The sequence below is a fragment of the Fusobacterium ulcerans genome (assembly GCF_003019675.1).
Lineage (GTDB): Bacteria > Fusobacteriota > Fusobacteriia > Fusobacteriales > Fusobacteriaceae > Fusobacterium_A > Fusobacterium_A ulcerans.
In genome coordinates, this window is the sequence record NZ_CP028105.1 from 2,652,891 (window position 1) to 2,883,576 (window position 230,686).

A 230,686-nucleotide genomic window follows, 5' to 3' on the forward strand; every position below is an offset into this window, starting at 1 on the left:
TAGGATGTGATGATACATTAATATACTTAAATAAATTATCAGAAAAATATAAAAAAGAAGTTTCTGTTTTCGGAAGTTGCGAAAAATATAAAAAGAATAACTGGAGAAAAAATGGATAAAATATTATATTTTTTTGAGAAAAACAATATAAAATATAAATTTTATGAGAAAGTAGAAAAGTTGGGATTAAGGAAAAATAATACAGTATCCAGTTATGGAATAATCTTAAGTCTATATAGCATAAAAAATAAAGAAAATAATTTTACTCTTGGAGTAAAAAGAACAGGTAGACCACAATATATTTTATTTTCTGATAAAGAATTAGGAAATATTTTGATAAATGAAGCTAGTCAAGAAAGCTTCATAAGAGTATTTAAAGAAAAATATCTAAAAGGTACAATTGAAAATAAAGATCAAGATTTAATTAAGGACAAAATATTAGGAAATATATTAAAAACTCTTAGAATAAATTCAGGATTAAAAAGAAGTGAATTTTATGAGAGGATAGATAAATCTGAAATAGCAGGTAGAAAGTATGAAGCAGGAACATTAAAAATACATCATGAAGTTATGTTTTTAGCTCTTTATATGCTTAATATAAAACTTGAAGAATACATAGGTATGTTTAATCATACTGACTATAAATTTAAGGATTTTTCTATTAATAAAATTTTAGATAAATACTTGAAAAATTTAGAAAAAATAGATCTGAATGATTATGTTTCAGCTGATGAGATTGCTGAAATGTATAATTTAAAATTAGGTACAGCATATAGATTTATAAAAATTGCAAATTCAGAGATGCAGGAAGAAGAGGCAATAGTTTTAAAAGGCAAAGTTTATAAGAAAAAATTTAATGAAATATACAAAAGAATTAGGGAGGAATAAATATGGACTTTCTTAAAGCTGAAGAAGTAGCTGAAACATTACAAGTAGGAAAGAAAATTGCATATAAAGTTATTAGAAAATTAAATTCAGAATTAGAAGAAAAAGGATATGAAACTATAAGAGGAAGAATAAATAAAAAATATTTTTTAGAAAGATATAGATTGGATGAAGGAGGAAGAATGGATGCCAGCATTCAAAGATGATAAAACAAAAACTTGGAAGGCTGTATTTTATTATACAAATTATAAAGGTGAAAGATCCCAAACCACTAAAAGAGGTTTTAAAACAAAAAAAGATGCACAAGAGTATGAAAGAGAATTTCTTTTAAAATCAACCTTTAATTTAGGAATGACCTTTCAGAGTCTTTATGATTTATATATTGAGGATATGCAACCTAGATTAAGAGAACATACTCTTTTAACTAAAAAGAAAATTATAGAAAAAAAGATACTTCCTTTTTTTAAAGATATGACTCTTGAAAGTATAACTGCTGTTCGTGTGAGAGCATGGCAGAATACTTTATTAAATGGAGTTACTAGACATAATAATCCATATTCACAGACTTATATAAGAACAATATGTAATCAGCTGACAGCTATATTTAATTATGCAGTTAGATTTCATAGTATGAGAGAAAATCCCTGTCATCGAGCTGGGACAATTGGTAAAAAAAGAGCTGAGGAAAAAAATATTTGGACACCAGAAGAATTTGAAAAATTTGTAGCTTTAATAGAACATAAAATACCAAGTTATACAGCATTTCAGATATTGTTTTGGACAGGATTGAGAATAGGAGAATTATTGGCATTGAGCATAAAAGATATTGATTTTGAAAATAAAGCTATAGTTGTCAATAAAAGTTACCAAAGGTTAGGGAGTAGGGATGTGATAACTGCTCCCAAAACTGAAAAAGGAAAAAGAACTGTTGATATTTCAGATGAATTATTAGAAATAATAGAAAAATATTTGAAAAGACTTTATAAACCTAAAAAGACAGATAGACTTTTTCCTTATACAAAACATACTTTTGAAAATGATATGAAAGAATATGCTGTAAAAGCAGGAGTAAAAAAAATAAGACTTCATGATTTGAGGCATTCTCATGCATCCTTTCTTTTTAACAATGGAATAGATATAATTACTATTGCATTAAGATTAGGACATGAAGAAGTACAAACAACACTTGAAACTTATACACATTTATATAAAAAAGCTAATACAGAATTGAGGAATCTATTGAATAAAAAATAAGTAGTTATTAAAATTTAAATTATATTGCATTTTTTTTAATACTTTAATATAATAATAATATTAAAGTATATTCTAGGGAGAAATAATGGGATTTTTTATTATTACATTAACAATTTTTAGTTTAGCAAGTTTAATTGCTTATAAATGGACAATACCAATTAGAGATAATGCGTTTATAACAGTTTTGTCAACTATTCTTACTATCTTGAGTACAATATTGTCTTTAATAGTAGCTTGGTTTACTTTTCTTAATAGAAGAGAAGTAAATGAGATGAAAAAAGCAGTTAGATTTGAAAAAATTAAAAATAATTTAAAAGAAATAAATTTTAAAACTTTTGCTCAAAAATGTAGGGGTGCAATAGATTTTAAGACAAGAAATGAATTGGCAGAAAAAAGTGAAATTGAAATTTGTGAACAAATATACGATATTTTAATTTCAATAGAAGATCATGAATTTAAATTGAAAAAAATAAAAGGATATAATAAATTTAAAAGTAATTGTCAAAAAAGAAATTTGGAGTTAAGTGAAGAAAATAAAAATACTTTATATGGGGTATTAGAAATTCTGGAAAAATATGAAAAGGAGTAATTATATCATGGAAGAAAAAAAATCAAAAATTAAACTTTTAATAGAAAAAATTAGTACAATATCTGGTGGAATATATAAATATGATAGTTTAGAATTACAAAATATAGATTTAGGATATAAATTAAATAATATTATAAAAAGCAAAATGAGAGAAAAAGAAAAAATAAAAGTATTAAAAAGTTCGATTGAATTAGAAAAATATAAAGAATTAAAGAATTATAATGCTACTTTTCGAGCTTTAACATCAGTTATAGGAAATTTTGCTCAAAATTTAGCTGAAGAAGAATTATATGAAATAAAAGATAAATCAGTATATTCCTCAAATTTATCTTTCTATATAAAAACCAAGAATCTTGGAATATTTGTACTGACAAAAATGCAAGAAGGAAATAAATCTATTCTATTAATTGATGATTTGAAAGATATAAATAAGGAATTAAAAATTATTGAATTAAATCAAGAAGAATCACAACAATTAATTGATATTTTAAAGATGAAATTAGAATTTCAAAAAGAAAAAGATATAAGTGATTTAATTGAATTACTCTAATAATAATTAAAAAAAGCTGTAGTTTTTAATAGTCTACAGCTTTTTTATAATGATTTTTTTATTTTGAGTCATTTTCCTTTTTAGGAGGATTTTCATAATTTTTTATTGTCTTTTCAGTATTAAAATACTTTTTACTTATTTCAGGATAAACAATTTCTTTTTCCATAATTTGAAAGAAACAATTTTTATTTTCTTCTTCTTTAAACCATGGAATAACATATGAATTTATTTCACCTATTTTTGTTATTATTGGCTTTTCAAAAAGTCCAATTTCTTCTAAAAATTCTTTTTTATTTTTATCTTTCAAATCTTTTTTAACTTTATTTTCTAGTTTTTCTTTAATTTTATTTTCTAATTTTAGTCTTGCAGATGGAGTATAAAAAATACCAATTTCTTCTCCTTTTTCATGCCATGAAGCAGCTTCATCAACAGCTTGTCCAATATAAACCATATCTCTATAATAGTATTCACCATAAGCAGTAGCCCCTCTAATAAGTAATTTTTTATTTAAGCAAGTAGTTATTAGCTCAGCACATAATTTATTATGGATTTCAAGATTAGTGCAACCAATAACAAAAGTGTCAGATATAAGATTTATATCAATTGATATATCTTTTTTTTCAATATATTGGTCTTTGATATCTATTAATTTATTTTTTATTTGAATTAACTTTAGAATATTATTTTTCTTTCCATCAATATGATTTTCTCTTTGCCAAATTCCCTTCCAACCTAAAATATCCGCAAATGTAAGATAAGCCTCTGTTTTTAAAATTTTTTCTTGTGCTAATTTTATATATTCTTCAGTGATTTTTAATAATTTTATAATTTCATTAGTTTTATTATTTAAGTCATTAGCTTTAAATATAAAATTACTAAAATTATTAATAGCATCATCAAATTCTTTTTTTAAATAATATGAAAGTCCATCATTGTATAAATTAGTTGGATTATTTTCTTCATTAATTATTTCATTAACTTTTTTAATTTCAGGTTTTGAATTTTCTGTTATAGCTTTTTCAATTTTCTTTTTAATTTCTATAAATGTTTCATCAGCATTATTTAATTCTATTGCTTTATTAATATCTATTAAAGCATCTTTATAATTTTCAAGCATATATTTACTTTCTGCACGATTTTTATAAGTAATGGCAGCATATGGATTTAATTCTAATGCCTTGTCATAATCTTTAATAGCTTTTTTATAGTCTTCTAAAAAATATTTTATTTTTCCACGATTATTATAATAAGTAGCATTGTTAGGATTTAATTGTATGGCATTCTCAAAGTTTTTAAGAGCTTCTTTATAATTTTTTAAATTATAATTACATATTCCACAATAAATATAATAAATTTCTTCATTAGGATTTACTTCAATAGCTTTGTTATAATCTATAATAGCATTTTCATAGTCTTCTAAGGAATATTTTGTTTTTCCACGATTATTATAATAAGTAGCATTATTAGGATCTAATTCAATAGCTTTGTTATAATCTATAATAGCTTCCTTATATTTTTTTAAAAAGTGGTTACAATTACCACGAAGATTGTAATAAACAGCATTATTAGGATCTAATTCAATAGCTTTGTTATAATCTATAACAGCTTCCTCATATTTTTTTAAAAAGTAGTTACAATTACCACGACTATTATAAAAGTTAGCATTGTTAGGATTTAGTCTAATTTTTTCATTTAGCTCTTCTATTTCCTTTAAAGTATCTTGATTATTTTCATCCATTTTCTTTCCTCCAATTTAAATATTTTACTATTTATTATACAACATTATTAAAGGAAACTAAAGAATATAAAAATTTATAAAATAAAAATTTATAAAATAAAAATTTATAAAATAAAAATTTATAAAATAAAAATTTATAAAATAAAAATTTATAAAATAAATATTTATCATATAAAAAAAGTGTACTATTTGAAGTACACTTTTTAACCAGAAGGTATTACAAAAAATATTTTTTTATGCTAAGATATCTGTATCAAGGAATGAGGAGGCAACAGCATAAAAAATATGGTTGATTTTTAATCGTTTGTATGCTAATATTGAAATATGACAATCGTAATTGAGAAATCAAGAATGGAAGAGACAAGAAAAAAATGTAAAAAATGCGGTCAATTTCTATACGAGACTTCAAAAAATGGTTGGATACATTTTGCACCTAAAACATCAATAGTAAGTAATGGAAGTGAATTCCATGTTAGGTGTAGCCATTGTAAAGAAGAAGCTATTATAAAGATTAAATAAAATTAAATTTACGATAGAACTCATAGAGGAGTTAAGGTTTGTAGTGATGCAGATCTTAACTCCTTTTATTTTTTGTAAAAAATTTGACTAAAAATTTTCAGGAGGTGAGAAATGGTTAATACAATATTTATTTTTAGTGCAGGAGTCATTATAGGAATGGCTGCATCTATCATATTTAGAGAATTATATAATCTCAAAAATAAAAAATAATCAATTTTTTTAAGTTTAAATGGATAAAGTGATAAGCTTTGGGATAGGGGTTGGTAAGACTTAAAAAAGGGAGGTGAATATGATAATAGATTCTAGTAGGCTTGAAGTAATTGGGATAGATAGAATTATGATAAATAACTTTAAGATACTGAACTTTGAAAAACTGGAAAAAAAGGAAATAGTAAATAAGCAAGAGTATATTGAAAGATTCGAGATAAAAGAAAAGGGCTTTCATTTAGTCTATTCTAATAATTTAAAGGCTACTGGTGAAGTATATAGCTTTTCAACACTTGAATTTAATGCTAATAAAATTAAAGCAGAACATAATATTTATAATTCAAGTGTTAAAGAAGTTTATGAATGCTTGAAAACAATTGTTTTGGATCTTAAAAATAAAGGAATTGAATTAGATCTAGCAGATGCAAAAATAAGAGAACTTGAAATTAATATAACATTTGAAAAAGATTATAGAGATCTTCAAGAAGTTATGTTGCTCTTGATTAGAGCTAATCACCAAAAAGCTCTTGGCATGTATAGTGCAACAGATGCAGATATACCAGAACAAATAAAAAGAGATAGAATCATATATTTTAATGCAAAGCTTCCTGAAACTAGAAAAGAAAATACTGGAAAAGTTATTAAGATTTATGATAAAAGTTTTGAATTATTTATAAATCAAGATATTTTTCTTGAACAAAAATTAACGAGAATAGAGGTACTCTTTGGAAGAGATTACTATAGAAACATAATGGAAAAAATGAAATTAGACAACAGCCTTAAAGTATTTTTAACTAATGATTTTTTAAAGCAAGTATTTCTTGAAGCACTTGATTATGAACTAAAAGTAAAACCTTTAAAACAGATAGAGAGAATAAAAAATAAATTAATATATGATTTTAATAGTTTTAGAAGAAATGAAAAAGCAAAAAGAATAGAGAGAAGTAAACTAAAAAAAGCAGGGAAAAATATACCAGACTATCTAAAAGAGGAAAGAGGTGTATTTGAGTATTTAAAGAAAAATTCATGGATATTTGACTGGAAATTCTTATATGAAATTTGCCAAAAGCAAATAAGTAGTAGACATAGAAAAATGTATGAACAACAGTTAAAAAAGTATATGGATATAAAAAATTATGAAAAATATCAGGAATTAATAAATCTGATTTTTTTTACCAGTTAAACTAATATAGCTGGTATTCTTTAAAATCAGTTTAAGGCTAGAATTAATCAGCTCTAAAAATAATTTTTTTAGTTAAAAAATACTTAGATTATTCACTACAGTTAATTACATAGTTTTTATATCTTTTCAATATTATATCTTTTTTATCTTTTAGGAGGAGGTGAGAGAGATAGCAGCATTAACAAAAAGTAAAGAATTTGAAATCCGTATGAGATATGAATATGGTGAAGATTTAAAAAGCTTATCTTTTATCTATAAAGTATCATACAACACTTTGAAAAAAAGAAAAGAGAAAAGTGAGTTAAAAGGAGATGCTTGGATTAAAGGAAGTAGAGTTGCACATGCTTATGAGTGCTATGCAGATGAAGTAGAAAAAAGAAAAAAAGAAATTGAAGATAGAATAAATGATTCAGCTCGTAGAGAAATTAATCAGATTCAAAATTTGATTGATGATGCTTATGGTGCAGAAGAAGTGATTGTAGATGGAAAGCTTGAAGCAGCTATATCAACAAGAGTACCACGAATACAAACAATGCTTGGACTTAAAAGAAGTATTGAGAATGTACTTGGAGATAAAGAAAAAGCAGAGATAGAAAAAATTAAAATTGATGTTGAGTTAAAGAAAGCAGAACTTGAAATGAAGAGGATAGACTTAGAGTTCAAAAAGAGAGAAGCTGAAGATTATTTGAAGGAGGAATAGTGGCAATTAATAAGATATGCAATAGATGTAGAACTAAATATCCAGTAGGAATGCAATGTCCTAATGGTTGCTATGTTAAAGCTAAGAAAGAAAGTAATAAGTTCTATGATAAATATCAGAGAAAGAACAAAGATATATATCATTCTAAACAGTGGGAACTTATAAGAAAAGAATGCCTAAGCAACTATGATAATCTTTGCCTATATACATTATTCAAGTATGGTAAAGCTGTTCCAGCAACTATGATACATCATATCATAGAAATTAATACTGATCATAGCAAAGCATATGACATAGAAAATCTTATTCCTTTATCTGATGAAGCACATAGAGAAGTTCATCACAGATATAACATTGAAGATATAAAAGAAGTACAGCAAGAGCTAAAGAAATTTAAAAGACTCTATATAGAAAAATATTTGGAGGGGTAGGGGGGATATAAAAAAGTTTTGGGAAATACTTCCAAGACCGCATCCCTTAGTGAAGTTTTTACAAATTTCTAAATAGAAAATTTTCTGAATAAAAATAAAAAAGGAGGGAAGAAATGGGAGCAAAGAAACCTCTCTCAACTCAAAAAGGGCATTTGACAACTGAACAGCAAAAACAAAAAGAATTAGAAGAAGCCAAGTTGAAATTTATAGGAAAGGAACATTTAAAGAAAGCTCCAGAATGGCTTATTAATGACTATGCAATTAATGAATGGAAAAGACTTGTCAAAGAATTACAAGAAAGTCCAACATTCAATAATCTTGATTATAACAATCTAGGAGCTTACTGCAATGCATTGGCGAAGTATGCAGCTATAACTAAAGAAGTAGGTTTGAAATTTAGAATAGGAAAAGAAATCAATAACTTGACTACATTGGAATTGAAGTATTCTGATGAGGTTAAAAAATATGCTTCTTTATTAGGATTAACAGCAGAAGGAAAACTGAAACTGATGTTTGGAGATACACAAATAGATAAAAATAATGTAAAGAATGAATTTGGAGATATTTAATATGACTATTAAGAATGAATTAATTGAATATGCAATAGATTGTATAAGTGGAAATATAGTAAGTGGAGAGAAGCATAAATGGGCTTGTGAAAGATTTTTAGATGATATAGAGAGAAATGAATGGAGATATGTCTGGAATGAAGAAAAAGCTCAAAATATAATAACTTGGTTTACTTATTTGAAACATTCAAAAGGAGTATTAGCAGGGCAGCCTATCAATCTTACAGCATGGCAAAAATTCATTTTATGTCAAATTTATGGTTGGGAAGATAAAAAAGGAGTTAGAAGGTTTAAAAAAGCATTTGTTGAAGTAGCTAGAAAAAATGCAAAAACACAGATGCAGGCAGGAAGCCTTTTATATGAAATTTCTGTAGTTGCTACTAAAAATAATGAAATTGCTGAAACATTCTGTGCAGGAACTAAAAGAGAACAATCAAAACTCCTTTTCAATGAAGCTCAAAATATGCTTCGTGGAAGTATATTATCAACTAAATTCAAATTGACAAGAGATAAGATAGTTCATGTTAAAACTAATTCTTTTCTTACTCCATTAAGTAAGCAAGATGGAAAAAATGGAGATGGAACTAATCCTGCTGTCTTAGTATTAGATGAATATCACCAGCACACTACTACAGAGTTCTATGATCTTGGTTTAGGAAGCAATTCAAAAGAACCCTTACTATTTATCATAACAACAGCAGGAATGGACTTGAATGTTCCTTGTTATGTGCAGGAATATAAATATTGCTCAAATGTTTTAAATCCTCATTCTGATACAGTTAATGATGAATATTTTATAGATATTTGTGAAGCAGATGAAGAAGATGATATCTCAAGTATTGATACATGGAGAAAAGCAAATCCTATCAGAGCATATTACCAAGAAGGACTGGATAAACTTGCATCAGATTTTAAAGTGGCAAAAGATATTCCAGAAAAAATGGTGTCTTTTAAAACTAAATGTTTAAACTTATGGCTTCAAGCTAAAGTAAATGGATATATGGATATTAATAAATGGGAAGCCTGTGAAGTAAAAGAAATCCCCTATGATTTGAGAGGAGCTGATGTGTATGTAGGATTTGATATGTCAGCAAAAATTGACCTTACCTCAGTATCGTTTATATTACCTGTTATGGATAATGAAGTTCCTAAGTATGTATTGTACAGCCATTCTTTTATACCAAATGAAGAAAAATTAAGAGAAAGAATAATGGTTGATAAGGTTCCATATGATAGCTGGGTACAGCGAGGATATGTGACAATTACCAATACTCCAATAGTGGATCAGGAAGCTGTAATGAGATATGTTATAGATTTTTGTGAAGAGCAGGGATGGAACATAAAATCTTTATGCTTTGATCCTGCAAATGCTTCTAAACTGATGATGGATTTATCTAATAAAGGTTATGAATGTATAGAAGTATATCAATCATATAAATCTTTAAATGAAGCTACAGCAGGATTTAGAGAACAAGTATATAGTGAAAATGTTCTTTATTTACCTAATCCAGTACTTACATATGCGATAAAAAATGCAGTAGTCAGGCAAACAAATGGATTGATAAAAATAGATAAAGATATGACAAAACAGAGAATTGACCCTGTGGATGCAACTTTATGCTGCTATAAATTAGCACAATATCATGAATTTACATTTGATATGGATGAATACTTAGATAAAGTCAGCAGTATCTATAAAGAGGGAGGTGAGATATGAAATTAAAGAAAATCTGGAATAGTATTAAGCAATTGAAAGGAGGCTCACCACTTAATCTGACAGAGTTAGGAGAATATTTAAAGGAACTTGGTATAAAAGAAGAGGATTTGGAGATACAGCAGGATATATCAGAAACCATTTACTTTATATGTCTAAAACACCTAGCAGAATCACTTGGTAAAATGCAGTGGGAAAAAAGGATTATTACAGAGAAAAAGGGAAAAGAAAAAATCTTTGATAATAAACTTGATATGCTTTTAAACATAAGACCAAATCCCTATATGTCTGCAATAACATTTTGGCAAACTTTAGAATTAAATAGAAATCATTATGGAAATGCATATATTTATGTTGAAAGAGATAATAAAGGTGATATTAGCCATCTTTGGCAGTTACCAAGTACAGATGTAGAAATTTGGGTAGATGATAAAGGATATTTTGGGAAAGAAAATAATATCTGGTATGTTTGGACTGATCAAAAGACATCTATGAAGTATTCTTTTTCAAAAGAGGATGTTTTACATTTTAAAACACATATGTCATGGGATGGATTAGCAGGAATGCCTGTTAGAGACATAATAAGATCTCAAATGAATATTCAAAAAAGTTCTTTAAAATTTCTCAAAAAGATATATAACAGTGGAACTCTTGGTAGTAAAGTGATTGTTCACTATGCTGGAGAATTAAAAAAAGAAAAAGCTATTGCTTTAGTGCGAGATATAGAAGAATTTGCTAAATCAAAAACTTCTGGAGCATTTATACCTTTACCACTTGGAATGCAAGCACAGCTATTGGATATGAAGTTGGCAGATGCACAGTTTTTTGAAAATAATAAAAATAGTGCTTTGCAGATAGCAGCAGCTTTTGGTATAAAGCCGAATGTGGTTAATGATTATACGAAATCTTCTTATAGCAATTCAGAGACTCAACAGCTTGATTTTTATGTTAATACTTTACAGCCTTTATTTCTGTCCTATGAACAAGAATTGACATATAAATTGATGAGAGATAGTGAATTAGAAAAAGGCTACAGATTAGCAATAAATGAAAATACACTATTCAAAATGGATAATCAAACAAAAGCAACAGTATATTCTACATTTGTTCAGAACTTTATAATGACTCCAAATGAAGCTAGAGAAGAATTAAATCTTCCTTATGTTGAAGGAGGTGATAAGTTAATTGGTAATGGCAATGCTATAACTCTTGAAAAAGCAGGAGATCAATACAATAAAGGGGGTGAAACAAATAAAAATTCAATTACAAAATAAAGGAAAAAATGCTGGTTATTTTGAGTTAAAAAATAAAAGCGAGACAAAGGCAGAATTATTAATCTATGGAGACATTGAAAGTGATAAATGGGCTGATAGTGATGTTACTCCTAAAGAAATAAAGGATTTACTTGATGAAGCGAATGGAAAAGAACTGGATATCTATATAAATTCAGGTGGAGGTAGTGTTTTTGCTGGGATAGCAATATACAATATGTTGAAAAGATATTCTGGAGTAAAAACTGTTTATGTTGATGGATTAGCAGCAAGTGCAGCATCATTTATAGCAATGGCAGGAGATACTATTATAGTACCTAAAAATGCTTACTTAATGATTCACAGAGCTATGACTATTGCTTTTGGAAATATAAATGATATGCATTCTGCAATAGAATTATTAGAAAAAACAGATAATACAATTGCAGATATTTATATGGAGAAAAAAGCAGAAAATGAAGATATAGAGAAAGAAACTTTTATTAATTTGATGGATAAAGAAACTTGGTTGACAGGAACAGAGGCAGTTAAATATTTTAATATTACTGTAGGAGAAGCATCTGAAACAGTGGCTTGTATAGATGAAGAGTATTTTAATAAGCATAATGTACCTGAACAACTAAAAGATAAAATTCATAATACAAAAATTGAAAATGAACAAGATAAAAGTAAGATTGTCAATTTTGAAAAAGAAAAATTAAAACTTAAATTAAAACTTGGAGGTAACTAAATGAAACTATCAGATACAATAAAACAACAATTAAAGGCAGCACAAGGCAAAGCAACACTATTATTAAATAAAAATGATGCAACAATAGAAGAAATAAATGCAGCAAATTCAGAGATTGATGGGTTGCAAGCAAAGCTTGATTTAGCTTTGAAAAATGAAGAAATAGAAAATTCAGCTAGAACAGGAAAGCCATTACCAGTAGCAGCTACAGTAGAAAATGGGATAAATTCGCAAGCTTACGAAAATGCTTTTTATAATGTTTTAAGAAACAAAGGAAGTTTAGAAGATAGGATGATAATACAAAATGCTTTATCATCTACTACAGGTGCAGATGGAGGCTTATTAATTCCAGCAGATCAAAGAACTGCTATTATTGAGTTAAAAAGACAATATAAATCATTGAGAAACTTGGTATCAACTGAAAGTGTTACTACTTTAACTGGAACAAGAGTTATAGAACAGGATGCAGAAAATACTCCATTTGAAGAAGTAGCAGAAAGTGGAAAAATAAAAGATTTAGCTAATCCTAAATGGATTCCTATTGCTTATTCTATTAAAAAATATGGTGGAATACTTCCAATTCCTAATACATTATTACAAGATAATACTGCAAATTTACAAGCATATATAAATAAATGGTTTGCTAAAAAAGAGATAGCAACAGAAAATAGTTTAATTGTGGCTCTTTTAAATACATTAACTAAAAAAGCTATAACTGGAATAGATGGTATAAAAGATGTTTTAAACGAAGAGCTAGATCCTGCAATATCTGAAAGATCTGTAGTTGTTACTAATCAAACAGGATTTAACTGGTTAGACAAATTGAAAGATTCAGATGGAAATTACTTATTAGAAAAAGATCCTACAAATCCAACTAAGAAAATGATAGCTGGAAGAACAGTAGAAGTTTACCCAAATAAGACATTAAAAAATAATACAACTAAAGCTCCTATCATTATTGGAGATTTAAAAGAAGCAGTTGTATTATTTGACAGACAGTTAATGACATTAAAATCAACAGATGTAGGAGCTGGAGCATTTGAAAATGATTTAACAAAAGTAAGAGGAACTTTAAGATTAGATATACAAAAGTTTGATACTGATGCTGTAGTATTTTTAGAAGTAGATACTGCATCAGCACCAACAGCATAAGAGAGGGATAAAATGAGAGTATTAACTTTAGAGGAGGCAAAACAATATTTGAGAGTTGATTCTGATGAAGATGATACTCTCATCAGTTTACTGATTGATTATAGCAAGGAAGAAATAGAAGATTCTACAGGAGTTAAATTTGATGAAGAAAATGGAAATTCTAATACATATATTTTAGCACAAATGTTGATACTAGCTGATAGATACGAAAATAGAAGCTCTAATGATACTGAATTTAAACCTAATAACGCTTTGAGTTGTATTTACACTCGATTAAAGACAGAAGTGGTTTAAATGGCAAATAATAAAGTTTTAGCAAGCAGATTAAAGAACAGAATAGAAATTTTTAGAGTTGGAAAGATAAAAACGGATATAGGAAATAAAAAAACATCTTTTCCTTTAAAAAAAGTATGGGCAGATGTTATTCCACTATCTGCAAGAGTACAAAATGGACAGGCAGATACACAGTATGTTAATGCAGCTTTTAAAATTATAATGAGAAAAACAGACATAACAGAAACTGATTTTATAATGTTTAAGGAACAAAAATTCAATATAGAATACATTATTCCAAATTATGATAATAAAGGATATATTGAAGTATTTGCAAACTTGAAAAAGGAGTAAATTATGGCAAATGATTATGATGATTTAATAACTAGCATTGAAGGACTAGCAGGAGCATTAAAAGGAGCAGAGGGAAAAACATTTCTTAAACAGCAAGGAAAAAAATTACAGAAAAAAACAATTGAAGTAGCTAAAAGGAAGATAAATAAAAAAACAGGCAACTATATTAAAGGAATAAAGAATGGAAAAGTTTATGAGTATCAGGGAGCTTATGCAAATAGAGTTTATTCAGCTGCTGCACATGCACATTTAATTGAATATGGACATAAAATAGTAGATAAATCTGGAAAATCAAGGGGGTTTGTTACTGGAAAATATGTTTTTGATACTGCAAAAAAGGAGTTTGAAAAGGAATTTGAAGAGAACACAGAGAAATTTATTGAAGAAATATGTAAAAAAAATGGTTTTTAGGAGAATGATATGCTGACTTTTAGAAAAATATTAGTTAAATTACAAGAGAAAATAAGTGAAGCTATGCCAGATACTAATATTGAAACTAAAAATATTGATGAAGGGTATGAAAGAAAATGTATTTATATCTACTTTGATAATGTGAAAGCTTCTGATTATATGAAAAAATTTAGAGAAACAAATTTGACTGTAAGAATTGTATATTTTCCACTAGATGAAGATGATTATATCGAAGATTTATTAACTGTTCAAGATAAATTAATTGAACTTTTTAGTGATAATAATACTATTGAATTGGATGAGGGATTATTCACAGAGGCTCAAGAGGTACAAATGAATATAGTTGATAAAACATTACTGTTTAATTTTGATATGTATATATTTGAAGATTATCCAGAGAAAGAACATGAAATGATAGAAGAATTAAATATAAAAATAGGAGGTATTGAGTAATATGTCGACTACTAATACAATGCCAGTTTTAGATATCGTATTTAAAGGTTTAGGGGTAACTGCTATTCAAAGAGGGGAAAGAGGGATAGCAGTACTAATTTTAAAAGATAGTACTGAAGGAGAGCCTAAAAAGTATTATAAAACAATAGAAGATTTTGGAAGTGAGGAACAAGCGAAATTCACAGCTGAAAATGTTTTATATGTAAAAGATGCCCTTGAAGGAATACCTTTAAAGCTTTATGTATTTAAAATTGGAGAAGAAGAAAAAATAGAAGATAAATTAGTAATAATAGGGGGTAAAATTCCACGTAATTGCTGGATAGCAACAAATGATGATACATTTAAAACAAGTTTATTAACATGGGTAAAAGCAAAAGTTAAGAACAATAAAAAGAGATATAAAATGCTTGGATTTAAACTTACTGGAGCAGATGACATGCATGTTACAAATTTTACAAATGAAAAAGTAACTTTTAGTGATAAAAGAGGAGAAACAACAGGAGATAAGGCTATTCCATATCTTTTAGGCTTTCTTGCTGGAATATCAATAAATATGTCTGCAATAGCTTTTGAACTAGCTAAATTTAAAAGTGTGGTAGAGCCAGAGGAATTGGATACAGCAATTAAAAATGGAGAATTTGTACTTTTTAATGATGAAGGAATTGTAAAAGTTGCTAGAGCAGTAAATTCTTTATCAACATTAGGTCAAGATCTAACAGTTGAAATGACACATATTAATACTGTTGAAAAGATGGATTTGATTTATTGCGATATTTATACAGCATGGGATAAATCATATAAAGGTAAATATCCTAATATATTGGATAATCAGATGCTTTTAATATCAGCTATAAATAGTTACTATAAATCACTTGCAAGAGATTATATTTTAGATCCTAATTTTGAAAATATTAGTATGATTGATATTGAAGCTCAAAGGCTTGCAAATGCTTCAAAATATGGTGAAGATGTAGTGGCAGAGTGGAGTGATGAAAAAGTCAAAGAAATGACAGTATCAACACAGGTATTATTTCAAGCAAATATAAAGATTTCTGGAATTATGGAAGATTTTAAATTCCCTATTTATATGTAAGGAGGACTAAATGGCAACATCAAAAAGAACTGATTATTTTAATGGTAATAAAGGTGAAGTGTGGATAGGAGGAACTAAAATAGGAACTGCTTCAAAAGGAAAAGTTGAAAAAAAAATAACTTATGAAGAAGTGGATAACCCAGATGTTTCAGGAGGAAAAATAAGAGTTCCAACTGGTTTTACAAATGAAATAAGCATAACATACAAGAGTACTGGAAAAGAAGAAGAAATAGATATGTTCAATTTAAATGAGGATATAACTGTAATTATTTCCGATTCTAATATAGCAGGCTCTAAAAAAAGTAGAGTGAAATGTGATGGAGTAACTTTTGATACTCAAACATTTATAAATTTTGAAAAAGGAAAAGTAAAAGAGGTTGAATTAGCAGGGCAAGCTGAAAGTGTAGAGTATATGAAATAATAATGAGGGGTAAAATCCCCTCAATTTTAGGAGGAGAATATGACATTACAAGAGTTTATAAAAAAAGCAAAAGAAAGAGAAAATAATAAAGTAAAAGTAGTTCATCTTGAAGTTGAAGGATTTGGAAAAATAGAATTTATTAGACCTACAGAGTCAGATTTAATAAAATTTAATAATGATTTGGCATCATGTATTGATGTTGAGTATAAAGGAATAAGTGATGAAGAAAAAAGAAAAAAAGAAATTAATATTGAATCTTTTGATTTTTCTAAGTATGCAGCTGTTTCAAGTGAATTTATATATAAATGTTGTTCTTTTTTAAGAGAAAAAGAAGTAAGGGATATGTATCCTGATACAGAATTTTACGATATACCTCTTGTTGTTTTTGGACAAAATGAAGTTATAAAAATAGCTTCTGAACTAAATAATCAATTCAAGGGGATAGAAACTAGAAAAGAGGTTACTGAAGCTATAAAAAACTAATAGGAGATGATGAGAGAGCAGGAGAGTTACAATGGATCTCTTATTATCTCCAAAAAGGTTTTGAATTAAATTATTTATTAAAACTTAATGAAATGGAAAAAATGTTTTTCATTGAAAGCATGAACGAAATGAAAAGGCAGCAAGTAAACTATGATGTTGAAAAAATAAAAGCAATTGGAAAAATGTTTGGAGGGGAGTAATGGCAAAAGTAATAAACACAATATTATCAATTACTGATAATATTTCAAAGAGTATTCAGCCAGCAATAAACTCCGTTAATACTGCTAAAAAGCAAATAGTAGCTTTAAGAGATCAGATAAAAGAGCATGATAAAGCTGTTGATGCTGCAAAAGAAAATATAAAGCAAATAGCTGCACAAATGGAAGAAGCTAAAAAAATGGTTTTAGAAAATAATACCGCATATAAAGAAGCTGTTGCAGGTATACAGAATTTTAAAGAAGCTAATATAGAAATTGAAAAATCAATCAAAGATCATCAGAATGAATTGCTTGATTTAGCAAAGCAGTATGGAGCTAATTCAGAACAATATAAAATGGCTCAAAAAGAATTACAGGCTTTAAAACAACAACGAAGAAATAATATTGCAGCTATAAAAGATCAGAGTGAAAACTTAAAAAGAATGGCTGAAAATCTGGTGGAAAATAGTGATGAAATTAAAAGCTTGAAACAAGAAGAAGAAAAACAAAAAAAAGCAATAAAAGAAACTTCAGATGCAGCTAGAGAAAAGAGAAAACGAATATCTGAACTAAGCAAAGGAATGGCTGAAAACACTGAAAAAATAAAAGAAAGTAGAGCGAAAATCAAAGAATGGGGTAAAAGTTTTATAACAACAATTGATACAGTCATAAAAAGAGCAGCTCAATTTACAGTGGCAACAGCAAGTTTAGCGATAGGAGTAGGATTGAATACATCATTTAATCTTGAAGCATACAGAACTCAACTTGAAACAGCTGTAAAGGATACAGAAAGAACAACTGAGTTAATAAAAAAGGCTCAAACTTTATCAATTACAACACCTTTTACTCCAGAAGAAGCAATTAAAGCAACAGCAACATTAGAAGCCTATAAAATAGATTCTGAAAAATGGCTAAGTAAAATAGCAGATGCTGCTGGAGCTACAAATAAAGAAATGGAACAAGCTACAGCAGCTGTAAAAGATATTCTTTCTAAAAATGAATTTCAAGGAATGGAAGAATTTGGAATCTCAAAGGAAATGTTGATAGAAGCAGCTCAAATAAAATATGGAAAAAATAAAGTATTTAAAAAAAATGGTGAAGTAAAGGATCAGAAAAAACTCGAAATAGTTTTAGAAGAAGTAATGACAAGCAAGTTTGATGGTGGAGCTGATAAACTTTCAAAAACGATTAAAGGATTATGGAGTACAATTACAGGATCTATTTCAATGGGATTAGCTCAAATTTTGGGAATGGAAAATGGGTTGATAAAAACTGGATCTGTTTTAGATTTAGTGAGAGAAAAAATGAAATTAGTAGCAGATACACTTGTAAGATGGCAAAGTGATGGAACTATAAATAAAATAGCACATGATTTTACAGTTGTTTTTAATAAAATAATTGAATTAGGAACAAAGGCTTATAATTTTTTAAAAGAAAATAAAGAAGTCATAGGAAGTTTTTTAAGAGCAGCAGCAGGTATATATATGGTTGTAAAAGCCTTAATGATTTTATCTGGAGTGATATCAGCAATTAATATTATCCTTACAGCATCTCCACTAACATGGATTATTGCAGCAGTTCTTGCTGTTATTGGAGTTTTATATCTTCTTACATTTCATTTTGATTTAGTAAAAGCTTTTGTAATAAAATGTTGGACTGCTTTTAATGAATTTACTGATAATATGCCTCTCTGGGCTGAAATTCTCCTTTTACCACTGAAGCCATTGATTATACTTATAAAAACATTTGGAAAGTTAATAGAAATAGCTTCAAAAGCAGTAGGATGGATTAAAAATCTTTTTAAAGATGAGGATGTTCAAAAAACTGTTGAGGTAAAACAAGAAATAGAAGAAGAAGTAAAAGAAAAAGCTAAAAAAGATGTGGCACAAAAAATCGCAACTTCCGAAATGCCTAGTCAATCAAAAACATTTAAAAAACAATTTGAAGATAAAAGTATGAATTTTAATAAAGCAAAAGCTTTAAAAGAGGCATCAAATAAAGTTCCGACAACATCAACAAAGAAAACTCCTGCTGTTCAAGTGTATATGCAGGGAGATATATATGGAATGGATGATTTTAATGAAAAAGTAAATGGAGCAATAGTAAGTGCTTTAAAAGTAAATATGCAAAATGTTACATAGGAGGAAAAATATGGATAGAAGAGATATATTAAGAATTGAAGTAAATGAGTTGAAAAAAAGGTTAGGAATTGAAATACAATTTAAAAAATTAAATTCTATTGAAGACTGTAGAAAGGCATTTGTAGAAGTAGCAGAAAAGTATGCTGATAAAAAAAATATCAATGTTAAAAATTTAAAAGAAGAAAATCAAGAATTGAAAAATTATATAGAAGATCTTGAAGCTGATAAACAAGAAGTTACTTTTTTATTAAATGCTAAACTTTCAAAAGATTTAGAAGAAAGCTTAAGAGGAGTTATTCAGGAAGAAATAAAAAATCAAAAAAATAAAGGAAAAAAGAAATGGTGGCTTTGGTAGGAAAAAGCACTGAAATTTGGTTTTCTACACTTGATAGGAAAGATATACTCAGACTCCCATATATAGCAGATGAAAATGTAACTTATTCCAATCCTTTAAATACAGAAACATTTGAAAATAGTAATGGTAAAAATCTTACTTTGATAGGAGAAGAAGGATTAAGAACTATAAAAATAAGTAGTTTTTTTCCATATAAAAGATATTACTGGTTACCATTCAATGTAGTTTTAGCTCAAGAAGCTTTAAAATATATAAAAACACATAGAAAAGAAGTACTAAAAGTAACTATTGTTAGTTTTGAGATTACTTTTGTAATGGAATGTATAATAAAAGATTTTGATTATAAAAGAAGATTAAATAGAAATATAGCATATGAAATGACTTTAGAAGAGTATGTAAATAAATAAGGGGAAGAAATGGAACTATATTTAATTAAAGAAGAGGCTGTAAATATTACTGATATAACTGGAGGAATAGTTTTAAATACTTCTATGGACACTTTGGGAGCATCATTAAATTTTAATATAGCAAGAAATTTCAATGATCCTAATTATGCTTTAGCAGAAACATTGGAAGTAGGAGATATAGTAATATTAAATAATTCAAAAGAGTTATTTAAAGGGGTTATATTAGAAATTACTACAAATAAATTTAATCGAAGTATTAAATGTTTGGATTTTTGCTTTTATTTAAATAAAAACAAAGTGATAAAACAATTTGATGAAATATCTGCCTCAACAGCAATAAAACAAGTATTAAAGGAAATAGGGGCAGATATTGGAGAAGTCTCTAACATTTCAACTTCTATTACGAAAATATATAATTCAAATACTATTGCTGAAATAATAAATGATATTTTAAAGCAAGCAAATGATGAACTAGGAATAAAATATATCATTGAATTTGCAGAGGATAAATTTAATATAGTTCCTTTTAGAAAAGTAAATGTTCAATTCAGATATAAAAGTACCAGCTCTGAAAGTTTGACAGAATCAATATTAGAAATGAAAAATAGTATTATAGTAACTTCAAATGAGCAAGAAGAAGTTGAAATATTGGCAATTGCAAAAGATGAAGCTAATATAGAACGATATGGAAGCTTGCAAGAGGTTATAACAGTCAGTCCCGATGAAGATGAAGCTAAAGTTCGGAACATTGCGAAAACTAAATTAAAAGAGCTTAATAAAGTGTTTAGAACTGCATCTTTGCAAGGATTTGGAGATGATGAATTCAAGGCAGGAAGAGTTATAGAATTAAATAATCAAGAATTTTTTCTACAAGGAGAATATTTAATAAAAAATTGTTCTCATACTTGGGTAAAAGGAGAACATTTGGTTAATTTAGAGGTGGAATTATATGAAGAATAGCGATGAATTAGCAAAAATTATGAAAGGCTTTGTACCACCAAAACAATTTCAAGTTTGTGTTGGAAGAGTAATAAAAGCTCCTCCAGAACTAACTATATCAATTATGAATGGAAAAGTAATTTTATATCCTCACATGTTGTACATGAATGACAGACTTTTTGATGATTATACAAGAAAATATAAACTTGATGGAAATATAGAAAGTATAACAATTAATGCAACAACTTCAAACCAACCCTGTGGCTCAGGAGCAACAAATCAACATGGAACTATTTCAGGTTCTGGAGAATATAAGTCAAACGGAACTTTTATAAATACAGATACACTTGTAGTAGGAGATTTAGTAAAGGTTACTCCTACAGAAAAAGGGCAGATGTGGATTGTTGATTTTAAAGTAAGGAAGATAAAGGAGAAAAAATAATGAGTATTTTTCCTAGTAGTTTAAAAAATAATAAAACTTCTGGTTTATTAGATAATAAAAGCAAAATAGAGGGATATAAAGATATATTATTTGACTTTGAAAGTAAAAAAGTAGTAGTTAAAGATGGAAATACAGTAGTTGCAAGTAAAAAACAGCAATTACAACAATGGATTTATCTTTTAATTAATACAGAAATGGAAAAGTTTAATGTCTATAAAGATACTGAATTTGGAATAGTCTTTTTATATGCTATGCGAGGGCATGAATATTATAGTTCAGGCTTTACAATAGCACAGATAAAAGATGAATTGACAGAAAAAATAGAGAAAAATAGCTCTATTAAAAAAGTTGAGGATATAGAAATAGAAATAAATTTTAATGAAATGGTTATTACAATAATGCTGATTGTAGATGAAGATAAGATTGAAAGTGAGGTGATAATAAATGTCTAATTATTATACTGCTAGAACATCAGATCAAATATTAGAAGAAATGTTAAAAAGCATGCCAGATGAATATTTAAAAACAGTTGGAACTTTTACATATGATTTGAATAAGACATATGCCTTACAAGGAGCTGAATATGATAAAAGAATAGAAGAACTTTGGAATTTCTTTGATATTCATAGATTGAAAAATAGTGAATTGGATAAAAGAGTACTTCAACTGCAAGGATTAAAAAGAAAAGAAGCTACATATGCAGTAGGAGAGGTTACTGTAACAGGAATAGGAACAATTACAAAAGGAGATCTCTTTGAAACTAAAAATGCTGTTCAATTTAAAGCAGCTGAAACAGTAGAAATAATCAATGTTGGAAATGTAAAAATTGAAGCAGTAAAAGCAGGAGAAACTGGAAATGTAGGAGCTAAGGCAATTGTTTTAATGCCTGTTACAATTCAAGGTATAAAATCTGTGATAAATGAAAAAGCAACGTATGATGGTTTTGATGCAGAAACTGATGAATCATTACTAGATAGGTATGACATAAAAGTACAAATGCCTGCTACAAGTGGGAATGTATACCATTATATGCAGTGGGCAAGAGAGATATCAGGAGTTGGAAACTCTAAAGTTTTTCCTCTTTGGAATGGTAAAAATACAGTCAAAGTAGTAATAATAAATGATATGCAGCAACCTGCTAGTATTGAATTGGTAGAAAAAGTTCAAAATTATATAGATCCTAAAGGTGAAAATAATAATACATGGGGTTGTGGTATGGGAGAAGCTCCAATAGGGGCATACTGTACTGTAAAAACTGCAACACCAAAAAAAATAAATATTTCAATTACATTAAAAAAAGAAGAAGGAATAGAGCTGGATATTTTAAAAGAAAGGATAAAGCAAAGTGTGATTGAATTTTTACAAAGTATTGCATTTAAAAAAGATTATGTTTCATATGCTTTAATATCAAACGCCATATTGGAAACATCAGGAGTAATAGAATGGAGTGAACTAAAAATAAATAATGAAGTCAATAATATATTAATAGGAGAAGAGGAAGTAGCAGTATTAGAGGATGTGGTTTTAAATGAATAATAGCCAAATTCTTTTAAATAATTTACATAAAATATTTAGAAAAGATGAATATATTAAAGCAAATATGCAAAATGCTGGACTTCAATTAGATAAAATTGAAAATAAAATAAGGTTAATAGAAAAAGAATTTCTTTTTTCAACAATGTCGCATGAAAGAGTAAAAAAATTAGAGAAAGAATTAGACTATAAGACTAAAAGCGATACCTTAGAGGGAAAAAGATTAGAAATAGAAGCAAGGTGGAAAACTTCTGGAAAATGTGATCTTGAACTATTGCAGATTATAGCAGAAACATGGCAAGCTGATACTGTAGAAGTAAAATTTATAGATGGAAATTTAGAAGTAGAATTTTTAAGTACAATAAATGCTGATTATGATTTAAGAGGTTTGAAAAATTCTCTGGATGAGGCTAAACCAGCACATTTATGGTTTGATTTAACTTTTACTGAACAATTAAAGGCGAATATTTATCAAAATTGTTATGGAACAGAGGAAATAGAACAGGATTTTATAGAAAGAGAAAAAGAAATAATATTAAGAGCAAATTATAAAGAAAGCATTTGGATGGAGGTAGAAGAAGAACATGGGATATAATGGATTAACAAATTTTGGAATAGAATATCAAGCTAGAATGACAGCTGAAAATAAACCAGTGACACTAACAAAGGTAAGAGTAGGGAATGGAAGTATTCCTGCTAGTCAAACAGGGGCAACTACTACAAATCTTTATTCTTATAAAAAAGAGGTAGAAATATTAGCAAAAGAACAAGTGGAGAATGCAGTAAAGCTTCAAATTCTTTTAAATAATTTAGATCAAGAAATAGGATTTTATGTTAAGGAACTAGGAGTATATGTACAAGATGGAGCAGAAGAAAAATTATACTGGTATATAAATAAGGACAATCCATCTTACTTAGATAATAAGAATGTTCCATCTAAACATAGGTATAATCTATTTTTAGAGGTTACAAATGTAGAAACAATTATTATAAATTTTACAGGGCAAGGATTACTTGCAGATAAAAAATATGTAGATGATAGTATTGCAGACTTTGAAACTGGGTACAATATTACATTAAATGATATTAGGAATAAAATTAACTCAAAGATGGTAGCTGGAACGCTTATAAATAGTATGAATACAGGAGAAAATATAGTTAAAGCATTACAAGGAAATGCAGGACTAAATTTTGACCCTAATTTATTATATTTAGATAATATAGGTACAAAAACAAAAGGATATGTATACTTAGATAGTAGGGTAAAAGGAGTATTTGAATGTTTAAATACTACAAGTAGCACAGCAAATGAAACAGTTAATTTCCTAAATATATCTAATAAATCAAATTCTGACAAATTAGAGAATCTAAAAGGTTTTTGGGCATTGGAACCGACAGAATTTAAATTTAAAACTCCTATGACTTTTACAAAAAAACTTATAGAAAATGATATTGTTTTTGTTAATATGGGATTTTATCTAGGTGATTACAGTTACACTAGAACAAAAATATTTACTTCTAAAGCAATTTCTGGATTGGAATTATCTGGTTTTTATTCTGCAGATATTAAACAACCATTTTCATTTTCTCTAAATATAAATACAGATAATATATTGGTAGATAGACAAACAGGCTTTTCTACAAATACTATGGTTATATCAGTATATGTACTAAGAATATAATTAGAGAATTTATTTAAAATTATTGAAGTTGGGAAGTTGGGAATAAATAAAGCTTATTCTGGACAAAAGATAGCTATTTCTTTCAAAAAAACATATAAAAAACCTCCTTTAGTAATAGTGGGAGAAGAAATTTACTCTGTTGCAACTTTATCTACAACTAAAATAAAACTTTATAGTATAAATACTTCCGGTTTTGGAATAATTGTTCTTCAATCTTCTTCAGATTATTCTCCCCAATTTAATTATCTTGTTATAGAACAGGATTAGAGAATTTATTTACAATTAATAATTTAAACAATAAAATAATAATAAAAATTAAAGATGTTGCAGCTAAACATGAAGCCCGAGTTTTATTTGATAAACCTTTTCCTAACAAATGTCTAGGAGTATTCCTTACAGATTACACAAGTGGTGGAATAAACAAACAAGCTATAGAAACAGATTCTATGGATAAAACTGGCTTTATTTTTTTAACTGAAGCACCTGTTGCCGATTTTTTTATGTATTTTGCTATAGGGTATTAAGTTTAGAGAATTATTTAATTAGGTGGTTATGAATAGGGGATAGACAAAATTCCCTTTTCCCTCTTTAAAGATAAAAGTGTGAATGCCTTGAAAATACTAGCTTTTTAATTTCTAAGAAAATCAAATTTTCTGTTAGATTTGGAAATTAGTGTAGATATTTTAAGGATAAAAAGATAAAAAAATAATCAGGAGGTAAAAAAATGTTCAGAGTGTATTCAAAAGAAAAAATATCAAAAGAATTATTTACAGTTAATTTGTTGCAAGAAGAAGTAAATACAGTAATGGGAGGAAATTTATTTTTAGATCATCCAGAGCTAAACATAGAAGATTGCATAGTTGTAGAAAAAGATACAGCAGTTCAAAATCCTTTGTATGATGAAGCAAAGAGAGAAATAAGAGAAATGACAAGAGAAGAAAAGATACTCTTGTTAGGAGAGGAAGATTTATTAATAAATGGGGAGTATATAGAGAATAATGAGATTAAGGAAATAAAGTATGATGAGAATTTAAAATATTATAGACCTACTTGGGATAAAAAGCAGCTTATTTGGTATGATTCTATAAAAAAAGAAGAATTAGTAGAAATTAGAAAAAATAAGTTATTAGAATACGCTTCTTTAGAAAAAGAAAAATCAGATCTAGAAAATATAAAATTTTCTGCAATAGAAGAAATTGCAATTTTAGAAGAAAAGATGAATTTATTAAAAGAAGAAATAGATAAAATAGCAAGTGATCCTATTTATCTAACTAAATAAAAAAATATGAAATAAGGGGAGAATTCCAATGTAATGAAAAATAAATATTAAAAATATTAAAAATAAAGGGGATAATCATGGAAAACATAATTGCAGAAATTCTTAATACCCTTGTTTCAAAATATGGAATATTAGGTCTATTAGTTGGGTATTTAATCTATTTAGATAGAGAGAATAGAAAATTAGATATACAAGATAGAGAAAATGATAGAGAAGATAGGAAAATAAATAGAAAAGTTTTAGAAGAAATACAAAAAAATATAGCTGCTTCATCTGAAAGAATCGCTAAGGTAGAAGAAAGAACAAGAAATTTAGAAAAAGCAGTATTTAAAAGAAAATAAAAAATAGGAGGAGTAAAATGAAAGAATTTTTTATAAATAATATAGAGTTTTGGGGTATATTAGGTGCTTTTATATTAGGATGGATATTACCTAATCCACGTGTATGGAAGATTGGAAAAGAAGTTGGAGATAAATTGCCAGAAAAATTAAAAAAAGAACTTGCTGACAAACTTGATAGCTTTGAACAAGGTCTTCGTGGTAAGGAATATTTAGGAGATAAAAGTATTGCTTCAAATGAGCAAATAAAAGAAGAGACAGAAAAATTAAAAGTTGATTTGGGTTTAAAGGAATAACAGTTAGAAATAACTGGATGGAATTTAAAATAGATCCTATCAACCATAAAAAAAAGTTGTTTCAATTAAAAATTTATAGAAGAGCAAATAGTATAAGAGATTTATTTAAATTTTAAAGCAGGGAAAATTAGTTCCCTGTTTTTTTTATATAAAATAATCTCATAATAAAGGAATATATGACTTTTATATTTTTATTTTGTAATTAAAATAGTTGATTGATATGATATAATATAAATATTAAAACTATTTTAGTAAAGGGGATTGATTTATGGGATTACGAGATATAAACTATAACAGTTATACTTATCCAGCAGAAGATATTATAGAATATAGCAGGATAAATACTGATATTAAAATGTTTGAACAAAAAGAAAGAGCAAAAATCAAACAAGCTACATATTTTAAAATATCTGAAATTGGAAAGGATAATGAGTTTATAAAGATAGATAAACTTAATATTAATTCTTTTCATATAGATGTAAAAGATAAGATATTTGTTTTTAGCGGAGATATTAATCCTGGAGATGAAACTATAAAATTATCTAGATTATCTAAAGAAAGCAGAATTAAAACTCCATTTTTTAAGAATGTGGAGATTAGTATTGCTAGCATGGATGGAGATAACATAAATGTTAACAAATTTAACTTTATAGGATATGTGGCTAATTATTATGAAATATTTGATAATAAAGGTAATGGAAGATTTGAATTAGTAATTACACATAGAGAAAATTTTTATAATGAAAACTTAATAATAACAAGAAAAAATGAATTATTAGCTATTGCTAAATTTCCAAATAAAAAAGAAAAGTTATTAATTCCATTAAGTAAGGAAGAAGCTAAAAGAGAAGTACAAAAAGGATTTCAAACAGAAAATCTTTTATTTTCTTCAGCAGGAATAATATGTGCAGGAATAGGAATAACTGCTGGAGCAACTGCTTTAGCAGCTGGTGGTTTAACTGTTGCTGCCACAATAGGTGTAGGAGTAACAATTTTATATTGTGCTAATACTATTTTTAGTGGAATTCAATCTCTTCGTTTAGATTATATTGGAGATGATGAAGAACTAGTAAAGGATAATTGGAAAATAAATCCAATCAAATGGTCTTTTGGGGAGCTAATTAGTTATACTATAGGAGAAGATAAGAGAGCTATAGGTCATGCTGGATATTATTTATCTGAAATAGTTGTTGGAGGCATTGGGTTAAAAGATACTGCTAAATCATTGAGAGTAGCAAGTAATTTCAAGCATGTTAAAATATCAGGTTATCATCCAGTTTTAGGTAAAATGGCTGGGAGTACAAAGAAAATTAAAAAAGGTAGAGCAATATATAATGGCTTTCAATTAACTACTGGTGGATACAACTTAAAAATTCAGACAGAAGGTTTTAAAGAAAATAAAGAAAAAATAGCTAATTAAGGAGTGAAGATGAAAAAAAATAAATTATTAGAATTTATTAAAATTTTCTTTTGTTATGGCTATATTCCATGTTTAGTTACTATCACAATTTTCGATATTGTTACTGGAAGTAGTACTGATATAAAAAGATTATTGTTAGGCAGTTTTCCAATAGGCTTGATTATATTTATGCCTTTATTGTGTGCTTTGGAATATATGATAAAAGGATACATAAAAGAATTTAAAGTTTCTTCTGCTATGGGAAAAATCTTTTTAATATTAGGTATGGTATTAGTAGTATATGGTGTATATCAAAGAAGCCAGTTATTTAAGTAAGAAAAGATAGGATTTATTTTAATTGTTTTTCTGATATAATATCCTTAAAATATAAATACAAAATAAAAAAATGTGATATGATGTTTATGAAATAGTATGAATTTTGTTATTCTTAAAATACTCCAGCTTTTTCAGTTTTTTCAAAAGAGGAAAAATGGAAAAAAGAACTTGAAAGTGCAGAAAAGATATATGGAATGCTTCCAGAAGAGCAGGAAAAAGAATTCATGAAGCTATGGCTTGAATTTGAGAATATGGAAACTAAAGAAGCAAAGTTTGCTAATACTTTTGATAGATTCCAAGGGTTTATACAAAACCTTACTTCTGATGGGCATACATGGAAGAAGTTCAGTGCTACAAAAGAAATGGTGCTGAAGAGAATGTCACCTATAGTTGAGTATGCACCACAGCTTTTCCATGAGTTTGTGATGCCGGAAGTGCAGAAGTATATTGATAAAGGGATTATAAAGGAATAACTCAATATAATTTTTTTGAAAAATAAACAGCAATTTTAAAAGGTCAGGGAAAAATCTCTGACCTCATTTTTTTAATAATCAAGCATAAAATTTTTTAATTTTTTCTTTATTCTTTGAATACAGTTGTCTATTGATTTAACATCCCGTCCAGTCATTTCAGCTATTTCAATATATGTCATTTCAGCAATAAGATACTCAAAAATCTCATTTTCCATTGGGCTCAAATGAGTTCTTAAATATCTGTTCACATATTCCATCTTTTCCTTTCCAAGACATAATTCTTCTGGAGAATGAAACATAAAGGATTGATGAGTATATGTAATATTAGGTTCTCCTTCACTTTCAGCTTGAATAGATATAGCCATATTGAGAATTTTATTTTTTCTGGAGTTGGAATTTTTTAGAACGGTTATCAGATGACGCTTTATACACAAGAGTGCAAAGGTCTTAAAAGAAGCTGTCTTGTTTTCATCATAGGCATTGATTGCTTTAAAAAGTCCAATCATAGCTTCCTGCATCACATCATCTTTATCCCCACCATAAAAAAAATACTTTTTAGTTCTGTAAAGGATAATTCTCTTCAAACTTTGAAAAATTTCAATAAAAGCTTTGTCATCACCATTTTTTGCATCTTTGATTTTTTTGTTGTCCATTTTCTTTTCCTCCTGAGTTCTAAAATTTCTGTAATGATAGTAAAAAGATTTTTAAAATATGAACATCATTGCATATATAAAAAAAGCATATACTAAAACTTAATTAGTATATGTTTGGCTATACAGTGATTTTAGTTTCTTCCTTTAAAAATTATTTTTAATAAATATAAGAAAATTAATATGAACTGCAAAAACATTTGAATGGCAACATAAAAAGCATTCAAAAAAAGGAACTGAATTATAAATTTAGAGAATTAAAAAAGCATTAAAAATTCACAAAAATAAATACATAATCCAACAAAAAACAATGATAGTCCAAAAAGACAAAATAAGAAGAATAAAAGAACTTTCATAAAAACTCCCCTGTTTTAATTGATATTTTACTAAGGTTATTCTAAAAAAAATGTTAAAACTCCTTTATTTTTTATATGAAATAAATATTATTTTTAAAAATATTTAATAAGTTTATAAAAATTGATATCAATTAATCAAAAAATTATAATATTAAATATCAATAAATTTTGCCAGTTCTGAAAGAAATGTTAATTTTACAATGCTGAAGGGGAGAAAAATTAATCAAGATACATGAATTAATATTAAGGGGAAGAAAATCTTTATAAAAAGGTTTGGTTATAAAATAGAGTTGTATTGAAATTAAAATATGAAGTAAAAGTAATAAGAAAGGGTAAAAATAAAATTTAATATAAAAAGTAAGTTTATGATTAAAGATGGGCGAAGACAATTAAAAATCTATGGATAAATCAATTATCAGTAGCTTTTTTTATTGCTCCAAAAAATAAAAAAGCCTAGTCATTTCTTGGTCGTACACTAGGCAGACGACATTCTGATAATTTTATATCATATTTTATTTTCTCTGTCAATAGTATTTTTAAATTTTTTTGAAAATTTTTTATAAAGATAATACTTGGGTTTTAACAAGTCATGAGCTAAACAATTCAGCATATTTATTTGTAATAAAAGACAGGACTTTTAATTTTCAAAATAAATATTTGTAAAGTGTATCTATCAATTATTTTTCTTAGCTGTTATAAAGTATCTCTTCAATAAATTTAAATATGCAGAAATAATTCTTTATATTTCAAGTAATTGATTTTATTGCAGTATTTCCTTGGCAGTATTTTCATCTATTACCAGATGTGTTATAATACCAGTTTTTAAAGCTCCTATAACGGCATCTTTACTTGTTTTTGAAGAACATAGTCCAATTACATGCTCTATCTTTCTCAAGTCATCTAAAGGTATTTCAATAGAGAAATCACTCTCTCCAGTGATGAATTTACCATTTATATCATAATAATAAGAGAGTATATTTCCAATAGCTTTTCCTTTTTGGAGATTGTCTCCAAATCTTGAAGCAGTAGCAAGGTCAGGAACTGATGGATGGTTTCCTATACTAAGGACAGCAACATCCAGTTTTTCCCATAATCTCTTTATATCCTTGTAATTTTCAATGTTGATAAATAGATTTTTTTCCTGCTCAGTAGCTAGAAAAGCAGGTGCAAAAAGATAATAAGGCTTTAGGAAAGTCATCTGTGAGAATATTCTTACCAGCTCATTTGAATGAAAATCTTTAGTAGGCATAGAGATATTACCAACTAGAGGGCACACATAACCTTCAAGCTCCATCTTTTTTTCTGAAACTTCAAGCTTCTGAACCAGATCACCAATATTTTTTCCCCATCCAAGTCCAAATTTTCTATACTTTTTAAGATCATTACTCATATATGATATTACATTATTCAATATTACCTGATCAGTAAGATAATCTGTATCAGCTTGAGGAATAACCATTCCCCCTTCAATATTGTATTTTTTCTTGATCTCTTCCATAAGAAAATCATTGCTTACAAATGGAGAATTTATCTGAATAGTAACTATACCTGCTTCCTTTGCATCAGCAAGCATCTTACTCACAAGAGGACGAGATACCCCTAGTCTCTTGGCTATCTCATTTTGAGTAAGGTCTTCTTCATAATACATTTTGGCTATTTCCACCATTTTCTGAGTTTTTACATTATCATCTAACATATGTTTCCTCCAAATTTGCAGATTAGTCTTCAATATAGACAGTGCTGAAGTCATGAAGAGTAACTGGATGGATATTTAATCCTTTTATATTTTTCTGAGCTCCAACAGCTAATATTCTGTTATAAAGCATAATGTCAGGAGCATCATCCACTATTAATAATTGAATTTCTTCATAAAGTTTCTTTCTTTCTTCTGGGTCAGTAGTCATTTTAGCTTTATCTAAAAGCTCGTCAACTTTAGGATTTTCATAGAAATCTCTGTTACCAGCTCCACCTTTTGCAGATGAATGATACATTGCATAAAGTCCATAGTCAGCATCTCCTGTTACTACTCCCCATGAACCTAAGAAAAGGTCATGTCTTCCTTTTTCAGTAGCATCCCAGTAAGCACTTACCTCTACTACATCTATTCTTAAATCAATGCCAATTTCTTTCAGATAAGCTTGAAGTATTTCAGCAGTCTGTGTATTAGCTTCTCCTCCAAATACAAGGATGCTTGTTTTGAATCCATTTTCATATCCAGCTTCTTTCATCAGTTCACGAGCTTTTTCTACATTATACTCATAATTTTTAGTTTTATCAGTAAATCCGAATACCCCTGGTGCTATAGGTGAAGTAGCTATTTTACCGCTTCCATTAAGGATAACATCAACGATAGCTTGCTTATCTACAGCATAGTTTATAGCTTTTCTTACTCTTACATCATTCAATGGAGTTTTTTGAGTATTCATTCCAACATATGAGTAAGAGATTGAAGGTTTTGTTATAAGTTGTAATTTAGGATTGTTTTTTATAGTATTTTCATCTACTGAACTTACAGATATAGAGATATCAATTTCTCCAGTTTCCAGTCCAATAGTTCTGTTTGAAGCTTCTACAATATTTTTGAATACTATGTATTTAAGTCCATTCTTTTTATCAAAGTAATCTTCATTCTTTTCAAGAGTAAGGCTGTCACCAGGCACCCATTCTTTAAATTTGTAGCTTCCAGTACCAATAGGGTGATCTTTAAAGCTTTGCTCATCTTCAGTTAATAATTTTTTGCTCACAATACCCAGTGCAGGGTGAGAAAGATGTGCAAGTAATGGACCAAAAGGTGTCTTTGTAACAATATTTACAGTGTAGTCATCTACTACCTCTACTTTTTCAATAGGAGGAAGTACAAAGGCTATTCTAGGTGAGTTTGCCATTCTTTCAAATGAGAATTTGACATCTTCAGCAGTAAAATCATATCCATTGTGGAATTTTACTCCTTTTCTCAACTTAAACTGCATAGTTCTGTCATCTATCTGCTCCCATGATTCAGCCAGTCCAGGAAGTATATTCATATCTCCATCTGACTCTACCAGTCTTGAATAGATAAGCTTATTGGCTCTCAATGAGAAACCATCATTTCCCTGATGTACATCTAGTGATTTAGGCTCTCCGTCTTGAGCAATTATTAATTTTTCTTTTACAGGTTTTGAAGCAGTTTGTTCTTTGTCATCTGAACATGATGTAAACAGTACTGTACAGCTTAGCAGTATCATAAGTAGTTTTTTAAACATAAAGAAATCTCTCCTTTTCATTTTTATTATATTATAATGGTAAACATTGAAAAAAACAATTACTAAATATGGTATCTCAATTTTATCTACCTCCTTCCAAAAAAAGAAATTTTATGTATTTAAATTATATACTGGAAAAAATATGGAATTCATTTTTTTTAAAATAAAAATATAGCTAAAAGAGCTTTTTCAGATAATTTTTTCAACTAATCAAAGAAAAAATAAAAGTATAAAAATATTAAATTCAAATAAAAATATAATAAAAAATTAAAAAAAATTTCATTTTTAAAATTAATATATTATACTATGGATATAAAAAGAACTTAAGGAATATATAATAAAATAATCTGAGAGGAGTTAAGATGTCTGAGAAAAATTTTAAATATATGGAGAGAATATTTAAAAGGAAAATAAAAATGATATTGAGAATAATAGGGATATCTTTAATAGCAGGGACAATATCCTTATCAATGACAGAAGAAGAGATAAAAAAGAAAGCTGAGGAATTTAGAACAGAGGAATACTACTATATGGGCAGTGGAAAAGGAAATAGCCCATTAGATACAATAAATGCAGCAGAGGCTTATGCACAGGGATATACAGGAAAAGGAGTTACTTTAGGGATAGTAGATCGATATGTGAATCTATCTCATAGAGAATTTTTGAATAAAGATAATTCCTATGTAATAGGGGAAGTGCCTAAAGATATAGATTGGATAGAAAATTTTCATGGTTCTCATGTAGCAGGAATAATGTCAGCTTCAAAAGATGGATATGGAATGCATGGGGTAGCTTTTAATAGTAATTTTGTTTCAGGAAATGCATTTCCAACAAAGAATAAAACAGAGGGAGAAAATACAATAGAAGCATATGAATATTTTAATACAAGGGAAGATATAAAAGTAGTTAATAATAGCTGGGGATATGGAGTATATATTGATGAAATTCATAATACAGATGGAGAAAACCACAAAGGCAGAGATGGATTTTTAAAAATAATACAAGAAGATGAAGACGCTCAAAATAGTATTGAAATATTAAAAAGCAGTATGAAAAAATATAATAAACTTTTAATTTTTGCTAATGCAAACTCTGGGCATATAACACCATCTCTAATTCCTTTATTATCATATCTAGATAAAGAAGTAAAAAATAATATAATAGGGGTAACAGCATTAGATACATTTTCAGGAAAAGATAATCTGGGATTTCTAGCAGTATTTTCAGATTTAAATAAATATAATGAAGAAAACAGTATATCAGCACCAGGGACAGTTATAAATTCAGCAGATGCTGCTAATTCTCAAGAATATATTCCACTGGATGGAACCTCAATGGCAGCTCCAATGGTAACAGGGGTAGGTGGATTGGTACAGGAAGCATTTCCATATATGACAGGAAAACAGATAGGAGATGTACTTCTATCTACAGCAAATAAAACTGTTGATGAAGCTCTGGGATTTACAGCAACAATACAGGAAGATGAAGATAAAAAACCTATTTTAAATATGATATATTTTACTAAGAAACCAGATTTTAAAGATAAATTAAAAAAGGATATAGAGAAATATTATGACGCAAATGAAGTGATGTTGCGAATATATTATTTAGGGTTTGGGGAAGAGGGAAATAAAGAAAATTTTGTAAAAACTTATATGGAAGGAAATTGTATTTCTATTTATGAAAATGTACCATATGAAATAGTATACGGACAGGGGCTAGTGAATGCAGGAAATGCAGTGAAGGGATTGGGAACGCTTAATGCCAGAAGATTAGGAAAGGGAGATATAAGTTCATCAAATAATAGAGTAAAAAGTTATCTAACTGGAAAAGAGCAAGCACTTTATTCAATAAATACAATGGGCTTTGATTCAACATGGAGTAATGATATAACTGAAACAAGAGTTGGATATATGACAGCAAAAGAAAATTTAGAGGGAGTAACTAATATAAATAAATTTTCTGATGAAGAAAAAGGAAAGTTAAATGAATATATAACTAAAAATATAAATTTAACAGATGAAGAAAAAGAATACTTTGATAAAATGTTTAAGTTTTATCTTTCTAATGAATATAGATATGACAGTGAGAGTGGAAAAATAGTAACATCTCCTGATAATGATATTCTCTTATCAAATGGAAAAGAATATATAGATGAATACAATAAAAGAGTAGAAGAAAGCAGATTGGCAGGACTTTCAGTTGGATTGCTGAAAGAGGGAGCAGGAATACTTTCTCTTGCAGGGAATAATACATATAAAGGAGCAAGTATAGCAGGAGGAGGAACTCTACAGATAGACGGTTCAGTAGCTGGTGATGCTTACAGTCTTAATGATGAAATGGGTACTGGAATTATTGCAGGAAAAGGGACTATTGAGAGAGACTTATACAATTATGGAAAAGTACAGGCTGGAAGCTGGGGAAAAATTGGAACTCTTACAGTAAATGGGGAATTTGAATCATCAGGAGCTATTGTAGTAAATGTAGATGGAAAAGAAAATAGCACACTTTCAGTAGGAAGCATAGGAAATATAGCAGGAACAACAATAGAAATAAACGGAGTAGCAATACCTGAGTATAGATACAGTAATTTTTTAATGTCTGGAAATAATAATACAGCAGTAGAAAATTTAACAGGAAGACTATCTTTATTCTTAGGATATGATGTAGAAAAATCCTTAACAAGAAGTATGACTACTAATTATGATTTAGCAGTAAACAAGACAGCAGGATTAGATTCTTTATCTGGAATGAACAGCAGTCAGAGAATATCATCAAGACTACTGGAAAATATGTATTCAGCTCTTTCTGGAAAATCTGAACAGAGGGAATTAGATATTTTGTATAATATTGAAGATGAAGGAACAGCCTTGAGAGCTTTTCAAGAAACATATGGGGGACTGCAAGCAGACATGGTGCATAATCTTCCTTTGAATACAAGAATAAATAGCTCAATATATTCAAGATTATCTGACAGTGATATGATACTTGATAAAGCAGAAAATTCAGTAGTATCTCTGGATAAAAATATGTGGGTAAAAGTGTTGAACGGCTGGAAAGATATAGACAGCAGCAGAGGAATGAGTGCTATTGATATTGATATGAAAGGCTTTATACTTGGAAATGATTTTCAACTTAACAGTAATTACAAAGGTGGATATTATCTAGCTTACGGAGAGAATGACATCAAGTCAGGAAATGATAAAGGTGAGATAAAAGACTTTAGAACAGGGCTATATGGAAATTACGAAAAGAATAAACTTAGTGTAAACAGTTATCTAGGTCTGGGATTCCAAAGAAACGAAAGTGAAAGAACTCTATCTGTACTAGATAGGAAAGCAAAAGGGAAATATGACAGCTGGACATTTGAAGCTGGTGCAAAATTAAGATATGCTTTAGATAATAATCTGTATCCATATGGAGAAGTAAATATCATCAGATATGAAAATGAAGATTTCAAAGAAAAGGGAGCAGGAATATATTCTCAAAGATTTGAAAAGTCTAAAAATATCTATACAACAGCAGGTCTAGGAATAGAAAAAATAAAGGACTTCAAAACAGGAAGAGGAACAATAGCACTTGGGTATGAAAGAATACTTACAGGAAATGACCCAGATATGCGAGTATCTTTTGCAGGAAATGAAAGTAATAAATTTAAAGTAAAAGGACATGAAGAAGATAGAGATTATTTAGTTGTAAAGATAAAAGGAGAAAAGATCTTTGAAAATGGAGCGAGCATCTATGGAGAACTGGAAGGAAGAGTGTCAGAAAATACTAGAGACATCAGAACAAGTTTAGGAACAGGATATAGATTCTAAAGAAGTTCACAAAGTATTTTCATAAATGAGATTTATAGAAATTTCCATATTTATGAGCTGTTTAGGTAAGAATGTCATTGATTTTATTTCAAAGGGAACAATGGCATTTTTTCACTTTGTATTTACAATGAGTTGAGCTTGTGATAAAATGTATTATATTATTATTTTGAAAAGTATGGGAGTGTAGATTTATGAAAAAGATGAAGAGTTTTCTCGGATTACTGCTGCTTGTTTTTATTTTTGCATCATGTGAAAGCGGAAAGAATACAGCAAAAGACAATTCTAATATAGAAAAACTTGAGTATAAAGAAAGTATGGAGAAGTATAACTATGATATAGTAATACCGCAGATAAAAGGTGTTGAAAACGAAGATATTTCCTACCTTAATCTTTCTCTTCAAGAAAGTGCAAGAATACTTATAGAAAATATTATGGGATCAGCAGATGCTGGAACAAAAGAAGCTCCAGTGGAAGCTAAAATGAGTTATGAGATAAAAGAAAATAATTTCAATATTCTTTCAATAGTTGTAACAACATACACATATCAAGGGGGAGCCCATGGTATTACAAGTATAGAGTCATACAATATAAACAAAAAGGATTATTCTCTTCTTAATTACGATATGATATTTGATGAAAATGCAGAAGATTATTTCAATATGAGAATGAATGATATAATAACTGCAAGCAGAGAAAATAATGGAAGCAGAAAGGCTTTAAATACTGATGGAAAAGAGGTATTGTTCTTTGATAATGCTGAATCAAATGTAAAAAATACAGTTATGTATTTTGATGGAGATAATGTAGTATTTCTTTATCCACACTATGAGATAGCTCCATATTCAAGTGGTATGCCTATATTCAAATTTGATAAAAAAGATATTAAAAAATATGTAAAAATAAAGTTCTAGAAACAGCAGATTGCACTCTGCTGTTTACTGGATGGAGATTAAAAGCAGCTGTCTTGATTTAAAGGCAGCTTTTTTTCTTAAAGCATATTGAAAAATCAAAGCTAATTCTAGGCTTTTTTCAGTATAAAAAGGATAATATAGTTTTTTTCTAATACCTATAATAGGTATAAAGACTAGGAGGAGAAAATATGTATAATAAAAGCAGATATGATAAACTTAAATATTTACTGGAGATAGGAATATTCTGTGTAGTAATATATTTTATCCATAAAGAGATGAAAATATACAGCATAAAAGATATAAGGGAATCTTTAAGGGCTATAAATACTGGATATGTAATACTTGGAGTTGGGATAGTAATAGTAGATTATTTTCTTCTTACTATGTATGATGTACTGGCATTTAAAAATGAAAAATTAAAGCTTTCTAATTTAAAAATAATATTTACTTCATTTATAAGCTACGCTTTTGCTAATTCCATTGGACTTTCAGGCTTGACGGGATCGGGGTTGAGAATAAACTTATATTCTTTGTGGAATGTTCCCTACAAAAGCATTATAAAAGTAATAAAATTCTGCTATGTAAGTTTTTGGGTAGGACTTTTGTGGGTAGGAGGATTATTTCTTACATTTGAACCAGTGGATCTGAGTAGATTTAATTTTTATTTTGGAACAACAAGAGAAGTGGGAATAATTCTTTTGATAATAGCAATATCATACTCATCTCATAAAGTATTTTCAAAAAAGAAAAGCATTGAAATATCTGTATTCCAAATACTTATATCTCTTTTAGACTGGATAATGGTATCAGGACTTATATATATATTTCTTCCACATAGCGATACACTTACATTTATGAAATTTTTTCCAATATTCCTCAGTGCACAGATCATAGGGGTACTGAGTAATCTGCCAGGTGGAATTGGTGCTTTTGATTATGTATTCCTTACTTTGATGGGGAAATATTATCCTTCATCAACAATAGTGGCAGCTTTGATAATATTCAGACTTCTTTATTATATAGCTCCCTTTGGAATAGCTTTGGTGTCTTACTGCATCTATAGAGTGATGCTGAAAAGGGGAGAAGTAAAAAATATATCTATTGTACTTGGAAAAATGGTAATTTCTTTGATACCGCTTCTTATATCTATATTGATATTTGCAGCTGGAATAGTTCTTATAGTATCTGGAAGTATGCCACCTCTTATTTACAGAGTCAAGATATTGAAAGATGTACTTCCTGTATTTACTATTAAAGTATCGCATTTTCTTGGAAGTATAACAGGAGCAGTCCTTCTTATACTTGCCTACGGAATAAAAAAGCGGCTCAATGGGGCATATTATATGACAATAGTGTTTCTTGGAGCAGGAATAGCTCTTTCATTGCTAAAGGGACTGGACTATGAGGAAGCCTTTTTCTTGGGAGTTATACTGGCTATAATAATTCCATTGAAAAAGTATTTCTATAGAAAAACTTCTATTATAGATGAGAAATTTACTCTTAACTGGATGGTAATGATATTTCTGGTTGTTATATCAAGCCTATACTTAGGATTTTTTGCCTACAGCAAATCAGACTACATGGATCAAATATGGTGGAAAGTACCTTTTAACAAGGAGTTCCCAAGATTTTTAAGAACGACCCTTGGTATATCTGCCACTCTTATTGTGTTTGGTGTATGGAAGCTTTTTGCTCCTGTAAATGAAATAGTAGAAACAGACAGCAGAGAAGTGAGTGAAAAAGTAAAAAAATGTCTTTCTTTTTCAGATAACCCTGAGGGAAATCTAGTGCTGTTAAATGATAAAAAAATTGTATTGGAAGATGAAGAGGAAAGCTTTGTAATGTATGGAAAAAGTGGTAAAAGCTATATAGCTATGGGAGATCCAGTTGGAAAACCTGAAAAAGCTGGAGATTCTATCTGGAAATTTTATGAGTTATGCAGAAAAAATAGCAAGCAGCCTGTATTTTATGAAGTGTCTAAGGATTATCTTGATTACTATCTTGATGTTGGGCTGAACTTTTTAAAAATAGGAGAAGAGGGAGTAATTGATCTTAAAAAATTTACATTAAATATACCTCAAAGAAAGAATATAAGGTACACATACAATAAGCTTAATAAAGAAAATATGACCTTTGAAGTTATTCCAAAGGGTGAAGGTATAAAATATATGAAAAGATTGAAGGAGATATCTGATGAATGGCTGGAAAGTAAAAAAGTCAAAGAGAAAGGTTTTTCTCTGGGATATTTTGATGAAGAATATCTGAATAACTTCCCAATAGCTGTACTGAAAAAAGATGATGAAATAATAGCCTTTGCAAATATAATGGTTACTGATTCTAAAAAAGAAGCAGCTGTTGATCTTATGAGATATTTGAAATCGTGTATCAGTGGAACTATGGAGTATCTTTTCATTTACATAATACTCTGGGCAAAAGATGAGGGATATGAGAGATTCAGTCTTGGAATGGCTCCTCTTTCTGGTATGGAAAATAGGGAGATAGCTCCTGTCTGGAATAAAATAGGGCTTTTTGTATTCAAAAATGGAGAGAGTTTCTATAATTTTCAAGGACTTAAACTCTTTAAAAATAAATTTTATCCTGAATGGGAACCAAGATATATAGCTTATTCAGGAGTATTCTCAATGCCGAAAGTATTAAAAGATGTGACACTTTTAATATCAGGTGGTGTTAAAGGACTTATATCTAAATAGAAAAATGAAAATAGAAAGCTGATTGAAAAGTATAGGGATTTTAAAATCTACCCTATATTTTTTAGCCAGCTTTTATTAATTAATCAGCTAGTTTAAACTCTTATAATATCCAAAAATAATATTGAAAATTGCTGTAATATTTTATCTATTCTCCTATAATTTTATGAAGAAAATTAATAATAAATTTTTCTGATTTTTAAGGTTCTAAAATTATATTGTTTTTATTTAAAAAGTGGATAGGGGAAAAAAATTTGAAATTATAAAATATCTTTATTCATATCTTTAAAGACATAAAAAAATATAAGAAGAAAAAAAGCATTGATTTTTCAATTTTGAAGAGTATAATTTAAATAGATAAGAATATATTTTTAAGATAATTGTAATAAAAATATAATATTAAAAAAAATATAGATAAGGCCAAGGATTCCTCCAAACTTTTACAGATTGACTCTTTTGGATATTTCATAAAAATTGTGAGATAAGAAAGGAAAGGAATACTTACAACGAAGATTCATTGACTTCTACCTATTATTTAATTATCACTAATTAACTAAGGAGGATGAAATGGATATAGCTAGTACAGGTAAATTTATGCATTTTTTGTTGAGTCTGAATGTAACTACACTAAAAGCAGTAGTAATGGGAGCTTCAGCTATTGGTGCAGGATGTGCTATGATAGGAGGAATAGGAGCAGGAATAGGAGAGGGATATACAGCAGGTAAAGCAGTAGAATCAGTTGTAAAAATTCCTGAGCAAAAAGGAAGTATTATAACTACAATGATATTAGGGCAGGCAGTTGCCGAATCAACAGGAATATTTGCTCTGGTAATTGCTCTTCTTCTTTTATATGCTAATCCAATGCTGGCAGTTTTTAATTAATATTATAATAAACTATAAAATAAATGAAGATTGTTTAAATAAAGATGAAATACAAGTGAAGATATAATTTTAGAATTTTTTTGATAGAGAAGACATATAAATCTTTCTAATTTAAAATTTTTAAAATTAGAAAACATAATGAATCACAACAACTTCACTGTTATATCTAAGTAATTAAAGCAGCTAGATATTCTAACTGCTTAATTACTGGAAAAATATTATTCAATAAAATTAACTAAAATTTGATATTATGAAAAGTTTGATAATTATTTCTTAGTGGTGTTTTTTAATATGATAAGCAAGAAGTCCCCACTTCAAAAATTATAAAGTAATTTTAAGTGATGAACGGTTCACTGTAATTATTCTTTAATCAATATGCTTACCTTATAGAGCAGATCTGCTCTTTTTTTTATGCTTAAATTCCCTGGTTCAATTATAATATTAACTTCATCGTTTACCCGTTTGAAATTATTTTTTTCTATCCATTCTATTAACATTTTAGTGGAAACTTTATTTTCAAAATGATTTCCTTTCAATATTATAGAGGCATACTTTCCTTTGGTTAAAATTAACTCTTCAACTTTTTTATCACCTTTAATAACAATATACCCTGAACCTAGAATATTCACATCAGCAATTTCCTGCAATTTCTTTTTAGTTATATAAAATAAAATTTGTCCATAGTATTTATCAAACAGATCTAATGTTTTTTGATTAGGAAAAGCCATAGTTTTACGATTTTCTTTTTCATATATTTTTATTCCACTTACATTTTTAATTTCTTCTATAAAAGGAATTCCAATAGGCATTTTTGAAGTTATTTCCATTCTTTTAAGGTGTTCCTCCAGATCTTTTTTTACCATTTTCAGCTTTTCTATATCATCGTTTATTCTTTCTAAAACATTTGCTATAAGTTCTTTATCCTTTTCAATTTCTTTGCTCCTGTCATCTGTTTTTTCACTGAAAAAGATTTTAATTTCTTCAAGAGTGAGCCCTAATTTTCTCATTGTGTTGATTTTTTTTATTGTTATTATCTGGGCTCTGGAATAGCATCTGTAATTATTCTCTTTTCTGAATTTAGGAGAAATGATACCTTCTCTGTCATAATACCTTAGTGTAGAGCGTGGAATTTTAAGAATTTTAGAAATTTCTCCAACTAAAAAATATTTCTGCATATTTCCTCCTTAAATAAATTTAAGTACAAAATTAATATAAAATTAATAATTAAAAAATTATTATATTTATATTTAATAATAACAAATTTAGATAAAATTTACTATATTATTTAATAAAAAAATTTTTAAAAAAGCTTGACCTTAAACCAACTTAAAGGTTTATAATTAATTATATAAAGGAACAACTTATATAATACTAACAATAACTGATAACAGGAGGCAATAAAATGAAAAAAACAACAATAATTTTATCAACATTAATGGTAATGGTTTTATCAAATGGAGTTATATATGCAGAACAAGGCGATGGAAAACCTTTAGAAATGGATAAAATTGAAGTAAGTGCACAGGAAAAAACAGAGAAAATAGGAATCTTAAATGATGAAAAAACTCAACAAACAGAAGATAAATATGAATATGCACATAGCTATGCAAGAGAAAGAAGCGAAGAAAGATAATTTAGATAATTTATAAATAGAAATATAACTCTTGAAATTTTTTATTAGAAAAGACACATAAATCTTTCTGATTTCTAAATTTCTAAAATTTACTTAAAAGTTTTAATCAACTTCTCCCAATTAAATAAATGGGTGTCTCATGGAGAGTACAACAGTATTATTGCTGTATCTCAGAGCACCCATTTTTATATTCTAAATATAACTATCTTGTACAGTCAGAGGCACTTCCCACTAAAATTTCCAAGCCGTGAGAAAGAGAATCTATAATAAAAGACAGTGATTCATCAACAGCTTTTGGACTTCCAGGCATATTTATAATAAGGGTAGATTTTCTTATACCTGCTGCTGCTCTGGAAAGCATAGCTCTTTTTGTTATACTCATAGAATAAGCTCTTATAGCTTCTGGGATACCAGGAACTATCTTGTCCACTATTTCCAATGTTGCTTCAGGAGTTACATCTCTTTTAGCAAATCCTGTTCCTCCAGTAGTGAGTATCAAATCAGCTTCATTATTATCACATATATTTTTCAATGTTTCTTTAATAAGCTCATATTCATCTGGAATAAGTATTTTTTTTACTACTTTATAACCCTTTTCAGTAACAATTTTTTCTATTACTTTAGTAGAAAGATCTTCCCTTTCTCCTCTGGCACCTTTATCACTCATACACACAATAGCAGTTCTAAACATATATTTATGCCTCCATAACAATTTTTTTTATTATATCATATATTTCTTAGGAAAAGAATGAAAAACTATTTGAAAAATTCTTGAAATTGGAAAATAAGAATTAGAACTCTTGATATAAAATGTTAAATCTGATAGAATGTTCTAAGATAAAATAATGAGGTGATTAGATGAAAAAGATTTTTACAACAATGGTAGCAGTAGTTTCAATTTTTTTATTGGCAGCATGTGGAAAGACAGAGAAAAAAGAGATAACTATAAGTGCAGCAGCAAGTTTAAATGAAGTATTATCTCAAATAGCTGAAAATTATCAAAAAGAAAATAAGAACATAACAGTAAATATAAACTTTGGTGCTTCAGGTGCTCTTAAAAAACAAATTGAAGGAGGAGCTCCTGTAGATTTTGTATTTTTTGCATCTAAAAAAGATTTGGAGGATTTGAAAAAGCAAAATCTAGTATCAGAAAAATTCTCTAAAGATATACTTGAAAATACTATGGTAGTAGCAGGAAGAAAGAAAATAGATGATCTGTCTGAAATGCTTGATCATAAAGTAGCAATAGGAGATCCGGATATAGTTCCAGCAGGAAGATATGCAAAACAGGTACTTGAAAATGCAGGGCTGTGGGATAGAATGCAGGAAAATTTTGTACTTTCTAAAGATGTAAGAAGTGCTATGCAGTATGTAGATCTATATGAAGTTGATTATGCTATGATTTACAAGACAGACAGCAGAGTTATGAAAAATGCTGAGATAGTCTATGAAGTGCCAAATACACTTCATACACCTATCATATACAGCTGTGGTATATTAAATGATAAAGAGAGAGATGAAGTAAAAGATTTCTATAAATTCCTTACTAATAAAGATTCAATTGATATTTTTGAAAAATTTGGGTTTAAAGTTATAAATGAACAGTAAACTTGATATAAATGCTGTGTTCCTTACTTTAAAAATAGCTTCTATATCTACTGCACTGACACTGATAGCAGCGGTGCTTTTAGTGTGGGGCATGGAAAATAGAAGCAAAAAGCTTAGGAGCATAGTTGAAATGCTTATAAATCTTTCTCTTTTCATATCTCCTACAGTTTTGGGGTATATCCTTATTATATTTTTAGGAAAAAGAGGGATAATAGGCTCGTATCTGTATGAGTTTTTCAATATTCAGGTAATTTTTTCATGGTGGGCAGGGATAATCACTGCATTTGTAGTGTCGCTGCCCCTTATGTATAATTGTATAAAAGCTGGGTTCTCTTCATTGGACTATACCTATAGAGAGGCTGGAAAAGAAATGGGAGCTTCTGATTTTCAGATACTTCGTCTGGTAATCCTTCCATTGATAAGAAGAAATATACTTGCAGGGATAGTGCTGTCTTTTGGAAGAGCATTAGGGGAGTTTGGAGCTACTCTTATGCTGGCAGGAAATATCCCTGGTAAGACACAGACTATGTCTATTGCCATATATTCAGCAGTAGAACGTGGAGATAACAGAACAGCCAATGTACTATTGGTAATAGTACTTGTAATAAGTTTTTGTATAATGTGTCTTTATAACTATTTTTTTAAAGGAGCAGAGAAATAATGAAAAAGATAGAAACTGTAAATGCAGTAGGGCATGTATTACAGCATGATATTACAGAGATAATCCCTGGAGAAGTAAAAGGAAGAGCTTTTAAAAAAGGGCATATAATAAAAGAGGAAGATGTAGAAAAGCTATTGAGGCTTGGGAAAGATCATATATATGTCTTTGAACTTGGAGATAAGGGGATACATGAAAATGATGCTGCCCTTGTACTTGGAAAGCTTGGAAAAGGTAAAAATATCAGACTGGCTGATGAGATAAAAGAGGGAAAAATAAATTTTTATGCACAAGAAGATGGTGTATTGAAAGTAGATACAGAAAAACTTCTGGAGCTGAATATGCTTGGAGAGATATCTTTTGCTACTCTTCCAGATAATATTCCTGTAAAAAAAGGAGACTTAGTAGCAGGAGCAAGGGTCATTCCTTTAGTAATTGATAAAGAAAAAATGGAAAAAGCTGAGAGCATCATTCAGACTCCCATATTAAATGTAAATAGTTATAGAAAATATAAGGTGGGAATGGTAACTACTGGAAATGAAGTTTTCTTTGGAAGGATAGAAGATAAATTTGGAAAGATAGTTACTGATAAACTTAAAGAGTTTGACTGTGAGGTAATAGCTCAATTACTGTCACAGGATAGTAAAGATATGATAAAGAGAAAGGCTCAGGAACTTTTAGATATGGGAGCAGAAATGCTTATATTTACAGGAGGAATGTCTGTAGATCCTGATGATGTGACGCCATCTGCAATAATAGAGCTGGGAGGAGAGCTGGTAAGTTATGGTTCACCTGTTCTGCCAGGTTCTATGTTCCTGCTGTCATATCTTGGAGATGTACCAGTGATGGGACTTCCTGGATGTGTAATGTTTGCTAAGAGAACTATATTTGATTTAGTTCTTCCTAGGGTATTAAGTGAAGAAAAGCTTACAACTAGAGATATTATGATGTATGGAAATGGAGGACTTTGTCAGAGCTGCGAAGTATGCCATTATCCTAACTGTACATTTGGAAAATAAGAGGTATGAAAATGAATTTTACACATTTTAATGAAAATGGAAGAGCCAGAATGGTTGATGTCAGTGAGAAAGATGAAACAAAAAGAAAAGCTGTAGCCAGAGGATATATTCAGATGGGAGCAGATACAATCAAGGCTGTAACTGAAGGAAGAATAAAAAAGGGAGATGTCCTTTCTGTAGCACAGGTAGGAGGTATATGCGGAGCTAAAAAAACATGGGATTTGATACCTATGTGCCATAATATACTTTTGACAGGGGCAGATATAAATTTTGAGGTGGCAGATGACAGAATCTGGATAGAGGCATCTGTAAAGACTACTGGGAAAACAGGAGTTGAAATGGAAGCTCTTACAGCTGTAAGTATAGCAGCTCTTACTATATATGATATGTGCAAGGCTATAGACAAGCATATGATTATAGGAGAAATTAAACTCATAAGCAAGACTGGTGGGAAAAGTGATTTTCTTCTGGAAGATAAAAAATAGAATAAAGTAAGAAATAGATTAAGTTTTAGGATTTTCTAAGTTGGAAGTTCTAAAACTTTTTTTATTGTTGAAGAAAGTAAAAAAAATAAAATGTGAATAGAATAAGTGTATTAAAGATAGAGATAAGAGATTTTAAAAAATGTCAAAAAATTAGATAAGAGATAACTTGAGAAAATATGAAATATTTAATTTAGGGAGATAAAATTTTTAGGAAGTTGAAACTATAGGTACAGTGAAAAATTTCAACAAGGGTAAGAGGTGAATTGCAATTATTGGATATTAAAAAATTAACTCTCTAAGTCTTAAAATTTTTGAGATCATGTAATTTTAAAAATGAAAATTCTAAAATTCATATTTTTTATATATTTAAAAATAACCTTAAAAACATATATGTATTGCAGTACGCCTTTGTGTATAAAAGCGAACTTTTTTATTGATGTTTTTATAACAATTATAACCTTTAATTTTGAATTAATCAACAATTAAATTTTTGATAAAAAATAATATGGTTAAAAACTAAAAGCTTTCTACAGAAGGAGTTTCCCCCAATTAAAGTTCGCTTTTATACACAAAAGAGAACTTTTTTAAAAAAGATGAATTACAAGTGATTTTAATGGAGGGGAAAGATTGTGTTAGAGAAAATAATGAAAGAAGTAAAAAGAAAGGTAAAGAAAAAAAGTCTAAATATAACAACAGCAGCTGTAATAGGATTTTTATTATCATGTCCACTGGCAATGGGAGAAGGCTTAGAAATAACTCAAGAAACAGGAGAAGAAATACTGTTTAATGAAGAAATATATGATAAGGCAACACATCCATTTGAAGAAAATACTTTTGAAAATAATGTTTATACTAATAATATGAATATAGAAGATAGTGATTCAGTAGGAAATACTGGGTGCGGTCTGTTTATTGAAATGGATGAAAATCTTGGATTGAAGATAGATAATAATGGGATAATATTAGGGAGTAGAAAAGGATACAATCAAGATGGATTTGGAGTTTGGAATTATACTTCTAAAATAGAAAAGATAAATAATAATGGAATAATACTTGGAGAAGGTCAAAGATATGGGAGAGGAATTCTTAATTATGCAACAATAAGTAGTATAGAAAATAAAGGAATAATATATGGAAATTCAGACAGCATAGCTTCTGGAGTACAAAATGAAAGTAGTGGAATTATAGGCAAAATAGATAATTCTGGTAAAATAATGGGAGTACTGGCGAACGAATCAAGGGGAATTTATAATACTAAAACTATTACTGATATGAAAAATATAGGGATAATATACGGTAATGGAAATACAGGTTTTGGAATTAAAGGTAATGGTGGAGTAATAAAAATATTAGAAAATTCAGGGTTCATAATTGGAATAGGAAATAATGGTGAAGGACATGGAATCTCAAATTATAATAATTATTCTGAAGGTCCAATAGAGAATTTGGAAAATACAGGAAAGATTATAGGAATATCAGTAAATGGTTCTGGATATGGGTTAGCAGGAATTAACTCTGGTTCAAAACCGATTACTATTATTGATAATTTAGGAATGATAATAGGAAAGGGGAAATCTTCTGGAAAAGGTTTACTTAGTGAATCAACTTCAGGAGATAAAATAAATAACTTTGGAATAATTTATGGAAATACTCATGCCATTGATACGAATACTACAGGCGAGCCAGCAGGGAATAATTATGGATTATTGTTAAATAGTACAGATTCAAAAAAAGTAATAAAACTATCAGAAGTAAAAAAAGATATTGTGAACTATGGGATAATATTTAAAGTTAAAGCTGATGGAACATATGAATTGGAAAGTGATACTTCAACAGAATATACTGGTGGTGAAGAGGTAACTGTAGATATGTTTTCTAAGAAAAGAGATATGAAAGTAGAAAATGCATCTACATCTACATCAGGAAGTGTTAGTTTTTCAGGAAACACATATGAAAACTATATCTTGAATGGAATAACAGATACTTTAAAAGTATCAGGAACAGGAAATACAATAAAAGGTTCTGTGGTAAATGCTTATACATCTGCAATAAAATTTGAGAATACAGGAGATAACTCTCTTACTATTTCTGGAAGTATTATAAATGGTGGATTAGATGATGATGGAATAGCTATCAAAGGAGACTCTAAAAACGATGAGCTTATTTTAGAAGCAGGAGAAATAGAATTCAAAAATGAAAGTGTTGAAAAAATAAATACTGTTATAAATGGAAGTATAAATTTAGGAGAGGGAGACAACAAACTTACAATCTTTGAAGGAACAGTAATAAATGGAGAAATTATAACAGGGAGTGGAAATGATACTCTTACTCTAGGAAAAGAAAATCTAAATCGCAGTGCAGAGCAGGAAGAAATAAATATTTTTAATAATATAAAAGGATTTGATGAAACATCAATTAAAGGAAATGTAACAATATTTGATAAAACTTATGTATTTAATAAAGACTTGAGTGTTGTTGAAGAAAAATTGACAGCAGAGCTTGGAGATATAACATTGGAAAATGGAAGTAACTTAATACTTAAAATAGACGATACACAGAAAGAAGGAGATAAAATTACAGGTCATGCATTGCATGGAAATACAGGAAGTATATCATCTAATGGGGGAAAACTTTTGTTGGATGTAGGGAAATTATCTGCTGGAACTATAGTAAACTTCGGTGGAACAGAATTGACTGATTCAATGAAAGGAAATGAAATAAATTACTCTTTGGATATAACATTGGACAGCCTTTCTCTTCTCCATAATATTGAAAAAATTTCAAATGAAGATATTAAAGTGACAATAAAAGGAAATCTACCTATAATGCCTTATCCAGATAATATAAATTATAATCAGTTAAATAAGATATATCAAGGAATTCTTTCAACTGATCAGGTAAAATATTTCAATATTGTGAGCAAAGAAAATCTTTCTACTTTTTTAGGATATTTAAATAATATCTATGCAGGAAATCCATACTCATACTCTTCTGAGCTTTCAAGAAAATCAACAGGAATGTTTAGAGATATTGTAACAGAGAATATCTTCAGACCAGAAACAAATAAATGGATGATACATGGGGGATTAACTCATGTAGATGGTGGAACTAAAGATACATACTATGGAAAAGGATATTACACTTATGACATAGGAAGTGCTGACATGGATGCAGATACTAAGATAACTGGAGCATATATGCTAGGTGAGTATGGAGTATCAGATACACTTACTTCTGGAGTAGTAATTGGAGGAAACAAATTAAAATCAGATCTCTCAAATGGCTCAAAAGTAGATGGAAGTGCAATGTATTTAGGAGCATATGCTAAGAAATATGTAGGAAATCTAAAAGTAACAGCAGGATTAGGATTCCAGTATGGAGACTATAATGCTGACAGATTAGCAGTAAATAAAGTAGCTTCTGAAAAAGCAGAATCAGTAATGAAATATTCAGATAACTATAACGATATAACATACGATATTTACTTAAATGGAAGATATTCTCATAATATTGGAGACAATTTATTCTTAGAGCCTTACGCAACATTATCATATATGTACATAGACCAAGATGGAGCTAATGAAGGAAGTAAAGCTCTAGCTATTGAAACTGATTCCAAATCATTTGATTATACAGTAGGAAAAGTAGGAGTAGACTTGAAAAAAGTAATACCTCATGAAAAAGGTAAAAGCACTGTATCAGCAGGGGTAAGTTATACTAAAATTTTAGATGGAGCAGAGGAAAAATATATCACAGGAAAATTCAAGAATGGATCAAACTTTGATATTCTTATAGCTCATAAAAATAAACATAGTATAGGATTAAATGCTAAATATGCTCTTGAATTAGAAAACGGAATAATCTTTGATGTAAAAGGAACTTATTCTATTGAAAGAGATTCTCATAATCAATCTGGTAAAAATAGAACTAAAGGTGAATGGATAATCGGAACAGGGTTAGGATACAAGTTTTAATTGATTTATAAAGTTTTAAGGGGGAACGATTATGAAAGAATCAGATTTTATTAAACTTTATAAAAAGAAAATAAAGACTAAAAACTATATGGAAACAAAGAAAAAAGTAGATTTATTCTGGAATGCACTTTTTAAACTGTTAAATGATGAAAAGAAGATTGTAATAAAAAATTGGGGGATTTTTGAAAAGAAAAGTGTGAAATCAAGAAAAGTAGTAGTGCCAACATGGACAGAAGCAAGGTATACCAAACCTAAAGAAATAATAAAATTTAGAGCAGGAGAGAGATTAATAAAAAAGGTAAATAAAAGTGGTGAAGCCAATGAATAAAAGATCATTAGCAAAGTTATATAGAGAAATGAGTTTAAGAACGTTGGTACTAAGTGAATCAATAAAAGAAATAGATATATTTCTTGAAACATTGGAAGAAGCCTTGCTAGTAGATGGAGAAGTTAAATTTACAAAAGTAGGAGTATTTGAAATTCTTACAAGAAAATCAAGAGTGATAGCCAATCCTGTAACAAAAGAACCAATGATGATATATCCAAAGAAAACGGTAAAATTTAGAGTATCTAAAAAAATGAAATAGCAGAATAACAAAATCAAATATTTTTAGCTGTACTTTGAATGGCAATGAAAGGTTGTTATTTGAGTACAGCTATTTTTATTTTTCAAATACTTCTTAAACTTCCAGACTCTGTACATAGATTAATATCTGTGGTACTATTTAGATATAATATTTTCAGGAGGTGAGGAAGCTGAGTATAAATAAATCTGAACTTAAACTTTTAAAAAGAATACAGGAGAAAAAATTTTTTAATCTGGAAGAGTCAGAAAAGGTATTTAATAAAAGTGAAATAAGTCTGAAAAGAAATATAGCCAACCTCAACAGCTATCTCCCTGAAGAGAAAAAAATAAAAATAATAAACAGTACTGTAACAGCAGAAATAGATTACAGAGACTACATAGATTTTGTGCATAACCTTTCCTTAAATGATTATATGATATCTCAAGAGGAAAGAGTCAACCTTATGATTGTCTATTCTTTTTTCAGTGAAATATTAAATATGACGAGCTTATATGATAATTTAGGAATCAGCCTTACTACTAAGAAGAAAGACAGTAAAGAATTAAATAATATATTGGAATCTAATGAGCTGAAATCTGAAATAGTAGCAAAGAAAGGAATAAAAGTAATAGGAAATGAAAGAAATTATCGTATCCTTATAGCTTCTATATTGTCAGATGTATTTGATCTTGATTTTGATGACAGCCTTATAAATAGAAAGGCAAATAATCCTCTTGAAAGAATGATATTCAATTATTTTATAGTTAAGGGAGCTAAGGAGATAAGCAGAGCCAAAAATATACTAAATGACTTTTTAGAGGAGAATAAATTAAGAATATCTTATTCTTCAAAGAAATTTATATATATCTATATTGCTTTGAGTCTGTACAGAATAAATAGAGAACACAGCATAGAGGATAAAACTGTAAAAAATATGGTGAAAATCAATGAGTATAACATATTGGGAGATAAATTTGAAGACAATTTTTTGAGCTATCTGGTATCTTCACTTGATTATACTATAAATTTAGAATTACTTATTAGTGAAGAGCTTGAAAATCTTACAAAGGAATTTATTGAAAAAGTACAGAGCAGAGTGATAACACAATTCTATAATTATGATCAGTTGTTTAGTGAAATATATGGCTATATTCACAAATCTTTGATAAGAAACAGTTTTAAATATAGTTTTTATGACAATAATATTGAAAATACAAAGAATGTCTATACTAGTCTGTACAATGTAGTAAAAGATTCAATAGAGACTATTGAGGAAAAGTATGAAATATACTTTACTCATCAGCAGATATCTGCCCTGACTCTTATATTCAGAAAAACTGTCATGAAGAATAAAGTACTTGGAAGAAACAGAAAGAAAATAGTGATAGTAAGTAATTCAGCAATAGAAAAGATAGATTTTTTTGTGGAGATACTTAAAATATATACTGATGTAGACATAGTTTTGAAAATAAATATAAATGAACTTTATCTGTTGAAAGATACAGAGTACGATCTGATAATAACTTTTTCAAATAGAATAAAATCTCTTCTTGAATTTAATGGCTATGAAAATATAAAGCTTAATTTTTATTTGGGAAATGAAGATGTAGAAAAACTGTTCTCATTGGGAGTTTCTACTGGAAGCAGAAAAATAAAAGTTAATGGTTTTATAGAAGAGATAAAAGGAAAGAGTGAGGAAGAGATAAAAGAGCTCTTATTAAATAAATATGAGCATTATTTCTTGAACTCATAATAAAAGGTGACTGAAAATTAATTTAACTTTTAGCCACCTTTTTATTTTAGAATATTTTATCTGTAATATTATTTATTTTTAAGTAAATCTCTAATTTCAGTAAGCAAAACTTCTTCTGCTGAAGGAGCAGGTGGTGGTGCTGGTGCTTCTTCTTTTTTCTTTTTAAAGTTGTTTATAAATTTAATAAAAACAAATATACAGAAAACAATTATTATGAAATCAAGAGTATTTTGTAAAAACATTCCATATTTCACCATAATAGGTTCTGCCCCCTGAGTTGGAGAAGGAATTGTCAGAGCAAGGGCTGAAATATCTATTTTTCCAGTTATTATACCAATTAGCGGCATAATAATATCATTAACCATACTTGAAACTATTTTTCCAAAAGCTCCTCCTATGATTACCCCAACTGCCATATCTAGTACATTTCCACGTACTGCAAACTCTTTAAATTCTTTAAAAAATCCCATAAAAAACCTCCATTTCTAACAATTATAAAATAATTATAAATATATTATATACCATATGATACTGTAAATAAAGAAAAATTCCTTTTATTTTTTAAAAATAAAAATAAATACATCATTTTTTTAAAATATAAAAAATATTTTGCAAAAAGTTATTGACATACTTTGAAAAAGATGATAATTTATACCTATGAATAAATTATGAGAGGGTATTTCAGGAGGATAAAATGAGACAAGAAGCGACTATTAACAGAAACAGCATAACAGTAAACTTTACAATAAAATATTGCAATAATGCAGAATCTCTGTTAGATAGTGATGGATTTAAAAGAATTATGACAGCATTTCTAGAAAAATTGGAAAGAAAGGAAGTTCCAGTTTATACATACATAAAAGAAAGATGCAATGCAGAGGATGATCTGCCAGAAGTAATGATAAAATTCTTCAAGCTTCTTATCGTTTTAGAAGCAGAAGAAATAGCCACATTAGATGAAAAATATGCAAGACTTTTAGAAAGCAGAGATACATTAGTAGAATTTATAGAGAGGCTCTATACTTTCTGGAGAAAATTTGAAAGATATGCAGTAGTAAGAAATACAAAAAGAGGAGAAGGATTACAAAATGTAAACTTCATTGAAGCTATAAATAATTTTAAAAATCTGATACTTAGTACATACAGACAGATAGAAGAAGCTGTGATGGGATATAAGCACAGAGTTTACAGACAATTAAGTGCTGGTATAAATGCAGGAATAATATTGAATGATACTAAAAGAAGCTGTCCCTCTGAATATTCATTTTTAGAGAAAATACCTTTTATTGAAACAATTATATTACAGCCTCCATTTATTACTTATCCAAAAAGAAATACAAGAACAGGAATATTTCAGGAAGTAAAAGAAAATCCATTTAAAGACATATGTATAAACACTGAAAACTGGTTCTGTTATCCAGCTAAAGTGGGAGATTCACTGGCTTTCATATATTTCAACAGATACTTTATGTCACAAGGGATAGCTCTATGCAACCTTTTTGAACTAGCTAGAGAAGAAGAATATATGAACAGAAGACCTGACATATTATACATCTATGGTGTAAAAGACTTTGAAAATGAAATGAAAACTGTATTCTACAATGATAAAGAAAATAACATGATGATAGGATATGCAAACTATAATGAAGATATAGATTATTTTGGATATATGAAAAAAATGATATTAACACTTCACAATATAAGAATGATAGAAAAAGGAAAACTTCCAATACATGGTGCAATGGTAAATATTGTCATGAAAAATGGAAAGACATTTAATATAGCTATCATGGGAGACAGTGGAGCTGGAAAGTCAGAAAGTCTGGAAGCATTCAGAACTCTCAGTGAGAAGTATGTAAAAGATATGAGAGTCATATTTGATGATATGGGAACATTTGTTTTGAATGAAATTACAAGCCCTAAAGCATATGGAACAGAGATAGGAGCCTTTGTAAGATTGGACGATCTTGATACTGGATATGCATACAAAGAGATAGACAGAAGTATTTTTATGAACCCAGATAAGATAAACTCAAGAATAATTATCCCAATAGCTTCATACAATGATATTATGAAGGGGTATCCTATAGATATGTTCCTTTATGCTAACAACTATGAAGAGGGAGAAGAGATAGAATTTTTCAATTCACCAGAAGAAGCAATACCAGTATTCAAAGCTGGAAAGAGAATGGCGAAAGGGACTACAAGTGAAAAAGGTTTAGTAGATTCATATTTTGCTAATCCATTTGGACCAGTACAAAATATAGGAAAAACAGATGTACTTATAGACAAATTCTTTGAAGATATGTTTAAAAAAGGTGTAAAAGTAGGTCAGATAAGAACTCAATTAGGAATAAAAGGAAATGAAAAAGATGGTCCTAAAAGAGCAGCACAGAAATTATTTGACTTAATAAAAGATTAGCTTCCTAAGATTTATTTTAAAGTATAAAAAGAGATTGATTTTTTAATCAATCTCTTTTATATTTCATTATTTATTAAAAATACATTCTATTTTTTTACCAGGAACACGACATTTGTTGCAAGAGATGCATTTTGATTTTCTAGTATCTCCCTCTTTCCATCTTTTAACTAAATCTGGTTCAGCAATAAAAGGTCTTGCCAGTGAAAAATATTCTATTGAGGAATTATTCAAAATTTCTTCCATTCCTTCTATACTTCTGTTTCCACCGACTAAAATAGTAGGTATCTGAGTATTTTGAGCTATAGTGTTAGCAAATACTTTAAAATAGCTTTCTTCTGAAGGTGAAGAGATAATTCTTGAAGGGTTGGCACCGCTTACTTCTATGAAGTCAAGCCCCATCATAGCAAGTCTTTCACAAACCCAAGAACTCTCACCAAAATTTAATCCTTCATCTTCAAAATCATCACAGTTTATTTTCATACCAACAAGAAAATCATCTCCAACTGCTTCTCTTATAGAAAGATATACATCAATCAGTATTCTTGCTCTTCCATCTACATCTCCACCATATTCATCATACCTTTTATTGTAGAAAGGATTTAAGAACTGGCTCAAAAGATATCCATGAGCAGCATGAATCTGTATACCGTCAAAACCACTGGTTTTTGCTCTTACAGCAGCATCTTTAAATTTTTCTACTAAATCACATATATCTTCCTGTGTCATTTCCACAGCTTCTATACCAGTGATAGGGTTTTTATGAGCACTAGGACCATAAATTGTTTTGCCAGAGTTTAAATTATATGCACCTTGTGAACCTCCAGCAACGATTTGAAGGAAAATATTAGCTCCATATGAATGGACTTTTTCAGTAAGAAGAGTATAGTCATCTATAAAAGAATCATCATAAACACAAAGCATATTAGGTGCAGGAAGATCATCTTCCAGTACTGATGAAAAGCTAGTGATTATATTACCTACTCCCCCTTTGGCGAGATTCTCATAAAGCTCAAAAAGTTCCTTTGTCATATGACCATTATCTGCAAGATTTTCCCAAACTGCACTTCTAAAAAGCCTGTTCTTTAAATCTAAGTTTGCAAGATTAGTTTTATCGAAAATAGTTTTCATGAAGCCACCCCTTATGTTACATTTTATTTCTTAAACATAAAATATACAGCTCCTATCATGCAGAAAAATGCATAGATATAATTTAATTTAAATTCTTGTTTCAAATATAATATAGAAAATCCTGAGAATACAATAAGAGTAATTACTTCTTGTATAATTTTCAGCTGTGCAACAGTGAAGTATTGAGATCCTATTCTGTTGGCAGGGATAGAAAAGCAATATTCGAAAAATGCTATTCCCCAGCTTGAAGCTATTGCAAATATCAAAGCACTTTTGGTATTTTTTAAATGTCCATACCATGCAAATGACATAAAAATGTTAGAAACAAACAATAGACAGATTGGTAAAATTTTCATAAATATCTTTCTCCTTTGTAAATCATAATTTTAACACAATGATTTTATAACAAAGAAGAAGAATAATCAACAAGATTTTTTTAAATAAAAATTAAATAGTTACTATATATTTGATATATGGCTATCTCAAAAAACCATATATTTAATTATATAACTTTTAGAAAAAAAAACAAGGAATTTTTATAAAAAAAACCTCTTAATATTCTGAAATAGTCAAAATGTTAAGAGGTTTTTAATTCTTGTTAAGTATTGATTAAAATATTAGTAAATCATTTATTTTATTAATTCTAAAGCTACAGGAACATTTTCCTGAACAGGTTGTTTTTTGATTATTTTATCAGCAACTTCTACTCCGATAGCTCCTATCTCAGCAGGTTTTTGTGCAACAGTAGCAGATAATTTTCCATCTTTTACAGCAGCAACAGCATCATCAGTAGCGTCAAATCCAACAACTATTACATTTTTTCTTCCAGAAGACTCAATAGCTTTTAAAGCACCTAATGCCATCTCATCATTGTGAGCGAATACAGCATTAATTTCAGGTTGAGCCTGAAGGATGTTTTCCATAACAGTAAGACCTTTAGTTCTGTCAAAATCAGCAGCCTGTTTAGCTACTACATCAAGTTTACCAACAATAGCTTTGTTGAATCCTTCTCCTCTGTCTCTTGCAGCAGTAGTTCCAGGAATACCTTCCAATTCAACAACTTTACCTTTTCCACCTAATTTTTCAACTATATAATTTCCAGCAACTTCTCCACCTAATACATTGTCAGATGCAACGTGAGAAACAACTTTTCCTCCATTGGCAGCTCTGTCAAGTGTTACAACTGGTATTTTGCTTCTGTTGGCTGCTCTTACAGAACTTACAACAGCATCAGAATCTGTAGGGTTGATAAGAAGAACATCTACACCTTTAACTAGAAGATCTTCTACATTTCCTAATTCTTTAGAAGGGTCATTTTGTGAATCAAGAACTATAAGTTCATATCCTAATTCATTAGCTTTTTTCACAGCACCTTCTTTTAATGTTACGAAGAAAGGGTTATTTTGTGTAGACACAACAAGACCAATTTTCTCTCCAGCTGCTGAAGCCGCTGAAGAAACAGCAACAAGCAGAGCTGCCACTCCAAAAACTTTTAGAAATTTTTTCATTTACACCACTCCTTATTTATTTGTTAGACTTTTTGTCTATTAATACTGCAATTAAGATAACAAGAGCTTTAATCATCATTTGATAATAAGATGAAACATCAAGAAGATTCAAAGCATTTCCCAAGACACCAATTATAATAGCCCCAAGAGCTGTTCCAGTAACTTTACCAACTCCACCAGCCAGAGACGTTCCTCCCAGTACAACAGCAGCTATTGCATCAAGTTCATACCCTGTACCTGCTGTAGGCTGTGCTGAGAAAAGTCTTGAAGTAGTTATTACTCCAGCAAGAGCAGCAAGAGCTCCACAAGTACCATATACCCATATTTTTATTACATTTACATTTATACCAGAAAGTTTTGTAGCTTCTTCATTTCCACCTATTGCATATGTATATCTACCAAATTTTGTATGAGCTAAAAGATAATGCCCACCAATAAATAGAAAGACCATTATATATATTGGGATAGGTATATTGAAAAGATAACCATCACCAATATTTTCAAAAAGCATACCTCCATCACGGACAGTGATAGGTTTTCCATCAGTGAATACAAGAGTGGCACCTCTCAGGAAAGTCATTGTTACCAGTGTAACAATAAAAGCCTGAAGCTTCATTACTGAAACCAAGAACCCATTGAAGAAACCAAAAATAGTTCCTAAAAGAAGAGTGATTATAAGGGCAAGCAGAGGATTCAGTCCGCTATTTAGAAGATAAGCCATAACTGCACCACAGAAAGCAAGGATAGAACCTACTGAAAGATCAATCCCTCCTGTAAGAATAACAAATGTCATCCCTATAGCAATTATTGAATTTATAGAAGTCTGTCTTAATACATTTAGAATGTTTGCCATAGACAAAAATCTAGGATTTAGAAAAGCCACTATTATAGAAAATATAACAAGGCCAATCAAAGGTTTATTGCTCCAAAGTTTTTTAAACATTATTTCCTCCTACTGCACATCTCATAATTTTTTCCTGTGTTGCCTCTTCTCCAGTAAATTCACCAGTTATCTTATGGTTGTGAATAACTAATATTCTATCACTAAGACCGAGAATTTCAGGCATTTCAGATGAAACTATAATGATGCTCAATCCTTTTTTCTTTAATTCATTAATGAAGTCGTATATTTCTTTTTTAGCCCCTACATCCACTCCTCTTGTAGGTTCATCTAGTATAAGAATTTTTGGATTAGTAAGCAGAGCTTTAGCAATAGCTACTTTCTGCTGATTTCCTCCACTTAGGTTTTTAATTTTCTGATCTATAGTTGGAGTTTTGATGCTGAATTTTTCTACATACTCATCAACGCTATTTTTCTCACTTTTTTTATCAATTTTAAAGAAAGTTGAAAAGAATCCTAAAGATGATATAGTCATATTTTCTTTTACACTTAGTCCCAGAACAAGTCCGTCACCTTTTCTGTCCTCTGAAACATATGCAATTCCATTAGCAATACCTTCTTTTGCTGATCTTATATTTTTTTCAGAACCATCCAGCCATACTTGTCCTGATTGTTTTTTTAGATGTCCATAGATAGTTTTTACAAGCTCACTTCTCCCAGCTCCCATCAGCCCAGATATACCAAGTATTTCACTTTCATGAAGGCTGAAAGATATATCATCTATATAGGCATTTTTAAGATTTTTCACTTTAAGTATCTCTTTTCCTTTTTTTACATTTACTCTAGGAAATTGTTCATCTAAAGTTCTTCCTACCATATTTCTGATGATGAATTCTTCATCAATATCCTTGACTTCTTTTTCACAGATAAACTTTCCATCTCTCATTATAGTTACATCATCACATATTTCAGGGATTTCTTTTAATCTATGAGAAATATATACCAGACTTTTGTGTTCTCTTGTAAGTTCTCTTATTACTTCAAAAAGACTTTCAGTTTCGCTGTCAGTAAGAGCATCTGTAGGCTCATCCATTATTATTATCTTTGCATTTTGTGATAGAGCTTTTGCTATTTCCACCATCTGCATCTTTCCAATAGTAAGGTCTTTAATCAATGTTTTTTCACTTTCTGCAACATTTAACTTATCAAGGAGAAATCTTGCTTCTTTATCCATAAGTTTAGAATCTATTTTTCCAAAACTGTTTGTTAATTCTCTTCCCAGAAAAATATTTTCTGTGATACTTAATTCAGGTATAAGGTTCAATTCCTGATGGATAACTGCTATTCCTCTTCCTTGAGAATCTGTAACGTTTTTAAAATTTACTTTTTCATTTCCCAGATAGATACTTCCACTGTCCATTTGATATATACCAGTCATTATTTTTATAAGAGTAGATTTACCAGCTCCGTTTTCTCCAAGGAGTGCCATTACTCTTCCACGATATATATTCAACTGAGCACCATTGAGAGCTTTTACTCCTGGGAAAGTTTTAACTATATCAGTCATTTTTAAAACAATTTCTTTTTCCATATCCTCTCCCTAAAATACTACTCCTGATTTCAGTATTACATTTGCATATGGAGAACATTCTCCAGTTCTGACAATAGCTTCACTGCTGTGAGTGATTTTTTTGAACTCTTCATGGGGAACAAAAATTACTTTTGGATTCATACCTGCTTCTTTAAAAGAATTCATAATAGCTTCATACATAGGCATATTTTTTTCTTTTATCTCTTCAGCAAGAATAATTTCCTCTACCTGCATTTCACTAAGTACTGGATCTAATACTTGGATAAATCCCGGAAGCCCAGCTTCAACAGCTAGATCTATTCTCTTTACTGATTGAGGGATAGGAAGCCCTGCATCACAGAGAGTGATATGTGCTGTATGTCCAATTTTTGCTATTTCATAAGATAATTCACTATTTAGTAATCTACTTTTTTTCATTCTTTTCTCCTTTGAAATTTTCTACTTCTTCAATAGTTGGTATAGATATTTGTGCTCCTTTTCTTGTAACTGTTATAGCAGAAACTTTTGTAGCAAATTCAATAGTTTCATCTAAATTATCAGCTTGAATATTTCTCACAAGTCCACCTATAAAGCTGTCACCAGCAGCAGTTGTATCTACAGCTTTTACTTTGTATGCTGTATGCATTACTGATCCTTTTTTGTTCAAGTGAAGAGAACCTTGACTTCCAAGAGTAACTATAAGTTCTTTTACTCCCATATTTAAAAGTTTGTGTGCAGCAGCTTCTATCTCTTCCAAAGTATTAGTGGGCATACCAGTTATGATTCCCAGTTCACTTTCATTAGGAATGATAATGTCGCTGTTTCTTATAATTTCATCATTTAATGGAGCAGCAGGAGCAGGATTCAATATAGTTGTCTTTCCAGCTTCCTTTGCTTTTTTCAATGCATATTCTACAGTGTCCATAGGTATCTCCAGCTGAGTAACAAGAATGTCAGCTTCATTTATAATATCCATATGTCTGTCTATGTATGCTCTGTCTACGTCCATATTTGCACCTGACACAACAAGTATTCTGTTTTGTCCATTTTCTTCAACTATTATTTTAGCTATTCCAGTAGATGAAGCAGAAGTTTCTATATATTTAGTATCAACTCTACTGTTATTCATTGATGATATAAGGTCTTTTCCAAATGAGTCATTTCCTATTTTTCCAAGCATTGTAACCTGTGTTCCTAATTTACCAATGGCAACAGCTTGATTAGCTCCCTTTCCTCCGGGTACCTGAAAGAATTCTTTTCCAAAAAGAGTTTCCCCTCCCTTTGGAGCTCTTTCGCAAATAGTTACCAAATCCATATTTATACTACCTGCAACTACAACTTTCTTCATTAAAACTCCTTTCTATTTTTTATCAAAATAGGTTCTATATATGTTTTTTTTCTTTTACTTTTATCTGTGAAAAAGAGTGAATATGTTTTTTCTCCAATTACATCAAGAGGTATCTTGCAGGAAATAACATTTATTCCAAGCACTTCAAGATATTCTATTTCTTCAAAGCATGATAATTCTATATCTTTATTTAAAGTTTTCATAGCTTTTAAAAATCCTAAAAGCATAAGGTTGTTAGAAGAAAATACTGCTGTGGCTGAAGTAGCCAAGATTTTTTTTCCAGCTTCATATCCACTTTCAAAAAGGAAATTACCTTCATAAATATTTTCTTTAGAATATGGAATATTCATATCTTCGTGAGCTTTTATGTATCCTTTTAATCTTTCTTCGGCATTGAGAGATGAAAGATCTCCAGTGATAACAGCTATATCTCTATGACCTTTGCTCAATAATTCTGTAACTACTTTGTATGCTCCTATATAGTTATCAAGAAATATGCCAGGAAGAGTATAATCTCTGATATCTCTGTCTAAAAGAAAAACAGGAATATTGTAATTAATAAGAGGGAGAAGAGGATTTTCATTATATTTTCCATTGATTAGAATGGCAATAACTCCAGCTATTCTCTGTCCAATTATATTTTTTATAGCTTTTTTTTCCAGCTCAATATCCTCAGATGTATTATAAAGAGCTATTTGATAATTGCTTTTAGCAAAATTTGCACATATTTTATTTATTAGTGAGGCAAAGAATGGATTGCTGATGTTAGGAACTAACAGAGCAATAGTGTTATTTTCCATTTTAGATAAATTTCTTGCTATAACATTTGGAGTATATCCTTTTTTATCTACAAATGCCAGGATTCTCGCCTTTGTTTCAGGGTTGATATTTTCACTTCCATTAATAGCTCTGGAAACAGTGGCTACTGAAATCCCAAGATGAGCTGCAATGTCTTTCATATTCATATAATCACCACTTGTTTTTATAGTTATGTAACCGTTTACAATAAAATATTACCCTACACTTTGTGCTTTGTCAATGATGAATGTTTAAAAAATAAAATGATATGCACTTTGAAAAAATAATTCACATTTTTTAGAAAAAAATGTTATATTATTTTAAACAAATAGAACGTAAAAAATATTCTCATTACCAGATAAGGACTTTTTATAAAAAAAGTGACTTTTAAAAGTACTCGAAAAAAAGGATTGTTTTAAATATGAATATCAGAAAACAATTATTAGAATATTGTTGTTAATTTTAAAAATATGATAGAATAGCTATATAATATATTGAAAAAATTAGTAAATACTGGAGGGGAAAATATGAAATATGAGCATAAACTTGATAGAACAATAATGTGCCCTATAGAACATGGCTTGGAAATATTTGGTGGAAAATGGAAATCAAGGATAATATGTGTTCTCTCTGGCAAGCCATTTACACGATACAGTGAAATAAGGAGAGAACTTAACAATATTACAGATGCAGTTCTGGCATCTATGCTTAAAGAACTCATAGCTGATGAAATAATAAATAGAAAACAATATGATGAGATACCGCCTAAAGTAGAATATTCATTAACTGAAAAAGGGAAATCAGTGCTTCCTATTCTGCAAAGCATTTGTGCATGGTCGAGAAATAATACTCAGGAAGAATTGGAAAGAAAACTTCCTGCCTGTAAGACTTGCCCTCATCTTTATTGAGTACTATTAAATTTATTAGTTACTAATAAATTTCCTAATATATTCATTTTTTTTATTTAAAATGTTATGCTTTAATTACCTTAAGGAACTAAATTATTTTGGAGGTAAAAAAATGAAAGCTAAAGCATTTCTTGAAATTACAATGGTGATAACAGAGGCAAATCGCCCTGCTGCTGCTAAAGTTTATAGTGACTATCGTGAACCTTTTTTAAAAGAGATAAAAGGTGCTGTATCTAAGGATTTACTTATTCGTGATGAAGATGTTCAGGTTTTACATGGATTTGACAGTATTGAAAATGCCAAAGCATATCTGGATAGTGAAATGTTTAAAAATGATGTTTTTGTTGGATTGAAACCTTTATGGAGTGCAGATCCAGAAGTTAGAATCTATATAGCAGCATAAATTTTAAATAATCTTATAATTTTATTTTTAAAAGAGAACTGGAAATTTTTTCTAAGTTCTCTTTTTTGATTGTGTATTATTATAAAGAGATAAGTTTAATGATACTACTAATTATTTTTCTATCAGTCAATATTGAAAATATATGCAAATGCATCAAAGAATAGAAAATATCAAAAAGTCAACGGCTGTACTTGAAAATTTGAGTAGATTATGATACTCTTAGTGTGTATTATATGTATTATTAATTGCTAATTATAAAAAATTTAAGAATATTTGTGAAACATAGAAATAGAAGTAAAAGAGTAGATTAAAAAGTTATATTTATCAGGGAGGTTTATTTTGGGAAATATTATAAGCGACTATCATGTACATAGTGAGTTTTCAGGAGATTCAACTCAGGATATGGAAGAAATTATTCAAAAGGCTATTTCTTTAGGGTTGCAGGAGATAGCTCTTACAGATCATTTAGAATATGATATAGAAGGAATGACTGACAGATGGGTACTGAAAGTAGATAAATATGTGAAAAGGGTATTGGAGCTGAAGGAAAAATACAAAAAAGAAATAGATGTAAAGTTAGGAGTAGAGGTAGGAGTACAGACTCATACAAGGGAATATTTAGAGGGAGTTGTAAGCAGCTATCCTTTTGATTTTGTAATAAATTCCAGTCATGCCATCAACAGAATAGACCTTGCCTTTGGAGAGATACAGGAAGGAAAAACAAAAGAAGAAGTACAGGCACTTTATTTTGATAATGTATTAAAAAATGTAGAGCTTTATGATAAATTTAATGTTTATGGACATCTGGATTTTGTAACAAGATATGGTGGACCTAAATACAGGGGATTAAATTACAAAGAAAACTTTGACAGAATTGATGCAGTTCTTAAAAAACTAATAGAAAAAGGAAAGGGAATAGAAATAAATACTTCTGGATTTAGATATAAGGAAGATAGATTTTATCCTTGTGCTGATATAGTAAAAAGATATTATGAGCTTGGAGGAGAAATACTTACTATAGGATCAGATGCCCATGTAAAAGAGTATCTAACTATGGATTTTAAACTGGTATATGACTTTATGGAAAGCATAGATAAAAAATATATTACTTCTTTTAAAGGAATGCAGCCAATTTTTAAGAAAATAAAATAATATAGAGAAGGAAGAGGTAAATAAAATGACGTATGAAGTAAGCAAAGAAGTAATGAATGAAGTGATAAAAGAATTTGCTAAAACGGCAAAAAAATTAAAAGGAGACTTGGTAGTATTTACATCAAGACTTGAAGATGAATATGTAATAAGAGATATCAAAGATTTTGAAAAGCTTAAAATAAAAAATGGCGACATGGTAGAAGCTACTGTCTATGTAGATGATGATGACGAGCTTTTTGAAGAATTTAGATTAGGAAATGGAAAAGATGATCAGGTAGTAAGAGATAAAGTACTTGATAGAAAAAAATAATATATTTTTAGCATTTTGATGTCTTTAAATATTAAGAAATATGTTACCAAAACTTACATATTGAAGAGATTTCAAATAGATAAATTATAAATTCAAGTTGTTTTAAAAACTGTTTGATTTAATAGATAAAAAATGATAGAGTGTATTAAAAGTCTTTGACGGAGGTAGAAATAATGTATAAAAAAATAGTAACTTTTTTAGCAGCAGGAGCTCTTTTAGTTGGATGCTCTAGTATAGGAACTGGAAAAAACGATATAAAAAGTATAGAAAAGCAGGAATTTCTATTAACTAATATGTATAAAGATGCAAACATAACTATCGCTTTTGAAGGAGATAGAGTGTATGGATTCTCAGGTGTAAACAGATACTTTGGCGGAGCTAAAATAGATGGAGAAAATATAGAAGTTCTTAATGTAGCTTCTACTATGATGGCTGGTCCAGAAAACAGAATGCAGGCTGAAAGCGGATATATCAAGCTTTTAAATGAAGCAGACAAGATAGAAGTTAAAAATGATAGTATCATATTACTTACTAAAGATAATGAAAAACTAATATTTGAAAAAAAGTAATCAGATAATTTAGTGAAGGTACATAAAAAACTGTAAAATATTTTAGTGTTTTTATATAGAAACAAGCTAAAAATTATTTAGACAGAATAAACTTGATATTATTAATGCAACTGTAACTTTATTGTCACAAGATTGGATTAAATTGAATCAGAATTTCCCTCTATGCAATTAGAGGGATTTGAATTTTTTGTAAAAAATATATAAGGAGAGGAAAATGTCTAAAAGTATTAGCTTGGGTAAAGATCCAGTATGGAAACTGTTTTTAAATTTCTCTATCCCAGCAGTAACAGGTATGATAGTAACAGCTATGTATTCTATTGTGGATGGGATATTTGTAGGTCGTGGAGTAGGAGCAGATGGACTTGCTGCTTTAAATTTGGGGTATCCAATAGTAAATTTTGGAGCTGCTTTAAGTCTGATGTTTGGAATAGGAGGAGCGACCCTTATTTCATTGAATCCGAAAGATAAGGAATTTTGCAATAGATGTTTTTCATATATAATTGTGCTTAATGTCACAGCATATCTTCTTATACTACTTTTAGTTGTATTTTTTAATGAGAGAATAATAAGGCTTATGGGAGCAAATGACAATCTTCTCCCAATGGTAAAAGCATATATGTATCCCTGTACAGCAGCACTTGGATTTTTGATGATATCCAACAGCTTGAATGCTGTAGTAAGAAACGACAAAGCACCAGCTTATGCTTTTATTTCAATGGTAATAGGAGCTGTTACAAATATATTTCTAGATTGGCTTTTCATAATGAAGTTTGGTTTTGGAATATTCGGAGCAGCTACAGCCACAGGAATAGGACAGTTATTTTCAATGCTTTTCCTTGTGAGATATTTTATGAAGCCAGGTTCAAGATTCAAGTTTTCATTTGAAAATCGTATAAAAATGGATGTAATGAAAAAAATAGCAGCTATAGGTTTTCCATCATTTATAATGGAATTTACAGTGGCACTTATAACAATTCTCTTCAATATCTCCTTTATGAAATATAGTGGAGAGATGGGAGTTTCAGCTTTTTGTATAGTTGGATATGTATTTTATATATTCAGAATGCTGTACAATGGAATGGGACAGGGAATACAGCCGATAGTAAGCTATAATTATGGAGAAAATAAATTAGACAGAGTGGAAGCTACATATAAGATAGGGCATAAAATATCATTTGTAATAGCTGTTGTGATACTTATTTGGGTAAACTTCTTTGGAAGCAGCCTTATAAGATTATTCAATGATGACCCTGAACTTATAAAAGCAGCAGGACATGGACTAAGATTGTATGCAAGTGCAATAATCTTTGTAGGAGCTAACTTTATAAATATATCTTTCCTTCAGTCAAAGGATAAATCGAAAGCAGCAAATATACTTTCAGTATTGAGAAGTACAGTATTTGTACTTATAGGGCTTTTGATTCTTCCAAAGTTTCTGGGAGAAAATGGAATATGGCTGGCTTTGCCATTTTCTGATTTGATGACATTCCTGTCGACTTTAGTATTAAAGAAAAAAACAGATATATTTTAGAATGAAGAGAACCAGAATAAAATAAATATAATAAAGCAGATTGAATTAAAAATTAAGTTGTTTTGAAGTGAGCCCAAATTGCTGGATGATATTCAGCAACAAGGGTTCATTTTTTATGAATTAAAATCTATATAAAACATTTGAGAAAATAATTAGTATACAATTTTTCTTAATTTAGTCTAAAGTACTGTAAAAAACAGCATTTAAAATTTTTAATTAAAAGAGTGAAAAAAAACGGGAAATGTACTATAATGAAGAGAGAGAATTGTGCGTAGGGGGAGTAGCAATGGATATAAAAAGAGAGTGGAGAAGAAATAAAAAAGTATTTGCAGCAATTATGGCAATAGCCCTTCCTGCAATAGCTGACTTATTTGTTCAAACACTGTTGGGATTTTTCGACATGATAATGGTTGGAAAACTGGGGCCAGTGGCAATAAGTTCAGTAGGAGTAGGGAATGCTCCAGTGCAGGCAGTTATTCCAGTATTCTTTGCAATAAGTATTGGGACGACGGCGATAGTCAGCAGGGCATTTGGATCAGATAATAAAAAAGAAGGTAAAAATTCAATGGCACAGAGTATAATACTTTCTGTACCATTTTCTATTATTATAGCAGGTCTGTTGCTAGTATTTGGAGGGAATATACTTAGTCTGGTAGGAAGAGCAGATGACATGGATTTAGTAAGAACTACAGAATATTACAGAGCAGTGGTTATGGGATTGCCTTTCCTATGCTTTAATGTGGTATTTGCAGCTGCTTACAGATCAACAAGTAAGTCTACAATTCCTATGGTAGCTAATCTTATAAGTGTTATTTCCAATGTTATACTTAACTATCTTTTTATATTTACATTGGGATTTGGAGTGCTTGGAGCAGGAATTGCTACTACAATAGCAAGAGGAATAGTAACAGTTATCTATATAGTTTTGACACTATTCACAGATAAATTCTGGGTATCTATACCATTCAGTGCTTTAAAATATGATAGAAATATGATAAAAAGAATATTGAAAGTAGGAATACCAGCAGCAATAGAGCAGGGAATATTCAGAATAGGAATGCTTATATTTGAAATGATGGTAATATCATTGGGGACGATGGCGTATACTTCACACAAGATAGCTCTTACAGCTGAATCATTTTCATTCAATATGGGATTTGGATTTTCAGTTGCAGGAACAGCATTGGTGGGACAGCAGCTTGGAAAAAATTCTCCAAAGAATGCTGAAAGAGATGCAAAGGCAACAACTTTGCTGGCACTTTGTGCAATGTCAGCTTTTGGATTGACATTCTTCATACTTCCTGGAACGATAATAGCAATGTTTACTAAGGAGCCTGCTATTAGAGAGATGGCAACAGGAGCTTTAAGACTGGTGTCAATATGTCAGCCATTCCTTGCAGTATCAATGGTATTGAGTGGTTGTTTGAGAGGAGCTGGAGATACTAAGGCAGTTCTTCTTATAACAAGTCTGGGAATGTATCTCATAAGAATACCACTTACATATCTATTCCTATATAAATTAGATACAGGACTGCTGGGAGCATGGGTAGTTATGTCAATAGATCTAGGATTTAGAAGTATAGCTTGCTACAGAACATTTAAAAAAGGAAGATGGAGATACTTGAGTGTTTAATGAATGGAGGTAGTTTTGGCAGAAAAAAAAATAAACTTCAGATATATTGGGTATGGAAATAGTTTTGCAGATGAATATTGGAGAAAAGAGGACAAGGTAGAGAGCAATCTGTACCTTTTTTCTGATAACAGGATGAAATCTGTATTTGTTAAGAAAATGAAAAGAGATATTTTTTCAAAACAGCCAGAGTTTATGACTATGGATGAGTTTAAAGAGAGAATATTCATTTCTGATAAAATAGTATTGAAAGAGGCTAAGAGAATCTTAGCCTTTTATAAGTCTATACCACAAGATATAAAAGATGAGCTTAATATAAAATCATATTATGACATAATAGATTTTGCAAATAACTTTTTTGCATATTACAGAGAAATGAATATAAACGGCATAGAAAAAATTGAGAATATTCATAACTGGCAGGAAAAATATTTCTACTATTTTGACAGAATAAAAGAGTCATTTGATATGCTGTGTCAGAAACATAGCTATATTCCGAATGACTGGCTTGAGAGTATGGAATATTTTCAGGCAAAGTGGATTCAGAAATACAAAAGAATAATTTTTGTAGATATAATAGAATATCCAGAAATATATAAAAGAATAATAAATAAACTATTGGAAGAAAAAGATATAGAGATAATACTTCAGCTGGAAAAGGGAGATTTCAATGAAGAGGGACTTAAAATAGAAAAAATAACTTTACCAGAAGTATCTCCAAGCAAAATATTTGTATATCAGTCTAAAGATGAACTGGAAGAAAGTATGAGCTTGATTTATCTATTTAAAGGTGAGGGAAAAAGTGGGGACATCTATTCTCCTGTTCCTGAAAATAATACTTATCATAATGTTTTTCCAAGATATTTTGGAAAATCTCAGGCTGTAACAATGAATGATACTAAATTGTATAAATTTTTAAATATTCAGCTGAATATTCTTATGAACATGGAAGAGAAACTTGGAAGAGTTTTTTTGATTTCAGCTTTTAAAGATGCTTTCAATGACAGAGTGTTCAGAGAGTATTATTCATTAACTGGGGATGATATAGCTGCTCTCAATAATTTTATGAGAGAGGACTATAAATATATTTCATCTAAGATATTAGATAGCCAGGAATCTCAATGGCTGATTTCTGGAAATTTAGAATTTAGAGATAAGATGGAGAATATATTTTTCGATTTGAATAGTATAATAGAATTGAAAAGTGTAGATGATATATATGAATATTTTAAAAAGCAGATAAATCTTGAAAAATTTATAGAAGAAGAGTACGGAAGTGTTTTTGAGAAATTCTTTGAAATATTTGGAATAATGAAGAGCAATGAAAGTATGAGTATTCATAGTAGTTTTAATACATATTTCGATGGAAGTCTTGGAAGTTCTCTTTTTAGGCTTGTTATTCAATATATGAAAGATATAGTTGTAGCTTCAAATGAAAAAGTAGATTTTAAAAGAGCTATTGTAAAAAATATAGAAGCTGCTAGATTTGCCAGAGAAACTAAGTCTTTGGATAAGGAGAATGAGAAGTTTGTAAAAACTAATTTCTTCATAGATATTACAGGGGATATTCTTCCGGGAAATATAGGGGATAACCTCATATTTACTGAAAAGCAGAGAAAAGATATGGGAATGGTAAGCAGAGAGGAAAAAAGAGAGATAAAGAAATATAGATTTTTCCAAGCAGTTCTCAGTAACAGTAATGCTGTTATTTTTACTAAAAAGAACGAAGATAAAGGAATAGATGTATCACCGTTTTTAGATGAACTATGTATAAAATATGATTTAGAAGTGAGAAGAGTGCCTGTTGATTTAAATGGAAGTATAGAAGCTATTAAAAATGCTGTATCCAGTGATGAAAAAGGGTATTCAGAGTTTGAAATGGAACTGTTTCCAAAAGATAATGAGGATTTTAAAGATGGAAAGCTGAGTATGGGAGCATATGATTACAGTAATTTGAAACAATGCAGACTGAGATTCTATTTTCAGAAAATGAATAATCTGGAATATGCAGTTTCTCCAGAAGAGAGCGATATAAGCAGCAGATTTTTTGGTATACTTATTCATAAAGTACTGGAAGAGATAGTTAAAGGAATGTGGAAAGAGGTAATTTCAAAAGGGAATTTTGAAATTGATAACGTCTACATAACTGAAGTACTAAGCAGACATTTCTCATATAACAGGGCAAAAATACCAGTGCATATGGATAATTATTGCAGTGAGATAATGATACCAATAATAACTGCCAATATAGAAAAGTTTTTCAGCTATATAGAGGCAAAATATCAAAATGTAAAGATAAAGAGATTTCAAGGAGAAAAGGGAGTATATGAAACAAATCCATTTATAGATGGAGATATTCAGATATTTCTAAGAGGAGTAGCAGATCTGGTAATAGAAAGTGAAATTGGAAACGAAATCATAGACTACAAGACTGGAGGAGCTAACAAAGAACAGCTGGATTATTACAGCATAATTCTATATGAAGATGAAAAGAAAGCTCAAAAATATATTTTCAATGTATGGAAAGGAAATATAGAAGTACATGAAGAGATAAAACTTACAAAAGAGGGGTTAAAAGAGGATATAATTGACTTCTTGAAGAGTAGTGAATATTCTCTGGCTGAAAAAACAGGAACATGCAGCAGCTGTGAATATATAAAAATATGTGGAAGGGGGAGATAATTGTGAAAAACAGACTGGTTTTAAAAGCAAGTGCTGGAACAGGAAAAACTTATCGTCTCTCTCTGGAATATGTAGGGGCATTATGCAGAGGTATAGATTTTAAAGATATACTTGTAATGACTTTTACTAAAAAGGCAACTGCTGAAATAAAAGAAAGAATACTTAAATTTCTTAAAGAACTGGAAGAAAATACAAAAGATGGAGAAAGTATAAAAGAAAATTTGAAGAAGATATATCCAGATATGGAATTTAACCATGAAAAAATATCTTCTATATACAGAGATCTGATTCAAAATAGAGATAAATTAAAAGTATATACTATTGACGCCTTTACCAATCTGATATTTAAAAAGGCGATAGCTCCATATTTAAAAATATATTCATATGAGATAATTGATGATGATGAAAATAGAAAAATCCTTATAAAAACATTTCAGAAGATATTTGATAATAAAGATGATTTCAGAGCTTTTAAAGGTTTTCTGGAGGATAATTCAGAAAAAGATATGGAAAATTATCTTACCCTTATAAAAAATCTGTTAAATGAAAGATGGAAAGTTATTGTGCTGGGAGAAAAGCTGAAAGAGAAAAGAAATGGAATGTCAGCAGAAAGCAACTGGAAATACATGGACAGAATAACTGAGATATTAGAGAGGGTATCTAAAATAAAGGATAAATCTTTGGAGGAGCTTTTTAAAACTTCACTGAAAAAATATCTCTTATGTAAGAATGAAGATGAAAAAGAGAGCTTCATACTTGAAAAAAATGGAGATATTCTGGAGAAAGAAGTATGGAATGGAGTAAAAGTAAAATCTAAAAAAGGTGATATAGATTCTGAGCTGGAAGATATGAAATATATCTATGGAGAGCTGAGAGACAACCTAGCTAAGACTATGTACAATAACAGCGTCATTCCGTATGAGGAAAAGCTTCTGTATATTTTAAATAGAATATATGAGGTTTATGATGATATAAAATTCAGAGAGAAAAGATTTACACATTCTGATATCAGCAGCTACACTTTTAAGTATATCAGAGATAAGGAATTGAATTTTATAAATGAAAATGGAGTGACAGATGAATTTTTTGAAATATTAGATGGGAAAATTGATACTATATTCATAGATGAGTTTCAAGATACAAGTATACTTCAATGGAAAATACTAAAAGATATAATTGATCAGACAAACAATGTAATATGTGTTGGAGATGAAAAGCAGAGTATCTACGGCTGGCGTGGAGGAGAGAAAAAACTCTTTGAAAATCTGGAAAAAATAATAGATGGAAAAGAGGAGAAGCTTTTTACCTGCTTCAGAAGTGAAAAAAATATAGTGAGTTTCACAAATATGATATTCTCAAATATTTCTAAAATGTCAGACAGGGAAGAATTTGGAGAAGAACCATGGAATTTCTATGAGGTAAATTCAAAATCAGAAGATGTATCAGGTCATATAGAAGTATTGAGAAAAAAATCAGAGGAAGAAGCTACAGTAATAGATCAGATAATAAAAAGAATAAAAGATAATTTCAATGGAAATTATAGAGGAATAGGAATATTAGGAAGAACTAATAAAGAGCTGGATATGATAGCAGAAAAGTTATCAGAAGCAGACATTCCATATGTTATAGATTCAAATTCCAATATAGTAGATTACAGAGGAATAAATGGACTTTTTTCTTTGATAAATTATCTTGTAAAAAATGATTATCTAGCACTTTTAGATTTTTTCAGATCGGATTTGATAAATATAAGGGTAAAAGCTCTTAAATATCTGATAAAAAATAGAGAAGATGTAGAAAAATATCTCAATATGGAAGAGGCAGAAATTCTATTAGACGGTGTCGATCTTGAAGTATTGGAAATAGTGAGATATATTAAAAAAGAATATCTGGAGAACAATGGAGAAACAAATTTTCTTACTTATGATATTTTGAAAAAAGCTGGAATAGGTGGAAGATATAACAGTAAAAGCGATATTTCCAATATCTATTCTTTTTATAAAATAATAAAGAGCTATAAATATTTTGAGGAATTTATAGTTGAATTTGAAGATAAAAGAAACAGTGATAAATTTAAAAAGATGGTATTGGAAGATGATAACAGCGTCAATATTATGACAATACATAAATCTAAGGGATTGGAATTTGATACTCTGTTCTATTATTACAATCCTTCATCAAGAGGAAGTTCGAGAGGGAATATGAGATTCTTTCTGAAAATGGATAAAGAATACAATGAGCCTGAAAGTTTTCTGATTACTCATGACAAATTCAAAAAAGTTATAAAATCTCTAGGAAGAGAGTATGACTATCTGGCTGATATAGAAATCAAAGAGAAGCATGAAGAGATAAATAACCTCTATGTAGCTCTCACAAGACCTAAAAATAATCTCTATATAGCAGTTGAAAATGATAAGGAAAATCTTTTTTCTGAAGCTCTTTTTATCAGTGAAGATAAAATAGAAGACGGCGATATTGTACCTAATAAAAGTGAAAAGAAAATATCTAAGGAAAAGAAAAGGGAGTTTGTACTTGATTTATCAACTCCAGAGGCTGAATATAATAAGGCAGAAGAAAGCATGGAAAAAGAGAGAGAAAAAATATACTCTCATGCTCTTGGAAATGAGATAAAAAGAGTAAGAGGAACAACAGTGCATTTCTTCTTGGAAAATATTATACATGGGACTGATGAAGAGGTAGCTTTCTCAAAGGAACTTACTTTTTCAAAATTTGCTTCTGTCATAGGAGAAAAGGCTATAAAAGAACTTTTGTCAGATGAGAATATAGAATATATTTTGAATAAAAACAGAGAGATTTTTTCTGATAAATGGGATTTCATATTTCCTGAATATGAAGTATTTACAGAAGATAAGACATTTAGAATAGACAGACTTATGATAAAAATGCCAAATGAGGAAACTAAGGGAACAGTCTATATAGTCGACTATAAGACTGGGGAAACTGATGAAGAACAGATTGAGAACTATAAAGTCCTTGTAGAAAAACTATTAGAAGACAAAAAAATGCTGGATCAGTTTGAGATAATAACAGAATTTATAGAGTATAAATTGTAATAAAAAGGGAGCTGCAATATGATAATAGAGATGAAGGAACATAATCCACAGTGGGCTTTGATGTATGCTGATGAAGCTGAAAAAATAAAAGAAATACTTGGAGATGAACTTGCAGAGATATATCATATAGGAAGTACTTCTGTAGAGGGCTTAAAAGCAAAACCGGTAATAGATATAATGGGAGTAGTAAAAAATATTGATAATGTAGATCAATATAATGATAAATTTATCAAGCTGGGATATGAACCTATGGGAGAGTATGGTATATCTAAAAGAAGATTTTTTAGAAAAGGTGGAGAAAAGAGAACTCATCATATTCACATATTTCAAATCACTGACAGAGAGAATATTGAGAGACACCTTGCAGTGAGAGATTATTTGAGAGAGTACTCAGAAGATGCAGCTGTATATGGAGAGCTGAAATCGGAGTTAGCACAAAAATATCCAAGAGATATAGAAGCTTACTGTGATGGAAAAGATTCCTTTGTAAAAAATTTAGAGAAAAAAGCTCTTGCATGGTATAGAAAGTAGAAATTTAAAGTTTTGACAAGGGAGGGTTTTATGAAAAATATATTAGTGGTTGTTGGAAGCGGAAGAAAAAATGGAAACACAGAACAATTAGCAGATTCTTTTATAAAAGGTGCTGAAGAAGCTGGACATCATGTGAAAAAAGTCTTCTTAGGAAACAAGACAATAAATGGATGTATAGGATGTAATGCCTGCCGTTATGGGAAGCCATGTATACAGAAAGATGATTTTAATGAGATGATTCCTGATATAAAAAACTGTGATTTGCTGGTTTTTGCTTCTCCACTTTTTTTCTGGACAATTTCAGCAAAAATAAAAGCTTTTATTGAGCGTTTTTACTGCATTGCAGAAGAGGATCCAAATCCACCATTGGGAAGATATGAAAAATATCCTGTAAAAGACTGTGCACTGCTTATGACTTCAGCAGATAATTTCTTCTGGACATTTGAACAGGCAGCTTCATATTACCAGTTTACTTTAGTGAATTATATAGGATTTAAAGATAAGGGAATGGTCCTTGCAGGAGGATGCGGAAATACTAATGGCAAGCCTAAGATTAAAGAAACAGGGCATCTTTTAAGAGCATATGAATTTGGTAAAAGAATATATGAATAAAAAAAGAGAATGATTTATTCATTCTCTTTTTGCTTTATAAGCTAATAGTTTAATTCTTTTAACACTGTATCAATCTCTTCACTTTTTTCCTGAGGAGCATTGATAAAAATAAACGTATTTTCTATTCTGGAAATAACCTTGTATTTTGCATTAGCTTTCAATGTAAATCTTGAAGTATTACCCATAGTTTTTTGAGTTTGAACACTTTTATTTCCCTTTGATTTTTCAAAAGTTTCTTTGTTGAGATTATAAGAGCTGACTGCCACATCTACATTTTCAACAACGAAAAATTCAATTTGATAACCATCTTTTCTAGCAATTATCACATCTTTAATCGCTTTAGAAGGATATTGAGATGTAATATTTATTACTTCATATCCATTTTTTCCCATCTTACTTTCAAAATCTTCAACTGTCATAGCTTTTTTACTTCCACAGCCTATTAATGCAAAGATTAATATTGCTCCAATTAAAACTGAAATAATTTTTTTCATGAAATCCCCCTTGATAAGTTTTATAGTTAATTATATCATGGAATATTTGTGAGTTGTTAACTTATTTTGAAGGGAAAAAAGCTTTGAAGAAAAGATTGTAGAAATATTGAAAGAAATGGAGCAAAGAAAAATTTAAATAAAAAAATAAGCTCCTTTACAAAAGTAAGAGGGAGCTTATTCTTTCTCTAATCAAGTTTTATATTTCAATTATATTATTTTGTTATTCGTAAGTCAATATTTTTAGTCTCTAAGTGCCAATGGCATTAAAATATATCTGTAATCCTCTTTTCCTGTTTCAGTTATTTCAAACATAGAAGAAGAACCGCTTCCTTTAATAACTGGATTATCTGAAATATTATCTATATATTCAGCAAGGAATTTACAGTTCAATGAAGATTTAAAATCTTCACCCTCTTTTATCATATTAACTTTTTGGTTAATTTTAGCTTTTCCAGAAAAAGCATTGATTAAAAGAGTTTTTCCTTTAAAATCAAATATAGCACCAAATTTAGCATCTACACTTGTCTTAGCCACTGTTATAACTCTTTTTAAAGCACTTTTTAATTCATCTCTGTTAAATTCCATAACTTTACTAAAAGAATTATTAGCAAGAATACCTTTGAAATCAGGGAAAGGAAGAGCTATAGTCTTGCTTGAGAAATAAGCATTTTCCCAAGTAAGAATAACATTTTCTCCACTAAATCCGATAGTTACTTCTTTTTCTGAATCTTTTAAAAGTTTGCATATAACATTTATTGTATCCATAGGAATAGATATTTCTTTTTCCACATGACAGTTTTTATCAGCTTTCATATAAAGAAGTCTGTAAGAATCTGTAGATACAAGATTAATTTCATTTAATTTGAAAATAACTCTTACACAGTTTATTTGAATGTTATCATTTGTCAGAGAAGCTGCAAACTTAGATTTTTCAAGAAGTTTTACAAGCTCTCCTCCAGTTATAGCAAGAAGCTTGATAGGTGTAGTTTCAGTAATCACAGGGAAAGTTCCCTCTTCAAGTATTGAAAACTCTGCCTGATGTACTGTTATAAACCCATTGTTTAAGATAAATTCAATGTATTCTTCATCTAGCAATTTTATATATTCAAGAAGAAGAAATGGTTTTAAAACAAGGCTTCCCTCTTCTTTAACATCAGCTTCCACTTTTCTTATATGATCTACTTCCAGATTAGTTCCTACAAAAGTAATAAGATTATTTTCAGCTTTTATTTGTAATCCTGAAACAATAGGTTTGATAGGATTATCTTTTAATATATTTGTATATTCAGAAAGTATTGAAATCAATTCCTCTCTTTTTATAGAAAATTTCATTTGTGCCTCCAAAGGTATTTGTTAATCAGCAATCAATATTTCTTGCCAGTATTTATTCTGTAGGTCAAGAGTGTCATGAATATCTCTCAATACTTGAGTATTTTTTAGATCTTCTATTTGGAACAGAGGTTCTACTTCCATTAATTCTCTAGCAGGAATATTAATAGATGGTGTTTCTAATATATCTGCTAATTGAGCATATATTTCTGGTCTGTGGATAAATTCGATAAACTTGTAAGCATTCTCTTTATGAGGAGCATTGCTGAGAATAACAAATGAATCTACATAAGCAGTTCCGCCTTTTTCAGGAATAATGAAATCAACTTTTTTTCTTTCATCTGCATCAAGTTCTCTAAATATGTTGTCAGGATATCCTTGTACTACCCAGAAATCACCACTGGCAAATCCTTTTCCAAAAGATTCAGAATCAAATTTAGCTATATTTTTTTTCCATCCTTTTACCATTTCAGCAGCATCAGCTATATCTTTTTCATTAGATGTAGTCTGATCTTTTCCATTCATAGCAAGAGCTGATGTCATAACTTCTCTCATATCATCTAAAAGAGTCATTCTTCCTTTTAAATCACTTCTGTTGTAAATAGAATAATCTCTTGGATAATCTTTTACATAGTCTTTATTAACTGCAATAACAGTAGCTCCCATTACATAAGGAACTTCATAATCATTGTTTTTATCAAAATATTGAAGCTTTTCAAGTACCAAAGGATCTATATTTTTTAATGTAGATAATTTACTTTTATCAAGTTTGTCTATCATTTTTTCTTTCATCATAATTTCAGTATAGTCAGCTGATGGAAGTACAATATCATATCCAGCTCCACCTGCTTTTAGTTTTGTAAACATTTCCTCATTAGAAGAATAGATGTCTTCAATAACTTTTATACCAGTTTCTTTTTCAAATGCCTGATAAGTTTCCTTTGGAATATAATCAGCCCATCCATAGATGTATAAAGTATTTTCATCTTTGTTGCTCTTTCCACAAGAAATCAAAGTGAAAGCCAAAGTTAATAGTAATAGTATTTTTTTCATTTATCAATCCTCCTAAGTTCATAATCTTTTAATATTTTAATATAGAATAGACATTAAGTCAATTAAATTTCATATTAGTGGTAGAGAGAAATTTCAGTTAAAATCTTTGAAATGTCCTCAGCAAAGTATGTTTTTGGTTTAACTTTAAGTGCCATATTTTCCAGATAAATAAAAGATTTAACAACTGGATATATTTCATTGTTGAAAACCATTCCATATTTCATTCCTGTTTTAAAAGAACGCATTATATTTTTACTCATGCTGTCTTTTTGCAGATAACTTCCTTTTGAATTTTTGAAGATATTATTAATTTCTACAGTCAATATATTCATTTTTTCAGGATTAATTTTTATCTCTGCCATGTTGTTTAAAATATTTGGTATTTCAGAATAATTATATTTAGAAATAGCCGAAAGAAGTTTAAATAGATTTGTTCTTGTTTCATCTTTTACTGAAGAAAGAACATTACAGTCTTGGAAATATATATAACCGTCACTTCCGAGAATGATATTTCCCATATGGAGATTATTGTGGAAAGTACCTATTTTTAAAATAAAGAAAAGCTGGATTCTTATTACTTCTAAAACATCTTTATAGCTGAGCCTTCTATTTTCAAGCATTTGATAAAAATATGTTCCATATGTATATTTGCTCACCAGCATAATATCTGATGTAAGATAAGCATATATAGATGGAAATCTTAGCCTTGCAAAACCTTTGTAGTCACTATATTGAGAAAGATAATCTTTTAAAAGTTCTGTACTTTTTATTTCGTTGTTAAGATTAAGTTTCTGTTCTGTCACTTTTTTTAGATTTTCCATTATTTCAACTGTTTTGTATTTTCTGTTGAATCCAGGATAGAACCATGAGAAAAATCTTAATTCTTTTTCCAGAGAAATAACTTTTTTTGTAAAATTCTTTTTAGCATTTTCATTAACAGCTTTTATAGTAATCTCTATACCGTTTTTCAGGCATCCTTTGAAAAGATAATTTATATCTGAATAAGAATATGAGTCATTGTCATAATATTCCATCTGTGACAGAAGAGGACTTTTTTTAGGAAGCAGAGTCAAAAGGTGTCTGTCTTCTTTTTCAGTGTCAGATGTTTGAAATCCAGAAAGATAAATACATTTTTCTATATCTATGACATCAAATCTTGAAGAATATTCCTGAGCTATTCGAATCCCCAGTATTCCAAGTTTTGTAATGATATTTGGGTTAGGAAGTTTTCTAGAGTGGAAAGACGAAACTAACCTTATGAAATTTAGCAAAAGCATACTAATTTCCTCCTTAGTGTAATACAATATTTGTACAACTAATTATAGCTCATATTTTGTTTAAAGTAAATATTAAGAAGGAGAAGGGGTATAAATTAAAGTCCTAATTTTGAATAAATTATGATATAATTACTGTAGGAAAATTTTAAAAAATAATCAAAAGAGTTTTAGGAGGAACAGTGGACTACATTAACAGTCTAGAAAATAATACAATAAAAAAAATAAAGAAACTTAAAATAAAAAAATACAGGGAAGAGGAACAACTTTTTATAGCAGAAGGAAGAAAATTTCTTGATTTTACTTTTGAACCTGAAATAATAGTTTTCAGAGAAAATTATGAAATAGCTGGAGAGATAGAGGAAAAATTAGAAAAATTTCAATGCCGAAAGATAATTGTCTCAGAAAAAGTTTTTGGACAGCTTACTTCTCAGGAAAATTCACAGGGAGTAATAGTAGTCTATCCATATATTAAGGGCTCGCTGGAAAAGTTGCAGAAGAATATAGTGGTTCTTGATAAAATAGGAGATCCCGGAAATCTGGGAACTATTATAAGAGTAGCTGATGCAGCTGGATTTAAAGATATAATTCTGACAAAGGGAAGTGTAGACTGCTATAATGAAAAAGTTGTAAGAAGCAGTATGGGTTCTATTCTTAATATGAATATACTTTATATGGAAGAAGAGGAGCTTATCACTTTTCTAAAAAGAGAAGGCTATAAGATAGAAGTTACAGCATTGGATAAAGATTCTGTTTCTTATACTGAAATGAAGCTTACAGAGAGAAATGCAATAGTATTTGGAAGTGAAGGAGATGGGGTATCTCAGAATTTCCTGAAAATGTGTGATGAAAAAATAATAATACCAATCTATGGAATAGCAGAATCTTTGAATGTAGCTATGGCGTGTGGGATAATTTTATATAAGACTAAGGAGATACTGGGGGAATAGAGGATGACTAAGTACAAACATTTAGAGAAAAAAGAGCTTTTTAGAAATAATCATATTACAGTTTATAGTGAAAAATTGCAGCTTCCAAATGAAAAAATTGTAGACTGGACATTTACAGGGAAAAAGGAAGCAGCAGGAATAGTGGCATCTTTTGATGATGATACAATACTTATGGTAAAGCAGTACAGACCAGCAGTAAAAAAAGTCACTATGGAGATACCAGCAGGACTGGTAGAAGAGGGAGAAGATCCTCAAGAGGCAGCTTTAAGAGAGCTGGAAGAGGAAACCGGATATAAGGCTGGAAAAATAGAAAAAATGTGTGAATTTTACAACAGCCCTGGAATAACAGATGGAAAGTTTTATATTTATTATGCTGAAGAATTAAAAAAAACTCACCAGCACCTAGATGATGATGAGTTTTTAGAAGTTGAAAGAATACCTATAAAAGATATTAATATAACAAATCTCTCAGATGCCAAAACAATGCTGGCAGTGAGCTTTATAAATCACAAGAGACGTTAAGCTTTTTTCTGATTGTGTTTGAATGTATAGTAGGCAATACCTATAATTATAGCTCCACCTAGAAGGCTCAGCATATCAGGTATTTCATGGAAGAATATAAATCCTAGTATAATACCAAAAACAATAGCTGAATAATTATAAATAGATACCTCTGTAGCTTTTGAATATTTATAGGCGTAAGTTATACCAAATTGACCTACAGAAGCAAAGAGCCCGGTAGCTAATAAAAGCATAAGCTGAGTTGAATCAGGGACAATATAGTCATTAAGAACAAATGGAAGAGTTCCCAGCACTGATACAATAGAAAAATAAAATACAATAGTATCAGGACTTTCCTTATCCTTCAGATATCTAAGGAGGGTATAGGCAATTCCAGCAGCAGCGGCAGATAACAGCCCAGCAATACTTGGAATTATACTCAGAGAAAATTCAGGTTTTATAACCAGTAATGCTCCGCCAAATGTGATAAATATACCAATGATCTGCTCTTTATCTATTTTTTCTTTTAAAAAGAGGCAGGCCATAATAGTGACAAATATTGGTGACAGCTTTCCAAGCATAGTGGAATCAGCAAGAGTCAGATGACTTATAGCATAGAAGTTAAGTATAACTCCAGCAAGTCCAAATCCTGCTCTCGCAAGAAGAGCCAACTGATTTTTTCTTTGTCCAAAAACAGGAGCAGAGGATTTCTTAATCAGATAAAATGCTATAACAAGGCTCACCAGATTTCTAAAAAATACTTTTTCAAATAATGGAATATCTTTTAGGTATTTTACAGTAACACTCATAAATGTAAATCCTAAAGCGGATATAAGCATGGATAATACGGCTTTGGTTTTGTTTGACATAGTTAAACATCCTTTCTATAAATAAATTTAAGATTAAAGGGGGAAGATTTTGAAAAAATTATCATTCTTTGTAATACTGACAATATTATTTTCAGGATGTATGTTTTCCCGAGCAGAGATTAGGAGAGATGAAAAAATCTCTAGATATTTTACAATGGGAGAGGCAGTAGATAGTGCCAGTGCCAAAAAATATGGGATAGATAATACACCTTCAAAACAGCAGGCAGCTAATATAAGATATACAGCTGTAAGGCTGGATAAATTTAGAAAACTGCTGGGAAGACCAATTCAGGTAAGCAGCTGGTATAGAAGCAGCCGTGTGAATAGGAGAGTAGGCGGCTCAGATAGTTCTGCTCATCAAAGTGGACTTGCTGTTGATATAATGTTGAAAAAAGGTTCAGCATACAAAGAGTTTCAAAAAGTAATGAAATCTTCATTAAGTTATGACCAATTAATATATTACCCTAAAAGAGGACATTTGCATATAGGTTTTCGAAAAAATATGAAAAAAGAAAGACAGCAAGTAATGATAAAATAGGAGAAAAGATGAGAATAGAAGAGATATTAGAGAAAGAAAAATTAACTAGAGACGACTTGATTACTCTTATGAAAATAACTGATTCTAAAGAATTGGATATGCTTTATAAAAAAGCTTATGAAGTAAAAACAAAAGAGGTAGGAAGAAAAGTTTATTATAGAGGACTTATAGAAATAAGTAATATATGTATAAAAAACTGTAATTATTGTGGAATAAGAAAAGGAAACTGTAAAACTGAAAGATTTTCTATGTCTAAAGAAGAGATAATGAAGGGGGTAAAATGGATTTATGAAAATAATTATGGTTCATTGGCACTTCAATCTGGAGAGAGACAGGATGATGAATTTACTGATTTTATAGAAGATATAATAAAAGAGATAAAAAAGCTTTCTAACGGGAGGCTGGGGATAACTCTTTCACTGGGAGAGCAGTCTTATGAAACATATAAAAGATGGTTTGATGCAGGAGCACATAGATATCTGTTGAGAATTGAAAGTACAAATGAGGAGCTGTTTAAGAAGCTTCATCCTCAAGATGGGAAACATACCTTCGAGGTTAGAAAAAAATGTTTAGAATATTTAAGAAATATAGGATATCAAGTAGGAACAGGAGTTATGATAGGACTTCCAGGTCAAACTGAAGAGGATTTAGTAGATGATATTCTTTTTTACAGAGATATGAAAATAGATATGATAGGAATGGGACCATATATAATTCACAAGGACACACCATTGGGACAGGAATGGGAACATATAGTGCTTCCTAAAGAAAAAAGAGTGGAACTTGGATTGAAAATGATAGCTATAACAAGAATATTCCTAAGAGATGTAAATATAGCAGCTACTACAGCATTGCAGGGCTTGGACTCACATGGAAGGGAAAAGGGGCTTCTGGCAGGTGCTAATATACTTATGCCGACTGCTACATTAGAGGAGCATAAGAAAAAATATCTTCTTTATGATGATAAGCCCGGTATAGAAGACAGTGTTGAAAAATGCAGAGATGACATGGATATGAAAGTAAAATCTATTGGTGATGAAATAGTATATGGAGAATGGGGAGACTCGCTTCATTTTAAAAGAAAGAAAAAATAAAAGTAAAAAATAAAAGTATAGCTAAAATAAAAAATGAAATTATGTGAGATAAAAAAGTGAAATAAACAAAAAAAGAAGCTGGATCTTAGGATCCAGCTTCTTAAAAATAAAGATTAATTCATTTTGTCTGTTAAAGTTTTTCCAGCTTTGAATTTTACAGTCTTCTTAGCTTCTATTTTGATTTCTTCACCAGTTTTAGGGTTTCTTCCCATTCTTTCAGCTTTTTGAACTACTTCAAATTTTCCCCATCCAATAAAGTTTAATTCATCACCAGATTTTAGTACTTCTTCGATCTCTGTTAAAATAGCGTCAACTTTTCTTTCTGATTCAGCTTTAGAAACAAATATCCCTTTTTCAAATAAAGCTTTTGCAAAATCCTTTTTTGTCATTATAAATTTCCTCCTAAAATAAAACTAAAAAAATACAAGTTCCTAATTTATATCATATAATCCAGATATTTTCAAATTTTTTTTTATAATTTTTTAAAATATTTCTTTTGATATTTTTAAAAAACATAGTAGAATATAGTCAGCGATAAATAAAATATAAGATTTCAGAAAAGAGAGAGGTAAAAGAATGATGAAGAAAAAATGTTTGGTGCTATTTCTGATGTCAATAATTTTTTTCTCATGCAGCCGTGTTAATTACAAAATAGATGATAAATCTTATCAGGCTAAAGGGAAAGACAGTAGAATAAAATATATTGTTCTGCATTATACAGCAACGAATGATGAGGTGGGGATAAGAGCTTTAACCGGTCCAAATGTCAGTTCTCATTATTTAATAACTTCTAAAGCAGAAGATCCAACATATGCTTTAGTCCCTCACAATGAGAGAGCATGGCATGCTGGAGTGAGTGAATTTGCTGGAAGAAGCAATATTAATGATACATCTATTGGTATAGAAATAGTAAACATTGGAATAAAAGCTATTCCAGGTGCACCAAAATACGATGGATTTTTCAGACCATATGACGAGTATGTAGATTTTGATGATGCACAGATAGAAAAAGCAGCAGCCCTATTAAAAGTTTTAATAAAAGAATATAATATAAAACCAAAATTTATTGTGGGACATTCAGATGTAGCCCCACTAAGAAAAATTGATCCAGGTCCGAAATTTCCTTGGGAAAGACTGTACAAAGAATATAATATAGGGGCATGGTATGATGAAAGCGATAAAATCTTCTTTATGAATCAGACTTTATTTGATGTAACTCCTGTACATGAAATAAAAGATGAGCTTAGAAAATATGGCTATAAAATCAACACTACTGATGAATGGGATGAAGAAAGCAAAAGGGTAGTATACAACTTTAAAGCACACTTTAATCCAAAAATGTTAAGTGAAGAAATGGACTTAGAAAGCTTTGCTATTTTGAAAGCTCTGAACAAGAAATATAAATAAGTGAGTTAAGAATTGTATGAAAGTATATAAATAAGCAACTTTTTTAAAAAAATTTGCTTGTATAAAATGCTAATTAGTGGTAAAATAGAGCCGTAGTAAAACCTTAATTTATAAATTAAACACTAAGTTTTTAACACTTTTCAAAAATTTTAGGGTTTGTTTGTTCTTAATGGTTTTAATTTTCTTAAAATTTTTGGAGGTGCTTTAAATGCTAAAAGGAACTGTAAAATGGTTTAACAAAGACAAAGGGTTTGGATTTATTTCTGGTGAGGATGGAAACGATTATTTCGTACACTATTCTAACATCAACTCAAAAGGATTTAGATCTTTAGAAGAAGGACAAGCTGTAACTTTCGAAGTTACTGAAGGAAACAAAGGTCCAGTTGCTTCTAATGTAACTGTAGCATAGTTTAAATTTGCTGAAAAAATTTGTAGGGTACCAGCAGGTGCCCTATTTTTTCTTGGTGGGAATGATTAATGGAGGGATAAAATGAAAAAAGGATATAATAAAAAAGAAAAAAAATCTCATACTTTTATCATTAATACAGCAGTAAAAATATTTCTGTTTCCACTTTTTATTTTTGGCATCCTGTTAAGAGAGTATGATAGAATATTTAAGAAAAGTAAAATTAAGAAAAGAACGGAAGGATTATGGTATTAAAGATATAAGAAATATCTTTACAAAATACTATGTTTATGATAAAATAAAATTCTTGTGTGCACAGGTGGCGGAATGGTAGACGCGTAAGGTTGAGGTCCTTATTGGTAGTTTTCCAGTGAGAGTTCAAGTCTCTTCCTGTGCACCATGTATACTCACACCAAAAAAAATGATATATATATATTTTATAAATAAAAAACTAACAGATAACTTTAAGTTTTAGATTTGGATGAATATGAATAATTGAATAGTAAGATTAAGGAGAAATTAAATTTTCTCCTTTTTATTTTATAAAATAAAAAATAGGTCGATAAAAAGACTGCGTAAAGATAATTAATATGTTGATAGAGAAATTATTTAGGAGTAAGTTTACTTTTTTAGTTGCTTTTTTATGGTATAATAAAAAATAAAAACATCTTTGGAGAACCTGATTTATGAAAAAAATAGCAATAGCATTAATTACAGTGTTTATAATGCTGGGGTGTGGTAAAGTAAGAGAGGAAGATTCAGAAAATTAGAAAAAGCTGGATTTGAATTATTTGAAAAGAGAACTCCAATAAGTCATAAACAGTATAATATGATTAGTGACAGTTATTTTTATTATCGTAAATATTGTTAAACTTTATTTTAATTAAATATCTAAAAAATAAGAGTTTAATTTTAAAGGATGAAAAATCAAAATATTACAAAAAGACAATTATTATTGACATAAAGTTATCAATGATTGGTTGCATGTAAAGTAATAATTATGGTAGAATGAGACATAATTACAGAACTTTATTACAAAAATTTAAAGGAGTGTATATCAGCAATGAAAAGAATAGTATTGATTTCAGGTATTATTATTTCTAGTTTTACTTATGGATAGAGATTCAGCAAGGGTTGAAAGAATTTCCTTTGATATGTAAAGTAATATTAGCAAAGAAAAACAATTAGAAAAGTACATGAATTTAAAATTTTAAACAAAGTGAGGCTTTATGAAGATGGAAAAAAATAAACTGTTTATAATACCTGTTGTAATTTTATTATGTATAGCTGCTGTAGCCTATTATAATAGATACACATTTTATCAATTTTTACCTGCTCAACTTGATGATAATTATAGTACTGTAAATGGAATTATGATGAATGGTAAAGATCAAATACCATTTACTGGAAGACTTAAAACAGATTTGGGAAATCGAATTGAAATTTATTCGTATAAAGATGGAAAACTGGATGGACTTAATGTTGCCTACCAAAATGGCAAAATTAAAGAAATAGGACATTGGAAAGATGGTATGCAAAATGGAGTATTTAAACTTTATACAGAAAAAGGAATTCTAGTTGATGAGGCAACATTTAAAAATGAAAAAAGAGATGGAATTACTAAACAATATTATGATGATACTGGGAATATAAAAGTAGAGGTATATTATAGTGAAGGTGTTTTAAATGGACTGGCAAAGGAATATTATCAAAATAAAAAGCTGTATCGAGAAATTATTTATAGTTATGGAAAAAGAGAAGGATTAACTAAGGAATATTATGAAAACGGCAAGACAAAAATAGAGATGTATTATGAGCTAGATGTGCCAAATGGTTCGTATAAAATGTATGATATTAATGGGCAGATTCAACTGGAAGGAAGATTTGAAAATGGGGAATTTGTTCCTGAATCTAATGAAGAAATAAGTATAGAAGAAATTAGAAATGAGTGATTCATTTGGTTCTTTTTGAATTTTCTGATATAATATCTTGAAATATATTTTAGTAAGAAAAAACTATGTATAAATATATTAAATGCATGGTCGCTATATTCCAAATTTTATTATATTTAGACTAAATAAAAAAGGGGAGAGATTAATGAAAAAACAAGTTATGCTTGGAAGCATAGGAGTTATACTAATATTAGTATTTTTTATGGCATTTACATCATTCTATACAGTAAAAACTGGTGAAGTAGCAATTATTTCCAGTTGGGGAAAAATCACAAGAATTGACAGAGAAGGGTTGAATTTTAAAATACCTGTTGTTCAAACAAAAGAAATGCTTGTAACAAGAGATAAAATATATAGTTTTGACAACATGTCAGTAAGTACTAAAGATATGCAGTCAATAGTTTTAGATCTTACTGTGCAAAGTGCAGTTTCTGATCCTGAAAAACTTTATAGATCATTTAGAGGAATGCATGAAATGAGTTTTATTATACCAAGAACAAAAGAAGTGGTACAAGCATCAATCAGTAAATATACTATTGAAGAGTTTGTTTCAAAAAGACAGGAGTTAAGTAAAATAATATATGAAGATCTGAAAGATGATTTTAATGCTTATGGATTATCTGTATCAAATGTTTCTATAACAAATCATGATTTTTCAGTAGAATATGAAAAAGCTATTGAGGCTAAAAAAGTTGCTGAACAGGAAGTAGAAAGAACTAGATTTGAGCAGGAAAAATTCAGAGTAGAGGCAGAGAATCAAGTATTATTGGCTGAGTATAAGTTAAAAGAAAAAGAACTTCAAGCAAAAGCCAATCAGGTGGAAGCTGAATCATTGTCACCAATGCTGCTAAAAAAACTGACTATAGAAAAATGGAATGGAAAACTTCCACAGGTAAGTGGTGGGGATAATGCTCCAATAATAAGATTAAATGATTAATATGAAGAGTAAGGAAAACAGATAAATAATATTTTGAGATGACATACTTTAATAAAATTTAGATTTTATAAAAAATCAGAATAATAAAATTAAAGATAAAAACATAACATTGAAAATGAAAGAAAGTAGTAAAATCAGAAACTATTTCTATAATTTTTATTAAAAAAACAAATATTATGATATAATAAATTGTATATTAATACAAAAGAAATGGTAAAATATATTATTTTAAAAGAATAAAGTATATTTTTTCCAATTAAAATAGGGGGAAAGGGAAAATATGCCGAAATTGATTCTGGGTATAGTGGTAATGTTATGTAGTTATGTTGGATATAAAAGTAAGAAAATACATATACAATTAATTTCTCTTTTTCTTATTATTCTGGCAATACTTTATAGAATCTACAGGTAGAAAGCACTGATTTATCCTTTCACTAAAAATAAGACTGCAAATAATTAAAGACATCTTTGGGGAGGAAGCTTATGAAATGTGAAAAGTGTAATAATCTGGTTAAAAGGACTTTAGCAGATAATTGCGTCAGCAGGTTTAAATTCTATAAGACGGTTGCATATTATTGTGATCACTGTGATAAAATATATATTCTGGAAAAATATAAAGATGCCATAGCCGGGAATAAGTATGATGGGGAATTAGAGTGGCTGAGAGATCAGAATCCATATTTGAATAAATGATATAGATAAAATAAAAATAAAGGAACAGGAAAATATTTCCCTGTTCCTTTTATTCTGTCAAAGCTTCTTTGATGGAATCAAGAAGTTCTAAAAGTCTTTTTTCCTCAGAATCTGCTATTTCTTTTTGAGAAGTATGTATATAGAAAGCACCCATTTCACTATTAGATATATAGGAAGCGTGAGATTTCAAATATCCTTCCATCTCTTCAAATGACATAGTAGTAAGAGTTTTAGCAGTAATTTCTTCTCTCCCTTCTAAAATTATTCTGTTATTAGTCAATAAATATGCTTTTTCAACAGTAGCTAAGCATTTGCTGTGTTTATAGGCAATAAACCCTCCAAACATATTTTCTATTTCAGTGAAAAATTTAAAATTCCCTACCCACATTTTTTTAACTACACCAGAAATTTCTTTTGATGAATCCTTCATAAATACCTCCTGTTTGATATTCTTCAGCTGCATTATTTATTATACACTTATTTTGTAAAGAAATCAAAAAAGGATAAAAATTTAATTGAAGGTAGGTATAGATTCAGTGGTGTAAAAGAATAATATAAATTTTAAAAGTTATCTTTAAAAAACAAAAACCAGGAGAAGATTTTCTGCCTGGCTTCATAAATTATACAGCATCATATTCATTAGTAAAAGTTTTAAGTTTTTTCTTTATTCTCTGAATAGCATTATCTACTGATTTAGGGTCTCTTCCTGTTTTATCAGCAATTTCCATGTATGTCATTTCAATAAGCATATAATCAAAAATTTCATTCTCCATTTTACTTAAATTTGTTTTTAAATATTTTTTTAGAGCTCTAAATTTTTCCTTGCTTAAATAAATTTCTTCAGGATTGCAAAAATTAAATGATTTGCTTGAATATGCAGGTGCTGCATTATAATCATAGGAATTTTCATTATTATTTACAGCCATATTTAAAATTTTATATTTTCCACTATTAGAACTTTTTATTGCAGTGATCAACTGTCTTTTTATACATAGAATAGCAAAAGTTTTAAAAGAAGCCTGTCTGTTTGCTTCGTAGCCATTTATAGCTTTTAAAAGACCAATCATTGCCTCTTGAAGTACATCATCTTTATCTCCTCCATAAAAGAAATATTTTTTAGTTTTTAGAAGCATTATCCCTTGAAATGATTTGAAAATTTCCTGAATAGCTTCCTCACTACCTGCTTTTGCCTTTTCAATCAAATGTAAACTTACCATAAAGACCACCTCCATAAATTTAAAGGTAAATCTCCCCCAGTTATATAATATAAAAACAATATTAAAAAGGATTCTCTTAGTATATTATATTACATAAAAGCAAAAAAAGCAAATTATTGGACAAAATAAAAATTTTTAATGTATACAATTTTGAACAAAATTAAATGAAAAAATATATTTTAGAATTTGATATTATTCTTTAAAAAACAAAATTTCATCATTTCTAGCGATTAAAAATATATCCAGAAATAATAAAAAGGACAGTAGATATAATTCCATTGAGTATAGCATAAGGGACCTGAGTTTTAATATGGTCTATATGATCAGCACCAGCAGCCATAGAGGAAAGTACAGATATATCAGATACAGGTGAACAGCTTCCTCCCATGAGAGCTCCTGATACAACAGAAGATACAGTGAGTACCATATGACTTCCTGTGACAGATGACATTTGAAGTCCAACAGGCATCATAAGAGCAAAAGTTCCCCATGAAGTACCAGTAGCGAAAGATATAACAGCTGAAAGAATGAAGATAACAGTAGGCTCAAATATTCTGTGGATTCTTCCATTGATAAGAGCAGCAAAATATTTACCAATGTTAAGCTGTGAAGCTATCTCTCCAATAGTGAAGCTCATAGCTAGAAGTATGATGACAGGAGCCATATTTTCAGCTCCTTTGTAAAAATAAGCCATAAATTCCTTACCACTCATTATTTTTTTTACAACTATGTAATAGAATGCAGTACAGATAAGGGCAGCAGAAACAGCCCAATACACTGAAATAGAACCTGAACCATGAATCATATTTCCATTTCCAGTTACATAAAGTCCAACAGGCATCATTAAAATAACAACCAAAAGAGGTAATACCATATTCATAAAATCAGGCTTCATGCTTTTTCTCATTAAATTTTGGCTTCCACTGGTATCAATGAGGGGAGTTCCTTCATCCCTTACAAGTTTTCCTGTAGTTTTAGCTCTGTCAGAAGCTTTTTTCATAGGTCCCCAGTGTTTTCCTATAAAAATATAAAAAAGAAGCGTCAGCAAAGTTACCCATGGATAGAAATTAAAGGGAATACTTTTTATTAATATTTCAGAAGGATTTCCACTGATAGTACCAGCAGCTATCTGCACTCCAATTATACCAATGAGAGTCGCCCCCCATCCATTGAAAGGAAAGAGTCCGCAGATTGATGTACATACAGATGCACTTTCATAAGAAAGTTCTTCACTGGAAATTTTATATTTATCAGAAAAGGCCTTGGCAATAGTACCAGAAACCAGAATATTAATAGATGATTCAAAAAATAAAACTAATCCTATCAGATACGATAGGAAAAGAGCATGTTTTTTATTTTTAACGACTGAAGTTTTTTCAGTAAGGGAGTGAACTACTCCGTTTACACCTCCAGAAGCTTGTAAAAGTATAACAAGTGCTCCAGCGAGGAGGGAAAAAGCAATTACTTCAGCATTTCCTCTTACCTGTGTCATAATATCAGTCATACTTTTAACAAAAGCAGCAAAGATATTTCCATTGGTTAAGATTATATTTCCTAGTATAATTCCTGCAAAAAGTGAAACTAAAGTCTCTCTAGTAATTATTGTAAGAACTGCTGCAACTATTACTGGCAGTACATTTAAAAAACCATGCTCCATAATCTTTCCCCCTAAAAGAACATTATTAATTCAATAATACACGTTTTCTTTTAAATATACAAGTAAATCATTTATATTATAAAAAATAATATATTGTATACGAAACAAGAAGGATATACTGAATGTATAGAATGGATAAAAATATGAAATAAGTTATAAAAAAAGGAGACTGCAAGCAGAAATATAATTCAGCTTTTAGTCATCCTTATGTTAAATATTTATTTAATAATTTTTTCTACCTTACCATTTTTGAATATAGCTTCGTTAGTAATTTTACCATCTCTTGAATATTTTCTAAATAGCCCGTCAAACTGGTTGTCTACAAAAGTATATTCTCCTTCCAGTTGCCCGTTGTCATAATAAATCTTTGAAACACCATTGATTTTATCTTCAACAAAATTAACAATATTTTTTACCTGTCCATTTTCATAATAAATTTTTGATTCTCCATGAGCTTTACCATTTTTATAATTATATTCACTTTCTAGTTTGCCGCTTTCATAGTATGCTTTTACCAATCCATTGTATTCACCATCAAGATAATTATTTTCTTCTTTTAGATTACCGTTTTCATAATATACTTTTCCTTCTCCCTGAAGTACATCATCAATGTAATTTTCTAAGTATTGCAACTGTCCGTTAGGATAGTAGTATTCAATAGGACCATTTCTTTTATCTTCTTTAAAATTTACAAGACTTCTTAATTGACCATCTAAATAATAAATTTTTGAAACACCATCAATTTTATCATTAACATAAGAAGATTCATTTTCCAGCTGTCCATTTTCAAAATATATTTTAGCTTCTCCATTTAATTGACCATCTTTAAATGTTCCTTCGAAAGCTACCTGCCCATTAGGGAAATATTCTTTTACAATACCTTCATATTTTCCATCTTTAAAATTTTCTTCAGATCTTATTTTACCATCTTCATATTTATCAGTTAGTTTTCCAGTAAAAGGTTTTTTCTCATTAATAATATAAACTATTCCATCTCTCATATCTTTTTTAGAAGCATCAACATCTCTTTTTCCAATATTACAGCTGATCATTAAGATAAAAAGAGAAAAAATTATTATAATTTTCTTCATAAATAAGTCTCCTTTGTTTTCTTACTATTATATCATACAAAAATAGTTTAGAGGGAGATTTTAAAAGATATGGAAATTATTTTCTTGAATTATAGACGGCAATTTGTTCATTAAAAATTAAAAAAAATTATATAATTTGATTTTATGGTATAAATAGTATATTATAGAAGGGAAGAATATTCATAAAGCATAAAAAGGAGGAGATTTTGTGGAAAATTTTAAGATAGTACTTTTGTTAAAATTGATAAGTGGAGCAGAATACAATACAGAGGCCTCAAAATTATTGCTGAATAAATATGAAATTAATGAAGAAAATTATTTGAAAATAGCACTAAAAGAAGACTACATAAAAATATATGACATACAGCAAGGAACAGTGAAAGAACTTAAAGAAATATTGAAAAATGCAGGTCTGGTACAAACTGGCAATAAAGAAATGCTTATCCAAAGAGTTACTGAAAATATAGGTGAAGATGAACTTAAAAAGTATTTTGGAAATGATAAGTATAAACTAACTCCATTGGGAAGAAAATTTCTAAAGGATAATATCGAAGAGTTAGAAGAGGTATTAGCTGGGAATGGAGAAAAGGGAAATAAAGAAGCTGTTGAAGAAATTCTAGTTGAAGAAAAAATTGAAGAAACTCCAATAGAAGCTGTAGAAAAGGTTGAAGTTGAAGAGGAAATAATAGAAGAAGTTCCAACAGAGATTATAAAAGAGACAGAGATAAAAGAGGAAACAGTAAAAGGAACAGAAGAAATCAAAGTAGAAGTTAAAGAAGAGATAAAAGAAGAAGTTAAAGAAAAAGCAATAAAAGAAGAAAAGATAGTTGAACATAAAGATAAATTTGCTAATAATTATATAATAGCAGGGATTATAATTATTGTAGCAGTAGTATGTATAAATATGTTTCTATAATAATTAAAAATGGAAAAATGATATTTAAAGTGAAAAGCCTCTTAGATTAATTCTAAGAGTTTTTTTGTTTTAATGTATAAAGCTAATTTATAGTAACAGCTATTTTGAAACGTAAAGAAAATGTAAATGATTTTTTGCTTTTTATGAGAAATTTTCTCAAAATATTGTAATTTTATATAGCATATGTTATTATATATTATATAATGATGAGAAAAAGGAGGAAGATATGTTGATTCAATTTAGTTTTAAAAATTTCAAATCTTTTAGAGATGAAGTAACTCTTGATATGACAGCTTCTTCAATTAAGGAATATTCTGATAAAATAATTGAAGATAATGGAAATAAATATTTAAAAATTACAGCTATTTATGGAGCAAATGCAAGTGGAAAATCAAATGTAATAGAAGCTTTTTCTCATATGAAAAATATTATAATGAATTCATTTAATTCAGAAGCTAAATGGCAAAATATTCCTTTAAAAAGATTTGCTTTTAATGAAAAAAGTAAAAATTCTGAAAGTATGTTTGAAGTATTTTTTAAAAACAATAATGAGGTTTATCAATATGGTTTTGAATTAGATAGTTCTAAGATAAGAGAAGAATGGCTATATAAGAAAAAAAGTAATAAATCTGAAAAATTTGAATTATTATTTGCTAGAGAAAATGATAAATTTGAATTGTCTAATGGATTAAAAATCTATTCTGAAATGTTGAATGGCATTTCAGAAAAAACATTAATTTTATCGTTTTTAGCTAATATAAAAATAGAAGATATAAAAAATGTTTATGATTGGTTTAAAGAAACTAAAGTTTTAAATTTAGGTGATCCCTTTATTGATACAATAAGGTCTTCTTTTCTACCAGCCGAATTACTAAAAAATAATTTAGAAGAAAGAGATAATTTTAATAAATTTTTAGCTGATATAGATGTTGGAATAAAAGATATAAAAATAGAAGAAGAGGTAACAGAAGAAAAGAAAAGATATAAAGCTTTTTCTATGCATTTAAATAATGATACTCAAAAGGAGGAATATCTTCCTTTGAAAGAGGAATCAGATGGAACATTAAAAATGATTTCTCTCTATTCAGATTTAAAAAAATGTTTAAACAATGGAGGAACTATTTTTATAGATGAACTTGATGCTAAATTGCATCCTCTTTTAAGTAAATATATAGTTCAAATATTTCATAATAAAAATACAAATCCTAAAGACGCTCAATTAATTTACACTACACATGATGTTATAAATTTGAAAAAAGAAAATTTTAGAAGAGATGAAATATGGTTTGTAGAAAAGAACAAGGAAAATGTTTCAGAGCTTTATTCATTGGTAGAGTATAAAGTTGAAAATACAAAGGTTAGAAATGATGCCAGCTACGATAAAGATTATTTGTTAGGAAAATATGGAGCACTGCCGATTTTAAAAGAGTTTGAAGTTGGTGAAAAATAATGGGATTTGACAACTTGCATAAAAAAAGACAAGGAAATTTAAAAAAGAGAAAAGAAAATATTAAAGAAGTAGAGCCACTTAGATTTTTGATTGTTTGTGAAGGGAAAAAGACAGAACCTAATTATTTTGAGCCACTAAAAAATCAAATTAATGCAAAATATAGACCCGATCTTATAAATTTAAAAGTAGAATGCATAGATATTGTAGGTGCAGGGAAAAATACTGAATCTTTAATAGATTATACAATAAAATTAAGAGATAATGCTAACATTAACTATGGAAATGTATGGTGTGTTTTTGACAAAGATTCTTTTACTTCTAATCAATTTAATAATGCTATCAGTAAAGCTGGTAATGAAAATATAAAAACAGCATGGTCTAATGAAGCGATAGAGTTATGGTTTTTATTACATTTTGAATATCTAAATACTGGAATAGGAAGAGAACAATATATAGAAAAACTTAATGGGCATTTTAAAAAATATAAGATAAATAAAGGAAAATATGAAAAAAGTCTAAATGATATTTACCAAATTCTGGAAAAATATGGAAATTATGATAATGCTGTAAAATATGCTAAAAAATTAGAAAAAATAAATTTAAAAGAAACACCTGCTAAAAGTAAACCAATGACTAAAGTTTATGAATTAGTAGAGGAGTTAAAGGTATTGCTAGAAAAATAATTAAAATAAATTAAAAATATAAAAGCCTTTTGGATAATTCTAAAGGGCTTTTTACTATATGACAAAAGATAGAAAGTATTCTATATAGAATATAAGCATAGATTAAAGGAGATATGGTATAATGGAAAAAAGAATAAAATAATATAAGGAGTATATTATGAAGAGAGAAGTTGAAAATCAATTAGATCAAAAACTAATAGATGCTATTGTAAAATTTAACAGTCTATTAAGAGAAAGTTTCATAAAAAAGGAAAAAATTTCTCTTAAAATAGATGTTCCTAAATTTGAACCAAAGGAACTTACAAACTATAGAGAATTAAAAACTGCAATAGAATGTTTGAGGCATAACTATAGAGAAATGCTCAGATATATAAAACTGGATAACTACACACCTCTTCTTAAAATAGTGTTTTTATATGAAGAAGAAAATTCTTTTCCAGTTATATTGAATTTAGATTTACAACAATATTTGGAATCAGATTTTTTTGTGGGAAAAGAAATTCTTAATATAAAAAAAATAATGTAAAGCATTTTTTTATAAAAAATATATTATCTTTTTATTTTTTATTTTTTATTTTCAAAAAAATTATAAAATTAAATGGTATTATTTTTTTAAATATTAAAACTATTTTAGTAAAAGATAATACTATTTGAAATAAATATACATTAATGAACTAAAAATAGCAGAGATGATTTTTGAAAAAATATTATAATAAACAGTATAATTTGATAAATTAAAAAAAGAAATGAAAAAATATAATAGGTAATTTAATGAATTCAATAGAAATAAGATGAATCAATTTAGAATAACATCAGGATAAATTCTGGTGTTTTTTTATTTTTTGTAAAGATATTATTTGAAATGATGTAAAAAAATATTTTTATTGTTGCTATTTTACTGTAAAACTGGAATGAAAATAAGCGAGAAATTAAAAAATGAGTATGTTTATTAAAAAAGTTCTTAAAACTAAAAAATCAATTTTTTTTAAAATAATTTATATACAAGGATAGGATGTTGTGCTAATATAGATAACGTTACATTAAAAAAATAATTTAAAAAATTAAAAAATGGTTTTTAAAGAGTACTAAGTATAAAAAAGTTCGCATATATTATTATAAAATTGAAGGAGCGTAAAAGATGGACAGGAAAAAAAGTACAAAAGATTTGTCATCCTACTGGAGAAAAAAGAAAGTCTTGAGGATATTCATATGCCAGTACAAAGGATCAGCTTCAAAAATTTAGAAACCAAATTTTTACTTAATTTTATAAAAAAATAAACTTACTTGGAGAAGAGGAAAAGAGAATGGATAAGGTTAAAATGCTGGGAATATACGAAGAAGGATATGGAGTTGTAGCAAAAAAAGTAATGAGGGACAAAACTTTAAATATTTTATCAAAAGCTGTCTATGCCTATATATGCAGTTATACTGGAAAAGGAAAGGATGCCTTTCCATCGCAAAATTTGATATGCAGAGATCTGGGGATAGGAAAAAGTACACTGGTAAAATATATCAAGGAATTAAAAGACAGAGGATATGTCCAGCATAAAGAAAAAGGGAAGTTTGCCCAAAATCTATATACTGTAAATGCTATACCGTGTATAGTTTCGTCGGATACGGTAGAAACCGATACGAATCCTACCGCACGCGGTCAGGTGAACACTAATAATAACAGTCTTAATAATAACAAAAAGAATAATAATAACATAAAAGATAAAAAGATAAATAATACACACACAGAGGTGGAAGAGAAAGCTGATGATAGTGCAGAACATAAAAATGAGATTGAGAAAGAAAAATTAAGTGATGCGCCTATGGAGATACAGGATATATTAAAAAAATATAAAGAGCTGGGACTGCCAGAGTATAACTACAGACCAGATAACTATGTAATCTTGGGAGTATGGAGAGAATTAGGAGCTGTAAAGCTTTTTGAAGCACTGACACTGATGTCGGAGTCTGAGTTTGTAAAAAACAACATGAGCGTCAACAGTATTTTCAAGATAGAAAACCTAAAGAAAGCCATGAATGGAAATTTTAAAGATAAAGAAAACAAGGGCAAAAAGAAGAACAGCTCCAAAAAAGAATTTAAAAGACCAGAATATAAAGATTTTACTGAAAAGTTGATAGATGGTGCTTTAAATGGAACATTAGGGGGAAATAAAAATGATGAAATGTAAATATTGCAATAAAGATTATGTGAGAAATGAAAATAGATATTTGGAACTATTTCCTGAAAGCCTTAGGAAAAATGTGGAATATATTCCAGCCTGTGACTGTCTGGAAAAGGAAAAAGAAAGGGAAATGGAGGAATTGGAAAGAAAAAGAGTTCATGAATGTATAAAAAATAAAGTGAAAAAATATGAAGAAATTTCTGTCATAGATAATAAATTTTTGGAAAGCAGATTTGAAAATGCAGATATGAGCAGTAAATATATGCAGTTGGGAAAGAAATATGCAGAGAATTTTCTGAAAAAAGACAAGCAGATAGGATTGTTGTTTTATGGGGGAGTAGGAACAGGAAAGACTTTTACTACAGCCTGTATAGCAAACTATCTCATGGAAAGAGGAAAGACAGTATTGGTAATAAATCTGGGGCTATATCTCAATAAAGTGGGGAGAGATTGGGGAGAAGCTGAAAAAAGATTTTTAGAACAGGTAGAAAAGTGTGATCTGATAATCATTGATGACTTTGGTACTGAAAAAGATCTGGATGAGAATCAATCCTGCTGGAGAGCTGAAAAGATATATAATCTCATAGATGCAAGGTACAGAAGTAATAAACCTTTGATATTATCTACAAATCTGATTTTCGATAGAGATGAAAAAATATGTGAACTAACTAAGAGGTTTTCTGTACATGGACAAAATAGGATAAGGGACAGAATAACAGATATGTGTTTTCCTGTAAAAGTAGCAGGGAAGAGCAAAAGAGGAATGACTCAAGAGGCATTTATAGAATTTATCTCATAAAAAACAAAAAAGGATTTAATAAAAAATAGATTAAAAGGGAGAATTACAAATGGAGAGAGAGGAATATATATACAAAAAACTAGGAAATCTTTCAGCGCTGGACAAGGCACTGGCAGAGGAAATAGTGGAGCATATAGGAGAATGGGCGACAATAAATGAGGCGGCAAAGTATTTAAAAAATCATAAAAATACTATCTACGAAAGAGTTGAGGAAGGAGATGTTATTTCCAGAAGAATTGGAAACAAAATTTTAATTTACACTAGAAGCCTGATTTTTTTATTAGAATAATTTTGAGTACTTCACGAATCGTCATAAATCGTCACAATTCATCACTGGTTTATTTTTTCTCAAAAAGGTATCATATACCTATGGAAAAAACAAAAACACAGGAGGTAGCAAAATGGCAACAGAAGACAATCAAGTAATATTAGCAGTGGTGCAAAAGGAAATTACAAAGGTGGAAAGTTCTATCAAAAGAGAAAAAGCTATATTGAAAAATATAGACGACATCACAGCAACTATTGAACACATAGCTGAACAGATAGAAGCAGGAACACCACTTCCAGAAAACTCAGCATATGAATCATATGGGGAATGGCAGACAAGTGCAGAAAAAGAGATCAAGTCTTATCACTCTTCACTGGAAACTATTGACAAGTACAGAAGCTTACTGGCGGCATATCACTTCTATGTGAAAAACAATATACCAGAGGCTTAATCACAAATTAAAAAATAGGGTAGTCTTTCAAGATTACCCTATTTTGCAAGGGAGCAGGTCATGAAAGAAATAACAACAAAATTTCTGAAATACTTTGTCTGTAAATGGCTGGGAACTAAAACTGTAGAAAATATCTTGATAGTTGCTATGAGAGAGCTAGTGAAAAGAACAGAAAGCAAAATCGATGACAGGATATTTGAAGCAGTATTTGGAAAACTGGAAGGGGAGAAAAGTGAATGAGAACATAGAAATCTATTTTAAAATCGTAACAACAACAGTCACTTTCCTTTTGGGATATCACAGGTATATATTTTCACTCTTTGAAAAAAAAGTAGATAGAACAGTGTGTGAAAAAGAAAGACTCTTCATAGAAAAATTCAGAGGAGAGAATATAAGGACACTAACTGATGGAATCAAAAGAATCGAAGAGAGAATGACAAGGATAGAAGAACAATTAATGAAACAGAACAAATGCTAAAAAGACTAAAAAAATCTTCCCATAAAAAAAAGAATAAAAATAAAAAAGGTCCTCAGTATAAATTTACTGGGGATTTTTGTATTTAAGAGTACTTTAGAAAAGTTCTCTTTTATATACAAATGCGAACAGCAAAAGGAGGTCATTCTGACAATAAAGTCCTATAAAATGTAAAATTGGAAATTGCAGACATATTTTATATTTATTAAATTTATGTATTTTTTTTGTGGAGGGAAAGATGATAGAAAAAATTATGAAGGCTGTAAAAAGTGGGAATAAGAAGAGGGGGAAAAATATTACAGTAGGGGCAGTAGTAGGAATGCTTCTCTCTTGTACAGCAGTAATGGGAGCAGATGAGTATTTGTGGATAAGAGAAGACAGTGGAGCGATAGAATTTAATACAGCAATCACTAATGATGCTAGTGGAGCTGGTGGAAATTGGAATGAAGCAAATCCATATAGTGATGAAAATATTTGGAATGCAGATACTAAAACTTATATAAATAATATGACATTATTATCAACTGCAATCAATATAACAGCAGATGGGTATGTAAGGGATGCAAGTTGTGCCTTAAAATTGAGTGGTGATTTAGGTGGAGTTATAAATAATAGTTTAATAATGGGAACGGATATAAATAATGTTGTTAGAGAAAGTAGTGGAATTTATATTTATGATTCCAGTAATGTAGAAACTATAACAAATAATGGCTTAATTACTGTATCAGCTGAGGGTAGTAATGGAATTTTTAATTTTGGTACTGTGGGAACTTTGACTAACACTGGTTCAATAATGGGAACAGGATTAACAGCTGGGCATGGAATTTATAGCGTTACCCCAACTTCTCCAGCTTCTCTAGCTAATTTAACAAATACTGGTTTAATAGCAGGAGTAGCTTCAAAAGGAGAAGGAAGTGGTGTTGTTTATATGAATGCCAATATGGAAACCTTAACAAATTCCGGATTAATAAAAGGAATAGGAAGTGGAAGTAGCAGTGGCTTAGGAATAGCAATTGGTGGTATGAGCGGAACAAGTGGTTCAATAGTAAATACTGGTTTAATAACAGGAACAGGAACTAGCAGTAGTTCTGGAATTACTAATAGAGCTAATGGAACTCTGGGAACTATTACAAATACAGGGATTATTTATGGGGAAAAGTTTGCAGTAAATAATGCTAATGCAACAATAGGATCTTTAAATAACTATGGAATATTAGCAGCAAAAACAGCTTTAGTTATTAGCACTTCTGGAACTATAACATCTGAAAATAATTATGGATTGATGTTTAAGGGATATAGTGGAAATTATACAGCAAAAGATGATATTGATTATGGAAAATTTGGAACAACTACTGAAATAGATGGATATACAGTAATAAATACAAAAGCAAAAGGAGTGAATAAAGACAATATAACAGGAACTGGAAGTCTAAAGCTTGAAAATGGAGTATTAACATACGATGATTCTATTGGAAATCCTCAAACAGAAAATGTTTCTTTAGATAAGAAATATATTCTAAATGGAATAACAGATACATTGCTTGTATCAACAGGGGATAATAAATTTAATAATTCAGTAATCAATGGCTATGAAACAGCAGTTATTTTTGATGGAACAGATAGTCAGCTTACTTTATCAGGAACAATAGTAAATGGAGGAACTGATGGAGCAAGTGATACTGTAAAAGGAAGTGCTAATAGAGATACTTTAACATTGCAAAGTGGAAGTATAGTTAATGGAAATATAAGCATGAAAGGTGGAGATGATACCTTTGTTATTGGCAGCGAAGTAACAATTAATGGGAAAATAGGTATGGGAGATGATAATGACACTCTTACAATAGAAAAAGGAAGTATTGTTAACGGAACTCTTGATGGAGGAAGTGGAAATGATATTCTTAATTTTAATCCAGAGACAACAAGAGCTTTTGGGAATAATGAAATAAATGTTCTGCATAATATTTCAAATTTTGAAAATATGAATATAAATACAAATGTAACTCTGTTTGAAAAAACTGTTAAAGATGATGGAACTATAACAGATTTAGAAGTGACAGGAGCAGAAAATATATCAATAGGAGCAAAAGGAGTACTTACTTTAAGAATAGATGCAACTAGGATAGATAATACAGGTGGAACAGATAAGATTATAGGTCATGCCCTATATGGAAATAATGGAACAATAGCTTCAACTGGTGGGAAATTTCTTTTAGCATTAAATGGGGCAGGAAATGAAAGTATAATAAGCTTTGGAACTACTGAATTAGATAACAGTTTAGTAACAGGAAGCGGAGGAACTTTTGCTACAACATCTCTTCTTCATAAAGTAAAAAGAATAGTAGGAACAGATAATGAGGTGATAATTACATCTAGAGCTGATCTTCCTACAGACATAACTTATGAAAAACTGAATGAAATATATCACAGCATTCTTTCAGTAGATGAATTAGGGAATTTTAATGTAGATGATGATGAGAAATTATCAACATTCTTAGGATACCTAAATGACATCTATGCAGGAAATCCTTACTCATACAGTTCTGAACTATCAAGAAAATCAGCAGGAATGTTTAGAGATATAGTTACTGATAACCAATTTAAAGCTGACACAGGAAAATGGATGATCTACGGTGGATTAACTCATGTAGATGGAGGAACTAAAGATACTTACTATGGAAAAGGGTACTATACATATGACATAGGAAGTTCTGACATGGATGCTGATACTAAGATAACTGGTGCATATATGTTAGGAGAATACGGAGTATCTGATACATTGACTTCTGGAGTAGTAATTGGAGGAAATAAATTGAAATCTGATCTGTCTAACGGTTCAAAAGTAGATGGAAGCGCCCTATATATTGGAGCTTATGCTAAAAAATATATTGGAAATCTAAAAGTAACAGCAGGAACAGGATTCCAATACGGAGACTATGACGCAGATAGAATGGCAGTAAACAAAGTGGCTTCTGATGAAACAAAAGCAGTGATGAAATATTCAGACAATTACAATGATATAACTTATGATATTTATTTGAATGGAAGATATTCTAATTCAATAGGAGATAATTTATTCTTAGAGCCTTACGCAACTCTATCATATACATACATAGACCAAGAGGGAGCTAACGAAGGAAATAAAGCTTTAGCTATTGAGACAGCTTCTAAATCATTTGATTACACAGTAGGAAAAGTAGGAGTAGACTTGAAAAAAGTTATTCCTCATGAAAAAGGAAAAAGTACATTTTCAGCAGGTGTAAGTTATACTAGAATATTTGATGGAGCAGAGGAAGAATATATCACTGGAAGATTTAAAGGTGGAAGCGACTTTGATATCCTAGTAGCTCATAAAAATGAACACAGTATAGGACTTAATGCTAAATATGCTCTTGAATTAGAAAACGGAGTACTATTTGATGTAAAGGGAACTTACTCTGTAGAGAGAGATTCACATAATCAATCTGGTAAAAACAAGACTAAAGGTGAATGGATAGTAGGAGCAGGAATAGGATATAGATTCTAATTAAATAACAGTACTGAGTTAAACAATCGGAATTAAATTAATGGTGAAAAGACTGGTTAAAATACAACCAGTTTTTTGCCAAATAAAAAGAGAGTTTAAAAATTCAAGTTTTGTGGTAACTTTCAAAAATTAATGAAGTCTGGAAGTGTGCACAAAGGAGAATATTTTAAAAGTTCATTTATTGTTAGATTAATAAAATTTTAAGGGGGGGAACAATGATAGAAAAGATTATGAAGGCTGTAAAAAGTGGGAATAAAAAAAGAGGAAGAAATATTACTATAGGGGCAGTAGTAGGAATGTTATTATCATGTACAGCAGTAATGGGAGCAGATAATTATTTGTGGATAAAAGAAGATAATGGAGTGATAGAATATAATACAGCAATTACTACTGATGCTAGTGGAACTGATGGAAATTGGAATGAAGCAAATCCATATAACCAAAATGAATGGAATGGAAATACTTATATAAACAATGCAGTATTATCATCAAGTGGAGATAATGGAAAAACTAGTTGGGGAATTTGCTATGCTTTGAAATTAAGCGGAGATTTGAATGGAAAGAATTTTACAAATAATGGTTCTATAACGGCAGGAGCAGATTCAGCAAGCAGTTATTTTAATTATGGAATTTATAATGAAGGAACTATAGGAGTTTTAACAAATGATGGATTGATAGCAGCAACATTATTAGAGAATGGTAGTTCTAGTTATGGAATCTATAATGAAGGAACTATAGGAAGTCTAATAAATAATGGTTCGATAATAAGCAGACTAAGTGGGATTAATGTATATGTATGTTCTATAGGAAGTCTAATAAATAATGGTTCAATAACAAGTAAAAGTAGTTATGGGATTAATGTATCTTTGAATGCAAAGATAACAACTTTAACAAATACTGGGTTGGTAGCTGGGAAGCAAGGAATTCTTGTACTTGATACAAAGACTAGTGAGAAGAGAACACTGACAAATACTGGTTTAATAGCAGGAAAAGATGGAGTAGGTATCGATGTACGACCTAAACTATCAAATTTAACAAATACTGGGGTAATAATAGGAACAGGAAAAGATTATGAAGCTATTGGAATTATAAATTATGGTGATAATATAGAAACTCTAAAAAACATTGGTTTAATAACAGGAATAAATACAGAAAATTATGAAGGAAATGGAATTCATATTCATAACAATATAACAGCTCTAATAAACAATGGATTAATAACAGGAATAACTAGAGGAAGTGGTGAAAGTTACGGGATTGTTCATAAGTCACAACTTGTATCAGCTCTAATAAACAATGGATTAATAAGAGGATTAACTACAGGAAGCGGTGCGGGCTATGGAGTTTATACAGAGAAGGGAATAGAAACTTTAACAAATACAGGGGCTATTTATGGAATAACTAATGCTATAAAGATTTACTCTACTATAATAGACTCTTTAAATAATTATGGAATATTAGCAACAAAAGGAAATTCCATTAAAGATGGAACAATAACAACTGAAAAAAATTATGGACTATATATTGAGAGGATGACAGGAGTTGTAACAGCAGGAACAGCAGGAAGTGGAGGAAAAGAAATAATAAAAGTTGGGGATTTAGAAAGAGAGATGACAATAAAAAATGCTACTATAATAGCTGATGGAACTTCAACAACTAGTCTTTCATTTTCTGGGACTCCTACCGAATTTGATAATTCTATACTAAATGGGAAGAATGATACATTAAAGGTTTCAGGGACAGGTCATGAAATATTAGGTTCAATAATAAATGCCTATGGGACAGCTATTGTTTTTGATACAGCAGGGGGAGAACTTACATTATCAGGAACTAATGTAAATGGAAGTATTGATGAAACAAATAATTCTATAATTGGGAGTGACTCTGGAGATACTTTGATACTTCAGTCAGGAGAGGTAACATATAGTGGTGGTGGTAGTACTGGAACTGAAAATACAGTAATCAATGGAAATATAGATATGAAATCTGGAACTGACACTCTTACTATTGGCAGTGGGACAGTAATTAATGGAAATGTAGACATGGGAGCTGGAGATGATATCCTTAACTTTGTCAATGGAGCACAAACTAATGGAACTATTGCTGGAGGAATAGGAAGCGACATTCTTAATTTTGAAAAGGCACTAAGCGCAAGGACAGCTTCAAGCAATGATGATGAAATAAGAATTTTACATAGTATATCTGGCTTCGAAAAGATGAATATAAATACAAATGTAACTCTGTTTGAAAAAACTATTAAAGATGATGATGCAACTTCAACAGATTTAGAAGTAACAGGAGCAAATGAAATAAAAATAAATGCTGGTGGAGTACTTACTTTAAGATTAGATACAACTAGATTGAATGACAGTAAAATAGTAGGTCATGCACTCTATGGAAATGCTGGAGTAATAACTTCAGCTGATGGAGGGAAATTATTGCTGGCACTAAATGGGGCAGGAAATAGAAGTGTGGTAAGTTTTGGAGATACTGCTTTAGACGGAAGTTTAGTAACAGCCTATGAAACAAAGGATAAAGGAAAGATAACATTTGCTACAACATCTTTGTTCCATGAGGTCAAGAGAATAGCAGGAAAAGATAATGAGGTAATAATTCTATCACTGCCTAACCTCCCTACAGACATAGCTTATGAAAAACTGAATGAAATATATCATAGCATTCTTTCAGTGGATGAATTAAGAAATTTTAGTGTAGATGATAATGAGAAGTTAACATTATTCCTAGATTATTTAAATAATATCTATGCAGGAAATCCATACTCATATTCTAGTGAACTATCAAGAAAATCAGCAGGAATGTTTAGAGATATAGTTACTGATAACCAATTTAAAGCTGACACAGGAAAATGGATGATCTATGGTGGATTAACTCATGTAGATGGAGGAACTAAAGATACATATTACGGAAAAGGTTATTACACATATGATATAGGAAGCAGTGATATGGACGCAGACACTAAAATAACTGGTGCATATATGCTGGGAGAATATGGAGTGTCAGATACACTAACTTCAGGAGTAGTAATTGGAGGAAATAAACTTAAATCTGATCTGTCTAACGGCTCAAAAGTAGATGGAAGCGCAATGTATTTAGGAGCTTACGCTAAGAAGTACATAGGAAATCTAAAAGTAACAGCAGGAGCGGGATTCCAGTATGGAGACTATGATGCTGACAGAATGGCAGTAAATAGAGTGGCAAGTGATACAGAAATGTCAGTGATGAAATATTCCGATAATTACAATGATATGACATATGACATTTATTTAAATGGAAGATATTCTAATCCAATAGGAGATAATTTATTCTTAGAGCCTTACGCAACTCTGTCATATACATATATCAAGCAAGATGGAGCAGATGAAGGAAGCAAGACTCTTGCAATAGAAACAGACTCAAAATCATTTGACTACACAGTAGGAAAAGTAGGAGTAGACCTTAAAAAAGTGATACCTCATGAAAAAGGAAAGAGCACATTATCAGCAGGAGTCAGCTATACAAGAATATTTGATGGAGCAGATGAAGAGTATATCACAGGAAGGTTTAAAGGTGGAAGCAATTTTGATATTTTAGTGGCTCATAAAAATGAACATAGTATAGGATTAAATGCTAAATATGCCCTTGAATTAGAAAACGGAATACTATTTGATGTAAAAGGAACTTACTCTGTAGAGAGAGATTCATATAATCAATCTGGTAAAAACAAGACAAAAGGTGAATGGATAGTAGGAGCAGGATTAGGTTATAAGTTTTAATTAAATGGCAGCATTGAGCTAAATAACAGAAATTAAAACTTTTGACTGCTTAATAACTAAAAAATTATTTTAAATTAGTAGTGAAAAGCTGGCTTATATAATGCCAGCCTTTTGCTTAGTAATATAATACTTAAAGGGGGTAGATATGACAGAAGGAAAGTTTATAAGATTCTATAAGAAGAGAAATAAATGTAGAAGCCATAAAGAAGTAAAAGAAAAGATAGATTTATTTTGGGACGCATTGCTGAAAGCACTGGAAGAAGATAAAAAGGTAGTATTCAAAGACTGGGGAGTATTTGAAAAAAGAGAGACAAAATCAAGAAAAATAAAAATGCCGATGTGGAAAGGGGAAAGGTATACTGAACCAAAAGAAGTAATAAAGTTTAGAGCAGGAAAAGGGCTTATAAAAATGGCTGAAGGTGATGCTGATGAATAAAAGGGAGTTTGCAAAAACCTATAGAAAAATAAGTCCATATGAAGCTACAATAGAAACTGTATTAACAGATATAGATATTTTTCTTGAAACGCTAAGAGAGGCTCTGCAAATAGAAGGAGAAGTAAAGTTTGTGAAAAGAGGAACTTTTGAAGTGATTTCAAGACAACCAAGAGTGATATCTAATCCAGTGACAAGAGAAAGAATGACTGTATATCCAAAGAAAATAGTGAGATTCAGAGCATCTAAAAAAATAAAATAGTTAGTTGAAGGACAGAGAGAAATCTCTGTCTTTTTTTATTGTATAAAAAAACCACTTGCTAAGCGAGTGGTACAAAAAAGCCGGAAGGCTATGCTTAGAAAATAAAAGCTCCTTTGATATAATTAATTAGGTTTGCCGGCCGATTAACTAATCAAAGGAGGTCATAAAATGTATGACAATAATAGTCTATCACATACAACATGGAATTGTAAATATCATATCATATTCGCACCAAAATATAGAAGGCAGGTAATATATGGAAAAATCAAAGGAGATATAGGGCAGATATTAAGAAAACTCTGCGAATTTAAAGGAGTAGAAATAATAGAGGCTAATGCCTGTAAAGACCATATACATATGTTGGTAAGTATACCTCCGAAAATAAGCATATCAAGTTTTATGGGATATTTGAAAGGGAAAAGTTCATTGATGATATTTGATAAACATGCAAATTTAAAATATAAATATGGGAATAGACATTTTTGGTGTAGAGGATATTATGTTGATACAGTAGGAAGAAATAAAGAAAGGATCGCAAAATATATAAGAGAACAGTTGCAAGAAGATATAGCGAATGATCAATTGACATTGAAAGAGTATATAGATCCTTTCGGAGAAAAAACAAACTAAAGCACACCAGCTACTTAAGTAGCTGAATGAAGAATTACGCGGTTGGCAAACCATTCAGTAAGGCTTAAGCCTAAGCTAGTACCATACCCTTATAGGGTGGAGCAAACCACCACTTGAAGTGGTGGTTTGTGATTAAAAATTTTTTAATAAATTAATATTAAATAAAGAGCCATAAAAAATAAGAGGGAATAGATAACAAGAAAGAGGATAAAGTTTATATAAAATTTCATTGAGATAGAAGTTGTATTTGTAAAAAAAGATATTATTTTGAGAAAAAAATACTTAATACTTTTTTTTATGAAATATAAAAAAATATTAAAATTCAAAAAGTTATTAGATATCTTTAATTATAAAAAAATGTTTTATTGTAAAATGAAATATACATTTAATATTCTTTTATTTGTGTGCCAATTAATAATGTTTATATACTTATTTTTTAATTGTGTGCAAAAAATAAATGTGCTATAATCATGTTAAATAACATATAATGATAACTTTTTTATTTTATAAAAATTATATTATTGTATTTTAAAAAACGTAATTTTAAAATACTTGTTTGTCGTTTTTTAGAAAAAGGAGGGATTTTATATTATTTTTTATTAAACTGAAATGTCTTAAAAGTAATTTATTATCAAGGAGGAAAGAAACATGAAAAAAATATTGGGGATATTTCTATTATTATCTTGTATGACGACAGCACTCTATTCACAGGAAGTAAGTGAAAAAGAGGGGAGAAAAGTTCTTGAACAGATAAGGAAGGAAATTCAAGCTGAAGAAAAGGCAAAACTAAAAGCTATTGAAGATGCTGAAAAAGCAAAAGCTGAAGAGGAAAAAGCCAGAATAGCAGCTGAAAAGGCAGAGGAAAAAAAGGGGAAAAAAATACTTGAGGATATCAGAAGAGATATGAATGAATCTCTTGAAGAGAAAGTATTCAGAAGCGAGAATAACCCTGAAGCTAGAATAGCAGCAGCTGGAGCAGCTTTTGAAATAGGTAAGGAGAGAATGGCATTCTTAAAAATGGAGGAAGAAGAAATCATAAAACTTGAAGAAGTCTTGGGAATGGAACCTGATGAGAACAGAGTATTTTTAAGTCAGAAATTTGACGAAGTATATGATCAGTTTAATTCAAACAACAATGAAATTGAACTTCTTTTATTAGAAAATGAGAAGCTTAATGAATACTTGAGTAGATTAGATAAGATGGAACAGAAAGTAAGAGCAGGAAACTAAATAGGTGGGAGGAAAGATTTTATGAGAAAGAACGACATCGAAAAATCTCTAAAGAGATTTTTGAAAAGAAAGGTCAGTTATTCTCTTTCGCTTTTGATAGCCTTCATGATAACAGGAGGAATATCTTTAGGTGCAGGAATAACAGCAGAGGAAATACAGGAAACTAAAAGTGATCTCTTAACTAGGATTCAAACAGAACGTGAGGAAATAAAAAGGAAAATAGCAGAAAATGAAAGGCTGATAAAAGAATATAATTCAGACTTTGTGGAGCTTGTAAGAAAGGGAGATTTTTATTCAAAACCTTTATTCAACAGTACACAAATCTTTTTTACTTATCAGTATTTAGATAATGGAAAAATGAAAGACAGAACAGAAAAGGAATTTTCTGAGACTATTGATGCAATCAACAAGCATTATGGAACAAGAAGTGGAAGAAGTCTGCTTAGATCTTCTGGAAATATAGGAAAAGACAAAATAATGTCTGGAAATGGAGTAGCTGTTGATAATGAAGTGTTCAGAGAAGAGATAAATCTGGGAGCTAATATAATACCGGTAGAACCAGTTTTGCCAGAAGTTAATCCTGAAATTTCAGTAAATATTTCAGAGCCTACTGTTAATTTAGGAGCATTGCCTGGAACTGTAAGCATTTCTCCAATTACAATATCAACAATAACACCTCCAACAGTAGTGCCTCCATCAGCACCAACAGGAATATCACTAACAGTAACAACACCAGATGCTGTAAATAAAATAGCAGTTTCAACACCAGTGATAGTACCGCCAACAACACCAACTGATAAAGAAATAACAGTAACTGCACCAACTGCACCTGGGGGATATGACCCAAGTTATATTTCAGTGCCAGAAGCACCAAGCAGTCCTGTAATAAATTTACCTAATATGCCTTCAATAAATTTTGTTTCTATGTCTAATGGTAATGGTGCATATGTAGAAGTAGATGCAGTACCAGGAGGAGCAGGAAGCAGTGCAAGAATACAGAATGGAATAATTTCAGCAGTGTCTGTAATAGATGGAACTTTTATGGTAAAAAGAGAGATTCTTACTCCTTATGGAATAACAAGTGCTGGAGGATCATATGGAACAGCTACTACTACAGCTAATAACTCATTTAGATACAGCTATAGTAATTACAAAGCTTATACTTTTGCAGCAGTAACTGGAGGAGTAGGATCAGGGACAGCTGCTGGAAATATAGTAAATGCTGGAACTATAGCAGATAAATATGCTATTTCTTATGCTAACAATTATGCTGACAGTGCATCAGTACAGAGAATAGTTGCAGGAGAAGCTCTTACTTTTAATAATGGAAAATTCAGAGTAGCTAGAGAAAGTGATTCAGCTTCTGTATATCTTGGAGAATTTCTTCATATGGATATACATGGTTCAAAAGCACATGGAACTATAAGAACACATCTAGTTAATACTGTGGCAAAAATAGCATCAGATGGAGCTGGAGCTACAACAGCTACAGCAGCTGTATTGCCAGCATGGGATGATGTAATAGCAAACTATGCAACAAATACACCAAGGGCAATAGCATGGGTAAACAGTAATGATATAGCTTTGGAAGGTGGAAATCTAAATCTGACAAATATGTATCACCATACAAGTGCAGTAACAAGTGGAATAGTAATAAATACAGGAAAAATACAAATTAGACCATATAAAAGTGGCGGAACAATATATGATGGATATAACTCTGTTTTTGTAGTTTCTTCAGAACAACAGGCTAATAAAGCTCAATATGTTATGTATAATAAGGGAGAAATAAATACCTCTACACAAAATACAGGAGTATTTACAATCAATAATGGTTGGTATAGAAGAGCTGGAGCAGAAACTTATTGTAATTCTTCAGATAATTTTGTAGTAAATAAAGGTGTCATTGAAATGACAGGAAAACATTCAATAGGTGTATATGGACAGTTTTTATCATGGAAGGCTACAGCAGCTAACAGAGGTGTTCTGCAAATGGACTTTATGGATGGAGCAAATAGAAATCCTATACAGCTATATGGTGATGAAAGTATTGGATTGTATGTACTTTCAGAATTTAATTCATCTAATATTACAGGGAATTTCCATGTAGATATTGGTGGAATAAATACAGGGAACAAAAGTATAAGTGTAGATGGAAATGATACTAATGGTGGAGAATCAATAGCTGACTACTGGAGTGGAAATACTTCTACAGATACTGTAGATGGAAGTGTAGGAATTTTATCATATAGAGATATAAACCTTACTTCACATGGAATAGTTATCCATGATAAAACTACTGGGAATATTGGAGTAGCTCCACAAAAAAAAGCTGCTTATACATGGTCATTTACTGGAGGAGGACAGACAAGCAACTGGGCTATAACAGCTGCAAATCCAAACTTGAATCTAGGATCTGGATATATAAAAATAAATGGTGGAAAAGATAACATTGGTATCTTTGCAAGGGAAGGAAATGTTACAACAACAGGAAGTGTTGATCTGACTGATGGAACTGGAAACTTAGCCATCTATGCTAAAGATTATACTGCCAGTGTAGGAAAAATTACTACAACAGGAAATGTAGCAAATACAGTTGTACTTTTTGCTGACAATGGAACTATAAATGTAACTGATAGTGTAAAATTATTAGGATTGAAACTAACAGGAGCAACAACAGGAAATCAAAATAATATATTAGCAGCATATGCAACTGCCAGCGGAACAATAAGCATGAATAATTCTGGAACTATTGGAAGTTTAACATCACCTGATATTGAAGTAACAGGAATGGAATTGGGAGATGCTTCTGGTCAGTACAGAGGTCTTGCATTAATGGCCAATGGTGGAGTTATCAATGGAAAAAATAATTATATTAAAGTAATAAATGGAGCAGCAGGAGTAGCTTCAATAAATTCTGGAAATATAGACATTACAGGATCAACTGTTTATGTAAATAATGGTTATGCAGTATATTCAGATGGGACAGGAACTGTTGATTTATCAAATGGAAAACTTGTATTAGATGGAAATTCTGTTGCTTTTGACTTGGATTTTAGTTTAACAAATCCATTGACATTGACAAATGCAGAAATACATGTAGTTTCTAATGATGTTACTGCTGTAAATTTAAAAAATGTATCAACAGCATTATCAGTTAATAGTTTGAAAAGCAGTATAATTTCTGCTCTAGGTGGAACTATCAACATAACTGATGATGGAATACATGATAAATACAAGATAGCAGCAGTTGATGGTGGAACTTTAAATATTGACACAAATATAAATAAAGCTGATACTGACCCAGACTCAAAAGGATACTTTTATTATAAAAGATTTTTAGGACAAAGACTTAAATTAAATGTAACTGGAGGAGTAGAAGTAAATGCAGCAATTAACAGTGCTGATGCAACTGCATATTTCAAAGGGCAGGTAGTAGGACTTGAGATGAATTCCAGCTCATCAGCTTCTGGTGTCAGCGACACACAGATTAATTTAGCATCTAATTCTAAAGTGATAGCAGACAGAACGGATAGCGGTGCTGGAGCTATTGGACTGTACATGAACTTTGGAGAAATAAAACTTGCTTCAAATTCTAAAGTAGAAGTAGAAAAAGGAAGTAATGTTGTAAATAATGAGGCAGTAGGAGTATATGCTGTTAATGGAAGTAAAGTTGATAATGCTGGAACTATTGAAGTAGGAGGAAATAAATCTATTGGTATTTTAGGAATGGCATATAGAGAAGCTCCAATAGGAACTGTAATAGTAAATGAATTTGGAGCCGGCCTTACTGATCAGGGAAAAGTTAATATTATAAATGATAAAAATATAACACTTGATGGAGTAGGAACAATAGGTATCTATGCTCATAATAATAATTCTTCTGGAACAAAAGCTGGTGCTGTTGTAACAAATACAATTAATGGAGTAATAACAGTTGGATCTTCAGACACTTCTAATGCCGCAGTAGGTATTTATGGAAAAAAAGCTACAATTTCTAATCTTGGAAAAGTATCAGTAGGAGATGGAGGAGTAGCTATATATGCAACTGAAGGAAGTGAGATAACAAATCTTGGAACATTAGATCTTGGAGCTGATGGAGTAGGAGTTATGGTTGATGGTACTTCAGATATAAGTGCAGCATCTGTTACTCTTACATCAAATAATACTGGAACTCTTGGAAAAACTGGTATTTTCTATAAGGGAAGTCTGGGAACAGAAAGCAAAACTATAGGGGTAGCTGTAAATGCTTCAGCTCTTGATAAGGGAACGGCTATATATGTTGAAAATATGAATGCAACTTCTTCTGGAACTTTAAATGTAGGTAAAGAAGGAGTGGGTATTTTTGTAAAAGGAAATTTAACTCAGACAGGTACAAATACTGGAACTATAGATCTTACAGCTGGGAAAAATGATGCAGTAGGTATGTATACAACAACTGCAAATATTCTTAATAATACAGGGGGAAGTATAAATGTAAATGATACTTCTCAAATAGGAATGTATGCAGAAGGGGCAAATCGTAAAGCAACAAACAAAGGAACGATTAATCTGAATGTAGATAGTTCTACTGGTATATATGTAAAATCAGGTGCTGTTACAGACCTTGATGCAGGAAATACTATAGTATTTAATGGAAAATCAAGTGTAGGAGTTTTTGCTGAGAATGCAGCAGTAAATTTTAAAGATAATTTGACTTTTCTAAATAGTAATGAAAATAAAAATATCTATGTTTATGGGAAAGGGACTACTGTTGGAATAGATCCTGGAAAAATAGTAACTGTAAATGGAGTAGGAACTCCAACAACAGCAGGAAATAAAACTGTAGGAATCTATCTTGAAAATGCTGGTACTGGAAGTACATTTACAAGTAATACAACAGGGCAGCTTGTTGTTCAAGGTGAAGCAGTAGGTATCTATTCAAAAGGAAATAATACTTTAAATGTAAATGTGACAGCTGTAGGAGAGAAAACTACAGGAGTATATATAGAGGGAGCTTCAACCATAACAGGAACTGTAACTGCCAGAGGAGCATCAGGAGTAGGTGCAGTAGGAGTATATGGAAGTGGTGGAGCTGTGACAATAGGCGCAGGAGGACTAACTCTTAATACAGATACAGATAAAGGAACAGGAATGTATCTTGCTGATGGGGCTTATGCATCTGGAGGAAAAATCACTGTAAATAATACAGCTACAGTTGATAACATAGGAGTATACTACAGCAAGGGAACAGCTTCAGGAACTGTGGCAAATGGAGCTGAAGTTGAACTTACAGGAAATAAAAGTATAGGAATATATGCAGCAGATGGAATAAATCTTGTTAATAGTAAAAATATAACATCAACAGGAGGAAGTAATAATATAGCTTCGTATGTAGGAGGAAACTCAACACTGACTTCAAATGGAAATATAATTATGACAGGAATGGACAACATAGGTATATATACAGGAAAGGGAAGTGGAATAAATAATGGAGCTATTGATTTAACAGGAGCTACAGGAACATCATCAGCAGGGATGGTGGCTAAAACTGATGCATCATCAGATACAGCTTCTGTAGAAAACAAAAATACAATTACAGTAGGAAGCAATCTTGGAATGTATGTAGCAGGAAATGGAACGAGTTCAGGAAAAAATACAGGAACAATAACTGCAACAACAGGAACAGGAGTATATGTAGATGGAGCAGCTCACAGCTTTAACGGAACTGGAGGAACTATTGCATCGAATGCAGTAGGAATCTATCTGAAAAATACAGGGGCAAATAAAATCACTGCTGGAACTTTAAATATAGGTTCAGGAGGAGTAGGAGTATTTGGAGAAAATGCTAAGATAGACTTTGCAGTAAATGTAACAGGCGCTGGAGCAGTAGGAGTTGCAGCTGAAAATAATTCAGTAATATCGGGAAATATAACAACAGGACAGGGTTCGGTTGGAGCATATCTTCTTGATGATACAGTAACATTTAATGGAGCCAATATAACAACAGGAACAAATAATTCAGGAACATCAGTAGGAGTACTATTTGACAGTGCAATAACAGGTACATACACTATGAATAATGTAAGTGTAAATGCCAAAAATGGAGTAGGAATATATTTAGGTGGAACTGGAATGACTCTTAACCATAACGGAACTGTAACTACTGAAGGTGGAATTGGAATATATGTAAAAAATGGAACTACATTGACAACAGGAACATCAATATTAAATATAAGCAATGGTGGAACTGGAATATATGTAGAGCAGGGAACAGCAAACTTAGGTTTAAGTGGAAACTTAACATTTAATTTTGGAACTGGTGGCGGAATAGGAATATTTAATAATGGTGGAACTTTAAATATTGGAAGTAATATTACACTTAATGGATCTGGATCACTTGCAGCAACAACTGATGGAAGCTTTGTTTCATCAGGAAATATCACAGTAGGTGAAGGTGGAACTGGTCTTCTTGGACAATACAGCAGTTCTTCTATAACAGCACAGAGTATAACAAATAGTGGAATAATTACAGCAAGCAGCGGTGGAATAGGTTTAGCAGCAGTTAAAACAGGAGCTGGAGTGCCACTAGCTCCTATAACAGTAAATAACTTGAACACTATTAATATTTCTGGAAAATCATCTGGAACATCAGAACCATCAATAGGAATATATACAGATGTAGCCAATGTAGAAAATACAGGAAACATCAATGTAGGAACAGATGGAATAGGGATATATTCTATTCATAATGGAGTTCTTACATCAGTAAAGAATGATAATATGAAAATGACAGGTACAGATGGAATAGGAGTATACCTTAAAGGTGCAACAACTGGACTTCTGTCAAACAATATAACTTCTACTGGGGGAGCAGGAAATACAGGAGTAATTCTTGAAGATATAGGAACTATTGCAATCAATGCAGGAACAATCACACTTGGTGAAGCAGGTGTAGGAATAGTTGCAACAGGAACAACAACTTCAACTATTACAGGATCAATTTCAGTAGGAGATTCAAATTCTATTAAAAGTGCTATAGGTATAGTAGCTGATAATGGAGCAAATATAACTCTTGCTGGAACAACAACAATAACAGCAGGAAAAAATGGAATAGGAGTATATGCTGAAGGAGCTGGAACAATAATAACAGTTCCTAATGCAGCAAATATAACTGTTGGAGCTAATGGAGTATATATGTATTCCAATGGTGCTAATTTAAATTTTGCAGGAAATATCACAGCAAATAATCAAATAGGATTAGTGGCTGATGGTGGGACAGTAACTAGTACTGGAGCAACAATAAATGTTCAGAATGGCGGATTAGGAGTATTTGTTAAAAATGCAGCTCCTGTATTTACAGGAACAACAATAAATGTTCAGGCAGGAAATTCATCTCAATACTCAATAGGAGCTTATTATGATGGAGTATCTTCTATCGGAACTGCCCCAGTGATTACACAAACAGGAAGCTATACAATAGGAATGGTACTGAATAATTCAACAGGAACAACAGCTGGAGGAATTTCTATTGGTGGAGCAGGTTCAACTAATCAAATAGGAGCAATGGCAAAAGAAAACTCTAGTCTGACAATAGCTGGAAATGTTTTAGTCTCTGGAGATGAAAATATTGGTGTATATGGAGAAGACAGTCTGATTAGAACAACTGGAAATATAACTGTGCTTGATTCTTCAATATGTGTAAATAAATCAACATCATCAATAGGGGTTTCAATAAATGGAGGATCATACATAGGAGCTGGAAATCTTTCAGTAGGAAACTATAGTATAGGAGTCTTTGGAAAAGATATGACAGCTGGAAGTGTAATTACTCAGGGAACTGGAACAGAGACAATGGCTGTTGGAAATAATGGGCTTGGAATCTATGGAGAAGGAACTGGTGGAACGATAACTGCTGATATGTCAAACATTACAGTAGGAACTGACAATGCAATAGGAGTATATGCAAAGGGAATGAACTCAATAGTAACAGGAAATATGGGTATTGGTGCAAATACAAGTATAGGTATTGCAAGTGAAGGTAATGGAGATGTGACATATACAGGAGCTATGACAATAGCGAATAAAGCTGCTACAGCATCAGTAGGAATTTATAAAACAGATGGAGCAGGAACGATTTCAATATCAGCAGGAAGCTGGTCTATAGGAGAAAATGGATATGGAATCTATTTGAAGCAAACAACAGGACAATCAGCAACAGTTAATAATAATGCTGATATGAATTTACATATGGCAGCAGTAGGTATATTTTCATCTGGAGCAAATATAGTAAATAATTCTGGAAATATAACAGTTGGAGCTACAAATGTAAATGGAGATCATGCTAATTTGGAAAAACATGAAAACTCTATAGGAATATATCTGACTGGTGGAAGTATAGGAAAAAATACTTCATCAGGAGTTATAACTATAAATCATGATCATTCTGTTGGAGTATATGTTGCAGGTTCAACAACATCATTTACAAATGAAGGAATTATCAATGTAGATAATGGTGGAATAGGAATACTTGTTCAAGATAAAGGAACTGCTGAAAATAAAGGAACTATTAATTTAGGAGGCACTTTAGCAGGATGTGGAAGCCCAACTGTAGGAATGGCAGCATATGGTGGTGCAAAAATAATCAACTCTCTTACTGGAGTAATAAATGTAAATGAAGGAACAGGGATGTATGTAAATACAGGAGCTGAACTTGTAAACAGAGGAACAATCAATGTACTCAATGGTATAGGAATAGAGGGAAATGGAAAAGTTACAAACAGTGGACTTATAACAGTTACTGGAACTGGAACAGATAGAAGTACTTCTGGAGTAGGAGCAGCAAATGTTGGAGCAATAGAAATAGATTCAGCAGGAAATATAAAGATAAATGATAAATATGTATCTGTTGGAGGTACTTTAAGTACTGATGGAATTCTGATAATAGATGGTGCTTATGTAGATGTTACAACTGGAATACCATTATTCAGTGCTTCAAGTGTAAGTGGTGAAGTTAATATTATGTCAAACTTTGCTACAACAGGAAATGGAATAACATATTTAATTAAAAACTTTGTAAATACAGCTGCTGGAACAGTTACTGGAAATAAGCTAATTCCTGTAACATCACCTTTATTTGTAGCTAAGGTAACAAGTAATGGAGATCTTGCTATTGCTAAAAGACCATATGCAGATATAGTTATTGGAGAACAGTTTGATGCACTGCATAAAGGTTTGGATAACATCCTTGAAAATAGTGGTGGAAATGGAAGAGATGCTGAAATTCTAAAGAAATTAAATGCTTACTTAAATGATTTCTCTGGAGAGGACTTTGAAAGAGAAGCTTCAAGAACTCTTGCTGAAACAAGAGGAGATATCTATGCAACTATTCAGGGAAGAATGCAGGATATCAACAGAGCATTTGACAACTCTTTCTATGAACTTGAATCTTCATACAATCTGACAAAGGACAGCAGTAAATACAGTGTTATCTATACTGATGGAAACTACAAAGATTCTACATTGGGAATAGATGAATATGATTACAAGGTAATGGGACTTCTGTATATGAAGGAAAAAGAAGGAACAGAGTATGGAAGCAAATATGGATATACATTAGGATTTGCAGGATCAAAGTTTGACTTTGATGATGGGGGATCAAAAGAGGATGTATACTCGTTGAGAGTAGGAGCACATAGAGTTAAAAATCTAAGTGAGGAACACAAAGTATCATGGCTGTCAAGAATAGAGCTTGGATATAACAGACATATTGCTAAAAGAAAAATAGAATTGGATACAACTTATGAAAATAAGGGAGAATACAATACTTACTCTGTAGCACTAGACAATAGGATTACAAAGGTTATCTATACAGATCTGTCTAGACAGTTGGATGTATATGCTGATTTAGATTTAGAATATGGAAAAATAGATGACTTCAAAGAAAGTGCTGGAAGCAAAGGCGGACTTGAAGTGCAGATTAAAGATAATGATTATCTAAGCGCACAGGCAGGAGCTGGAGTGAAGGCATCTCAAAGAATCTATGCAGGAAATGATATCTCAGTAAAAGTAACAGCAGATGTAAAATATGCATATGAATTTGGAGACAACTATGATGGAAACAAAGCAAAACTTAAAAATGGAGAAGAAGGATATTACAGTCTAATCACTCCAGAAGAAAGAGAAGGAAAGCTAACTGGTAAAATTGGACTTACAGTAGAAAAAGCGAACCACATGGGAGTAACATTCGAAGTGGAAGCAGCAGATGAAGGACACAAGAAAGATTCATCTATTAAATATGGTGTAAGATTCAATTACAAATTCTAATTAAAACATTAGACTGCTCTTATTTGGGAGCAGTCTAATCCTATTCTAAAGGAGGTTAAAGTAAAGTTATGGAAAGAAGAAGAAAAAGAGGCCGTCCTTTAGGCAGTGGAGTGAAAAATTACCGTACTCTTGGGTGTCGTTTTACTGAAGAAGAATATTTATTGGTTCTGGAAAGTTTAAAAAAATTAAAAAAAGAATATGGCTCAAATAATAAAATAATTTTCAATCTTTTCAAAAGATATGAAAAAACTTTAAGAGAAAAAGATAATAAAATGTAGTTAAAAAAGTGTAATTGAATTAAATTTCTTTACACTTTTTTTATTTCTATAAATTATTCACTTTAATAAAGAATATTCTAATTCAGCAATCTGTCCTTAAAAACTCATAACAAATTTTTGCAAATATTTCATTCAAATTTATTTTTTCTTAATATTTTCATTTGAAAAAACAATTATTGTATAAAAATAATTTGAATTTTTAATTCTGTTAGATATCTTTAATTATAAAAAAAACGAGATTTTAAATTGTATGTACATATATTAACTTTTTATTAAACTAATAACGAATGAAAGTTATATAATTGTTTTTTAATTGTATGTATAAAAATAATATGATATAATTAGGCAACAATGTACAAATGTAAACTAATTTTATTTTCAAAAATAAGTATAAATAAATTCTAAAAATCTAAATTTTAGAATATTTGTTTGTCGTTTTTTTACGAAAAAGGGGCATCCTTATTTTTTTAATTAAATTAAAACATCTTGAAAGTGATTCAATTTTAAGGAGGAAGATATATGAAAAAAGGAATTATTGTGTTTCTATTTTTATCTTGTTTAACAACGGCACTTTATTCACAAGAAATAAGTGAGAAAGAAGGAAAAAAAGTCCTTGAAGAGATAAGAAGAGAAATACAAGCTGAAGAAAAGGTAAAACTGAAAGCCATTGAAGATGCAGAAAAAGCAAAAGCTGAAGAGGAAAAAGCCAGAATAGCAGCTGAAAAGGCAGAGGAAAAAAAGGGAAAAAAAATACTTGAAGATATCAGAAGAGATATGAATGAATCTCTTGAAGAGAAAGTATTTAGAAGTGACAATAACCCTGAAGCTAGAATAGCAGCAGCTGGAGCAGCTTTTGAAATTGGAAAGGAAAGAATGGCATTTCTGAAAATGGAAGAAGAAGAGATTGTGAAACTTGAAGAAGTTTTGGGGATGGAACCTAATGAAAACAGAGTATTTTTAAGTCAGAAATTTGATGAAGTATATGATCAGTTTAATTCAAATAATAATGAAATTGAATTACTTTTATTAGAAAATGAGAAACTTAATGAATACTTGAGTAGATTAGATAGAATGGAACAGAAAGTAAGAGCAGGAAATTAAATAGGGGGAAGATTTTATGAGAAAAGGTGACATTGAAAAATCTCTAAAGAGGTTTTTGAAAAGAAAAGTCAGTTATTCTCTTTCGCTTTTGATAGCCTTCATGATAACAGGGGGAATATCTTTAGGTGCAGGAATAACAGCAGAGGAAATACAGGAAACTAAAGGGGATCTTTTAACTAGAATTCAAACAGAACGAGAAGAAATAAAAAGGAAAATAGCAGAAAATGAAAGACTGATAAAAGAATATAATTCAGACTTTGTGGAATTAGTAAGAAAGGGAGATTTTTATTCAAAACCTTTATTCAATAGTACACAAATCTTTTTTACTTATCAATATTTAGATAATGGAAAAATGAAAGACAGAACAGATAAGGAATTTGCAGAAACTATAGATGCAATCAACAAGCACTATGGAACAAAGAGTGGAAGAAGTCTTCTTAGATCAACTGGAAACATTGGAAAAGACAAAATAATGTCTGGAAATGGAGTAGCTGTTGATACTGAGGTATTTAGGGAAACAATAGAAGTAGGAGCAAATATCGTTCCTGTTGAACCAATACTTCCTGAAATAAATAAAACAATCAACATAACAGTAGGAGTGCCAACAATTGGAGGAATACCAACAATAACAGCTCCAACAATAGTAGCGCCAACAGCACCAACAGCAATTACTACTCCAACAATTAATGTAACAACACCAGGAGCAGTAGCTTCAATAAATGTAACAGCTCCAAGCGTACCTACACCAACAGTACCAGGAGATAAGACTATTGTTAAGCCAACTGTAGCAATTCCAAATGCAGTGGATCCAACAATGGTTGTAGCACCAACAGCACCAACAGCTCCTGTTATTGTTCCTATAACAGTAAATTCTTTTAGTATAACAACAGCTGGAGATGGTAATGGTGATGGATCTTGGTATTGGAATACAGGAGGTTCAAATGGAATTATTTCACAGGTAATTATGACTGCTGGTACATGGGATATTAATAATTTTTCAAACAGTACTATTACTTCAGGATATGATAGTGAAATTACAGGATATTCAGCCTATATGCCATTTCAAAGAGATGGAATAACACAATATGCAGGAGCACCAATAGATGATAAAAGTTATAGTGGAACTGGAATTGGTTCAGGTAAAATGGGGATTTATAGAATCGTTGGATCTCCTTATTCTTCTTTTGGAACTGGAACAACTGTTAATATAAATGCAACTACAAGAAGTGGAACTGTAAGTACTTTAAGACAGTTTATTCATTTTGATCCACATGGTGAAGAAGCCGCAATACTATCAAAGATCACTAATGCTACATCAGATGAAAAAACAAAAGCACAAACTTATTATGACATAGCTAAAGCAAACAATGGAATGGCTGCTGGGCATGAAAGAGCAATGTTTTTAACTTTAAAAGGAGATATTAATTTAACTGGAAATACAGTAAATATAGTTGGATTACAAGGGCATTCATATGGGGATGCGTCAAATTATGGATCTTCACAAGTATTTGTATTTAATAGTGGTAATATAAAAGTAAATGGTGAAAAAAATGCAATTTATGCTTATACAGCTGTAGGAGATACTGCACATAGATATTTCACATTTTCAAATCATACATTAGATGGGCAAACAGGAAGCATGAAAATAGAAGGAGCTTCAAGTAAAAATAATGCTATGGTTGTTTTTGACAGACAAAATAGTGGGGTTAATCATGTACTAAGTTTTTTTAATGATGGTTTAATGGAAATAGAGGATGGAAGTCAAAATATAGGAGTATTTCTAGGAACTGGAATTAATAAGGGTACAGTTGAATTAAATGCTCCAATCATAATAAGTGGTGGAACAAATAATGTAGCAGTATATCATGGTGCTCAAGGAGTAGGGCCTACAAATCAATTAGCAGGACAATCAGTGTTGAAAGCTGATATCACAGGTGGAACAAAAAATATAGGTTATTTTACAGAATTTGCTCAAACTTTAAATGATACTACTGGAACAAAGCCAAATCATGCTTTCACAATATCTGGAACAGCAGAAAATTCAATTGGTGTCTATTCGAAAGCTAATGTAAATATAGGAACAGGATCTGTAGTATTAACAGGTGGAACAAATAATGTAGGTCTATATACTGAAAATGGAAATATAATTTCTAAAGGTAGTATAGAATTTGGCACAGGAACTTCTGTTGGAAATGTTGGAGCATATGCAAAAAATGGATATTCTATTACAGTTGATTCTGCTAAAACAACAGGAACTTCAACTAATGGAACATTATTGTATTCAGATGGAGGGACAATTAATGTAACTTCTGATGTGTCAGCAACAGGAATGCAGGTAACAGGAGCTGATACTTCTAATAAAAATAACTCTATGCTGGCTTTTTCAACTGGAGGAGGAATTATTAATTTAACAAATAATATTCTTGGGTCATCTTCAACACCAGATATTGAAGTTACAGGAATGGCATTAACTGATGCTTCAAGTATGTATAGAGGAATTGGATTAATGGCTGATGGGGGAACTATTAATGTTTTATCTCCTGTTTATATAAAAGTTACAAATGGTGCTGCTGGAGTAGCATCAATAAATACAAATGGAAACATAAATATAGCAGCAGGGTCAACAATAGAAGTAGATAATGGATATGCTGTATATAGTGATGGAACTGGAAAAATAGATATGCAAAATTCTACAATAATACTTGGTGGGAATGCAACAGCATTTGATATCTATAAGTCAGGAACAAATCCATTGACAGTAACAGGAACAACAGTAAAAGTAGTTTCTAATGATGTAATAGTTTTTAATGTTAAAAATATTACAGCCCCACTAGATGTAAGCACACTAGAGGCCTCAATAAATCCAGGGGTAACAGTAACAAATGATGGAATTCATACTCAATATATAGAGGCAGCAGTGGATAAAGCTATAATAAATGTAGATACTGCACTGAATAAAGCGGATACATCTGGAGCTTCATTCTACTTCTATAATAGATTTATAGCACAAAACAGTGTTTTAAATGTAAACGAAAATGTTACATCAGAACTTGCTACATCTCAAACTACTAACTTTAAAGGACAGGTAATAGCTCTTGAGATGAACTCAAGTAAAAGTGCAACTTCTAATGCAACTTCAAAAATTAATATAGCTTCATCAGCAACAGTAAAAGCAGGAAGAACAGATGCAGGAGCTGGAGCAGTAGGGGCATTTATTAACTATGGAGAAATTAACAATGATGGAACTATTGAAGTACAAAAAGTAAATATTTCTGTAAAAGGTGGAACAGGTATATTTGCAACAAATGGATCAAAAGTTGATAATAAGGCAACAGGAAAAATTGATGTTTATGGAGATGAAGCATTGGGTATCTATGCAACAGCATGGAGAAAAACTTCACTGGGAACTTTAGCAGGAGAGGAATTTGGATCAAGTGCTTTAAATCAAGGAGAAACTTCAGTAATAAATAGTGGAAATATAGTAACTAATGGGGAGAAATCAGTAGGTATATATCTTGAAAATAATAGTAGAGATGCTAGTTTAGCCATTGGAATGAATAGAGAAATATCAGCTGTCAATGCAGGAAATATAACTGTTGGAAAAGACTCAATAGGAATATATGCCAGTGGAACTGGAACAGGATATGAATCTGAAACAAAAATAGGAAATACAGGAACATTGAAAGTAGGAGAAAATTCTACAGGAATGTATGGAGAAAACGCAGTTACAATAACAAATATTGGAAACCTTGAATTAGGAAAAGGCGCTACTGGTATTGCTTTAAGTCCAGATTCAAAATTGGATTCATCAGCAGTTTTGGGAACAATAACAACAACAGGAGGAGTTAGTGACAGAGTTTTACTAGCAATTCATGGGGATACAAGTTCTCCAGCAGCAACTTCAATAGCAACTCCTGGAGGAATAATAGATACAGGTTCAATAAGCAATATGACTTCATTATATGTTCAGGGAGCAACAGGAGCTTCTACTGGTTCTAGTACTACATTGAAAATTGGAGCAAGTGGAGTAGGAGTATATGTAAACAGTGGAAGTGCAACTAATGCTGGAAAAATAGAGATGGCTTCTGGAAAAACAAATGCAGTAGGAATGTATACTAAAAAAGGAACAGTTACTAATACAGGAACTATTGAAGTGGGAGATTCTACTCAATTAGGAATGGTAGGAGTAAGTTCTGATGCCAATTTAGTAAATACAGGAATTATTGATTTAAAAGGAACAGGAGCAGCAGGAATAGTTGTTCAAAATGGCGCAACAATTACAGACAGTGGAGCTTCAAATTTAACTTTCAGTTCAACAAAATCTTTTGGTATAGCAGCAGATAATGCAAAGGTTGTACTAAATGGAGGAACTGTATCAATTGCCAACTCAGGAGAAAATATATATGTTTATGCTAAAAACAATTCAAATGTAACAATAAGTAATGCAACAACAATAAATGGAGCTGTTGTTGATCCTATAAAAAAATCTGTTGGAATTTATTTAGATGGAACTAATGTTTTAACTAATAATTCAACTTTAACAGCAACAAATGGAGCAATAGGAGTATATGCAAATGGAGCTAATTCTCTGACAAATGGAATATATATTTCTACTGGAGACAGTACAGTAGGTATTTATTTTACTAATGGAGGAACTTTAGCTAATACAGTTGTAAATTCTGGTTCATCAAGTGGAAATTCAGTTGGAGTATATGCTTCTGGAGGGCAGGTAAATGTAACTGGCGGACTTGCTTTAAATATAGGAACTGGTGGTAGTACAGGTACAGGAATGTATCTTGCTGATGGAGCTGGAGTAACTGGAGGAACAATCACTGTTACAAACAACTCATCAACTGCAAATATAGGGGTATACTACACAGGAGCAAATACAAAAACAGCAGCTCATGGAGCAGAAATTATTCTTGCTGGAACTAATCAGGAAGTAGGTATTTATGCTAATGGGGGAATAAAAGTAACTAACAGCAAAAATATAACTGATAATACAGCGACTGGTTCAGTAGGAGCTTTAGTAAGCGGTGGTTCAACATATACTGCAACAGGAAACTTTAACAGAACAACAGCTGGAGCAGCAGTTGGATATTATGCAGATAATGGAACAGCAGATAATAAAGGAACAATAAGTCTGACAGGAGCTGGTTCAACAGCAGCAGGAATGGTAGCAGAAGGAACAGCTTCAGCAACAGCTGTTGTAAAAAACAGCTTAACAATAACAGCTGATAATTCAGTTGGTATGGCTGTACTGAGCGGAACAGGAACAAGTACAGGAATAAATGCTGGAACTATAAATGCAACAACAGGAACTGGAGTATATGTAAAAGGTGCAAATACAGGATTTAATGGAGCTGGTGGAACAATAAATCTGACAGGTGCAGGAACTGGTATTGTACTTGATAATACAGGAGCTGGAAAAATAACAAATGCAGGAACTATAACTCTTGCAGCTAATTCAGTAGGGGTATATGGAGATAATGCTAAAATAGATTTCCCTGTTACTATTAATGGAACATCAGGAACTGGTATATATGCAGAAAATGGTTCAGTAGTATCTGGAACTGTAAATGCTGGAAATTCAAAAGATACAGTTGCAGTTTACCTTGCAGATAATACAGCAAGTGTAAATGGAGCAGTAATAACAGCAGGAGGAGTTACAAGTACATCATCTATCGGACTATATCTTGGTGGAACAGGACTTACTCACACAGTAGGAAATTCTACAATAAATGCTCCTACTTTAGGAACTATTGGTATCCTTACAGATAATGGAAATACAATAAACTATTCAGCAACTACAAATGTAGGAAATGGCGCAATAGGAATGTATTTAAAAGGAACAGGAACTCTTCTTAATGCCAATGCGGGAACTATAAATATAACAGGAACTGGAATAGGAGTATTGGTAGATACAGGAGCTACAGCTAATCTAGGAACATCAGGAACACTTACAGTAAACTTTAATGGCGGAGGAGGAATACTTTCATTTAACAATGGAGGTACAGTAAATCTTGGAGCTAATATAGTTATTGGAAGTGGAACAGGAACACTAGCAGCTACAAAAGATGGAAATCTTTCTAACTCAGGAACTATCACAATAGGAGATGGTTCAGCTGGACTTCTTGGAGTATACAGCGCTGGAGGACCATTTACTGTATCAAATACTGCAACAGGTGTTATAAATGTACAGGCAGGAGGACTTGGACTGGTAGCTACAGGAACAGGGGCTCTGGTAACTGTTAAAAATGATAATCTGATAAATGTAACAGGAAAAGATGCAGTAGGTATGTATGCTGATGTTGGAAATATTGATAATGCGCTGGGAACAATAAATGTAACTAATAATGGTATAGGAATGTATCTGGTAGGAGCAGGAAGTATTTTAGACTTTGGAACATTAAATGTAACAAAGGGTGTAGGATATGTAGTAAATGGAGCAACATTGGGAGCAGCAACTGGAACAGTGACTCTTCATGCAGGAGATAAAGATAATTACTCTATTGGAGGATATTATTTGAATACTTCAGGAACTATAAATCTTCCAGCAATAGCAGATGCAGACTATTCAATCAAGGCAGCTATCAGTGGTGGAGTAAATACAGTAACTGGAGCAATAACAACAACTGGCGGACAAAACAAAATAGGGATATTTGCTTCAGGTTCTGATACAGGACTGGGAACAGTAACTGTAGGAGGAAAAGGAAACATAGGAGTATATGGAAAAGACAGCAAATTAACTGTAAGCGGAATAACTGTAGCTGATTCAACTCTAACTAATACAGAGGATATACCTGTTGGAGTAGTGTTGAATGGTGGAAGCTATATTGGAAGTGGAAATGTTTCTGTAGGAAATAACGGAATAGGATTATATGCAACAGGTATTCAAAATAATATACAGCATAATGGAGGAACTCTTGGTGTAGGAAATTCATCACTTGGATTCTATGGTGAAGGAACAGGAACTAACAGCTTAACTGTAAATACTACAGGAATAACACTTGGAGATAACAATTCTATAGGAGTGTATGCTAAAAATATAAACTCATCTGTAACAGGTGATATGTATGTTGGAACAAATACAAGTATAGGAATAGTAAGTGAAGGAAATGGAAATGTAACATATTCAGGGGATCTGACAATAGAAGATAAAGGAACTGGAGTAAATGATACTGGTTCAGTAGGTATCTATAAACTAGATGGAACAGGAACTGTAAATGTATTAGCAGGTAACTGGAATGTAGGAAATAATGGATATGGAATTTTCTTGAAACAGGCAGCAGAACAATCAGCAACAATTAACAATAATGCTGATATGACTTTAGAAACAGCAGCTGTAGGAATATTCTCAAGTGGAAAAAATATAGTAAATAACATTGGAGATATAACTGTAGGAAAAACAGATGTAAATGGAGAGCATGATAAAACTGATAAGCATTTAAATTCTATAGGAATGTATCTAACAGGAGGAACTGTAGCAACAAGTTCTGGAACGATAACTGTAAACCATGATCATTCAGTAGGAGTATATGGAGAAGGAACAGAAACAAGATTCACAAATACAGGAACTATCAATGTAGATAATGGTGGAGTAGGAATTCTTGTAAGAAATGGTGCAGTAGCTGTAAATGCTGTAGGAGGTGACATTAATTTAGGAGGAACACTAGCATCATGCGGAGCTGTAACAATAGGTATGGCATCATATGGAGCAGGAGCTACTATCATTAATAATGGAACTATTACAGTAAATCAAGGGGCAGGAATGCTTGTTGGTACAGGAACAATATTTGAGAATAATGGAACTATTGTAGTAAACAATGGGGTGGGAATAGAAGGTATTGGAAGTACAATAAACGCTGGACATATAGTAGTAAATGGCGGATCAGCTATAGGAAATGGTGGATTAGCAACTGCTGAAATAGGATCTGTTACAATCACACCAGATGGAACTATTAAAATCAATGGAAACTATACTTCTATTGGAGGAACTCTTTCTACAGCAGGAAATATAATAGTAGATGGAGCATATGTAGATGTAACAACTGGAACACCTCTATTTAATGCAAACAGTGTAAGCGGAGAAGTAAAACTGCTTCCAAACTTTGCAGCAACAGGAAATGGAATTTCATATGAGATAGATGGTTTTGTAAATACAGCAATGGGAGCAATTACAGGAACTAAACTTACTCCTGTAACATCACCTCTGTTTATTGCAAAAGTAACAGATAAAGGAAGCCTTGTTATAGCTAAAAGACCATATGCAGATCTAGTAATAGGAGAGCAGTTTGATGCTTTACATAAAGGACTGGATAATATTCTTAAAAATAGTGGTGGAAGTGGAAGAGATGCTGAAATTCTGAAAGGGTTGAATGAATATCTGGAAGGGCTTCCAGCAGATCAATTTGAAAGAGAGACATCATTGAAATTAGCTGAAACAAGAGGAGATATCTATGCAACTATTCAGGGAAGAATGCAGGATATCAACAGAGCATTTGACAACTCTTTCTATGAACTTGAATCTTCATACAATCTGACAAAGGACAGCAGTAAATACAGTGTTATCTATACTGATGGAAACTACAAAGATTCTACATTGGGAATAGATGACTATGATTACAAAGTAATGGGACTTCTGTATATGAAGGAAAAAGAAGGAACAGAGTATGGAAGTAAATATGGATATACAATAGGATTTGCAGGATCTAAGTTTGACTTTGATGATGGTGGATCAAAAGAGGATGTATACTCATTGAGAGTAGGAGCACATAGAGTTAAAAATCTAAGTGAGGAACATAAAGTATCATGGCTGTCAAGAATAGAACTTGGATACAACAGACATATTGCTAAGAGAAAACTTAACCTTCAAGAAACATTTGAAAATAAGGGAGAGTACAATACTTACTCTGTAGCACTTGACAACAGACTTACAAAAGTTATCTATACAGATCTTTCTAGACAGTTGGATGTATATGCTGATTTAGATTTAGAGTATGGAAAAATAGATGACTTTAAAGAAAGCGCTGGAAGCAAAGGCGGACTTGAAGTGCAGATTAAAGACAATGATTATCTGAGCGCACAGGCAGGAGCTGGAGTGAAGGCATCTCAAAGAATCTATGCAGGAAATGATATCTCGGTAAAAGTAACAGCAGATGTAAAATATGCATATGAATTTGGAGACAACTATGATGGAAACAAAGCAAAACTTAAAAATGGAGAGGAAGGATATTACAGCCTAATTACTCCAGAAGAAAGAGAAGGAAAACTAACAGGAAAAATTGGACTTACAGTAGAAAAAGCGAACCACATGGGAGTAACATTCGAAGTGGAAGCAGCAGATGAAGGACACAAAAAAGATTCATCAATTAAATATGGTGTAAGATTCAATTACAAATTCTAATTAAAGCAATAATTAAAACATTAGACTGCTCTTATTTAAGAGCAGTCTAATGCTATTCTAAAGGAGGTTAAAGTAAAGTTATGGAAAAAAAAAGAAAAAGAGGCCGTCCTTTAGGCAGTGGAGTGAAAAATTACTGTGCTTTTGGATGTCGCTTTACTGAAGAAGAATATTTATTAATTCAAGAAAGCCTAAAAAGTTTAAAAAAAGAATATGGATCAAAAAATAATATAATTTTTAATCTTTTTAAAAGATATGAAAAAACTTTAAGAGAAAAAGATGATAGTATATAAAATAAAAAAGTGTAAATGATTTAAATACCTTTACACTTTTTTTATTTTTTCTATAATTATTCATTTTAATAAAAAATATTCTAATTCAGCAATCTATTCTTAAAAACTCATAACAAATTTCTGCAAGTTTTCCATTCAAATTTATTTTTCCTTAATATTTTCATTAAAAAAATCATTATTGTGTAAAAATAATTTAAAATTTTTAATTCTATTAGCTTTCTTTAAATATAAAAAATATGATTTTAAATTGTATGTACATATATTGCTTTTTTATTAAAACATTAACGATCAAAAGTTATATAATTGTTTTTTAATTGTATGTAAAAAAATATTGTGGTATAATTATTTGAATATGTTTTAAATGTAAACTTATTTAATTGTTAAAATATAAAACGAATAAATTCTAAAAAACTTATGTTTGGAATATTTGTTTGTCGTTTTTTGTAAAAGGAGGGATAATTTTTTATTAAAAAAATTAATATATTAAAAGTAATTTATTCTTAAGGAGGAAAGAAACATGAAGAAAATATTGGGGATATTTCTTTTTATATCTTGTTTGACAACAGCACTTTATTCACAGGAAGTAAGTGAAAAAGAGGGGAGAAAAGTTCTTGAACAGATAAGAAGAGAAATACAGGCTGAAGAAAAGGCAAAACTGAAAGCCATTGAAGATGCTGAAAAAGCAAAAGCAGAAGAGGAAAAAGCCAGAATAGCAGCAGAAAAAGCTGAAGAGAAAAAGGGGAAAAAAATACTTGAGGATATTAGAAGAGATATGAATGAATCTCTTGAAGAGAAAGTATTCAGAAGCGACAATAATCCTGAAGCTAGAATAGCAGCAGCTGGAGCAGCTTTTGAAATTGGAAAGGAAAGAATGGCATTTCTGAAAATGGAGGAAGAAGAAATCATAAAACTTGAAGAGGTTTTGGGGATGGAAGCTGATGAGAACAGAGTATTTTTAAGTCAGAAATTCGATGAAGTGTATGATCAGTTTAACTCAAATAATAATGAAATTGAACTTCTTTTATTAGAAAATGAGAAGCTTAATGAATACTTGAGTAGATTAGATAGAATGGAACAGAAAGTAAGAGCAGGAAATTAAATAGGGGGAAAGATTTTATGAGAAAAGGTGACATTGAAAAATCTCTAAAGAGGTTTTTGAAAAGAAAAGTCAGTTATTCTCTTTCGCTTTTGATAGCCTTCATGATAACAGGAGGAATATCTTTAGGTGCAGGAATAACAGCAGAGGAAATACAGGAAACTAAAAGCGATCTTTTAACTAGGATTCAAACAGAACGAGAAGAAATAAAAAGGAAAATAGCAGAAAATGAAAGACTGATAAAAGAATATAATTCAGACTTTGTGGAACTTGTAAGAAAGGGAGATTTTTATTCAAAACCTTTATTCAATAGTACACAAATCTTTTTTACTTATCAATATTTAGATAATGGGAAAATGAAAGACAAAACAGAAAAGGAATTTTCTGAAACTATAGATGCAATAAACAAGCATTACGGAACAAGAAGTGGAAGAAGTATTCTTAGGTCTTCTGGGAATATAGGGAAAGACAAAATAATGTCTGGTAATGGAGTAGCTGTTGATAATGAGAGTTTCAGTGAAACAATTAATTTAGGAGCAAATATTAAATCATTAAATCCAGAATTACCAATAATAGAGCCAAATATAAATGTAAGTGTAACAACACCAACAGTAAATCTTGGAGGACTTCCTGGAACTGTAAATCCTGTAGTACCAGTAATATCATCAATAACAGCACCAGTAATAATACCTCCAACAGCACCAATGGGGGCATCAGTGTCAGTGGCAACACCAAGTGCAGTAGCTGCAATATCAGTAACAGCACCAACAATAACAACACCAAATACACCAGAGGATAAAAATATTGAAGTGGCTCCTATAACAGCACCAAAAGGATTTACACCAACAATAATAATCACTCCAAATAAACCAGGAGCACCACAGGTAATAGTTCCACAAGACTTTACTCCACCAGTAATATCATTTAATGGAACTGGTTTTGGTCAGGGATCAGCTATAGATACGCCAAAAAGTAATATCATTATCCAGAATTATGATACATATACTACAGATACTCCTGTAATAATAACAACTGGAAGTGCTGGAACAACTTGGACAGGAGGAACAATAACAACAGTAACAAATACAAACGGTTCTTCTTATCCAGCAACACCAGGAACATATCAATTAGCACCTGGTTCTACTACAACATTATTAAATGCGTTTATTAATGAGCTTAGAGATCATAATGCTAATATTGGTGGAGAATATGTAATGAAGGATGCAGGAGGAGGGAATACAACAAAAATATTCTTAAGTCATAATCCTGCTGGAGTTGGTGGGATAGGAGGATCATATCATGGAATCAACGCTGCTGGAGAAAGAAGAGCTGTATTTTCTGGAAAATTAGAATTGCAAGGAATTGCAGCTACAAATAATACCAATGTTCTAGTTGGAGTAGAACATCAATTATGGAATGCAAATTGTCATGTAGGAGCATATTCTGTATTTGAAAATAGAGGAGAAATATTATTATCTAGTGGAAATAATATAATTGGAATAATGATTGATACTGAAACTTCTCCAAATGCAGGAAGTGCAAGACATAAAACAATTAATACTGGGAAAATAATTATCAATAGCCAAAATAGTATAGGTATTGATTTTGGTAATTATGTTAATAATTACTTATTGGTAGATGTTTCTGTAGGAAATATTGAAGTTAATGGGGAAAATAACTATGGATTAAGAATGAATGACATACATGGAAACACATATTTTGATAATGGAGTTACAATAACTTCAGGATTAAACTCAAGTAATGCTGCAACAAAAATTACTGTTGGTGGAAAAAATAATGTAGGAGTATCTATTGCAAAATATTTGTCAAGTGCAGCAAATATTAATCCAATAGCTAATATTTCAAACTTGAATATAGAAGTTACTGGAGAAAATGTTGTAGGATTCCTGAGAAATGCTAATTATTCAGCAAATAATATAAATGATATGCTGTTAAATAGTATAACTATGGGGACATTCAGTTTTGGGGCTGGGGCTAAAAATAGTGTTCTTGTAAGAAGTGATAAATATGGAATCCAGATAAGTAAAGATATAAGCTCTACACTAGGGTCTACGGGAAATATATTTGCTCAGGCAACTAAAACTGGAAAAATAATAAATAATGCAAAATTAAGCAGCACTTTAGGAAGCTTTACTGGACTTCTTTCAAGTGGGACTACTGGAGCTTCTGTAGAAAATAAAGGAACTGTAGAAATAACTGGGTCAGGAAATAATAATGTAGGAATAGGAGTATTAGATACAGCTATTGGAAGTAATAGTGGAACTGTAAAAGTTCTTGGAACAGGAAATAATAAATCAGGAATATATAATACAGGAACATTTACTATTTCCAATGGAAGTAATATAGAGGTTTCTGGAGAGGCTTCTTCTGGAATATATAATGAAAGTACAGTAAATATAAGTGGAACTGTTGCTTTAAAAGGAACTGCTGGAACAACAGGAATATACAGCAATGGTGGAACAATAACATCAACATCAGGAAACGCATTGAGTATAAGTATAGATGATACATCAAATCCAACAACAAAAGGATTAGCTGTATATGCAGAAGGTGGAGCAAACGTAACTCTTGGAGCTGCTAAAATAGAAGTAAAAAATGGAGCAGCAGGAGTAGCAGCCTTTGGAGCAGGAACAAGTATCAGTCTGATAGGTTCAGAATTAAAATATTCTGGAGAAGGATATGCTGCATATTCTGATGGGAATGGAACAATTAACTTAACTAATGCTAAGTTAGAGCTTTCAGGAAAAGCAACAGGAGTAGAACTTGATCTGCTTGCTCCTAAAGTAACATTAAATGGAACAACAATCACAATGATGTCAAATGATGCTACAGTAGCAAATCTGAAAAATGCAACTGGGCTTCTTTCTAATAGTTTAAAAAGTACTGTTGAAACAAATCTGGGATCAGGAGTAAGTATAGTAGATGGATTTGATGGTGTTACTACATTTGATAAATATAAAATAGCAACTGTAGATGGTGGAGATTTAACTATTGATGCTGATATGGATAAATATAGCCAAAATGATACTACTACTGGATATTTTTATTCTAGAAGATTTTTAGGGCAGAGACTTAACCTCACAGTTGCTTCTGGTAAGACAGTAACAGCTTCAACTGATACAGCATATGCAACTTCATACTTTAACAACCAAGTAGTAGGACTGGAGATGAACTCAAGTAAAGCTGCTACAAGTGCAACAGATGCACAAATCAATTTATTGGCTAATTCTAAAGTAATAGCTGATAGAACAGATGCAGGTGCTGGAGCAATAGGACTGTACATGAATTTTGGTAAAGTAGATATTGCAGCAGGTGCAGTAGTGGAAGTAGAGAAAGAAACATCTGGAGGAAATATTGTAAATGCAGGTGGAGTAGGAGTTTATGCTGTAAATGGAAGCACTGTAACAAATGCTGGTGAAATCAGTGTAGCAGGAAAAAATGCTATAGGAATATTAGGAATGGCATATAGAGAACAGCCTGTAGGAACTCCTCTGGTAGATGAGTTTGGAAATACAGGAATTTTTACAAATCAAGGAAAAATAGAAATTATTAATAATCAGGATATTAAACTTGATGGAACTGGAACTATAGGTATCTATGCATATAACAACAGTGGAGGATCAAGCGCAAATTCCAAAGCAACAAATACAGGAACAATAGAGGTAGGAGAATCAACAGCTACAAATGCTGCTATAGGAATCTATGGAGATAAGTCTCTCATTGCCAATAGTGGAAATATTAAAACAGGAAAAGAAGGAATTGGAATTTATGGTATTAAAGGTTCAACTATCAGTAGTCTTGGAACTCTTACATTGGGAGCAGATGGAATTGGTGTAATGGTTGATGGGACATCAAATATTACAGCTACATCAGTAATTCTTGCAGCAGGATCAGGAACAGATGCAAATGGTAAAACTGGTATTTTCTACAAAGGAACAGGTTCAGAATCACAAAGTATAGGTATAGCTATAGATGCTTCAGCTTTTGATAAAGGAACAGCTGTATTTGTAGAAAATATGAATCTGTCATCTGGCGGACAGATAGATGTAGGAAAAGATGGAGTCGGTATTTTCCTAAAAGGAAATACAAGCGCCAATACAGCAACTAATACAGGAATTATCAATCTGACAGGAACAAAAACTGGTGCTGTTGGTATGTATACAAAGATAGGGAAAATAATTAATACAGGAACTATCAATGTAAATAATTCTACTCATATAGGAATGTATGCTGAAGGTCCTGGAAACACAGTTGCCAATGGAAATATAATAAATCTTAATGTAAATAACTCTACAGGTATCTTTGTTAAAGATGGTGCGAAGGCAGAGCTAAATATAGGAAATACCATCAATTTCATACCAGGAACATCAGATAGTCTGGGAGTATTTGCACACAAAGGTGAAGTTGAATTTAAAGACAATATTCTATTTTCAAATAATAATGAAAATAAGAACATCTATGTTTATGGTAAAGATGCAACTGTTGGAATAGATCCTGTAAAAACTGTAACAGTAGATGGAGTAGGAACTCCAACAACAGCAGGAAATAAAACTGTAGGAATCTATCTTGAAAATGCTGGTACTGGAAGTACATTTACAAGTAATACAACAGGGCAGCTTGTTGTTCAAGGTGAAGCAGTAGGTATCTATTCAAAAGGCAATAATACTTTAAATGTAAATGTAACAGCTATAGGAGAAAAAACTACAGGAGTATTTATTGATGGAGGATCAACTATCACAGGAACTGTAACTGCCAGAGGTGCATCAGGAGTAGGAGCAGTAGGAGTATATGGAAGTGGTGGAGCTGTAACAATAGGCGCAGGAGGATTAACTCTTAATACAGATCTGGATAAAGGAACAGGAATGTATCTTACTGATGGGGCTTATGCATCTGGAGGAAAAATCACAGTAAACAATACAGCTACAGTTGATAATATAGGAGTATACTACAGCAAGGGAACAGCTTCAGGAACTGTAACAAATGGAGCTGAAGTTGAACTTACAGGAAATAAAAGTATAGGAATATATGCAGCAGATGGAATAAATCTTGTTAATGCTAAAAATATAACATCAACAGGGGGAAGTAATAATATAGCTTCATATGTAGGAGGAAACTCAACACTGACTTCAAATGGAAATATAACTATGACAGGTACAGGCAGCAACATAGGTATATATACAGGAAAGGGAAGTGGAATAAATAATGGAGCTATTGATTTAACAGGATCTACAGGAACATCATCAGCAGGGATGGTTGCTAAAACTGATGCATCATCAGATACAGCTTCTGTAGAAAACAAGAATACAATTACAGTAGGAAGCAATCTTGGAATGTATGTAGCAGGGAATGGAACAAGTTCAGGAAAAAATACAGGAACAATAACTGCAACAACAGGAACAGGAGTATATGTAGATGGAGCAGCTCACAGCTTTAACGGAACTGGAGGAACTATTGCATCAAATGCAGTAGGAATTTATCTGAAGGATACAGGTGCAAATAAAATCACTGCTGGAACTTTAAATATAGGTTCAGGAGGAGTAGGAGTATTTGGAGAAAATGCCAAGATAGACTTTGCAGTAAATGTAACAGGAGCAGAAGCAGTAGGAGTTGCAGCTGAAAGTGGAACAGTAATATCAGGAAATATAACAACAGGACAGGATTCTGTTGGAGCATATGTACTGGATAATACAGTTTCATTTAATGGATCTGTAATTACAACTGGTACTAACTCATCAAATACATCAATAGGAGTACTTCTGGCAAATGGAATAGGAACATATACTATGAACAATGTAACTGTAAATGCTAAAAATGGAGTAGGAATCTATCTGGGAACAGGAGCTAATCTTACACACAATGGTACAGTTACTACAGAAAATGGAATAGGTATCTATGTAGCAAATGGAACTACTCTTACAACAGGTACAACTGTTCTGAATGTAAAAAATGGTGGAACAGGTGTATATATAGATCAGGGAACAGCTAATCTTGGAACAACAGGAAGCCTTACATTTAACTTCTCATCAGGAGGCGGAATAGGAATATACAATAATGGCGGAACAATGAATATTGGAAGCAATATCAGTGTTACAGGATCAGGTTCTCTTGCAGCTACAAAAGATGGAAGCCTTACATCAAGCGGTACACTAAATATAGGAACAGGAGCAGTAGGACTTTTAGGAGAATATGGAGCAGCTACAACTACTCCTAAAGAAATAAGAAATACAGCTTCAGGGATTATCAATGCTACTAGCGGAGGAATAGGACTTGCAGCTATAAAATCAGGAGCAGGACCAGGAGCTCTAGTGACAATAACAAATGCTGGAACTATCAGCGCATCTGGACAGTCTGCTGGAAATGATCCATCAATAGGAATATATACAGATACAGCAAATGTAGTAAATACTGGAACTATTAATGTAGGAGCTAATGGAATAGGAATATATGCAGTATTTAATGGTACAGGAATTACAGTCCAAAATAATAATGTAAAAATGAATGGAAGTAATGGAATAGGAGTTTATCTGAAAGATGGAGCAGCTCTTGCATCAGGAAACAGCATAACAGGATCAGGTTCAAATAATACAGGACTTGTACTTGAAAATACAGCTGTACCAGCATCTGTAGGAACTATTTCACTTGGAGCAGACAGTATTGGAGTAATGGCTACAGGAGCAGCTGCAACAGGAATAATTAATGGAAATATATCAGTAGGTGCTGGAAATAACGCAATAGGTATTGTAGCAACAAACGGTGCTAATGTTACACTTAGCGCTGCATCTACAGTTACAACAGGAGTTAACGGAATAGGAGTATATGTAAATACAGCATCAACAGCTGTGGTGAATGATGCTTCTAAAGTAAGTGTAGGAACTGGAGGAGTATACCTTTATTCAAATGGGGGAAATTTATCATTTGCTGGAAATCTTGTTGTAAATGATCAGATAGGAATCGCTGCTAATGGGGGAACTGTAACAACACTTGGAGCAACATCAATTACAGTAACAAATGGTGGAATAGGAGCATACATCAAAGGTTCTGTACCAACACTTACAGGGACTGCTATTAATCTGCAAAGCGGAACAGCTTCAAAATATTCAATGGGTATCTACTATGATGGTGTAACTGGAATAGGAACAGCTCCAACTATCAATCAAACAGGAAACTATACAATAGGAATGGTATTGAACAATTCATCTGGTACAGCCAGCGGAGTAAATATTTCAGGACAGAACCAAATAGGAATTATGGCGCAGCAAGGGTCAGTACTTAATGCTGGTGGAACAGTGACAATAGCAGGAGATAAAAATATAGGAATCTATGGAGATAATAGTAATATCACAGCAAATTCAGGAATTTTCGTAGGAAATTCTACATATACAGCTGATAAGAGCAGTTCGTCTATTGGAATATTTATGAAAGGTGGAACATATACTGGAAGTGGAAATGTTACTGTAAAAGAGAACAGTATAGGAATCTATGGAGATCAGATGACAGGAGGAAGTATAACTCATCTGGGAGTAGGAAATGTCATGACTCTTGAAGATAACGCTATTGGTTTTTATGGAACAGGAACATCTGGAAATATGGAAGCAGAATTTACAGGTGGAACTACAGGAGGAAATGGAACAATTGCCTTCTATGGTAAGGGAATTAATATGAAGGTTACTTCAGATATATCTCTTGGAAATAATACAGCTGTAGGAATTGTAAGTCAAGGAACTGGAAATGTGACATATAATGGCGCTATAAGTGTAGGAGAGAAGTCTATTGGTATCTATAAAGCTGATGGAGCAGGAGTAATTACAACATCAGCAGGGAACTGGAATATAGGAAAAGGTGGATACGGTATCTATGCAAAACAATCAGGAGCACTGGCATCAACAATAAATAATGGGGCTAGTATGATACTTGATACATCAGCAGTTGGAATCTTCTCTGATGGAAAGAATAAAGTATATAATTCTGGAAATATAACAGTGGGAGCTACTGATTTAGGACCATCAGGAGATCATAGTAAAACTGACGACCATTTAAACTCTGTTGGAATGTATCTGGCAGGAGGAACTATTGCAGAAAATACAGGAACAATAACTGTTAATCATGATCATTCAGTAGGAGTTTATGTAACAGGTACAGGAAGCTACTTTACAAATAAAGGAGCTGGAGTACTGAACATTGACGGCGGAGGAGTAGGAATCCTTGTAAAAGATGGAGGAATAGCATTAAATGAAGGAACTATTACTCTGGGAACTAATCTGGCAGCATGTGGAGCAGAAACTGTAGGAATGGCAGCATTTAATGGTGGAAGAATTCTTAATACAGGAACTATAAATGTAAATGCTGGAGTAGGAATGCTTGTGGAAACTGGAGCTGTTCTTGATAATACAGGAGTTCTTAATGTAACTGGTGGTGTAGGAATACAGGGAGCAGGAACAGTTATAAATAAAGGAACTATTAATGTATCAGGAAGCGGAACAGCAACAAATCTTGGTGGATCATCTGGTCCAGCTAACATAGGTGCTGTAAAAATAGAATCTGATGGAACTATTACAATTAATGATCAGTATGTAGCTATTGGAGGAACATTAAATGCAGCAGGAGCCATTGTTGTAAATGGCGCTTATGTAGATGTAACAACAGGAGTACCTATGTTTAATGCTTCAAATGTAACTGGAGAGGTAAAACTGCTTTCTAACTTTGCATCTACAGGAAATGGAATTTCATATCTATTCCAGAATTTCCTAAATACAGCAGCAGGAACAGTATCAGGTTCAAAACTAACTACAAAGACATCACCATTGTTTGTAGCGAAGATAACAACAGATGGACATTTAGCTGTGGTGAAAAGACCATATGCCGACCTTACAATAGGGGAGCAGTTCGATGCTATGGATAAAGGACTTGACAATATACTTAAAAATAGTGGTGGAAGCGGAAGAGATGCTGAAATACTAAAAGGTTTAAATGAATATTTAGATGGATTAGCAGCAGACCAGTTTGAAAGAGAAACATCACAAAAGCTTTCAGAATTCAGAGGGGATATATATGCAACTATTCAAGGAAGAATGCAGGATATCAACAGAGCATTTGACAACTCTTTCTATGAACTTGAATCTTCATACAATCTGACAAAAGACAGCAGTAAATACAGTGTTATCTATACTGATGGAAACTACAAAGATTCTACTTTAGGAATAGATGACTATGATTACAAAGTAATGGGGCTTCTGTATATGAAAGAAAAAGAAGGGTCAGAATATGGAAGCAAATATGGATATACAGTAGGATTTGCAGGATCGAAGTTTGACTTTGATGATGGTGGATCAAAAGAGGATGTATACTCATTGAGAGTAGGAGCACATAGAGTTAAAAATCTAAGTGAGGAACATAAAGTATCATGGCTGTCAAGAATAGAGCTTGGATACAACAGACATATTGCTAAGAGAAAGCTTAATCTTCATGAAACATTTGAAAACAAAGGAGAGTACAATACTTACTCTGTAGCACTTGACAACAGACTTACAAAGGTTATCTATACAGATCTGTCTAGACAGTTGGATGTATATGCTGATTTAGACTTAGAGTATGGAAAAATAGATGACTTTAAAGAAAGCGCTGGAAGCAAAGGCGGACTTGAAGTGCAGATTAAAGATAATGATTATCTAAGCGCACAGGCAGGAGCTGGAGTGAAGGCATCTCAAAGAATCTATGCAGGAAATGATATCTCAGTAAAAGTAACAGCAGATGTAAAATATGCATATGAATTTGGAGACAACTATGATGGAAACAAAGCAAGACTTAAAAATGGAGAGGAAGGATATTACAGCTTAATCACTCCAGAAGAGAGAGAAGGAAAACTGACTGGTAAGATTGGACTTACAGTAGAAAAAGCCAACCACATGGGAGTAACATTCGAAGTGGAAGCAGCAGATGAAAGTCATAAGAAAGATTCATCAATTAAATATGGTGTAAGATTCAATTACAAATTCTAAAAAATAATATATTAAAAGGTTATAAGAAAATAGAAAAACTAGTCTAAAAAACAGAAGAAGAATAAAACTGTAATAGAAAAATTAAAGATAAATAGGAAAGGTGGCTTAAAAATTAGCCACCTTTTTTATAACTGAGATTTATATATTTTTTACTGAAAAAATCATAAATATATTTAATTCTTTCTAAGATTTTAAAATATAAAATATATATAATACCAAAATTAAGAAAATAAAAGGTTTTTAGAGATGATATATATTGGGTATAAAACCAAGAATCCAAGAGTATCTAAAAACAAAATCATTACTTTAATAAATAAGTATAATACAAATAATGAATGAAATGTATTCATGCTATTTATTTGATATTAATGTTCTTTTCTGATAGACTTATCTAAATTGTAACAGAAAATAAAATATATTAGGGGGAATAATTATGAAGAAATTATTGTGGATACTACTGCCACTTTTACTGCTGATTGGTTGTGGAAAAGAAAAAACAGCTGATGCAGGAAAAACAAAAGAAAATAAACTGATATATAGTCAAAGCAGTGAATCAGTGACACTTCATCCGCATGAAGCAACAGATGTATATTCGAGAAGAGTAATTTCAAATATCTTTGACAGGCTTATAGAAACTAATGAAAAATTAGAGATAGTTCCTGGACTGGCAGAAAGCTGGGAACAGATAGATCCTTTAACATTGAAATTCAATTTGAGAAAAGGAGTCAAATTCCAAAATGGAGATGAATTTACTTCAGAGGATGTAAAATATACATTTGAAAATGCTAAAAAATCTGCAAAAGTAGGGACTTTGTATTCAATGATAGATACTGTAGAAACACCTGATAAATATACTGCTGTATTTAAAACAAGTACACCATCAGGATCTCTTATGCATCACTTAACACATATAACAGCATCTATTCTTAATAAAAAATATTATGAGGCAACAGAAAATACTAATCATAATCCTATGGGAACTGGAGCATATGCTCTTGTAGAATGGAAACCCGGAGATTATATGACTCTTAAAAGAAATGAAGAATATTTCAGAGGAAAACCTGCTATAGAAATAGTTGAAGTAAGAGCTGTCCCTGAGGAAAATAGCAGAGTTATCGCTATCGAGACAGGAGAGCATCATATAACAGGAGATATCGATTCAATAGGTAGAAAGATACTGGCAGGAAGAGAAGACGTGAGAATAGAAGAAATAAGCTCTCTAGGGGTTGCTTATTTAGGAATTAATACTGCTAAAGGTGCATTGCAAGATGTAAGAGTAAGAAAAGCTATTGCTATGGGAGTAAATAGAGATATTATTATAGACTCTGTTCTAATGGGAGCAGTAGAAAAAGCCAACAGTCTTCTTGGACCAGGGGTAGTAGGATATTCAAAAGATACGAAGCCTTTTGAGTATAACCCAGAAGAAGCTAAAAAATTATTGAATGAAGCAGGATACGAAACTCTTGATCTTGTTATGGTAACAAGCAATAATGATTTAAGAAAACAAATGGCAGAAATTATGCAGGCCCAATTAAAAGAAATAGGAATAAATATAAAGATAGAAATATTAGAATGGGCAACTTTCCTGAACACTACTGGAAGCGGAAAGAGTGATTTATTCATGATAGGATGGTCAAATTCATCTGGAGATGCTGATTATGGACTTACTCCTATGCTTCACAGCAGCATGAAAGGAAACTCTGGAAATAGAAGTTTTTTTGACAATAAAGAATTTGATACATTATTAGAAGAAGGAAAAGTAGAATTGAATCCTGAAAAAAGAGCAGAAATTTATGCAAAAGCTCAGGATGTTATGAATAGAGAAGTACCAATTCTTCCAATATATTTCATGCCAGCAAGTGCAGGAATAAGAAAAGAAGTAAAAGGATTTGTACAATCTCCAATAAATAATCCTACATTCTACAAATTATCGTTTTAAAATAAAATAACAAATAAAAAAGCTCCCCTGAGATATGGGGAGTTTTTACTATGTATTAATAAATTTATTATACAATTTTACAGAAACAATTCCTAAAATACACCCGATAACAGCCCCCATTATTACATCACTAGGATAGTGTACAAAGAGATATAACCGTGAGTACCCTATTATAAAAGCAAAAATAAATGCACATATTCCCCATTTTTTATTCTGAGAAAATAATACAGCTGCTGAAGCAAAAGATGCCATTGTATGCCCAGAAGGAAAAGAAAAATCTTTTGGAGCAGAAATCAGTAATTGTGTAAAATTAACCAGATCAAATGGTCTTATTCTTCTGACTAAAGGTTTAAGAATAATATTTCCAATTAATGCACATAGAAAAATCGAGATAAACATCATTATTCCAATTTTTCTGTATTTCTTTATAACCATAAGAACACAAGCAAGCACTATCCAGAAAATCCCAACATTTCCTAATTTTGTCACTAAGGGCATAAACTTATCAAGAAAAAGATTTCTATGATGTTCTTGAATGTAGAATAAAATCTGTATATCAGTAGATTCAAAAAGATGAAGCATTATTCCTCCTAACATAATCTTCTATTTTTATAAACTTTTCAATTTTTCTTTCTATTCCTTTAATTCTTTTTGTTATGAAAGTAGTATCCATACCAGTTTCTTTATAAATTTTATCTTGATCAATATCAAGGATAAGAAGATTCAAAAGCTGGTTCTCCATTTTTGTCAAATGAGTTTTAAGAAAAAATTTAAATGAATCATTGGAAAAACTGCTGCTGTAATATGTTATATCAGAATTTTCAAAGATTATGCTTAATATTTTATTTTTTTTATTTGTTTTGCTCACAAATTTTAGCTGGAGATAAATATAATGAAATACAATTTCAGAAAAAATCTTAACTATTTTAGAAATAAAAGATTTAAGAAATTCTTTTAAAATTTCAGCATATTTTTCATAAAAAAGAAAATCCTGAACTTTAAAAGTGATAATAATAGAAGATGTCAACTTTGTATTGGATGAAATTGAAAAATTTTTCATAAAATAACCTCCTATTAGTTAAGACTAATTTTGTTTGCAACAAATATTAACATATTATTACAATATTATAGCATAGGAAATATTTTAAGTAAATCAAGATTAATAATAATATTTTAAAAATAACAAGATTTAAAGATATAATTTAATTAAGAAATAAAATAAAAATTAATCATTAAAAAATTTATAAAAATAATTAAATTTAATTTTTTATAAAAAATATGTTATAATGTTAAAAATTTAATTTAATCATTTTATGACTTATAGGTGGAAGTGGTCAGTTGAGAGTAAAATTATTTTTAATTATGTTGGGAATTGGTTTAATGGGAGTAGTAGTGGCTGAACTCCTATTTTTAGAAAAATTAATGATTTAAAAAAGCATCAATCCCTTTACACAGCACTACAGAACTGCGTAAAGGGATTGTTCTTGATTATTCTTTTTCATATTCTTCAATGAAAGTTTTTAGTTTTTTCTTTATTCTTTGGATACTGTTGTCTACAGATTTTAATTCTCTTCCAGTCTTTTCTGCTATTTCAGTATAAGTCATTTCAGCAAGCATATATTCAAAAATCTCATTTTCCATAGGGCTTAAATGTGTTTTTAAATATTTGTTTAAATACTTCATTTTCTCTTTACTTAGATAAATTTCTTCTGGATTATAAAAATTGAAAGATTTGTTGTCATATGTAAGATCTGCTTCATCTTCATCATCAGAAGAAGTAGAAACTGCCATATTTAATATTCTGTTTTTTCCAGAGTTAGAATTTTTTAATGCAGTTATAATTTGACGTTTGATACATAATAGAGCAAAGGTTGTAAAAGAAGCATTCTTATTTTCATCATAAGCATTAATGGCTTTTAAAAGCCCAATCATAGCTTCCTGCATAACATCTTCTCTATCACCACCATGAAAGAAGTATTTTTTTGTTTTGAAAATCATAAGTTGTTTAAAGCTTTCAAAAATTTGTTGTATGGCGTCTTCATCACCCTCTTGAGCGGCATGAATAGTGTGAATATTTATCATTTTTTTTCCTCCTTAAGTAAATTAAGTTTATGTACAAAATGATAAAATCTTCTCCCAGTATTAATATAGAAACATTTAACGAATATATTATAACGAAAAAAAATTTTTTTTCAATAGAAAAATAAAAAAATATTAAAAAATATAAAATTACTTTTGTAATATTATTGGTTTGAAAATACTAAAAAAACAGACAGTGAGGTGGTTTGTGAACGAAAGTATATAAAAAAAATCATAATTTATTTGTATACGAAAAAAAATTTTGATTTTTTTAAAAATAGTTTTATTTGTTTAAAAAAATAACAGAATATATTAATATAAAAGCACGTTAAAAAACATATAATAATAAAAAAGATACCCCTAATCCATTGATTAGAGATATCTATAAAAATAAAAGGTTTCATTCATAAAAAGCAAAAGAATTTTTAGAAGTATTTTTTATATTATAAAGAGCAATATCAGATTTTTTGTATAACTCCTGAAATGTAGTTCCATCTTGTGGAAATACAGCTACTCCAATAGAAACAGAAATAGCTACTGAAAGGTCAGAATGGCTGTAAGTTATTGTAAAATCATTCAAAACTTTTTTTAAAGTTTTACTTAACTCTTCTCTGGAAGAAATATTTTTTAAAAATACAATAAATTCATCTCCGCCTAATCTTCCAATAATACTTTGCTCCTTGAAACGTTCTATTAACTTTAGAGATAATTCCTGAAGAGCAATATCCCCCATTACATGACCAAGAGTATCATTAAGAGTTTTAAAATTATCCAAATCCAAGATAATAAAAGCATGTGAAGAGCCCTTATCTTCTTTTGAATTTTCTAAGAAATTATCAATATGTTTTTTTATGGCTCTGCGATTGTATAGAGAAGTTAGGGGATCTTTTTCCGACATTTCTTTAAGTTCTTTTATATTAGAAATATCCTTTATAAGAAGTATTCCCTTTATTTCATCAGTAGATATTTTTTTTATTACTCTGATACAGCATTCAGTCCAGATATATTTCCCTTTGTTATCTTTTATACGATAATCAGCTTTAAATTCATTGACACCATTAAAATATGAAAGCAGCATATTTTTTCTGGAAAAACTTTCTCTTACATTCTGGATATCTTCAGAATGGATTTTATGCTTTATAAAATATTCAAAAAGTTTGTCATAATTTTTCTTTTTGCTGGATTTATTTAAAAGATTAATTGTATTTTTAGATAAATTTATCTCATATGTATAAATATTATCAGTCTGTAAAGCTTCGCAATATTGTTTTTCTAAGAATAGAGAAACCTCATTTTCTTTTTCTTCAGTAACATTTTCAATAACTCCAACAGTTCTTATTATATTCTTATTTTCATCAAAAATATTAGTAAGTGTAAGTCGTTCCCAAAGATAAGAATTATTGCTGATTTGAACTCTGATAACTCCAGAAGAATTCTTTACATTTTTATTAAATATTCTTTCATAGATTTTTAGAAATTCGCCAACAGATTCCTCACAAACAAAATTATTTTCAACAAGGCTTTCAGGGACATTTTCAATTACTTGATTAAGCTGATGCCTTTTAGGAACTGAATTTTTAAATGTAAGGGTTTTGGTATTCTGATTGTATTCAAAAGCTACGTTGGAAGTTCTATCCATAGCAACTCTGAATATTTCCTCATCCAATTTGAGTCTTTCATTACTTTGGATTAGTTCATCTTTTGCTTTTTTATTAAAATAGATAATAGAAATCATTCCAAGTATAAAAATAATAAACATTTTTATAGAAAATTTTGTCATGAGGGATTGAATAAAATTTAGACGATTTTGCATAGCATCTACAGAAATAACAGATATTATATACCAATTATTTATTCCTAAAGGACTGTAGTAAGCAAATTCTCTACTTCCATTATGCGTATATTCCATAAAACCATTTTTTAAATTTAAAATATCATTTTCAATTTTTTCTCGAATATTATTTTTATTAAAAGTTGCATTTGAAAAAAATTCCCAAATATTATTTTCTGATATAGTTTTATCTATATTAGAAGACTTTAATATAAATTCCTGCGAACTGCTTGTCAATAAAATATATCCATTCTTAGCCTGCATACTTTCATGGAGCAGAAAAGAAAAAGTAGAGAGTTTATAGACTCCACAAACTATCCCTATTGTTTTATTGTGTCTAATAATAGGAACAGCTTCCAGAAATATCTGAGTTCCTTTTTCAAAAAGTGAATCAGTAATTTCTGTTATTTCATGAATTCCGTTTATTGAACTTGCAAAGTATTTTGTATGTGCAACATTATGAATATCACCACTTGAAAAGTAAGCCTTACCATCTTTATCCGCTATAAAAACTCTGTCAAATTGAGTTAAATTTTTTAATTTTATTGCAAGATCAAGAATATCTTTAGTATCCATATTTTCATTATAGGTAAAAATATTAGCAGCACTTTCCAAAACCATCATATTATTTTTTAAATGGTTTTTAACTATTGTACTTTGAAGCATAGCTCTGTATTCTAGTTTATCCTTGTAAAGTTCCATTTCATTGGCATAAAAAGATTTGAAAAAATTTGCTATTGAGAATGCAGAAAAAATAAATATAAGAAAAAGACTGGCAGTCAGCATAAAATACTTGTTTAATTTATTAAAAATCCCCATAACATCCATCCCCTTTTATTCAAGTAGAAATCAATTATGTATTATAAAAGTATTGTTTAAAATGCTCTTTTGTTTATTATAATATAATTAAAGGAAAATATCAATGTTAATTTCGTATTAAAGGTAATAATTAATTTTAAAGAATAAATGAAAAACACAATAAATATATTTATTTATAATAAGTCATTTACTGGAAATAATTTATAAAATTCAACAGAATTTATATATGGCAGAATTACCATTGGGAGAAGTTCATGTATAAATAAAGATATTATCATAAATTAATTTTTTATATTTCTTTCTTTAATACTAAAATTGAAAATAACAGGAAAATTTAATTGTTAAAATATATGTTAAAAGTTATAAACAGATGGTATAATCAATATATACTATAAAAGAGAGACGATGAAATAGGGTGGGGATAGAAATGAAAAGAATTGTAAAAAATAATTTAGATCAGCAGTTAATAAATTCCATGGTGCTATATCATGAACTTTTAAAAGAATCTTTCAAGAAAAGAGAAAGAGTAAAAAGTAAAATTATTGTTCCTGAATTTAATTATTCAGAATTGGTATATTATACAGAACTAAAAAATACTTTAGAATGTTTAAAACATAACTACAGAGAATTGTTGAAGTATATTAAAATTGAGAATTATTCACCTATGCTGAAGGTAATATTTTTATATGATTATGAATATTGTGTTCCTACAGTGATAAACATGACTTTAAAGGAATTTTTAGCAAGTGATTTATATATAGGAAAAGAGGAAATAAATATAAAGCCAAGAGATATTGGAATATACTAAGATTTATTTGAAATTAAATAAAAAACACCTTTAATTAAATTTTAAAGGTGTTTTTTTTATCATAGATGAATTAATTGTTTTCACATTTAATCAGAGAAGCTAAGAAAAGCAGAACAATACAGCATAGCCAGATTGCATATGTTCCACATAAAGTACTTAAAACTCCTCCAAAGAATATTCCCACAGGAAAAGAAAAAACTAAAATGAAATATTTAGAAGCAACTTTTATAGATTCTATGTCTTTTTTTATTAAAACGTCACCAATATGTGCTCCAAGACTTCTTAAATTTCCAGTAGCAATGGTACTGTTGTGCACATTGCCATTATATTTTCTAAAATTACTTAACTGAAAAGTTGTTATTACAGAAAGTAAAAAGTTTACTATATTGTTAGAAAAAGAAGTAGAAATAAATCCAACTCCTAATAAAATGATAAGTTCTGTCAGTAAAAGTGCTTTTTGAAGTTTTGGTACTTCATAATCTTTTAAAGTAAATTTTAATAATTGAGCAAATACAGCACCTAAAAGACACCCTGAAATAGGAACAACACTAGAGATAAGCATATTGAAATCATTTTCATATAATGATAATCCTATTTTAGCCATATTTCCTGTATGCATACTGACAAAAGCTTGTCCTCTTGTAAAGAACGCATACGCATTAATAAATCCCCCAATGAAAGTAAGAAGACCCATAAAGATCAAACTTTCATCTACCTTATTTTTTTTCACTTCCATTTAAAATCCCCCTTAGTTATTCATAGCATTTTAGACTATATCATAATCAAAAACTATTTTCAATGAAAAATATATATAAAAATAAAAACCCTGTTTAAAAGTTCTGAATAAAAGGTAATTAAAAGAAAAAATAAAATTAAAGAAAAATAATTTTATTTCCTCTATATAGTATATTGTATACCATATTGTAATTAAAAAATAAAAGATAAAAATAATTTATATATCATATAAAAAAGATACATTTATTTGGATAAAATAAAATTTTTATTGAACTCTCTATTGCTGTAAAAGAACTTTGCAAATAGAAGAATAAAAAAATAAATCTAAAAAGTATGATATAATATATTATATTACAAAAAATCATAATTTTACTACTAAAAATTTATAAAAAATAAAATAGATTTTTAAGACATAATTTTTATCATATATGACGGCAAAGAAAACAGGGGGATTATATGGAAGATAGATTCGTTATTTTTACTGGAACAATTTGCAGTACTTATTTAAATAGAATGAGAGATTATGCTATGAGGGATTTAGAAAATGAAACTAAGAAGGGGAAAACTAATTTTTTAAAATTCTCTAAAATAGTAGAAAAAATTTATAATGAAAATAAAATAGAATCTCTAAATTTTTCATATGATGAAATAAGAAAAATAGAGGAAAAGAATAGAATAATTTTTTCATTGCCTTTTTCTGGAAGTGGGGAATTGCTGAAGGTATCACCTGATACAATAGATGGATTAAAGTTACCTGTAATGAGAAAGGAAGAAGAAATTATATTTTCTTTGAAAGAAACTGAGTTCAAAGATGAACATGAAATAAAAGAAGAACTGATAAATCTTTTGACTAAAATAAATGAAATTTGCAGCTTCTTAAAAAAAGAAATTGAAAACTATAATAAGGATCTTGCAAATATGCTGAAAGAAAAAAGTGTGGAATTATATGAAAAAATATCATTTAGAACCTGGTAAGATTTTTTTTAAAGTAATTATAAAGTGTTCAAGCTCTGAAAAAATGGGTACTAAAAAAGAAAAAATATAAATAAAAAATAAATGTGTACAAAATTTAAAAAATAGTGTATAATACTTGTATAGTGATAAAGAGATTTATATGTTTTGAAAAAATGTTTTAATATTTAATAAAGTTCTTTCTTTGAAATTACCATTAGTAAGTATTAAATTTTTTATCAACATTCTTAACAAGTTTAAGAATGCTATCAAAATGATAGGTTGGTATCATTAAAAAATTATATTTATGGAGGTAACAAATGAAAGGTACAGTTAAATGGTTTAATCAAGACAAAGGTTTTGGATTTATTACAGGTGAGGATGGGAAAGAAGTATTCGCTCATTATTCTCAAATCCAAAAAGACGGATTTAAAACTTTAGCAGAAAATGAAGAAGTTGTTTATGAAGTAACTCAAGGTCAAAAAGGACCTCAAGCTTCTAACATAAAAACTAGATAATTTTAAATAGATTAAGGTTAAGGAAACTTAGCCTTTTTTTTTATTTAAAAAATAAGCTACTCTTTTCATAAAATAAAAAAACTTTTTAATAAAAAAATAAAATAATTAAGGATAAATCACAAAAGAACTATCTGTTGTTGTAAGCAGACAGTTCTTTTTTATTAAAATTATTTGAAAAGTAATTAATTATTATAAATAACTTTCATAATAATTATATATTATCATCTGGATTTTCTTCTTTGTCATCTTCTTCATATTCAGATATAGTAGGCAGAGCAAAGCCAATACGTCTAGCAGGTTTTGTTTTATCCTCTCTTTCAACAAAAGTAATCAAGAAGTTAAGCTGGCTGATATGCTGTATTAATTGAGCCTCTTTTCCTTCTACAAATCCATAAAAATATAGTATGTCAGGGTTTTGATAACCAATATCTGTAACAGACATTACAACAGAAGAACCAAAAGAAGCAAGTTTTAAAGCAATTTCATGATCTTCATCTAATATCTCTTCAAATTCTCTAATTTGTTCTACCAGTTTTTCATATTTCCAATCAGCCATATTATAGTCACGAGGCAATGTTTCTTCTATAACATCTGGTAGTTTAGGTTTTTTATCTTTAGCCATAAATCCTCCCTTGATATATTGAATCAGAAATAAAAAACAGCAATTTTTCTCTTAATACTCTATGAAATGATGAATATTTAAATGATCTTTTATTTTATATTATAACATAAAATAATTAGGGAATTAAATAATTATTATAAAATAAAGGAAAGGGAAAACCAGCCTAGAATTATATAGTAACTAAAAATATGGAGGCGGAAGTTATGAAAAAAGTAAAAGAGGATTTAAATGAAGTTAAAGAAGCAATAAAAAAGACTAAAGACGATTTAAAAGAGGTAACTAAAGAAAAAGCTCATGAAAAGAAAAAAGATATAAAAGAAAAAGCTGATTATTTAAAAGAGGATATAAAAAACACTGCTAAAGAGGTCAAAGAGGATATAAAAGAAAAAACTAAAAAAGCAAAAGATACTGTAAAAGAAAAAGTAGAAAAGGATAAAGAAAAATTAAAAGAAATAAAAGAAGTTATAAAAAAATAGTACGAAAAAGAAAAGAGCTTCAATTTAATGAGGCTCTTTTGTATTTAGCATATTTTACATATCATAATCTTTTTTATTACTCTTATACTGCTTATAAATAAAAAATATACCTATAAATAAGATAAGAAAAACTATTACAAAAGATAAAGTTAATAAAAGTATCCTCACAAATACCTCCTTATAAATGAACATTCTAATTATACCTTACTGTATCTCTATACCATTCTTTTTGTTTTTTATATTCTTTTGAAAGAAAGCCTTTGCTTACTTTTATTTGAGGGGAGTTAGAGAGTATTTTTCTTAGCAGTCCTTCAAATAAATGAATTTTATTATATTCTAATAAAATTTTAACTTTTTTACCATCAATTTTATAAAGGTATACCATTAAAGAATTTCTGTATCTTTGAATTATTTTATGAGTATGTATCCATATTACTGAATTAATATCCAGCCTTTCAAGTGAAAATCCTCTGTTAATTATAAGAATATTATCTCGAAGCAGTAAAGGGAGAGAATAAATACTAAAATTAAGAGAAAGATTTTTCTCCTCCTCAGTGAGAAGAGATTCAAAAGCATCTTGATTTTTCCAGATGGATTTCCATGCAAAAAACCAGATAATACAAGCAAAGAAAACAACTACTGTAATAATAGAAACAGCCAAAATAGCATCTCTTCTTCTTGCTGGACCAACAAGCTCTACAGGAAATCTAGTAGCTTCTTTATAGAGAACAGCAGCAAAGAATATATTAATACTCAGCAAAATTCCCCATACTGAAAATAGAGATAAATATTTTATTTTATTTTTCATAAAATTATTCTCCTTTTATCTAAAATCACTCTCTTTTGGAATATTTCCTTCTGCTATTATAGATTCAAATTTTTCAACTGCATTCTCAACTGCTTCATCATTTTCTAAATTCAATGCTTCATCCAGCAGGACTCTAAATACATTTTCAAGTTGATAATCATAATAGTCATATTCATTAGTCCATTCTGCTAATCCCTTCAAAAATTCATCTAAGTTGCCATCTTTTTTTAGGTTTTCAGTAAGCTTTTCTGCATCATCTATTGTGAATATTTCAAGATTATGCTGACTGTGAACAAAGCTGTGAGCATACAAAAGTGGATATATTACTTTGCTCCAGCCATATTTTTTTATTATACGAGCAAAACTTTCTTCAAAATAACTTGGTTCTTCATGATCTGGGTTTGTACTTTGAAATAATTCTGCATAGAGAAGTACATCTTTTTCATTAACCAGTGCCAGTTCTGTTGCAAAAAATGAACCACCAGCAGATTCTCCATCTAATGAAACTTCATCTTCTGGACTATTGAGGTTTATTAGTTTTCCTACTATTTTACGCATTAATGGATGAAGTTCTGGATATTTTACAGCTTGTTTAGCAAAATATTCCTCAATCACTCCTATAGAGTCATCTTCATTTTCAAAATCTTCCCATAAGATATCAAAATACCAGTTGTAATCATCTTGCTCTGACTTATCAATTCCTTTTGATATTGCTTTTAGTTTCTTTTCAAGCCATTCTTTTGTGAGTTTTGCCATTATAAATCCTCCTTGTAGTAGCAATGTTGTTATAGATAATAGTATCATTTATCTTAATTGCATACAAGAAAGTAGTACTTGCTTTTTGTCAATTAGCAGTTGATAAAAAATAGAAGGAAATTAATATCAACAATATAACATAAAACCTCTATATTTTATATTTATAATATAAAAAGTATAAAATAGTTAAATGGTATTATGGAGGGAAGTATGAGAAATAAACAGGATATTTTAAATTTGGAAAAAGAAATAATAGAGAAAAAATCTTTGCCTTATTCGAGAGATGAAGCAAGAAAAGAACTTTTGGTAAGTAAATGTTTTAGAATTAGCAAAAATCATAAAAATTTTGAGTTTAATATTTTAAATATAGGAAAATTTAAAGGAAAAATGGAAGATTTAGTAGAAAAAATTAATAATTCTAATTTAACAATGTTAAAGACAAAATCTTGGACAGAAGTTGGAGCTTATTCTATCAGCCATCCTAATTTAATAAAGCTGAATGAAAATCATGAAGTATTTAAAATATTGAAACATTTCGAAGTATAGCAAAAAAGATATTCAAAATTATTTTTAAATATTTTTGTTATTAATAAAATTATAAACTTTGATAAAATCGTGGGGGAAGAATGAAAAAAATAATTATGTTTCTTTTTATCATTTTAACAACTGTTTGTATTGCTGGACAACTTGTGTATATAACACCTAAAGGAAAGAAATATCATTCTACTAAAAATTGCAGAACTTTAGCAAGAAGTAAGGTTATTAAGGAAATAAAATTATCTGAAACAGGCAGAAGACAGCCTTGTAAAGTTTGCTACTAGGGGAGGATTTATATGAGGAAAATAATTGTATTAGGAGTATGCCTGATTTTATTATGCAGTTGTGTGAAAAAGAATAATTTATCAAGTAATGAAGAAAAGTTATTAAATGAAATAGGCTTTGATAAAGAGTTGATTGCAGAAGCAAAATCAATCATAAAAAGTGATTTTAAACAACTGCCGGCTATTGAGCAGGAAACAGGAGATATACTGAAAGATCAGTATTTTAATGGGATTTATTTTGAAAAGTATAATGATAAATATGTAAAGATAAAAGAAAAACTAGAGAAAAATAACTATAGAGTTTTTTTGTTTGAGATCAGCTATCCTGAAAAACATATTGCTGTAATAAAAGGAAATGATAAATTTGATGTTTTAAAATATAGAAGGACAGATGGGATTAATTATGGACTGCAAACAGAGGATATTATAAATAAAATTTCAGAATGGGATAAGAAATATGGAGTAAATATAGTTGGATGTGGACGAGATTGGGTATGGATAGAACTTAATAAACTGCCAAAAGATTTAGATATGTTTTCTGAAGAGGTATACGAATTCTGTCCTGATATAGTAGATCAGGGTGTAGGAGACATGAAAAAATTAAAAGATTCAATAAAAGTAAATAAAGAATTGTTTTTATGGTGGGATTAAAGATAAAAATGTCATTAAAAATTATATATATTATGACAAACATTTAATATGTAAATATTTATAATTAGAATTTACTGGAATAAAAATAAATGAAAAACTGACTAATTTAGAAGGAGGGAATTTTTCTCTATAAGTCAGTTTTTTTATTTTCTAAGGATGAAAATTTGGATATTAAGCAAAAAAATATAAATTGTGACTGAAACTTTGTATACATTTTCAAAAAAAATCGTATACAAACACTTTTGCTCGATGTAAAAATTATAGTTTTTGTCATAATTATAGACAGAACAATTTATATATGACGCTTATGGATTGTATACAAACGTTATATTTTTAATTACTAAAAAAATAGACTATAATCATATCAATACATAAAAATTAAATATCTTTTAAACTTTAAAAAAGAAGGCCAATCTTATATTAAACTAGAAGATTAAAGTTTAAGAGAAGCAGGAGGATTAGGTATGAGTACAAATGAGGCATCGGAATTAAAACGGGAAATTGGGGTATTTGGTGGAATTAGTATTATTGGTGGAATAATGATAGGGGCAGGAATATTTTATATAGGTTCTTATGTTCTTATGAGAGTTGGAATGAATATTGGATTAGCATTAATATGCTGGTTGATAGGTGGACTTATCAGTCTGATGGGTGGATTATGTTATGCTGAATTGGGAAGCATGATGCCTAAAGCTGGAGGAGCTACAGTATATTTGAATGAAGCATATCATCCAATAGTAGGATTTATGTCAGGAATGTCATCATGTTTGCTGGCTGGACCCGGTTCAATAGCAGGACTTTCAATAGCACTTATTGCATCTTTTAGAACTTTTACTACTATAAGTGATGTTGGATTGAAAGCCTTGGCTGTAATGCTGATAGTTTTTCTTACTGTGTGCAACTGTTATGGAGTAAAGAAAGCTTCTGTACTTCAAAATGTATCAATGGTAGCAAAACTAGTGCCTATTCTTTTGATAATGATTTCAGCTCTGTTTATGGGAAATATTTTCCCAAATGTTTCATTATCTACAGTAAATGAAGCAGCTCAAAGTACAGGAAGAAGTGTTATCGGAATGATAGCTTTTGCTGTGGTAGCAACATTGTGGGCATATGATGGATGGCAGAATCTAAATGCTCTGGCAGAAGAAATAAAAGAACCTCAAAGAAATTTACCTCTATCCCTTGCAATAGGTATTGGTGGAGTAATTATATTATATATGCTTTTTAACTTTTCTATATTCCGTGTTCTTCCAATGGAAGATATCAAGAATATGATAGCTAAAGGAGATTATTATTTAGGAACAGAAGTAGCAAGAAGAATATTTGGAAACACTGGAGCAGTAATAGTTGTTATAGGAATGATACTGGCTATCTTCGGTTCATTAAATGGATTGATACTGTCAGGACCGCGTGTATATTATGCTTTGGCAAAAGAGGGGCATTTCTTTAAAATGTTTTTAAATGTACATCCGGTTTATAAAGTTCCAACAAATGCAATTATAGCTCAGGGGATAGTTTCAATAACTCTTGTATTGTCACGTAATCTTGAACAATTAGCTACTTTGGTTGTATTTACTGGAATGATCTTTAAACTTCTGACTATATTATCAGTTGTAGTGTTCCGTAAAAAATATCCAAATATGGAGCGTCCATACAAGGTAATAGCTTATCCAGTAACTGTTATTATAACATCTCTGGTATTCTTGGGATTGATATTAAATAACCTTGCGAAAGATCCAGTAAACTCTATTTTAAGCTGTGCTGTTCAAATATTTGCAGTGGCTTTGTATATGTATTTTGATAGAAAAATAAAAAAAGAAAAAATGAATGAAGAGATATAACATATATTTTCTAATATGAGGAGGCAAAAATGGAAACATTGTTTTATAATGCAAAAGTATATTTAGAAAGAGAAAAATTTGCTGAAGCTGTTTTGGTAAGAGATGGAATAATAGCAAAAATTGGAACAGGTGATGAGCTTTTAAAAGAAGCAGGTAAAGATTGTAAAAAAATAGATTGTCAGAAAAAAACAATAATTCCCGGACTGAATGATTCTCATATGCACTTATTGGTATTAGGAGAGTCTCTTCAGACAGTAAAGCTTACAAACAGCAAATCTATTGATGAAATAATAGAAAGATGCAGAAAATTTATAAAAGAGAATCCTGAATTATCAAAGAATGGAGTATTTGCTATAGGATGGAATCAGGATTTATTTGAAGGAGACAAGAGAATACCTAATAGACATGATGCAGATAAAATTTCTACAGAAATTCCAATTATTTTGAGAAGAGTATGTGGACATCAAATGGTGTCAAATACAAAAGCAATAGAAATGCTGGGAATAGATGGAAGCTCTGAGCAGTATGAGGGAGGAACATTTGAGATAGGGGAAGATGGATATCCAAATGGAATATTTACTGAAAATGCCTGCCGTCACTTGAGAAAGGTTATTCCTGAATTTTCATTGGAAGATAGAGAAAGAATGGCTATTGAAGCTATGAAGCATGCTGTTTCTTTTGGAGTGACAAGTGTACAGAGTAATGACTTGGGAGCAGTTGTTTTAGGAGAAAAGGACAAATATTTTAAAATGTTCTGTAAAATATATGAAGAGGGAAAAGGACTCCTTCGTTACCATCATCAAATAACATTCCAGTCACCTGAAGAATTAAAAGAATATGCAGAAAATGGAGAGCTTGTGAAAGGTAATTACCCAGAAGATTCATGGGTGACATTAGGACCATTGAAATTATTTAAAGATGGAAGTCTGGGAGCCAGAACAGCAATGCTTGAAAATGATTATGCTGATGATCCTGGAAATCGTGGGGAAGAAAGATTCGATGAGAAATATATAGAAGATTTATGTAAAGCTGCTGATGAACACGGGATGCAGATAGTTACTCATGTAATAGGAGATGCAGCTACAAATAGTGTAATGAAAACATATGAGAAATTGATAAAAGATGGAAAAAATCCACTGCGTCATGCATTGATTCACTGTCAGATAACTAACAGGAAAATGCTTGAAAATATAGCTGAAAAAAATGTTTTGGTAATGTATCAGCCAATATTTTTAGACTATGATATGCATATAGTAGAGTCAAGATGTGGAAAAGAACTTGCTTCAACATCTTATGCATTTAATACTTTGGATAAATTAGGCGGAAAAATTTCTTATGGAACAGACTGCCCAGTGGAAGGATGTAATCCTTTCCCAAATATATATTGTGCAGTAACTCGTAAAGATCTGAAAGGAAGCCCAGCAGAAGGATTCTATCCAGAGGAATGTGTAGATATATATACAGCTGTTGATGCCTATACTGAAGGAAGTGCTTATGCTGAATTTATGGAGAATAAAAAAGGAAGAATAAAAGAGGGATTTTATGCAGATATGGTCATATTAGATAGAGATATATTTACAGTAAACCCACTTGAAATAAAAGATATTCAACCTCTATTGACTATGGTTGGTGGAAAAGTAGTATATGAAAAAAAATAGAATAAAAAAGAATAACCTATAAATTCAAATATAAATACAGTATTTAAAACTGTTAATTGTTGAATTGTTAAAAATTTAATTTTAGGATGCTCTCTTTTATAATAGACGGAATAATGAAAATTTGTCTATTGTGAAGGGAGCATTTTTTAACTTTAAAGAACTTATTAGTTTGTAATTACGAAAAAAATTTGTTATAATGAAAACGTGATTCTATTGGTTCATATTTAAAAAAGAAATTGGAGGAAAGACTTTGGGGAACAAATCTGAAATATCTTATTTTTTAAGTATTAAAAAAGTAGTTTTTTGCATGGTGGCTTTAGTAGTAATAATAAGTTCGATTGCTGTAACTTATAACCAGAAAGCTATAAATAAGGAAATGGAAAAATATCTTTATGAATTATCCATTCAATCAAAAAGTAAAATAAATACTAGAATTGATTCTAATTTTTCAATTTTATACTCAATAAAAAGGTATATAAAAGATAAAAAGATGAGTGAAGATGAGATCAGAGATTATATAAAGTATTTAAAACATTGCTATCCTTTCGACTGGATTGGATATGTAGATGCTAATGGAGATGCTGTAATTTCAAATGGAGAAAGGGAAAATTTTTTAAAACATCCTGTTATTAAAAGAGCATTAGAAGGTAAGGGAGGAATAAGCAACAATATTAAAAATATATTTGGTGAAGATGGAATTCTTTATACTGTTCCATGTGATTCCACAAATAAAGGAGTTATTGTAGGATTCACTCCAGCATTTACTTTAAAGCGTCTTTTATTCAGTGAGTCATTTAGTGGAGAAGGATTTTCACATATAATTAACAGAGATGGAGATTTTATTCTTAAAGCAGAAAATAAGAATTCTAAAACTAAAGGAAGCAATTTTTTTGACAATTTAAAAACAATAGAGATTAATAATGGATCATTAAAAGAGATAGAAAAAGATATTTCAGAAGGGAAAACTGGAAATATTAATTTTGTGCTGGAATCTATAAAATTTACTCTTAATTATATGCCGTTGAAAAATGGAGAATGGTATGTATTATCTATTGTTCCAACTGCTGTATACTCATCGCAATTACTAAGTTATACCAGATATAATTTAGCAATTATATTTGTTTCTATGTTGGTATTTTTAGGAATGTTTATCTGTATTTTAAAACTGACATCTAAAAAGAATGAGGAAATAAGTAAAATAGCTTATGAAGATCCAATAACAAAAGGATTTACATCAGCACGTTTTGAGATAGATGTTAGGAAAAGACTTACAGAAAAAGAATTTAAACCTTTTACACTTGTATCATTGGATATTCGTAAATTTAAACTTATAAACGAATCCTTTGGAGAGGAAAAAGGAAACTTTGTATTAAGATATGTTCATGACTGTATAAAGAGAAGTCTTGGTAAGAATGAAAGTGTATCTCGTATTTCTTCAGATACATTTAATATTTTGCTGGATTCCATTGATGAAAGTGAAATAAAATGCAAAATGAAAAATCTTTCTGCATTAATAAATGAATTTAATACTGATGTAGAAACACCATATTATTTATCTATTGATTGTGGTGCTTATATAGTTAAGAACGAAAATTTAAATGTAATAGTAATTCGTGATCGTGTTAATCATGCTAGAAAAAACAGTAAAAATTCTTCTAATACTGAATTATTCTATAATTGTGTTTTCTATAATAATATTGAAATAGAAAACTCTTTGAAAGAAAAAAATATAGAAGATAATATGGAGCGTGCTTTAGAAAATAATGAATTTGTAGTTTATTTACAGCCTAAAGTTGAAATAAAAAGCAATAAAATAGCAGGAGCTGAAGCCCTTGTACGTTGGTTGGATCCTAAAAAAGGAATAATTCCACCTCTTGAATTTATTCCAATATTTGAAAAAAATGGATTTATAGGAAAATTAGATATTTATGTATTTGAAGAAGTATGTAAGATGATAAGAAATTGGCTGGATGAAGGAACTAATCCTGTTCCTGTATCAGTAAATTTATCTCGTATGCATTTACAAAATCCACATTTTTTGAAAAAATATAAAGAAATTCAGATGAAATATAATATTCCAGCTGATCTTTTAGAAATTGAATTAACTGAAACAATGGTATTTGAAAATTTTGAACATTTGAAAAAAATTATAGACGAGATACATCAAATGGGATTCTATTGCTCTATAGATGATTTTGGAAGTGGATACTCTTCTTTGAATCTTCTGAAAGAAATCCCTGTGGATATTTTAAAACTAGACAGAGTATTTTTCAGCAAAGAAAATGATGAAAGAGGAAATAATGTAATAGAGTCTATAATATCCTTAGCTAAAAAATTAAATATGACCACTATCTCTGAAGGTGTTGAAACAATATCACAAGTGGATTTCTTGAAAAAAATAAATTGTGATTTAGTACAGGGATATGTATTTTCAAAGCCCCTTAACAGAGATTCTTTTGAGAAAAATTTTTAAAAAAATAAAGATATAAAAGTAAAAAAATATGAGAACCCAAAAGTATAAAAATTAAAAAATAAATTAAATAAAGTGTACCATGAGAGTTAGATATAACTAATATTTAGAGGTACACTTTTTTTATTTCTATGAACAATTATCCCCTTAAAAATAAAATTATTCTTGATATTTGATAATAATCGTAATATAATATAAAAACATATTTTAACAAAAGAGAGGAAAAATAGAGTATGAAAATTTATAATAGATCAAATAAATTTTTTTTAGTGATTATTAGTTTTTTATTCATAGCTTTTGTCTCTCTTTTTTTTATTGGAAGATCATTGAGTAATTTTTATGAAGATGAAATAGAGATATATAAGAAGAATTTAGAACATTCTACTGTTCAACAGAGTTTTACCATAGAAAATTATTTGAAACATAATATGGCATTATTAAAAGGGGCAGCTAATACTTTTATGTTTGATAAAAATTTGACTAATGATGAAATTATTGAAATTACAAAGAATATTCAGAAATTAACAGAATTTGACAGAGTGTTTTTAGTTAAAAAAAATGGTGAAGCAGTTTTTTCAACAGGAGATATTATTAATATATCAGACAGAGATTATTTTCAAAATATAACAACTGCTAAAAATAAAATAGAGGAAGTAAAAGATGGAGTGTTTGATAAAGATATTAATCTGGTTATAACTTCAGTACCAATTATAAAAGACAATGAAGTGCAGGGAGCTGTTTGTGGAACATATAAAATGTCTACTTTTTCTTCAGCTGTCTATAATAATGTGAAAGATGAAAATGGATTTGTACTTTTATTAAATAGTTCACAAGAGTTTTTATTGAATTTTTCTACAAAAGACAAAGAGATAAATGAGAAGAATATGTGGGATTTTTTATCTGTTGTTGAAGTCAAAGGTCCTAATGGAATAGAAAAAATAAAAGAGGATATTTTTAATTCCAAAAGTGGTTTTTTAGAATATTCATATAAAGGAAATGAAGAGTTTGCATACTACACACCTTTAGGGATAAATAACTGGTATGTAATTTCTATTACTTCTACAATAGAAGCTCAAAAACGATTGGAATATATAGAGCAGTTGTTGTATGATCTTTCAATAAAAGTTTTAATTGCATTTATTCTTGGAATAATTCCTGTTATATATTTTAATAAAAAGGTCAAAGAAGAGCTGGAACTGGATAGAGAAATCTTTTATATTGCAATGGATAAAACTTCAAATATAGTTTTTGAATATGATAAGAATAAAAAAACTATACTGTTTAAAAATACTGTTACAGAAAATCATAGTGTGAGCAGGATGCTGGATGAGGAAAAAACATTAAAAGGAATACCAGAAAGTTTAATAGAGAATAATTTCATATGTGAAGAATCAATTTCAGAATATCTAAAAATGTTTGAAAAAATCTCCAGCCCGAATGTTAAAAGTGTATCAGGAGTAATGAGAGTAAACAATAATGGACATAGAACATGGGAAAGACTATCTTTAACTAATATAGTAGGCAAAAATAAAAAAATAGTACGCACTGTTGGAGTAGTGGAAAATATTACTGAGGAAAAAGAAAATGAATTTCTGTTATTTACAGAAAAACAATATCGTGAGGTATTGTTAGAAGATAATGAAACTACATATGAGATAAATATTTCCAAAAATATAATAAGCCTTCTTAATGATTCAACAAAGAAAAGAAACTATGATGAGTATTTAGAAGACTTTACAAGAGAGCAGATATATCCTGATGATATTGAGAATGTCAAGAAAATATGTTCAAGAGAAAATATGATAAGGCTGTATAGTGAAGGTAAAAGTGAATTTAAAGTAGACTATCGTATAAAAGATAAAAATGGAAATTTTAAATGGGAAGAGTGTAAAGTTCGTTTGATAAAAAAACTTGATACAGAAGAATTGAAAGGGATAGTTTTAGTGAAAGATATTTCTAATATGAAGCAGTTAATTGAAATATCTGAAAAAGATTCATTGACTTTATTGTATAATCGAAGAACTACTAAACTGGCAGTAGATGAAATTTTAAGAAAAAAATTAGAAGGAAAATCGCAATTTCATGCTTTTTTGATTTTAGATTTAGATAACTTTAAAATGTTGAATGATAAATTTGGACATATGAAAGGTGATAGTGTTTTACAGGAAGTAGCAGCTAAATTAACTGAGTATTTTGGGAAAAATGGAATTATAGGAAGATTAGGAGGAGATGAATTTATAGTTTTTGTAAAGAATCTTGTATCTATCAATGATCTGAAAAATACACTTAATAATATTTTAGAAGATATAAATATAACATATACTATTGAAGAAATATCAGTAACAATTTCTACTTCAATAGGAATTGCCCTTGCTCCTAAAGATGGAAATTCTTTTCAGGAATTATATAAAAAATCAGATATAGCTCTGTATTATGTAAAAAATAATAAAAAGAATGGATATTCATTTTATAAGAGTTAGCAGAAATATTTTAAATATTCTATATTAAAATCAGATAAATAGGTTAAATGGTTATTACAATTTAACCTATTTATTTTTTTCAGTGTCTAAATTCTAGAAAAAAGAGGCAATTTTTGAAAATATATGCAAAAAGATAAATGATATATTATGGCATAAAAATTGCTTTATATCTAAATATAAAATTTTTGATATATAAAAGGAGAGAGTATGAAATATTGTTTTGATGAAAAAATTGATAGAAGTAAAAATCACTCAGCTAAATGGGCAGAATTAGGGAAAAAATTTGGAACAGATGATTTATTCCCGATGTGGATAGCAGATATGGATATAAAAACAGCTCCTGAAATAGTTCAGGCAATGAAAGAAAAAGTAGAGCAGGAGATATTTGGATATGTTTACAGACCAGATTCATATTACAAAAGTGCAGCAGACTGGCTTGAGAGAAGATTTGGATATAAAATATCTGAAAAAACTCTTATTCACAGCCCGGGAGTAGTACCAAGTCTGTCTATTCTTGTAAAACTTATGACTAATGAAGATGAAAAAATATTGATACAAACACCTGTATATTATCCATTTGCTGAAACTATAAAGGATAATAAAAGAACACTTGTAACAAATGAATTAGTAAGAGATGAAAATGGATATTATACAATGAACTTTGCTGATTTAGAAGAAAAACTTTCAGATGAAAAAGTAACTTTATTTATTCTTTGCAGCCCTCACAATCCAGTGGGAAGAGTATGGAAAAAAGAAGAGCTGGCAAAAGTTGGAGAACTATGTCTTAAATATAATGTAAGAATAATAGCTGATGAAATCTGGAGAGACCTTATTATGCCAGGTGTTACTCATACTCCATTGGCATCTATCAGCAAAGAGATCGAGGATATTACAATAACTTGTTTTTCACCAACTAAAACTTTTAATATAGCAGGGCTTCAAGCTTCATTTGCTACATTCCCTAGAAAAGAAGAGTTGGAAAGATTTGATCGTGAATTGGGAATACTTGATATAAAAAGAAATAATCCATTCAGCTTAGTAGCTTTTGAAGCTGCATATACAAAATGCGATGAATGGGTAGACCAGTTAAATGAATTTTTAAGTAGTAATATGGACTATACAATAGACTTTATTGAGAAAAGAGTTCCAGAAATAAAAATCTGTAAAGCAGAGGGAACATATTTACTGTGGCTTGATTTTTCAGCTTTAGGATTCACAAAGGAAGAGTTATCTGAATTTATGAAAAGAGAAGCTAAAGTAGCTATGGATGATGGATACTGGTTTGGAGATAATGGAATTGGGTATGAGAGAATGAATATTGCATGTCCTAGATATATGCTTGAAGAGGGATTGACAAGAATAGAGAAAGCAGTAAAATCTCTAAGAAAATAAAAAGATAAAAAATTAATAGAATAATATTGAGAGTAACTAAAATTATATTATATATAATAGTTACTCTCTTTTTTATAATTTTTTTGAATCATTGAGATAAGAATGGTACAATAGGGATATAATAATGAAAAAGTCGAGGGGTGGAGATGAGAAAAAAAGTAGCTATAGTAACTAATGCTAAAGAGGTAATAAGTGCATATGCGACTCAGCTTAAAACTCTTTTTGGAGATCTTGTGGAAACTGAGCTGTATAACTTTGAAGATGGAAGTGCCAAAAATATAAAAAAGACTGATCTTTATCTTATATCTACAAGTGCGTGTGAATTTTTTGATGATAAGTTTTTAAAAAATAAAAATGTAGTTATATGTGATTTGACTATAACAAAGGACAAGCTGGAATTTCTTAAAAAATTTCCTGAGGGAACAAGAGCAGTTTTATTTAATGTAACAGTAAAAATGACTTATGAAACTATTTCATGCCTATATCATTTAGGAGTAAATAATATAGAGATGCTTCCGGGGTATCCACAGATGAAAGAACTCCCTGATGCACCAATAATAATAACACCAGCAGAGACGGCTCTTATATCTGAGAAATATTTAGATAGAGAAATAGTTGATATAGGGCATAGAGTGCTGGATGCTAATACTATAATAGAAATAGCATTGAAATTAGAATATGAACATATACTTTATTATAAAGAGATAAAAGAATATCTGAAAACAGTGGCTTCAAATGATTTCAGTCTTAATGAGATATTGGAAAAAGCGACAACAGCAGAAAGCCAGCTTCAGATATTGCTGAAAACTATGGATATAGGAATAGTTGGAGTGGATAAAGACAACTATGTATGTGCCTGCAACGAGGGAGCAGAGAAAATTTTAAGCAGAAAGACTGCTGCACTTCTTGGAGAAAGGGTGGATATTTTCTTTCCCTCAATACCTTTTGACGAGGTAAAGAAAAGTAAAAAAGAGATAAAATCAAGACTTATAAAAATAAATGACCAGCCTATAAACTTAAATATAACTCCAATAGTGAGAGCCGATAACTATATGGGGGCATTTGCTTTTATTCAAAAGTTCCAAGATGAAGAATTAAAACAGCAGGAATTAAGAAGACAGCTTATGAATAAAGGGCATGTGGCTAAGTACAATTTTGATGATATAATTGGAGATTCCCTTCAGATAACAAAGATAAAAGATATAGCTAAAAAAATGTCTAAGACTAATGCAGCAGTATTGATAACTGGTGAAAGCGGTACTGGAAAAGAATTGTTTGCACACTCAATACATAATTATTCTGAAAGAAAAGACTCCCCTTTTGTAGCAATAAACTGTGCAGCTATACCAGAGAATCTTCTGGAAAGCGAGCTTTTCGGATATGAAGAGGGAGCTTTTACAGGAGCAAAAAAAGGTGGGAAGATAGGATTATTTGAATTTGCTCATATGGGAACATTATTTTTAGATGAGATAGAGGGAATGAGCCCTTCGCTTCAAATAAAACTGCTGAGGGTAATTCAAGAAAAAGAGATAATGAAAATAGGAGGAGATAAGGTAATAAAAATAGATGTAAGACTTATTGCAGCTACTAATGAAAATCTTAAATCACTTATGAAAGAGGGAAAATTTAGAAAAGATTTATACTACAGAATAAATACCCTCCCAATAATCATACCTCCTCTTAGAGAAAGAAAAGAGGATATATCTTTATTGATGAATAAGTTTATAAAAGAAATAGGAGGAGAATTTATATTTTCCAAGAGGGCAAAGGAAGCATTTGATTTCTATAACTGGGAAGGAAATATAAGGGAAATGAAGAACTATGCTGAATTTTTTTCCTATTTAGATAAAGAGATAATAGAATATGAAGACCTTCCAGCTGCCATCACTGATTATTTTGAAGAGGAATATCAGAAAGAGTCTGATATAAAAGAAGAGAGCAGTGATGAGGAGAAATTAAGAAAAAAAGCCGGCAGCAGATACAGCAGTTATATTTTTATTATGAAAAAAATAAAAGAGAGCAATATAGCAGGAAAATCTTCTGGAAGAAAAGGGCTGGCAGCAGAGTGTAGTAAAAATAATATCATTCTCTCTGAACAGGAGATAAGAAAAATATTAAAAGATCTGGAAGAAATAGAGCTTATAGAAGTATATAAGGGAAGAAAAGGAAGTGTCCTTTCAGAGAAAGGAAGAAAATTCATAAAATAAATAGGTTGAAAAAGGGTAAATAGGATTTTTCTATTCACCCTTTTTATTTTTTTAAAAGAATAAAATTGAAAATATATGTTCTTTTTTAGATTAAATAACAGCTCTTAATTTTTTTATTTTTTTGGCATAAAAATTGCTTTTATAATTAGCAATTAAAAAAAAATAAAATCAGGAGGTTTAATTATGATCGTTGTAATAGGAAGTAATTTATGTTCAGATACTATGGGAGCAGTAGCAAAATTAAAAGAGGAAGGAATGGCATTTGAATTTCATGATATCTCAGCTAACCTTGATTGTTTAAAAGAATACCTTGAGCTTAGAGAAAAAAGTCCTCTATATGCTCCAGTAAAAGCAGAAGGAAGAATAGGAATTCCATGTTTCATAAAAGAAGATGGAACTGAAACTATGGATCTAGACGCTATATTGAAAAAATAAGGAGAAGAAAATGCAGAAAAAATTGAATTTAGCTAATTTTCCAACTAAGATAGAGAAACTAGAAAAAATTTCAAAAGATTCAGGAGTAAATATTTATCTAAAAAGAGATGATCAAACAGGATCAGAAATATCTGGGAACAAAATCAGAAAATTAGAATATTCTATATATGAAGCAATAGAAAACGGCTGCGATACATTGATTACTTGCGGAGGGATACAATCTAATCATGCGAGAGCAACAGCAGCAGCTGGAATAAAACTTGGGATGAGAGCAATACTTGTATTGAGATCAGATGAAACACCAGAACTTGAAGGAAACTATTTCTTAGATAAAGTAATAGGTGCAGATGTAAGAATAATATCAAGTGATGACTACAGAGAGAGAAGAGCTGAAATTATGAAAGAGATTAAGGCTGAATCTAATGCTGAAGGTCACAAAGCATATATAATTCCAGAAGGAGCATCTAATGGAATAGGAAGTCTTGGATATTATTCAGCTATGGAAGAAATCAAAGAGCAGGAAAAGGAGCTTGGTATAAAGTTTGACAGAATAGTTGCAGCTGTAGGTTCTGGAGGAACTTATGCAGGACTTTGCATGGGAAATGCTGAATTTTTTAATGGAGAGAAAAAAATTACAGGATTTAATGTATGTGATGATGCAGAGTTCTTCAAAAAAAGATCTGAGGAAATAATAGAGGAAGCTCAAAAATATTTAGACAAGAGTATCATTGTAAAAGCAGAAGATATGGATATAATTGATGGATATGTAGGGATAGGCTATGCACAAAGCAGACCTGAAGAATTAGAGTTTATTCAAAAGACTGCTAAAAAAGAAGGGGTAATATTTGACCCAGTGTATACTGGAAAAGCTATGTATGGAATGATGAACGAAATAGAAAAAGGAACTTTTGCAAAAGGTGAAAATGTACTTTTCATTCATACAGGTGGCTTATTTGGAATATTTTCTAAAAGAGATCAGTTTAAATTTTAAAGTATAAAACAGCACAAAAGGAGAAAGACAATGGCAGAAAATAAGAAGAAAAGTGTGTGGGAAGCATATAGATTTTCCATTATATTAGTGGGAGCTATACTGATAGGAAGTTTAGTTGGAATAAAAATGGGACCTAAGGCAGTTATGTTCAAACCTTTAGGAGATCTTTTCATAAATGGTATGTTCATGGTAGTAGTACCATTGGTTTTTGTTACAATAAGTGGTTCAATATCAGCAATGAGTGATATGGCAAGATTAGGAAAAATTTTAAAAAGTCTTTTATTAGTATTTGTATCTACTGGAGCAGTAGCCGCTGTACTTGTATTGATTGTAGTAAATATTTTTCCACCAGCAAAAGGTGTAGTACTTAGTATGCCTGCTGCTGAAGCATTAAAACCATTTTCTACAGGAGGTCAAATAGTATCTGCTCTTACAGTTACAGACTTCCCAGAACTTATATCGAGAAAAAATATGCTTCCATTAATACTATTCTCATTAGTATTTGGAATGTGTGTAAATTCAATAGGTGAAAAAGGAAAGATAATAGCTGGAGGACTTGAAGCGTTGTCAGAAGTTTTCCTAAAAATAATTGGATTATTAATGTATTATGCACCTATCGGACTTGGAGCTTATTTTGCTGCCTTAGTAGGAGAGCACGGAAAAGAACTTCTTGGATCTTATGCAAGAGCATTGGCAATATACTACCCTCTATGTTTTGTGTACATGGCTACAGCTTTCCCAGTATATGCATATATTTCTGGGGGAATGAGTGGAGTAAGAGCTTTAAAACATGTTATATCTCCAGCAATTACTGCTGTTGCTACTCAAAGTAGTATAGCGACTCTTCCAGTAAACTTAGAAGCTTGTGAAAATATAGGTGTACCAAAAGATATCAGAGAGATAGTACTTCCAATAGGAGCTACTGCTCACATGGATGGAACTGTACTTAGTACTATATTAAAAATATCATTCCTGTTTGGAATATTCCAGATACCATTTGCAGGTGTAGGAACTTATGTAAGTGCAATAATGCTTGCAATAGCTGGTGGAGTAGTAATGTCAGGAGTGCCAGGTGGAGGACTTATTGGGGAAATGTTAATCGTAACTATGTATGGATTCCCACCAGAAGCATTCCCTATCATAGCTACAATAGGATATCTTGTTGACCCTCCTGCTACAATGATAAATGCAAGTGGAGATACATTAGCATCTATGCTTGTAACTAGATTCGTAGAGGGAAAAGACTGGATGAAAAGAAACTTAGGATAATAGATATAGGTACCCTTAAATATAGAGAGGCAGACAAAAGTTTGTCTCTCTTTTTGTTTTGGGAGAAAATTTAAGAAATAAGTATTTTTCAAATTTTAATTTGAAAAAAGTTAAATTTTGTTACAAAAATTAAAAATAATTGAATTGTTTGAATAAAAATGATAAAATAAATGTGAGAAATTTATCTGAATATTGAAAGAGGTGGTTATATGGAAAGTGTAGTAAGATTGCTGGAAATAAATATTCAAAATATAAAAAATGTAAAAAATGGAAAAGTTGAGCTGTTAAATAATAATATAAAAAAAAGTTTAAAATTGGAAGCTGGAGATGTATTGGGAATATATGGACAAAATGGCTCTGGGAAAACAGCAGTAGTAGATACTTTAGGAATATTAAAAACTATTTTAAGTGGAGATTCTTTAGAGAAATCTTTGAAGGAGTTAATTACTGTAGAAGAAAAAGAGTGTATATTATTTTTTAAATTTTATATAGAAACTTTAGAGAAAAAATATATTGTGGAGTATGAAATAACAATAGAAAAAATAGAAGAAAAAATTCAAATTTCTAATGAAGTTATAAAGTATATTCAATTTGTTGATGGAATATGGGAGAAAAAACAAACTTTAATAGAAGTTCCATATAACAAAGAAATCATTAAACCTAAAAATAGATTTAAAGATATACTTGCAAATAATGAACATAAAATAAATATTAAAGTGGCAGAAGGTATAGCAAGAAAACTAAATATTTCCTTTATTTTTTCTTCTGAAGCTAATGAAATAATGAGGAATATATATGATCCTAAGAATGATTTGTTAGTTATTCTTGATATCTTAAAAAAGTTTGGTAAAATGGATTTGTTTATTGTGTCGAATAAAGAGATAGGAATGATAACACTGAACTTATTGCTGCCATTAAAAATCAAAAGAAATGAAGCTGCTGGAAGTATTCCTATAAATATAGGGCAATCAGAAAATCTAATAATAAATGAAAAAATTTTTGAAGATGTTAAAGATACTATAAAAGAAATAAATATAGTTTTAAAAACTATTATACCAGAACTTCAGCTGGAATTATTTGAACAAAGAAGAGAGCTGGCAAATGATAATGAAATAAATATTGTGGCAGAATTAATAGCAGTAAGAGATAAGAAGAAAATTCCTTTAAGAAATGAATCAGAAGGGATTAAAAGAATTGTGTCTATTTTAGGAGTCATAATAGCTGTATATCATGAAAAAAATATTTGCCTTGTAATAGATGAATTTGATTCTGGAATATTTGAATATCTGCTTGGAGAAATATTGGAAATTTTATCATCAGAAATTAAAGGACAGTTAATCTTTACTTCTCACAATCTTAGAATTCTAGAGAAAATAAATAAAGAAAGTATTTTATTTACTACTAGTAATCCTGAAAATAGATACATAAGATTTAAGTATTTAAAACCAAATAATAATTTAAGAGATATGTATCTTAGAGAACTTATAGTACAGGAACAGGAAGAAGAATTATATAAAGAAACTAATACCTATGATATAAGAAGATCCCTTTATAAAGCTGGTGAGCTTAATGGCAAAAAGAGGTAAGAAAATAATATTATTTTTAGTTGAAGGAATGTCAGATATGGTATCTTTAGAGCTTATACAGAAATTAAATACTAGTAAAGATATTAAATTTCAGATTACCAGAGGGGATGTGACAACTAAACCTGGAATTAAAGTTCAAAATTGTATACTGAAAGTAAATGAAAATATATCAGATTTTTTGAGAGATTCTAAATTAAAAAAACAAGATATAATTTCTATTATTCACATTTTAGATACAGATGGAACCTATATTCCAGATGAAAATATAACTGCTGAATCTTCTTTGGCAGGATTTGTGTATACAACAGCAGGGATTAAAGGACCTACAATAGAAGCTGTATCAGAGAGAAATAGAAGTAAAAAAGATGTACTGGAAAAATTATTAAATACTTCATCTATTCAAGGAATTCCATATAAATTATATTATATGTCTTGTAATTTAGAACATGTATTGTATGATAAATTGGAAATAGTAAGTGATGATGAGAAAAGAAGTTTATCAAATGAATTTGCAGATAAATTCTATGGAAGAGAAAGAGAATTCATAGAATTTATAAATAATCCGATTTTTAAAGTTGAAGGAGATTATAAAGGAACATGGGACTTTATAAAACAAGGTTTAAATTATGTAAATAGATATAGTAATTTCCATTTATTTTTTGAAAATGATTAAATAATAATTGAGAGTAGCTCATAAGCTTAAAATTTAATTTAGCTTTTGAGAGACTCTTTTTTTATTACAGAAAATTAAAAATATAAAAATTTAGAATAAAATGTTTTTTGAGCATGAAACTATATAATCTACAAGCATTTGACTTGAAATTATTATTGAAATAAGAATTCTATTCATCCATATTTTCCAGTCAAATACTGGAGAATTAAGAATGCATATTTAATTTGAAAACTAGATTTAAAAAAAGATTTAAAAAACTTCTTGACTTAGAGTGAACTCTAGGTGCTAGAATTATAAAAAATAGAAAAAGAAATTTTAAAAACAGAGAAGATTTTAAATTATAAGATTGACATTTAGAGAAATAAGGAGGAAGATATGAAAAAGATTATACCTGCATTTATTTTATCAGCAGCAATGGGCTTAACAGCTTATGGTGCTTCAGAAGTTTTTATGACAAAGGATATAAGTTCAGAAGGATTGATGAAAGTATATGAAGCATTAAACAAAAAACCTACAGGTAAAGTGGCAGTAAAAATAAGTACTGGAGAGCCGGGAGGACATAATTTTCTTTCTCCTGATTTGATAAAAAAATTAGTGACAGATGTAAATGGAACGATAGTGGAATGTAATACAGCTTATGGGGGAAGCAGATCAACTACAGCTATGCATATGCAGGTGGCAAAAGATCATGGATTTACAGCTATAGCTCCTGTAGATATTCAAGATGCAGAAGGTTCAATCAGCCTTCCAGTAAAAAATGGAAAACATTTAACAGAGAATTTAGTAGGCTCTCATTTTAAAAATTATGATTCCTATATAGTGATTTCTCACTTTAAGGGACATGCTATGGGAGGATTTGGAGGAGCTATAAAAAATATCTCTATTGGAATTGCTTCAGCTGAAGGAAAAGCTTTGATACACAGTGCAGGAAAAAGCAGAACGAACCCTTGGGGAGGAGCACAAGATCCATTTTTGGAGTCAATGGCTGAGGCAGCAAAAACTGTATCAGATGAACTAGGTGGAAATATGCTTTACATAAATGTAATGAACAGACTTTCGGTAGATTGTGATTGCAGCAGTAATCCAGCAGAACCAGATATGCACGATATAGGAATACTAGCTTCCTTTGATCCAGTAGCTTTAGATAAAGCATGTGTAGATCTCGTATATGCAGCACCTGATGGAAAATCTCTGATAGAACGGATAGAATCAAGAAATGGAACTCTTACTTTAAAGTATGCAGAAGAAATAGAATTGGGAAGCCAGCAGTACAGTCTGGTGAATGTAGATAACTAGTGATAGATAAAATTCTTTAAAAGGTTGAAGTTAAAATATCAAGGATAAAAGGAGAGGTTAATATGGAACAAAAAAAATTAGGATTTGGATTTATGCGTTTACCATTATTAGATAAGGAAAACCTTGAAAGCATTGATTTTGAACAATTAAATAAGATGGTAGATAAGTTTTTAGAAAAAGGATTTACTTACTTTGATACTGCATATATGTATCATAATTCTAAAAGCGAGATAGCATTGAGAGAAACTTTAGTAAAACGTCATGATAGAAATACATTCACAGTAGCTTCAAAATTGCCTACTATGATGTTAAAAGCTGAAGAGGATCTGGAAAGAATATTTAATGAACAGTTGGAAAAATGCGGAGTAGAATATTTTGATTACTATCTTCTTCATAATCTAGGAGTAACAAATTATGAAACAGCTAAAAAATTTGATGCCTTTTCATTTGTTTTGAAGAAAAAGGCAGAGGGAAAAATCAAAAAAGTGGGATTTTCTTTCCACGATACAGCTAACCTATTAGATGAAATACTTACTGCAAATCCTGAAATGGAATTTGTACAGCTTCAGATTAATTATTTAGATTGGGAAACTGAAAGTATTCAGTCAAGAAGATGTTATGAAGTAGCTCAAAAACATAACAAGCCTGTAATTGTAATGGAGCCTGTAAAAGGTGGAGTTTTGGCAAATGTACCAGAAAAAGCAGAGAAAATGCTTAAAGAATATGCACCGGATATGTCAGTAGCATCTTGGGCTATTCGTTTTGCTGCCAGTCAAAAAGATGTAATGATGGTATTGAGTGGAATGTCTGAAATGTCTCAGCTTGAAAACAATACAGACTATATGGCAGACTTCAAACCTTTTACACAAGAAGAGTATGAGTTAATAGATAATGTAGTTAAAATAATTTCTGAATCTATTGCTATACCATGTACAGCCTGTCAATATTGTGTAGAGGGATGTCCTAAAAATATAGCTATCCCAAGCTATTTCTCTCTATATAATAATGAAAAGCAGTCAATAGTAACTGGGACTTTTTCTTTACAGAAACTATATTATACAAATCTAAGTCAAAATCATGGAAAAGCTTCTGATTGCATAGAATGTAAAAAATGTGAAAAAGCTTGTCCTCAACATATTGAGATTGTAAAAGCTTTAAAAGATGTAGCAAAAGCTTTTGAATAATTACTCATAAGGATGTTTTAAAATAGATTATTTAAAAGAGTAAAGACTTACTATATGAAATTAAGTAAATTTTAGATATTTTTTAATCTTCATATGGGAAATGATAAAAATCTTTTGTAAAAAAGTTTAGAAATAAGGAGATAAAATGGAGACACATGAAATATTATCAAAATTAAAGGAAGATAAAATTTCCATAGAAGAAGCAGAGTTATTACTGCGTAGACAGCCTTTTGAAGAAATGGGATTTGCCAAGCTGGATACTCATAGGAAAATAAGATCAGGCTTTTCAGAGGTAATTTTTTGCAGTGGAAAAACTGATGAACATCTTCTCCAGATATTTGGAAAACTATATGAGGAAGATGGGGAAGTTCTTGGAACAAGAACTTCAAAAGATCAGTATGATATGATAAAAAAAGTGTATCCAGAAACTGAATATGATGAAGTATCGCATATAATAAAAATTGAGAAAAAAGATAAAAAGAAAATAGGAAAAATAGTTGTCTGCTCTGCTGGGACAGCAGATATTTCAGTAGCAGAAGAAGCAGCTAAAACAGCAGAATTTTTTGGTTCAAATGTCATAAGACTATATGATGTTGGAGTGAGTGGAATACATAGACTTCTGTCAAAATTAGATATAATTCAAAGTGCAAACTGCATCATTGCAGTAGCTGGAATGGAAGGAGCTTTGGCAGGAGTTCTAGGGGGATTAGTAAATAAACCTGTAATAGCTGTTCCTACATCAATAGGATATGGAGCAAATATGAAAGGACTTTCAGCACTATTGACAATGATAAATTCATGCTCAAATGGAATAGCAGTAGTCAATATTGATAATGGATTTGGTGCTGGATATATAGCTACACAAATTAACAGACTAGGGGAGGGAAGATGAAAAATACATTGTATTTAGAATGCTACAGTGGAATCAGCGGAGATATGACAGTAGCTGCTCTATTGGATTTAGGTGCTGATAGAGAGGTGCTGGAAAAAGCATTGAAATCTCTTCCAGTAGATGGATTTGAAATTAAAATCAGCAAGGTAAAAAAATCAGGACTGGATGTATGTGATTTCAGTGTAATCTTAGATAAAGAGCATGAAAATCATGATCATGATATGGAATATCTTCACGGAGATCATGTACATACTCATGACCATGAGCACGAAGAAGAGGAACATACCCATGAACATGAAGAGAACCATCATGGTCATATACATTTGCATGAGAAATCTCATCAACATGGACGTGTGCATCTGCATAAAAAATCTCATAGCCACACTCATGTACACCTTCACGAACATTCTCATCAGCATGAACACAGAACTTTGACAGGAATATTACATATTATTTCCCATGCAGATATTACTCCAGAAGCTAAGAAGATTGCAGAGAATATTTTTACAATACTGGCAGAAGCAGAGGCAAAGGCTCATGGAGTAGAACTTGATGAGGTGCATTTTCACGAAGTGGGAGCAGTGGATTCTATTGTGGATATAGTTGCAGTGGCAGTTTGTCTGGATAATTTGAATATTACAGATGTAGTATCAACAGAACTTTATGAGGGATACGGATTTGTAAGATGTCAGCATGGAGTGATACCAGTTCCTGTACCAGCAGTGGCAAACATAGCTGAAAAACATGGACTTTCTCTTCATATTACTAATATTGAGGGGGAACTTGTAACTCCTACAGGGGCAGCCATAATAGCAGCTATAAAAAATATAGATAAACTTCCTAAAAAGTTTTCTATTGAAAAGATAGGTATAGGAGCAGGAAAAAGAAATTATGAGAGACCAAGCTTACTTAGAGCTATGCTCATAAAAGATAAAGCTTTTGAAGATAATAAGATTTACAAATTAGAAAGTAATATAGACGATTGTACTGGAGAAATGCTTGGATATGTAATGGAACTCTTATTCAAAGCTGGAGCAAGGGATGTTCACTACATACCAGTCTACATGAAAAAGAATCGTCCTGCTTACCAGTTAAATGTTGTATGTCTGGAAAAAGATATAGAAATTTTAGAAAATATAATTTTTGAGGAAACAACAACAATAGGGATAAGACGTATTCCAGTAGAGAGATCAGTATTAAAAAGAAGAATTGAAAAGATAAGGACATCTCTAGGAGAAGCAGAGGTAAAAATCTGTATGTTAAATGGAAAAGAGAGAGTATATCCTGAATATGAAAGCATTAAGAAAATCTGCTCTGAATATAAAATGAACTTTCAGGAAGTATATCAGCTGATTCAGAGAGAATATAAAGAAATAAAGGGGTAAAAATGAAAACATATGAAGAGAAATGCAGCTATTTGCAGAAATTAATGGAAAAATATACACAGGAAAATGTTGTTGTGGCATTTTCAGGTGGAGTAGACAGCAGCCTTCTTCTTAAAACTGCATGTATAAATGCTGTAAAAAATGGAACAAAAGTCTTTGCTGTTACAATGCATACTACTCTTCATACAATGAATGAAATAGAAAGCTCAAAAGAAACTGCTGGAGAAGTAGGAGCAGAGCATTTAATAATAAGTGTTGATGAATTAAAAGAAGCTGGAATAGAGAATAATCCAGTAGAGAGATGCTATTTGTGCAAGAAGTATCTTTTCCAAAAGATGAAGGATAAAGCTGAAAGCTTGGGAGTTAAAATTATTTTAGATGGAACAAATGAAGATGATCTCCATATGTTCAGACCGGGATTGAAGGCATTGAAAGAGCTGGAAATAAAAAGTCCATTGGCAGAATCAGATTTTTCTAAGACCGATGTAAGAAAACTTGCAGAAGAGTATGGACTGTCAGTGTCTAAAAAACCATCTACTCCATGTCTTGCTACAAGATTTCCTTATGGAAGCAGACTGTCATATGAGGAAATGAAGAAAGTAGAAAAAGGTGAGGACTTTCTTAAAAATTTAGGGCTATACAATGTAAGATTGAGAATACATAATGACATTGCTCGAATAGAAGTAGATAAGGAAGATATAGTGAAAATAGTAGTATACAAAGAAGCAATTATATCTTATCTAAAAGAGTTGGGATATAGGTATATCACTCTCGACTTAGAAGGATTTCGTTCTGGAAGTATGGACTATTTTTTAGAAAATAAGAGGGAGGGATAATTATGCATATGGCAGATGCATTAATTGCACCAACAGTAGCTGGAGCTATGTATATCTTTTCAGCAGGAGCTGCAAGATATTCAATGAAAAAGCTCAGCTTGGAAAATGATCCTAAAAAAATTCCATTGATGGGAATAATGGGAGCTTTTGTATTTGCTGCCCAAATGATAAATTTTACTATTCCGGGAACAGGCTCTTCAGGACATCTATGTGGAGGAATGCTTTTATCAGCAGTACTAGGTCCCTATGCAGGGTTTTTAACAATGATAGGAGTTTTATTTATTCAATGCCTTTTATTTGCTGATGGAGGAATATTAGCTTTTGGTGCTAATGTTTGGAACATGGCTTTTTATGGGTGCTTTATTGGAGCTATGATCATATGGAAATATACTATGGCAAAGGGAATAACTAAAAAGAAAATTATTTTTGCTTCTGTACTTGGTTCTATTTTAACTCTACAGCTTGGAGCTTTTTCTGTAACTTTGCAGACGCTAGCTTCAAATATTACAGAGCTTCCATTTGCAGTTTTTGTTTCAACTATGCAGCCTATCCATCTGGCTATTGGATTGGTGGAAGGATTGATTACAGCATCTGTACTGTGTTTTGTGTATGAAGCAAGACCAGAACTTTTATGGAAAGGAAAGGACATATCACTGGAAAAGGAAGGAAAAGTATCGTATAAAAATACAATAATTATTTTAGCAGCAGCAGCTTCTGTTATAGGAGGGCTGTTATCATTAATGGCTTCTTCACATCCAGACGGACTGGAATGGTCTATTGAAAAAATAGCTGGTTCTACAGAATTAGCTTCATCAGGAATAGCATATGAAGCAGCTGAAAAAATACAAGGAATAACAGCACTGTTCCCAGATTATTCTTTCAAGGGTTCTGAATCAATTTTAGGAACATCATTCTCAGGAATATTTGGTGGAATAGCAGTAATAGTTTTGTGTATTGTCAGCTGCTATCTCTTCAATTTCTTCAAAGGAAAATCTGAAAATGAGTAAAGTAAATGAGGCAATACATACTATACACTATCTGGATAGAATGTCATTGCAAAATAAATGGATTAATAATATTCATCCATTAGCTAAAATGATTGTCACTTTCTTTTATATATATGCTTTAATATCTTTTCATAAGTATGATTTAATTAGACTGCTGGGAATGAGTACATATATATTTGCTGTTTTTATTTTGGGAAATGTGTCATTAAAACAAAGCATAAAGCAGTTGAGAGCAGTTCTTGTAATTGTATGCGTTATTGGAATAGCCAATCCTTTTTTTGATAAAAAAGTCCTTATAGATATAGGTACAGTGAAAATTACTGGTGGAGTAATATCTATGATGACATTGATGATAAAAGGGATACTGGCTGTTCTTGCATCATATTTTCTTATAGTTGTAACTTCTATAGAAGAGATATGTTATGCTTTGAGAATTATTCATGTTCCAAAAGTATTTGTGACCCTTGTGCTTCTTATTTACAGATATATTATTCTCTTTCTAAAAGAAGTAGAGAGAATGACACTGGCATATGAGCTTCGTGCCCCAAACCAAAAGGGAATACATATAAAAGTATGGGGATCTATGGTTGGAATGCTCCTTTTACGAAGTATAGACAGAGCCCAGATAGTTTATGAAAGTATGCTGTTAAGGGGATTCGATGGAGAGTTTAAAAGAAAACCTTCTAAAGAACCCTTGATGAAAAGTTATCTCTACTGCATATTTTGGATTGGGGTAATAGGAATTTTGAGATTTTATTAAAATTATGTGGAGGCATAAATGGAGAGAATAAAAATAGAACAGCTTACTTTTTCCTATGGAGGATTTAAAGAAGTTCTCTCAGATATCAACTTAAAAATATCTGAAGGGGAAACAATAGGAATCATAGGAGAAAATGGGGCTGGGAAATCTACTCTTTTAAAACTGATAATAGGTCTGCTCTCTGATTATACTGGAAAAATAGAAATAGATGGAACAGAGGTAAAGAAATCTACTTTATCAGATATACGAAAAAAAATCGGCTATGTATTTCAGGATTCTGACAGTCAGCTTTTTATGTCAAATGTATATGAAGATATAGCCTTTGCTCCACGTAATTATGGATATTCAGAGGAAGAAGTGGAAAAGTGTGTTGCTAAAGCTATGGAAATGGTCAACATAGAAAATCTCAAAGACAGAATGATTTATCAGTTGTCAGGAGGGCAGAAAAAACTTGTTTCTCTCGCTACAATTCTTTCAATAGAACCAGAAATCATATTATTTGATGAGCCTTCTGTAGCTCTTGACCCTAAAAATAGAAGAAATTTGATAAATATTTTAAACTCCATAAAGGGTATAAAGATAATTGCTTCTCATGATTTAGATATGATACTTGATACTTGCAACAGGGCAATTCTCATATCAAAGGGAAAGATAATAAAAGATGGAAATACAGAAAATATATTGTCAGACAAAAACTTGCTGGAAGAGAATGGTTTGGAACTTCCCCTATCTTTTGGAAGAAAATAAATAGCCAAACAAAAAATTTTTTGATAAAAGTTCTTTAGTTTAAAGAAAGGAACTGATTAGAGAAAGATTTGAGCAAAAGAAAAAGCTTGAAATAGCGTATTAAATATAGTATTATTTACTCAGGTTGTTAATTTAATGTTTGTTTTGTGAAAAAATGAACAAGAGAAGATAACTTGCATGAATGTGTTTACTCCAAAAACTACATTCTTACTTCTTAGAAAAAATATAGTTTAGAAAAAGAGAAGCTATTGTAAAAATAGCTTCTTTTTTTGTTGTAAAAAGATAAAATCTGAAAAATAAAAAAGGAAAGTTTTATTTATTTCTAATGACCTAAATATCAATCCCTGTTTGTTCACAATGAAAAGATGTTGTGAATAAAGTAAAAACAGAAAATAAAATCAGGGTATTTGATAACTATTTTTGAATTGATAAGAAATAAAATTTAAATAATGGAGGTAAAAATTTTTTATGAAAAGGAAGATTTTAATCTTATCTGGGCTCATACTTTGGAGCTTATGTGTTTTTTCGAAAGATTTGGATGTAGGAGTTATATTTGATAATAATTCAAATTTTTCTCAAAATATAAAGGAACTCCTGCAAAAAGAACTGGATAAAGATTTTTCAAAGACAGGATATATTCCTAAAATATCCAAGGTGAATTATCTTGGTAAAAATAATTTGGAGCAGGTATTAAAAGAAATGAGCAGAGATAAAGAACTGGATTCTATCTTTGTATTCAGCAGTTCAAAACTTGGGAGTTATAAGGAATTAAACAAAAATAAGCTGTATTTTTTCCCATTGAATTTTGAAAAAAGTCAAAAAGCTGTACCTAAAAATGTGAGCTATATCTATGGAGAATTAAATCTAGATAAAGGAATAAAGATAATAAAGGAAATACCGGGGGTCTCTGAAATAAATATAGCTGTATCTAATTTATCTGACAATGATATGAAGAAAGTGGGAGAAAAGTATCAAAATAGTTCTGTCAGAATAAATATTCAAAAAGCCACTAGAGAATTTTTAGAGGAATCTGAAAGAGAAAATGTTCCCACTCTTTTAGCTGATTATGAAAATTCTTTAGATAAATATGCTTTCATGGGCTACAACATGAATGATGAACTTGGAAAAAGAATTAAAGCTTCTGTACTAAACTATATTTATTTTAAAACAGGAGATGGAATCAGCAAGATAGAAAAAATAACTTCTCCAGAGGGAGAACTCTTTTACAATGAAGAGGTTGGAATACAAATTGGTTACAGTCTTCCTCTAAGCGTAATGCAAGAAGTATCAGTTATAAATAAAAAGAAAGTGGAATTAAAGAAGTTAGATTTAAAAAGTGCTGTAGAAATTGGATTGAAAAACAACCTTGAAATTCTGAAAAAGAATCAGGATCTGACAACAAGCAAATATGATGTAAATGTAAGTAATTCATATAGATTACCTCAGTTATCAGCAAATATAGACGGAACATTTCTGGATAAAAAGAGTAATGATGTGGTATTTAACAAAGCACAGCAGAACTCAGCAAAATCATATTTGCAGCTATCTCAAGTGATTTATAGTGAGCAGCTGAATACAAATGTATATCTTTCAAAATTGGCTATGGAAAGCAAGAGGTCTGATCTGGAGCAGCAGAAGCTGGATATTATTTATTACATATCTTCTACTTATCTGAATATTCTGCAATTAAATGCACAGTTGAAAATACAGGAGAGCAATTATGATCTCCTTAAAGAAAGTCTGAAAATAGCAAATATAAATTATAAAGTAGGAGCAGGGGGAGTACAGGATATCTACAGATTGGAATCAAGTGTTTCTGAAGCTTATTCAAATATCGTCTCTGTAAAAAATCAGATAAGGCAGTCAACTATCCAGTTAAATACTTATCTTGATCTTCCTAAAAATCAGCAGTACGCTTTTGAAGAGCTGGAAAATATATCAAGATATTTTGTATTCAATAGAAATTTCAGCAGTTTCTTTGTAAACAGTGAAAAAAATGATGCTATTGAGCAGTTCCTTTTTGAAGGAGCATTAAAAAACTCTAATAATCTGAATATTATAGAAAATGAGATAAAAGGAAAGAAAAGGGAATATTCATCAGCAGGAAGAGAGAGAATAATTCCTAAAATAGAAGCCTTTGCTCAATACAATAAAGACAATATGATAGAGCCATGGGGGAAAAATAGAAATTATCCACCTAATGGTGAAGATGAATATTGGCAGGCTGGTGTGAAGATAACTCTTCCTCTTATTTCAGGAGGAGAGATACACTATAAAAGAAAATCTCTTCAAAGTGAGATAGATTCATTAAACTATACTAAAAAAATAACAGAATCTCAATTATCACAGGCAGTGTCTCAATCTTTCAATGAATTTCTAACTAACTATATACAAACCTATACTTCTAAACAGGCAGCAGAAGCAGCAGAAAAAAATATGAAGATAGTAAAAAATCTTTATTCAAATGGAAGTATAAATATTACAGATTTTTTAGATGCTCAGAATAATGCATTGTCTCAACGTTTAGAAAATACAATAAAAAATTATAGTCTTCTGAACTCTATATTAAAGTTAGAAAATCTATATGGAAAATCATCTCTGACAATGGCTCAAAATGAAAAAGAGCAGTTGAGGAATCAATTATCCAGCATTTTAAAGGAGTATAAATAATGAAAAAGCAAATATTAATAATATCAATTTTAGCATTGGCAGTAAGTGCCTGTGGAAAAAAGGAACAGGAATATAAATATGACATGGCTGTAAGACCTGTTGTATATAAAATTGCAAAGAAAACTGATGAAAACATTCCTAAAAATTATGTGGGAGTGATAAAATCCCAAGCGTTATCAAGCCTTAGCTTCAGAGTATCTGGAACTATTGAAAAAAGGACAGCACAGCTTGGAGATCATGTAAAAAAAGGAGAAGTATTGGCAGCTCTTGACCCAACAGAATATAAAGTAAATTATCAAAAAGCTCTGGCAGAACTGGAAAAAGGAAGAGCAGGATATACAGAAGCAAGGTCAAGCTATGAAAGAGCACAGGCTTTATATTTAGAAAACAGTATATCAAAAGCCAGTTATGATAATGCAGTGGCTTCATACAGATCAGCAGCTGCAACAATGAATGCTTTAAAAAATAGTGTTGATCTGGCAAAAATTCAACTGGGATATACAGAGCTTAAGGCTCCAGCAGAAGGAACTATTGGAGAGGTAAAAAGTGAAGTTAATCAATCTGTAAGTCCGCAAACTCCAGTATTTATATTGAATACTTCTGGAGATAAAACAGTAGAATTTAATGTTTCTGAAACAGCAGTACCTACTTTGAAAGAGGGAGAAAAGGTACTGGTAACTATAGATTTTATTCCAGGAGCACTTATTACTGGGAAGATAACTAATATAGGAACTGTATCAAATGAATTTGGAAATACTTATCCTGTAAAGGCTAAACTGGAAGATGTTCCTGAAAATGTGAGAGTGGGAATGACTGCAAATGTACTTTTAGAGTCTAAGGAAAAAGAGAATATAACAGTTCCATTTGAAGCAATATTAAAGGATTCAGAGAACAGACCATATGTTTATATAATCACTGATATAAATGATGAAATAGGACATGCTGATAAAAGATTGGTAAAAACTGGAGAGATAAATCAAAATGGGATAGAGATACTTGATGGGGTACAATCTGGAGAATATATAATTATAAAAGGAGTTTCACAGATTCAAAATGGTCAGGAAGTTTCTCTGTTGGAAGGAGTGAAAAATTAGATGAAACTTACAGATGTAGCTTTAAAAAACAAAGTAACTACCTATCTGATATTTATAACTCTTCTTTTGGTGGGGTATATGTCATATGAAAAGTCAGAAAAATCAGAGGATCCGGGGTTTACAGTAAAGGTAGCTCTCATAACAACTAACTGGCCGGGGGCGACTTCTAAACAGATGGCTGATTTAGTAAGTAAAAAGATAGCAGATCAGATACAAAATATAGAAACTTTGGATTATGTAGATTCAAAAAATATACCGGGGCAGTCAAATGTTTATGTAAATATTAAAAGCGGAAACAGAGATTTAGTTCCAATCTGGCAGGAGCTGAGGAACAGAATAAATACTTTTGTTGTACCTGCTCTTCCAGAGGGAGTGCAGACACCAATAATTAATACATATTTTGGAGATATATATGGTACACTCCTCACAATAAGCGGGGATAGTTATTCCTATGAGGAACTGTATAAGACAGCTGAAAATCTGAAAGCGAAGCTTCTGTTTTCAGTGCCGCAAATAGGAAGAATAGATATAAGTGGAGTACAAAATGAAGTTATCTATGTAAAAGTGGATAATGAAAGGCTTTCACAATCTAAAATATCAATGAGCAATATAATAGAAACACTTCAAAATGTCAATGTAATAGAAAATGGAGGAGATGTAGTATCTGATGATTACAGAATAAAAATATCTCCAACAGGAAATTTTAAAAATATAAAAGATATAGAAAATACTATAATAACAGATTCAAATGGGCAAAATGCTATTTATCTGAAAGAAATAGCCAAAGTGGAAAAAACTTATCAGGATCCTTCTGATTATATGATTTCATATAATGGAGATAAAGCTATAACATTGGGAGTATCTCTTGGAGATAAAGAAGATGTCTTGGTAATGAGCAAAGGAATAAAAAGTGTTTTGAAAGACTTTAAGAGTAAACTTCCCATTGGAATAGAAGTTGGACAGATTTATTATCAGCCGGATCTGGTGCAGGATAAAGTAACTTCTTTCATAGCTAACTTGGTGCAGGCAATAGTGACAATAGTAATTGTAATGCTTCTATGTCTGGGACTTCGTTCTGGATTAATAGTAGCAGCACTGACACCAACATCTATTGCTTTCACTATAATTGGATTATACTATCTCGGCTATGGAATAAATCAGATAACACTGGCAGGTTTGATAATTGCTCTGGGAATGCTGGTAGATAACGCAGTAGTGATGTCGGAAAATATAATGGTGCTGATGCAGGAGGGGAAAAGCAGGATGGATGCCTGTCTGGAATCTGGTAAAATGCTAGCTGTTCCTCTTCTTGTAAGTTCTCTTACTACAATAGTAGCCTTTTCTCCCATTATATTAAATAAAGAGAATATGGGAGAATATGTAGGACCTCTTACAATAGTTGTACTCCTTGCACTCCTTGGTTCTTGGCTTATTAATCAGACCCTTATTCCGTTACTGTGTTATGATTTTCTGAAAGTAAAATCTGGAAGCAAGCAGAATATGGATTCCAAGCCTTATCTTATTTACAGAAAAGTTCTTACAACATTGTTGAAGAATAAAAAGATATCTATATGTGCAACCATAGGAGCTTTCTGCCTTGGACTTGTACTTTTAGGAGTAGTACCTAAAAACTTTATGCCGGATTCTACAGACCCTGTAATGTCTACATATATAAGAATGCCAAAAGGTACAGATATCAATCGTACAGCAGAAGTGGTAAATGACTTAAATGAATTTATAAAGAAAAATTACAGTACTGGGGAGCAGGAACCCCTTTCTCCTTCTTTGTGGAACTATATAACTACTGGAGGTACAGATAAAAAATATAAGAAACAGGGAATATTGAGCTGGGGAATATTTATAGGGGGAGGAGCTCCTAAATATTCTACAAGTTATCAGCCTGAAACAAGGCTTCCAGAATATGCCTATGTAATGTACAATGTCACAGACTATAGAATAATAAAAAAACTAAGTTCTGAAATTAATCTATATATGCAGAGTAAATATCCTGGAATAGATATAACTACTAAAGGTATGGGAAGCGGAGTATCTTTAGAAAAAGATTTAGGATATGTATTTGTTTCAGATAATGTAGAGCTGCTGAAAAAAGTATCAAAGGAATTTGAAGAAAAAATAAAAACAGTAAAAGGTATAAGAGCTGTAAGCAATAACTGGGGAAATGATGTTCCTAGAATAACAATAAATATAAATCAGGAAAAAGCTAAAAAAGCTGGTCTGTCAAATAGTGTAGTTGGAAAAACTCTTCAATTTATATTACAGGGAACAAATGCCACTGTATATAGAAATTTTGAAGCTCCCCCAAAAAGTACTATTATTCCTGTAATGCTTAAAGGGAGCAGATCATATAAAGATGATATTACAAATATAGAGACTATACAGTTTATGACTCCATCAGGAGTGTCAGTACCGCTTAACCAGATAGCAGATATTAAAGTGGAATATGTTCCAGACTTTGTGTATACAAGGGATATGTCATATGGAATAGAAGTAGATGCTGGAATACAAGATGGATATACTCCACCAGAAGTGAATGATGAAATAATTCCGTGGCTCACTGAAAAATTAAAGGAGTGGGGTCCAGAGATTAAATATTATCCAGCAGGTATAATGAAAACTTCTTCTGAAAATGAGGGAGCATTGTTTCAAGCTGTTCCAACAGCATTACTTGTTATGTTTTTACTGGTAATAGGACAGTTTAATTCTGTAAAAAAAGGATTGTCAATAATGCTTGTAATTCCTTTATCTATACCAGGGATAGCAGTAGGACTTTTATGTACAAATACCCAGCTTGGATTTATGGCTATTATAGGAATAATTTCACTGGCAGGGGTAGTTTTGAATCATGCTATTATTCTTGTGGATAAAATGACTATAGAAAAAGATGATATAGGAAGAAATGATCAGGATGCAATAGTGTTTGGATGTCAGTCAAGATTGAGACCAATATTTTTAACAGTTGCCACTACACTTATGGGGCTTATGCCTCTGTATTTCTTTGGAGGACCTTTGTTTCAGCCTTTGGCAGTAGTATTGATATTTGGGCTGGCAACTGATACAGTACTGGCTCTTGGAATAATTCCTGTAATATATGCACTATTCTTTAAAGTAGATTTTAAAGATTATGTCTATGATGGGAAAAAATTAGAAATGGAAAGTAAAGAATAATAAAACAGGTGTTGATACTTTTTTAGTACCAGCACCTGTTTATTTTAAGATATTTTTATTAATTTGATAGAGTTGGTAGTTCCAACTTTAAATATAGATTCTCCACAGTTTGCAATTATAACATCATCTTTTGTAGCCAGTTTCAGATCTACAGAGACTTTTTCTGCTAATTGGAAGAATGAATCCAGACTTTCAGGCTGTCCGTCAATGAAAGGAGTGATTCCTCTTACAATAAGAAGCTGATTAGCAGTTTTTTCATTATTGGTAATTGCTACAATTTCAGCTTTTGGGAAATATCTTCTCATATCTCTGGCTGCTCTTCCTGATTGAGTTGCAACAACTATAACTTTTGTACCAAGAGATTCACTTATTTCAGCAGTACCCTTAGTAACAGCAGTAGTGATTGTCATATTTTCTGTAAAATAATTTTTCTTAGAAACAAGGGGATCGATTTTTTCAGATATTCTAGTCATTACTCTAACTGCTTCTACTGGGTACTTACCATTAGCAGATTCTCCAGAAAGCATGATACAATCAGTTCCATCAAGAATTGCATTAGCCACATCATTTACTTCTGCTCTTGTAGGTCTAGGATTTTTAATCATAGAATCAAGCATTTGAGTGGCTGTAATAACTACTTTACCAACAATATTACACTTTTCTATCATCATCTTTTGAGCAATAGGAACATCTTCAATAGGAATTTCTACTCCAAGATCTCCCCTTGCTACCATGATACCATCTGAAACTTTTAATATTTCATCAAAGTTGTCTATTCCTTCCTGAGTTTCTATTTTAGATATTATAAGAATATCTTTTCCACCATTTTCATCTAATACTTTTCTTACATCTTTTACATCATCAGCTTTTCTAATAAATGAAGCAGCTACATAATCAACACCTTGCTGGCAGCCGAAAATAAGGTCGTTTTTATCTTTTTCAGATATAGCAGGAAGACTTACTTTAGCTTTTGGAAGATTGACACCTTTGTTTTCTCCAAGCTCTCCATTATTTAAAGCTATACATATAATTTTATTTCCAACGATTTCTTTTATGCTGAATTGTAAAAGCCCATCATCAATAAGAAGTTTCTCTCCTATTTTAACGTCTTGTATAATATCCTCATAAGTAACTGCTGCTATTGTTTCATCACCAATTACAGATTTGTCAGTAGTGATAATAAATTCCTGTCCAGCCACTATATTTACATTTTTTCCATCTTTAAGTTTAGTAGTTCTTATTTTAGGTCCTTTAATATCAAGCATAAGAGCTGCTCTGATACCTGTTTCAGCTTGAGCTGCTCTGAAATTATCTATTTTTTCTTTGTGTTCTTCATAATTTCCATGAGAGAAATTCAATCTCATCATATTCATTCCTGATTTAAGAAGTTCTTTTAGAGTTTCTTTTGTTTCAGAGCTTGGTCCAATGGTACATATTATTTTTGTTTTTTTCACAATGATACCTCCTGAATATATCTTTTCTTCTAAAAAGTTATTTTTATGATGAATTTAAAATACTCTTATATTATACCCTTAATCTTAAAAATTTACAAAATATATATGAAAATATCTTGTCAAAATACAATTAATATTATATTATACTAGAATCTAATATATTAAAATATCTAAGGAGGAAATGATGAAAAATTTATTCAAAAAAGTTTTATTGTTGATGGTGCTTTCAGCTTCAGCAGTTTATGCACAGGTTAAAAGTGTAACTGTACCATCACATTCAGTACCAAAGCAGCCTATAATAATTCAAGGACCTATGCCTATTGAAGCTCAAAATTTAGCTGCAAGACTTGAAAATGTAAGAGAGGAAAGAACAGGAAACTATATTTTCTACATAGGAACATTAGAAGGATATCCTGTAATTGTTACTAAAACAAGCAAGGGAATGGAAAATACTGCTGCTGCAACTGCTATTGCAATAGAAAGATTCAAGCCAGCAGCTATAATAAATCAGGGAACTTCTGGAGGACATGACAAGTCTTTAAATGTTGGAGATATTGTTCTAGGAAAGAGAACATTCAATGCTGGAAACTTTAAAACTCTAACTAAAAATGAAAAAGAGGGAAGCAATCCTTTTGAATGGCTGCCTATGGATGTAATGGCTTCTGAAGGAAGTGCTGGAGAAGGTACAGATGCAGAAAAAGTTCGTTATTACGAAGGAAATCCTATGCTTTTAAAAGCTGCAAATGCAGTAAAAAGTCAATATAAAAGAGGAAAAGTTGTAGAAGGGACTGTGGCTTCAGCTAACTTCTGGAATAATGAAATTGACAGAATAAACTGGCTTCATGAAGAGTTTGGATCAAGTGTGGAAGAAATGGAAGCTGCCAGTGCTGCTTTGATTTGTGAAGCATACAAGGTACCATTCCTTACAGTTAGAGTTTTATCAAATAATAAAACAAATGGTGGAAAATATGATCCTAGCACAGCAAAAGATTGTCAGGATTATGTAGAAAAAATAGTTAAAGAATATATAAAAATGCTTGAAAAATAATATTGATAATATAAAATGGATGATCCCAAATCTAAATTAAATTTTAGAAATTGGAGTCATCCATTTTTAAGTTTTAAATGGTTTTCCATAAAAGCATATTATTTTCAAAAATAACATCAGCTTTATTGTTATCTCTTAGCCACGAAAGAAAAGAACGAACTGTACTTCCAACTAGGACATACTGCTCAAAGTTCATTGTAAGTCCATACTCGTTAAATACTTTTTGCAGGATAGATTCAAAATTTGTAGGTTCAGCACAAAATTCCAATAACTTATCAGCTACTTCAAAGACCTTTTTTCTATTCAGCGATACAAGCTCTTTTATATCAGTCATAACTTCTGTATGAGCTGGAATGTAGATATCAGCTTCCATATTTTCTATAAGATCAAGAGTATCTAAAAAAGCAGCAACATCATAAATAAAAGTTATCTGATATTTTTCAAGTACAGCTTTACTGCTGATACAGTCAGCAAGAAATACTACATTATCTGGAGTACGCAATCCTATCATATGAAAAAAATGTCCCGGAAGGTGAATTACTTCTAACTCTTTTGGGAAATTCGTATCACTTATATCAAGAGCATCACTTTCATTAGCCATAAGAAATTTATGACGAAGATCTCTAGGAGGATACCCTCCATAGAGAAAAGAAGTCTCAAGAATAGGATGTTTAGTAAAAGCAGTTTCTATTCCATTGGAAAATATCTGGCATCCAGTCTGCTGTTGAAGATAACAGTTTCCACCAATATGATCAGCATTAGAATGTGTATTGACTATAGCTTTAAGATTCCAGTTGTTTTTTTCAAGTATCTGTCTGACTTTTCTTCCAGCATTTTTATCATTTCCACTGTCTATGAGATATACATCATTTTCATTGACTCTGTAAAGTCCAATTTTTGCTGGAGATTCTATATAATAAGTATTCTTTCCCACTTGTATCAATTCATACATAACATCATCCTCGCTTTGTAATTATTCCTAAGTAAAATATAGCACAGAAGAGACAGCTAAATCAAGGAATCATTAATTTTGATATTTTATATATAAGAAAATGTTATTCGAATATAAAAATATATAATTTTATTTTATCAATGCTTTGTGCTAAAATTAACTTGAAAATAAGTAATAAAGTAAATTATATAGATGGAGGAATAATATGGATTTCAGAATTGACAAAGAACATGAGGATTTTATTTTAAAAGTAAGAGAGTTTACAGAAAAATATGTAAAACCAGCAGCAGCAGAGGTAGATAGAAAAGCAGAAGCCCCAATGGAGAATTTAAAAAGAATGGGTGCTGAAGGATTGATGGGAATCCCTTTTGATAAGAAATATGGAGGAGCTGGACTTGATACAAAAGCATATATATCAGCTGTAGAAGAACTTTCAAAAGGTTGTGCTTCAACTGGGGTAATTATGTCAGCTCATACTTCACTATGTGCATGGCCCATATATCAATATGGAAATGAAATGCAGAAAGAAAAATATCTGGTACCTTTAGCAAAAGGTGAAAAGCTAGGAGCATTTGGATGGACAGAATCTCAGGCAGGAACAAGAGTGACAGCAGTATTAGATGGAGATAAGTACATACTTAATGGAAAAAAGGTCCTTATAACTAATGCACTTGAAGCAGAAATATTTGTAGTATTTGCTAAAACAGATATGGAAAAAACTGAAAATAATTTGTCAGGATTCATAGTAGAAAAAGGAGCAAAGGGATTTACAATAGGAGAACCAGAAGATAAAATGGGAGTAAGAGGTTCATCTACATGTGAGCTTATTTTCGAAAACTGTATAGTTCCTAAAGAAAACCTACTGAGAAAAGAGGGAACTGGATTCAAAATTGCTATGTGTACACTGAATGGTGGAAGAATAGGTGTAGCAGCTCAAGCAGTGGGACTGGCTCAGGGAGCATTAGATGAAGCAATAAAATATGTAAAAGAAAGAGAAGTCAATGGGAAAAAAGTATCTCAATTTCAACATACACAATTTTTGTTAGCTGATTTACAAACAAGAATAGATGCAGTGAGACTTTTGACATATAGAGCTGCTGATACAAAAGACAGTGAAGGAGAGTATGCTCATATGGCATCAATGGCAAAATTCCTTGCTTCAAAAGTTGCATTAAAAGTTACAGAAAAGGCAGTACAGCTCTTTGGAGGAAATGGATATTTGAAAAAATACCCTGTTGAAAGAATGTTGAGAGATGCCAAAGTCACAGAAATATATGAAGGAACTTCAGAAGTTCAAAAAATAGTTATAGCAAATTGGATGGGAATTAAATAATCAAAAATAAGTGTGAAAAATAAAAATTAAAAAATATTTATAATAGGGAAAAACTAAAAAACAGATATGTAAAAATTGAAAAAATATATTGAGATTTTCAAAAAAAATCTATTGATAAAATTTATTTTTATAAAATAATTATAAAAAATAGGAGGAATACTCCTATTTTTTTGTTGTCAAAAAAAGGTCGATTTTTGCTTGTGTACTAAATAAACGAACAAAATGCTTTTTTGAATTTTTGTAATGTAAGATTATTTCTAAAGTATGTTTATCAATGGTTTCATTAATATTTTTAATAGAATTATTTATAATCTAAAAAAAAGTGTAGTAAAAAAAAATGAACTTTGACTATTCTGTAATTTAAATTAAATATAATAATCATATATAATATATTACTTTCATCAATAAAAAAGTGTTGACTAAATATGACCGTAGTATTATACTTGAAACGTATTAGAGTATGAAGTTTTAGAACTTAGTATATCAATTTTAAACACAAGCAACTGTTTTATGTTGTATTGAGATTGAAAAAGTAAGTTATAAAAACATTGATTTTAATTAAAATATCAATCAGTAGAATTTAAAATGTGAATGATTTATTAAATCAGGTTGATACCAAGGAGGAAAAGTCATGGCAGTAACACTAGAAACCATCAAAAAAGCAAAGGAAACTATCGAGCATTCGATAAAAAGAACACCTTTAATAGAGTGCCCTACACTAGAGAAAGAACTTGGAGGAAAAGTTTTATTCAAGCTTGAAAATCTTCAAAAAACTGGATCATTTAAATTAAGAGGAGCTTTAAACAGAATAGCTAACTTAACAGAAGAAGAAAAGAAAAAAGGAGTAATAGCTTCATCAGCTGGAAACCATGCACAAGGAATAGCTTTAGGAGCAACAGCGCAAGGGATAAAATCAACAATAGTAATGCCAGAAACTGCACCAATAGCAAAAGTAGCAGCAACAAAAGGATATGGAGCAGAAGTAGTATTATGCGGAAGTGTATATGATGATGCTTTTGCAAAAGCATGTGAGATCCAAAAAGAGACAGGAGCAATATTCCTACACCCATTTGATGATGACTATGTAATCTCAGGACAAGGAACTATTGGATTAGAAATATTAGAAGATGCGATAGATATAGATACAGTTCTTGTTCCTATCGGAGGAGGAGGAATCCTTGCAGGAATAGCAACAGCAATAAAATCTATCAATCCATCAGTGAGAATAATCGGAGTAGAATCAGCAAATGCTGCATCAATGACAGAAGCTTTAGCAAAGGGAGAATGTTGTGAAGTATGTGCAACACCAACAATAGCAGATGGAATAGCAGTAAAAAAAGTTGGATGCAAAACTCTTGAATTAGTAAAACAATATGTAGATGAAGTAGTAACAGTAACAGAAGATGAAATAGCAAGAGCAATATTATTTTTGATGGAAAAAAGTAAAGTAGTTGCAGAGGGAGCAGGGGCAACACCTTTAGCAGCGATACTTGCAGGAAAAGTTGAATGTAAAGGTAAAAAGACTTGTGCAGTAGTATCTGGAGGAAATATAGATGTAAACCTTATTGAGAGAGTACTGAACAGAGCTTTAATCAATGCAGGAAGAAGATATGAATTTAAAGTAAAAGTACATGACAGATTTGGAGAAACTGAAAAATTATTAAGTTTGATAACTCAAAATAGAGCAAATATACTTTTCATAACACAAAGTATGTATAATGTAGAATTAGGAATCACAATGCAGGAAGTAACACTTGTAATAGAGTGTAGTGACATGGCTCATAGAGATGCTGTAAAGGCCAAAATTATAGAAGCAGGATATGACATTCACTAATAAGAAAATATAAACGGGTTAATAAAAAGTAGGTAATAAAAATCAGTATATAAAAAAATAAAAAGGGAAGTGGAAATTTATGAAAAAATTAGGATTACTACCAAAACTGATACTAGGTTTGATAGCAGGTATCATAATCGGGAAAATTGGATTTGTACCATTATTAAGAATAATGATGACATTTAATGGATTATTTGGAAACTTTTTACAATTCGTTATCCCATTGATAATCTTAGGATTCGTAGCACCAGGTATTGGAGACTTAGGTAAAAAAGCTGGGAAATTACTAGCAGTTACTACAGTTCTTGCATATGGTTCAACAATCGTATCTGGATCATTGGCATTCTTCACAAACTCTATCTTACTTAGAAAGATACTTCCAGCTGGAGCAGCTTTAGCAGAAGGAAGCCATCCAGAAGCAGGACTTTTAACTGGATATTTAACAGTTGATATGCCTCCGATCATGGGAGTAATGACTGCATTACTTATGGCATTTATCATTGGTATTGGAATTGCAGTAGTTGAAGGAACAACACTTAAAAACTTCATGAATGAAATCCAAACAATAGTTGAAAAGATAATAACTAATATTATTATTCCATTCTTACCTCTATATATAGCTGGTATCTTTGCAAATATGACTTATGCTGGAGAAATAGTAAAAATCATGTCAGTATTCGCAAAAGTATTTGGAATAATAATAATTCTTCACTTTGTTATCCTATTAATTCAATATACAATAGCTGGAACTTTAGCAGGAGCTAACCCGCTATTATTAATAAGAAAAATGCTTCCAGCATATTTCACAGCTATAGGAACTCAATCATCAGCAGCAACTATTCCAGTTACTCTTAACCAAACTAAAGAAAATGGAGTAAATGAAGGAATCGCTGACTTTACAATTCCATTATGTGCAACTATCCACTTATCAGGAAGTACAATTACTTTAGTAAGCTGTTCAATGGCAGTAATGATGTTACACGGAATGCCTATTACATTCTCAGGAATGTTTGGATTCATCCTTATGTTGGGAGTAACAATGGTAGCAGCACCAGGAGTACCAGGTGGAGCAGTAATGGCAGCACTTGGATTATTAGAAAGTATGTTAGGATTTGGTCCTGAACTTACATCTTTAATGATTGCACTTTACTTAACTCAAGATAGTTTTGGAACTGCTTGTAACGTAACAGGAGATGGAGCTATTGCTATAATGGTTAATAAAGTTGCTGGATTTAACTTAATAAAAAGAACTAAGAAAGAAACAGTAGAGGCATAATAATATTACTAAAATATTATAATAAATACTTAAAGGAAGGTAATTATGAAAGAAATTTTTGAAATAAGATGGCATGGAAGAGGAGGTCAAGGAGCTAAAACAGCTTCTTTACTATTGGCAGATGCAGCATTCAGTGGTGGAATGTTCGTTCAAGGGTTCCCAGAATATGGACCTGAGAGAATGGGTGCTCCTATTACAGCTTACAATCGTATCTCTAAAGAAAGAGTTACTGTTCATTCTAACATTTATGAACCTGATTTCGTAGTTGTTGTTGATGAAACTCTTATCGAAAGTGTAGATGTTACTAAAGGTCTTAAAGAGGATGGAGCTATCATTATCAATAGTTCTAAACCTGCTTCTGAATTTAAAGCTCTTTTAAAAGGATACAAAGGAAGAGTATGTACTTGTGATGCAAGAACTATTTCTGAGGAAACTCTTGGTAAGAACTTCCCTAACACTCCTATGCTTGGAGCAGTAGTAAAAGTAAGTGGAGTTATGGAAGAGAAAGCTTTCCTTGAAGCAATGGAAAACTCTTTTGCGCACAAATTTGCAAGTAAACCAGAAGTACTAAAAGGAAATATGGCTGCATTAGTACGTTCTATGAATGAGGTGAAAGAATAATGAAAAATAAAGCTGGTGTACCAATTACTGAAGATATTAGCTGGAGAGATATAACTCCTGGTGGAGTGGTTTATGAAGCTGGAAGTGCTCAGCACTTCAGAACTGGAGACTGGAGATCAATGAAGCCAGTTCTTTTGAGAGATAAATGTATTGACTGTCTTTTATGTGTTCCTTGCTGCCCAGATTCAGCGATACCTGTAAAAGATGGAAAGAGATTAGATTTCGATATGGATCATTGCAAAGGATGTGGAATCTGCGTTAAAGCATGTCCATTCAAAGCAATAGAATTGATAAAAGAGTAGTTCGGAGGTAGAATTAATGAGTATAAGAGAAAGAATGTCAGGAAACGAAGCTATTGCAATAGCAATGAGACAAATAAATCCAGATGTAGTGCCTGCTTTTCCAATCACTCCATCGACAGAAATACCACAATATTTCTCTCAATATGTTGCTGATGGTTCAGTAGACAGTGAATTTATTCCAGTGGAATCAGAGCACAGCGCTATGTCAGCTGCAATGGGATCACAGGCAGCAGGAGCAAGAACTATGACTGCTACTTCATCATGCGGACTTGCATTGATGTGGGAAATGCTTTATGTAGTATCTTCAGCAAGATTACCTGTAACTTTAGCTTGTGTAAACAGAGCCCTTACAGGACCTATCAATATCAATGCAGATCATAGTGACTCTATGGGTGCAAGAGATGCTGGATGGATTCAGCTATATAGTGAAACAAACCAAGAAGCTTATGATAATATGCTTCAAGCTAACAGAATAGGAGAGCATCCAGATGTTCAGCTTCCTGTAATGGTATGTCAAGATGGATTTATCACAAGCCACGCTGTTGAAAATATAGAATTATTAGAAGATGACAAAGCTAAAGCTTTTGTTGGAGAATACAACCCAGAAGATTATCTTCTAAATGCAAAAAGACCTACAGCAGTAGGACCATATGATATCGTTTCTTACTATATGGAACATAAAGTAAGTCAAGCTCATGCTATGATGAATGCTAAAAAAGTAATTCTTGAAGTAGCAGCAGAGTATGAAAAACTTACTGGAAGAAAATATGGACTATTTGAAGAATATAAATTGGACGATGCAGAAGTAGCAATAGTAGTTATCAACTCAACTGCTGGAACAGCTAAAGCAGCTATAGAAGAAATGAGAAAAGAAGGTAAAAAAGTTGGACTTCTAAAAATCAGAGTATTCAGACCATTCCCTATGGAAGAAATAGCACAAGCGCTTAAAAATGTAAAAATGGTAGCAGTAATGGATAAATGTGAAGGATTCTCAGCAGCTGGAGGACCAGTTTTTGCAGAGGTAAGATCAGCACTTTATGACTGTAGCCCAAGACCTAAAATGATCAACTATGTATACGGACTTGGAGGAAGAGATATAACTGTAAATCATATAAAAGAGATCTTTAATACTCTATTGGCAGAGAAAGATCAAGAAGTAAAAGATACATATAGACATTTTGGTGTAAGAGGGTAGGAGGAAAGGATATGGCATATAATTTCAAAAAAGAAATGGAAAAACCTGAAAGACTTACTGGAGGACACAGAATGTGTGCAGGGTGTGGAGCACCAGTAGCAGTAAGAGGAGTATTAAGAGCATTAAAAGAGGAAGATGAGGCAGTAATATGCAGTGCAACAAGCTGTCTTGAAGTATCAACTTTCCTTTATCCATATACAGCATGGAAAGATTCATTTATTCACTCAGCATTTGAAAACGCAGCAGCAACAATAAGTGGAGCGCAGACTGCATACAAAGTATTAAAGAAAAAAGGTAAAATAGACGAGTCATATAAATTCATAGCTTTCGGAGGAGACGGAGGAACTTACGATATAGGATTCCAATCACTTTCTGGAGCAATGGAAAGAGGACATGACATGGTTTATGTATGTTACGATAACGAAGCATACATGAATACAGGTATCCAAAGATCATCAGCGACACCTATAGGAGCAGATACAACTACAACTCCAATAGGAAAAGAAAGCGCTGGAAAACCACAAGGAAGAAAAGATCTTACAGATGTAATATCAGCTCACAATGTAGCATATGTAGCTCAGACAACATTTATAGGAAACTTTAAAGACCTTCATGAGAAAGCAGAAAAAGCAATCTATACAGAAGGAGCAGCATTCCTAAACATATTAGCACCATGCCCAAGAGGATGGAGATATGAAGGTGAAGACCTAATGGAAATGTGTAAATTAGCAGTAGAAACTTGCTACTGGCCACTATTTGAAGTAATAGATGGAGAATGGAAATTAAGCTACAGACCAAAAGTAAAACTACCTGTAGAAGAGTTCTTAAAGAAACAAGGAAGATTCAAGCATCTATTTAAACCACAAAACAGACACATCATAGATAGAATTCAAAAAGATGTAGATTTGAAATGGGAAAGACTTCTTAAAAGATGTGGAGAAGAGCTTTAATTAAATATGAAATATTGTCTGCAAACAATAGAACCTATACAAAGAGCTGCCTTTTTGGCAGCTCTTTTGTTAAAATAAATAAAGGGAATAAATATTTATTTTAGAAAAAGAAATTTTTTGAAAAATTAAAAGTATGGATATTATTAACAATGAATGTAAATTTCATAGAATTGATAATTTTAATTATAATTTATTAAGAAATTTTATTAAAAAATTCTTGAACAATTTTGAAATAAAGGATATAATTGTTCTTGTAAAAAAACTATACTTATGTAATTTAGATAAAAAGGAGATATATGACATATCTAAAAATATTTTGGGAGGAGTTAATGAAGAAGCATATTTTGCTGAAGACCAATATAATACTCTGTTTGATAATATTTGCTGGTTTTTTAGGAATAACATCAACAAGTTATAATACTTATAAAAAGGTATTAGAAGATGATGTTGAAAATATTTCAAAACTTACTTCATCAACTTTATATTCAAAAATAGATGGGAAATTAATAGAACCTCTTTTTGTAGCCCAAACTATGGCTAATGACACTTTTTTGAAGAGCTGGCTGAAACATGAAAAAGAAAATATAAATAATAATGAATATAAAGAAGTCGTTGAAGAATACTTATATGCTATCAAGGAAAAATATGGATATGATTCTGCATTTCTTATTTCTGCTGGAACAAATATTTATTACTTTTATGATGGAATAAATAAGATAGTTAATGAAGAGAATGAACATGATATATGGTATTATAATTTTATAAATAAAAATAAGCCATATATGCTGAATATAGATTATGATGAAGTAAACAATGAAACTCTTACAATATTTGTTGATTGTCGAGTAGAAAATAAAGAAGGAAAACTTTTAGGGGTAGTAGGAGTAGGGATTAAAATGGACCATCTTCAAAAGCTTTTGAAAAGTTATGAAGATGAATTTGATTTAAATGCTTTTTTGACTGATAAAAATGGTTTGATAAAAGTGGATACAGACTCAGAAAACATAGAAATGGTAAATCTTTTTGAAGATGAAAAACTCTCTAAAGTAAAATGTGATATTTTTACAGAGCACTCAAATGCCAAGATTCATTGGTATGGAAAAAATAAAATGTGCAGTTGTTTAATTGTGCAGTATATACCTAATCTTGAATGGTATTTAGTAGTAGAAAAGAACACTCAAGTTATAAGAGATTCTTTTCATTCTCTTCTTAAAAAAGATATAGCTATATCTTCCTTAATACTTGTATTGCTGATGGCATTAAGCAGTTATATTATCAAACGATATAATCATAAGCTTTTTGTACTTTCAAAAATGGATGAACTTACAGGGCTTCCAAATTCAGATGCTTTGGAAATGCGTTTTCTATTGGAAGAAAATAAATGGGCAGAAAAAGGAACTATATTATTCTTACTTGATGTAGATGATTTTAAAATTATTAATGACACTAAAGGACATATATTTGGGAATACTATTTTGACTAATATAGGAGAGATAGTTGGTAAAATGACTAAGAGCTATGGAATGAGTGTGAGATGGGGTGGAGATGAATTTGTTGGAACGATATCTCTTCCACTGGAAGAATCAAGAGTGCTGATAGAAGAAATAATGGAGGAAGTTTATAAAACATGCCTTAAAGATGGATGGAAAGTTACATTAAGTATAGGAATAACTGATATTAAAAAAAATAGCAAATTAAATGATTTAATTGAAGAAGCAGATAGAGCTATGTATTTTTCTAAATGTTCTGGAAAAAATAAAATAACTTACTATGAAGATATAAAATAAAAATTATATAAATAATGATAGTACACTAAAAATATTAGAGATAATCTATATTTATGGTGTACTTTTTTATTTTAAAAAGGATATAGAAAATTTGATTAGAATACCCATTATGTGATATAATGGCAGAAGAATAAGTGGAAACCTGTAACTCTGCCGCCGGGTAGAGCATGAATCAGGCGTTCGATTTCACATCTTTAGGCCTTAGTAGATGTGAATAATCGGACGCTTTTTTATTTGGAGGTAGAAAAATGGAAAAAAATATTGTACTTAAATCTTTTGTAAAGTATGTAACGTTAAATGTAATGGGAATGATAGGGCTGTCCTGCTATATTCTTGCAGATACCTATTTTGTTTCCAAAGGAATGGGAACAGATGGATTGACAGCTTTAAATTTAGCTATACCCCTTTATACTTTTATTAATGGAACTGGATTAATGATAGGGATAGGTGGAGGAGCTAGATATGCAGTATTAAAAGCTAAAGGAGAGAATGACAAAGCAGACAGTATTTTTACTTATTCAATAGAAATAGGAATTTTAATTGGTTTGGTTTTTTTAACTGTGGGGATATTTTTAGGAGACAAAATAAGTTATCTGCTAGGAGCTGATAATGTAACTTTTAAAATGACAAGTATATATCTTAAAACAATTATGACTTTTGCTCCTTTTTTTATATTGAATAATATATTTTTAGCATTTGTAAGAAATGATGGTGATCCCAAACTTTCAATGACTGGAATGCTTCTTGGAAGTTTTTCAAATATAGTACTAGACTATGTCTTTATATTTCCTTTAGGAATGGGAATGTTTGGAGCTGCTTTTGCAACTGGATTAGCTCCAGTCATCAGTATAGGAGTTATGTCTGTACATTTACTAAAGAAAAGAAATCAGTTTCATTTGAAGAAAGAAAAATTAAATATACATAAAGTTGTTGAATTATGTGGAACAGGAGCTTCTTCATTCATAACTGAAATATCTTCTGGAATAGTGTTGATTGTATTTAATATAGTAATATTAGGATTGAGAGGAAATACAGGAGTAGCAGCGTATGGTGTAGTGGCTAATCTAGCTTTAGTGGTGATTGCTATATTTACAGGAGTAGCTCAGGGAGTACAGCCGTTGGTAAGTAAAAGCTATGGAAGTAAGAATAAAGAACAGCTTTACTATATTTTAAGATACTCTATGATTCTATCGGTTGTTATTGCTGTATTTGTCTATATTGTGGTATTCTTTTCAGCAGATAAGCTAGTTTCCTTTTTTAACAAAGAAGGAAATAGAGAACTTTCAGCTTTAGCTGTAAATGGGCTTCATATATATTTTACAGGATTCTTATTTGCAGGAATCAATATAATATCATCTGTATTTTTCAGCTCAATGGAACATTCAAAGACAGGTTTTATAATTTCTATCACAAGAGGATTTGTAGCTGTAATCCCAGCAGTATGGCTGCTCTCACATATATTTGGAATGATAGGAGTGTGGATGTCTTTTCCAATAGCAGAAATGATTGCATTATCATCAGTAATTTACTTCATGAATAACTATAAAAAACTTTTTAGAAATTAAAATATCAAGGACAGTATGCTATCTATAAAGCAGCTGTCTTTTTTATAAAAAAACTATTGACATTAAAAAGAGTTAGTACTATAATTATATTGTGCATATGCACAAATAGGAGGTTGTATGCCTAGAGGAAAAAAGAGAAGATGCTGTAGAACATTAGAAAATGAAACTATATTTAAACCAACAGGAATACCATTGTCAGAGATGGAGATAGTAGAGTTGGAATTAGATGAATTAGAAGCAGTGAGATTGGCTGATTATGAAGGAAAGAGTCAGATAGAAACAGGAGAGATAATGAATGTATCCAGAGGAACTGTACAAAGATTATTAGCTTCTGGAAGAAAAAAGATAATGGATGGATTTTTACATTCGAAAGCAATAAAGCTAAAAAATACATATTCAAACTATACAGATGAAAAAATAGAAAATGGAGATGATGAGAATGAGTAACGAAATTTTAAGAGTGGGATTTTCAACAAATGACGAGGTAATGTTAGAAGGGCACTTTGGACATTGTGAAAAATTTGCAATATACACTATTGAAAATGGAAAAGCTGTAAAAAAAGAAATCGCAGTAGCACCAGAACATGCACCAGGAGTATTCCCTAAATTTATAGCTGAGCAAAAAGTAAATGTAGTTATTACTGGAGGAATGGGTCAAAGAGCTATTGATATGTTAAAAGCTAATGGAACAGAAGTTATACTGGGAGCAAGTGGAAAAATAGAAGATATATTGAAAACATACCTTGAAGGAAATCTTGTTTCAAATGGAGCTGCTTGTGCACATCACCATCATGATCACCATGAGGAGCATAACTGCAAGCACTAATATAATTATTTGAAATATCCAGAAAATAAAATAATTAATTAAGGCAGAGAATTTTTTCTCTGCCTTTTTTTGCTTTAACAAATAATAAAATTTCTTGAGAGAAATCTTTGCCTTTTTATTTATCTGTCATTCATTTTATTTTTGATCTCGTAGAGATTCTTAATCTTAAAGAATCTTTTAATTAAATATAGTATTTAAGGTATTTTTTATAAAGAAAATTAAAAAAATTTTAAAGGAGTTGCCTCAAATTATTTGAATATATACATTAGAACGACTGTTCAAATTTAAGGAGGTAAAAATGAAAAAAATATTTTTCTCAATGCTAGTTGTACTATTTACTGCTTGTGGAGGTGCCAAAGATATAACAGTGGACAAACTTTCTTTTGAAAAGAAAAGTGACACTTTCTCATATAACATTACAGTTCCTCAAATAAAAGGAACTGGGAATAAAAATATAGAAGAATTAAATGAGGAATTGGCATCTGATGCAAAAGCTCTTATTGCTTCAATAGAAAAAGGAGAGGAAGATACACCTGAATTTTATGAGGAAGGATTTGAAACTTTTGATAACTCATTTGGAGTGACTTCTATACTTATGGGATCATATGGAATTTCTAAAGGAGATGCAAATGGTTATGGAGCATCTCAAAGTATCAATGTAAAAAACAAAGATGGAAAACTTATTACTTTTGATGATGTTTTCACAAAAGAGGGAGAAGCATATTTAAATGAGCAGTTAAATGCTATGGTTCAAGGTAATAGCGACAGAGTAGTTTTAAATTCAAATGGAGATAAAGTTACAGTATTCTTTGATGAGCCAGAAATAAATATCAGAAATGCCTCTATGTATTTTGAGCTTGATGATATATGTTTCCTATTTGAAGAGTATGAATTATCACCAAAATCAGAAGGAAAACCTGTAATAAGATTCCCTAAAACAGAAATTCAAAGCTTCTTACAAAAATAGATATTATATAATATTAACAAACTCTTATGAAATAGGCACCTGCATTGTGGGTGCTTATTTCTTTTTTATAAATAAAAAAGCTGTAGAAATTTTTCTACAGCCTAAATTACCTTATACAAAACTAGAATGGAAACTCATCGTCATCATCAAAAGGAACATCCTCTGCTTCTTTTACAGATGGCTTAGGAGCTGATGCAGGAGCAGCTGCTGCATAGTCATGAGGCTCATAACCAGCAGAATCTCCAGAACCTTTAGCTTCTAGGAATTCAATATTTTCAACAAGTACATCATAGCTTGTTCTTTTTTCTCCGTTTGCTTCATATCTATTCATTTGAAGTCTTCCATTAACTCCAACTTTTCTACCTTTTCTTAAATACTCACCTATAAGTTCAGCAGTTTTTCCAAAAGCTACACAGTTGATAAAATCAGCTTCACCTTTTTGGAATGGTCTATCTACTGCAAGTGAAAATCTAGAATAAGCTTTCCCGCTTTGTCCAAATTTTAATTCAGGATCTCTAGTTAATCTTCCAGTTAAAACAACTAAGTTCATTTAATAACCTCCTAATATTTTTACCTATATGATATAATTATATCAGAAAAGTGCTCTAAAAACAATTTGATATTTAAATAAGTTTTTACGACTGGCAACAAAAAAAATAAAAAAAATTCAGTCTTAATTTTTCAGCTTTATAGATAAAAAATAATGAAATGTCCATTTTATTGAGGTTTAGAACAAAAAAATAAAAGGAAATTTCATTTTTTTATGAATACCTAAAGTGTAAAACGTGAAGAAAGATTTTGATAGGAAGCAGGCGTACCTGTTTTAAATAATTTTAATTACAAAAAGGAGTGGGCATAATGACAGAAAAAGAATTTTTGACTTTATATCAAAAAAAGAGAGGATTAAAAAGTTTAAACGAAGCTAAAGAGAAAGTAAATATGTTCTGGGATACATTATTTGAAGCATTGGAAGAAAATGAATCAGTAAGTTTTAGAGGATGGGGAGTATTTGAAAAGAAAGTAGTTCCAGCTAGAAGAATAATGAATATAAACACTAAAAAAATTCAATATTCAACACCTAGAAAAACAGTTAGATTCAGAACAGGAAGCAATCTTTCTTTGAGGATCAATGAAGAAAAGAAAGTAGACTAGCAGAAATAAAAACAGGGCATACTAAAGCCCTGTTTTTTTCTATCAAAGAAATAAAATAAACTATTTTTATCTTGTCTTATTGACAAAAAACCATTAAGGTGCTAGAATTTGGTATTAAAATTCTTTAATTCTAAATTTTAGGAGGAAAAATATGAAGGAAGCAGATTTTATAAAATTATATAAGAAAAGAAGCGGAGATAAAGATAAAAAAATTGTAAAAGAAAAAATTGACAGATTTTGGGAAATGCTTTTTAAGGCATTAGAAGAAGAGAAAAAAGTAAAATTTAAAGACTGGGGAGTATTTGAAACTAGAGAAATGAAAGGAAGAAAAATAATAGTTCCTGTTTCAACAGAAGCGATATATACAGAACCTAAAAAGACAATAAAATTCAGAGCCGGAAAAGGACTTCTAGATCTTATAAATAATGAAAGTGGTGATGATAATGAATAAGAGTCAATTAGCTGAATTATACAGAAGAGAAACTGATGGAGAAATAAGTAAACTAAAAGCTTTAAAAGAGATTGATGATTTTATGGAAACATTAAATGAAGCTTTGATGACAGATGGAAAAGTAAAGTTTCACGAAAAGGCAACATTTGAAGTGTTGGAAAGAAAGCCAAGAGTGATATCAAACCCTGCTACAAGAGAGCGTTTAGAAATCTTTCCTAAGAAAACAGTAAAATTTAAGCTTTCTAAGATAGTAAAAGTTGACTAGGAATTATTTTAATGATCTAAGGTACACCAAAGTTATTGGAAAAACAATATCTCAGGGTGTACTTTTTTTATGTCAAAAATTTTAAATATTAATGAGAATGTTTGAAAAATTTCAAAAGATAATTATTTTTTATTTCAAATATAATATTTGCAGGTATTCTAAAATTTTAAAAATATAAAAATGCCCCAAAATTTTATATAAGACTTTGTGTATATTTATGATATAATATGAGATGGAAAATAAATAGACCTATGGAGGAGAAAAAATGAAGAAAGCTGTACTTTTAGACGTAAGTGCAATAATGTATAGAGCATATTTTGCCAACATGAATTTTAGAACTAAAAACGAACCTACAGGAGCAGTATATGGTTTTACTAATACACTTTTAAGTATTATAAAAGAATTCTCCCCTGATTATATAGGAGCGGCTTTTGATGTGAAGAGAGCTTCGCTGAAAAGAAGTGAGATATACAGTGAGTATAAAGCTCAAAGAGATGCAGTACCTGAGGATCTTCTATTACAGATACCAAGAATAGAAGAACTATTAGATGGGTTTAATATAAATAGATTTAAAATAGAAGGATATGAAGCTGATGATGTAATGGGAACACTTTCTCAAAAGCTTTCAAAAGAAGGAATAGAAGTAATTGTAGTAACAGGAGATAAGGACTTAGCTCAAATACTTGATAAAAATGTCAAAATTGCTCTTCTTGGAAAAGGAGAGGGCGGAGATAAATTTAAAATATTAGAAACAGATGAAGATGTTGTAGAATATCTGGGAGTAACTTCTAAAATGATTCCAGATTTTTTTGGACTGATTGGAGATTCTAGTGATGGAATACCGGGAGTTAGAAAAATTGGACCTAAAAAAGCTGCCCCTATGCTTGAAAAATATGGAGATTTAGAAGGTGTTTATGAAAATATAGATAAACTGACTGAAATTCCCGGAATAGGAAAATCTCTTATAGCAAATATGATAGAAGATAAAGATATAGCTTTTATGAGTAGAAAGCTTGCTACTATAGAAAAAGATATTCCAATAGACTGTACAATAGATGATCTGAAATATTCAGTAGATAATAAAAAACTTTTAGATTTGTTTAAAACTCTTGAATTTAGAGTGCTTGTAAAGAAAATGGGACTGGAATCAGCTCCAGCAGCAGCAGAAAAAGCTCCTGAATCTGCAAATACAAATCTTCAAATGGGATTATTCTCAACTGCTCCTGTACAGGAAAATGAGCCAGCAGCAGTAATAACAAAAGATAGAAACTTTACAGTAGTAGATGATGAAGAAAAATTTAAGCAATTCAGTGATAAATTAGCAGGAGAGAAGAGATTAGCTTTCTTTTATTCAGGAACAGGATTTGCTGTAAGTTCTCTAAAAGATGATTTTTATCTTCCTCTAGGACATACACCATTGTTTCATAAAAATCTTGATTTTAATAAAATAAAGGAATTCTTCAGAAATTCTGATTCTAAATTTATAACATATAATTTCAAACCTCTGCTGAATGAGGGAGTAGAAATAAAAAATATGGATGTAGATTTGATGATAGCATATCACTTGATATCTTCTCAAACTAAAGAGGGAGTAGAGATACCTCTTGAACAGCTGTCTGGAATAGATATTGCTCCATATTCAGAAAAATTTGGAAAAGAGGCTCCGGGAAACCTTTCAACTGAAGAATATGGGAAATTTCTTACAGAAAGAAGTAAGGGAATAATGGAAACTTATGGTATAGCAATGGAAGAGATCAAAGGAAAAGATCTGCTTGAAGTTCTTGAAAAAACAGAAATGCCTCTTATCAAAGTTCTTTCTGCAATGGAGAGAAAAGGGATAAAAATTGATCCTGTTTACTTTGCTAAATATGAAAAAGAACTTGAAATATTGTTAAGTGATCTTCAAAAGAAAATATTTGAAATAGCAGGAGAAGAGTTTAATCTAAATTCACCTAAACAATTAGCTGAAGTATTGTTCTTTAAATTGAATTTAGACCCTGTAAAGAAAACTAAAACAGGGCTTTCTACTGATGAAGAAGTATTGGAAAAATTAAAAAGTGATGGAGTGGAAATAGCTTCATATATACTTGAATATAGAAAATATGCAAAATTAAAAAATACATATGTAGATGCTCTTCCTAAATTAGTAGACAGCAAGGATAGACTTCATACTACATTTAATCAGATAGGAACTACTACTGGAAGACTTTCATCTTCTAACCCTAATCTTCAAAATATTCCTGTAAAAACAGATGAAGGAATGAAAATAAGACAGGGATTTATAGCAGATAGTGGAAATGTTCTTATGGGAATAGACTATTCACAGATTGAACTTAGAGTTTTGGCAGAGCTGTCAAAAGATGAAAATCTGATAGCTGCTTACAAAAATAATGAAGACCTTCATAGAGTAACAGCGAAAAAAATCTTTGAACTGGGAGAAGGGGAAGAAGTAAGCCGTGAGCAGAGAATTATTGCCAAGACAATAAACTTCAGTATAATATATGGAAAAACTGCTTTTGGATTGTCTAAAGAACTGGGAATACCTCAAAAAGAGGCTACAGACTATATCAATAGATATTTTGAACAGTATCCTAGAGTTAAGGATTTTGAAAGATCAATAATTGATTATGCTGAAAAGAATGGATATACAGAAACTTATTTTGGAAGAAGAAGAATAATAGAAGGAATAATTTCAAAGAATAAGAATATAAAAAATCAGGCTGAAAGAATGGCAGTAAATAGTGTAATACAGGGAACTGCTGCTGAAATACTAAAAAAAGTTATGATAGAAATATTTAAAGTTATAGACGGCAAAGAGGATATATCTCTTCTTTTACAAGTACATGATGAACTTATATTTGAAATAAAAGAGGAAAAAGTAGAAGAGTACAGAACAATAATAGAAAATATCATGAGAAATTCTGTTAAATTTAACGATGTAGTTCTTGATATAAATACTAATATTGGTAAAAACTGGGCAGAAACAAAATAATTAAAATCAACAGGGGGGAGAGCAGAAATGTCTTATACCTTTAAAGTAAAGCAGGAGATATTAACAAATGAGATGGTCACTGAGATAGAAAAAACAGCTGAACTATCTGCTGTCCTGCTTAGTAAGAACGCATTAGGAAAAGATAAAGTTGAACTTAAACTTGAAAATCTTCCTTTAGCAAAGAGAGTATATAAGATACTTAAAGAAATAACCGATCTTACTATTGGAATAAAATATCTTACAAGCAGAAGACTTGGAGAACACAATGTATATGTTATAACTGTGCAGAAGCAAAGAGGATACAGAGATTTTGTAAATAAGATGAATATATCTACAGGGGTGATATCAGCCAGTGAAGACATACTTAAAGGTTTTATAAAAGGTATGTTTTTAGCATGTGGATATATAAAAGATCCAGTGAAAGAATATGCTTTAGATTTTTTCATAGATAATGAAGAAGCAGCAGAGAAACTTTATGAACTTCTTCAGGAAAAAGGGAAAAAAGTATTTAAGACTAAAAAGAGAAATAAACCTCTTGTATATCTTAGAAATTCAGAAGATATAATGGATGTAATGGTAATGATAGGTACGATACAGGCTTTCTTTAAATATGAAGAGACTACGATGATAAAAGATTTGAAAAATAAAACTATCAGAGAGATGAACTGGGAAGTTGCCAATGAAACTAAAACATTAAATACTGGTAATAATCAAATAAAAATGATAAATTATATAGGAAAAGTACTCGGTCTGAATACCTTGAGTCCTGTGTTGGAAGAAGTAGCATTTTTAAGATTACAGAATCCTGAAAGTTCTCTTCAAGAAATAGCTGAAATGATTGGTATATCAAAATCAGGAGTAAGAAACAGATTTAGAAGAATAGAAGAAATTTACAACAATCTTTTAGAGGAAGAAAGAGAATAGGGGAATAAGCAATATGAAGATAATCAACGACATTTTTGATACAAAGGAACAATTCCACAATAGTTATGTTGCCATAGGAACATTTGATGGAATACATTACGGGCATCAGCAGCTGATAGAGGCAGCTGTGGAAAAAGCTAAGGAAAACAATGGAATCTCTGTTGTATTTACTTTTGCCAATCATCCTATGGAAATAATAGATGCTTCAAAAACACCTAAATGTATCAATACTTTAGAAGAAAAGATATATATACTGGAAAGTATGGGGATAGATTACCTCATACTTCAGCCTTTTAATAAAAAATTTGCTGATTTAACAGCTGTGGAATTTGTAGAAATATTGAAAAAAGATGTAGACAGCAAAGAAATCTTTGTTGGATTTAACTTTTCATTTGGAGAAGGTGGAAAGGCAAAAACTAAAGACCTTATAGAAATAGGCGAGAGCATGGGTATTAAAGTTAATGAAATACCTGCTGTAACAATTGATGATCAAATTATCAGTTCTACTCTTATTAGAAAAAGTATTCAAAGAGGAGAATTTGAAAAAGTAAACAGATATCTGGGACATCAGTTTTTGATAATTGGTGAAGTAATACATGGTAAAAAAATTGCAAGACAGCTTGGTTTTCCCACTGCCAATATCAAACTATCAAATAGACTATATCCTCCTTTTGGAATATATGGTGCTATGGTGAAAATAGAGGGAGAAGATATCGAAAGATACGGAGTGGTAAACATAGGAGTCAATCCTACATTAAAGCCGGGTGAAAGAAGTGTAGAAGTACATATACTTGATTTTGATGGAGACATCTATGGGAAAAAAATATATGTAGAGATAATGAAGTTCATGAGAGATGAGAAGAAATTCAATTCTGTAGATGAACTTAAACAGGTAATAGGAAACGATGTTAAAAATTGGCAGAATTTTGTAAAAGTGAGGAAAAATGGATATAGTTCTAAAGATAGATAATTTTGAAGGGCCTTTGGACCTTCTTCTTCATCTTATAGACAAAAAAAAGCTGAAGATATCTGAAATAAAAATATCTCAAATAATAGATGAATATCTGTCTATACTGGAACAGGCAAAAGATGAAAACTTCCACATAAAAGTGGAATTTCTTGTTGTGGCTTCTGAACTTTTAGAAATAAAAGCTTCTACTCTTCTTACTATTAATGATGAACAAAACAAAGAAAAAGAACTGAAAAGAAGACTGGAAGATTATAAACTTTTCAAAGAAATAGCTGTAAAAGTTTCAGAGATGGAAAATGAGTATAATATCTCTTACTCCAGAGGTGAAGGAAGAAAGATAATTAAAAAAGTAGCAAAAGAATATGATCTTTCAAAGTTGAAAGCTGGGGATTTATATAGTTCATATGTAAAGTATCTCAAGAAAAATGAAGATGATGAATATATGGAACTTCATTTAGACAAGCAGTATACATTGAAAGATGAAATGGATAGATTGTATTTAAAGACTTTCTCACAAAATAGAACTTTTGATTCTCTTTTTGGAGAAGCAGAGAACAGAATGCACCTTGTATATATATTTCTTGCTATATTGGAGTTATATAAAGATGGGCTTATACTTATAGATGGAGATATGGTCATGAGAAATAAACATGAATCATAAATAAATTAAAAAGTTTTAAAATAATAATTACATATAATAAAAATAGAGGAGTTTTTTTATGTTCAGAAGTGGGCTTCTAGTAATGATAATAACAATGGTGAGCAGAGTGCTTGGACTTGTAAGAGCAACTATTATAGCTTACTATTTTGGGGCTTCTGGGGCAACAGATGCCTACTTTAGTGCTTTTAAAATAAGTAATTTCTTTAGACAATTACTGGGAGAGGGAGCTTTGGGAAGCTCATTCATCCCTTTATATAATGAGAAAATAGAGATAGAAGGGGAAGAAAAAGGAAAAGAATTCATATATTCTATATTGAATCTTATTTTTGTTTTCAGTACCATTGTAACTCTTTTAATGATAATATTTTCACAGGATATAATAAACCTCATTGTAAATGGGTTTCCAACAGAAACAAAAATACTAGCATCACAACTTTTAAAAATAATGTCAGTGTACTTTATATTTATAAGTCTTTCTGGAATGATATGTGCAATGCTGAATAACTTTAAGCAGTTTGCTATACCAGCTTCAACTTCAATATTTTTTAATCTTGCTATAATTCTGGCTTCAATGGGATTCAGCAAGACTTTTGGTATATCAGCTTTAGCATATGGAGTGGTTTTAGGAGGGGCATTTCAGCTTTTAATAGTACTTCCATCATTCTTTAAAATAGTAAAAGGATATTCTTTTAAAATAAATTGGAAAGATCCATATCTGAAAAAAATATTTATACTTATGTGTCCTATGCTGGTAGGAATAGTTGCCAGACAGGTAAATACAATAGTAGATCAGGTATTTGCTTCATATCTGCAAGAGGGGGGAGTTACTGCTCTTGAGAATGCAACAAGATTATATCTGCTTCCAGTGGGAGTATTTGGAGTATCTATATCTACAGTCATATTCCCTGTGCTGTCAAAGGCAGTAGCAAGAAATGATTTAAAGACAGCAGAAAATAATATTGTTAAAGGATTAAATATACTTCTTTTCCTTATTATTCCATCAACAGCAGTGTTGACATTTTATTCAACTGATGTAATCAGATTGACTCTTTCTTATGGAAAGTTTGGAGAAGAAGCTGTAAAAGTTACATCAGAAGCTCTCTTATATTATTCACTTGGATTATATTTCTATACAGCAATATATTTAATGACAAGAGCATTTTACAGTGTAAAGAATAGTTCTTATCCTGTGAGATTCTCTATTGTTTCTATTATTATAAACATAGTGCTTAACTTTGCTTTGATAAAGCCAATGGCATACAGAGGACTTGCACTTTCTACATCTATAGCTTCAGGAGTAAATTTTGTCCTTCTTGTATATGTATTCAGAAAAAAATATATGGAGTTTCCATTAAAAAGATCACTTATATTCTTTGGAAAGGTAATACTCACTACAGCAGTTGCTTTAGGAGCAAGTTATTATGTACATAATACTATAATTAAATTAGTTGTATTTTCAGCAGTATATATGGTATTCTGGGCGAAGTCTCTTATAAAAAATAAAATGGAAGTGTTTTAATTTATGAAAGAAGAGTATAATTACAGTATTTATACCCCTCATAAGATAGCAAAGGAAATCATAGAACAAGCATTTAAATGCTATTTTGGTGAGAACAAAACTCTGAAAAAATTAAAAAATGTAAAACTGGGAGATCTTTCCTGCGGAAATGGAAATCTTTTATTGATAGCTTTAGAGAAACTTCTTGAGGTATCTAAAGAGATAACAGGAGAGTATTTTTTTGTGAGCTCTTGGATTACAGGTTTTGATATAAATGAAGAAGCAGTGAAACTCACTATGGTAAGAGGAAGAGAACTGCTGAAGAAGTATGGACTTGCTGGGGAAGTAAATGTGTTGTGCTGCAACTCATTAGAAATAGAAAATATGAAATTTAATATACTTTTAGGAAATCCTCCATATTTGGGAGAAAAGAATAATAAAAGCATATTTCAGGAAATAAGAGAAACAGAGTTTGGAAAAAAATATTATGAAGCTAGAATGGACTATTTTTATTTCTTTATAGAAAAAGGGATTGAGATATTAGAAGATGAAGGAATAATGGCATATATTACTACTAATTACTGGCTGAGAGCTGACAGCGGCAAAAAGCTCAGACAGGTATTAAAGGAAAATGGAAATTTTCTGGAAATAAAGAATTATGACAATTCAGTATTTACTAAAGCTGTTGGACAGCATAATATAATATTTCTTTGGGAAAAAGATAAAAAGAAAGATAAAAAAGTAAAAATAAATATTCCTGAAAAAGATTTTGAAATAAAAAATTCATTATTATATGATGACAGTGGAAAAATAGTTCTGGCTGATGAAGAGGCCCTTAAATTTAATAAGAAAATTTTGAAAATGTCTAATTATAAAATGAAAGATTTAGTCAATGTTAATCAGGGGATTGTTTCTGGACTAGATAAGGCATATATATTTGAAGAATATAGGGAGGAATTTAAAGATTTTTTGAAGCCTTTTTATAAAAATAAAGATATAGGAAAATATACAAATGAAAAGAACAGCTTCTGGATACTGTATTTAGATGAAAAAGCTGTTCCTGATGAAACTGTTATGGAGCATTTGAAAAAATATCAAGACAAGCTTTCACAGAGAAGAGAAGTAAAGACAGGAAGTATTAATTGGTGGGAGCTTCAATGGGCAAGGGAAAGAGAGATATTCACTAAACCTAAAATATTGGTGCGTCAAAGATGTAAAACCAATCAGTTTTCATATGATGATGGAGAGTTTTATGGAAGTGCAGATATATATTTTATAACAAAAAAAAGTGATGAACTAAGTCTTTTTTACATACTGGGCTACATAAATTCAGAAGTTTTTTTGCAATGGTTCAAATATAATGGTAAGATAAAAGGGAAGAATTTTGAATTTTATTCTACCCCTTTAAAAGAGACACCTGTATATTATTCTGAAAATAAAAAAGAGATAATATACATAGAAGAACTGGTAAAAAAACAAATAAAAAGTTTTTCTCAGGAAAGAGAAAAGGAAATAAACGATTATTTTAGAAAAAAAATGATGTAGAGAAGTGAGGTGAATTAGATGAACGATTCATCAAATAGAAAAAAGAAGGTGGGGCTTCCTCCGGGGAGTATAATTTATACTGGTGAAGATTCCAACCATAAAATATCTATTGAAGTGTTTTCATATAATGACAGTATAATAAAAAAAGAGAATTATAGTGAAGATGATGACTTTGGTTTTGATAAAAATTTCAGAGGAGTTACCTGGGTAAATATAGATGGTATCCATAATATCCCACTAATAAAAAAAGTAGGAGAAATGTACGATCTGGACAATCTGGTACTAGAAGACCTTGTAAACAGCACTCAAAGAGCGAAGGTAGAGGAACGTGAGGATTATCTATTTATAGTAATGAAGATGTTGAATCTAAATCTTATTTCAAAAGAAATAGGATATGAGCAGGTATCATTCATACTAGGAGAAGATTATCTTCTTACATTTCAGGAAAGTCCAGGGGATATTTTTGATACTATAAGAGCCAGAATAGAGTCTCATAATTCTAAAATGAGAAAGAAAAGCGTGGGATATCTTGCTTATACAATAATAGATACAATAGTTGACAATTATTTTCTTATATTAGATGAGGTAGAATTGGAAATAGATCGTTTAGAGTCTAAAGTTATAGACAATTCAGATAAAGATGATCTTCAGTCTATAATGACTCTCAAACAGAAAGTAACAACTTTAAAAAGATCAATATCACCAATCAGAGAACTTATAGCTAAATTACAGTCAAAAGGACTTACAGAATATTTTAATGATGATATAAAAATATATCTGACAGACTTATATGATCACGGTATAATTGTATGTGATACTTTGGATATATTAAACAGCAGAGTAACTGAACTTGTTCAGCTATATCATTCCACTATCAGTAATGGAATGAATGAGGTTATGAAAATACTTGCAATTATATCTACAATATTTATGCCATTAAGTTTTTTAGCAAGCTTATATGGTATGAACTTTAAATATATGCCTGAATTGGAGTGGCGTGATGGATACTATGCAATTCTATGCATCATGTTTATTTTGGTTTTAGGGATGCTTGCGTACTTTAAAAGAAAAAAATGGTTGTAGTTATTGAAAAAATGCTTTATAATCTAATTAATATCAATGTACTTGGGAGGGATTTATGGGACTGCTATCAATATTCAAAAAAAGTAATGATGAGGAATATTTGAAAAAAATCGAAAAATTGGAAGAGACTCTTGCTTCTAAAGAAAACGAAATTTCTAATTTAATCAATGAAATCGAATCTTTGAATAAGTTTACACCAAGACAGTTGGAAGTATTCGAAAAAAATCTTAAGGAGAACAAAGAGGAAGTTCAAAGGCTAAAAAATATCTTGGATTCTTACTGCATCCCTTACAATACTAAAGAAAGATATTCTTATAAAGTTGAAATTGAAAAATTTTTCTCATCAAGTAAATTTCAAGAATTAAATACTGCATTAAAAGAAAAAGGAATCACATATCTTCAAGAGGTAAGTGTAGATATTCTTGAAACTATGCCGGCTGATCTAAAAGGTATAGATGAAGGAAAGAAAAAATATCAGGATTACCTAAGCAAAAAAATTGAATGGGAAATAGTTACTCTTTTAAATAAAGGGGAAAAAATCAGTAAGATATACAGCAAAACTAGAAAATTTGCAAATATTCTTAGTGAAGGATGCTATGAATTCATGGAAGATATAAGAGATTATGATTTCGACAGTCTGGTAGATGCTGGATTTAATGCTGAACAGATAAAGGAATTTAAAGAAAAAAGAGATGAATATTACCTTGAAAAAAGAATAGGTAAGTAATCGGAGGACAGCAATGAAGAACATACTGCTGGGAGTAACTGGCGGAATAGCAGCTTATAAATCGGCGAACATAGTTTCTCTTTTGAAAAAAAAGGGTTACAATGTAAAAGTTATAATGACTAAAAATGCAACTGAAATAATAACACCTCTTACTTTGGAAACTTTATCCAGAGAGAGAGTCTATGTGAGTATGTGGGACAGAACTCCTCATTTTGAAGTGGAGCATATTTCGCTTGCTCAATGGGCAGATGCAGTTCTTGTAGCACCTGCTACATATAATATAGTAGGGAAGATAGCCAATGGAATAGCAGATGATATGCTTTCAACTGTGATTTCAGCAACTAAGAGCCCTGTATTTTTTGCATTGGCTATGAATGTCAATATGTATGAAAATCCAATTTTGTTAGAAAATATAGAAAAATTGAAAAAATATAACTATAATTTCATTGAATCAGATGAAGGATTTCTAGCATGTAATGTAAATGCAAAGGGAAGATTAAAGAATGAAGCTGAAATAGTAGAGATATTAGAAAAATATTTTGAAGAAAAAGAAACAGATAAATATCTGACTGGTAAAAAAATACTTATTACTGCTGGAAGAACAGAGGAAGCCATAGACCCTGTGAGATACCTTTCTAACAGATCAAGTGGACAGATGGGATATTCTCTGGCTATAGCAGCACAAAAGCTGGGAGCAGAGGTTATACTTGTTTCAGGACCTACAGAGCTGGATATACCAAGAGGAATAAAGAAATTTATTCAGGTGAGAAGTGCTCAGGAGATGTATGAAGCTGCTGTAAAAGAATTTGAGACAGTAGATATAGCGATTGCTTGTGCCGCAGTTGCTGATTACAAGCCTAAGACATATTCAACTGAGAAGATAAAGAAAAAAGATGGAGACATGACTATTATTCTTGATAGAAATCCAGATATTCTTTATGAAATGGGAAAATTGAAGAAAGATCAATTTTTAGTAGGATTTGCAGCTGAAACAGAAAATATCGTGGAAAATGCTCTTGGTAAATTAAAGAGAAAGAATCTGGACATGATAGTGGCTAACAATGCTGCTAATATGCAGAAGAAAACTAATGAGATACTTATAATAAAAAGTCAGGAAGATATGAAGGAGATACCTGAAAAGGAAAAATCTCAGCTTGCATATGATATATTGAAAGAAATAAAATTGTAAGATATGAAAAGGTTGTTTTGATGGACAGCCTTTTTTATTTTTCTCTTTTGCTTTGAATTAATTTGGAAATAAAAAATGTGAATGACTAAAAAGCTAGAATTACAACCTTTTTATAAGCCATCCACATATAAAATTCAAAATAATATTTCTAATTTTTATAAATTAAGCAGTTAATAAATTTTCATTATATATTCTTTCAAATTTATTGACACAGGTAGGCTTTGAAAAATAGAAGCCTTGCAGTGTAAAATAACCTATTTTTTTGAGAAAATCCATCTGTTCAGCAGTTTCAACTCCTTCGCATAAAAGAGGTATATCAAGAGCAGTACAAAGCTGTATAATTCCTTTTATAAGAATCTTATTCTTATCTGAAATTTCACCCCTTCCTAAAAATCCTTTATCTAATTTAATTAAATCAAAAGGGATAGTTTTTAAAAGATTCAGACTTGAATAACCAGAACCAAAATCATCTAACTGGATGCAGTATCCTAGATTTTTAAGCTTTTTAATAGGAATTAAAATATCTTCTAAATTATTAACAAATACATTTTCTGTTATTTCAAGTTCTATGTATTTAGGATCAATCCCATGATCAGATACTATCTTATGAAATTGTGCAACAAAATGTGGATTTTTAAAATGATCTCTTGAAACATTTACTGATATTGGAAATAGAGGAAGTTCATCTTCCATTCTATTCTTTATATATGCACATACTTTTTTATAAATCAAAAAATCAAGTTTTACTATATCTCCAGTTTCTTCCATTAAAGGAATAAATTCTCCGGGCATCATAACTTCTTTACCATTTTCTACCATTCTGGCAAGAGCTTCTGCTCCAATTATTTTATTGATACGAGTATCTACTTTAGGCTGCAAATAGAATGTGAACTTATCATTTTCAAATGCAGATAGTATTCTTGTATGAAGTTCCTGTTTTTTTATAAAAAGTTTTTTTCTTTCTTCATCAAAAACTCCGCCTTTAGTTGTTAATGAAGGCTTTAATGATTTTCTTACAGCATCAGCCTTGCTTATATATGAATATATACTTTCATTTTTATTATCTACAGCACATACTCCGCAAATAAATCCAAGATTGCATTTGGGATGGTGATGAGCTTCATGATGGAGAAAGTCAGATCCTTTTTTAATAAAAGATTCAACCATTTCTTCAAGGTCTGCCCCATCTGGAACAGAAAAAACTCCAATGAAATTATCAGCATAGACTCTGCAACTAGCTATGTAAGATGGATGTTTCTGTATATAGTCTGCAAAAGATGATAAAAAACAATTTCCTTGATATTCACCATATATTCTATTTAGAGATTTAAAACCTATTATATCAACATAAAATACTGCTATGTTTTTCTTTTCATTTTTATTTATATAGCTTTCACTCTCTTGAAGAAAAGAAGTGTAAGTAGGAAGGTTAGTGACAGGATCAAATTGATCAACTTTATGGAATAGATTTTTCATATTTTTATTTTCAATTAATATTGAAGGGGAAATATCTTCATTAAATTCCCAGAATTTTTTTATTGCTCTAAAGAATTCTCTTTCTTTCTCTTCTGAATAGAAAAAATACTGCCAGCTTCCAGCTGTTGCAGCATAGAAGAGGGCTTTCATAGCCTGAGGATATATGAACTCTAGATTTTTATTCTCTTTTTCTCTGATAATAGCTCCAATGCTTATATCTTTATATAGCTTTGTTTTTTTAGCTTCAGTCAAAAAGATTTCTATTGCTTCTTCAATTTTTTCTTTTTCTTCATAAGAACTAACAACTACTTTTTCTAAGGAAGCAAATTTAATAGAACTCTTTTGAAACGGCAGATATTTATCTATTAATTTTAAAATGTTTTTTTTCAATTCTTTTTCATTTTTAGGAAGAATACTTTTAATATCCATAATAAATAAAACGTGATACAAACAACTGCTGTTCTTTTCAATTTCATTCATGATTACTTTCTGCAATTCTGTATTATTATAAAGGTACATTTTTTCTCCTTTTATATCTCTGAATCTATATTAAAAAAGTATTTTTTAAGAGCTGTATTATGTCTAAAATTGTATCACAAAAATTGTCTAAATACAAGATTATAGTATATAAATAACGATTCTGCAATTAAGGGGTTTTGCAATAGAGAAGCAGAAATACATATTTTAAACTTAATTAAAAAAGATATTTAAAACAAAAAAATATTTAAATTTTTCCTTAATAAACAAAAATATTTAAAATTAAAAGCGAATAAAAAAAAGAGGACTAAACCTCTTTAAAGAACTCAATATCATCACTGTCATAAATTTTTTCAAAATCTTCTACAGGCATAGGTTTTGCAAAGTAGAATCCTTGAACGAGAGAACAACCAGATTGTTTAAGGAAATTGATCTGTTCTTTAGTTTCAACTCCTTCACAAAGAAGTGGAATATCAAGTTCTTTACATAAAGCTATAATTCCTTTTATAAGGATTCTGTTCTTCTTTGATATTTCTCCTCTTCCCAGAAATTCCTTGTCTAATTTTATTAAATCAAAGGGAATATCTTTTAACAGGTTAAGACTTGAATAACCAGAACCAAAATCATCCATCTGTATGCTGTATCCTAAAGATTTAAGATCATAGATAGCATTAAGTATATCTGCTATATTGCTGCTGAAAACACTTTCAGTAACTTCAAGTTCCAGATACTTTGTTTCTATTCCTGTATTTTTTACTATATAGTCAAGCTGCTGAACAAAATGAGGATTTTTAAAGTGCTCTCTGGAAACATTTACAGATATAGGAAATAATGGCAGATTTTTCTTTTTTCTCTCATTTATATAGTCACATACTTTTTTGTATATAAAGAAATCTAACCTTACAATATCTCTTGTTTCTTCCATTAAAGGAATAAAATCTCCTGGCATTAGAGGAGGAATGTTACTGTCAAAAGATGTCATACGCACAAGGGCTTCGGCACCAATAATTTCATTTGTAAGTATGTTTATTTTAGGTTGAAGATAAAAAATAAAACTCTTATTTTCTAAAGCAGTCATTATAGTTCTTAATCTCTCTTGTTTTATTAGGTAAAGAGCTTTTTTAGGAGCATCAAAAACTTCACTTTTAGATGTTAATGAAGGTTTTAAAGATTTTCTTACATCATCAGCTTTACTTATATATGAATAAATACTTTCATTTCTGTCATCTATAGCACACATTCCACAAATAAATCCAAGATTACATTTAGGATGGAAATGTGCTTCTTCCTGTAAAAATCCATTACAGTCTCTTATAAACTTAACAGAAAGCTGTTCTAAAGTAACTCCTTCAGGAATAGTAAATAATTCAATGAAATTATCAGCATATACTCTACAAGCACTTATATAGAATTCATTTGCTTTTATGAAATCAGAAAATGCTCTTAAAAAACGATTTCCTTCCTCTTCTCCATATATCTTGTTTAAAGTTTTAAAACCAATTATATCTGCATAAAATACAGCCAGTTTCTTATTTTCATTTTTGTTATTTATATGATCCTGAGCCTTTTTTATAAATGAACTATAAGATAGAAGTTCAGATATATTATCAAATTGATCTAATCTTTCAAAAAGGTTTTTTATTTTATTATCTGATATTAATCTAGAAATAAATTGTGAATCAGATAATTCCTTATTAAATTCCCAAAAATTTTTTACTGATTCAAGAAACTTGTTCTCTTTTTCTTCAGAATAGAAAAAATACTGCCAGCCACCAGCAGTTTCAGCATGAAATATGGCTCTGATAACTTGTTGATAAAGAGTCTCAAGATTAGTATCTTTGTTCTTTCTTACTGTTGCACCAATAGAAATATTTTTATAGATATTTTCTTTCTTAGCTTTTTTTAGAAAATCTTTCATCATTTCTTCAGCTTCTATTTTTCCTTCATCAGAGAAAACTACTATATTTCCTGAAGAAAGAAATCCATAAGAGCTTTTTAGAAATAATGGATATTCCACTAAAAGTTTTAAAATATCTTTTTTAAGCTCGTTATCATTTTTATAAATAGAACTTTCAACATGTATTACAAATAAAACCGAATGAATATTTGTATTATCTTTTTTTAATTCTTTCATTATTAATTGTTGAAGTTCAATATTGTTATAAAGATACATTTCTTCTCCTTTGTTTATTTTGCCTAAAAATAAGTTAATTTAAAATAAAAAATCTTAATGTCTATTTACGAAAAAATTGTATCATAAAATATGTCTGAATACAAGAAGATAATGGAATTGGAAGGAGTCTGTATTGAATAAAAAAAATTCTTTTAAAGCTAAAAAACTAAATTTTCCTTGAGGTTTTTTAGAATAAAAATACAAAAATATTATGGGACAAAGTGAGTGGAATATAAATTTTTTTCTATATAAAACTTGTAAAAAAATTAAAAGTTGACTTTGAGTATACTCTTGGGTATATAATAAAAAGGATAATTGTAATAAGGAAGGGATGGAAATGTATAAAATAGTAGAAAAGAAATGGCTTACACCAATCATCTGTTATATGAATGTAGAAGCACCTGATCTGGCAGCATCAGCTCAGCCGGGGCAGTTTCTTATCATTAAGACAGATGCTAAGGGGGAACGTATCCCTTTGACTATATGCGACTATGACAGAAAAAAAGGAACAGTAGCTATTGTTTTTCAAGTGCTTGGAGAGAGTACTAAGAAAATGGGAGAATTTGAAAAGGGAGAATATTTTGCTGATGTAGTAGGTCCTCTTGGACAGCCAAGCGAGCTTATACATACAGATATGGAAGAGCTGAAAAAGAAAAAATATCTCTTTGTAGCTGGGGGAGTAGGAACAGCTCCAGTATACCCACAAGTAAAATGGATGAAAGAAAATGGTATAGATGCTGATGTAATAATTGGTACAAGAAGCAGAGATACTTTAATATTTGAAGATGGAATGAAATCTGTATCAGGTAATCTCTATGTATGTACAGATGATGGAACATATGGGAGAAAAGGAATGGTTACAGATGTAATAGACGACCTTTTAAAAGAAGGAAAGCATTATGATCATGCTATTGTAATCGGACCTATGATAATGATGAAGTTTGCATCTAAAAAATGCAGAGAAAATAATATTCCAAATACAGTAAGTCTAAATCCTTTAATGGTAGATGGAACTGGAATGTGTGGTGCATGCAGAGTAACAATAGAGGGAAGAGTCAAATTTGCCTGTGTAGATGGACCGGAATTTGATGGAGATCAAGTAAACTTTGATGAAGCAATGAGAAGACAGAATATGTATAAGACAGAAGAGGGAAGAAATATTCTCATGATAGAAGATGGAGAAACTCATCACAACCCTTCTTGTCCTAATCATGAAATAGTAGTGGATAAAAAGAAGAGAGTACCTGTGAGAGAGCAGGAACCTGATATAAGAAACAAGAACTTTGAAGAAGTATGCTACGGATATAACATGGAGGAGGCTCAGGCAGAAGCTTCAAGATGCATCAGCTGTAAAAATCCTCTATGTGTGCAGGGATGTCCTGTATCAATAGATATACCAGCTTTTATTAAAAAGATAAAAGAGGGAGATATGGCAGGAGCAGGAAGAATAATAGCTGAATACTCAAATCTTCCAGCAGTATGTGGAAGAGTATGTCCGCAGGAAACTCAATGTGAAGGAAAATGTATACTAGGAATAAAAGGTGAGCCTGTATCTATTGGTAAATTAGAGAGATTCGTAGGAGACTGGGTAATAGCCAATGGAATAGAATATGAGATAAAAGAAAAGAATAACAAGAAAGTTGCAGTCATAGGAGGAGGACCAGCAGGACTTACAGCAGCAGGAGACTTGGCTAAGATGGGATATGATGTAACTATTTATGAAGCGCTTCACAAACTGGGAGGAGTATTAAGCTATGGGATTCCAGAGTTCAGACTTCCAAAGGAAAAAGTAGTGGATAAGGAAATAGAAAATCTATACAAGCTGGGAGTAAAAGTAGTAACTAATGCTGTAGTAGGAAGAACATTTACAATAGATGAACTCTTGGACAGAAAGGGATTCTCAGCAGTATTCATAGGAAGCGGAGCAGGACTCCCAAGATTTATGAATATCCCCGGAGAAAACTATAATGGAGTAATATCAGCAAATGAATTTCTTACAAGGGTAAACCTTATGAGAGCTAATAAATCTGATTATGCAACACCTATAAAAATAGGTAAGAGAGTAATAGTAGTAGGTGGAGGAAATGTTGCTATGGATGCTGCCAGAACTGCTAAGAGGCTGGGAGCAGATACAACAGTAGTCTACAGAAGAGGAGAAGCAGAACTACCAGCTAGAAGAGAAGAGGTAGAACATGCCAAAGAAGAGGGAATTAAATTCCATTTTCTAGTATCGCCTACAGAAGTAGTTGGAGATGAGAAAGGCTGGGTAAAAGAGATCAAATGTATAAGAATGGAGCTTGGAGAACCAGATGAAAGTGGCAGAGCAAAATTCTCACCAATAGAGAACAGCGAATTTATAATAGAAGCAGAAACAGTAATAATGTCACTGGGAACATCACCAAATCCACTTATAGCTTCAACAACAGAAAACCTTAAAGTCAATAGATGGAAAGGAATAGAAGCAGAAGAGGAGACTGGAAGGACTTCAAGAGAGGGAGTATTTGCAGGGGGAGATGCAGTAACAGGAGCAGCCACAGTAATACTTGCAATGGAAGCAGGAAAGAAAGCAGCAGCAGAAATAGATAATTATTTGAAAAATAAATAAAAAAATCATCACCCATGAGGTAATTTTACCTTGTGGGTGATTTTTTGTTTTGGCAGTTTATTTCTATAAATTGTGATGAAAAAGATGAACTTTTTGAAACAAAAATTTTTTAAAAAAAATGTCTTGAAAAATATTAAGGAAATAAATAGATTAAGAGAGATTTGAGAAGAAATTCAGAATGCTTTTTATTAGTGCCTTTATTCTGAATTTTATTTTTTTAATATACAAAAATAGAATGTTATGATAATATATGAATCGTTGCATTTGTAAAAAATTTAAATATTTTTAAAAAATATTAAAAAAGAAGTATTAGATATAAATAAGTCAGTATATATTACTATGAGTTTAAAGGAGCGAAAAATGGAGAACAAAAGAAACACAAAGAATCAACCATTCTGTTGGCAGGAAAAAAAGATACTGAGATTATTAAGGAATCAGTATTATGGGGGTAAAGAACATGACAAGCTTAGAAACTTGTATCTGACTCTTACTGAAATCTATAGTGATTTTAATGGACAGGATATCAAATACTACACTCAGACAATAGCCAGATACAGTGGTTTAACCAAGGAATGGATACCAAAAGGATTAAAAATATTTGAAAAATTAAAAATGGTACAGCTGATAGAAGACAGAGACAAGGGAAAATTTAAAGGGAAAAGATTAATATTCACTCCTGAAAATATTGAAGAAATAAAAAATTTTCCCAATACCGAAAAAATCAATGATGATAAAATCATTCCTGAATTTTCAGAGCCATCAGAAGATATTTCTTATTTAGAAGATAATAAAAGAGTAAAAGATATAAATAATACACACACAGGGGAAGAGGAAAAAGCGAATGATAATCTAAAACAGGAAAATTTAAGTGATGCTCCAGTAGAGATACAGGACATATTAAAAAAATATAAGGAGCTGAATCTGCCAGAATACAACTATCGTCCAGACAATCATATACTCTTGGGAGTATGGAGAGAACTTGGAGCTGTAAAGCTGTTTGAAGCATTGACGCTGATGTCAAAGTCAGAGTTTGTTAAGAATAATATGAGCATCAACAGTATTTTCAAAATAGAAAATCTGAAGAAGGCTCTCAATGGAAATTTCAAGGACAAAAGAAAAATGAACAGAGATAGAAATGATCCTAAGAAAATAATAAAATTCAGAGCATCTAAAAAAATAAAATAATTAAAAGTGAGCCACCTGAAAGAACTATCTGTTACAACCAGATAGTTTTTTTTATTTACATATTTTTAAAAAATAAAGTTACTTGATAAAATAAAGCTTGTATGGTAAAATGAAAAAAAGGGGAAAGAGGAATCGGTAGTTGAAAATATAATAGAATTAAAAGGCAATATAAAATTTATCGAGGAGGCTTTTAAAATGAAAAATTATGATGCAGTGGTAATAGGATTTGGAAAAGGCGGAAAAACTTTAGCAGGACAAATGGCAGATAAAGGTTGGAAAGTTGCTGTCATAGAAAAATCAGATAAAATGTATGGAGGAACTTGTATAAATGTAGGATGTATACCTACAAAATATCTTATAAACGAAGCTGCTAAGAATAAATTTAAAAAATTAAATTCTTTTGAAGAGTATGCCAAAGAATATAAAAATATTATAGAGAATAAAAATGGGCTGATCTCACTTTTCAGAAAGAAAAATTATGATAATCTTAATGATAAAGAAAATATAGATATATATACTGGAGAAGGTTCTTTTGTAAATAAAAAAGTTATTGAAGTAAAAATGAAAGATGAAGTTATTCAAATAAAAGGAGAAAGAATATTTATAAATACAGGAGCAGAAACTGTTATTCCTCCAATAAAGGGATTGAGAGAGAGTAGATATGTCTATGACAGTGAAGCTATAATGGAACTGAAAGAACTTCCTAAAAAACTTGTGATAATAGGTGGAGGATATATTGGTCTGGAATATGCAGATATGTATAATAATTTTGGTTCAGAAGTAGTAGTTATAGAAGGAAGTCCTTTATTTATAGCACGTGAAGATAGAGAAATAGCAGATGAAATCAAAAAAGTTATGGAGAGAAAAGGAATAAAATTCATACTAGGAGCAAAAGTTGCAGAGATATTAGAAAATGAAGTGAAATATGAAAAAGATGGAAAAATAGAAAGTGTAATTGGAAATGCTGTTCTTGTGGCAGTTGGAAGAAAACCGAATATTAAAGGGTTAAAATTAGAAAATGCTGGAGTAAAAGTTACAGAAAGAGGAGCTGTAGAAACAGATGATAATCTTCATACATCAGCAGATGGAATATGGGCAATGGGAGATGTTCATGGAGGGCTGCAATTTACATATACTTCTCTTGATGATTCACGTATCATCTATAATGAACTTTTTGGAGATAAGAAATATACATTGAAAGATAGAGGACCAGTGCCTTATACTGTATTTATAGAGCCTCAATTTTCGAGAATAGGAATGACAGAAGAGGAAGCTTTACAAAAAGGATATAAAGTAAAAACTTCAAAAATTTTAGCAGCCAATCCTAGAATGAAAATATATGGAGAGACTGATGGACTATTAAAAGCTGTTGTAGATGCAGAAACTGGAAAAATATTAGGAGCATCTCTGTTTTTCAGACAGTCAGGAGAGGTTATAAATAATATAAGGCTTGTAATGATGGCAGAGAAAGATTATACTTTTTTAAGGGATGGAATATTTACTCATCCTACAATGAGTGAAACATTAAATGACCTCTTTGATCAAATAAAATAAAAGCATAAAGGAGAAGAGATGAAAAATCAATATGAATTACCATGTAATATAGCACAGACTTTGAATATAATAGGGGATAAATGGACTCTTCTGATTGTTCACGAAATAATGCTTGAAGATAAAAGCTACAATGAGCTTTTGAGCAAATTAACAGGAATAGCCTCTAATCTTCTTTCAGGCAGATTAAAAAGTCTAGAAGAAGATGGAATAATCAAAGGAGAGCTATATCAAAAACATCCTCCTAGATACAAATATACATTGACTGAAAAAGGAAGAGACCTTGAGGATGTGTTCAATAGTATAATTCTTTGGGGAAGCAAACACTTAGACAAATGTTATAAAAATCTGGTAGATAAAAAAACAGGGCATAAAGTAGAAATCAAATATTATCTTCCTGAAACAAAAGAATTGTTAGACAAAGAAAATGTTGAAGCGAGATAAAGAGGCTAAAAATCTAATTTTTTCCCAAGAAAACCCTTTACTAAATCAGGGGGATGTGTTATATTGTAGATATAATACATTTTAGTTTTAAAGAATGTATTTAAGAGGGGAAATAACAATTTTTTACTAAAAAATATAATATTAACAAAAAAATTTCAAGTTCATAAAAAATAAATTGCAAAAAAGTGATTACTAATGTCAAAAATTAATTAAGGGGAGAGAAATATGGCATTATTTTCAAAGAAAAATAACTATTACTACATTAATTCAAATCATCAGATAAAAAATAATGAACTTGAAGAAGCTCTAACATTGGCAGCAGATGGAATAGGAAAATTTGCTCTTAATGATGAATTAACAATCTTGTATTTCAATCAAGGTTTATGTAATCTTGTTGGTGAAAAAGCTGAAAATGTTGAAATACAAGGATTTAACAGCAGCTTATACATTCATCCAGATGATGTAGAGCTTGTAAAAGAAAAATTTCTGGAAGCATCTAAGACTATGGAAAAAACTTTTAAAATGAGATACAGACTTATTCATGTAGCAGGACATTCTATTCATGTAAAAGTAAATGGATTTTTTACAGGGGAACTATATGAAGGTAAATTTCCAACTGTTTATCTTATTTTCACAAATATCTCATCATTAGTTCAAATGAATCAAGAATTGGAAATGGAAAGAAAACGTTATGCAATGTTTACTGATCTTCTTTTAGAAAGCTATTTTGAGTATGATGTAAAAAATGATATATTAAAAATATTTGATAATACTAATTTTTATATATTTCCAGATAAAGAGATAAGGATGTTCAGTAAATTAATTGGAGATGAAAATTCAGTGAATACTATACAAAACTGTATTTCATTGTACGAATGTATAATCTCTCAAAAAGATTGTGAAAAAGATATAGAGTTTTTAGTGGATAATGAGCAAAAAAATTGGTTTCATATGAAATACCACAAACTTTTAGATTCTGATAATGCTTTGGATAAGATTATTGGGTCATATAAAAATGTACATAATGAAAAAATATTTGAATTAATGCAAAATCAATATAATTATGAATTGAAAAAGAAAGCTGAATATGATGCAGTTACTGATCTTTTAAATAGAGCTACTTTAGAAGAGCTTATTTCTCTGAATTTGAAAATAGATATCATGAAAGGGATAAATATTTTTATGATATTTGATGTGGATGATTTTAAAGAGATAAATGATACATATGGACACCCGTTTGGAGATATAGTTTTACATAAAATTGCAGATATATTTAAAGAATCATTTCGTTCTGTAGATATTATAGGCAGACTAGGTGGAGATGAATTTGCTGTATTTCTTCCACAGATATCGTCAATTGAATGGATAATTCAAAAATTAAAAGGAGTTCTTCCAAAAGTTAAAAGGCTTTCTAAAGAACTGAATATAGAAAAATCTATATCTATAAGTATTGGAATTTATGAAATACAATTTTCTGATAGCTTTAGAGAAATATTCATTAAAGCAGATAAAGCTTTGTACCAGGCTAAAAAAAGTGGAAAGAATGGATATGAATTTTATTCTGATTAACTAGATAAACCAGATTCTTTATTTTGGAATCTGGTTTTTGTATATTTATAATTAAAAATTATTCCTTAAATAGTTAAGCATCTATCATATTCTTCTTGAATACTAAATTTAAACTTGAAATTTTTTAATATAACATAAAAAAATAGGATTCTTGTACTAAAAAAGAACTATTTTTCTTCCATATAAAAGAAAAAAAAATTTCATATTGACATTAAAATGAAAATAATGTATTATAAGTAAATCTTAAAAGTCCTATAGTTTATATAGGACTTTTATTATAACACTATTGAAATTCTTAGGGAAAGAGGAGGGAAAATGGACAGCGTATTGCAGGTAGTAAAGAGCATTAATAATGTTCTTTGGAGTTACTTATTGATTTTTTTACTGTGTGGAACAGGAATAATGTTTACAGTGATGCTGAAAGGAGTTCAGGTCACTAGATTTATGGACAGTGTTAGAAGGGTATTTCATAGAGGCTCAAGAAAGGGTCAGGCAGATTCCAAAGGGATGAATTCATTTCAATCTTTAGCTACTGCTGTAGCAGCACAGGTTGGAACTGGAAATCTGGCTGGAGCAGCTACTGCTATAGCAGCAGGAGGACCTGGAGCTATATTCTGGATGTGGGTAACAGCTTTTTTCGGAATGGCAACTATATTTGCTGAAGCTGT

General features: G+C 30.3%; 195 protein-coding genes, 1 tRNA gene and 1 pseudogene (2 of these 197 only partly in view). 159 read left to right on the top strand and 38 right to left on the bottom strand.

Features of this window, described 5'->3' with window-relative positions:
- From C4N20_RS16520 to C4N20_RS12335, 6 genes are all read left to right on the top strand, one after another.
- Positions 1–119, top strand: partial view of a hypothetical protein gene (locus C4N20_RS16520; protein WP_005976798.1) — the 3' portion only. 58 nt of this gene lie to the left of the window's left edge; the window shows 119 of its 177 coding nt (coding positions 59–177); the start codon falls outside the window, past its left edge; it ends in the stop codon at positions 117–119.
- Positions 112–888 (top strand): hypothetical protein, encoded by a 777-nt coding sequence (locus C4N20_RS12315; RefSeq protein ID WP_005976799.1) that lies wholly within the window; start codon positions 112–114, stop codon positions 886–888. The genes C4N20_RS16520 and C4N20_RS12315 overlap by 8 nt, the downstream gene beginning before the upstream one ends.
- A 2-nt stretch (positions 889–890) precedes the next feature.
- Positions 891–1,091 carry a hypothetical protein gene (locus tag C4N20_RS12320; RefSeq protein WP_005976800.1) on the top strand — a complete coding sequence of 67 codons (201 nt, stop codon included), beginning with the start codon at positions 891–893 and terminating at the stop codon, positions 1,089–1,091.
- Complete coding sequence (locus tag C4N20_RS12325) at positions 1,072–2,139, top strand: site-specific integrase (protein WP_005976801.1); 1,068 nt, start codon at positions 1,072–1,074, stop codon at positions 2,137–2,139. Before C4N20_RS12320 ends, C4N20_RS12325 begins: the two co-directional genes overlap by 20 nt.
- 271 nt (positions 2,140–2,410) lie before the next feature.
- Positions 2,411–2,728, top strand: coding sequence for a hypothetical protein (locus C4N20_RS16395; RefSeq protein ID WP_145959521.1), 318 nt, complete (start codon positions 2,411–2,413; stop codon positions 2,726–2,728).
- A 7-nt stretch (positions 2,729–2,735) separates the two neighbouring features.
- Positions 2,736–3,278 (top strand): hypothetical protein, encoded by a 543-nt coding sequence (locus C4N20_RS12335; protein ID WP_005976803.1) that lies wholly within the window; start codon positions 2,736–2,738, stop codon positions 3,276–3,278.
- 58 nt (positions 3,279–3,336) lie between these two features.
- Here the strand turns inward: C4N20_RS12335 and C4N20_RS12340 are convergent, their stop codons facing one another.
- The gene (locus tag C4N20_RS12340) at positions 3,337–5,016 is read right to left on the bottom strand and encodes a tetratricopeptide repeat protein (RefSeq protein ID WP_005976804.1); all 1,680 of its coding nucleotides are present in this window, start codon (positions 5,014–5,016) and stop codon (positions 3,337–3,339) included.
- A gap of 351 nt (positions 5,017–5,367) precedes the next feature.
- Between C4N20_RS12340 and C4N20_RS16525 the strand changes: the two genes are divergently transcribed.
- The 33 genes and pseudogenes from C4N20_RS16525 to C4N20_RS12495 form a co-directional block, all read left to right on the top strand.
- Positions 5,368–5,535 (top strand): hypothetical protein, encoded by a 168-nt coding sequence (locus tag C4N20_RS16525; RefSeq protein WP_167537210.1) that lies wholly within the window; start codon positions 5,368–5,370, stop codon positions 5,533–5,535.
- 289 nt (positions 5,536–5,824) lie between these two features.
- Entirely contained in the window at positions 5,825–6,925 is a 1,101-nt protein-coding gene (locus tag C4N20_RS12345; RefSeq protein WP_005976806.1) for a hypothetical protein, read from the top strand.
- Between the two features lie 160 nt (positions 6,926–7,085).
- Complete coding sequence (locus C4N20_RS12350; protein ID WP_005976807.1) at positions 7,086–7,625, top strand: hypothetical protein; 540 nt, start codon at positions 7,086–7,088, stop codon at positions 7,623–7,625.
- A complete protein-coding gene (locus tag C4N20_RS12355; RefSeq protein WP_005976808.1) occupies positions 7,625–8,056 on the top strand; it encodes an HNH endonuclease in 432 nt (143 codons plus the stop codon). The genes C4N20_RS12350 and C4N20_RS12355 overlap by 1 nt, the downstream gene beginning before the upstream one ends.
- A gap of 113 nt (positions 8,057–8,169) precedes the next feature.
- Positions 8,170–8,625: a P27 family phage terminase small subunit gene (locus C4N20_RS12360; protein WP_005976809.1), complete on the top strand. Its 456-nt coding sequence runs from the start codon at positions 8,170–8,172 to the stop codon at positions 8,623–8,625.
- A gap of 1 nt (position 8,626) precedes the next feature.
- Entirely contained in the window at positions 8,627–10,342 is a 1,716-nt protein-coding gene (locus C4N20_RS12365; protein WP_005976810.1) for a terminase large subunit, read from the top strand.
- A complete protein-coding gene (locus C4N20_RS12370; RefSeq protein ID WP_005976811.1) occupies positions 10,339–11,613 on the top strand; it encodes a phage portal protein in 1,275 nt (424 codons plus the stop codon). The genes C4N20_RS12365 and C4N20_RS12370 overlap by 4 nt, the downstream gene beginning before the upstream one ends.
- The gene (locus C4N20_RS12375) at positions 11,582–12,340 is read left to right on the top strand and encodes a head maturation protease, ClpP-related (RefSeq protein WP_005976812.1); all 759 of its coding nucleotides are present in this window, start codon (positions 11,582–11,584) and stop codon (positions 12,338–12,340) included. Before C4N20_RS12370 ends, C4N20_RS12375 begins: the two co-directional genes overlap by 32 nt.
- On the top strand, positions 12,341–13,492 hold the full coding sequence (locus tag C4N20_RS12380; protein WP_005976813.1) for a phage major capsid protein: 1,152 nt from the start codon (positions 12,341–12,343) through the stop codon (positions 13,490–13,492).
- Between the two features lie 12 nt (positions 13,493–13,504).
- Positions 13,505–13,786 carry a head-tail connector protein gene (locus C4N20_RS12385; RefSeq protein WP_005976814.1) on the top strand — a complete coding sequence of 94 codons (282 nt, stop codon included), beginning with the start codon at positions 13,505–13,507 and terminating at the stop codon, positions 13,784–13,786.
- Positions 13,787–14,119, top strand: a complete 333-nt coding sequence (locus tag C4N20_RS12390) for a head-tail adaptor protein (protein ID WP_005976815.1) — start codon at positions 13,787–13,789, stop codon at positions 14,117–14,119.
- 3 nt (positions 14,120–14,122) lie between these two features.
- Positions 14,123–14,530, top strand: coding sequence for an HK97 gp10 family phage protein (locus C4N20_RS12395; protein WP_005976816.1), 408 nt, complete (start codon positions 14,123–14,125; stop codon positions 14,528–14,530).
- Between the two features lie 9 nt (positions 14,531–14,539).
- Complete coding sequence (locus C4N20_RS12400) at positions 14,540–14,983, top strand: phage tail terminator family protein (protein ID WP_005976817.1); 444 nt, start codon at positions 14,540–14,542, stop codon at positions 14,981–14,983.
- Position 14,984: 1 nt separating this feature from the next.
- Entirely contained in the window at positions 14,985–16,076 is a 1,092-nt protein-coding gene (locus tag C4N20_RS12405; protein WP_005976818.1) for a phage tail sheath C-terminal domain-containing protein, read from the top strand.
- 10 nt (positions 16,077–16,086) lie between these two features.
- Positions 16,087–16,497 carry a hypothetical protein gene (locus C4N20_RS12410; RefSeq protein WP_005976819.1) on the top strand — a complete coding sequence of 137 codons (411 nt, stop codon included), beginning with the start codon at positions 16,087–16,089 and terminating at the stop codon, positions 16,495–16,497.
- A gap of 39 nt (positions 16,498–16,536) precedes the next feature.
- Entirely contained in the window at positions 16,537–16,980 is a 444-nt protein-coding gene (locus C4N20_RS12415) for a hypothetical protein (protein ID WP_005976820.1), read from the top strand.
- A gap of 199 nt (positions 16,981–17,179) precedes the next feature.
- Complete coding sequence (locus C4N20_RS12420) at positions 17,180–19,318, top strand: hypothetical protein (protein WP_005976822.1); 2,139 nt, start codon at positions 17,180–17,182, stop codon at positions 19,316–19,318.
- Between the two features lie 10 nt (positions 19,319–19,328).
- Positions 19,329–19,673: a hypothetical protein gene (locus C4N20_RS12425; protein ID WP_106878591.1), complete on the top strand. Its 345-nt coding sequence runs from the start codon at positions 19,329–19,331 to the stop codon at positions 19,671–19,673.
- Complete coding sequence (locus tag C4N20_RS12430) at positions 19,658–20,080, top strand: hypothetical protein (RefSeq protein WP_005976826.1); 423 nt, start codon at positions 19,658–19,660, stop codon at positions 20,078–20,080. Before C4N20_RS12425 ends, C4N20_RS12430 begins: the two co-directional genes overlap by 16 nt.
- Before the next feature lie 9 nt (positions 20,081–20,089).
- Positions 20,090–21,040, top strand: a complete 951-nt coding sequence (locus C4N20_RS12435; protein ID WP_005976828.1) for an XkdQ/YqbQ family protein — start codon at positions 20,090–20,092, stop codon at positions 21,038–21,040.
- On the top strand, positions 21,030–21,461 hold the full coding sequence (locus C4N20_RS12440) for a DUF2577 family protein (protein WP_005976830.1): 432 nt from the start codon (positions 21,030–21,032) through the stop codon (positions 21,459–21,461). The genes C4N20_RS12435 and C4N20_RS12440 overlap by 11 nt, the downstream gene beginning before the upstream one ends.
- On the top strand, positions 21,461–21,913 hold the full coding sequence (locus C4N20_RS12445; RefSeq protein WP_005976832.1) for a DUF2634 domain-containing protein: 453 nt from the start codon (positions 21,461–21,463) through the stop codon (positions 21,911–21,913). Before C4N20_RS12440 ends, C4N20_RS12445 begins: the two co-directional genes overlap by 1 nt.
- Entirely contained in the window at positions 21,906–22,997 is a 1,092-nt protein-coding gene (locus C4N20_RS12450) for a baseplate J/gp47 family protein (RefSeq protein ID WP_005976834.1), read from the top strand. The genes C4N20_RS12445 and C4N20_RS12450 overlap by 8 nt, the downstream gene beginning before the upstream one ends.
- On the top strand, positions 22,990–23,589 hold the full coding sequence (locus C4N20_RS12455; RefSeq protein WP_005976836.1) for a DUF2313 domain-containing protein: 600 nt from the start codon (positions 22,990–22,992) through the stop codon (positions 23,587–23,589). Before C4N20_RS12450 ends, C4N20_RS12455 begins: the two co-directional genes overlap by 8 nt.
- Entirely contained in the window at positions 23,579–24,676 is a 1,098-nt protein-coding gene (locus C4N20_RS12460; RefSeq protein ID WP_005976838.1) for a phage tail-collar fiber domain-containing protein, read from the top strand. Before C4N20_RS12455 ends, C4N20_RS12460 begins: the two co-directional genes overlap by 11 nt.
- A gap of 36 nt (positions 24,677–24,712) precedes the next feature.
- On the top strand, positions 24,713–24,943 hold the full coding sequence (locus tag C4N20_RS12465; protein WP_040490632.1) for a hypothetical protein: 231 nt from the start codon (positions 24,713–24,715) through the stop codon (positions 24,941–24,943).
- A 47-nt stretch (positions 24,944–24,990) separates the two neighbouring features.
- Complete coding sequence (locus C4N20_RS16865) at positions 24,991–25,200, top strand: gp53-like domain-containing protein (protein ID WP_425268522.1); 210 nt, start codon at positions 24,991–24,993, stop codon at positions 25,198–25,200.
- A gap of 200 nt (positions 25,201–25,400) precedes the next feature.
- Positions 25,401–25,955, top strand: coding sequence for a hypothetical protein (locus tag C4N20_RS12470; protein ID WP_005976840.1), 555 nt, complete (start codon positions 25,401–25,403; stop codon positions 25,953–25,955).
- 77 nt (positions 25,956–26,032) lie between these two features.
- The gene (locus tag C4N20_RS12475) at positions 26,033–26,296 is read left to right on the top strand and encodes a hypothetical protein (RefSeq protein ID WP_005976841.1); all 264 of its coding nucleotides are present in this window, start codon (positions 26,033–26,035) and stop codon (positions 26,294–26,296) included.
- 17 nt (positions 26,297–26,313) lie between these two features.
- Positions 26,314–26,589 (top strand): hypothetical protein, encoded by a 276-nt coding sequence (locus C4N20_RS12480; RefSeq protein ID WP_005976843.1) that lies wholly within the window; start codon positions 26,314–26,316, stop codon positions 26,587–26,589.
- 268 nt (positions 26,590–26,857) lie between these two features.
- Positions 26,858–28,009: a hypothetical protein gene (locus C4N20_RS12485; protein ID WP_005976844.1), complete on the top strand. Its 1,152-nt coding sequence runs from the start codon at positions 26,858–26,860 to the stop codon at positions 28,007–28,009.
- Positions 28,010–28,018: 9 nt separating this feature from the next.
- Positions 28,019–28,324, top strand: coding sequence for a hypothetical protein (locus tag C4N20_RS12490; RefSeq protein WP_005976846.1), 306 nt, complete (start codon positions 28,019–28,021; stop codon positions 28,322–28,324).
- A 182-nt stretch (positions 28,325–28,506) separates the two neighbouring features.
- Positions 28,507–28,797, top strand: a pseudogene (locus tag C4N20_RS12495) (HD domain-containing protein); the annotation flags it as partial.
- 71 nt (positions 28,798–28,868) lie between these two features.
- Here C4N20_RS12495 and C4N20_RS12500 read toward each other — a convergent pair.
- The 3 genes from C4N20_RS12500 to C4N20_RS12510 form a co-directional block, all read right to left on the bottom strand.
- Positions 28,869–29,450: a sigma-70 family RNA polymerase sigma factor gene (locus C4N20_RS12500; protein WP_005976851.1), complete on the bottom strand. Its 582-nt coding sequence runs from the start codon at positions 29,448–29,450 to the stop codon at positions 28,869–28,871.
- 1,113 nt (positions 29,451–30,563) lie between these two features.
- Positions 30,564–31,499 (bottom strand): sugar-binding transcriptional regulator, encoded by a 936-nt coding sequence (locus tag C4N20_RS12505; protein ID WP_005976853.1) that lies wholly within the window; start codon positions 31,497–31,499, stop codon positions 30,564–30,566.
- 22 nt (positions 31,500–31,521) lie between these two features.
- Positions 31,522–33,045, bottom strand: coding sequence for a glutathione ABC transporter substrate-binding protein (locus C4N20_RS12510; RefSeq protein ID WP_005976855.1), 1,524 nt, complete (start codon positions 33,043–33,045; stop codon positions 31,522–31,524).
- A gap of 362 nt (positions 33,046–33,407) precedes the next feature.
- Here C4N20_RS12510 and C4N20_RS12515 point away from each other — a divergent pair, with 362 nt between their 5' ends.
- The 4 genes from C4N20_RS12515 (at position 33,408) to atpE (ending at position 41,364) form a co-directional block, all read left to right on the top strand.
- Positions 33,408–36,863, top strand: a complete 3,456-nt coding sequence (locus tag C4N20_RS12515; protein WP_005976857.1) for an autotransporter domain-containing protein — start codon at positions 33,408–33,410, stop codon at positions 36,861–36,863.
- A gap of 191 nt (positions 36,864–37,054) precedes the next feature.
- On the top strand, positions 37,055–37,774 hold the full coding sequence (locus C4N20_RS12520) for a DUF3298 and DUF4163 domain-containing protein (protein WP_005976859.1): 720 nt from the start codon (positions 37,055–37,057) through the stop codon (positions 37,772–37,774).
- Between the two features lie 188 nt (positions 37,775–37,962).
- Complete coding sequence (mprF, locus tag C4N20_RS12525; protein WP_005976861.1) at positions 37,963–40,485, top strand: bifunctional lysylphosphatidylglycerol flippase/synthetase MprF; 2,523 nt, start codon at positions 37,963–37,965, stop codon at positions 40,483–40,485.
- A gap of 591 nt (positions 40,486–41,076) precedes the next feature.
- A complete protein-coding gene (gene atpE / locus C4N20_RS12530) occupies positions 41,077–41,364 on the top strand; it encodes an ATP synthase F0 subunit C (RefSeq protein ID WP_371417927.1) in 288 nt (95 codons plus the stop codon).
- 359 nt (positions 41,365–41,723) lie between these two features.
- Here the strand turns inward: atpE and C4N20_RS12535 are convergent, their stop codons facing one another.
- Positions 41,724–42,539, bottom strand: a complete 816-nt coding sequence (locus tag C4N20_RS12535; RefSeq protein WP_005976865.1) for a helix-turn-helix domain-containing protein — start codon at positions 42,537–42,539, stop codon at positions 41,724–41,726.
- A gap of 227 nt (positions 42,540–42,766) precedes the next feature.
- On the opposite strand from C4N20_RS12535, the gene C4N20_RS12540 reads away from it, so the two are divergent.
- Entirely contained in the window at positions 42,767–42,997 is a 231-nt protein-coding gene (locus C4N20_RS12540) for a hypothetical protein (RefSeq protein WP_005976867.1), read from the top strand.
- A gap of 202 nt (positions 42,998–43,199) precedes the next feature.
- Here C4N20_RS12540 and C4N20_RS12545 read toward each other — a convergent pair whose 3' ends face one another.
- Positions 43,200–43,688 carry a MogA/MoaB family molybdenum cofactor biosynthesis protein gene (locus C4N20_RS12545; protein WP_005976869.1) on the bottom strand — a complete coding sequence of 163 codons (489 nt, stop codon included), beginning with the start codon at positions 43,686–43,688 and terminating at the stop codon, positions 43,200–43,202.
- A 167-nt stretch (positions 43,689–43,855) separates the two neighbouring features.
- Here C4N20_RS12545 and modA point away from each other — a divergent pair, with 167 nt between their 5' ends.
- The 8 genes from modA (at position 43,856) to C4N20_RS12585 (ending at position 53,060) form a co-directional block, all read left to right on the top strand.
- Entirely contained in the window at positions 43,856–44,605 is a 750-nt protein-coding gene (modA, locus tag C4N20_RS12550; RefSeq protein ID WP_005976871.1) for a molybdate ABC transporter substrate-binding protein, read from the top strand.
- Positions 44,595–45,266 carry a molybdate ABC transporter permease subunit gene (gene modB, locus C4N20_RS12555; protein WP_005976873.1) on the top strand — a complete coding sequence of 224 codons (672 nt, stop codon included), beginning with the start codon at positions 44,595–44,597 and terminating at the stop codon, positions 45,264–45,266. The genes modA and modB overlap by 11 nt, the downstream gene beginning before the upstream one ends.
- Positions 45,266–46,282, top strand: a complete 1,017-nt coding sequence (locus tag C4N20_RS12560; protein ID WP_005976875.1) for a molybdopterin-binding protein — start codon at positions 45,266–45,268, stop codon at positions 46,280–46,282. The genes modB and C4N20_RS12560 overlap by 1 nt, the downstream gene beginning before the upstream one ends.
- A gap of 11 nt (positions 46,283–46,293) precedes the next feature.
- On the top strand, positions 46,294–46,767 hold the full coding sequence (gene moaC, locus C4N20_RS12565) for a cyclic pyranopterin monophosphate synthase MoaC (RefSeq protein WP_005976877.1): 474 nt from the start codon (positions 46,294–46,296) through the stop codon (positions 46,765–46,767).
- Between the two features lie 629 nt (positions 46,768–47,396).
- Positions 47,397–50,741, top strand: coding sequence for an autotransporter family protein (locus C4N20_RS12570; protein ID WP_005976879.1), 3,345 nt, complete (start codon positions 47,397–47,399; stop codon positions 50,739–50,741).
- A gap of 31 nt (positions 50,742–50,772) precedes the next feature.
- A complete protein-coding gene (locus tag C4N20_RS12575; RefSeq protein WP_005976882.1) occupies positions 50,773–51,069 on the top strand; it encodes an HU family DNA-binding protein in 297 nt (98 codons plus the stop codon).
- The gene (locus C4N20_RS12580) at positions 51,062–51,328 is read left to right on the top strand and encodes an HU family DNA-binding protein (RefSeq protein WP_040490634.1); all 267 of its coding nucleotides are present in this window, start codon (positions 51,062–51,064) and stop codon (positions 51,326–51,328) included. Before C4N20_RS12575 ends, C4N20_RS12580 begins: the two co-directional genes overlap by 8 nt.
- 160 nt (positions 51,329–51,488) lie before the next feature.
- Complete coding sequence (locus tag C4N20_RS12585) at positions 51,489–53,060, top strand: helix-turn-helix domain-containing protein (RefSeq protein WP_005976887.1); 1,572 nt, start codon at positions 51,489–51,491, stop codon at positions 53,058–53,060.
- 68 nt (positions 53,061–53,128) lie between these two features.
- Here C4N20_RS12585 and mscL read toward each other — a convergent pair whose 3' ends face one another.
- On the bottom strand, positions 53,129–53,530 hold the full coding sequence (gene mscL / locus C4N20_RS12590) for a large-conductance mechanosensitive channel protein MscL (protein WP_005976889.1): 402 nt from the start codon (positions 53,528–53,530) through the stop codon (positions 53,129–53,131).
- A 224-nt stretch (positions 53,531–53,754) separates the two neighbouring features.
- Between mscL and C4N20_RS12595 the strand changes: the two genes are divergently transcribed.
- Positions 53,755–55,482, top strand: a complete 1,728-nt coding sequence (locus C4N20_RS12595) for a hypothetical protein (protein ID WP_005976891.1) — start codon at positions 53,755–53,757, stop codon at positions 55,480–55,482.
- A 66-nt stretch (positions 55,483–55,548) separates the two neighbouring features.
- Here C4N20_RS12595 and C4N20_RS12600 read toward each other — a convergent pair whose 3' ends face one another.
- From C4N20_RS12600 to C4N20_RS12635, 8 genes are all read right to left on the bottom strand, one after another.
- Positions 55,549–56,610: an NADH:flavin oxidoreductase gene (locus C4N20_RS12600; RefSeq protein ID WP_005976893.1), complete on the bottom strand. Its 1,062-nt coding sequence runs from the start codon at positions 56,608–56,610 to the stop codon at positions 55,549–55,551.
- 23 nt (positions 56,611–56,633) lie between these two features.
- On the bottom strand, positions 56,634–56,966 hold the full coding sequence (locus C4N20_RS12605; protein ID WP_005976896.1) for a DMT family protein: 333 nt from the start codon (positions 56,964–56,966) through the stop codon (positions 56,634–56,636).
- Positions 56,967–57,239: 273 nt separating this feature from the next.
- Positions 57,240–58,118 (bottom strand): ribose ABC transporter substrate-binding protein RbsB, encoded by an 879-nt coding sequence (rbsB, locus tag C4N20_RS12610; RefSeq protein ID WP_005976898.1) that lies wholly within the window; start codon positions 58,116–58,118, stop codon positions 57,240–57,242.
- Positions 58,119–58,134: 16 nt separating this feature from the next.
- A complete protein-coding gene (gene rbsC, locus C4N20_RS12615) occupies positions 58,135–59,061 on the bottom strand; it encodes a ribose ABC transporter permease (RefSeq protein WP_005976900.1) in 927 nt (308 codons plus the stop codon).
- On the bottom strand, positions 59,054–60,550 hold the full coding sequence (gene rbsA, locus C4N20_RS12620; RefSeq protein WP_005976902.1) for a ribose ABC transporter ATP-binding protein RbsA: 1,497 nt from the start codon (positions 60,548–60,550) through the stop codon (positions 59,054–59,056). The genes rbsC and rbsA overlap by 8 nt, the downstream gene beginning before the upstream one ends.
- A gap of 9 nt (positions 60,551–60,559) precedes the next feature.
- Positions 60,560–60,967: a D-ribose pyranase gene (gene rbsD / locus C4N20_RS12625; protein WP_005976904.1), complete on the bottom strand. Its 408-nt coding sequence runs from the start codon at positions 60,965–60,967 to the stop codon at positions 60,560–60,562.
- Positions 60,954–61,877, bottom strand: coding sequence for a ribokinase (gene rbsK / locus C4N20_RS12630; protein ID WP_005976906.1), 924 nt, complete (start codon positions 61,875–61,877; stop codon positions 60,954–60,956). The genes rbsD and rbsK overlap by 14 nt, the downstream gene beginning before the upstream one ends.
- Positions 61,877–62,842, bottom strand: coding sequence for a LacI family DNA-binding transcriptional regulator (locus C4N20_RS12635; RefSeq protein WP_106878592.1), 966 nt, complete (start codon positions 62,840–62,842; stop codon positions 61,877–61,879). The genes rbsK and C4N20_RS12635 overlap by 1 nt, the downstream gene beginning before the upstream one ends.
- Positions 62,843–63,202: 360 nt before the next feature.
- On the opposite strand from C4N20_RS12635, the gene C4N20_RS12640 reads away from it, so the two are divergent.
- The 11 genes from C4N20_RS12640 (at position 63,203) to C4N20_RS12690 (ending at position 76,077) form a co-directional block, all read left to right on the top strand.
- A complete protein-coding gene (locus C4N20_RS12640) occupies positions 63,203–63,583 on the top strand; it encodes a winged helix-turn-helix transcriptional regulator (protein ID WP_005976910.1) in 381 nt (126 codons plus the stop codon).
- Between the two features lie 112 nt (positions 63,584–63,695).
- The gene (locus C4N20_RS12645; RefSeq protein ID WP_005976911.1) at positions 63,696–63,986 is read left to right on the top strand and encodes a hypothetical protein; all 291 of its coding nucleotides are present in this window, start codon (positions 63,696–63,698) and stop codon (positions 63,984–63,986) included.
- Positions 63,987–64,325: 339 nt separating this feature from the next.
- Positions 64,326–65,138: a histidinol-phosphatase HisJ family protein gene (locus C4N20_RS12650; protein WP_005976913.1), complete on the top strand. Its 813-nt coding sequence runs from the start codon at positions 64,326–64,328 to the stop codon at positions 65,136–65,138.
- Between the two features lie 25 nt (positions 65,139–65,163).
- Positions 65,164–65,448 carry a hypothetical protein gene (locus C4N20_RS12655; RefSeq protein WP_005976915.1) on the top strand — a complete coding sequence of 95 codons (285 nt, stop codon included), beginning with the start codon at positions 65,164–65,166 and terminating at the stop codon, positions 65,446–65,448.
- Between the two features lie 173 nt (positions 65,449–65,621).
- Complete coding sequence (locus tag C4N20_RS12660) at positions 65,622–66,017, top strand: META domain-containing protein (RefSeq protein ID WP_005976917.1); 396 nt, start codon at positions 65,622–65,624, stop codon at positions 66,015–66,017.
- Positions 66,018–66,231: 214 nt separating this feature from the next.
- Positions 66,232–67,548 (top strand): MATE family efflux transporter, encoded by a 1,317-nt coding sequence (locus C4N20_RS12665; RefSeq protein WP_005976919.1) that lies wholly within the window; start codon positions 66,232–66,234, stop codon positions 67,546–67,548.
- A 286-nt stretch (positions 67,549–67,834) separates the two neighbouring features.
- A complete protein-coding gene (locus C4N20_RS12670) occupies positions 67,835–69,181 on the top strand; it encodes an MATE family efflux transporter (RefSeq protein ID WP_172453939.1) in 1,347 nt (448 codons plus the stop codon).
- Positions 69,182–69,196: 15 nt separating this feature from the next.
- On the top strand, positions 69,197–71,860 hold the full coding sequence (locus C4N20_RS12675; protein ID WP_005976923.1) for a PD-(D/E)XK nuclease family protein: 2,664 nt from the start codon (positions 69,197–69,199) through the stop codon (positions 71,858–71,860).
- 2 nt (positions 71,861–71,862) lie between these two features.
- Positions 71,863–74,934: a UvrD-helicase domain-containing protein gene (locus C4N20_RS12680; protein WP_005976925.1), complete on the top strand. Its 3,072-nt coding sequence runs from the start codon at positions 71,863–71,865 to the stop codon at positions 74,932–74,934.
- Between the two features lie 18 nt (positions 74,935–74,952).
- Positions 74,953–75,465 carry a GrpB family protein gene (locus C4N20_RS12685; protein WP_005976928.1) on the top strand — a complete coding sequence of 171 codons (513 nt, stop codon included), beginning with the start codon at positions 74,953–74,955 and terminating at the stop codon, positions 75,463–75,465.
- Positions 75,466–75,495: 30 nt separating this feature from the next.
- Positions 75,496–76,077 carry a flavodoxin family protein gene (locus tag C4N20_RS12690; protein ID WP_005976930.1) on the top strand — a complete coding sequence of 194 codons (582 nt, stop codon included), beginning with the start codon at positions 75,496–75,498 and terminating at the stop codon, positions 76,075–76,077.
- Positions 76,078–76,118: 41 nt separating this feature from the next.
- Here the strand turns inward: C4N20_RS12690 and C4N20_RS12695 are convergent, their stop codons facing one another.
- The 4 genes from C4N20_RS12695 to C4N20_RS12710 form a co-directional block, all read right to left on the bottom strand.
- Positions 76,119–76,571, bottom strand: a complete 453-nt coding sequence (locus C4N20_RS12695) for a hypothetical protein (protein ID WP_005976932.1) — start codon at positions 76,569–76,571, stop codon at positions 76,119–76,121.
- A gap of 240 nt (positions 76,572–76,811) precedes the next feature.
- Positions 76,812–77,903: a DNA polymerase III subunit beta gene (dnaN, locus tag C4N20_RS12700; RefSeq protein WP_005976934.1), complete on the bottom strand. Its 1,092-nt coding sequence runs from the start codon at positions 77,901–77,903 to the stop codon at positions 76,812–76,814.
- Positions 77,904–77,924: 21 nt separating this feature from the next.
- Positions 77,925–78,953, bottom strand: a complete 1,029-nt coding sequence (locus tag C4N20_RS12705; protein WP_005976936.1) for an extracellular solute-binding protein — start codon at positions 78,951–78,953, stop codon at positions 77,925–77,927.
- A gap of 74 nt (positions 78,954–79,027) precedes the next feature.
- Positions 79,028–80,230, bottom strand: coding sequence for an AarF/UbiB family protein (locus tag C4N20_RS12710; RefSeq protein ID WP_005976938.1), 1,203 nt, complete (start codon positions 80,228–80,230; stop codon positions 79,028–79,030).
- Between the two features lie 179 nt (positions 80,231–80,409).
- On the opposite strand from C4N20_RS12710, the gene C4N20_RS12715 reads away from it, so the two are divergent.
- Both C4N20_RS12715 and C4N20_RS12720 read left to right on the top strand, forming a co-directional pair.
- A complete protein-coding gene (locus C4N20_RS12715) occupies positions 80,410–81,177 on the top strand; it encodes a TrmH family RNA methyltransferase (protein WP_005976940.1) in 768 nt (255 codons plus the stop codon).
- Positions 81,178–81,180: 3 nt separating this feature from the next.
- The gene (locus C4N20_RS12720) at positions 81,181–81,699 is read left to right on the top strand and encodes an NUDIX hydrolase (RefSeq protein ID WP_005976942.1); all 519 of its coding nucleotides are present in this window, start codon (positions 81,181–81,183) and stop codon (positions 81,697–81,699) included.
- Here C4N20_RS12720 and C4N20_RS12725 read toward each other — a convergent pair.
- Entirely contained in the window at positions 81,696–82,547 is an 852-nt protein-coding gene (locus C4N20_RS12725) for a DMT family transporter (protein WP_005976943.1), read from the bottom strand. The genes C4N20_RS12720 and C4N20_RS12725 overlap by 4 nt on opposite strands.
- 49 nt (positions 82,548–82,596) lie before the next feature.
- Between C4N20_RS12725 and C4N20_RS12730 the strand changes: the two genes are divergently transcribed.
- Both C4N20_RS12730 and hydE read left to right on the top strand, forming a co-directional pair.
- Positions 82,597–83,085 (top strand): D-Ala-D-Ala carboxypeptidase family metallohydrolase, encoded by a 489-nt coding sequence (locus C4N20_RS12730; RefSeq protein ID WP_005976947.1) that lies wholly within the window; start codon positions 82,597–82,599, stop codon positions 83,083–83,085.
- An 8-nt stretch (positions 83,086–83,093) separates the two neighbouring features.
- Positions 83,094–84,179, top strand: a complete 1,086-nt coding sequence (gene hydE / locus C4N20_RS12735; protein WP_005976949.1) for a [FeFe] hydrogenase H-cluster radical SAM maturase HydE — start codon at positions 83,094–83,096, stop codon at positions 84,177–84,179.
- A 113-nt stretch (positions 84,180–84,292) separates the two neighbouring features.
- Here hydE and C4N20_RS12740 read toward each other — a convergent pair whose 3' ends face one another.
- Entirely contained in the window at positions 84,293–84,568 is a 276-nt protein-coding gene (locus C4N20_RS12740; RefSeq protein ID WP_005976950.1) for an HU family DNA-binding protein, read from the bottom strand.
- A 187-nt stretch (positions 84,569–84,755) separates the two neighbouring features.
- On the opposite strand from C4N20_RS12740, the gene C4N20_RS12745 reads away from it, so the two are divergent.
- The 7 genes from C4N20_RS12745 to C4N20_RS12775 all read left to right on the top strand — a co-directional run bounded on the left by C4N20_RS12745 (position 84,756) and on the right by C4N20_RS12775 (position 89,574).
- Positions 84,756–85,586, top strand: coding sequence for an N-acetylmuramoyl-L-alanine amidase (locus tag C4N20_RS12745; RefSeq protein ID WP_231940503.1), 831 nt, complete (start codon positions 84,756–84,758; stop codon positions 85,584–85,586).
- A gap of 208 nt (positions 85,587–85,794) precedes the next feature.
- Positions 85,795–85,995 carry a cold-shock protein gene (locus C4N20_RS12750; protein ID WP_005976955.1) on the top strand — a complete coding sequence of 67 codons (201 nt, stop codon included), beginning with the start codon at positions 85,795–85,797 and terminating at the stop codon, positions 85,993–85,995.
- Positions 85,996–86,076: 81 nt separating this feature from the next.
- A complete protein-coding gene (locus C4N20_RS16530) occupies positions 86,077–86,247 on the top strand; it encodes a hypothetical protein (RefSeq protein WP_005976957.1) in 171 nt (56 codons plus the stop codon).
- 58 nt (positions 86,248–86,305) lie between these two features.
- Positions 86,306–86,392: transfer RNA gene (locus tag C4N20_RS12755), tRNA-Leu, on the top strand.
- Positions 86,393–87,227: 835 nt separating this feature from the next.
- Positions 87,228–87,944, top strand: a complete 717-nt coding sequence (locus C4N20_RS12765; RefSeq protein ID WP_005976959.1) for a toxin-antitoxin system YwqK family antitoxin — start codon at positions 87,228–87,230, stop codon at positions 87,942–87,944.
- Between the two features lie 145 nt (positions 87,945–88,089).
- The gene (locus tag C4N20_RS12770) at positions 88,090–88,881 is read left to right on the top strand and encodes a prohibitin family protein (protein WP_005976962.1); all 792 of its coding nucleotides are present in this window, start codon (positions 88,090–88,092) and stop codon (positions 88,879–88,881) included.
- A 483-nt stretch (positions 88,882–89,364) separates the two neighbouring features.
- A complete protein-coding gene (locus tag C4N20_RS12775) occupies positions 89,365–89,574 on the top strand; it encodes a hypothetical protein (RefSeq protein WP_005976964.1) in 210 nt (69 codons plus the stop codon).
- Positions 89,575–89,623: 49 nt separating this feature from the next.
- Here C4N20_RS12775 and C4N20_RS12780 read toward each other — a convergent pair whose 3' ends face one another.
- The 4 genes from C4N20_RS12780 to C4N20_RS12795 all read right to left on the bottom strand — a co-directional run bounded on the left by C4N20_RS12780 (position 89,624) and on the right by C4N20_RS12795 (position 93,539).
- On the bottom strand, positions 89,624–90,004 hold the full coding sequence (locus tag C4N20_RS12780; RefSeq protein ID WP_005976966.1) for a hypothetical protein: 381 nt from the start codon (positions 90,002–90,004) through the stop codon (positions 89,624–89,626).
- Positions 90,005–90,194: 190 nt separating this feature from the next.
- Positions 90,195–90,791 carry a sigma-70 family RNA polymerase sigma factor gene (locus C4N20_RS12785; RefSeq protein ID WP_005976968.1) on the bottom strand — a complete coding sequence of 199 codons (597 nt, stop codon included), beginning with the start codon at positions 90,789–90,791 and terminating at the stop codon, positions 90,195–90,197.
- Positions 90,792–91,014: 223 nt separating this feature from the next.
- Positions 91,015–92,448 (bottom strand): Na+/H+ antiporter NhaC family protein, encoded by a 1,434-nt coding sequence (locus tag C4N20_RS12790; RefSeq protein ID WP_005976970.1) that lies wholly within the window; start codon positions 92,446–92,448, stop codon positions 91,015–91,017.
- A gap of 218 nt (positions 92,449–92,666) precedes the next feature.
- Complete coding sequence (locus tag C4N20_RS12795; protein ID WP_005976972.1) at positions 92,667–93,539, bottom strand: toxin-antitoxin system YwqK family antitoxin; 873 nt, start codon at positions 93,537–93,539, stop codon at positions 92,667–92,669.
- A 208-nt stretch (positions 93,540–93,747) separates the two neighbouring features.
- On the opposite strand from C4N20_RS12795, the gene C4N20_RS12800 reads away from it, so the two are divergent.
- From C4N20_RS12800 to C4N20_RS12915, 24 genes are all read left to right on the top strand, one after another.
- Positions 93,748–94,455, top strand: a complete 708-nt coding sequence (locus tag C4N20_RS12800) for an SAP domain-containing protein (protein WP_005976974.1) — start codon at positions 93,748–93,750, stop codon at positions 94,453–94,455.
- A gap of 226 nt (positions 94,456–94,681) precedes the next feature.
- Positions 94,682–95,905, top strand: coding sequence for an AAA family ATPase (locus C4N20_RS12805; protein ID WP_005976976.1), 1,224 nt, complete (start codon positions 94,682–94,684; stop codon positions 95,903–95,905).
- Positions 95,905–96,588, top strand: coding sequence for an RloB family protein (locus tag C4N20_RS12810; protein WP_005976978.1), 684 nt, complete (start codon positions 95,905–95,907; stop codon positions 96,586–96,588). Before C4N20_RS12805 ends, C4N20_RS12810 begins: the two co-directional genes overlap by 1 nt.
- Positions 96,589–96,745: 157 nt before the next feature.
- Positions 96,746–97,114, top strand: a complete 369-nt coding sequence (locus C4N20_RS12815) for a hypothetical protein (protein ID WP_005976981.1) — start codon at positions 96,746–96,748, stop codon at positions 97,112–97,114.
- A 778-nt stretch (positions 97,115–97,892) separates the two neighbouring features.
- Positions 97,893–98,768: a helix-turn-helix domain-containing protein gene (locus C4N20_RS12820; protein ID WP_005976983.1), complete on the top strand. Its 876-nt coding sequence runs from the start codon at positions 97,893–97,895 to the stop codon at positions 98,766–98,768.
- The gene (locus C4N20_RS12825; protein WP_005976985.1) at positions 98,755–99,561 is read left to right on the top strand and encodes an ATP-binding protein; all 807 of its coding nucleotides are present in this window, start codon (positions 98,755–98,757) and stop codon (positions 99,559–99,561) included. The genes C4N20_RS12820 and C4N20_RS12825 overlap by 14 nt, the downstream gene beginning before the upstream one ends.
- A gap of 49 nt (positions 99,562–99,610) precedes the next feature.
- Complete coding sequence (locus tag C4N20_RS12830; RefSeq protein WP_005976987.1) at positions 99,611–99,850, top strand: helix-turn-helix domain-containing protein; 240 nt, start codon at positions 99,611–99,613, stop codon at positions 99,848–99,850.
- A gap of 112 nt (positions 99,851–99,962) precedes the next feature.
- Positions 99,963–100,280, top strand: a complete 318-nt coding sequence (locus C4N20_RS12835; RefSeq protein WP_005976990.1) for a hypothetical protein — start codon at positions 99,963–99,965, stop codon at positions 100,278–100,280.
- A 60-nt stretch (positions 100,281–100,340) separates the two neighbouring features.
- Complete coding sequence (locus tag C4N20_RS12840; protein WP_005976992.1) at positions 100,341–100,520, top strand: hypothetical protein; 180 nt, start codon at positions 100,341–100,343, stop codon at positions 100,518–100,520.
- Complete coding sequence (locus C4N20_RS12845) at positions 100,513–100,758, top strand: hypothetical protein (RefSeq protein WP_005976994.1); 246 nt, start codon at positions 100,513–100,515, stop codon at positions 100,756–100,758. The genes C4N20_RS12840 and C4N20_RS12845 overlap by 8 nt, the downstream gene beginning before the upstream one ends.
- A 235-nt stretch (positions 100,759–100,993) precedes the next feature.
- Positions 100,994–104,278 (top strand): autotransporter family protein, encoded by a 3,285-nt coding sequence (locus C4N20_RS12850; protein ID WP_005976996.1) that lies wholly within the window; start codon positions 100,994–100,996, stop codon positions 104,276–104,278.
- 215 nt (positions 104,279–104,493) lie between these two features.
- Entirely contained in the window at positions 104,494–108,051 is a 3,558-nt protein-coding gene (locus C4N20_RS12855) for an autotransporter outer membrane beta-barrel domain-containing protein (protein ID WP_005976998.1), read from the top strand.
- Positions 108,052–108,196: 145 nt separating this feature from the next.
- The gene (locus C4N20_RS12860) at positions 108,197–108,487 is read left to right on the top strand and encodes an HU family DNA-binding protein (protein ID WP_005977000.1); all 291 of its coding nucleotides are present in this window, start codon (positions 108,197–108,199) and stop codon (positions 108,485–108,487) included.
- Positions 108,480–108,746 (top strand): HU family DNA-binding protein, encoded by a 267-nt coding sequence (locus tag C4N20_RS12865; protein ID WP_005977003.1) that lies wholly within the window; start codon positions 108,480–108,482, stop codon positions 108,744–108,746. The genes C4N20_RS12860 and C4N20_RS12865 overlap by 8 nt, the downstream gene beginning before the upstream one ends.
- Positions 108,747–108,914: 168 nt before the next feature.
- Positions 108,915–109,376 (top strand): IS200/IS605 family transposase, encoded by a 462-nt coding sequence (gene tnpA, locus C4N20_RS12870; RefSeq protein ID WP_005981031.1) that lies wholly within the window; start codon positions 108,915–108,917, stop codon positions 109,374–109,376.
- Between the two features lie 648 nt (positions 109,377–110,024).
- Complete coding sequence (locus C4N20_RS12875) at positions 110,025–110,606, top strand: hypothetical protein (RefSeq protein WP_005977009.1); 582 nt, start codon at positions 110,025–110,027, stop codon at positions 110,604–110,606.
- Positions 110,607–110,627: 21 nt separating this feature from the next.
- Positions 110,628–120,911, top strand: coding sequence for an autotransporter-associated N-terminal domain-containing protein (locus tag C4N20_RS12880; RefSeq protein WP_005977011.1), 10,284 nt, complete (start codon positions 110,628–110,630; stop codon positions 120,909–120,911).
- 68 nt (positions 120,912–120,979) lie between these two features.
- Complete coding sequence (locus tag C4N20_RS12885; protein ID WP_005977013.1) at positions 120,980–121,189, top strand: hypothetical protein; 210 nt, start codon at positions 120,980–120,982, stop codon at positions 121,187–121,189.
- A 519-nt stretch (positions 121,190–121,708) separates the two neighbouring features.
- Entirely contained in the window at positions 121,709–122,290 is a 582-nt protein-coding gene (locus C4N20_RS12890) for a hypothetical protein (RefSeq protein WP_005977015.1), read from the top strand.
- Positions 122,291–122,306: 16 nt separating this feature from the next.
- Complete coding sequence (locus C4N20_RS12895; protein ID WP_106878593.1) at positions 122,307–131,696, top strand: autotransporter-associated N-terminal domain-containing protein; 9,390 nt, start codon at positions 122,307–122,309, stop codon at positions 131,694–131,696.
- Positions 131,697–131,776: 80 nt separating this feature from the next.
- Positions 131,777–131,986, top strand: a complete 210-nt coding sequence (locus tag C4N20_RS12900; RefSeq protein WP_005980294.1) for a hypothetical protein — start codon at positions 131,777–131,779, stop codon at positions 131,984–131,986.
- A 517-nt stretch (positions 131,987–132,503) separates the two neighbouring features.
- On the top strand, positions 132,504–133,085 hold the full coding sequence (locus C4N20_RS12905) for a hypothetical protein (RefSeq protein WP_005980292.1): 582 nt from the start codon (positions 132,504–132,506) through the stop codon (positions 133,083–133,085).
- A 17-nt stretch (positions 133,086–133,102) separates the two neighbouring features.
- A complete protein-coding gene (locus C4N20_RS12910; protein WP_106878594.1) occupies positions 133,103–143,098 on the top strand; it encodes an autotransporter-associated N-terminal domain-containing protein in 9,996 nt (3,331 codons plus the stop codon).
- A gap of 433 nt (positions 143,099–143,531) precedes the next feature.
- Entirely contained in the window at positions 143,532–145,037 is a 1,506-nt protein-coding gene (locus C4N20_RS12915; RefSeq protein ID WP_005978062.1) for an ABC transporter substrate-binding protein, read from the top strand.
- A 48-nt stretch (positions 145,038–145,085) separates the two neighbouring features.
- Here the strand turns inward: C4N20_RS12915 and C4N20_RS12920 are convergent, their stop codons facing one another.
- The 4 genes from C4N20_RS12920 to C4N20_RS12935 form a co-directional block, all read right to left on the bottom strand.
- A complete protein-coding gene (locus C4N20_RS12920) occupies positions 145,086–145,619 on the bottom strand; it encodes a phosphatase PAP2 family protein (protein ID WP_005978060.1) in 534 nt (177 codons plus the stop codon).
- On the bottom strand, positions 145,603–146,097 hold the full coding sequence (locus C4N20_RS12925) for a hypothetical protein (RefSeq protein ID WP_005978057.1): 495 nt from the start codon (positions 146,095–146,097) through the stop codon (positions 145,603–145,605). The genes C4N20_RS12920 and C4N20_RS12925 overlap by 17 nt, the downstream gene beginning before the upstream one ends.
- A 428-nt stretch (positions 146,098–146,525) precedes the next feature.
- Positions 146,526–147,119, bottom strand: coding sequence for a sigma-70 family RNA polymerase sigma factor (locus C4N20_RS12930; RefSeq protein WP_005978055.1), 594 nt, complete (start codon positions 147,117–147,119; stop codon positions 146,526–146,528).
- 397 nt (positions 147,120–147,516) lie between these two features.
- Positions 147,517–149,766, bottom strand: coding sequence for a sensor domain-containing diguanylate cyclase (locus C4N20_RS12935; RefSeq protein ID WP_005978054.1), 2,250 nt, complete (start codon positions 149,764–149,766; stop codon positions 147,517–147,519).
- Positions 149,767–150,193: 427 nt separating this feature from the next.
- Between C4N20_RS12935 and C4N20_RS12940 the strand changes: the two genes are divergently transcribed.
- Positions 150,194–150,574 carry a hypothetical protein gene (locus C4N20_RS12940; RefSeq protein WP_005978052.1) on the top strand — a complete coding sequence of 127 codons (381 nt, stop codon included), beginning with the start codon at positions 150,194–150,196 and terminating at the stop codon, positions 150,572–150,574.
- Between the two features lie 70 nt (positions 150,575–150,644).
- Here C4N20_RS12940 and C4N20_RS12945 read toward each other — a convergent pair whose 3' ends face one another.
- Positions 150,645–151,310 carry a YoaK family protein gene (locus tag C4N20_RS12945; protein WP_005978050.1) on the bottom strand — a complete coding sequence of 222 codons (666 nt, stop codon included), beginning with the start codon at positions 151,308–151,310 and terminating at the stop codon, positions 150,645–150,647.
- A gap of 455 nt (positions 151,311–151,765) precedes the next feature.
- Here C4N20_RS12945 and C4N20_RS12950 point away from each other — a divergent pair, with 455 nt between their 5' ends.
- On the top strand, positions 151,766–152,284 hold the full coding sequence (locus tag C4N20_RS12950) for a hypothetical protein (RefSeq protein WP_005978048.1): 519 nt from the start codon (positions 151,766–151,768) through the stop codon (positions 152,282–152,284).
- A 296-nt stretch (positions 152,285–152,580) separates the two neighbouring features.
- Entirely contained in the window at positions 152,581–152,778 is a 198-nt protein-coding gene (locus tag C4N20_RS12955) for a cold-shock protein (protein ID WP_005978046.1), read from the top strand.
- A 211-nt stretch (positions 152,779–152,989) separates the two neighbouring features.
- Here C4N20_RS12955 and C4N20_RS12960 read toward each other — a convergent pair whose 3' ends face one another.
- Entirely contained in the window at positions 152,990–153,400 is a 411-nt protein-coding gene (locus tag C4N20_RS12960) for a DUF6173 family protein (RefSeq protein WP_005978045.1), read from the bottom strand.
- A 203-nt stretch (positions 153,401–153,603) separates the two neighbouring features.
- On the opposite strand from C4N20_RS12960, the gene C4N20_RS12965 reads away from it, so the two are divergent.
- On the top strand, positions 153,604–153,876 hold the full coding sequence (locus tag C4N20_RS12965) for a hypothetical protein (RefSeq protein ID WP_005978044.1): 273 nt from the start codon (positions 153,604–153,606) through the stop codon (positions 153,874–153,876).
- A 193-nt stretch (positions 153,877–154,069) separates the two neighbouring features.
- Here C4N20_RS12965 and C4N20_RS12970 read toward each other — a convergent pair whose 3' ends face one another.
- Entirely contained in the window at positions 154,070–154,684 is a 615-nt protein-coding gene (locus tag C4N20_RS12970) for a hypothetical protein (protein WP_005978043.1), read from the bottom strand.
- 15 nt (positions 154,685–154,699) lie between these two features.
- A complete protein-coding gene (locus C4N20_RS12975) occupies positions 154,700–155,440 on the bottom strand; it encodes a hypothetical protein (RefSeq protein WP_005978042.1) in 741 nt (246 codons plus the stop codon).
- A 210-nt stretch (positions 155,441–155,650) separates the two neighbouring features.
- Here C4N20_RS12975 and C4N20_RS12980 point away from each other — a divergent pair, with 210 nt between their 5' ends.
- From C4N20_RS12980 to C4N20_RS13100, 25 genes are all read left to right on the top strand, one after another.
- Positions 155,651–155,986: a hypothetical protein gene (locus C4N20_RS12980; protein WP_005978041.1), complete on the top strand. Its 336-nt coding sequence runs from the start codon at positions 155,651–155,653 to the stop codon at positions 155,984–155,986.
- An 80-nt stretch (positions 155,987–156,066) separates the two neighbouring features.
- On the top strand, positions 156,067–156,261 hold the full coding sequence (locus C4N20_RS12985; RefSeq protein ID WP_005978040.1) for a hypothetical protein: 195 nt from the start codon (positions 156,067–156,069) through the stop codon (positions 156,259–156,261).
- A gap of 12 nt (positions 156,262–156,273) precedes the next feature.
- Complete coding sequence (locus C4N20_RS12990) at positions 156,274–156,912, top strand: DUF4253 domain-containing protein (RefSeq protein ID WP_005978039.1); 639 nt, start codon at positions 156,274–156,276, stop codon at positions 156,910–156,912.
- Positions 156,913–157,376: 464 nt separating this feature from the next.
- On the top strand, positions 157,377–158,753 hold the full coding sequence (locus C4N20_RS12995; protein ID WP_005978038.1) for an APC family permease: 1,377 nt from the start codon (positions 157,377–157,379) through the stop codon (positions 158,751–158,753).
- A 29-nt stretch (positions 158,754–158,782) separates the two neighbouring features.
- Positions 158,783–160,411 carry an amidohydrolase gene (locus C4N20_RS13000; RefSeq protein ID WP_005978037.1) on the top strand — a complete coding sequence of 543 codons (1,629 nt, stop codon included), beginning with the start codon at positions 158,783–158,785 and terminating at the stop codon, positions 160,409–160,411.
- Between the two features lie 250 nt (positions 160,412–160,661).
- On the top strand, positions 160,662–162,884 hold the full coding sequence (locus tag C4N20_RS13005; protein ID WP_005978036.1) for a bifunctional diguanylate cyclase/phosphodiesterase: 2,223 nt from the start codon (positions 160,662–160,664) through the stop codon (positions 162,882–162,884).
- A gap of 323 nt (positions 162,885–163,207) precedes the next feature.
- Positions 163,208–165,361 carry a sensor domain-containing diguanylate cyclase gene (locus C4N20_RS13010; protein WP_231940505.1) on the top strand — a complete coding sequence of 718 codons (2,154 nt, stop codon included), beginning with the start codon at positions 163,208–163,210 and terminating at the stop codon, positions 165,359–165,361.
- A 207-nt stretch (positions 165,362–165,568) separates the two neighbouring features.
- Positions 165,569–166,753 carry a MalY/PatB family protein gene (locus C4N20_RS13015; protein WP_005978032.1) on the top strand — a complete coding sequence of 395 codons (1,185 nt, stop codon included), beginning with the start codon at positions 165,569–165,571 and terminating at the stop codon, positions 166,751–166,753.
- A 146-nt stretch (positions 166,754–166,899) separates the two neighbouring features.
- The gene (locus C4N20_RS13020; protein ID WP_005978029.1) at positions 166,900–168,960 is read left to right on the top strand and encodes a sigma 54-interacting transcriptional regulator; all 2,061 of its coding nucleotides are present in this window, start codon (positions 166,900–166,902) and stop codon (positions 168,958–168,960) included.
- A 183-nt stretch (positions 168,961–169,143) separates the two neighbouring features.
- Complete coding sequence (locus tag C4N20_RS13025) at positions 169,144–169,395, top strand: hypothetical protein (protein WP_005978026.1); 252 nt, start codon at positions 169,144–169,146, stop codon at positions 169,393–169,395.
- A 10-nt stretch (positions 169,396–169,405) separates the two neighbouring features.
- The gene (locus tag C4N20_RS13030) at positions 169,406–170,386 is read left to right on the top strand and encodes a D-cysteine desulfhydrase family protein (protein ID WP_005978024.1); all 981 of its coding nucleotides are present in this window, start codon (positions 169,406–169,408) and stop codon (positions 170,384–170,386) included.
- A gap of 30 nt (positions 170,387–170,416) precedes the next feature.
- A complete protein-coding gene (locus tag C4N20_RS13035) occupies positions 170,417–171,655 on the top strand; it encodes a dicarboxylate/amino acid:cation symporter (RefSeq protein WP_005978021.1) in 1,239 nt (412 codons plus the stop codon).
- Positions 171,656–171,864: 209 nt separating this feature from the next.
- Entirely contained in the window at positions 171,865–173,241 is a 1,377-nt protein-coding gene (locus tag C4N20_RS13040; RefSeq protein ID WP_005978018.1) for an AAA family ATPase, read from the top strand.
- Positions 173,225–173,914, top strand: coding sequence for a hypothetical protein (locus tag C4N20_RS13045; RefSeq protein WP_005978016.1), 690 nt, complete (start codon positions 173,225–173,227; stop codon positions 173,912–173,914). Before C4N20_RS13040 ends, C4N20_RS13045 begins: the two co-directional genes overlap by 17 nt.
- Positions 173,915–174,289: 375 nt before the next feature.
- Entirely contained in the window at positions 174,290–175,210 is a 921-nt protein-coding gene (locus C4N20_RS13050; protein WP_005978010.1) for a DUF362 domain-containing protein, read from the top strand.
- Between the two features lie 62 nt (positions 175,211–175,272).
- Positions 175,273–176,394: an aldo/keto reductase gene (locus C4N20_RS13055; RefSeq protein WP_005978009.1), complete on the top strand. Its 1,122-nt coding sequence runs from the start codon at positions 175,273–175,275 to the stop codon at positions 176,392–176,394.
- 145 nt (positions 176,395–176,539) lie between these two features.
- Positions 176,540–177,286 (top strand): nickel pincer cofactor biosynthesis protein LarB, encoded by a 747-nt coding sequence (larB, locus tag C4N20_RS13060; RefSeq protein ID WP_005978007.1) that lies wholly within the window; start codon positions 176,540–176,542, stop codon positions 177,284–177,286.
- A complete protein-coding gene (gene larC, locus C4N20_RS13065) occupies positions 177,283–178,671 on the top strand; it encodes a nickel pincer cofactor biosynthesis protein LarC (RefSeq protein WP_005978006.1) in 1,389 nt (462 codons plus the stop codon). The genes larB and larC overlap by 4 nt, the downstream gene beginning before the upstream one ends.
- 2 nt (positions 178,672–178,673) lie before the next feature.
- Complete coding sequence (gene larE / locus C4N20_RS13070) at positions 178,674–179,507, top strand: ATP-dependent sacrificial sulfur transferase LarE (RefSeq protein ID WP_005978004.1); 834 nt, start codon at positions 178,674–178,676, stop codon at positions 179,505–179,507.
- Positions 179,508–179,509: 2 nt separating this feature from the next.
- Positions 179,510–180,514 carry an energy-coupling factor ABC transporter permease gene (locus C4N20_RS13075; protein ID WP_005978003.1) on the top strand — a complete coding sequence of 335 codons (1,005 nt, stop codon included), beginning with the start codon at positions 179,510–179,512 and terminating at the stop codon, positions 180,512–180,514.
- Positions 180,507–181,274, top strand: a complete 768-nt coding sequence (gene cbiQ / locus C4N20_RS13080) for a cobalt ECF transporter T component CbiQ (protein ID WP_005978001.1) — start codon at positions 180,507–180,509, stop codon at positions 181,272–181,274. The genes C4N20_RS13075 and cbiQ overlap by 8 nt, the downstream gene beginning before the upstream one ends.
- An 18-nt stretch (positions 181,275–181,292) precedes the next feature.
- Positions 181,293–182,021 carry an energy-coupling factor ABC transporter ATP-binding protein gene (locus C4N20_RS13085; RefSeq protein ID WP_005977998.1) on the top strand — a complete coding sequence of 243 codons (729 nt, stop codon included), beginning with the start codon at positions 181,293–181,295 and terminating at the stop codon, positions 182,019–182,021.
- A 468-nt stretch (positions 182,022–182,489) separates the two neighbouring features.
- Complete coding sequence (locus C4N20_RS13090; RefSeq protein ID WP_005977986.1) at positions 182,490–184,691, top strand: TolC family protein; 2,202 nt, start codon at positions 182,490–182,492, stop codon at positions 184,689–184,691.
- The gene (locus C4N20_RS13095; RefSeq protein WP_005977984.1) at positions 184,691–185,785 is read left to right on the top strand and encodes an efflux RND transporter periplasmic adaptor subunit; all 1,095 of its coding nucleotides are present in this window, start codon (positions 184,691–184,693) and stop codon (positions 185,783–185,785) included. Before C4N20_RS13090 ends, C4N20_RS13095 begins: the two co-directional genes overlap by 1 nt.
- A complete protein-coding gene (locus tag C4N20_RS13100; protein WP_005977982.1) occupies positions 185,786–188,971 on the top strand; it encodes an efflux RND transporter permease subunit in 3,186 nt (1,061 codons plus the stop codon). It abuts the gene before it with no gap.
- 44 nt (positions 188,972–189,015) lie between these two features.
- On the opposite strand, the gene pykF is transcribed toward C4N20_RS13100, so the two are convergent.
- The gene (pykF, locus tag C4N20_RS13105) at positions 189,016–190,425 is read right to left on the bottom strand and encodes a pyruvate kinase PykF (protein ID WP_005977981.1); all 1,410 of its coding nucleotides are present in this window, start codon (positions 190,423–190,425) and stop codon (positions 189,016–189,018) included.
- 184 nt (positions 190,426–190,609) lie between these two features.
- Between pykF and C4N20_RS13110 the strand changes: the two genes are divergently transcribed.
- Positions 190,610–191,473 carry a 5'-methylthioadenosine/S-adenosylhomocysteine nucleosidase gene (locus tag C4N20_RS13110; protein WP_005977978.1) on the top strand — a complete coding sequence of 288 codons (864 nt, stop codon included), beginning with the start codon at positions 190,610–190,612 and terminating at the stop codon, positions 191,471–191,473.
- A gap of 73 nt (positions 191,474–191,546) precedes the next feature.
- Here the strand turns inward: C4N20_RS13110 and C4N20_RS13115 are convergent, their stop codons facing one another.
- Positions 191,547–192,425, bottom strand: a complete 879-nt coding sequence (locus C4N20_RS13115; RefSeq protein ID WP_005977975.1) for an MBL fold metallo-hydrolase — start codon at positions 192,423–192,425, stop codon at positions 191,547–191,549.
- A 205-nt stretch (positions 192,426–192,630) separates the two neighbouring features.
- On the opposite strand from C4N20_RS13115, the gene C4N20_RS13120 reads away from it, so the two are divergent.
- The 12 genes from C4N20_RS13120 (at position 192,631) to C4N20_RS13175 (ending at position 205,081) form a co-directional block, all read left to right on the top strand.
- Positions 192,631–193,758 carry an acyl-CoA dehydrogenase family protein gene (locus C4N20_RS13120; RefSeq protein WP_005977972.1) on the top strand — a complete coding sequence of 376 codons (1,128 nt, stop codon included), beginning with the start codon at positions 192,631–192,633 and terminating at the stop codon, positions 193,756–193,758.
- Positions 193,759–194,389: 631 nt separating this feature from the next.
- Entirely contained in the window at positions 194,390–195,592 is a 1,203-nt protein-coding gene (gene ilvA, locus C4N20_RS13125) for a threonine ammonia-lyase (RefSeq protein ID WP_005977969.1), read from the top strand.
- 79 nt (positions 195,593–195,671) lie between these two features.
- Positions 195,672–196,868, top strand: coding sequence for a dicarboxylate/amino acid:cation symporter (locus tag C4N20_RS13130; RefSeq protein ID WP_005977966.1), 1,197 nt, complete (start codon positions 195,672–195,674; stop codon positions 196,866–196,868).
- A 45-nt stretch (positions 196,869–196,913) separates the two neighbouring features.
- Entirely contained in the window at positions 196,914–197,489 is a 576-nt protein-coding gene (locus C4N20_RS13135) for a 2-oxoacid:acceptor oxidoreductase subunit gamma family protein (RefSeq protein ID WP_005978261.1), read from the top strand.
- The gene (locus tag C4N20_RS13140) at positions 197,489–197,791 is read left to right on the top strand and encodes a 4Fe-4S binding protein (protein WP_005978265.1); all 303 of its coding nucleotides are present in this window, start codon (positions 197,489–197,491) and stop codon (positions 197,789–197,791) included. Before C4N20_RS13135 ends, C4N20_RS13140 begins: the two co-directional genes overlap by 1 nt.
- A gap of 16 nt (positions 197,792–197,807) precedes the next feature.
- Positions 197,808–198,986 (top strand): 2-ketoisovalerate ferredoxin oxidoreductase subunit alpha, encoded by a 1,179-nt coding sequence (gene porA / locus C4N20_RS13145; protein WP_005978268.1) that lies wholly within the window; start codon positions 197,808–197,810, stop codon positions 198,984–198,986.
- Between the two features lie 11 nt (positions 198,987–198,997).
- Complete coding sequence (locus C4N20_RS13150) at positions 198,998–199,936, top strand: thiamine pyrophosphate-dependent enzyme (protein WP_005978271.1); 939 nt, start codon at positions 198,998–199,000, stop codon at positions 199,934–199,936.
- 329 nt (positions 199,937–200,265) lie between these two features.
- Positions 200,266–201,723 carry a sensor domain-containing diguanylate cyclase gene (locus C4N20_RS13155; protein WP_005977949.1) on the top strand — a complete coding sequence of 486 codons (1,458 nt, stop codon included), beginning with the start codon at positions 200,266–200,268 and terminating at the stop codon, positions 201,721–201,723.
- A gap of 248 nt (positions 201,724–201,971) precedes the next feature.
- Entirely contained in the window at positions 201,972–203,288 is a 1,317-nt protein-coding gene (locus C4N20_RS13160; RefSeq protein WP_005977947.1) for an MATE family efflux transporter, read from the top strand.
- A gap of 117 nt (positions 203,289–203,405) precedes the next feature.
- Positions 203,406–203,735, top strand: coding sequence for a DUF134 domain-containing protein (locus C4N20_RS13165; protein WP_005977945.1), 330 nt, complete (start codon positions 203,406–203,408; stop codon positions 203,733–203,735).
- Positions 203,728–204,114, top strand: a complete 387-nt coding sequence (locus tag C4N20_RS13170) for a NifB/NifX family molybdenum-iron cluster-binding protein (RefSeq protein WP_005977941.1) — start codon at positions 203,728–203,730, stop codon at positions 204,112–204,114. The genes C4N20_RS13165 and C4N20_RS13170 overlap by 8 nt, the downstream gene beginning before the upstream one ends.
- Positions 204,115–204,412: 298 nt before the next feature.
- The gene (locus tag C4N20_RS13175; protein WP_005977938.1) at positions 204,413–205,081 is read left to right on the top strand and encodes a hypothetical protein; all 669 of its coding nucleotides are present in this window, start codon (positions 204,413–204,415) and stop codon (positions 205,079–205,081) included.
- A gap of 121 nt (positions 205,082–205,202) precedes the next feature.
- Here C4N20_RS13175 and C4N20_RS13180 read toward each other — a convergent pair whose 3' ends face one another.
- Positions 205,203–205,631: a single-stranded DNA-binding protein gene (locus tag C4N20_RS13180; RefSeq protein ID WP_005977936.1), complete on the bottom strand. Its 429-nt coding sequence runs from the start codon at positions 205,629–205,631 to the stop codon at positions 205,203–205,205.
- A gap of 308 nt (positions 205,632–205,939) precedes the next feature.
- On the opposite strand from C4N20_RS13180, the gene C4N20_RS13185 reads away from it, so the two are divergent.
- The 12 genes from C4N20_RS13185 (at position 205,940) to coaBC (ending at position 218,538) form a co-directional block, all read left to right on the top strand.
- Positions 205,940–206,233, top strand: coding sequence for an HU family DNA-binding protein (locus C4N20_RS13185; RefSeq protein ID WP_005977934.1), 294 nt, complete (start codon positions 205,940–205,942; stop codon positions 206,231–206,233).
- A 151-nt stretch (positions 206,234–206,384) separates the two neighbouring features.
- On the top strand, positions 206,385–206,684 hold the full coding sequence (locus C4N20_RS13190; RefSeq protein ID WP_005977932.1) for an HU family DNA-binding protein: 300 nt from the start codon (positions 206,385–206,387) through the stop codon (positions 206,682–206,684).
- Positions 206,677–206,949 (top strand): HU family DNA-binding protein, encoded by a 273-nt coding sequence (locus C4N20_RS13195; protein ID WP_005977929.1) that lies wholly within the window; start codon positions 206,677–206,679, stop codon positions 206,947–206,949. Before C4N20_RS13190 ends, C4N20_RS13195 begins: the two co-directional genes overlap by 8 nt.
- Positions 206,950–207,214: 265 nt before the next feature.
- Positions 207,215–209,941 carry a DNA polymerase I gene (gene polA, locus C4N20_RS13200; RefSeq protein ID WP_005977926.1) on the top strand — a complete coding sequence of 909 codons (2,727 nt, stop codon included), beginning with the start codon at positions 207,215–207,217 and terminating at the stop codon, positions 209,939–209,941.
- A 27-nt stretch (positions 209,942–209,968) separates the two neighbouring features.
- Positions 209,969–210,865 carry a DNA-binding protein WhiA gene (whiA, locus tag C4N20_RS13205; RefSeq protein WP_005977923.1) on the top strand — a complete coding sequence of 299 codons (897 nt, stop codon included), beginning with the start codon at positions 209,969–209,971 and terminating at the stop codon, positions 210,863–210,865.
- 13 nt (positions 210,866–210,878) lie between these two features.
- Positions 210,879–211,835, top strand: coding sequence for a bifunctional riboflavin kinase/FAD synthetase (locus C4N20_RS13210; protein WP_005977909.1), 957 nt, complete (start codon positions 210,879–210,881; stop codon positions 211,833–211,835).
- Positions 211,810–212,496 (top strand): segregation and condensation protein A, encoded by a 687-nt coding sequence (locus C4N20_RS13215; protein ID WP_005977902.1) that lies wholly within the window; start codon positions 211,810–211,812, stop codon positions 212,494–212,496. Before C4N20_RS13210 ends, C4N20_RS13215 begins: the two co-directional genes overlap by 26 nt.
- A 58-nt stretch (positions 212,497–212,554) precedes the next feature.
- Entirely contained in the window at positions 212,555–214,015 is a 1,461-nt protein-coding gene (gene murJ / locus C4N20_RS13220; RefSeq protein ID WP_005977899.1) for a murein biosynthesis integral membrane protein MurJ, read from the top strand.
- 3 nt (positions 214,016–214,018) lie between these two features.
- A complete protein-coding gene (locus tag C4N20_RS13225) occupies positions 214,019–215,539 on the top strand; it encodes an Eco57I restriction-modification methylase domain-containing protein (RefSeq protein ID WP_005977897.1) in 1,521 nt (506 codons plus the stop codon).
- 18 nt (positions 215,540–215,557) lie between these two features.
- Entirely contained in the window at positions 215,558–216,622 is a 1,065-nt protein-coding gene (gene corA, locus C4N20_RS13230; RefSeq protein WP_005977894.1) for a magnesium/cobalt transporter CorA, read from the top strand.
- Positions 216,623–216,677: 55 nt separating this feature from the next.
- Positions 216,678–217,349 (top strand): hypothetical protein, encoded by a 672-nt coding sequence (locus C4N20_RS13235; protein WP_005977892.1) that lies wholly within the window; start codon positions 216,678–216,680, stop codon positions 217,347–217,349.
- Between the two features lie 13 nt (positions 217,350–217,362).
- Complete coding sequence (coaBC, locus tag C4N20_RS13240; RefSeq protein ID WP_005977879.1) at positions 217,363–218,538, top strand: bifunctional phosphopantothenoylcysteine decarboxylase/phosphopantothenate--cysteine ligase CoaBC; 1,176 nt, start codon at positions 217,363–217,365, stop codon at positions 218,536–218,538.
- A gap of 162 nt (positions 218,539–218,700) precedes the next feature.
- On the opposite strand, the gene C4N20_RS13250 is transcribed toward coaBC, so the two are convergent.
- On the bottom strand, positions 218,701–220,533 hold the full coding sequence (locus C4N20_RS13250) for an EAL domain-containing protein (RefSeq protein WP_005977876.1): 1,833 nt from the start codon (positions 220,531–220,533) through the stop codon (positions 218,701–218,703).
- 265 nt (positions 220,534–220,798) lie between these two features.
- Complete coding sequence (locus C4N20_RS13255) at positions 220,799–222,664, bottom strand: EAL domain-containing protein (RefSeq protein WP_005977874.1); 1,866 nt, start codon at positions 222,662–222,664, stop codon at positions 220,799–220,801.
- A gap of 337 nt (positions 222,665–223,001) precedes the next feature.
- On the opposite strand from C4N20_RS13255, the gene C4N20_RS13260 reads away from it, so the two are divergent.
- The 6 genes from C4N20_RS13260 to C4N20_RS13285 form a co-directional block, all read left to right on the top strand.
- A complete protein-coding gene (locus C4N20_RS13260; protein ID WP_106878596.1) occupies positions 223,002–225,269 on the top strand; it encodes a bifunctional dihydroorotate dehydrogenase B NAD binding subunit/NADPH-dependent glutamate synthase in 2,268 nt (755 codons plus the stop codon).
- Positions 225,270–225,629: 360 nt separating this feature from the next.
- Positions 225,630–226,454 carry a hypothetical protein gene (locus C4N20_RS13265; RefSeq protein ID WP_005977866.1) on the top strand — a complete coding sequence of 275 codons (825 nt, stop codon included), beginning with the start codon at positions 225,630–225,632 and terminating at the stop codon, positions 226,452–226,454.
- A gap of 195 nt (positions 226,455–226,649) precedes the next feature.
- Positions 226,650–228,008: an FAD-dependent oxidoreductase gene (locus tag C4N20_RS13270; RefSeq protein ID WP_005977863.1), complete on the top strand. Its 1,359-nt coding sequence runs from the start codon at positions 226,650–226,652 to the stop codon at positions 228,006–228,008.
- An 18-nt stretch (positions 228,009–228,026) separates the two neighbouring features.
- A complete protein-coding gene (locus C4N20_RS13275) occupies positions 228,027–228,449 on the top strand; it encodes a winged helix-turn-helix transcriptional regulator (RefSeq protein ID WP_005977861.1) in 423 nt (140 codons plus the stop codon).
- A 225-nt stretch (positions 228,450–228,674) separates the two neighbouring features.
- The gene (locus C4N20_RS13280; RefSeq protein ID WP_005977859.1) at positions 228,675–230,018 is read left to right on the top strand and encodes a sensor domain-containing diguanylate cyclase; all 1,344 of its coding nucleotides are present in this window, start codon (positions 228,675–228,677) and stop codon (positions 230,016–230,018) included.
- A 315-nt stretch (positions 230,019–230,333) separates the two neighbouring features.
- On the top strand, positions 230,334–230,686 hold the 5' end (the start) of the coding sequence (locus C4N20_RS13285; RefSeq protein ID WP_005977857.1) for an alanine/glycine:cation symporter family protein. 1,000 nt of this gene lie beyond the right edge of the window; only the first 353 of its 1,353 coding nucleotides appear in the window; the start codon lies at positions 230,334–230,336; its stop codon lies beyond the right edge, outside the window.

Bases quoted from the DNA above. Each gene is read 5' to 3' on its own strand.
- C4N20_RS12315 (WP_005976799.1), top strand. From the start codon at position 112: ATGGATAAAATATTATATTTTTTTGAGAAAAACAATATAAAATATAAA.
- C4N20_RS12320 (WP_005976800.1), top strand. From the start codon at position 891: ATGGACTTTCTTAAAGCTGAAGAAGTAGCTGAAACATTACAAGTAGGA.
- C4N20_RS12325 (WP_005976801.1), top strand. From the start codon at position 1,072: ATGCCAGCATTCAAAGATGATAAAACAAAAACTTGGAAGGCTGTATTT.
- C4N20_RS16395 (WP_145959521.1), top strand. From the start codon at position 2,411: ATGAAAAAAGCAGTTAGATTTGAAAAAATTAAAAATAATTTAAAAGAA.
- C4N20_RS12335 (WP_005976803.1), top strand. From the start codon at position 2,736: ATGGAAGAAAAAAAATCAAAAATTAAACTTTTAATAGAAAAAATTAGT.
- C4N20_RS12340 (WP_005976804.1), bottom strand. From the start codon at position 5,016: ATGGATGAAAATAATCAAGATACTTTAAAGGAAATAGAAGAGCTAAAT.
- C4N20_RS16525 (WP_167537210.1), top strand. From the start codon at position 5,368: ATGGAAGAGACAAGAAAAAAATGTAAAAAATGCGGTCAATTTCTATAC.
- C4N20_RS12345 (WP_005976806.1), top strand. From the start codon at position 5,825: ATGATAATAGATTCTAGTAGGCTTGAAGTAATTGGGATAGATAGAATT.
- C4N20_RS12360 (WP_005976809.1), top strand. From the start codon at position 8,170: ATGGGAGCAAAGAAACCTCTCTCAACTCAAAAAGGGCATTTGACAACT.
- C4N20_RS12365 (WP_005976810.1), top strand. From the start codon at position 8,627: ATGACTATTAAGAATGAATTAATTGAATATGCAATAGATTGTATAAGT.
- C4N20_RS12370 (WP_005976811.1), top strand. From the start codon at position 10,339: ATGAAATTAAAGAAAATCTGGAATAGTATTAAGCAATTGAAAGGAGGC.
- C4N20_RS12380 (WP_005976813.1), top strand. From the start codon at position 12,341: ATGAAACTATCAGATACAATAAAACAACAATTAAAGGCAGCACAAGGC.
- C4N20_RS12385 (WP_005976814.1), top strand. From the start codon at position 13,505: ATGAGAGTATTAACTTTAGAGGAGGCAAAACAATATTTGAGAGTTGAT.
- C4N20_RS12390 (WP_005976815.1), top strand. From the start codon at position 13,787: ATGGCAAATAATAAAGTTTTAGCAAGCAGATTAAAGAACAGAATAGAA.
- C4N20_RS12395 (WP_005976816.1), top strand. From the start codon at position 14,123: ATGGCAAATGATTATGATGATTTAATAACTAGCATTGAAGGACTAGCA.
- C4N20_RS12400 (WP_005976817.1), top strand. From the start codon at position 14,540: ATGCTGACTTTTAGAAAAATATTAGTTAAATTACAAGAGAAAATAAGT.
- C4N20_RS12405 (WP_005976818.1), top strand. From the start codon at position 14,985: ATGTCGACTACTAATACAATGCCAGTTTTAGATATCGTATTTAAAGGT.
- C4N20_RS12410 (WP_005976819.1), top strand. From the start codon at position 16,087: ATGGCAACATCAAAAAGAACTGATTATTTTAATGGTAATAAAGGTGAA.
- C4N20_RS12415 (WP_005976820.1), top strand. From the start codon at position 16,537: ATGACATTACAAGAGTTTATAAAAAAAGCAAAAGAAAGAGAAAATAAT.
- C4N20_RS12420 (WP_005976822.1), top strand. From the start codon at position 17,180: ATGGCAAAAGTAATAAACACAATATTATCAATTACTGATAATATTTCA.
- C4N20_RS12425 (WP_106878591.1), top strand. From the start codon at position 19,329: ATGGATAGAAGAGATATATTAAGAATTGAAGTAAATGAGTTGAAAAAA.
- C4N20_RS12430 (WP_005976826.1), top strand. From the start codon at position 19,658: ATGGTGGCTTTGGTAGGAAAAAGCACTGAAATTTGGTTTTCTACACTT.
- C4N20_RS12435 (WP_005976828.1), top strand. From the start codon at position 20,090: ATGGAACTATATTTAATTAAAGAAGAGGCTGTAAATATTACTGATATA.
- C4N20_RS12440 (WP_005976830.1), top strand. From the start codon at position 21,030: ATGAAGAATAGCGATGAATTAGCAAAAATTATGAAAGGCTTTGTACCA.
- C4N20_RS12445 (WP_005976832.1), top strand. From the start codon at position 21,461: ATGAGTATTTTTCCTAGTAGTTTAAAAAATAATAAAACTTCTGGTTTA.
- C4N20_RS12450 (WP_005976834.1), top strand. From the start codon at position 21,906: ATGTCTAATTATTATACTGCTAGAACATCAGATCAAATATTAGAAGAA.
- C4N20_RS12455 (WP_005976836.1), top strand. From the start codon at position 22,990: ATGAATAATAGCCAAATTCTTTTAAATAATTTACATAAAATATTTAGA.
- C4N20_RS12460 (WP_005976838.1), top strand. From the start codon at position 23,579: ATGGGATATAATGGATTAACAAATTTTGGAATAGAATATCAAGCTAGA.
- C4N20_RS12470 (WP_005976840.1), top strand. From the start codon at position 25,401: ATGTTCAGAGTGTATTCAAAAGAAAAAATATCAAAAGAATTATTTACA.
- C4N20_RS12475 (WP_005976841.1), top strand. From the start codon at position 26,033: ATGGAAAACATAATTGCAGAAATTCTTAATACCCTTGTTTCAAAATAT.
- C4N20_RS12480 (WP_005976843.1), top strand. From the start codon at position 26,314: ATGAAAGAATTTTTTATAAATAATATAGAGTTTTGGGGTATATTAGGT.
- C4N20_RS12485 (WP_005976844.1), top strand. From the start codon at position 26,858: ATGGGATTACGAGATATAAACTATAACAGTTATACTTATCCAGCAGAA.
- C4N20_RS12490 (WP_005976846.1), top strand. From the start codon at position 28,019: ATGAAAAAAAATAAATTATTAGAATTTATTAAAATTTTCTTTTGTTAT.
- C4N20_RS12500 (WP_005976851.1), bottom strand. From the start codon at position 29,450: ATGGACAACAAAAAAATCAAAGATGCAAAAAATGGTGATGACAAAGCT.
- C4N20_RS12505 (WP_005976853.1), bottom strand. From the start codon at position 31,499: ATGTTAGATGATAATGTAAAAACTCAGAAAATGGTGGAAATAGCCAAA.
- C4N20_RS12510 (WP_005976855.1), bottom strand. From the start codon at position 33,045: ATGTTTAAAAAACTACTTATGATACTGCTAAGCTGTACAGTACTGTTT.
- C4N20_RS12515 (WP_005976857.1), top strand. From the start codon at position 33,408: ATGTCTGAGAAAAATTTTAAATATATGGAGAGAATATTTAAAAGGAAA.
- C4N20_RS12520 (WP_005976859.1), top strand. From the start codon at position 37,055: ATGAAAAAGATGAAGAGTTTTCTCGGATTACTGCTGCTTGTTTTTATT.
- mprF (WP_005976861.1), top strand. From the start codon at position 37,963: ATGTATAATAAAAGCAGATATGATAAACTTAAATATTTACTGGAGATA.
- atpE (WP_371417927.1), top strand. From the start codon at position 41,077: ATGCATTTTTTGTTGAGTCTGAATGTAACTACACTAAAAGCAGTAGTA.
- C4N20_RS12535 (WP_005976865.1), bottom strand. From the start codon at position 42,539: ATGCAGAAATATTTTTTAGTTGGAGAAATTTCTAAAATTCTTAAAATT.
- C4N20_RS12540 (WP_005976867.1), top strand. From the start codon at position 42,767: ATGAAAAAAACAACAATAATTTTATCAACATTAATGGTAATGGTTTTA.
- C4N20_RS12545 (WP_005976869.1), bottom strand. From the start codon at position 43,688: ATGTTTAGAACTGCTATTGTGTGTATGAGTGATAAAGGTGCCAGAGGA.
- modA (WP_005976871.1), top strand. From the start codon at position 43,856: ATGAAAAAGATTTTTACAACAATGGTAGCAGTAGTTTCAATTTTTTTA.
- modB (WP_005976873.1), top strand. From the start codon at position 44,595: ATGAACAGTAAACTTGATATAAATGCTGTGTTCCTTACTTTAAAAATA.
- C4N20_RS12560 (WP_005976875.1), top strand. From the start codon at position 45,266: ATGAAAAAGATAGAAACTGTAAATGCAGTAGGGCATGTATTACAGCAT.
- moaC (WP_005976877.1), top strand. From the start codon at position 46,294: ATGAATTTTACACATTTTAATGAAAATGGAAGAGCCAGAATGGTTGAT.
- C4N20_RS12575 (WP_005976882.1), top strand. From the start codon at position 50,773: ATGAAAGAATCAGATTTTATTAAACTTTATAAAAAGAAAATAAAGACT.
- C4N20_RS12580 (WP_040490634.1), top strand. From the start codon at position 51,062: ATGAATAAAAGATCATTAGCAAAGTTATATAGAGAAATGAGTTTAAGA.
- mscL (WP_005976889.1), bottom strand. From the start codon at position 53,530: ATGGGATTTTTTAAAGAATTTAAAGAGTTTGCAGTACGTGGAAATGTA.
- C4N20_RS12595 (WP_005976891.1), top strand. From the start codon at position 53,755: ATGAGACAAGAAGCGACTATTAACAGAAACAGCATAACAGTAAACTTT.
- C4N20_RS12600 (WP_005976893.1), bottom strand. From the start codon at position 56,610: ATGAAAACTATTTTCGATAAAACTAATCTTGCAAACTTAGATTTAAAG.
- C4N20_RS12605 (WP_005976896.1), bottom strand. From the start codon at position 56,966: ATGAAAATTTTACCAATCTGTCTATTGTTTGTTTCTAACATTTTTATG.
- rbsB (WP_005976898.1), bottom strand. From the start codon at position 58,118: ATGAAAAAATTTCTAAAAGTTTTTGGAGTGGCAGCTCTGCTTGTTGCT.
- rbsC (WP_005976900.1), bottom strand. From the start codon at position 59,061: ATGTTTAAAAAACTTTGGAGCAATAAACCTTTGATTGGCCTTGTTATA.
- rbsA (WP_005976902.1), bottom strand. From the start codon at position 60,550: ATGGAAAAAGAAATTGTTTTAAAAATGACTGATATAGTTAAAACTTTC.
- rbsD (WP_005976904.1), bottom strand. From the start codon at position 60,967: ATGAAAAAAAGTAGATTACTAAATAGTGAATTATCTTATGAAATAGCA.
- rbsK (WP_005976906.1), bottom strand. From the start codon at position 61,877: ATGAAGAAAGTTGTAGTTGCAGGTAGTATAAATATGGATTTGGTAACT.
- C4N20_RS12635 (WP_106878592.1), bottom strand. From the start codon at position 62,842: ATGAATATGAAAGACATTGCAGCTCATCTTGGGATTTCAGTAGCCACT.
- C4N20_RS12640 (WP_005976910.1), top strand. From the start codon at position 63,203: ATGAAATATGAGCATAAACTTGATAGAACAATAATGTGCCCTATAGAA.
- C4N20_RS12645 (WP_005976911.1), top strand. From the start codon at position 63,696: ATGAAAGCTAAAGCATTTCTTGAAATTACAATGGTGATAACAGAGGCA.
- C4N20_RS12655 (WP_005976915.1), top strand. From the start codon at position 65,164: ATGACGTATGAAGTAAGCAAAGAAGTAATGAATGAAGTGATAAAAGAA.
- C4N20_RS12660 (WP_005976917.1), top strand. From the start codon at position 65,622: ATGTATAAAAAAATAGTAACTTTTTTAGCAGCAGGAGCTCTTTTAGTT.
- C4N20_RS12665 (WP_005976919.1), top strand. From the start codon at position 66,232: ATGTCTAAAAGTATTAGCTTGGGTAAAGATCCAGTATGGAAACTGTTT.
- C4N20_RS12670 (WP_172453939.1), top strand. From the start codon at position 67,835: ATGGATATAAAAAGAGAGTGGAGAAGAAATAAAAAAGTATTTGCAGCA.
- C4N20_RS12685 (WP_005976928.1), top strand. From the start codon at position 74,953: ATGATAATAGAGATGAAGGAACATAATCCACAGTGGGCTTTGATGTAT.
- C4N20_RS12690 (WP_005976930.1), top strand. From the start codon at position 75,496: ATGAAAAATATATTAGTGGTTGTTGGAAGCGGAAGAAAAAATGGAAAC.
- C4N20_RS12695 (WP_005976932.1), bottom strand. From the start codon at position 76,571: ATGAAAAAAATTATTTCAGTTTTAATTGGAGCAATATTAATCTTTGCA.
- dnaN (WP_005976934.1), bottom strand. From the start codon at position 77,903: ATGAAATTTTCTATAAAAAGAGAGGAATTGATTTCAATACTTTCTGAA.
- C4N20_RS12705 (WP_005976936.1), bottom strand. From the start codon at position 78,953: ATGAAAAAAATACTATTACTATTAACTTTGGCTTTCACTTTGATTTCT.
- C4N20_RS12710 (WP_005976938.1), bottom strand. From the start codon at position 80,230: ATGCTTTTGCTAAATTTCATAAGGTTAGTTTCGTCTTTCCACTCTAGA.
- C4N20_RS12720 (WP_005976942.1), top strand. From the start codon at position 81,181: ATGACTAAGTACAAACATTTAGAGAAAAAAGAGCTTTTTAGAAATAAT.
- C4N20_RS12725 (WP_005976943.1), bottom strand. From the start codon at position 82,547: ATGTCAAACAAAACCAAAGCCGTATTATCCATGCTTATATCCGCTTTA.
- hydE (WP_005976949.1), top strand. From the start codon at position 83,094: ATGAGAATAGAAGAGATATTAGAGAAAGAAAAATTAACTAGAGACGAC.
- C4N20_RS12740 (WP_005976950.1), bottom strand. From the start codon at position 84,568: ATGACAAAAAAGGATTTTGCAAAAGCTTTATTTGAAAAAGGGATATTT.
- C4N20_RS12745 (WP_231940503.1), top strand. From the start codon at position 84,756: ATGATGAAGAAAAAATGTTTGGTGCTATTTCTGATGTCAATAATTTTT.
- C4N20_RS12750 (WP_005976955.1), top strand. From the start codon at position 85,795: ATGCTAAAAGGAACTGTAAAATGGTTTAACAAAGACAAAGGGTTTGGA.
- C4N20_RS16530 (WP_005976957.1), top strand. From the start codon at position 86,077: ATGAAAAAAGGATATAATAAAAAAGAAAAAAAATCTCATACTTTTATC.
- C4N20_RS12765 (WP_005976959.1), top strand. From the start codon at position 87,228: ATGGAAAAAAATAAACTGTTTATAATACCTGTTGTAATTTTATTATGT.
- C4N20_RS12770 (WP_005976962.1), top strand. From the start codon at position 88,090: ATGAAAAAACAAGTTATGCTTGGAAGCATAGGAGTTATACTAATATTA.
- C4N20_RS12775 (WP_005976964.1), top strand. From the start codon at position 89,365: ATGAAATGTGAAAAGTGTAATAATCTGGTTAAAAGGACTTTAGCAGAT.
- C4N20_RS12780 (WP_005976966.1), bottom strand. From the start codon at position 90,004: ATGAAGGATTCATCAAAAGAAATTTCTGGTGTAGTTAAAAAAATGTGG.
- C4N20_RS12785 (WP_005976968.1), bottom strand. From the start codon at position 90,791: ATGGTAAGTTTACATTTGATTGAAAAGGCAAAAGCAGGTAGTGAGGAA.
- C4N20_RS12790 (WP_005976970.1), bottom strand. From the start codon at position 92,448: ATGGAGCATGGTTTTTTAAATGTACTGCCAGTAATAGTTGCAGCAGTT.
- C4N20_RS12795 (WP_005976972.1), bottom strand. From the start codon at position 93,539: ATGAAGAAAATTATAATAATTTTTTCTCTTTTTATCTTAATGATCAGC.
- C4N20_RS12805 (WP_005976976.1), top strand. From the start codon at position 94,682: ATGTTGATTCAATTTAGTTTTAAAAATTTCAAATCTTTTAGAGATGAA.
- C4N20_RS12810 (WP_005976978.1), top strand. From the start codon at position 95,905: ATGGGATTTGACAACTTGCATAAAAAAAGACAAGGAAATTTAAAAAAG.
- C4N20_RS12815 (WP_005976981.1), top strand. From the start codon at position 96,746: ATGAAGAGAGAAGTTGAAAATCAATTAGATCAAAAACTAATAGATGCT.
- C4N20_RS12820 (WP_005976983.1), top strand. From the start codon at position 97,893: ATGGATAAGGTTAAAATGCTGGGAATATACGAAGAAGGATATGGAGTT.
- C4N20_RS12825 (WP_005976985.1), top strand. From the start codon at position 98,755: ATGATGAAATGTAAATATTGCAATAAAGATTATGTGAGAAATGAAAAT.
- C4N20_RS12830 (WP_005976987.1), top strand. From the start codon at position 99,611: ATGGAGAGAGAGGAATATATATACAAAAAACTAGGAAATCTTTCAGCG.
- C4N20_RS12835 (WP_005976990.1), top strand. From the start codon at position 99,963: ATGGCAACAGAAGACAATCAAGTAATATTAGCAGTGGTGCAAAAGGAA.
- C4N20_RS12840 (WP_005976992.1), top strand. From the start codon at position 100,341: ATGAAAGAAATAACAACAAAATTTCTGAAATACTTTGTCTGTAAATGG.
- C4N20_RS12850 (WP_005976996.1), top strand. From the start codon at position 100,994: ATGATAGAAAAAATTATGAAGGCTGTAAAAAGTGGGAATAAGAAGAGG.
- C4N20_RS12855 (WP_005976998.1), top strand. From the start codon at position 104,494: ATGATAGAAAAGATTATGAAGGCTGTAAAAAGTGGGAATAAAAAAAGA.
- C4N20_RS12860 (WP_005977000.1), top strand. From the start codon at position 108,197: ATGACAGAAGGAAAGTTTATAAGATTCTATAAGAAGAGAAATAAATGT.
- C4N20_RS12865 (WP_005977003.1), top strand. From the start codon at position 108,480: ATGAATAAAAGGGAGTTTGCAAAAACCTATAGAAAAATAAGTCCATAT.
- tnpA (WP_005981031.1), top strand. From the start codon at position 108,915: ATGTATGACAATAATAGTCTATCACATACAACATGGAATTGTAAATAT.
- C4N20_RS12875 (WP_005977009.1), top strand. From the start codon at position 110,025: ATGAAAAAAATATTGGGGATATTTCTATTATTATCTTGTATGACGACA.
- C4N20_RS12880 (WP_005977011.1), top strand. From the start codon at position 110,628: ATGAGAAAGAACGACATCGAAAAATCTCTAAAGAGATTTTTGAAAAGA.
- C4N20_RS12885 (WP_005977013.1), top strand. From the start codon at position 120,980: ATGGAAAGAAGAAGAAAAAGAGGCCGTCCTTTAGGCAGTGGAGTGAAA.
- C4N20_RS12890 (WP_005977015.1), top strand. From the start codon at position 121,709: ATGAAAAAAGGAATTATTGTGTTTCTATTTTTATCTTGTTTAACAACG.
- C4N20_RS12895 (WP_106878593.1), top strand. From the start codon at position 122,307: ATGAGAAAAGGTGACATTGAAAAATCTCTAAAGAGGTTTTTGAAAAGA.
- C4N20_RS12900 (WP_005980294.1), top strand. From the start codon at position 131,777: ATGGAAAAAAAAAGAAAAAGAGGCCGTCCTTTAGGCAGTGGAGTGAAA.
- C4N20_RS12905 (WP_005980292.1), top strand. From the start codon at position 132,504: ATGAAGAAAATATTGGGGATATTTCTTTTTATATCTTGTTTGACAACA.
- C4N20_RS12910 (WP_106878594.1), top strand. From the start codon at position 133,103: ATGAGAAAAGGTGACATTGAAAAATCTCTAAAGAGGTTTTTGAAAAGA.
- C4N20_RS12915 (WP_005978062.1), top strand. From the start codon at position 143,532: ATGAAGAAATTATTGTGGATACTACTGCCACTTTTACTGCTGATTGGT.
- C4N20_RS12920 (WP_005978060.1), bottom strand. From the start codon at position 145,619: ATGCTTCATCTTTTTGAATCTACTGATATACAGATTTTATTCTACATT.
- C4N20_RS12925 (WP_005978057.1), bottom strand. From the start codon at position 146,097: ATGAAAAATTTTTCAATTTCATCCAATACAAAGTTGACATCTTCTATT.
- C4N20_RS12930 (WP_005978055.1), bottom strand. From the start codon at position 147,119: ATGATAAATATTCACACTATTCATGCCGCTCAAGAGGGTGATGAAGAC.
- C4N20_RS12935 (WP_005978054.1), bottom strand. From the start codon at position 149,766: ATGGGGATTTTTAATAAATTAAACAAGTATTTTATGCTGACTGCCAGT.
- C4N20_RS12940 (WP_005978052.1), top strand. From the start codon at position 150,194: ATGAAAAGAATTGTAAAAAATAATTTAGATCAGCAGTTAATAAATTCC.
- C4N20_RS12945 (WP_005978050.1), bottom strand. From the start codon at position 151,310: ATGGAAGTGAAAAAAAATAAGGTAGATGAAAGTTTGATCTTTATGGGT.
- C4N20_RS12950 (WP_005978048.1), top strand. From the start codon at position 151,766: ATGGAAGATAGATTCGTTATTTTTACTGGAACAATTTGCAGTACTTAT.
- C4N20_RS12955 (WP_005978046.1), top strand. From the start codon at position 152,581: ATGAAAGGTACAGTTAAATGGTTTAATCAAGACAAAGGTTTTGGATTT.
- C4N20_RS12960 (WP_005978045.1), bottom strand. From the start codon at position 153,400: ATGGCTAAAGATAAAAAACCTAAACTACCAGATGTTATAGAAGAAACA.
- C4N20_RS12965 (WP_005978044.1), top strand. From the start codon at position 153,604: ATGAAAAAAGTAAAAGAGGATTTAAATGAAGTTAAAGAAGCAATAAAA.
- C4N20_RS12970 (WP_005978043.1), bottom strand. From the start codon at position 154,684: ATGAAAAATAAAATAAAATATTTATCTCTATTTTCAGTATGGGGAATT.
- C4N20_RS12975 (WP_005978042.1), bottom strand. From the start codon at position 155,440: ATGGCAAAACTCACAAAAGAATGGCTTGAAAAGAAACTAAAAGCAATA.
- C4N20_RS12980 (WP_005978041.1), top strand. From the start codon at position 155,651: ATGAGAAATAAACAGGATATTTTAAATTTGGAAAAAGAAATAATAGAG.
- C4N20_RS12985 (WP_005978040.1), top strand. From the start codon at position 156,067: ATGAAAAAAATAATTATGTTTCTTTTTATCATTTTAACAACTGTTTGT.
- C4N20_RS12990 (WP_005978039.1), top strand. From the start codon at position 156,274: ATGAGGAAAATAATTGTATTAGGAGTATGCCTGATTTTATTATGCAGT.
- C4N20_RS12995 (WP_005978038.1), top strand. From the start codon at position 157,377: ATGAGTACAAATGAGGCATCGGAATTAAAACGGGAAATTGGGGTATTT.
- C4N20_RS13000 (WP_005978037.1), top strand. From the start codon at position 158,783: ATGGAAACATTGTTTTATAATGCAAAAGTATATTTAGAAAGAGAAAAA.
- C4N20_RS13015 (WP_005978032.1), top strand. From the start codon at position 165,569: ATGAAATATTGTTTTGATGAAAAAATTGATAGAAGTAAAAATCACTCA.
- C4N20_RS13020 (WP_005978029.1), top strand. From the start codon at position 166,900: ATGAGAAAAAAAGTAGCTATAGTAACTAATGCTAAAGAGGTAATAAGT.
- C4N20_RS13025 (WP_005978026.1), top strand. From the start codon at position 169,144: ATGATCGTTGTAATAGGAAGTAATTTATGTTCAGATACTATGGGAGCA.
- C4N20_RS13030 (WP_005978024.1), top strand. From the start codon at position 169,406: ATGCAGAAAAAATTGAATTTAGCTAATTTTCCAACTAAGATAGAGAAA.
- C4N20_RS13035 (WP_005978021.1), top strand. From the start codon at position 170,417: ATGGCAGAAAATAAGAAGAAAAGTGTGTGGGAAGCATATAGATTTTCC.
- C4N20_RS13040 (WP_005978018.1), top strand. From the start codon at position 171,865: ATGGAAAGTGTAGTAAGATTGCTGGAAATAAATATTCAAAATATAAAA.
- C4N20_RS13045 (WP_005978016.1), top strand. From the start codon at position 173,225: ATGGCAAAAAGAGGTAAGAAAATAATATTATTTTTAGTTGAAGGAATG.
- C4N20_RS13050 (WP_005978010.1), top strand. From the start codon at position 174,290: ATGAAAAAGATTATACCTGCATTTATTTTATCAGCAGCAATGGGCTTA.
- C4N20_RS13055 (WP_005978009.1), top strand. From the start codon at position 175,273: ATGGAACAAAAAAAATTAGGATTTGGATTTATGCGTTTACCATTATTA.
- larB (WP_005978007.1), top strand. From the start codon at position 176,540: ATGGAGACACATGAAATATTATCAAAATTAAAGGAAGATAAAATTTCC.
- larC (WP_005978006.1), top strand. From the start codon at position 177,283: ATGAAAAATACATTGTATTTAGAATGCTACAGTGGAATCAGCGGAGAT.
- larE (WP_005978004.1), top strand. From the start codon at position 178,674: ATGAAAACATATGAAGAGAAATGCAGCTATTTGCAGAAATTAATGGAA.
- C4N20_RS13075 (WP_005978003.1), top strand. From the start codon at position 179,510: ATGCATATGGCAGATGCATTAATTGCACCAACAGTAGCTGGAGCTATG.
- cbiQ (WP_005978001.1), top strand. From the start codon at position 180,507: ATGAGTAAAGTAAATGAGGCAATACATACTATACACTATCTGGATAGA.
- C4N20_RS13085 (WP_005977998.1), top strand. From the start codon at position 181,293: ATGGAGAGAATAAAAATAGAACAGCTTACTTTTTCCTATGGAGGATTT.
- C4N20_RS13090 (WP_005977986.1), top strand. From the start codon at position 182,490: ATGAAAAGGAAGATTTTAATCTTATCTGGGCTCATACTTTGGAGCTTA.
- C4N20_RS13095 (WP_005977984.1), top strand. From the start codon at position 184,691: ATGAAAAAGCAAATATTAATAATATCAATTTTAGCATTGGCAGTAAGT.
- C4N20_RS13100 (WP_005977982.1), top strand. From the start codon at position 185,786: ATGAAACTTACAGATGTAGCTTTAAAAAACAAAGTAACTACCTATCTG.
- C4N20_RS13110 (WP_005977978.1), top strand. From the start codon at position 190,610: ATGAAAAATTTATTCAAAAAAGTTTTATTGTTGATGGTGCTTTCAGCT.
- C4N20_RS13115 (WP_005977975.1), bottom strand. From the start codon at position 192,425: ATGTATGAATTGATACAAGTGGGAAAGAATACTTATTATATAGAATCT.
- C4N20_RS13120 (WP_005977972.1), top strand. From the start codon at position 192,631: ATGGATTTCAGAATTGACAAAGAACATGAGGATTTTATTTTAAAAGTA.
- ilvA (WP_005977969.1), top strand. From the start codon at position 194,390: ATGGCAGTAACACTAGAAACCATCAAAAAAGCAAAGGAAACTATCGAG.
- C4N20_RS13130 (WP_005977966.1), top strand. From the start codon at position 195,672: ATGAAAAAATTAGGATTACTACCAAAACTGATACTAGGTTTGATAGCA.
- C4N20_RS13135 (WP_005978261.1), top strand. From the start codon at position 196,914: ATGAAAGAAATTTTTGAAATAAGATGGCATGGAAGAGGAGGTCAAGGA.
- C4N20_RS13140 (WP_005978265.1), top strand. From the start codon at position 197,489: ATGAAAAATAAAGCTGGTGTACCAATTACTGAAGATATTAGCTGGAGA.
- porA (WP_005978268.1), top strand. From the start codon at position 197,808: ATGAGTATAAGAGAAAGAATGTCAGGAAACGAAGCTATTGCAATAGCA.
- C4N20_RS13150 (WP_005978271.1), top strand. From the start codon at position 198,998: ATGGCATATAATTTCAAAAAAGAAATGGAAAAACCTGAAAGACTTACT.
- C4N20_RS13155 (WP_005977949.1), top strand. From the start codon at position 200,266: ATGAAGAAGCATATTTTGCTGAAGACCAATATAATACTCTGTTTGATA.
- C4N20_RS13160 (WP_005977947.1), top strand. From the start codon at position 201,972: ATGGAAAAAAATATTGTACTTAAATCTTTTGTAAAGTATGTAACGTTA.
- C4N20_RS13165 (WP_005977945.1), top strand. From the start codon at position 203,406: ATGCCTAGAGGAAAAAAGAGAAGATGCTGTAGAACATTAGAAAATGAA.
- C4N20_RS13170 (WP_005977941.1), top strand. From the start codon at position 203,728: ATGAGTAACGAAATTTTAAGAGTGGGATTTTCAACAAATGACGAGGTA.
- C4N20_RS13175 (WP_005977938.1), top strand. From the start codon at position 204,413: ATGAAAAAAATATTTTTCTCAATGCTAGTTGTACTATTTACTGCTTGT.
- C4N20_RS13180 (WP_005977936.1), bottom strand. From the start codon at position 205,631: ATGAACTTAGTTGTTTTAACTGGAAGATTAACTAGAGATCCTGAATTA.
- C4N20_RS13185 (WP_005977934.1), top strand. From the start codon at position 205,940: ATGACAGAAAAAGAATTTTTGACTTTATATCAAAAAAAGAGAGGATTA.
- C4N20_RS13190 (WP_005977932.1), top strand. From the start codon at position 206,385: ATGAAGGAAGCAGATTTTATAAAATTATATAAGAAAAGAAGCGGAGAT.
- C4N20_RS13195 (WP_005977929.1), top strand. From the start codon at position 206,677: ATGAATAAGAGTCAATTAGCTGAATTATACAGAAGAGAAACTGATGGA.
- polA (WP_005977926.1), top strand. From the start codon at position 207,215: ATGAAGAAAGCTGTACTTTTAGACGTAAGTGCAATAATGTATAGAGCA.
- whiA (WP_005977923.1), top strand. From the start codon at position 209,969: ATGTCTTATACCTTTAAAGTAAAGCAGGAGATATTAACAAATGAGATG.
- C4N20_RS13210 (WP_005977909.1), top strand. From the start codon at position 210,879: ATGAAGATAATCAACGACATTTTTGATACAAAGGAACAATTCCACAAT.
- C4N20_RS13215 (WP_005977902.1), top strand. From the start codon at position 211,810: ATGGATATAGTTCTAAAGATAGATAATTTTGAAGGGCCTTTGGACCTT.
- murJ (WP_005977899.1), top strand. From the start codon at position 212,555: ATGTTCAGAAGTGGGCTTCTAGTAATGATAATAACAATGGTGAGCAGA.
- C4N20_RS13225 (WP_005977897.1), top strand. From the start codon at position 214,019: ATGAAAGAAGAGTATAATTACAGTATTTATACCCCTCATAAGATAGCA.
- corA (WP_005977894.1), top strand. From the start codon at position 215,558: ATGAACGATTCATCAAATAGAAAAAAGAAGGTGGGGCTTCCTCCGGGG.
- C4N20_RS13235 (WP_005977892.1), top strand. From the start codon at position 216,678: ATGGGACTGCTATCAATATTCAAAAAAAGTAATGATGAGGAATATTTG.
- coaBC (WP_005977879.1), top strand. From the start codon at position 217,363: ATGAAGAACATACTGCTGGGAGTAACTGGCGGAATAGCAGCTTATAAA.
- C4N20_RS13250 (WP_005977876.1), bottom strand. From the start codon at position 220,533: ATGTACCTTTATAATAATACAGAATTGCAGAAAGTAATCATGAATGAA.
- C4N20_RS13255 (WP_005977874.1), bottom strand. From the start codon at position 222,664: ATGTATCTTTATAACAATATTGAACTTCAACAATTAATAATGAAAGAA.
- C4N20_RS13260 (WP_106878596.1), top strand. From the start codon at position 223,002: ATGTATAAAATAGTAGAAAAGAAATGGCTTACACCAATCATCTGTTAT.
- C4N20_RS13265 (WP_005977866.1), top strand. From the start codon at position 225,630: ATGGAGAACAAAAGAAACACAAAGAATCAACCATTCTGTTGGCAGGAA.
- C4N20_RS13270 (WP_005977863.1), top strand. From the start codon at position 226,650: ATGAAAAATTATGATGCAGTGGTAATAGGATTTGGAAAAGGCGGAAAA.
- C4N20_RS13275 (WP_005977861.1), top strand. From the start codon at position 228,027: ATGAAAAATCAATATGAATTACCATGTAATATAGCACAGACTTTGAAT.
- C4N20_RS13280 (WP_005977859.1), top strand. From the start codon at position 228,675: ATGGCATTATTTTCAAAGAAAAATAACTATTACTACATTAATTCAAAT.